The sequence below is a fragment of the Anaerococcus degeneri genome, from assembly GCF_017874475.1.
GTDB classification, from domain to species: Bacteria; Bacillota; Clostridia; order Tissierellales; family Peptoniphilaceae; genus Anaerococcus; species Anaerococcus degeneri.
In genome coordinates this window covers 1-230,686 of the sequence record NZ_JAGGLO010000001.1, presented here as the reverse complement: position 1 = coordinate 230,686, position 230,686 = coordinate 1, and the positions used below count along the sequence as shown (strand labels likewise).

The 230,686-nt window shown below is 36.7% G+C and carries 210 protein-coding genes, 3 tRNA genes and 1 pseudogene (1 of these 214 cut by a window edge); 46 read left to right on the top strand and 168 right to left on the bottom strand.

Features of this window, described 5'->3' with window-relative positions; all coding sequences use genetic code 11:
- From J2Z38_RS01065 to purE, 10 genes are all read right to left on the bottom strand, one after another.
- Nucleotides 1–441 carry the 5' portion of a hypothetical protein gene (locus J2Z38_RS01065; protein WP_209771390.1) on the bottom strand. The gene continues 144 nt to the left of window position 1, outside the view, so only the first 441 of its 585 coding nucleotides appear in the window; its start codon is at nt 439–441; the stop codon falls past the left edge of the window.
- 315 nt (nt 442–756) lie between these two features.
- Complete coding sequence (locus J2Z38_RS01060) at nt 757–2,400, bottom strand: formate--tetrahydrofolate ligase (RefSeq protein ID WP_209771387.1); 1,644 nt, start codon at nt 2,398–2,400, stop codon at nt 757–759.
- A 6-nt stretch (nt 2,401–2,406) separates the two neighbouring features.
- On the bottom strand, nt 2,407–3,645 hold the full coding sequence (gene purD / locus J2Z38_RS01055; protein ID WP_209771384.1) for a phosphoribosylamine--glycine ligase: 1,239 nt from the start codon (nt 3,643–3,645) through the stop codon (nt 2,407–2,409).
- A 1-nt stretch (nt 3,646) separates the two neighbouring features.
- A complete protein-coding gene (gene purH, locus J2Z38_RS01050; RefSeq protein WP_209771382.1) occupies nt 3,647–5,164 on the bottom strand; it encodes a bifunctional phosphoribosylaminoimidazolecarboxamide formyltransferase/IMP cyclohydrolase in 1,518 nt (505 codons plus the stop codon).
- Entirely contained in the window at nt 5,161–5,724 is a 564-nt protein-coding gene (gene purN / locus J2Z38_RS01045) for a phosphoribosylglycinamide formyltransferase (RefSeq protein WP_209771380.1), read from the bottom strand. Before purN ends, purH begins: the two co-directional genes overlap by 4 nt.
- Nucleotides 5,721–6,725, bottom strand: coding sequence for a phosphoribosylformylglycinamidine cyclo-ligase (purM, locus tag J2Z38_RS01040; protein WP_209771378.1), 1,005 nt, complete (start codon nt 6,723–6,725; stop codon nt 5,721–5,723). Before purM ends, purN begins: the two co-directional genes overlap by 4 nt.
- Complete coding sequence (gene purF, locus J2Z38_RS01035; protein ID WP_209771376.1) at nt 6,722–8,137, bottom strand: amidophosphoribosyltransferase; 1,416 nt, start codon at nt 8,135–8,137, stop codon at nt 6,722–6,724. Before purF ends, purM begins: the two co-directional genes overlap by 4 nt.
- A gap of 19 nt (nt 8,138–8,156) precedes the next feature.
- Entirely contained in the window at nt 8,157–11,825 is a 3,669-nt protein-coding gene (locus J2Z38_RS01030) for a phosphoribosylformylglycinamidine synthase (RefSeq protein WP_209771374.1), read from the bottom strand.
- On the bottom strand, nt 11,812–12,852 hold the full coding sequence (locus J2Z38_RS01025; protein ID WP_209771372.1) for a 5-(carboxyamino)imidazole ribonucleotide synthase: 1,041 nt from the start codon (nt 12,850–12,852) through the stop codon (nt 11,812–11,814). Before J2Z38_RS01025 ends, J2Z38_RS01030 begins: the two co-directional genes overlap by 14 nt.
- Complete coding sequence (gene purE, locus J2Z38_RS01020; protein ID WP_209771370.1) at nt 12,849–13,328, bottom strand: 5-(carboxyamino)imidazole ribonucleotide mutase; 480 nt, start codon at nt 13,326–13,328, stop codon at nt 12,849–12,851. The genes J2Z38_RS01025 and purE overlap by 4 nt, the downstream gene beginning before the upstream one ends.
- A 182-nt stretch (nt 13,329–13,510) precedes the next feature.
- Here purE and J2Z38_RS01015 point away from each other — a divergent pair, with 182 nt between their 5' ends.
- Nucleotides 13,511–14,191 (top strand): phosphoribosylaminoimidazolesuccinocarboxamide synthase, encoded by a 681-nt coding sequence (locus J2Z38_RS01015; RefSeq protein ID WP_209771367.1) that lies wholly within the window; start codon nt 13,511–13,513, stop codon nt 14,189–14,191.
- Nucleotides 14,192–14,340: 149 nt separating this feature from the next.
- Here J2Z38_RS01015 and J2Z38_RS01010 read toward each other — a convergent pair whose 3' ends face one another.
- The 13 genes from J2Z38_RS01010 to J2Z38_RS00950 all read right to left on the bottom strand — a co-directional run bounded on the left by J2Z38_RS01010 (nt 14,341) and on the right by J2Z38_RS00950 (nt 32,561).
- Nucleotides 14,341–16,842, bottom strand: a complete 2,502-nt coding sequence (locus J2Z38_RS01010) for an ABC transporter permease (RefSeq protein ID WP_209771364.1) — start codon at nt 16,840–16,842, stop codon at nt 14,341–14,343.
- A complete protein-coding gene (locus J2Z38_RS01005) occupies nt 16,805–17,482 on the bottom strand; it encodes an ABC transporter ATP-binding protein (RefSeq protein ID WP_209771360.1) in 678 nt (225 codons plus the stop codon). The genes J2Z38_RS01010 and J2Z38_RS01005 overlap by 38 nt, the downstream gene beginning before the upstream one ends.
- 88 nt (nt 17,483–17,570) lie before the next feature.
- Nucleotides 17,571–18,443, bottom strand: coding sequence for a sensor histidine kinase (locus J2Z38_RS01000; protein WP_209771357.1), 873 nt, complete (start codon nt 18,441–18,443; stop codon nt 17,571–17,573).
- The gene (locus tag J2Z38_RS00995) at nt 18,431–19,084 is read right to left on the bottom strand and encodes a response regulator transcription factor (protein ID WP_209771354.1); all 654 of its coding nucleotides are present in this window, start codon (nt 19,082–19,084) and stop codon (nt 18,431–18,433) included. Before J2Z38_RS00995 ends, J2Z38_RS01000 begins: the two co-directional genes overlap by 13 nt.
- 170 nt (nt 19,085–19,254) lie before the next feature.
- Entirely contained in the window at nt 19,255–20,559 is a 1,305-nt protein-coding gene (locus tag J2Z38_RS00990; RefSeq protein ID WP_209771351.1) for a sodium-dependent transporter, read from the bottom strand.
- A 177-nt stretch (nt 20,560–20,736) separates the two neighbouring features.
- A complete protein-coding gene (locus tag J2Z38_RS00985; protein ID WP_209771348.1) occupies nt 20,737–22,035 on the bottom strand; it encodes a sodium-dependent transporter in 1,299 nt (432 codons plus the stop codon).
- 2 nt (nt 22,036–22,037) lie between these two features.
- On the bottom strand, nt 22,038–23,123 hold the full coding sequence (gene trpS, locus J2Z38_RS00980) for a tryptophan--tRNA ligase (protein ID WP_209771345.1): 1,086 nt from the start codon (nt 23,121–23,123) through the stop codon (nt 22,038–22,040).
- A 45-nt stretch (nt 23,124–23,168) separates the two neighbouring features.
- Nucleotides 23,169–24,279, bottom strand: a protein-coding gene (gene prfB / locus J2Z38_RS00975) for a peptide chain release factor 2 (RefSeq protein WP_209771343.1) whose coding sequence is annotated in 2 segments (ribosomal slippage) — nt 23,169–24,203 and nt 24,205–24,279 — 1,110 coding nt in all. Because the reading frame shifts where the segments join, the coding sequence is not laid out codon by codon here.
- 1 nt (nt 24,280) lies between these two features.
- Nucleotides 24,281–27,010 (bottom strand): preprotein translocase subunit SecA, encoded by a 2,730-nt coding sequence (secA, locus tag J2Z38_RS00970; RefSeq protein ID WP_209771340.1) that lies wholly within the window; start codon nt 27,008–27,010, stop codon nt 24,281–24,283.
- Between the two features lie 281 nt (nt 27,011–27,291).
- Nucleotides 27,292–28,185 carry an RluA family pseudouridine synthase gene (locus tag J2Z38_RS00965; protein WP_209771338.1) on the bottom strand — a complete coding sequence of 298 codons (894 nt, stop codon included), beginning with the start codon at nt 28,183–28,185 and terminating at the stop codon, nt 27,292–27,294.
- Nucleotides 28,186–28,205: 20 nt separating this feature from the next.
- On the bottom strand, nt 28,206–29,513 hold the full coding sequence (locus J2Z38_RS00960) for a serine hydrolase (protein WP_209771335.1): 1,308 nt from the start codon (nt 29,511–29,513) through the stop codon (nt 28,206–28,208).
- A gap of 4 nt (nt 29,514–29,517) precedes the next feature.
- Nucleotides 29,518–31,017 (bottom strand): hypothetical protein, encoded by a 1,500-nt coding sequence (locus J2Z38_RS00955; protein ID WP_209771333.1) that lies wholly within the window; start codon nt 31,015–31,017, stop codon nt 29,518–29,520.
- A 101-nt stretch (nt 31,018–31,118) separates the two neighbouring features.
- Nucleotides 31,119–32,561, bottom strand: coding sequence for a hypothetical protein (locus J2Z38_RS00950; RefSeq protein WP_209771331.1), 1,443 nt, complete (start codon nt 32,559–32,561; stop codon nt 31,119–31,121).
- 148 nt (nt 32,562–32,709) lie between these two features.
- Here J2Z38_RS00950 and J2Z38_RS00945 point away from each other — a divergent pair, with 148 nt between their 5' ends.
- The gene (locus J2Z38_RS00945; protein WP_209771329.1) at nt 32,710–33,537 is read left to right on the top strand and encodes an exodeoxyribonuclease III; all 828 of its coding nucleotides are present in this window, start codon (nt 32,710–32,712) and stop codon (nt 33,535–33,537) included.
- A gap of 94 nt (nt 33,538–33,631) precedes the next feature.
- Here the strand turns inward: J2Z38_RS00945 and mnmA are convergent, their stop codons facing one another.
- From mnmA to J2Z38_RS00865, 16 genes are all read right to left on the bottom strand, one after another.
- Nucleotides 33,632–34,735: a tRNA 2-thiouridine(34) synthase MnmA gene (mnmA, locus tag J2Z38_RS00940; RefSeq protein ID WP_209771325.1), complete on the bottom strand. Its 1,104-nt coding sequence runs from the start codon at nt 34,733–34,735 to the stop codon at nt 33,632–33,634.
- Nucleotides 34,725–35,798 (bottom strand): cysteine desulfurase family protein, encoded by a 1,074-nt coding sequence (locus J2Z38_RS00935; protein WP_209771323.1) that lies wholly within the window; start codon nt 35,796–35,798, stop codon nt 34,725–34,727. Before J2Z38_RS00935 ends, mnmA begins: the two co-directional genes overlap by 11 nt.
- A 76-nt stretch (nt 35,799–35,874) precedes the next feature.
- Nucleotides 35,875–36,159 (bottom strand): hypothetical protein, encoded by a 285-nt coding sequence (locus tag J2Z38_RS00930; RefSeq protein ID WP_209771320.1) that lies wholly within the window; start codon nt 36,157–36,159, stop codon nt 35,875–35,877.
- The gene (locus J2Z38_RS00925) at nt 36,143–36,388 is read right to left on the bottom strand and encodes a hypothetical protein (RefSeq protein WP_209771317.1); all 246 of its coding nucleotides are present in this window, start codon (nt 36,386–36,388) and stop codon (nt 36,143–36,145) included. The genes J2Z38_RS00930 and J2Z38_RS00925 overlap by 17 nt, the downstream gene beginning before the upstream one ends.
- The gene (locus J2Z38_RS10485) at nt 36,378–37,394 is read right to left on the bottom strand and encodes a sensor histidine kinase (protein ID WP_209771314.1); all 1,017 of its coding nucleotides are present in this window, start codon (nt 37,392–37,394) and stop codon (nt 36,378–36,380) included. The genes J2Z38_RS00925 and J2Z38_RS10485 overlap by 11 nt, the downstream gene beginning before the upstream one ends.
- Entirely contained in the window at nt 37,379–38,038 is a 660-nt protein-coding gene (locus tag J2Z38_RS00915; RefSeq protein ID WP_209771311.1) for a response regulator transcription factor, read from the bottom strand. Before J2Z38_RS00915 ends, J2Z38_RS10485 begins: the two co-directional genes overlap by 16 nt.
- Before the next feature lie 85 nt (nt 38,039–38,123).
- Nucleotides 38,124–38,525 (bottom strand): aldose epimerase family protein, encoded by a 402-nt coding sequence (locus J2Z38_RS00910; RefSeq protein WP_209771308.1) that lies wholly within the window; start codon nt 38,523–38,525, stop codon nt 38,124–38,126.
- A gap of 15 nt (nt 38,526–38,540) precedes the next feature.
- Nucleotides 38,541–38,819: an aldose epimerase family protein gene (locus tag J2Z38_RS00905; RefSeq protein ID WP_209771306.1), complete on the bottom strand. Its 279-nt coding sequence runs from the start codon at nt 38,817–38,819 to the stop codon at nt 38,541–38,543.
- A gap of 12 nt (nt 38,820–38,831) precedes the next feature.
- Nucleotides 38,832–39,245, bottom strand: a complete 414-nt coding sequence (locus tag J2Z38_RS00900; RefSeq protein WP_209771304.1) for an EamA family transporter — start codon at nt 39,243–39,245, stop codon at nt 38,832–38,834.
- Nucleotides 39,246–39,289: 44 nt separating this feature from the next.
- On the bottom strand, nt 39,290–39,511 hold the full coding sequence (locus J2Z38_RS00895) for a YdbC family protein (protein WP_209771302.1): 222 nt from the start codon (nt 39,509–39,511) through the stop codon (nt 39,290–39,292).
- Nucleotides 39,512–39,546: 35 nt separating this feature from the next.
- Nucleotides 39,547–40,587 carry a GH25 family lysozyme gene (locus J2Z38_RS00890; protein ID WP_209771300.1) on the bottom strand — a complete coding sequence of 347 codons (1,041 nt, stop codon included), beginning with the start codon at nt 40,585–40,587 and terminating at the stop codon, nt 39,547–39,549.
- On the bottom strand, nt 40,584–41,069 hold the full coding sequence (msrA, locus tag J2Z38_RS00885) for a peptide-methionine (S)-S-oxide reductase MsrA (protein ID WP_209771298.1): 486 nt from the start codon (nt 41,067–41,069) through the stop codon (nt 40,584–40,586). Before msrA ends, J2Z38_RS00890 begins: the two co-directional genes overlap by 4 nt.
- Nucleotides 41,066–41,542 carry a threonine/serine exporter family protein gene (locus tag J2Z38_RS00880; RefSeq protein ID WP_209771296.1) on the bottom strand — a complete coding sequence of 159 codons (477 nt, stop codon included), beginning with the start codon at nt 41,540–41,542 and terminating at the stop codon, nt 41,066–41,068. The genes msrA and J2Z38_RS00880 overlap by 4 nt, the downstream gene beginning before the upstream one ends.
- Nucleotide 41,543: 1 nt before the next feature.
- Nucleotides 41,544–42,326 carry a threonine/serine exporter family protein gene (locus tag J2Z38_RS00875; protein ID WP_209771294.1) on the bottom strand — a complete coding sequence of 261 codons (783 nt, stop codon included), beginning with the start codon at nt 42,324–42,326 and terminating at the stop codon, nt 41,544–41,546.
- Nucleotides 42,327–42,334: 8 nt separating this feature from the next.
- Nucleotides 42,335–43,135: a J domain-containing protein gene (locus tag J2Z38_RS00870; RefSeq protein ID WP_209771291.1), complete on the bottom strand. Its 801-nt coding sequence runs from the start codon at nt 43,133–43,135 to the stop codon at nt 42,335–42,337.
- 80 nt (nt 43,136–43,215) lie between these two features.
- Entirely contained in the window at nt 43,216–44,991 is a 1,776-nt protein-coding gene (locus J2Z38_RS00865; protein ID WP_209771288.1) for an ABC transporter ATP-binding protein, read from the bottom strand.
- A 145-nt stretch (nt 44,992–45,136) separates the two neighbouring features.
- Between J2Z38_RS00865 and J2Z38_RS00860 the strand changes: the two genes are divergently transcribed.
- From J2Z38_RS00860 to J2Z38_RS00850, 3 genes are all read left to right on the top strand, one after another.
- On the top strand, nt 45,137–45,979 hold the full coding sequence (locus J2Z38_RS00860) for a sulfide/dihydroorotate dehydrogenase-like FAD/NAD-binding protein (protein ID WP_209771285.1): 843 nt from the start codon (nt 45,137–45,139) through the stop codon (nt 45,977–45,979).
- Nucleotides 45,966–47,357, top strand: a complete 1,392-nt coding sequence (gene gltA, locus J2Z38_RS00855) for an NADPH-dependent glutamate synthase (RefSeq protein WP_209771281.1) — start codon at nt 45,966–45,968, stop codon at nt 47,355–47,357. The genes J2Z38_RS00860 and gltA overlap by 14 nt, the downstream gene beginning before the upstream one ends.
- A gap of 80 nt (nt 47,358–47,437) precedes the next feature.
- Nucleotides 47,438–47,977, top strand: coding sequence for an NADPH-dependent FMN reductase (locus J2Z38_RS00850; protein WP_209771278.1), 540 nt, complete (start codon nt 47,438–47,440; stop codon nt 47,975–47,977).
- A gap of 171 nt (nt 47,978–48,148) precedes the next feature.
- Here the strand turns inward: J2Z38_RS00850 and J2Z38_RS00845 are convergent, their stop codons facing one another.
- Complete coding sequence (locus J2Z38_RS00845) at nt 48,149–49,708, bottom strand: IS1182 family transposase (RefSeq protein ID WP_209771275.1); 1,560 nt, start codon at nt 49,706–49,708, stop codon at nt 48,149–48,151.
- Nucleotides 49,709–49,984: 276 nt separating this feature from the next.
- Between J2Z38_RS00845 and J2Z38_RS00840 the strand changes: the two genes are divergently transcribed.
- The gene (locus J2Z38_RS00840; RefSeq protein ID WP_209771272.1) at nt 49,985–52,630 is read left to right on the top strand and encodes a hypothetical protein; all 2,646 of its coding nucleotides are present in this window, start codon (nt 49,985–49,987) and stop codon (nt 52,628–52,630) included.
- A gap of 354 nt (nt 52,631–52,984) precedes the next feature.
- Here the strand turns inward: J2Z38_RS00840 and J2Z38_RS00835 are convergent.
- A pseudogene (locus tag J2Z38_RS00835) lies at nt 52,985–53,821 on the bottom strand (aldo/keto reductase).
- A gap of 51 nt (nt 53,822–53,872) precedes the next feature.
- Here J2Z38_RS00835 and ymfI point away from each other — a divergent pair.
- The gene (gene ymfI / locus J2Z38_RS00830) at nt 53,873–54,601 is read left to right on the top strand and encodes an elongation factor P 5-aminopentanone reductase (protein WP_209771270.1); all 729 of its coding nucleotides are present in this window, start codon (nt 53,873–53,875) and stop codon (nt 54,599–54,601) included.
- A 41-nt stretch (nt 54,602–54,642) separates the two neighbouring features.
- Here ymfI and J2Z38_RS00825 read toward each other — a convergent pair whose 3' ends face one another.
- The 11 genes from J2Z38_RS00825 to J2Z38_RS00775 all read right to left on the bottom strand — a co-directional run bounded on the left by J2Z38_RS00825 (nt 54,643) and on the right by J2Z38_RS00775 (nt 71,600).
- Nucleotides 54,643–58,008 (bottom strand): UvrD-helicase domain-containing protein, encoded by a 3,366-nt coding sequence (locus tag J2Z38_RS00825; RefSeq protein ID WP_209771266.1) that lies wholly within the window; start codon nt 58,006–58,008, stop codon nt 54,643–54,645.
- Nucleotides 58,001–61,348, bottom strand: coding sequence for a PD-(D/E)XK nuclease family protein (locus tag J2Z38_RS00820; protein WP_209771264.1), 3,348 nt, complete (start codon nt 61,346–61,348; stop codon nt 58,001–58,003). Before J2Z38_RS00820 ends, J2Z38_RS00825 begins: the two co-directional genes overlap by 8 nt.
- A complete protein-coding gene (locus J2Z38_RS00815; RefSeq protein WP_209771260.1) occupies nt 61,341–64,379 on the bottom strand; it encodes an AAA family ATPase in 3,039 nt (1,012 codons plus the stop codon). Before J2Z38_RS00815 ends, J2Z38_RS00820 begins: the two co-directional genes overlap by 8 nt.
- On the bottom strand, nt 64,369–65,490 hold the full coding sequence (locus J2Z38_RS00810) for an exonuclease SbcCD subunit D (RefSeq protein ID WP_209771257.1): 1,122 nt from the start codon (nt 65,488–65,490) through the stop codon (nt 64,369–64,371). Before J2Z38_RS00810 ends, J2Z38_RS00815 begins: the two co-directional genes overlap by 11 nt.
- Nucleotides 65,490–66,215 carry a YaaA family protein gene (locus J2Z38_RS00805; RefSeq protein ID WP_209771254.1) on the bottom strand — a complete coding sequence of 242 codons (726 nt, stop codon included), beginning with the start codon at nt 66,213–66,215 and terminating at the stop codon, nt 65,490–65,492. The genes J2Z38_RS00810 and J2Z38_RS00805 overlap by 1 nt, the downstream gene beginning before the upstream one ends.
- 46 nt (nt 66,216–66,261) lie before the next feature.
- On the bottom strand, nt 66,262–67,224 hold the full coding sequence (locus J2Z38_RS00800) for a helix-turn-helix transcriptional regulator (RefSeq protein ID WP_209771252.1): 963 nt from the start codon (nt 67,222–67,224) through the stop codon (nt 66,262–66,264).
- 106 nt (nt 67,225–67,330) lie between these two features.
- Nucleotides 67,331–68,419: a hypothetical protein gene (locus tag J2Z38_RS00795; RefSeq protein ID WP_209771249.1), complete on the bottom strand. Its 1,089-nt coding sequence runs from the start codon at nt 68,417–68,419 to the stop codon at nt 67,331–67,333.
- 174 nt (nt 68,420–68,593) lie between these two features.
- A complete protein-coding gene (locus J2Z38_RS00790; protein WP_209771246.1) occupies nt 68,594–68,767 on the bottom strand; it encodes a hypothetical protein in 174 nt (57 codons plus the stop codon).
- A 223-nt stretch (nt 68,768–68,990) separates the two neighbouring features.
- On the bottom strand, nt 68,991–69,806 hold the full coding sequence (locus tag J2Z38_RS00785; RefSeq protein ID WP_209771243.1) for a metal ABC transporter permease: 816 nt from the start codon (nt 69,804–69,806) through the stop codon (nt 68,991–68,993).
- Nucleotides 69,800–70,459, bottom strand: a complete 660-nt coding sequence (locus tag J2Z38_RS00780) for a metal ABC transporter ATP-binding protein (RefSeq protein WP_209771241.1) — start codon at nt 70,457–70,459, stop codon at nt 69,800–69,802. Before J2Z38_RS00780 ends, J2Z38_RS00785 begins: the two co-directional genes overlap by 7 nt.
- 7 nt (nt 70,460–70,466) lie before the next feature.
- The gene (locus J2Z38_RS00775; RefSeq protein ID WP_209771239.1) at nt 70,467–71,600 is read right to left on the bottom strand and encodes a metal ABC transporter solute-binding protein, Zn/Mn family; all 1,134 of its coding nucleotides are present in this window, start codon (nt 71,598–71,600) and stop codon (nt 70,467–70,469) included.
- 90 nt (nt 71,601–71,690) lie between these two features.
- Between J2Z38_RS00775 and J2Z38_RS00770 the strand changes: the two genes are divergently transcribed.
- Nucleotides 71,691–72,113 (top strand): Fur family transcriptional regulator, encoded by a 423-nt coding sequence (locus tag J2Z38_RS00770; protein ID WP_209771237.1) that lies wholly within the window; start codon nt 71,691–71,693, stop codon nt 72,111–72,113.
- Entirely contained in the window at nt 72,106–72,822 is a 717-nt protein-coding gene (locus tag J2Z38_RS00765) for a thermonuclease family protein (RefSeq protein WP_209771235.1), read from the top strand. Before J2Z38_RS00770 ends, J2Z38_RS00765 begins: the two co-directional genes overlap by 8 nt.
- A 95-nt stretch (nt 72,823–72,917) precedes the next feature.
- Here J2Z38_RS00765 and J2Z38_RS00760 read toward each other — a convergent pair whose 3' ends face one another.
- The 7 genes from J2Z38_RS00760 to J2Z38_RS00730 form a co-directional block, all read right to left on the bottom strand.
- A complete protein-coding gene (locus J2Z38_RS00760) occupies nt 72,918–73,184 on the bottom strand; it encodes a type II toxin-antitoxin system RelE family toxin (RefSeq protein ID WP_209771233.1) in 267 nt (88 codons plus the stop codon).
- Nucleotides 73,174–73,401, bottom strand: a complete 228-nt coding sequence (relB, locus tag J2Z38_RS00755) for a type II toxin-antitoxin system RelB family antitoxin (protein ID WP_209771230.1) — start codon at nt 73,399–73,401, stop codon at nt 73,174–73,176. Before relB ends, J2Z38_RS00760 begins: the two co-directional genes overlap by 11 nt.
- A gap of 208 nt (nt 73,402–73,609) precedes the next feature.
- Nucleotides 73,610–73,840, bottom strand: a complete 231-nt coding sequence (locus J2Z38_RS00750; RefSeq protein WP_209771228.1) for a hypothetical protein — start codon at nt 73,838–73,840, stop codon at nt 73,610–73,612.
- Between the two features lie 56 nt (nt 73,841–73,896).
- Nucleotides 73,897–73,970, bottom strand: a tRNA-Arg gene (locus tag J2Z38_RS00745).
- On the bottom strand, nt 73,961–74,758 hold the full coding sequence (locus J2Z38_RS00740) for a metallophosphoesterase (RefSeq protein ID WP_209771226.1): 798 nt from the start codon (nt 74,756–74,758) through the stop codon (nt 73,961–73,963). The genes J2Z38_RS00745 and J2Z38_RS00740 overlap by 10 nt, the downstream gene beginning before the upstream one ends.
- A complete protein-coding gene (gene nadE, locus J2Z38_RS00735; protein ID WP_209771224.1) occupies nt 74,748–76,541 on the bottom strand; it encodes an NAD(+) synthase in 1,794 nt (597 codons plus the stop codon). The genes J2Z38_RS00740 and nadE overlap by 11 nt, the downstream gene beginning before the upstream one ends.
- A 77-nt stretch (nt 76,542–76,618) precedes the next feature.
- Nucleotides 76,619–78,289: an acyl-CoA dehydrogenase family protein gene (locus tag J2Z38_RS00730; protein WP_209771222.1), complete on the bottom strand. Its 1,671-nt coding sequence runs from the start codon at nt 78,287–78,289 to the stop codon at nt 76,619–76,621.
- 167 nt (nt 78,290–78,456) lie between these two features.
- Between J2Z38_RS00730 and J2Z38_RS00725 the strand changes: the two genes are divergently transcribed.
- A complete protein-coding gene (locus J2Z38_RS00725; RefSeq protein WP_209771219.1) occupies nt 78,457–79,674 on the top strand; it encodes an FprA family A-type flavoprotein in 1,218 nt (405 codons plus the stop codon).
- A 398-nt stretch (nt 79,675–80,072) separates the two neighbouring features.
- Here the strand turns inward: J2Z38_RS00725 and J2Z38_RS00720 are convergent, their stop codons facing one another.
- From J2Z38_RS00720 to ispE, 8 genes are all read right to left on the bottom strand, one after another.
- Nucleotides 80,073–81,542 (bottom strand): aldehyde dehydrogenase family protein, encoded by a 1,470-nt coding sequence (locus J2Z38_RS00720; RefSeq protein WP_225304665.1) that lies wholly within the window; start codon nt 81,540–81,542, stop codon nt 80,073–80,075.
- 556 nt (nt 81,543–82,098) lie between these two features.
- On the bottom strand, nt 82,099–82,599 hold the full coding sequence (locus J2Z38_RS00715) for an NUDIX hydrolase (protein ID WP_209771216.1): 501 nt from the start codon (nt 82,597–82,599) through the stop codon (nt 82,099–82,101).
- 653 nt (nt 82,600–83,252) lie between these two features.
- Nucleotides 83,253–83,624, bottom strand: a complete 372-nt coding sequence (locus J2Z38_RS00710) for a RidA family protein (protein WP_209771213.1) — start codon at nt 83,622–83,624, stop codon at nt 83,253–83,255.
- 8 nt (nt 83,625–83,632) lie between these two features.
- On the bottom strand, nt 83,633–84,631 hold the full coding sequence (locus J2Z38_RS00705) for a M15 family metallopeptidase (RefSeq protein ID WP_209771210.1): 999 nt from the start codon (nt 84,629–84,631) through the stop codon (nt 83,633–83,635).
- A gap of 231 nt (nt 84,632–84,862) precedes the next feature.
- Nucleotides 84,863–87,040, bottom strand: a complete 2,178-nt coding sequence (gene ppk1 / locus J2Z38_RS00700; protein ID WP_209771207.1) for a polyphosphate kinase 1 — start codon at nt 87,038–87,040, stop codon at nt 84,863–84,865.
- 2 nt (nt 87,041–87,042) lie between these two features.
- A complete protein-coding gene (locus J2Z38_RS00695) occupies nt 87,043–87,948 on the bottom strand; it encodes a Ppx/GppA phosphatase family protein (protein WP_209771203.1) in 906 nt (301 codons plus the stop codon).
- A gap of 1 nt (nt 87,949) precedes the next feature.
- Complete coding sequence (murI, locus tag J2Z38_RS00690) at nt 87,950–88,699, bottom strand: glutamate racemase (protein ID WP_209771200.1); 750 nt, start codon at nt 88,697–88,699, stop codon at nt 87,950–87,952.
- Entirely contained in the window at nt 88,692–89,531 is an 840-nt protein-coding gene (ispE, locus tag J2Z38_RS00685) for a 4-(cytidine 5'-diphospho)-2-C-methyl-D-erythritol kinase (protein WP_209771198.1), read from the bottom strand. Before ispE ends, murI begins: the two co-directional genes overlap by 8 nt.
- A 136-nt stretch (nt 89,532–89,667) precedes the next feature.
- Here ispE and J2Z38_RS00680 point away from each other — a divergent pair.
- A tRNA-Leu gene (locus J2Z38_RS00680) sits at nt 89,668–89,757 on the top strand.
- 307 nt (nt 89,758–90,064) lie between these two features.
- On the opposite strand, the gene J2Z38_RS00675 is transcribed toward J2Z38_RS00680, so the two are convergent.
- From J2Z38_RS00675 to rpsF, 7 genes are all read right to left on the bottom strand, one after another.
- Nucleotides 90,065–90,427 (bottom strand): type II toxin-antitoxin system HicB family antitoxin, encoded by a 363-nt coding sequence (locus J2Z38_RS00675; protein WP_209771195.1) that lies wholly within the window; start codon nt 90,425–90,427, stop codon nt 90,065–90,067.
- 317 nt (nt 90,428–90,744) lie between these two features.
- Nucleotides 90,745–90,969, bottom strand: coding sequence for a hypothetical protein (locus J2Z38_RS00670; RefSeq protein ID WP_209771192.1), 225 nt, complete (start codon nt 90,967–90,969; stop codon nt 90,745–90,747).
- A 12-nt stretch (nt 90,970–90,981) separates the two neighbouring features.
- Nucleotides 90,982–91,464 (bottom strand): helix-turn-helix domain-containing protein, encoded by a 483-nt coding sequence (locus J2Z38_RS00665; RefSeq protein ID WP_209771189.1) that lies wholly within the window; start codon nt 91,462–91,464, stop codon nt 90,982–90,984.
- 306 nt (nt 91,465–91,770) lie between these two features.
- Nucleotides 91,771–93,735 carry a sodium-translocating pyrophosphatase gene (locus tag J2Z38_RS00660; RefSeq protein WP_209771186.1) on the bottom strand — a complete coding sequence of 655 codons (1,965 nt, stop codon included), beginning with the start codon at nt 93,733–93,735 and terminating at the stop codon, nt 91,771–91,773.
- A gap of 133 nt (nt 93,736–93,868) precedes the next feature.
- A complete protein-coding gene (gene rpsR, locus J2Z38_RS00655; protein WP_004828342.1) occupies nt 93,869–94,093 on the bottom strand; it encodes a 30S ribosomal protein S18 in 225 nt (74 codons plus the stop codon).
- A gap of 25 nt (nt 94,094–94,118) precedes the next feature.
- On the bottom strand, nt 94,119–94,631 hold the full coding sequence (locus J2Z38_RS00650; protein WP_209771183.1) for a single-stranded DNA-binding protein: 513 nt from the start codon (nt 94,629–94,631) through the stop codon (nt 94,119–94,121).
- A 1-nt stretch (nt 94,632) separates the two neighbouring features.
- Entirely contained in the window at nt 94,633–94,917 is a 285-nt protein-coding gene (gene rpsF, locus J2Z38_RS00645; protein ID WP_209771181.1) for a 30S ribosomal protein S6, read from the bottom strand.
- A gap of 160 nt (nt 94,918–95,077) precedes the next feature.
- Between rpsF and J2Z38_RS00640 the strand changes: the two genes are divergently transcribed.
- Complete coding sequence (locus J2Z38_RS00640) at nt 95,078–95,827, top strand: SDR family NAD(P)-dependent oxidoreductase (protein ID WP_209771179.1); 750 nt, start codon at nt 95,078–95,080, stop codon at nt 95,825–95,827.
- A 162-nt stretch (nt 95,828–95,989) separates the two neighbouring features.
- Here J2Z38_RS00640 and J2Z38_RS00635 read toward each other — a convergent pair whose 3' ends face one another.
- From J2Z38_RS00635 to J2Z38_RS00560, 16 genes are all read right to left on the bottom strand, one after another.
- Nucleotides 95,990–96,274 carry a ferredoxin family protein gene (locus tag J2Z38_RS00635; RefSeq protein WP_209771177.1) on the bottom strand — a complete coding sequence of 95 codons (285 nt, stop codon included), beginning with the start codon at nt 96,272–96,274 and terminating at the stop codon, nt 95,990–95,992.
- Nucleotides 96,274–97,569, bottom strand: coding sequence for an FAD-dependent oxidoreductase (locus tag J2Z38_RS00630; RefSeq protein ID WP_209771175.1), 1,296 nt, complete (start codon nt 97,567–97,569; stop codon nt 96,274–96,276). Before J2Z38_RS00630 ends, J2Z38_RS00635 begins: the two co-directional genes overlap by 1 nt.
- 27 nt (nt 97,570–97,596) lie before the next feature.
- Entirely contained in the window at nt 97,597–98,286 is a 690-nt protein-coding gene (locus J2Z38_RS00625; protein ID WP_209771173.1) for a ubiquinone/menaquinone biosynthesis methyltransferase, read from the bottom strand.
- Between the two features lies 1 nt (nt 98,287).
- On the bottom strand, nt 98,288–99,208 hold the full coding sequence (locus J2Z38_RS00620) for a prenyltransferase (protein WP_209771170.1): 921 nt from the start codon (nt 99,206–99,208) through the stop codon (nt 98,288–98,290).
- Nucleotides 99,208–100,200, bottom strand: a complete 993-nt coding sequence (locus J2Z38_RS00615; RefSeq protein WP_209771168.1) for a polyprenyl synthetase family protein — start codon at nt 100,198–100,200, stop codon at nt 99,208–99,210. The genes J2Z38_RS00620 and J2Z38_RS00615 overlap by 1 nt, the downstream gene beginning before the upstream one ends.
- A gap of 2 nt (nt 100,201–100,202) precedes the next feature.
- Nucleotides 100,203–102,362, bottom strand: a complete 2,160-nt coding sequence (gene ldhH / locus J2Z38_RS00610) for an L-lactate dehydrogenase (quinone) large subunit LdhH (RefSeq protein ID WP_209771166.1) — start codon at nt 102,360–102,362, stop codon at nt 100,203–100,205.
- 24 nt (nt 102,363–102,386) lie between these two features.
- Nucleotides 102,387–102,923, bottom strand: a complete 537-nt coding sequence (locus J2Z38_RS00605; RefSeq protein WP_225304664.1) for a LutC/YkgG family protein — start codon at nt 102,921–102,923, stop codon at nt 102,387–102,389.
- A 44-nt stretch (nt 102,924–102,967) separates the two neighbouring features.
- Nucleotides 102,968–104,131 (bottom strand): ArsA family ATPase, encoded by a 1,164-nt coding sequence (locus tag J2Z38_RS00600; protein ID WP_209771160.1) that lies wholly within the window; start codon nt 104,129–104,131, stop codon nt 102,968–102,970.
- A complete protein-coding gene (locus tag J2Z38_RS00595) occupies nt 104,128–105,312 on the bottom strand; it encodes an ArsA family ATPase (RefSeq protein WP_209771158.1) in 1,185 nt (394 codons plus the stop codon). Before J2Z38_RS00595 ends, J2Z38_RS00600 begins: the two co-directional genes overlap by 4 nt.
- A 22-nt stretch (nt 105,313–105,334) precedes the next feature.
- Nucleotides 105,335–106,075 (bottom strand): LrgB family protein, encoded by a 741-nt coding sequence (locus tag J2Z38_RS00590; protein ID WP_209771156.1) that lies wholly within the window; start codon nt 106,073–106,075, stop codon nt 105,335–105,337.
- Nucleotide 106,076: 1 nt separating this feature from the next.
- Entirely contained in the window at nt 106,077–106,424 is a 348-nt protein-coding gene (locus tag J2Z38_RS00585) for a CidA/LrgA family protein (RefSeq protein ID WP_209771153.1), read from the bottom strand.
- A gap of 536 nt (nt 106,425–106,960) precedes the next feature.
- Entirely contained in the window at nt 106,961–107,902 is a 942-nt protein-coding gene (locus J2Z38_RS00580) for a P1 family peptidase (protein WP_209771151.1), read from the bottom strand.
- Entirely contained in the window at nt 107,902–108,579 is a 678-nt protein-coding gene (locus J2Z38_RS00575) for a hydrolase (RefSeq protein ID WP_209771149.1), read from the bottom strand. Before J2Z38_RS00575 ends, J2Z38_RS00580 begins: the two co-directional genes overlap by 1 nt.
- Nucleotides 108,580–109,740 carry a nucleotide sugar dehydrogenase gene (locus J2Z38_RS00570; protein WP_209771146.1) on the bottom strand — a complete coding sequence of 387 codons (1,161 nt, stop codon included), beginning with the start codon at nt 109,738–109,740 and terminating at the stop codon, nt 108,580–108,582.
- 31 nt (nt 109,741–109,771) lie between these two features.
- On the bottom strand, nt 109,772–110,821 hold the full coding sequence (locus J2Z38_RS00565) for a hypothetical protein (protein WP_209771143.1): 1,050 nt from the start codon (nt 110,819–110,821) through the stop codon (nt 109,772–109,774).
- Between the two features lie 74 nt (nt 110,822–110,895).
- Nucleotides 110,896–111,705, bottom strand: a complete 810-nt coding sequence (locus J2Z38_RS00560) for a putative ABC transporter permease (protein WP_225304692.1) — start codon at nt 111,703–111,705, stop codon at nt 110,896–110,898.
- Nucleotides 111,706–111,992: 287 nt separating this feature from the next.
- Between J2Z38_RS00560 and J2Z38_RS00555 the strand changes: the two genes are divergently transcribed.
- On the top strand, nt 111,993–113,243 hold the full coding sequence (locus J2Z38_RS00555; RefSeq protein ID WP_209771136.1) for a PDDEXK-like family protein: 1,251 nt from the start codon (nt 111,993–111,995) through the stop codon (nt 113,241–113,243).
- 392 nt (nt 113,244–113,635) lie between these two features.
- Here the strand turns inward: J2Z38_RS00555 and J2Z38_RS10610 are convergent, their stop codons facing one another.
- From J2Z38_RS10610 to pflB, 4 genes are all read right to left on the bottom strand, one after another.
- Nucleotides 113,636–113,767: a hypothetical protein gene (locus J2Z38_RS10610; protein WP_263641979.1), complete on the bottom strand. Its 132-nt coding sequence runs from the start codon at nt 113,765–113,767 to the stop codon at nt 113,636–113,638.
- Between the two features lie 70 nt (nt 113,768–113,837).
- Nucleotides 113,838–114,518 (bottom strand): Crp/Fnr family transcriptional regulator, encoded by a 681-nt coding sequence (locus J2Z38_RS00550; RefSeq protein WP_209771134.1) that lies wholly within the window; start codon nt 114,516–114,518, stop codon nt 113,838–113,840.
- A gap of 9 nt (nt 114,519–114,527) precedes the next feature.
- Entirely contained in the window at nt 114,528–115,247 is a 720-nt protein-coding gene (gene pflA, locus J2Z38_RS00545; RefSeq protein WP_209771132.1) for a pyruvate formate-lyase-activating protein, read from the bottom strand.
- A gap of 22 nt (nt 115,248–115,269) precedes the next feature.
- A complete protein-coding gene (pflB, locus tag J2Z38_RS00540; protein ID WP_209771130.1) occupies nt 115,270–117,525 on the bottom strand; it encodes a formate C-acetyltransferase in 2,256 nt (751 codons plus the stop codon).
- Between the two features lie 346 nt (nt 117,526–117,871).
- On the opposite strand from pflB, the gene J2Z38_RS00535 reads away from it, so the two are divergent.
- The 6 genes from J2Z38_RS00535 to J2Z38_RS00510 are packed head-to-tail and all read left to right on the top strand — an operon-like array spanning nt 117,872 to nt 123,520.
- A complete protein-coding gene (locus J2Z38_RS00535; RefSeq protein ID WP_209771128.1) occupies nt 117,872–118,624 on the top strand; it encodes a class I SAM-dependent methyltransferase in 753 nt (250 codons plus the stop codon).
- A gap of 4 nt (nt 118,625–118,628) precedes the next feature.
- Nucleotides 118,629–119,561, top strand: a complete 933-nt coding sequence (locus tag J2Z38_RS00530) for an ABC transporter permease (protein ID WP_209771126.1) — start codon at nt 118,629–118,631, stop codon at nt 119,559–119,561.
- Nucleotides 119,558–120,403 (top strand): ABC transporter permease, encoded by an 846-nt coding sequence (locus J2Z38_RS00525; protein ID WP_209771123.1) that lies wholly within the window; start codon nt 119,558–119,560, stop codon nt 120,401–120,403. Before J2Z38_RS00530 ends, J2Z38_RS00525 begins: the two co-directional genes overlap by 4 nt.
- 9 nt (nt 120,404–120,412) lie before the next feature.
- On the top strand, nt 120,413–121,954 hold the full coding sequence (locus tag J2Z38_RS00520; protein WP_209771120.1) for an ABC transporter substrate-binding protein: 1,542 nt from the start codon (nt 120,413–120,415) through the stop codon (nt 121,952–121,954).
- Nucleotides 121,951–122,781 (top strand): ATP-binding cassette domain-containing protein, encoded by an 831-nt coding sequence (locus J2Z38_RS00515; RefSeq protein WP_209771118.1) that lies wholly within the window; start codon nt 121,951–121,953, stop codon nt 122,779–122,781. The genes J2Z38_RS00520 and J2Z38_RS00515 overlap by 4 nt, the downstream gene beginning before the upstream one ends.
- The gene (locus J2Z38_RS00510; protein WP_209771116.1) at nt 122,774–123,520 is read left to right on the top strand and encodes an ABC transporter ATP-binding protein; all 747 of its coding nucleotides are present in this window, start codon (nt 122,774–122,776) and stop codon (nt 123,518–123,520) included. Before J2Z38_RS00515 ends, J2Z38_RS00510 begins: the two co-directional genes overlap by 8 nt.
- Nucleotides 123,521–123,562: 42 nt before the next feature.
- On the opposite strand, the gene J2Z38_RS00505 is transcribed toward J2Z38_RS00510, so the two are convergent.
- Together J2Z38_RS00505 and J2Z38_RS00500 are read right to left on the bottom strand one after the other, a co-directional pair.
- The gene (locus J2Z38_RS00505; RefSeq protein WP_209771113.1) at nt 123,563–124,858 is read right to left on the bottom strand and encodes an MATE family efflux transporter; all 1,296 of its coding nucleotides are present in this window, start codon (nt 124,856–124,858) and stop codon (nt 123,563–123,565) included.
- A complete protein-coding gene (locus J2Z38_RS00500; protein ID WP_209771111.1) occupies nt 124,842–125,747 on the bottom strand; it encodes a succinylglutamate desuccinylase/aspartoacylase family protein in 906 nt (301 codons plus the stop codon). Before J2Z38_RS00500 ends, J2Z38_RS00505 begins: the two co-directional genes overlap by 17 nt.
- A 170-nt stretch (nt 125,748–125,917) precedes the next feature.
- On the opposite strand from J2Z38_RS00500, the gene hcp reads away from it, so the two are divergent.
- Both hcp and J2Z38_RS00490 read left to right on the top strand, forming a co-directional pair.
- A complete protein-coding gene (gene hcp, locus J2Z38_RS00495) occupies nt 125,918–127,534 on the top strand; it encodes a hydroxylamine reductase (RefSeq protein WP_209771109.1) in 1,617 nt (538 codons plus the stop codon).
- 78 nt (nt 127,535–127,612) lie between these two features.
- On the top strand, nt 127,613–128,251 hold the full coding sequence (locus tag J2Z38_RS00490; protein ID WP_209771106.1) for a Crp/Fnr family transcriptional regulator: 639 nt from the start codon (nt 127,613–127,615) through the stop codon (nt 128,249–128,251).
- Nucleotides 128,252–128,351: 100 nt separating this feature from the next.
- On the opposite strand, the gene tuf is transcribed toward J2Z38_RS00490, so the two are convergent.
- The 4 genes from tuf to rpsL all read right to left on the bottom strand — a co-directional run bounded on the left by tuf (nt 128,352) and on the right by rpsL (nt 132,650).
- Nucleotides 128,352–129,548: an elongation factor Tu gene (tuf, locus tag J2Z38_RS00485; RefSeq protein ID WP_209771103.1), complete on the bottom strand. Its 1,197-nt coding sequence runs from the start codon at nt 129,546–129,548 to the stop codon at nt 128,352–128,354.
- A 19-nt stretch (nt 129,549–129,567) separates the two neighbouring features.
- Complete coding sequence (gene fusA, locus J2Z38_RS00480) at nt 129,568–131,640, bottom strand: elongation factor G (RefSeq protein ID WP_209771100.1); 2,073 nt, start codon at nt 131,638–131,640, stop codon at nt 129,568–129,570.
- A gap of 12 nt (nt 131,641–131,652) precedes the next feature.
- Nucleotides 131,653–132,123, bottom strand: coding sequence for a 30S ribosomal protein S7 (gene rpsG, locus J2Z38_RS00475; RefSeq protein WP_209771098.1), 471 nt, complete (start codon nt 132,121–132,123; stop codon nt 131,653–131,655).
- 119 nt (nt 132,124–132,242) lie between these two features.
- Nucleotides 132,243–132,650, bottom strand: coding sequence for a 30S ribosomal protein S12 (gene rpsL / locus J2Z38_RS00470; RefSeq protein ID WP_004828284.1), 408 nt, complete (start codon nt 132,648–132,650; stop codon nt 132,243–132,245).
- A 275-nt stretch (nt 132,651–132,925) separates the two neighbouring features.
- Between rpsL and tpx the strand changes: the two genes are divergently transcribed.
- Nucleotides 132,926–133,426, top strand: coding sequence for a thiol peroxidase (gene tpx / locus J2Z38_RS00465; RefSeq protein WP_209771096.1), 501 nt, complete (start codon nt 132,926–132,928; stop codon nt 133,424–133,426).
- Nucleotides 133,427–133,559: 133 nt separating this feature from the next.
- Nucleotides 133,560–133,886 (top strand): PPC domain-containing DNA-binding protein, encoded by a 327-nt coding sequence (locus J2Z38_RS10480; protein WP_225304691.1) that lies wholly within the window; start codon nt 133,560–133,562, stop codon nt 133,884–133,886.
- 329 nt (nt 133,887–134,215) lie between these two features.
- On the opposite strand, the gene J2Z38_RS00455 is transcribed toward J2Z38_RS10480, so the two are convergent.
- Both J2Z38_RS00455 and J2Z38_RS00450 read right to left on the bottom strand, forming a co-directional pair.
- Nucleotides 134,216–135,109, bottom strand: coding sequence for a class B sortase (locus tag J2Z38_RS00455; RefSeq protein ID WP_209771094.1), 894 nt, complete (start codon nt 135,107–135,109; stop codon nt 134,216–134,218).
- 124 nt (nt 135,110–135,233) lie between these two features.
- Nucleotides 135,234–136,502, bottom strand: coding sequence for a chloride channel protein (locus J2Z38_RS00450; protein WP_225304663.1), 1,269 nt, complete (start codon nt 136,500–136,502; stop codon nt 135,234–135,236).
- A 106-nt stretch (nt 136,503–136,608) separates the two neighbouring features.
- On the opposite strand from J2Z38_RS00450, the gene J2Z38_RS00445 reads away from it, so the two are divergent.
- On the top strand, nt 136,609–137,730 hold the full coding sequence (locus tag J2Z38_RS00445; RefSeq protein ID WP_209771090.1) for an aldo/keto reductase: 1,122 nt from the start codon (nt 136,609–136,611) through the stop codon (nt 137,728–137,730).
- A 68-nt stretch (nt 137,731–137,798) separates the two neighbouring features.
- Here the strand turns inward: J2Z38_RS00445 and J2Z38_RS00440 are convergent, their stop codons facing one another.
- From J2Z38_RS00440 to rpoB, 4 genes are all read right to left on the bottom strand, one after another.
- Nucleotides 137,799–138,389 carry a response regulator transcription factor gene (locus J2Z38_RS00440; RefSeq protein WP_209771087.1) on the bottom strand — a complete coding sequence of 197 codons (591 nt, stop codon included), beginning with the start codon at nt 138,387–138,389 and terminating at the stop codon, nt 137,799–137,801.
- Entirely contained in the window at nt 138,389–139,180 is a 792-nt protein-coding gene (locus tag J2Z38_RS00435; protein WP_209771084.1) for a sensor histidine kinase, read from the bottom strand. The genes J2Z38_RS00440 and J2Z38_RS00435 overlap by 1 nt, the downstream gene beginning before the upstream one ends.
- Before the next feature lie 143 nt (nt 139,181–139,323).
- Nucleotides 139,324–142,881: a DNA-directed RNA polymerase subunit beta' gene (gene rpoC, locus J2Z38_RS00430; RefSeq protein WP_209771080.1), complete on the bottom strand. Its 3,558-nt coding sequence runs from the start codon at nt 142,879–142,881 to the stop codon at nt 139,324–139,326.
- Between the two features lie 14 nt (nt 142,882–142,895).
- Nucleotides 142,896–146,579, bottom strand: coding sequence for a DNA-directed RNA polymerase subunit beta (gene rpoB, locus J2Z38_RS00425; protein ID WP_209771077.1), 3,684 nt, complete (start codon nt 146,577–146,579; stop codon nt 142,896–142,898).
- Between the two features lie 439 nt (nt 146,580–147,018).
- Between rpoB and J2Z38_RS00420 the strand changes: the two genes are divergently transcribed.
- Together J2Z38_RS00420 and J2Z38_RS00415 are read left to right on the top strand one after the other, a co-directional pair.
- Complete coding sequence (locus tag J2Z38_RS00420; RefSeq protein ID WP_209771075.1) at nt 147,019–147,921, top strand: hypothetical protein; 903 nt, start codon at nt 147,019–147,021, stop codon at nt 147,919–147,921.
- Between the two features lie 75 nt (nt 147,922–147,996).
- Nucleotides 147,997–149,904 carry a fructose-bisphosphatase class III gene (locus J2Z38_RS00415; protein WP_209771073.1) on the top strand — a complete coding sequence of 636 codons (1,908 nt, stop codon included), beginning with the start codon at nt 147,997–147,999 and terminating at the stop codon, nt 149,902–149,904.
- A 130-nt stretch (nt 149,905–150,034) separates the two neighbouring features.
- On the opposite strand, the gene J2Z38_RS00410 is transcribed toward J2Z38_RS00415, so the two are convergent.
- The 6 genes from J2Z38_RS00410 to J2Z38_RS00385 form a co-directional block, all read right to left on the bottom strand.
- Complete coding sequence (locus J2Z38_RS00410; protein WP_209771071.1) at nt 150,035–150,736, bottom strand: GntR family transcriptional regulator; 702 nt, start codon at nt 150,734–150,736, stop codon at nt 150,035–150,037.
- Nucleotides 150,736–151,866, bottom strand: a complete 1,131-nt coding sequence (gene agaS / locus J2Z38_RS00405; RefSeq protein WP_209771069.1) for an SIS domain-containing protein — start codon at nt 151,864–151,866, stop codon at nt 150,736–150,738. The genes J2Z38_RS00410 and agaS overlap by 1 nt, the downstream gene beginning before the upstream one ends.
- Before the next feature lie 109 nt (nt 151,867–151,975).
- Nucleotides 151,976–152,500, bottom strand: a complete 525-nt coding sequence (locus J2Z38_RS00400) for a peptidylprolyl isomerase (protein ID WP_209771067.1) — start codon at nt 152,498–152,500, stop codon at nt 151,976–151,978.
- Between the two features lie 8 nt (nt 152,501–152,508).
- Entirely contained in the window at nt 152,509–153,858 is a 1,350-nt protein-coding gene (locus J2Z38_RS00395; RefSeq protein WP_209771065.1) for a PFL family protein, read from the bottom strand.
- A 1-nt stretch (nt 153,859) separates the two neighbouring features.
- Complete coding sequence (locus J2Z38_RS00390) at nt 153,860–154,129, bottom strand: ACT domain-containing protein (protein WP_209771062.1); 270 nt, start codon at nt 154,127–154,129, stop codon at nt 153,860–153,862.
- A gap of 169 nt (nt 154,130–154,298) precedes the next feature.
- Nucleotides 154,299–155,120, bottom strand: a complete 822-nt coding sequence (locus J2Z38_RS00385) for an aggregation-promoting factor C-terminal-like domain-containing protein (protein ID WP_209771059.1) — start codon at nt 155,118–155,120, stop codon at nt 154,299–154,301.
- 463 nt (nt 155,121–155,583) lie between these two features.
- Here J2Z38_RS00385 and J2Z38_RS00380 point away from each other — a divergent pair, with 463 nt between their 5' ends.
- Genes J2Z38_RS00380 through J2Z38_RS00370 form a run of 3 tightly spaced genes read left to right on the top strand, consistent with a single transcriptional unit; the run spans nt 155,584 to nt 158,943 of the window.
- Nucleotides 155,584–156,627: a D-alanine--D-alanine ligase family protein gene (locus tag J2Z38_RS00380; RefSeq protein WP_209771057.1), complete on the top strand. Its 1,044-nt coding sequence runs from the start codon at nt 155,584–155,586 to the stop codon at nt 156,625–156,627.
- On the top strand, nt 156,620–157,999 hold the full coding sequence (locus J2Z38_RS00375; protein WP_209771055.1) for a UDP-N-acetylmuramoyl-tripeptide--D-alanyl-D-alanine ligase: 1,380 nt from the start codon (nt 156,620–156,622) through the stop codon (nt 157,997–157,999). Before J2Z38_RS00380 ends, J2Z38_RS00375 begins: the two co-directional genes overlap by 8 nt.
- Before the next feature lie 11 nt (nt 158,000–158,010).
- Entirely contained in the window at nt 158,011–158,943 is a 933-nt protein-coding gene (locus J2Z38_RS00370) for a 1-phosphofructokinase family hexose kinase (RefSeq protein ID WP_209771053.1), read from the top strand.
- 97 nt (nt 158,944–159,040) lie between these two features.
- Here J2Z38_RS00370 and J2Z38_RS00365 read toward each other — a convergent pair whose 3' ends face one another.
- The 11 genes from J2Z38_RS00365 to cls all read right to left on the bottom strand — a co-directional run bounded on the left by J2Z38_RS00365 (nt 159,041) and on the right by cls (nt 168,942).
- Nucleotides 159,041–159,691: an ABC-2 transporter permease gene (locus tag J2Z38_RS00365; protein ID WP_209771051.1), complete on the bottom strand. Its 651-nt coding sequence runs from the start codon at nt 159,689–159,691 to the stop codon at nt 159,041–159,043.
- Nucleotides 159,691–160,527: an ABC transporter ATP-binding protein gene (locus J2Z38_RS00360; RefSeq protein WP_225304662.1), complete on the bottom strand. Its 837-nt coding sequence runs from the start codon at nt 160,525–160,527 to the stop codon at nt 159,691–159,693. Before J2Z38_RS00360 ends, J2Z38_RS00365 begins: the two co-directional genes overlap by 1 nt.
- Nucleotides 160,520–160,903 carry a GntR family transcriptional regulator gene (locus J2Z38_RS00355; protein ID WP_209771047.1) on the bottom strand — a complete coding sequence of 128 codons (384 nt, stop codon included), beginning with the start codon at nt 160,901–160,903 and terminating at the stop codon, nt 160,520–160,522. Before J2Z38_RS00355 ends, J2Z38_RS00360 begins: the two co-directional genes overlap by 8 nt.
- A 170-nt stretch (nt 160,904–161,073) precedes the next feature.
- Nucleotides 161,074–162,708 (bottom strand): pullulanase-associated domain-containing protein, encoded by a 1,635-nt coding sequence (locus J2Z38_RS00350; protein ID WP_209771044.1) that lies wholly within the window; start codon nt 162,706–162,708, stop codon nt 161,074–161,076.
- A gap of 139 nt (nt 162,709–162,847) precedes the next feature.
- Nucleotides 162,848–163,618 carry a uridine phosphorylase gene (udp, locus tag J2Z38_RS00345; RefSeq protein WP_209771042.1) on the bottom strand — a complete coding sequence of 257 codons (771 nt, stop codon included), beginning with the start codon at nt 163,616–163,618 and terminating at the stop codon, nt 162,848–162,850.
- Nucleotides 163,615–164,301 (bottom strand): HAD family hydrolase, encoded by a 687-nt coding sequence (locus J2Z38_RS00340; protein WP_209771039.1) that lies wholly within the window; start codon nt 164,299–164,301, stop codon nt 163,615–163,617. Before J2Z38_RS00340 ends, udp begins: the two co-directional genes overlap by 4 nt.
- Complete coding sequence (locus tag J2Z38_RS00335) at nt 164,298–164,741, bottom strand: deoxycytidylate deaminase (protein WP_209771037.1); 444 nt, start codon at nt 164,739–164,741, stop codon at nt 164,298–164,300. The genes J2Z38_RS00340 and J2Z38_RS00335 overlap by 4 nt, the downstream gene beginning before the upstream one ends.
- 13 nt (nt 164,742–164,754) lie before the next feature.
- On the bottom strand, nt 164,755–165,987 hold the full coding sequence (locus J2Z38_RS00330) for a hypothetical protein (RefSeq protein WP_209771035.1): 1,233 nt from the start codon (nt 165,985–165,987) through the stop codon (nt 164,755–164,757).
- Nucleotides 165,984–166,847: an ATP-binding cassette domain-containing protein gene (locus tag J2Z38_RS00325; RefSeq protein ID WP_209771033.1), complete on the bottom strand. Its 864-nt coding sequence runs from the start codon at nt 166,845–166,847 to the stop codon at nt 165,984–165,986. Before J2Z38_RS00325 ends, J2Z38_RS00330 begins: the two co-directional genes overlap by 4 nt.
- Nucleotides 166,837–167,211, bottom strand: a complete 375-nt coding sequence (locus J2Z38_RS00320) for a GntR family transcriptional regulator (RefSeq protein WP_209771031.1) — start codon at nt 167,209–167,211, stop codon at nt 166,837–166,839. Before J2Z38_RS00320 ends, J2Z38_RS00325 begins: the two co-directional genes overlap by 11 nt.
- Before the next feature lie 132 nt (nt 167,212–167,343).
- Complete coding sequence (gene cls / locus J2Z38_RS00315; protein ID WP_209771029.1) at nt 167,344–168,942, bottom strand: cardiolipin synthase; 1,599 nt, start codon at nt 168,940–168,942, stop codon at nt 167,344–167,346.
- 87 nt (nt 168,943–169,029) lie between these two features.
- On the opposite strand from cls, the gene J2Z38_RS00310 reads away from it, so the two are divergent.
- From J2Z38_RS00310 to J2Z38_RS00290, 5 genes are all read left to right on the top strand, one after another.
- Entirely contained in the window at nt 169,030–169,788 is a 759-nt protein-coding gene (locus J2Z38_RS00310) for a bifunctional hydroxymethylpyrimidine kinase/phosphomethylpyrimidine kinase (RefSeq protein ID WP_209771027.1), read from the top strand.
- A gap of 1 nt (nt 169,789) precedes the next feature.
- Nucleotides 169,790–171,136 (top strand): MATE family efflux transporter, encoded by a 1,347-nt coding sequence (locus J2Z38_RS00305; protein WP_209771025.1) that lies wholly within the window; start codon nt 169,790–169,792, stop codon nt 171,134–171,136.
- Between the two features lie 17 nt (nt 171,137–171,153).
- Nucleotides 171,154–171,435 carry a hypothetical protein gene (locus J2Z38_RS00300; protein WP_209771023.1) on the top strand — a complete coding sequence of 94 codons (282 nt, stop codon included), beginning with the start codon at nt 171,154–171,156 and terminating at the stop codon, nt 171,433–171,435.
- A gap of 71 nt (nt 171,436–171,506) precedes the next feature.
- Nucleotides 171,507–171,582 (top strand) — tRNA-Ala (locus J2Z38_RS00295).
- An 85-nt stretch (nt 171,583–171,667) separates the two neighbouring features.
- Entirely contained in the window at nt 171,668–172,207 is a 540-nt protein-coding gene (locus J2Z38_RS00290; protein WP_209771021.1) for a GNAT family N-acetyltransferase, read from the top strand.
- Nucleotides 172,208–172,267: 60 nt separating this feature from the next.
- Here the strand turns inward: J2Z38_RS00290 and J2Z38_RS00285 are convergent, their stop codons facing one another.
- Complete coding sequence (locus J2Z38_RS00285; protein WP_209771019.1) at nt 172,268–172,576, bottom strand: hypothetical protein; 309 nt, start codon at nt 172,574–172,576, stop codon at nt 172,268–172,270.
- Complete coding sequence (locus J2Z38_RS00280; RefSeq protein WP_225304661.1) at nt 172,573–172,866, bottom strand: DUF2089 family protein; 294 nt, start codon at nt 172,864–172,866, stop codon at nt 172,573–172,575. The genes J2Z38_RS00285 and J2Z38_RS00280 overlap by 4 nt, the downstream gene beginning before the upstream one ends.
- A gap of 149 nt (nt 172,867–173,015) precedes the next feature.
- Between J2Z38_RS00280 and gloA the strand changes: the two genes are divergently transcribed.
- Nucleotides 173,016–173,399 carry a lactoylglutathione lyase gene (gene gloA / locus J2Z38_RS00275; RefSeq protein ID WP_209771015.1) on the top strand — a complete coding sequence of 128 codons (384 nt, stop codon included), beginning with the start codon at nt 173,016–173,018 and terminating at the stop codon, nt 173,397–173,399.
- 72 nt (nt 173,400–173,471) lie between these two features.
- Here gloA and J2Z38_RS00270 read toward each other — a convergent pair whose 3' ends face one another.
- The 8 genes from J2Z38_RS00270 to J2Z38_RS00235 all read right to left on the bottom strand — a co-directional run bounded on the left by J2Z38_RS00270 (nt 173,472) and on the right by J2Z38_RS00235 (nt 180,931).
- The gene (locus J2Z38_RS00270; protein ID WP_209771011.1) at nt 173,472–174,434 is read right to left on the bottom strand and encodes a D-2-hydroxyacid dehydrogenase; all 963 of its coding nucleotides are present in this window, start codon (nt 174,432–174,434) and stop codon (nt 173,472–173,474) included.
- Nucleotides 174,412–175,251, bottom strand: coding sequence for a PHP domain-containing protein (locus J2Z38_RS00265; protein ID WP_209771009.1), 840 nt, complete (start codon nt 175,249–175,251; stop codon nt 174,412–174,414). Before J2Z38_RS00265 ends, J2Z38_RS00270 begins: the two co-directional genes overlap by 23 nt.
- A gap of 71 nt (nt 175,252–175,322) precedes the next feature.
- Nucleotides 175,323–175,562, bottom strand: a complete 240-nt coding sequence (locus J2Z38_RS00260) for a Veg family protein (protein ID WP_209771007.1) — start codon at nt 175,560–175,562, stop codon at nt 175,323–175,325.
- A 148-nt stretch (nt 175,563–175,710) separates the two neighbouring features.
- On the bottom strand, nt 175,711–177,099 hold the full coding sequence (locus J2Z38_RS00255; protein WP_209771005.1) for an aminopeptidase: 1,389 nt from the start codon (nt 177,097–177,099) through the stop codon (nt 175,711–175,713).
- Between the two features lie 194 nt (nt 177,100–177,293).
- Nucleotides 177,294–177,860, bottom strand: a complete 567-nt coding sequence (locus tag J2Z38_RS00250) for a hypothetical protein (RefSeq protein WP_225304660.1) — start codon at nt 177,858–177,860, stop codon at nt 177,294–177,296.
- Between the two features lie 162 nt (nt 177,861–178,022).
- Complete coding sequence (gene htpG, locus J2Z38_RS00245) at nt 178,023–179,870, bottom strand: molecular chaperone HtpG (RefSeq protein WP_209771003.1); 1,848 nt, start codon at nt 179,868–179,870, stop codon at nt 178,023–178,025.
- Between the two features lie 91 nt (nt 179,871–179,961).
- Complete coding sequence (gene trhA / locus J2Z38_RS00240) at nt 179,962–180,612, bottom strand: PAQR family membrane homeostasis protein TrhA (protein WP_209771002.1); 651 nt, start codon at nt 180,610–180,612, stop codon at nt 179,962–179,964.
- Nucleotides 180,599–180,931 (bottom strand): hypothetical protein, encoded by a 333-nt coding sequence (locus J2Z38_RS00235; protein ID WP_209770998.1) that lies wholly within the window; start codon nt 180,929–180,931, stop codon nt 180,599–180,601. Before J2Z38_RS00235 ends, trhA begins: the two co-directional genes overlap by 14 nt.
- Nucleotides 180,932–181,013: 82 nt before the next feature.
- Here J2Z38_RS00235 and J2Z38_RS00230 point away from each other — a divergent pair, with 82 nt between their 5' ends.
- The gene (locus J2Z38_RS00230; RefSeq protein ID WP_209770995.1) at nt 181,014–181,223 is read left to right on the top strand and encodes a DUF1858 domain-containing protein; all 210 of its coding nucleotides are present in this window, start codon (nt 181,014–181,016) and stop codon (nt 181,221–181,223) included.
- Between the two features lie 55 nt (nt 181,224–181,278).
- On the opposite strand, the gene J2Z38_RS00225 is transcribed toward J2Z38_RS00230, so the two are convergent.
- From J2Z38_RS00225 to J2Z38_RS00215, 3 genes are read right to left on the bottom strand one after another with little or no spacing between them, the layout of a single operon-like run.
- Nucleotides 181,279–181,794, bottom strand: coding sequence for an NUDIX hydrolase (locus tag J2Z38_RS00225; RefSeq protein ID WP_209770991.1), 516 nt, complete (start codon nt 181,792–181,794; stop codon nt 181,279–181,281).
- 45 nt (nt 181,795–181,839) lie between these two features.
- A complete protein-coding gene (locus J2Z38_RS00220; protein WP_209770988.1) occupies nt 181,840–183,483 on the bottom strand; it encodes a putative manganese-dependent inorganic diphosphatase in 1,644 nt (547 codons plus the stop codon).
- 12 nt (nt 183,484–183,495) lie between these two features.
- Nucleotides 183,496–184,743, bottom strand: coding sequence for a hemolysin family protein (locus tag J2Z38_RS00215; protein WP_209770986.1), 1,248 nt, complete (start codon nt 184,741–184,743; stop codon nt 183,496–183,498).
- A 130-nt stretch (nt 184,744–184,873) separates the two neighbouring features.
- Between J2Z38_RS00215 and J2Z38_RS00210 the strand changes: the two genes are divergently transcribed.
- On the top strand, nt 184,874–186,178 hold the full coding sequence (locus J2Z38_RS00210) for an NCS2 family permease (RefSeq protein WP_209770984.1): 1,305 nt from the start codon (nt 184,874–184,876) through the stop codon (nt 186,176–186,178).
- 327 nt (nt 186,179–186,505) lie between these two features.
- The gene (locus J2Z38_RS00205; RefSeq protein WP_209770982.1) at nt 186,506–187,015 is read left to right on the top strand and encodes a tryptophan transporter; all 510 of its coding nucleotides are present in this window, start codon (nt 186,506–186,508) and stop codon (nt 187,013–187,015) included.
- 89 nt (nt 187,016–187,104) lie between these two features.
- Here J2Z38_RS00205 and J2Z38_RS00200 read toward each other — a convergent pair whose 3' ends face one another.
- From J2Z38_RS00200 to J2Z38_RS00165, 8 genes are all read right to left on the bottom strand, one after another.
- Nucleotides 187,105–189,171, bottom strand: a complete 2,067-nt coding sequence (locus J2Z38_RS00200) for a glutamine synthetase III (protein WP_209772425.1) — start codon at nt 189,169–189,171, stop codon at nt 187,105–187,107.
- A 169-nt stretch (nt 189,172–189,340) separates the two neighbouring features.
- On the bottom strand, nt 189,341–190,117 hold the full coding sequence (locus J2Z38_RS00195) for an ABC transporter ATP-binding protein (RefSeq protein WP_209770980.1): 777 nt from the start codon (nt 190,115–190,117) through the stop codon (nt 189,341–189,343).
- The gene (locus J2Z38_RS00190; protein ID WP_209770977.1) at nt 190,110–191,084 is read right to left on the bottom strand and encodes an ABC transporter ATP-binding protein; all 975 of its coding nucleotides are present in this window, start codon (nt 191,082–191,084) and stop codon (nt 190,110–190,112) included. The genes J2Z38_RS00195 and J2Z38_RS00190 overlap by 8 nt, the downstream gene beginning before the upstream one ends.
- Complete coding sequence (locus J2Z38_RS00185; RefSeq protein ID WP_209770974.1) at nt 191,081–191,899, bottom strand: ABC transporter permease; 819 nt, start codon at nt 191,897–191,899, stop codon at nt 191,081–191,083. Before J2Z38_RS00185 ends, J2Z38_RS00190 begins: the two co-directional genes overlap by 4 nt.
- Nucleotides 191,896–192,843: an ABC transporter permease gene (locus J2Z38_RS00180; protein WP_209770971.1), complete on the bottom strand. Its 948-nt coding sequence runs from the start codon at nt 192,841–192,843 to the stop codon at nt 191,896–191,898. The genes J2Z38_RS00185 and J2Z38_RS00180 overlap by 4 nt, the downstream gene beginning before the upstream one ends.
- On the bottom strand, nt 192,843–194,357 hold the full coding sequence (locus J2Z38_RS00175; protein WP_209770968.1) for an ABC transporter substrate-binding protein: 1,515 nt from the start codon (nt 194,355–194,357) through the stop codon (nt 192,843–192,845). The genes J2Z38_RS00180 and J2Z38_RS00175 overlap by 1 nt, the downstream gene beginning before the upstream one ends.
- A 165-nt stretch (nt 194,358–194,522) precedes the next feature.
- Nucleotides 194,523–194,819, bottom strand: a complete 297-nt coding sequence (locus J2Z38_RS00170; protein WP_209770966.1) for an MTH1187 family thiamine-binding protein — start codon at nt 194,817–194,819, stop codon at nt 194,523–194,525.
- Entirely contained in the window at nt 194,820–196,097 is a 1,278-nt protein-coding gene (locus J2Z38_RS00165) for a M18 family aminopeptidase (RefSeq protein WP_209770963.1), read from the bottom strand.
- A gap of 80 nt (nt 196,098–196,177) precedes the next feature.
- Between J2Z38_RS00165 and J2Z38_RS00160 the strand changes: the two genes are divergently transcribed.
- Entirely contained in the window at nt 196,178–197,362 is a 1,185-nt protein-coding gene (locus J2Z38_RS00160) for an MFS transporter (protein ID WP_209770960.1), read from the top strand.
- 18 nt (nt 197,363–197,380) lie between these two features.
- Here J2Z38_RS00160 and J2Z38_RS00155 read toward each other — a convergent pair whose 3' ends face one another.
- The 12 genes from J2Z38_RS00155 to ulaG form a co-directional block, all read right to left on the bottom strand.
- Nucleotides 197,381–198,652 (bottom strand): amidohydrolase, encoded by a 1,272-nt coding sequence (locus J2Z38_RS00155; RefSeq protein WP_209770957.1) that lies wholly within the window; start codon nt 198,650–198,652, stop codon nt 197,381–197,383.
- A 1-nt stretch (nt 198,653) separates the two neighbouring features.
- Nucleotides 198,654–199,484: a formate/nitrite transporter family protein gene (locus J2Z38_RS00150; protein ID WP_209770954.1), complete on the bottom strand. Its 831-nt coding sequence runs from the start codon at nt 199,482–199,484 to the stop codon at nt 198,654–198,656.
- 144 nt (nt 199,485–199,628) lie between these two features.
- Entirely contained in the window at nt 199,629–201,320 is a 1,692-nt protein-coding gene (locus J2Z38_RS00145; protein WP_209770951.1) for a glycoside hydrolase family 13 protein, read from the bottom strand.
- Between the two features lie 122 nt (nt 201,321–201,442).
- On the bottom strand, nt 201,443–203,434 hold the full coding sequence (gene tkt, locus J2Z38_RS00140; RefSeq protein WP_209770949.1) for a transketolase: 1,992 nt from the start codon (nt 203,432–203,434) through the stop codon (nt 201,443–201,445).
- Between the two features lie 2 nt (nt 203,435–203,436).
- On the bottom strand, nt 203,437–204,087 hold the full coding sequence (gene fsa, locus J2Z38_RS00135; RefSeq protein WP_209770947.1) for a fructose-6-phosphate aldolase: 651 nt from the start codon (nt 204,085–204,087) through the stop codon (nt 203,437–203,439).
- 96 nt (nt 204,088–204,183) lie between these two features.
- The gene (locus J2Z38_RS00130; protein ID WP_209770945.1) at nt 204,184–204,819 is read right to left on the bottom strand and encodes a 3-keto-L-gulonate-6-phosphate decarboxylase UlaD; all 636 of its coding nucleotides are present in this window, start codon (nt 204,817–204,819) and stop codon (nt 204,184–204,186) included.
- Nucleotides 204,820–204,831: 12 nt separating this feature from the next.
- Complete coding sequence (locus tag J2Z38_RS00125) at nt 204,832–205,662, bottom strand: L-ribulose-5-phosphate 3-epimerase (RefSeq protein ID WP_209770943.1); 831 nt, start codon at nt 205,660–205,662, stop codon at nt 204,832–204,834.
- Nucleotides 205,649–206,341, bottom strand: coding sequence for an L-ribulose-5-phosphate 4-epimerase (locus J2Z38_RS00120; RefSeq protein WP_209770941.1), 693 nt, complete (start codon nt 206,339–206,341; stop codon nt 205,649–205,651). Before J2Z38_RS00120 ends, J2Z38_RS00125 begins: the two co-directional genes overlap by 14 nt.
- Before the next feature lie 35 nt (nt 206,342–206,376).
- Complete coding sequence (locus J2Z38_RS00115) at nt 206,377–206,673, bottom strand: PTS sugar transporter subunit IIB (protein WP_209770938.1); 297 nt, start codon at nt 206,671–206,673, stop codon at nt 206,377–206,379.
- Nucleotides 206,674–206,686: 13 nt separating this feature from the next.
- A complete protein-coding gene (locus J2Z38_RS00110; protein WP_209770935.1) occupies nt 206,687–208,147 on the bottom strand; it encodes a PTS ascorbate transporter subunit IIC in 1,461 nt (486 codons plus the stop codon).
- 8 nt (nt 208,148–208,155) lie between these two features.
- Nucleotides 208,156–208,611, bottom strand: a complete 456-nt coding sequence (locus tag J2Z38_RS00105) for a PTS sugar transporter subunit IIA (protein WP_209770931.1) — start codon at nt 208,609–208,611, stop codon at nt 208,156–208,158.
- Between the two features lie 66 nt (nt 208,612–208,677).
- Nucleotides 208,678–209,742 (bottom strand): L-ascorbate 6-phosphate lactonase, encoded by a 1,065-nt coding sequence (gene ulaG, locus J2Z38_RS00100; protein ID WP_209770930.1) that lies wholly within the window; start codon nt 209,740–209,742, stop codon nt 208,678–208,680.
- Nucleotides 209,743–210,055: 313 nt separating this feature from the next.
- On the opposite strand from ulaG, the gene J2Z38_RS00095 reads away from it, so the two are divergent.
- Nucleotides 210,056–210,811: a DeoR/GlpR family DNA-binding transcription regulator gene (locus J2Z38_RS00095; protein WP_209770928.1), complete on the top strand. Its 756-nt coding sequence runs from the start codon at nt 210,056–210,058 to the stop codon at nt 210,809–210,811.
- A 111-nt stretch (nt 210,812–210,922) separates the two neighbouring features.
- Here the strand turns inward: J2Z38_RS00095 and J2Z38_RS00090 are convergent, their stop codons facing one another.
- The 3 genes from J2Z38_RS00090 to J2Z38_RS00080 are packed head-to-tail and all read right to left on the bottom strand — an operon-like array spanning nt 210,923 to nt 214,387.
- Complete coding sequence (locus tag J2Z38_RS00090) at nt 210,923–212,800, bottom strand: PTS fructose transporter subunit IIABC (RefSeq protein WP_209770925.1); 1,878 nt, start codon at nt 212,798–212,800, stop codon at nt 210,923–210,925.
- Nucleotides 212,790–213,695, bottom strand: coding sequence for a 1-phosphofructokinase (gene pfkB / locus J2Z38_RS00085; RefSeq protein ID WP_209770923.1), 906 nt, complete (start codon nt 213,693–213,695; stop codon nt 212,790–212,792). Before pfkB ends, J2Z38_RS00090 begins: the two co-directional genes overlap by 11 nt.
- Nucleotides 213,692–214,387, bottom strand: a complete 696-nt coding sequence (locus J2Z38_RS00080) for a DeoR/GlpR family DNA-binding transcription regulator (RefSeq protein ID WP_209770921.1) — start codon at nt 214,385–214,387, stop codon at nt 213,692–213,694. The genes pfkB and J2Z38_RS00080 overlap by 4 nt, the downstream gene beginning before the upstream one ends.
- 148 nt (nt 214,388–214,535) lie before the next feature.
- On the opposite strand from J2Z38_RS00080, the gene J2Z38_RS00075 reads away from it, so the two are divergent.
- Nucleotides 214,536–215,111 (top strand): xanthine phosphoribosyltransferase, encoded by a 576-nt coding sequence (locus tag J2Z38_RS00075; RefSeq protein ID WP_209770918.1) that lies wholly within the window; start codon nt 214,536–214,538, stop codon nt 215,109–215,111.
- A 379-nt stretch (nt 215,112–215,490) separates the two neighbouring features.
- On the opposite strand, the gene J2Z38_RS00070 is transcribed toward J2Z38_RS00075, so the two are convergent.
- Together J2Z38_RS00070 and J2Z38_RS00065 are read right to left on the bottom strand one after the other, a co-directional pair.
- Nucleotides 215,491–217,788, bottom strand: coding sequence for a YhgE/Pip domain-containing protein (locus tag J2Z38_RS00070; protein ID WP_209770916.1), 2,298 nt, complete (start codon nt 217,786–217,788; stop codon nt 215,491–215,493).
- Nucleotides 217,781–219,853, bottom strand: a complete 2,073-nt coding sequence (locus tag J2Z38_RS00065; RefSeq protein WP_209770914.1) for an efflux RND transporter permease subunit — start codon at nt 219,851–219,853, stop codon at nt 217,781–217,783. The genes J2Z38_RS00070 and J2Z38_RS00065 overlap by 8 nt, the downstream gene beginning before the upstream one ends.
- Before the next feature lie 581 nt (nt 219,854–220,434).
- Between J2Z38_RS00065 and J2Z38_RS00060 the strand changes: the two genes are divergently transcribed.
- Together J2Z38_RS00060 and J2Z38_RS00055 are read left to right on the top strand one after the other, a co-directional pair.
- On the top strand, nt 220,435–220,869 hold the full coding sequence (locus J2Z38_RS00060) for a flavodoxin (protein WP_209770912.1): 435 nt from the start codon (nt 220,435–220,437) through the stop codon (nt 220,867–220,869).
- Between the two features lies 1 nt (nt 220,870).
- Nucleotides 220,871–221,416, top strand: coding sequence for a DUF3793 family protein (locus tag J2Z38_RS00055; protein ID WP_209770910.1), 546 nt, complete (start codon nt 220,871–220,873; stop codon nt 221,414–221,416).
- 132 nt (nt 221,417–221,548) lie between these two features.
- Here J2Z38_RS00055 and J2Z38_RS00050 read toward each other — a convergent pair whose 3' ends face one another.
- The 4 genes from J2Z38_RS00050 to J2Z38_RS00035 all read right to left on the bottom strand — a co-directional run bounded on the left by J2Z38_RS00050 (nt 221,549) and on the right by J2Z38_RS00035 (nt 224,429).
- Nucleotides 221,549–222,496: an L-lactate dehydrogenase gene (locus J2Z38_RS00050; RefSeq protein WP_225304690.1), complete on the bottom strand. Its 948-nt coding sequence runs from the start codon at nt 222,494–222,496 to the stop codon at nt 221,549–221,551.
- A gap of 100 nt (nt 222,497–222,596) precedes the next feature.
- A complete protein-coding gene (locus J2Z38_RS00045) occupies nt 222,597–223,319 on the bottom strand; it encodes a copper homeostasis protein CutC (protein ID WP_209770906.1) in 723 nt (240 codons plus the stop codon).
- A 109-nt stretch (nt 223,320–223,428) separates the two neighbouring features.
- Nucleotides 223,429–223,956, bottom strand: a complete 528-nt coding sequence (locus tag J2Z38_RS00040; protein ID WP_209770903.1) for a cysteine hydrolase family protein — start codon at nt 223,954–223,956, stop codon at nt 223,429–223,431.
- Nucleotides 223,957–224,000: 44 nt separating this feature from the next.
- Nucleotides 224,001–224,429 (bottom strand): hypothetical protein, encoded by a 429-nt coding sequence (locus tag J2Z38_RS00035; protein WP_209770900.1) that lies wholly within the window; start codon nt 224,427–224,429, stop codon nt 224,001–224,003.
- 145 nt (nt 224,430–224,574) lie between these two features.
- Here J2Z38_RS00035 and J2Z38_RS00030 point away from each other — a divergent pair, with 145 nt between their 5' ends.
- Nucleotides 224,575–224,928, top strand: a complete 354-nt coding sequence (locus J2Z38_RS00030) for a class II SORL domain-containing protein (protein WP_209770897.1) — start codon at nt 224,575–224,577, stop codon at nt 224,926–224,928.
- Nucleotides 224,929–225,085: 157 nt separating this feature from the next.
- Here J2Z38_RS00030 and J2Z38_RS00025 read toward each other — a convergent pair whose 3' ends face one another.
- The 3 genes from J2Z38_RS00025 to J2Z38_RS00015 all read right to left on the bottom strand — a co-directional run bounded on the left by J2Z38_RS00025 (nt 225,086) and on the right by J2Z38_RS00015 (nt 228,833).
- Nucleotides 225,086–225,757 (bottom strand): 5'-methylthioadenosine/S-adenosylhomocysteine nucleosidase, encoded by a 672-nt coding sequence (locus J2Z38_RS00025; protein WP_209770894.1) that lies wholly within the window; start codon nt 225,755–225,757, stop codon nt 225,086–225,088.
- 102 nt (nt 225,758–225,859) lie between these two features.
- The gene (locus tag J2Z38_RS00020; protein WP_209770892.1) at nt 225,860–226,888 is read right to left on the bottom strand and encodes an enoyl-CoA hydratase/isomerase family protein; all 1,029 of its coding nucleotides are present in this window, start codon (nt 226,886–226,888) and stop codon (nt 225,860–225,862) included.
- A 166-nt stretch (nt 226,889–227,054) separates the two neighbouring features.
- On the bottom strand, nt 227,055–228,833 hold the full coding sequence (locus J2Z38_RS00015; RefSeq protein WP_209770889.1) for a flavocytochrome c: 1,779 nt from the start codon (nt 228,831–228,833) through the stop codon (nt 227,055–227,057).
- A 234-nt stretch (nt 228,834–229,067) separates the two neighbouring features.
- On the opposite strand from J2Z38_RS00015, the gene J2Z38_RS00010 reads away from it, so the two are divergent.
- Together J2Z38_RS00010 and J2Z38_RS00005 are read left to right on the top strand one after the other, a co-directional pair.
- Nucleotides 229,068–229,592: a sigma-70 family RNA polymerase sigma factor gene (locus J2Z38_RS00010; protein ID WP_209770887.1), complete on the top strand. Its 525-nt coding sequence runs from the start codon at nt 229,068–229,070 to the stop codon at nt 229,590–229,592.
- Complete coding sequence (locus J2Z38_RS00005; RefSeq protein WP_209770886.1) at nt 229,576–230,568, top strand: hypothetical protein; 993 nt, start codon at nt 229,576–229,578, stop codon at nt 230,566–230,568. The genes J2Z38_RS00010 and J2Z38_RS00005 overlap by 17 nt, the downstream gene beginning before the upstream one ends.
- Nucleotides 230,569–230,686: the final 118 nt, after the last annotated feature.

The following is a 230,686-nucleotide window of genomic DNA, read 5'->3' as shown; positions in this document are numbered from 1 at the left end:
AGCTGACTCCTTATCCTTGATATCAGCTTGGTCTAGCCAATAAGTCTTGTTAAAATAGTCCTTGTCCATAGCGGAATCTGACTTATAACTTGTATAATAATATACTTTATCTCCTTTTATCCTAAAGTCGATATAGGAATCTTCATTAAAACCAATACCAATTAAAGAATTTTCTTTGACATCAAGTAAAGGTCCATCTACAAAGTTAGAAACTTCCCCGTCTTTTATAGTAAATAAGTTCATTTCTAGATTTTCTGTATCAAGTCCTTTTAGGGAATATGTGTTATAGGCAAGGTCTAATTTCTTTTCTTCGCCAAAATATTCTACCGCATCCACATCAGTCTTAGCCTGGCTTATTTTTACACCCTCTTCTAGATTAGCTTCCTTATTGCAGCCTGTAATAGCAAGGGCTAAGGCACATATTAATAAAAACTTTTTCATCTTATCCTCCTTTATCTTGTTACTTATATAATACCCAAAATCTTTTTAAAAAAAGGATTTCACAAAAATATTAAAAAAGCGGCCGGAGCCGCTTGTAAACTTTTATAGAATTATTAATAAGAAGATAAGCAAAAGTACCATCAATACCTTGGCACCCAAGGGCAAAATTTTAACTTCTTTTTCCCAATCTGTGCTCTTATACATTTTTTGCTCGTCTATATATGAACTCGTAAAGGACAAAGATTTTATATAATAGGTTAAATTTTCCTTAATTTTGATGATTTTATCTTTCAACTTCAATCCTTTTTGTATTTTCTAGAATAAATTTATAATATTATCATTTTCGTCAACGTCTATATCAAGAGCATTTGGATGTTTTGGAAGGCCTGGCATAGTTAAGACCTTATTGAGATAGGCAACTATGAACCTTGATCCTGTCTTAATTTTGATGTCAGAAACTGTGATTTCAAAGCCTTCTGGTCTGCCCTTGATTTTGCCGTCATCTGTTAGAGATGCTGGAGTTTTTGCCATACAAACTGGGAAATTTCTATAACCAAGTTCGTCGATTTTATCAAGGACCGCCCTTGCCTCATCTGTAAAATTAACCTTGGCTGCTCCGTAGATTTCATTGGCGATTGTGTTGATTTTCTCTTCTGTAGATAGGTCATCTTTGTAAAGAAGTTTTACTTCTTCACTATTATTTTCAACTATTTTCACAAGTTTATTGGCAAGGTCAATAGCTCCGTCACCGCCTTTTGCCCATACTTGGGTTAGGGAAAATTCAACGTCAAAGTCCTTTGCCCAGTCTTCCATGAATTTAATTTCAGCATCTGTATCTGTCACAAATTGATTTAGGGCAACTATTACAGGAAGATTGTATTTTCTCATATTTTCGACGTGCTTTTCAAGGTTTTTAACCCCTTCTTTTAGGGCTTCAAGATTTTCTTCAGTTAAGTTTGCTTCTTCCACTCCACCATGAAGTTTAAGGGCCTTGATGGTTGCAACTACAACAGCTGCCTTTGGACGTAGGCCGGAAACTCTACATTTGATGTCTAAAAACTTCTCTGCACCAAGATCTGCCCCAAAACCTGCTTCTGTGATTACATAATCAGAATATTTAAGGGCTGTTTTTGTTGCAATAACAGAGTTACAGCCGTGGGCAATATTGGCAAATGGACCGCCATGGATGATTGCTGGATTGTTTTCCAAAGATTGGACTAGGTTTGGATTCATGGCATCTTTAAGGATGGCCACAACAACACCTTCAACTCCCAAATCTTTTGCAAAAATAGGTTTGTCATCTTGGTTATAACCTACCATGATATCGCCAATCCTAGATCTTAGGTCTTCTAGGTCTTCTGCAAGGCATAAAATAGCCATGATTTCACTTGCAACTGTGATATCAAATGAAGAATCCCTCTCGTCCTTGCCATTGGCATTGATTTTTATCCTTCTAAGGGCTCTTTCATTCATATCCATTACATAGTTAAACATGACTTTTTTAAAGCCAAGTTCGTTGCCTTGGAAGATATGGTTATTAATTACTGCCATAATTGCATTGTGAGCTGATGTGATGGCGTGAAAGTCACCATTAAAATGTAGATTTATCTCATCCATTGGGACAACTTGGGCATAGCCACCACCTGTTGCCCCACCTTTTCTACCTAAAACTGGTCCAAAAGAAGGTTCCCTAAGGGCTACTGTAGATTTTTTGCCGATTTTATTTAGGCCATCAGATAGGCCTACGGTCACAGTCGATTTTCCTTCCCCAGATGAAGTTGGGTTTATAGATGTGACTAAAACTAGGTTTTCTGATAAGTTATCAAAATTTTCTCTTTTGATCTTTGCCTTGTAGTCCCCATATTTTATTAATTTATCGGCTGAAATGCCAATCTTTGCTGCAACGTCTTCTATTTTTTCTTTTTTAGCTTCCAAAGATATTTGATAATCAGTCTTCATTTTCCCTCACTTTAATGATAAATGTCCGATGTCTTTTCTGTAGAAAAGATTGTCGCACTTGATTTTTTCAATGTCCCTATAAGCGGCTTCTCTCGCTTGTTCTAGGCTATTTCCCTCTGCACACACGATTAAAACCCTGCCGCCGTTTGTAAGAATCCTTCCGTCACTTTCCTTTGTACCCATATGGAAAACTTTTGAATCAAGACCGTCAAGTCCTGTTATTTCAAAACCTTTTTGGTAGATTTCCGGATAGCCTTTTGAAGCAAGGACAACGCCTATATAGGCCCTATCCTTCCACTTAATTTCCATTTCCCTACCGTCAAGGACTGCCTCAGCCAAGTCGTAAAGGGAAGTTTCCATAGACATAAGGATAATTTCTGTCTCGGGATCTCCAAAACGGACGTTGTATTCTATGGTTTTTATCCCGTCCTTTGTTTTCATAAGGCCAGCAAACAAAATCCCCTTAAAAGGTCTGCCTTCCTTAATCATAGCCTTGGCTGTTGGTCTAACAACTTTTTCTAAGGCTTCTTCAATATCTGCGTCTGTGATATGCTTAATTGGCATATAAACGCCCATACCGCCAGTATTTAGGCCCTCATCATTATCAAAGGCTCTCTTGTGGTCTTGGACAACCTTCATTGGCATAACCTTATCGCCTGACACAAAAGCAAGGAGGGAAAATTCCTCGCCCTCGAGAAATTCTTCTATAACTACAGATGCACCTGCTTCCGCAAATTTTTGGTCCATCATTATCTCTTTTAGGGCTTCTCTTCCCTCGTCGAGATTTTGGGCAATGATTACTCCCTTACCTGCAGCAATGCCGTCAGCCTTGATTACAAGTTGAAAAGAAGATTTTTCAACATAGGTCAAGGCTTTTTCGTAATCTGTAAAAGTCTCGTAGGCTGCTGTTGGTATGCCATATTTTTTCATCAAATCTTTGGCAAAGGCCTTTGATCCTTCAAGAATGGCTGCGGATTTGTTTGGGCCAAAGACCCTGATATTTTCTTTTTCTAAAAGGTCTACGATTCCGTCAACCAGAAAGGCTTCTGGGCCTACAAAGACAAGGTCAATTTTATTTTCCTTGCAAAAACTTGGAAGGTCTGTGACATCGCAAGTGATGCAGGTTCCAAACTGGGCCACACCAGGATTTTCTCCCAGCATGAAAATTTCGTGGCCTTCCCTATATAATTTATCAGAAATGGCGTGCTCCCTGCCGCCATTTCCTACTACTAATACCCTTGCCATATTAATGTTTAAAGTGACGCATGCCGGTAAATACCATGGCTATGCCGTTTTCATTACAAGCTTCAATTGATTCGTCGTCACGAATTGATCCGCCTGGTTGGATGATGGCTTTAATATCGTGTTTGGCTGCCTCATCAACACTGTCCCTAAATGGGAAGAAGGCATCTGATGCAAGAACTGCCCCCTTTGCCTTATCGCCTGCTTGCTTAAAGGCAATTTCAGCTGCACCAACCCTGTTCATTTGACCAGCACCAACACCTACAGTTTGGCCGTTCTTGGCAAGTAAGATTGCATTTGATTTAACGTGTTTTACAATTTTGTAGGCAAATTCTAGGTCCTTTAGGTCTTCTTCGCTGACCTTTGTCTCAGTAACTGTTTCTAGTTTTTCAAAAACCTTGTCATCGTAGTCTTGAACTAGAATTCCGCCCCTTACAGATTTTATTAATTTTGGATTTTTATTAGTTTTCTTTGTAATCTTATAAATTCTGACGTTTTTCTTCTTTTCTAAGATTTCTAAAGCTTCATCTTCGTAATCATAGGCAAGAATTATCTCAAGGAAAATTTCGTGCATTTTTTCTGCAGTTTTCTTATCAACTGTGCCGTTAATTGCAACAATACCGCCAAAAATTGAAACTGGGTCTGCTTCAAAGGCACGGATCCAAGCATCATAAACAGTCTTTCCTGTGGCAACCCCGCAAGGATTCATGTGTTTTAGACCTACACAAACTGTTTCGTCAAATTCTTGTAAGATATCAAGGGCAGCTGAGGCATCTTGGATATTATTGTAAGACATTTTCTTGCCATGTAATTGGACGCAGTCTTGTAGTGCATAGGATACTTCTTCGTCTGAAACGTAGAAAGCTGCCTTTTGGTGAGGATTTTCTCCATACCTTAGTTCATCTTCAAGTCTAAAGCTAAGATTTAAAGTTTCCTCACTTCCATTTATTTTATTAAAATAAGATGCGATTAGGGAGTCGTATTGGGCAGTTTTGTTGAAAACTTTTCCTGCAAGTCTTTGTCTTGTTTCTAGGCTTGTTTCGCTCTTTTCTTCTAATTCTTTAATGATTGTGTCGTAGTCGTTCTTATCAGTGACTACAGTTACAAATTTATAATTTTTAGCAGCAGATCTTAGCATAGAAGGGCCACCGATGTCGATGTTTTCAATGATTTCATCATGGCTTACCCCTTCTTTTGCAAGGGTTTCTGCAAAAGGATAAAGGTTGACGCAAATTAGGTCAATATAGTGGATGTCATTGTCTTTAAGCTCTGCCACATGACTTTCATTGTCCCTTTTTGAAAGAAGACCGCCATGGACTTTTGGATGAAGGGTCTTGACCCTACCTTCTAAAATCTCTGGAAAACCTGTGTAGTCCTCAATAGAAATGCAATCTACTCCTGCTTCTCTTAGGTGGTTTAAAGTCCCACCTGTAGAAATTATTTCAAAACCATTTGCCACAAGGCCCTTGGCAAAATCTGCCACGCCTGCCTTATCACTGACACTTATTAAAGCTCTTTTCATTTTTCCCCCTTTAAGATTTCTCCTCCTGTCTTTATGTAAAGCCTATGCTCTACCTCATGAACCTGACTTTCTATCTCATCTAGGCTCTTTGTGTAATCAACCTTAAACTTATCTTGGGCAAGAATCTCCCCGCCGTCGATTTCTTCGTTTACATAATGGATTGTGACCCCAATATATTCCTCTCCCGCTTCATAGGCCCTTTTGATTGACTCTATGCCCTTGTATTTAGGAAGTAGAGAAGGGTGGATATTTATAACCTTGCCCTTAAATTTTTCTAGAAAATCTTTAGAAAGAATTCTCATATAGCCTGCTAGAAAGATATAGTCAAGGTCTTTGACTTTTTCTAGAATTTCTTTTTCGTAAGCTGCCTTATTTTCATAATCTTTTGGATTAAAGACAAAGGCCTTAATATTTTTATCTTCTGCTTTTTTTATAACCTTGGCCCCAGGCTTGTCACAAACCATAATATCAATATCTGCCAAATTTTTTATTTGTTCTGAACTTGCTAAAGCATCGAAATTTGTGCCTGTCCCTGAAGCAAATATTCCTATTTTTTTCATAGAAGGACGATTCCTTCCTGGTCTGTGACTTCTCCTAGGATGAAGGCGTCGTCGATTAGGTCAAGGACCTTTTCCTTATCGGCATCGTCTACAATTATTGCAAGACCAACGCCCATATTAAAGACTTGGTACATCTCGTCGTGGTCTATTTTTCCTTCTTGTTCTATAAATTTAAAAATTTCTGGAACTTGATAGGAATCCCTATAAATTTTCATGCCAAGACCTTTTTTGAGAGCCCTTGGGAGGTTTTCTATGAATCCACCACCTGTAATGTGGGAAATGCCTGCAACCTTCACATTATCAAGTAGGGTCTTTACTTCCTTGGCGTAGATTCTTGTAGGTCTCAAAAGAGCTTCGCCAATGGTTTCCCCATTAAATTCGTCATTTAAGCTTATATTTTCATCCTTTAGGACCTTTCTAATTAGTGAAAATCCATTTGAATGAAAACCTGTAGACGGAATACCAATCACAGCTTGGCCAGGCTTTGTGTTTTCTGGATTTATTAAATCTTCTTTTTCGGCAGCACCAACAGCAAAACCTGCTATATCGTACTCGCCTTCCTTATAAAAACCTGGCATTTCTGCGGTTTCCCCGCCTACAAGAGCTGCTCCCGCCTGTCTACAACCATCAGCAACACCCTTTACAATAGCTTCGATTTGGGCTGGGTCGTTTTTGCCACAAGCGATGTAGTCTAAAAAGAAAAGTGGAATTGCTCCTTGGGCAAGGATGTCATTAACACACATAGCCACAGCGTCGATACCGATTGTGTCGTGCTTATCCATGTCAAAAGCAAGTTTAAGCTTGGTTCCAACCCCATCTGTACCGCTTACAAGAACTGGATTTTTAAAACCATAGGCAGAAAGGTCAAAGGCTCCGCCAAAGCTACCAATCATGTCCATCATGCCCTTGTTTTTTGTGGATTCGACGTGTTTTTTTATTCTCTCAACTGATTCATAACCGGCATTTAGGCTAACACCTGCTGCCTTGTATTTCTCGCTCATTTACTCCCCTTTGCTAAAAAATCTTTTTGTATATCTGTAAGTTCTGCCTTAAATTCTTCTTCATAATTGCCAAGTCCTTCGACATAGTCACCTGTGAAAATATCAAGGGAAATTCCCTTATTTGGACTATCAAAGTCAAAGCCTACTGCTTCTTTAAGACCATCAACTGTTATAAATTCCAAACTATCTGCACCAATTAAGTCCCTAACCTCATCTTTGCTGAGGTTGGCAGCGATTAGTTCATTGGAAGTTTTCATATCAATTCCAGAAAATGATGGAAAAATAATCTCTGGTGAGCCTATCCTTAGGTGGACTTCGCTTGCTCCTGCCTTTTTAAGCATGGAAATGATTCTTTTGGAGGTAGTGCCCCTTACAATTGAATCGTCAAGAAGGATTACCCTCTTATTTCTAACAACATCACCAAGGGCTGATAATTTCATCTTAACCCCAATATCCCTAAGCTTTTGGGAAGGCTCGATAAAGGTCCTGCCTATGTATTGGTTTTTGATAAGACCCATCTCGTATGGAAGGCCGATTTCTTCAGCATAACCTGTTGCAAGGGATAGGGAAGAATTTGGTACACCGACTACTATGTCAGCTTCCACAGGAAATTCTCTCGCCAAAACCCTGCCTGTATTTTTCCTAACTGTGTGGACGTTTTTGCCCATGATAGTTGAGTCTGGCCTTGCAAAATAAATAAATTCCATGGATTCTATGGCTATATTTGAAGGCTCGCAGAAGCTTCCTATTTCGAAACCAGAATCGTCAATTTTTATAATTTCTCCAGCGGAAATATCTTTTAAAAAGTCTGCCCCTATTACATTTAGGGCACAAGACTCTGAAGCGATTGTGTAGGAATCACCGAGTTTTCCGAGAACTAGTGGCCTTGTAGCGTGCCTATCCACCGCACCGTATAAGGCATCTTGGGTTAAAAGCATTACAGAAAATGATCCATTTAGCTTAATTAAGGCCTCCTTAAATCTTTCCTCTATTGTTTCTTTCCTAGAGCGCCTAATTAGGTGCATGATTATTTCTGCATGGCTTGCTGAATGGAAAACTGCTCCTTCATCTTCTAGCTCAGCCCTAAGCCAACTAGCGTTGTTTAGATTACCATTCATGGCAATACCTAGGTGGCCGTCGTTAAATTTGTACAAAAGTGGTTCTATATTTTGAACGTTTGTGGAATTACCGCTTGAGTACCAAAGGGCACCCAAGGCGGCTGAACCATCAATTTTTTCTAGCTTTTCATTATCCTTAAATACATCTGCCAAAAGGCCAACATTTCTATAGCCCCTAAGCCTAGTTCTTTCTGTTGAGACAATACCTGCACCTTGTTGACCCCTGTGTTGGAGGGCGTGAAGGGCATAAAAGGCAACACTTGGAGCCTTTTCTGTATTCCAAATTCCAAACATCTTTACTCCTTAAAAAAATCTATCTGGTGAAATATTTCACACCATTTTTAAATATGTCTTGCCTATCCTTTAAAGTATTGGTTTTGTAAAGGGTCTTGTAGGACCTTTCTGAATGGCCCATCTTGCCTAAGATTAGACCATCTTCACTCACCATTCCCTCAATGGCTAGGGCTGATCCATTTGGATTGTATTTGCCGTTTAGGGTCGCATCCCCATCGGCGTCTACATATTGGAAGGCTGCAAGGTGCTTGAATTTTTCGATATTATTGCCAACGAGTCTTCCTTCTCCGTGACTAAATACAAGTTCATGGAGGTCACCAATTTCAAAACCTTGAGTCCATGGAGATTTTGTAGAAGCCACTCTTGTGATTGCTGTATCTGATATATGCCTAAAGCCAACATTCCTAAATAGGCTTAGGTCATCTTCGTTAAGGTCTTTTATCTTTCCATAAGGTAAGAGTCCTGATTTTATAAGGGCTTGGAAGCCGTTACAAATACCTAGGATTAACTTTTTATCAGAAAGATGGGCATGGATTGCTTCTTTTACCTTGGCGTTTTTAAGTATATTTACAATAAATTTCGCTGAACCATCTGGCTCATCTCCTGCTGAAAATCCACCAGGGAAGGCTATTATATGGGAAGCTTTAATTTCCTTAACGAAAGCATCGATTGATTTTTCAATGTCGTCTTCTTTTATATTTGTAAAGACAACTTGACTTACCTTTGCTCCCGCCTCTTCAAAGGCCTTTTGGGTGTCATATTCTGAGTTTGTACCAGGAAATACTGGAATTACTACCTTAACTTGGTCTATTTTTTCTTTGTAATAGACATTATGAGTTTTCTCTGCTACGAGATTTTCAACCTTTCCTTCGTTTTTGTTGTAGTAGGTTGGATAAATTTCTTCAAGAGTTGACATATAAGCTTTTTCAGCATCTTCAAGCTTAATTTCAATTCCATTTATAGAAATTTCTTCGCTTACCCTACCGATTTCTTTGAAGTCTAAATCACAATTAGCTTCTAGAACAATTGAACAAGGATTAAAATCAAGGGCCTTGTCATAGTCGATTGTAAATCCTAATTTATTTCCAAGGGCCATCTTGATTAAAGATGAACTTACTGATCCAAAGTCCTGGACATATGCTGATACAACTTTTTTATCCTTGATATAAGAATTTAATTTGTCAAAGTCAGCCATGGCCTTAGCTAGATTTGGATAGGCTTTTTCGTCTTTTTCTATTTCTATTATATATAATTTATTACCGACTTTTTTAAGGTCTGGTGTAATTACGTCAGCAATTTTTACAGGTGTACATGCAAAGGAAATCAAGGTTTCAACTACATTTAGGTCATTAAATGACCCTGACATGGAGTCCTTGCCTCCTATGGCAGGTCTTCCGATTTCTCTTTGGGCTATGATAGATCCAAGCATTGCCTGGCTTACCTTGCCCCATTTTTCTGGATCATCTAAAAGTTTTTCAAAATATTCTTGGAAGGAGAAGTATAAATCTTCCCTATTTCCTCCAACCGCATAAACTTTTGCCACAGATTCTAGAACTGCGTAGATGCTTGATAGGAATGGTGAATATTTTGATATTTTTGGTATAAAACCATAGGCCAAGATGGTTGCAGTATCTGGTGTGGAATAAAGTGTAGGAATGGCTGCAACAGAGGCTTGGACTGGGGTTATCCTTTCCTTACCTGCAAATGGCATCATCACAGTTTGGGCACCAACGGTTGAGTCAAACATTGAAACCATACCCTTTTGGTTGGTGACATTTAAATCTTTTAGCTCTTCAAGAATTGCTTCCTTTGTGACTTCCTTGGTGACAAATGGGTTTTCCCTTACATTATCAACCAAATCTGCCTTGGCGTGTTTACGAACACCTGCTGTTTCTAAAAATTCTGCGCTAAAGTCTACAATTTTTTCGTCTCCGTAGTACATTTCTAAGCGGTTTCTGTCAGTTATATTTGCAACGTGGACGTATTCGAGGTTTTCTTTTTCACACTCTTTTACAAAGGCCTCGTAGTCTTTTTTATCTATACCTACCGCCATTCTTTCTTGAGATTCGGAAATGGCTATTTCTGTTGGATTAAGGCCCTTATATTTGGTTTTGACCCTGTCAAGGAAGATTTCAATTCCTTCTGAAAGCTCGCCTATGGCAACAGATACACCACCAGCACCGAAGTCGTTTGATTTTTTGATAAGTCTTGTGACTTCTGGTTTTCTGAATAATCTTTGGATTTTTCTTTCTTCGACTGGGTTTCCCTTTTGGACTTGGCTTGATGCTGTAGTTAGGGATGAGTCATCGTGAACTACAGATGATCCTGATGCACCTTGGATACCGTCACGACCGGTCCTTCCGCCAATCATCACAACTATATCACCAGGAACAAGTTCTTCTCTCTTGTAATCTCCGTCTTTAACAGCTCCTACAACTGCTCCAACTTCCATAGTTTTTGCCACATAAGAAGGGTCGTAGATTTCTCTTACAAAGGTAGTTGCAAGGCCGATTTGGTTACCATAAGATGAGTTTCCTAAGGCTTTCCCCTTTGAAATTTCTACTTGTGGGAGCTTGTTGGCTAAGGTTTCTTCTCTTTTTTCTAGGATATTGCCCGCACCTGACACCCTCATGGCTTGGTAAACATAGGACCTACCTGAAAGTGGATCTCTAATGGCACCGCCTATACAGGTTGACGCGCCGCCAAATGGTTCGATTTCTGACGGGTGGTTGTGGGTTTCGTTTTTAAATTGAATGAGCCACCTTTCCTTCTTGCCCTTATTTTCAATTTCTGTAAAGAAGGAACAAGCGTTGATTTCTTCAGAAACTTCTATATTGGCATCTCCTAAGACCTTGGTGTGGTACTTGCCAAAAATTGAAGCCATATCCATAAGCCTAATTGGCTTGGTTATTCCAAGTTCTTCCCTCAATTTCAAATAATAATCAAAGGCGTCTTGCATTTCCTTTTGAAAAAGTTTTGAATTTATCTTTACTTCATCTAGGCTTGTCTCAAAGGTAGTGTGCCTACAGTGGTCAGACCAGAATACATCTAGAACGTAGATTTCAGTTTCACTTGGATCTCTCTCCTCTTTTTTGTAACGGTCTTGGATAAATTCCAAATCTTCTAAATCTAGGGCAAGAGAAAGATCCTTTATAAGTCCTTCTAACTCTTCTTTTCCATAGTCCCTAAAACCTGTCAAATCCTTTAAAGGCTTCATTTTAGAATCAATAGCAAAATCCATTTTAGAAAGATCTTTTTCACTTGACTCGATTGGGTTTATGAGGTATTTTTTAATTTCTCTTAAGTTTTCTTCTGAAACTTCCCCGTCCAATACAACAAGTTTTCCTGCTCTCACCAAAACATCTGCCTTATCGTCAATTAATCTTAAGGCCTGCATGGCTGAATCTGACCTTTGGTCGTATTGGGCTGGGAGGGTTTCGTAGGCTATGTATGTTTTGTCAGATAAATCAAGGTCTTCAAAAACCTCATCTGTCATAATTTCTGAAAATACTCTCTCTTTGGCCTTTTGGTATAGGTCTTCACTTATGTTGTAAAGGTCATAGATTACGTAAGTCTTGACATTTTTTAAATCAAGGTCAAAGTCCCTATTAAAAAGATTTTTTAAATTTTCACTTTCCCTATCATAGGCAGGTCTTTTTTGTACAAATATTCTCTTATTCAAAGTCATCCTCCAAATATACGCTTCCTAAAAAGTTCATGTGTCCGATTTTCCTGTTGTGGCGAGCTTCCTTTTCGTATAAGTGAAGGTAGCCTTGTTTCTTGGTGATTAGGTTGATAAAATATTCTTCGTTTTGACCTAGGATATTATAAAGAGTTGCTTCCCTATTTTCGATTTTTCCCACCTTAAGACCGCAAATACCTTCTATGTGGGCCCTAAATTGGGATTTTGTCGCAGATTCTTGGGTAATATGACCAGAATTATGAACTCTTGGGGCAATCTCATTGAAGATTACCTCTCCATTTGATATGAAATACTCAACTGTAAGGACTCCGTAATAGTCATTGTCGGCTAGGATTCTTTTTGTATAATCAATGGTCCTTTCTTCCTGGTCCTTGGTGATCCTTGCAGGAATATTTGACCTATAGAGAATATTGTTTCTATGTTCATTTTCCACCACACCTACAATTTCGATTCCCTCTATATCCTTAACAGCAACTACTGAAATTTCCTTATCAAGGTCGATTAATTCTTCAAGGATGGTATCTTTTTCAACTTCTTCATTTGAAGAAATGATTTTTTGGCCCTTGCCGTCATAGCCGAACCTGGTGGTCTTCATGACGAACTTGCCATTAATTTGGTACTCATCCTTATTAGAATCAAAATATTTTACAGTTGGAATACCGAGTGATTTGGCGTATTCCTTCTCCCTTAGCCTGTGCTGGCTAATTTCCAAAAGCCTTGAAGATTGAACGAAATTGTACTTATTTTCAAGCTTTTTATAGGACTCTATGTCTATATTTTCAAACTCGAAAGTCACTACATCGCTCATTTTACAAAGTTTTTCGATATTTTCGTATACATTAAAAGCACTATGGATAAAATAATCTGCAAATTTTCTTGCGCAGGCGTCTTCACCTGGATCTAGAATTGCTACTTTATAGCCCATTTCTTTTGCGCTCATAGCGAGCATTCGTCCAAGTTGGCCGCCACCGATTATACCGATAGTGCTTTTGGGTAATATAGTCTTGATCATATTTTCATATCTTCCTTTACTATATTTTCTAATTCAATTTTAAAATCCCTGTACTTTTCTGCTAATTTTTCATCACTTATAGCAAGAATCGAAAGGGCAGTAATAGCAGCGTTTTTTGCACCAGCCTCTCCTATAGCCATGGTTGCAACAGGCACACCATATGGCATTTGCACAATAGAAAGAAGCGAGTCAACACCGTTTAGGGTGGATGATTTAATTGGGACACCAATTACAGGTAGAGTAGTTGACGCAGCAACCATACCTGGCAAATGCGCAGCACCACCAGCCGCAGCAATAATAAGGCTGTAGCCGTTTTTCCTGGCATTTTTCGCAAAGTCAACCATTAACTCTGGTGTCCTATGCGCACTTACAACCCTCTTATCGTAGTCTATGCCAAACTTATCAAGTACAGCACAGCACTCTTTCATAGTCTTGTAGTCAGATTTTGAACCCATTATGACAGCTATTTTTGACATTTTAACTCCTTATCTTTACTTCTACAAAATTAGTATATCTATTTTATTATTTTTTTCAATGGTAAAGTGAAAATTAAATTTTTTTATAAGTCGGCTTGACAAATTATTCTTAGTAAATAAAATTTATTTGTAAGAAAGTCGTAAGTATTATATCATTATTGTAAATGTATAAGGAGAAAATAATGGATTTAATTTACAAAGGCAAGACAAAGGACATCTACAGCCTCGAAAATGGCAACATCTTGATGAAATTTAAAGACGACGTTACTGGCAAGGACGGCGTTTTTGACCCAGGTGAAAACCAAGTTGGCCTATCAATAGAAGGTGCAGGCAATGCAGGCCTTAGGATGACAGAATTTTTCTTTAATAAACTAAATGAAAAAAATATCCCAACCCATTATGTAGGTGCAAACATTGATGAAAACACAATGGAAGTTAGAAAAGCAAGAGTATTTGGCAAGGGCCTTGAATTTATCTGCAGATACAGGGCAGTAGGATCTTTTTACAGAAGATACGGAAAATACATAGAAGAAGGCGCCCCACTTGATGGATTTTTTGAAATAACAATAAAAGATGACGCTAAAGGCGATCCTACAATTTCAAAAGACTGCCTAGAAGCTCTAAACATCGCAACAGCTGACCAATACGAAGAACTAAAAAGACTTACAAAAGAAATTTGCGGCCTAATCCGTGACATCCTAAAAGAAAAAAATCTTGACCTTTATGATATAAAACTAGAATTCGGCCTAGATGAAAACGACAAAGTCATCCTAATAGATGAAATCTCTGGCGGAAATATGAGAGTCTACAAGGGCAATGAATACATCGAGCCTCTTAGACTTACAGAAATGGTTTTAGACTAATTATAAAAATCCCTTTTTAAAAAACTTAAAAAGGGATTTTACTTTATTAAAATTAGAATTTTAAATAAACACATTTATTTTAAAAATTACATTATACTATAAATTTTTACTCGAAACTCAATTAAATCTTTATATTTTTAGATGTTTTTTTACTCTAAACTTCTAATCCTGTCTACAAGGCTATTTTGGCTATGCTTTTCATAGAATCTACCTGTAAATAATATCCCAATAATTATATTTACAAAGTTTACAAGGATAAGCGGCATGATTACAAATTTATAGGAAGTCCACTTAGTTGCTGCCATAAAATCCATCAAGATAAATTTATCTACAATAACCATAATGATGAAAGAAAATACTAAGCCACATAAAGAATAGATCAAATTCTTTTTCACCAAATATTTTTTAATATTTTTCTTAGTCACTCCAATTGCTTCAAGAATTGATAAGTTAACCATATTTCTCAAAATTTCAGTAGCAATGACATTTATAAAATTCAGTACAGATATTAAGAATAATACTATAGATAGACTGTAACCAGCAAATTCTATTAGGTTTTTAAAATCCACAATGGACTTTATTTGAAGTTCCCTTGAATCGTAAGAAAATCCTGGATCGTTTTCAAAAGATTTTAATAATTCATCAAAATTTTCCTTTTCACTATCCTCCACATCAAATCCATAGGACATTATACTTTTATCTCCAGTCAAATCTTTATATTCATTTGGATTCATATAAATATATTCCAAACCTAAAGTAGGACTTGATTGGTCGTTTATATTTTCCTGAATTACAGGAAAATACCTAAGACCATTTGAAAAGTTATACTCAATCTTGCCCATCACTTGGACTTCTTTGATTTTATTTTTTACATTGATTTTTATTTTATCGCCAGTTTTAAATGAAGATTTTTTATCTCCATATTCTCCTATAATAATATAATTTCCTGTTTTCCATTTATCTTTATCAAAATCTTCATCTATAAATTTTTGTTTGTTTATTAGATAATCATCTATGCCCAATAATATTGGAGCAACTTTATTGTCTTCTATTTTTATATCTGGATAAGAATACTGATAACCATAATAGTATAATGCTCCCCCAGCTTTAAATCCATTTTGATTTTCTATTTCATGAATAAACTTTTTGTCAATTCCTTCTTCACTGTCTAAATACATATATCTAAAATATTTTGGACTTGCTATATTATAATCCGTTGCAATTACATCAGATATTCCTTTTTCTAAATCAATATTGCCTGTATAAGTTAAGACACTATTCAAAATAACAGCGGATAGACTCATAGACAGAATAATTGAAATAAATCTAAATTTATTGGAAAAGACTTGCCTTCTAGCAAGCTTGCCTAGAGAAATATTCTCGCTTTTATATTTCTTTTTTATCGTGGTTTCATTGTATCTGCTGGCATCTATTGGAGAAACTTTTGCTGCATATCTTGCAGGTTTCATAACTGATAGAAATACTGTAAGCAAAGTGAAGGCTGTCGAAAATAAAATAATTAAGATTATTACCGTTAGCGATAATTTTACATCTGTTAGCATCTCATTATTTGCAAATATTTTATTTAAAATAATTTTCCCTATAGAAATTCCGACTATATCTCCAACTATTATTGATGGGAGGGATGCTGCTATAGACTGTAGATGAACAAGTTTTTTGATTTGTGGCTTTGTCATTCCAATTGTTTTTAAAAGTCCCAGAAGTTTAATATCTTCATTTACTGATATTTTGAAAATATTATTTATTATCAAATATCCCGCGACTATTACTAAAATCAAAAAAGCTAAGAAGGGTAGAAATGTATTAAAATCAAAACTATTATCGCCTGATAAAAGATACGCAAAGTTAAGGCCAATCCTTATTTCCTTGTCGGATAAATCTCCAGGATTATCTGCCACCTTATAACCATTTCTCTCTGCAATTTTTAAAAGTTTATCCCTTATCATAAGGGAATTCTTTAGCATTACTTCTAAATCTTTATTATTTTCTGGAAGGGATAATTTATCAACATAAGCTTTTGATAAATAGATTTGTCCTACACCAACATTTGAGTCAATAGGATTTTGGAAAGTCCCCGAAATAATAAATTTATCACTTTTATTTTCGATAATTTCTCCTGTGTAAGGTTTTTCTATATTGTAGGGAATTTCAATCTCTTCTCCAATTTCACCCTTATAACCTAATTTTTTTGCAGTTGCTAAATCTATAAATACGTCGTTTTCTTTTTCAGGAAATTTCCCTTTAACTTTTTCTATTAGCGACCATTCAAATCCATTTTTGTCCATATAGGATAGTTCTGCACTTATTTTTTCATCATTAAGAATACCAACTTTCTCTCTTATTGAAAAATCCTTTATGTCTTTATCCTTGGATAAAATATTTATGTCTTTGTCAGAAAGTTCTTTAAAACAGCCATGGCTGATTGTACCAATAGTTTTCATTGTTTGGGTTTCCATGCTCTTTCCTAAACCTAAGGCTACTGAAAATAGGCTCGTAAATAGTATAGAAGTTAAGGCAATTGCTAATAAGAGAATATTTCTCCTGCTTTTATTCGCATTTAAAATACTTTTTGCAAGACGTCTTATATAAGCTTTATTTTTGACTTTCATTTTTTTCCACCAGCCTTCCATCTTCTATCCTTAAAGTTCTTTCTGCGGCTTGAGCTACCGCATCATCGTGAGTGATCATAAGAATAGTATTTCCAAGCTCTTTATTAATCTTTTTTAGTAGATAAACAACTTGGGAAGATGATTTTGAGTCCAAATTTCCTGTAGGTTCGTCAGCTAGAATTATAGATGGTTTTGTAACCAAGGCTCTTGCTATGGCAACTCTTTGTTGTTGTCCACCAGATAATTCGTTGGGCATTTTATTTTTTTGATCGCTTATCTCAAGAATGTCTATCACAGACTTAACATATTTTTCATCTACCTTGTCCCCATCAAGACCAAAGGGAATAATTATATTCTCATATACATTTAGCATGGGCAAAAGGTTATATGATTGAAATACAAAACCAATATTTCTTCTCCTAAAAATGGTTCTCTCATCATCTTTTAAAGCATAAATATCCGCACCATCAATTAAAACTTTTCCACTTGTAGGATAATCAAGTCCCCCTAGTAAATGTAACAGGGTTGATTTACCAGAACCGCTTGCTCCAATTATGGAAATAAATTCTCCTTTTTCTACATCGAAAGATACTCCGTCAAGAGCTCTTACTTCCACGTCATTTGTTTTATAATATCTTTTTAAATTTTCTACTTTTAACATATCTATCACCTCTTTACATTTAATATAACATTCATATCTTACAAAATACTTACAAGACTTCTTACAATTTTGTAAGAAAAAAGACTTCTCACAAGGGGAAGTCTACTGAAAATTTTATTCTATTTTCGTCCAAAGACGCTCTTATATTTCCACCATGTTTTTCTATAATTTCTCTGGCTATATATAGACCTAAACCCAAACCGTCCTTGGAAACTGAATTTTTTCCTCTATAAAATCTTTCAAATATCTTTGGCAAAGCTTCTTCTGATAAGTCTTTGCACTCATTTTCTATGTCTAGATTATAGTTTAGGTAAGATTTATAAATTGAAATATTAATAGTAGATCCCTTTGGTGAGTATTTTATAGCATTATCTACTAGATTGTGGATAGCTTCTTTAAGCCATCTTTCATCTAAAGCGAATAAAAAGTCTTCATCTTTTAAATCTATTCTTATGTCTTTTTCATCTAATTTAACTTTAAATTCTTTCAAAACATCATTTACTAGGTCTTTTAAATTTGCTTGGTTTTTTTGTAATCCTATAATATCCGATTCAAGCCTAGAGGATTTTACTAGATTTTGAATTAAAAAATTTAGTTTATTAAGCTCATACTTTATAATTTCAATATACTCATCTTTTGGATCATCTTCTAAAAGACTGATGTATAGAGAAAGATTAGTAATTGGTGTCTTGGTTTGATGAGATATATCTGCTATTAAATCTTTTATTTTGTTTTTTTCTGTATTTATTTTTGCTTCTTTTACTTGGTTTGCGTATAAGAATTTAACAAGTTTTGATTTTATTTTAGAAAGTTCCTTTTCATCAAATTCTGTAATTTCTAAATTTCCATCCAAAGCCTTATCAATATAGTCTGAGAGCTCACTCATTTCACTTCTCAAGACAATATATTTATATAAAAGAATTCCAATTAAAATTACTAGAATACCTATTAAAATTTCCATTTATATCCAACTCCAAATACTGTTTCTATTGGGTCATAAGGTTTTAATTTATTTCTTATTCTAGAAATGTTGACACTAAGAGTGTTTTGATCAATAAATTCATCATCTATTCCCCAAACAAAATCAAATAGCAATTCTTTAGTAATAACTTGAGACTTGTTTTTTATCAGGTAGTATAAAATTTTTGTCTCTGTCCTAGTGAAATCTATGTTTTTATTATCTACAAAGAAAGTATTTTCATTAAAATTAAAATCTAAACCATCTTTATTATAAATATTTAAATCGCTAAGACCTATTTTTTCAAAAGCTCTCTTTATCTTGGCTTCTAAGATTCCCAGAGAAAAAGGTTTAGTCAAATAGTCGTCTGCACCTAAATTTATGGCAGAAATTATATATGCTTCTAGATCAATGGCTGATAAAACTATAATAGGAATTGATGAAGTTTTTCTCGTTAATTTTATTATTTCAAGTCCATCGCCATCTGGTAAGTTCATATCAAGTAGAATCAAATCAACACTAGAAATAAAAGATTTAGCTTCACTAACAGTGCTTATAGAGAAAACCTCATAATTTTTATTTAAAGCTATCGAAAGCCCTTTATTTAAATTTTTATCATCTTCAATTATAAGTATTCTTTTCATACCTTTTCCTATTCATAAAAATCATAAATATAAATCGTAATACGAATCTGAATATATTTCAAATCATTTATGCTTATTTATATACTATCTCTAGTAACTATACCATAAATAAAAATAACTTTATAAGATCTAAAACATAAGAAAAGCGAGTCTTAGACCCGCTTTTTTGATTAAAATGATATTCTAAATATTACTGCGATTAAACATAAAATAACTGCTAGGGGTACATATAGGAATTTTCCTATATTGTACCAGGTATCGCCGTAGACTTTCTTTGAACCAAGGTTGATTGCACCGAGTAATTGGTCTTTTTTCAAAATCCAGAACCAGGTGACAGCCCCAATCATTGCCCCTATTGGGATTACGTAGATTGAGATGATGTCCATAAATGGCCCCCACTGGCTAATCATTTCCATATTCACACCTATTGCAAAAACTACTATTCCGATTAAAACTAGAACCAAATTACGTTTTAATTTTGGATGCCTTTGCATAAGGGATTCTGCTACTACTTCAAACATATTTTGTAGGGATGATATACCGCCGAATACTACTGCTACGTATAAAATAATAGCAAAAATCCTACCAAAGGCCATATCTTGAAGGATTGTAGGTAGGACTTGGAATAATAATCCAGGTCCACCTGCTTGGTCCATACTATAAACAATAATTGCTGGAATTATTACAAAAGACGCAAGCATGGCTGCAACTGTATCAAGAAATCCTGTCATTTTTGAAGATGAAACTATATCTTCATCGTCAGAAAGATAAGCTCCTACTACTAGCATGCCCGATCCTGTTACAGATAGGGAGAAAAATGCCTGGCCCATAGCCTGGAGAATTGTTCCCCAAGATAGCATTTCTTTATCAAACCTAAACATGTATTTGTATCCTTCAATAGCATTTGGAAGTGTAAATATCCTTATTGCTAGGATTACAAAAAGTACAAAGAAGGCTGGCATCATAATTTTGTTTGATTTTTCAATGGTAGATGCTCCGCCTATACATGAAAGCAATGTAATTGCAATTATAAAAAAGTGGTATGGCACTACTGAGAATGGTTTTAAGGAAAAACTATCAAAATAAGATGTAGTGTCAGTAGTTAATAAAAATCCTGATAAGGAATCAACTAAGGCCTTTAGAACGTAGGCTACAATAACTGCATAGCCAATAGCTATTAGCAAAGATCCTATTAATGGGATGTAACCAATAAACTTACCTAAAACTGTGTCTTCCTTGCGGCTTTTGAAGGCCTTGTTGTAGGCACCGAGTGTGCCTGTTTGAGCATATCTTCCAACTGCAAACTCACTTGCAAGTCCACAATAAGAAAAAACACTTACAAAAAATATGTAGGCTATAAGAAAAATCAGGCCTCCCTTTTGAAACTTATATGGAAAGCCCCACACGTTGGCCATGCCAACGGCCGACCCGACTGCCGTGAGGATAAATCCTAATTTCGAACTAAACTTATTCATTTCTTTCTCCTTTATTTATATAAAAATTTATTTTCTTTGTCGGTATATCACTTTAAAGCATAGTCTAATTATAACCCATTTTGAAAATAATTCAAGAAAAAAATTCTCCTACAAAGATTTGAAATCTACCTAAAAACTTAGAAAGTTTCTAGCGAAAAATCTCTGTAGGAGTAAAAATTAATGGAAAAGAATCGCTGCTACACAAACTATTATTACTAGCGGTGTATAAATGTATCTTCCAATTTTTATGAAATTTTCAGTTTTTTGCTTTTTAGCCCCAAGATTTATCTCTTTTAATAGAACTTTTGGATCCATAATATAAAACCAAACCACAGCACCAAGCATGGCCCCGAGTGGGATTAGGTAATAGATTGTAATATCCATCAAGTGTGACCACCTAGCTAATGGGTGAAGGTCAACTCCTAAGATTAGGACAAGAGTGCCTACTAACAGCAAGGCTTGTTTGTCATCCATTTTAAATTCCTGGTTTAGGGTATGGGAAATCGATTCGAATATTGTTTGAAGTGAAGTCAATCCCGCCATTATTATTGCCATGTAAAATAAAATTGCAAAGCCACTTCCTATCCTCATAGAATTAAAAATACTAGGCAGGATGTGGAAAATTAGGGCAGGTCCCTCAGCGTGGCCCATAGAAAAAACTGCAATTGCTGGCACAATTATAAAGGCTGACAAAAGAGCAACTATGGTATCAAAAAGGCCTGTAAGTCCAGAGTTTGTCACTATATCGTGATTATCAGCAAGCATTCGTCCCACAAAAATCATTCCAAAACCCGTAATAGAAAGGGCAAAGAGAGCATCTCCCATGGCAGAAATTACTGTGCCTATGTTACAATCTTTTAAGTCAAACCTAAAAAGCAGCCTATAGCCTTCCCCTATGTTTGGAAGCGTTAACATCTTGATTAAAACTATAAGGTAAATTACAATCATAGATGGCATCAAAACCGAGTTTATTTTTTGAACCGACTTAAAGCCACCAAGACTTATTAAAATTACCATGACAATTATCAATAGATGGACTTCCATAACGGCGAAGGACCTTGAAGAAAAGTCTTCAAACCAAACTGATGGTGGGGTAATCAAAAGCCTTCCATTTATGGTATCCACCAAGGCCTTGGCCACATAGGAAACGATTATCGTATAGCCAACCGCAATAATTAGAGAAATTAAAAGCGGAAAATAGCCGTAAATTTTTGCTATTTTTGAGCTTGGACGGGAGGTTTTTATAGCTTTTTCATAAGAATTTACAACTGATCCCTTGCCCATCCTTCCGATTGCAAATTCGCTTGATAAGCCAACGTAGGAAAAAAGCGAGATGAAAATCAGGTAGAAAATCAAGAAAAATAGCCCACCCTTGTGAAACTTATAAGGAAAACCCCAAACATTTGCCATACCAACCGCAGAACCTGTGGCTGATAGGACAAAGATAGTTTTGGATTTTGTCTTAGGGAGCTTCATGACTAGCCCCTATATTTTTCTTGGATTTCTTTTATAAGAAGGTCATCTTCAAAATAATCAATTCCCATGGCAGCCTTGACCTCTTCGATTTTCTTAGCTCCTTGGACCCTGGCATCAGCTGTGCCTTTCTTTAGGATTTCAAAGACTTTTTCTATATCTTTTTCATACTCGGCACGCCTTGCCCTAATTGGTTCTAATTCCTCTTCTAGGACCTTGATTAAAAACTTCTTGCACTTAACATCACCAAGCCCTCCCCTTTGGTAGTGGGCCTTTAGTTCGTCAAGGTTTTTGTATTCAGGTAAATATTTTTCAAAATGGCTGTCATTTGAAAATACATCTAGGTAGGAAAAGACAATATTTCCCTCCACCTTGCCTGGATCGTCAATATTAATGTGGTCTGGGTCTGTGTACATGGACATGACTTTTTTCTTGACAGTTTTCTTATCATCTGCAAGATAAATCGCATTTCCTAAAGACTTACTCATCTTAGCAGCCCCATCAATTCCTGGCATACGGCGAGCCATTTTTGATTCTGGTAAAACTGCCTTTGGTTCTACAAAAATTTCCCCGTAGATATTATTAAAGCTTCTGGCAAGTTCCCTGGCTTGCTCTAACATTGGCTCCTGGTCTTCACCTGCTGGAACTAAATTGGCATCAAAGAGCAAAATATCCGCAGCCTGGCTTACAGGATATATCAAAAATCCTGCTGGAAGGCTAGTTTCAAAGTTCCTTAGTTTTATTTCTGATTTAACAGTTGGGTTTCTTTCAAGTCTTGAAAGTGTAACTAAGTTTAGAAAATAAAAGGTAAGTTCAGTAAGTTCTGCCACTTGTGATTGGACAAAGATGCTTACTTTTTCTGGGTCAATGCCCACACTTAGGTAATCAAGAGCAACTTCGATAAGGTTTTCACGGATCTTATCCGGATTATCAAAATTATCTGTAAGGGCCTGGCTGTCTGCAATCATGACGTACATCTTGTCATAACCACCTTCATTTTGCATCTTTACCCTATTTCGTAGACTACCAACATAATGGCCAAGGTGAAGTCTACCTGTTGGCCTGTCACCTGTTAAAATTATATCTCCCATAATTTCTCCTTTTTATCCAAAAAAGGGGAAGCTAATGCTTCCCTATTAATTTTCATTTTTTGCTAGATAAGCGTCTATAAATCCCTGGATGTCCCCATCCATCACTGCTTCTACATTTCCCATCTCATAATTTGTCCTGTGGTCTTTGACCATGGTGTAAGGTTGGAAAACATAAGACCTTATCTGGCTACCCCAGGCAATTTGCGAATATTTGCCTTGGATGTCTTCTATTTTTTCTTTTTTCTCTTCTTCTTTTATCCGAATTAGTTTTGAAATAAGGAGGTTCATCGCTGTTTCCCTATTTTGCATCTGGCTTCTTTCAGCCTGGCTTGTGGCAACTACTCCCGTTGGAATGTGGGTTATCCTAACTGCAGAGTCAGTCTTATTTACGTGCTGACCGCCTGCCCCACTTGCCCTGTAGGTATCAATCCTTAAATCTGATGGATCGATTTCTACAGTCGTATCCTCGTCTAATTCAGGAAATATATCTACTGAAGAAAAAGAAGTGTGACGCCTAGATTGGCTGTCAAATGGCGATATTCTCACAAGTCTGTGAACGCCTTTTTCTCCCTTTAGATAGCCATAGGCATAAGGACCCTTTACATGGATGGTGGCAGACTTAATACCGCCTGCTTCCTCGTTGTTTAAATCCTTAACCTCAACCTTAAAGCCCCTTTTTTCGCAATATCTGGTGTACATCCTAAAGAGCATGTCTGCCCAGTCTGTCGCCTCAAGACCACCTGCACCTGCATTTATGGAAAGGTAGGCATTGTTTTTGTCGTATTCTCCATTTAATTGGGTCTTAAGTTTTAGGCTCGCCAGGTCTTTTTTGATTTTTTTAAGGTTAGAATCAACCTCTTCTAGGATGGATTGCTCTTCATCATCGCTTAATTCCACCAATTCTATCAAATCTTTATTATCTTTGATAGCTTCTTCTATGTCTGTGTAGGCTTTTAAGTCTTCTTTCTTATCAGAAAGAGTCGCCATGACATTTTGGGCCTTGTCAGAATCATCCCAAAAATCTGGGCTCATTGATTTCTTTTGTAGGCCACCTATTTCTTCTTTTAGCCTAGCCGGGTCAAAGACTATCTCCGACTAGGTTTAAAGTTTCTTCGAGGTTTTTGATTTCTTCTTTTAGTTCAAATATTTCTCTCATATTATTTCTTTACAGTTGATTTCTTAGCTTCACGGTCTAATCTTCTGCGTTCAGCTCTATTTAGACCTTCGTAGTCTTCTTCATCTGTAGAAGGACCTGTTACATCCTCATGGCTTTCCTCTTCTGGAACAAGTATTTGCTTTCTTTGGATATTTTGTCTGATTTCTACATTCATCATGTATCTAACAGTGTCTTCTTGGATTGCCCTGGTCATTTCTTCATACATATCAAAACCTTCGTTAGTGTAGGCCCTAACTGGGTCTTCTTGGCCCATAGCCCTAACGCCGATTTCCTTACGCATTTGATCCATTGCATCGATGTGGTCCATCCATTTTTGGTCAATAACCCTAAGAAGAATTACCCTTTCAACTTCTCTCATGTTTTCTGGTCCGAAAGTAGCTTCCTTGTCTTCGTATTTAGCAAGAGTTGCACCTGTGATATAGTCGATTAGGTTATCTTGGGTGTATGAATTTATATTTTCAAAATGAAGTTGGGTTACAGGAACTCCTAGACCATTTAGGTAGTTTAGAAGGGCTGTCATTTCCCAATTTTCAGGCTTAACTTCTGGGTTAGTGAAAGTATAAACTGCATCTTTTATGACTTGCTTAATCATATCGATTATGGTTTCTTTCATGTCATGACCCATTAGAACTTCACGTCTTTCGTTGTAGATGATTGTTCTTTGTTTGTTCATAACGTCGTCGTATTGAAGGACTCTCTTTCTTGTTGCAAAGTTATTTGCTTCAACTCTTGTTTGAGCCTTTTCAATTGACTTTGTTACCATTCTTGATACGATTGGTTCGTTTTCGTCAAAATCTGCCTTTTGAACAAATTTTGCTACAGCTTCACCACCGTTTAATCTGATTAAATCGTCTTCTAGAGATATAAAGAATCTTGACTTACCAGGGTCTCCTTGACGGCCTGAACGTCCTCTTAGCTGGTTATCAATACGTCTTGATTCGTGTCTTTCAGAACCGATGATGTATAGACCACCTGCCTTGATTACTTCGGCTTCTTCAGCCTTGATTCCTGGTCTAAATTGATCTTTATAATGTCTAAATTTCTTTCTAACATCAAGGATTTCTTGGTTATCTGTTGCTGAGAATGAGTCAACTTCTTCGATTAGTTCGTCTGAAATTCCTTCTCTTCTTAGCTTTTGTTTAGCCATGAAATCTACGTTACCACCAAGGGTAATATCTGTACCACGGCCCGCCATGTTGGTTGCGATTGTTACTGAACCAAGTCTACCAGCTTGGGCAACTATTTCTGCTTCTCTTTCGTGGTTTTTGGCGTTTAGGACTGTGTGCTTGATGCCAGCTTGTTTTAGGGCATCAGAAAGTCTTTCACTTGCCTCGATTGAAATAGTACCTACAAGGATTGGTTGGCCTGTTGCGTGGACCTTGTTAATTTCGTTTATAATTGCGTTGAACTTGCCGCGTTCGTTGATATAAACGTGGTCGTTGTCATCTTCCCTTTGAACTGGTCTATTAGTTGGAATTTCAACTACGTCTAGCTTGTAGATTTCGTCAAATTCGTCTTCTTCTGTTTTTGCAGTACCAGTCATACCTGAAAGTTTATCATACATTCTAAAGTAGTTTTGGAAGGTAATGGTAGCAAGTGTTTTACTTTCTGCCTTAACTTCTACGCCTTCTTTAGCTTCGATTGCTTGGTGAAGACCATCTGAGAATCTCCTACCTTGCATGATACGACCTGTAAATTCGTCTACGATTTCAACTTCGCCATGGTTTACAACATAGTCAATGTCTCTTGTCATTGTTGTATTAGCCTTTAGGGCGTTGTTGATATAGTGAGATAGTTCTAGGTTTTCTGTATCAGAAAGGTTGTCGATACCAAAGAATTCTTCAGCCTTTTTTGTACCTTTTTCTGTAAGGTTTGATGATTTTCTCTTTTCATCTACAAGGAAGTCTACGTCTTCTACTTTAAATTCCCTATCAAATGGGTCAATATCTGCGTCTTCATTAGGATCTAAGATTCTACCTTCAAGAGTTTGGATAAACTCATTTGCCTTTTGATAGGTATCTGTTGATTCATCGCCTTGGCCAGAAATAATAAGTGGTGTTCTAGCCTCATCTATTAAGATTGAGTCAACCTCGTCTACGATTGCGTAGTTTAGGCCACGTTGAACCATGTCTTCCTTATAGATAACCATGTTATCCCTTAGGTAGTCGAAACCAAATTGGTTGTTTGTACCATAAGTAATATCAGCGTTATAATTTTCTCTTCTTTCACTGTTTGTAAGTCCGTAAATAATACAACCTACAGATAAACCAAGCCAGGTATGGACCTTGCCCATCCACTCTTGGTCACGCTTTGCTAGGTAGTCGTTTACAGTTACTACGTGAACACCATTTCCAGATAAGGCATTTAAGTAAGATGGAAGTGTTGCTACAAGAGTCTTACCTTCACCTGTCTTCATTTCTGCTATCTGTCCATTATGTAGTACAATACCACCTAAAAGTTGTACTGGATAATGCTTGATTCCTAGTACCCTATAGCTTGCTTCTCTAACTACAGCAAAGGCCTCAACTAAGAGGTCATCAAGGGTTTCTCCGTTTTTTAATCTTTCTTTAAATTCAATTGTTTTATGTTTTAAGTCTTCGTCACTTAACTTTTGCATATCTTCATCTAGTGCTAAGATTTTATCGACAATTTTTTTATTTTCTTCGATTTCTTTTTGACTAAATGATTTAAATATATTAAATAATGCCAAATTTTTCACCTTCCAATTCTTCACTTATCCTACCCTTATTATACAAAATTTCAATCAAAAATAGGCAATCTAGGCAAGGATTAATCCTATAAAAAATAAATATTAATTTTGTAAAATAAACTGATAATGATTCTAATCCACTATACATTATAATAGCTTTCTATAGTTAATTCAATCTATTTTCCCAATTTAAGGCAAATTTAATAGAAAAAAGACCTAAATTTCTTTAGGACTCCTTAGATTAATTTGAAAATTAATTTTGTTACTTAATATTTTATAATTTATAAGCCTAGGATTTGTTTATACCTGTCAAATTCCTCCGGCACTTCCTTATCAAAGACCATTTCCCTGCCGTTCTTGTCGATAAAGGCCAAATGGGTGCAGTGTAGAAGTGGATGGTCTAGGTTGAATTTGTGTTTAAAATTGCCATAAACAGGATCTCCCAAGAGTGGGTGGTTAATGTCTGTCATGTGAACTCTTATTTGGTGGGTCCTACCTGTTACGATGTGGACCTTCACTAAGCTAAAACCGTCTACTTCGCTTAGGACTTGGTATTCAGATATGGCCTTTCTCCCACTAGGACGAACTGACATCTTCCTTCTATTATGAGGGTCCCTATCCATGAAGTTTTCAATTCTGCCAGACTTTTGGTCAAAATTACCAAAAACTATGGCCAGATATTCTTTTCTTACTTGTCTGGTTTCAAAAAGCTCCTTTAAATATCGATAGGATTCATTATTTTTTGCAATCAACATAAGACCTGTCGTGTCCTTATCGAGCCTGTGGACAATTCCTGGCCTATCTTCCCCGCCAATGTGGGAAAGGCCGTCGTAGCCGTATTTAAAAAGCAGGGCATTTACCAGGGTCCCTGTCACAATTGACCCTGCTGGATGGACAATGAGGTTTTTTTGCTTGTTAATTACAGCAAAGTCATCATTTTCATAAACAATATCAAGTGGAATATCCTCTGGGACAATCTCTGGGACTTCAAAAAGTGAATCGTCTATAAAAATTTCATCACCCATCTTAAGCTTTGTTGAAGGTTTGACTTTCTCATTATTTACTTTTATTAAAGAAGATTTGATAAAATCTTTTATCTTCTCCCTTGGTATTTCGTCAAGTTCGTCAGATATGTATTTATCAACTCTTATAAGGTCATCTGCTATTAGTATCATATGATTATTATATGAGAAAATTAATTTTCTGCATTTAACTTTTCAAAGTAGGACTGAGTTTTATCTAGGATTTTTTCTGAAGCCTTGATATTTCTAAGAAGAGGTCTTCTAATCCCAAGACTTTTCTTTGGAGCTTCCTTTAGGATTATATTCCCCGCCATAGTAGCTGACTTATTATTATAAAAGGCTAGGGCAAGCTTTCTGTTAAGGTCAGAATTTAATTCCTTATTGGTATAAAGAAGCCTTACCAGGTTTACAATCATATCTTCCTCACTTTGGATTGGTTCCTTGGAAAAACTTGCCAAAGTCTTTTTAGATTTGTCCAAAACAGCCTTCGAATTTTCTATTTGCTCGCTAAGGACAGGTCTAATTTGGTCTATGGCTGGCAAATCCGATTCAAGGAGGGTTTGGCCTGCATTTATAAAAATTTGGTTTTTATAGACGGCATAGGCAAGTTTTTTCTCCTTGCTATCAAGCCTTGCCAAAAGTTTTTCTTCGGCAAGTTTCTCCTTGTTTTTATTGGCATTTTCATATTTCTCATAGGCCTTGGCGACTTTTTCGCCAAGCTTGTTTATAAGGAGGATTTGATTGTAGGTATCCATAAAGTCGTCATTTTCTGTCATTAGACTTATGATATAGGCCTGAGATCCTGTTTCTATAAAGGCTACGTCGTTTTCGATGTGACTAAGCTCCCCAGTTTTGTTCATTGTTTTATAAGCAGGATTTACATTTTTTAAAAGCTTGACCCTCTTTGTAGATGGATTTGAAAGTGACTTTGCCATGTCTTTTCCAATTTCGCTGTCATTTCTATAAATCTCATAAAGGGCCAAAGTTAGGTCCTTGGCATTAGCAATATTTTCCTCGCCTTTGCCTAGCATAAGTCTATTTAAACTTGTCCTCTCATTTTTTGTAAAGGATTTAATATAGGAATTTACTTCCTCAAAACCACCTATTTCCTCAATTAGCCTATTTGTAGCATCATTGTCTGATAGGCGAAGGCTTAGATCAAGGTCTTTTTTGATTTCTTCTGTATAAAGCATTTGGCCATTTTCAACCTTTTCTAAAAGGGATAGGCCGATGAAGGGCTTAATGGTAGATGCCGCTGGCAAGGTATCTTTGTCGGTATTTGCCATGTAAATATTGATATCACTTGATCCGTAAACAGTTTTTATATTTACCTGATAATAAAGCTTGCCATCTATTGTATCTCTCACAGCCTGATAAAGTTCGTCTTTAAGGATTTTTTCATCATCACTTGCAAAAGATTTTCCAATTAAAGTCAAATTTATCAAAGCGAAAACACAAAAAATCTTAAATATTTTTTTCATATAATCACAAGTCTCCCAAAGCTTTTTTAAAAATTCGACCTAGCATTTCATTGCCTGGCCCATCATCACTTGTAAAAATAATGCTGATATAAGAACCTTCATCTTTTACGGCAAGGATTTTTGGATTGGAAAAATGTTTACTAACTATAGGAAGGACTGCCTTATCAAATGGCACAGACAGGCTATATTCGTCTATTTCATCACTTATCTTATCCTCAATATTGAAGCCCTCAAAGCAAAATCTATAGGCAAAATCGTCCGTAAATTTATCAAGACTTTCACTTGCATCATAATAATTATTTACACAAGTTAAAAGTTCTTTATAATCCTCCTTATTTTTCTCCATTGTGGATGCAAATAATGCCCCCATATGTTTAAAAACAGCATCAGATTTTTCTGTAAGTGTAAACCCGTCTTCATCCTTATATAAGTATCTTTTTTTAATAAGACTTGCCACAATTTCTTTACTATCATCGATAAAATATCCGTCTATATCGTAGATTTCATCGTCATGACAAGTATAAATTGTAGAGTAATATAAGCAAAATTCAAATTCTCCAAGGCTTAAATCATAGGCAGGGGCAATAAAAGAATAGAGGTTTCTTAACTTTTCCTTAATTTTTTTATGGTTCCTGTTAAAATCATCCATCAACATCACAAAATGAGTGAAGGCCTCACCATCTTCCATGTCATTGTAATCCAAATCTCCCATTTCAATCACATCTGAAAAGTCTTCTGCATTTACAAGTAGGCTTGTCTTTTTCCTTCTAGAATTCAAAGTGTATTCAATTTCTACAAGGTGCCTGCCGTCTTTTAGGTAATTTTCAACACAATCGTAAAAGTCTTCATCAAAATTCTCATCATCTTCAACAAGAACGACATAAGAAGGCTCCTTATATTCATCAAAATTTATTATAGATAGGTAAGGATACTTTTGATTTAAGGCTTTTTTAATATCTCTCACGAGCTCATATCGCCTGGTATATTCTGGATCTAAGTCCTTATCAGCTTTTATATCCAATATGTACTTATCGTCTCCCAAAATCCTCAAATCATCAAAAAGGTAGTTTAATTTTTCAATCACGTCTGTATAGGCAAAATCAACCAAGTCTTTGCCACGACCAAAGTCATCAAGGAGGCTTGAAAGTCTTTTATCTAGGTCTTTTGAAAGATTTTTTGCCTTTTCTGTGTGGGAATATGAATAATAGTAATTGTCATCGCTAATGTTTTGAGTTTCTATTGTAAAATATCCCTTGTCAACCAAAGATAGGAATTCTTCCGAAACATCTTTCCCCATGAAAAATCCAACAGAATCGAGGTTTTTAAAGATTTCACCCCTCTCAAAATGTATGCTATTAATTATAAATTCAAGTTCACTTAGGCTTAGGTCATAAACTGCCGCAAAAAATTGAAAACAATAGCCGATTTCATCTTTTACAAAAGTGTATCTTTCATATACATCAAAAATGTGGCATAGGTCGGTTTTAAAATATGAATTAGTCATCCTTGCCTCCTTTATCCTACTAATAATTTTAACATAATTTGCAAATAAAGGGAATTAAAGACAAAAAAACGACACCACAAGGTGCCGTTTGATCTTAGATTTTATTTGATTTTCTTATAGCCTATGCTTGCACCGATTAATCCAACAAGGGCAAGGCTTGTGCCGATTAGGCCAGTTTTTGGGTTTTTAGCTGGATTTTTGTTCTTTCCTGCCATCACTTCTTCGATTTTATAAATCTTTCCAAATTGGGCTGGGTAAGAAGTTAGGACTATATCGTCTGTGAAAATCTTGTATTCCTTACCTTCTTTGATTTCTAGCTTTCCGAAATCTTTTTTAGGAACAAGGTACTTATCTTCCTTGTTTGACTTTCTATAAACAGTCACACCTTCTTGGTCGATTTTTTCTACTACAAAGATGTCAGATAGAGTTTTTTCACTTTCTTTCTTATTTTCTTTTTTATTTTCTTTGGCCTTTTCAGCTGGTTTTTTCTTATCAGCTGGCTTTTCGGCCTTCTTTGGGGCTTCTTTTTCTAGTTCTACCTTATATACTGCTGCAAATTGAGCAGGGTCTGAAGTTAGGATTTCTTCTGATGTTTCTATTTTATAAGTCTCGCCTACTTTTGGCATAGCTTTACCAAAGTCTTTTTTAGCTATATTATATTTGCTTTCTTTGTTATCTTTTTCGTGAACAGTCACCATATCGTCGGCAACTTTTTCTACAACATAAGATTTTACCATGGTCTTAGCTGGCATCTTTTTTTCAACAATTGAGAAAATCTTGCCAAATTGAGCTGGGTAGGATTTTAGAGAAATATTATCAGATGTAATAGTAAAGACCTTGCCTTTTTCGACTTTCATATCCTTAAATTCAGATTTTGGCACATTATAAAGATTTGATTCATTGCCTACTTCATAAAGGGTGACCCCTTCTTCGTTGATTTCTTTAACAACAAAATCTCTTACGACCTTTTCTTCCTTAGGTTTTACTTCACTTATTTTGTGGATTTTTGTAAATTTAGCTGGATATGAAGCGTAAAGTACATCATCTGCTACGATTTCTACTTCTTTGCCCTCTACTAAATCAATATTCTTGAATTCTTTTTTTGGAACATTGTAAAGGTCATCAGGATTTGATTTAAGGTATAAATCTACTCCTTCTTCATTTATGGTCTTGATTACATAAATATCAGAAGTAACGTGACTTTCCTTGCCTTCGATAACCTTATACACTTTCCCAAATTTTGCTGGATCTGATTCTAAGATTTCCCTATTTGTATAAAGGGTGAAAATCTTACCTTCTTTAAGGTCCATGCCCTTAAAATAAGATTTTGGAACATTGTAGACATCAGCTTCGTTATTAACGTCCACAATATCAACCCCTTCTTCATAAATTTTCTTTACCTTGTATTCTGCTACTTTTGGATTTGTAATAGGGTCTTCTGCTTCGATTTCATTTACTTTTTGATTTTTCATTTCGCTAGCATAGGCGCTATTAATCAACATAGCTGACACTGCTAGGGCTAGTAATAATTTAGATTTTTTCATGACACCCTCCTTAAAAATTCTTATATTAGTGTCTTCTTAACTATATAATACCCAAAAGGGTGTTAATTTTGTGTTAAATTTGTAGAAATTTTAAAAGTTTTTTTAAAGTTGTATATTAATAAGAGAGAATAAATAAAGAGAGGTAATTATGAAATTTATTTCATGGAATATAGATTCACTAAATGCTGCCCTTACATCTGATTCTGCAAGGGCTTTATTGAGCCGTTTGGTTTTAGATAGGCTTGTAAAAGAAGATGCTGATGTAATAGCCATCCAAGAAACCAAACTTCCTTATTCTGGCCTTAGCAAAAAACATGTGGAAAAACTTGCTGAATATTTCCCAGAATATGATTATGTTTATAGGCAAAGCGAGGAGCCTGCGAGAAAATCTTATGCAGGGACTATGACCCTTTACAAAAAAGGTCTAGAAGTAGAAGCATCCTTCCCACAAATTGGTGCACCTTGTACTATGGATTTTGAGGGTAGGATAATCACTTTAGAGTTTGATAATTTTTATTTCACCCACGTCTATACACCAAATGCCGGTGACAAATTAGTAAGACTTCCTGATAGGCAGGTTTGGGACAGGCTCTATGCTGATTATCTAAAAAGTCTAGATCAAAACAAGCCAGTAATAGCAGCTGGCGACTTTAACGTTGCACACAAGGAAATTGACCTAGCAAACCCAGATAACAACCACGAATCAGCTGGTTTTACCGATGAAGAAAGAGAAGGCTTTACAAATCTTCTTAATCGTGGATTTACAGACACCTTCAGACACATCCACGGCGATGTAGAAGGCCGTTACACCTGGTGGGCCCAAAGGGTTAAGACAAGTAAAATCAACAATTCCGGCTGGAGGATTGATTATTTCCTAGTTTCTGATAGGATAAAAGACTTAATCACAAATTCAGATATGATTGACTCCGGCGAAAGACAAGACCACACCCCTATTGTTTTAGAAATTAATATATAAGAAAAAACCTTGAAGTATCCATTTTTAAATGGTCTTCAAGGTTTATTTTTGTTTCAATTTAAAATCCTATTGTATTTTATTTTTTAAATTGATTTTAAACTCTCAATTTTTTATCGTTCATGTAAACTTCATCGATTATGGCAGAACCTAGGCAAACCTCGCCGTCATAAAAAACAGCGGCTTGGCCTGGGGTTACAGCCTTGGTTTCATCGTAAGTAACTTCAACCTTGCCATCTCCTAGGACTTTGACATGGGCCTTTATATCCGCTTGTCTGTATCTGAACTTGGCTGTGCAATCAAATTCCTTTGGGCACTCTTTATCAGAAATTGTAGAAAATTCTGATCCGTAAAGCTTATTTGAAAATAAAAGCGGATTTTTTTTGCCTTGGCAAACTAAAAGTTCGTTTTTCTCAAGGTCCTTGCCATAAACAAACCAAGCTTCTCCCTCACCACCTATGCCAAGTCCACGTCTTTGGCCGATTGTGTGATACATAAGCCCGTCATGCCTACCCAAGACCTTGCCTTGTGTATCGACAATATTTCCCGGTTGAGCTGGGAGATAGTGAGAAAGAAATTCGTTAAAATCTCTTTCACCAATGAAACAAATTCCTGTAGAGTCTTTCTTGTTTGCAGTTGCAAGGCCTGCTTTTTTGGCAATTTCCCTTACTTCTGATTTTTGCAAATCACCTACTGGAAATAAAACGTCCTTTATTTGTTCTTGGGATAATTGGCTTAGAAAATATGTTTGGTCCTTGTTGGAATCAAGACCTCTTAGCATCTTTGTTTCCCCATCGGTCCTATCAACTCTGGCGTAATGTCCAGTTGCAAGGTAGTCTGCTCCAAGATTTTTGGCAAAATCCAAAAAGGCCTTGAATTTTATTTCCTTATTGCACATGATATCAGGGTTTGGAGTCCTGCCCTTCTTGTATTCGTCAAGAAAGTAGGAAAAAACCCTATCGTAGTATTCTTTTTCAAAATTTATAGAATAATAAGGAATCCCGATTTGGTTGCAAACGGCTACTGCATCTTCGAAGTCTTCTTCGGCAGTGCAAAAGCCATTTTCATCGGTATCATCCCAGTTTTTCATGAAAATCCCTGTCACATCATATCCTTCTTCTTTCAAAAGAAGGGCCGCAACAGAAGAATCCACACCACCTGAGATCCCAACTATTACCTTTATATCTTTTTTATCTGTCATCTAATTCTCCTAAAACTTCTAAAAGCATATCTATGTCTGCCCTTGTATTTTCAAAACCAAGGCTTATCCTAAGTGAATGGCTGGCCCTGTCTGGTCCGTAAATTCTTTCTACAACCTTTGAAGGAATCACAGCTCCCGCCCTACAAGCAGATCCTGCAGAAACGGCAATCCCGTGCATATCAAGATAGGTTAATAAAAAATCTGACCTATAGTCTTTGAAATAAATATTTACTATATGGTCTACAGTTTTTTCTGGATTGGCATTTATCTGGTAAGATAACTTTGATTTAGCCAAAGAATCTAGCAAATAATTTTTCAAATCCTTGATCTTTTCTCTTTCAGAAATCATGCAAGGGAAAGACTTAGCCATGGAATAAGCGCCCATTACATAGGAAGTGCCTGCCCTGCGGTATTTTTCCTGCTCACCGCCCTTTATAAAAGAAGGGAGGTTTTCACTTGCAAAAAGCACACCAAAACCATTTATGCCGCCAATCTTATGGCCAGAAAGTGATAGGAAATCAATATTCATTTCATCAACATCTATATCCAAATGGCCGTAGGCTTGGACACAGTCGACGTGAAAATAAATATCTTTTTCCTTTAAATACTCACCAATTTCCTTAATCGGCATTATAAGGCCCATTTCATTATTAACCATCATTACAGAAACGAGTTTAATATCGTCTGTGATTTTTTCCTTTATTTGATCAAGGCTTATGCCTTCTTCATCTGCCTCAATAAGAATTGTATTTTGAGGATCATAGGTATTTTCAATCGAGTCGTGCTCAATATTTGTTGTAATAATTTTTTTATTTTTGAAGGCAGAAAGGACTGTGTTGTTTGATTCGCTGGCGCCAGATGTGAAAATTATCTGGCTTGGCTTTGCTCCGATGGATTTCGCAATAGCCTTTCTAGATTCTTCCAAAATCTTTTTGGCATCCCTTCCAAAAGAATGGCTAGAATCGGGATTTCCGTCAAATAAGTCGGCCTTTTCTAATATATCTTCTAAAATTTTCTTTCTTTTTATGCTTGTTGCCGCATAGTCAAAATAAATCTTCTTCATTCTCTCAATATACTTTTCTAAGGCTTGTATTCAAGGCTTTAAGGCAAAGTAAAAACCGCCCTAAGGCGGCATCTTACTACTTTAATTTTTCATAGATTAGTATTATTGGTCCAAAAATATAGGAAACTAGGTGGACGGTCCTGTGTGTTAAGAGAAAAATATCTCCAATTTTCTCATTAACTATATCATATACAAAGACCATGGTAAAAACCGAAATGCCAAAGTAAATGCTTGGTATAATGGCTAATCCTTCAAAAGGATTGACTTTAAAATATTGGGTCATAAGTAAATAATATCCACCAAAGCCAACAAGGCCAAAAATAAAGACTAAAAAGTCATAAAAATCAAATTTCTTTTTCATATTCTTCTTCCTTTCTAATATTTTTTCTGTAAATATAGGCTAATAACAAAAAGTATATAAGGGCAATTACATAAAGCCTTTGGTCTATCCCTTCAAGGATAAATTTATTGGTAAGAGCTAGACTTAGGGGCCTAAAAAAGCTAAAAAATCCTAGGTTATTTTTTATCAATTTATAAAGGTCAAGACAGGCAAAAATTATTAAAAATATTAAAAATAATTTATTTTCCATTCTTTTCCTCCCTTATATCTAAGGAAATTTTGGCACGTCCTCCATTTTGGTTTTCAAGAACAAGGGCGCCTCCCATGGCTTCTATATAGGAATTAGCTATAAAAAGCCCCATGCCAGTGCCTTTGCCGGATGTCCTGCCATAATTATCTGTATAAAATAGATTTTTACCATCCCTTAGGCTTTTTTCATCAAAACCTTGCCCATCATCGGCAACTGTGATTATTATTTTTCCATCTTTTTCCATAATTTCTAGCCAGACGGCACTCTTTCTGTGTTCAAAGGCATTGGTCAAAAGCTGGCTAAGAGCCTTATCAAACCTTATCTTGTCAATTTCTAGATAAAAATCATTTTTTAAGTCAATTTCATTTATGATTCCAATTTCTTCCTCCCTCATATCTTCAAAAAGAGATAAATTCGCCTTTAAATTTATAATAAATTCGGGTAGGGAAATTTTTTCTAAGCTTATTTGGTCAATAAATCCCCCACTCACCTCCATCAAATCATCAATGTATGTGGCAATTTTTTCGGTTTCTCTCTTGATTTTCCTAAGTCTATTTAGGTCTTTTTCATCCTCATTTTTTATTAAAGAAAGATTTGTATTTATCACTGTCAGAGGTGTTTTCATATCGTGGGAAATTGCTGCTAAGCTTGTTTTGATGAAAGAATCTTTCTCTCTTATTTTTTTATTTTTATTTTTAAGAGTCTTGTTAATTAGGTCAAATTCTGCTAATGATAGGTCCTTGTCATAGTCATCATTTTTGATAGAATCTTCAAGGATTCTTAAATCATTCAGAATATTCTTATCAATGCCAATGTAGAATTTTCTAAGAAAATATAGAGAATAAATCATAAAAACTCCCATGGCGAAATCTTTTTTTAGCCTTAGGGGATAAAGGTATTCTTGGCCTAATTTGAGGGCAATAATTGTTAGAATTCCATAAACTAAGACCCTTAAAAAATTATCCATGAGAAGGCCCAAGGCCAAATTTTTTACTCGTTTTTCCACCTATAACCCTCCTTCCAAACATTTTCTACCGGATCATCTGCCCCAATTTCTAGGATTTTTTTCCTGATATTATAGATATGGGTCACAATTGTCCTTTCTGATGCAGAATCAAAATTATCCGACGCCATGGAAAGAAGACTCTCTTTGGAAAGGACCCTTCCCTTATTGATAAATAAAATTTTTAAAATCTTTTTTTCTTGACTTGTTAAATAGATTTTGCTTTCATTTTTCTTAACCAAACCCGTTTCAAAATCAAAAGTCGTTTGCCTATAGGATATTTCCGAATTTTCATTTATCCTTAATTTTGATTTTATTCTGGCAAGTAAAATATCTGGATCAAAGGGCTTTTTGATATAGTCATCTGCCCCAAGACTCAAGCCCCTTAGCTCGTCTTCTTTGCCGTTTTTGGCTGTTAAAATTATAATCGGTCTTTTAATCTCACTTCTAATTATTTTTAGAAAATCCAAACCATCAAAATTACCCAGCATTAAGTCTAAAATTATTAAATCATATTTATTTAAAATCAAATAATCGTCAATTTCTCCAAGGTCTTGGAAATAATTCACCCCATAGCCTTCATTTTCTAAGAGGTCCTTGAGGGACTCGACCAGGGCAAAATTATCTTCAATTATACAAATATCCATCTTCTCACCTCCCCTATATTATAGACGATTTTTATCAAGAACCAGTAAAGACCAGAAAAAAACCAGACCCAAGGCCTGGTTAATTTTATCCTTCTATGTCTATTTTCATCTGAGCCAAAAAAGTTTCCCCATCTTTTAGGATGTAAGGATTTCCATCTTTTACAAAGGACTTGCCATTGTAGCAAGGCTCCACACACCTATAGTTATCTAGGAAATCTGTCCATATTGCAAACTTTTGGAAATTTTCTGAAGTAATTTTGACATCAAAATTTTCCGCCTTAAAGGAAACTTGGCTTGCGTCTAGAAAATAAGTGTCTTCAAGGTTAAAATCTCCGAAATTTAGACCATCAACTTCAAAATCGTCTCCCGCCCTAAAGTATGGGTGAAAACCAGGTGCAACTGGCAAATCTTTAGAAGAATTATTTATCATTTTAATTTCAGCGATCAAAGATTTTTCACCAAGGTCATAGGAAATTAAGGAATCCATGCCCTCATAGCCACATCAGCCAGAAAGTTTTAAGATGACTTTATCATCACTTTTTTGAACTATTTCCCAATCAAAATCCCTACCATAGCCGTGGTCTTTTAAATCATTGATCTCGCTTGGTCCAAAAGATGGAAGACAAGGGTGAGACCCTCCCCTGGTTTTCTTTTTGCCAGCTATTTCTGTCTCAAATTTTGGGAAAAATACATCCTTGCCATCGTAGGTAAATTCTTCTATGTAAGCACCATTTGTATCTGCAATTAATTTTGTTTTATCATTTGTAAGTTCAATTTTCATCTTAACTCCTTTTTAAAGGACCATTACCAGGGTCCCGATAGTGATTAATATCGCACCGATTATCGCTTTTTTGCTTGCCGCTTCTCCCAAAATTATGAAGGCAAAAATAATTGTAAAAACTACGCTTAGCTTATCAATTGGCACAACCTTTGATGCATCAGTCATTTGGAGGGCCTTATAAAAGGCAAGCCAAGAAATACCTGTGGCAAGACCTGATAGAATTAGAAATATTAAATTTCTTTTGCTAATAGCTCCAATATCGTGTTGGCCGTCGACTATAAAAACCATTATCCAAGAAAATACAAGGACCACTGTCGTTCTAATGGCTGTGGCTAGGTTTGAATTGATGTCAGAAATACCGATTTTGGCTAAGATTGATGTTAAGGCTGCAAAGATTGCAGATAAAAGGGCGTAAAAATATGCCATATCTTCTCCTTAGAAAAAAACTCTCCCATCAAGGGAGAGTCTACTTAGTCTTCGAATTCGTCAGCTAGGATGTTTTTAAGGACTTCTGCCTCTTCTGCTGTAAGGGTAATCCCCTTGCTCATCCTAGTGTGATCTTCGTTCCAGTCTCTGATGTCGTATTTTGGCTCTCTTTCATTCCAGCTAACAAGGTTTAACTCCTTGGTCCAACCCTTTGCATTTGTTGAAAGGATGCCAATATTTTCTACTATATCATATTTAATTGCCATAATTCACACTCCTAGTTACAGTATATGTTTATTTTTTATTTCTTCAATCTTAATTTTTTATCAACATCTTTTTGAACTTGATTATAGTTATAGCCCGCATATTTGAGGCGTTTTTCTCTTTCCTTACCCTCAGCCCAGTGGCCGTCGATTATTTCCTGGATAAGGTCATTGTAATTTTTCCTAGACTTGCCCTTGATAAGAAGCGGATAATCTCTGTAAAGTGAGTTTACATCAAGATTTCCTGGGTAACCAGCAATCCTGCCCTTGTGGGCGTACTGCCAGATGTCAAATTCTGTGTCGGTATAGCCTGTAAAGCCAACTCCGGCATAGTCGGCAATCCAGAAATTGCCCCTGTTTCTAACTTCCCTATTTAGGTGGTTTTTGGCAAAGTGTGGGTAGGAATAAATCCCTGCTACATAGCCGTTTCTCTTCATTATATTTAGGAAGGTGTCTGCCACTCTTGAGAGTTCTTCCCTAGATACCTTAGCCTGTCTCATATTATCTTCCATATCCAAATAGATTGGCAAGGAAATATTTTTGCCCCTGATATAATCAAGGACGTAGTTTGCTTCCTTGGTTGCTTCTTCCACATTTGTCGCCCTTGAATAATGGTAGAAACCAATTGGCACATTTCTTGCGTTTAGGTTTTGATAGTGGCTATCAACTGTGAGATCACGCCTTAGGTAATAGGTTTTTTCGCCAGTTTCCTCGTCTTCTTTGAAGGTTGTAATAGATGAACGGAGGATAGCCCCGTCAATTTCCTTGGCAAAAACATCGTAATTTATGGCCACAGGATTCTGGTGTTCACTCATATCTACAACCTTGGTATAAACCGCAGTTTTTGGATAAACAATTGGTTTTTTCTTTTCTTCCGCTGGTTTTAAAGTCGGATTTTTCTTAATTAGAGCCTCACGCCTGGTCTTAACTTTTTCGGTATCAACCTTAACTCCATTTTTCATTAAGATCTCATCAAGATTTGTCGAATCGTATTTTACTACATCGCTTGCGTGGGCTAGGCCTGGTAGGCCGATTAAAAAAGCCACTCCTAGGGCCATTATTTTTGTAATTTTTTTCATCTTATCTCCAATACATCGCTTAAATCTATGTGGCAATAGCCAGCTGGGTTTTTCTTCAAATAGTCTTGGTGATAGGCTTCTGCTACCACGAAAGACCTTAATTCTTGGGCTTCTACTAGGATTTTCCTGTCTGCTTCCTTTTGTTTTTTGCTTAGAAAATCTCTTGCAAATTCCAAGTCTTTTTCATTTTTAGAATAAATCCCAGTCCTATATTGGCGGCCTAGGTCATTGCCCTGCCTGTTTAAAGAAAAAGGATTGATTATATAATAAAAATGTTCTAAAATATCCTCTAAAGAAATTTTTTCTTCATCAAAAGTCACTTTGACTGTTTCTGCAAAGTCTGTTTTGTATAATTCTTCATAAGTAGTTGTGGGAGTTTTTCCATTAGCGTAGCCACATTCTGTAGCAACAACTCCATCAAGGCCCCCAAAATAGGCATCTACTCCCCAAAAGCATCCGCCTGCTAGGTATATTTCTTTCATTTATTTCTCCTAAAATTTGTAAAGTCTGTCCTTCTTTGATTTCTCAATTTAAAATTCTTAAGTGAAGCTGAAAATGAAGATGACAACAAAACACCAAAGGCAATAGCTGCTGCAATTCCTAGGGCCTTATAAAAATAAGAAAGGGCAAGAAGATTTTCATTAGCTATAAAATTGGTCATCGACTTATAAATCGCTTCACCTGGGCAAAGATTGATTATACCTGGAAGGATAAAAACACTGGCTGGATAATGGAAAACCCTAGCCAAAACCTCTGCTGTTGCAGCCATTACAAGGGCAGAAACTAAAGATCCTAGGTAAACAGAACCAGTAACTTCCAAGGTTATTTTATAGATTACCCAACCAAAACCTGCTGCCAAACTTGAAATATAAATAGCTTTTTTTGGTAAATCAAAAATCAAACCAAAGCCAACTGCCGCTATGGCTGAAATTATAAATTCTCTAAAATAAATCATATTAACCCCAAAACTTCATAATTGTAATAGGAGTACCAACTCCCATGGCAAGGGCTGTCGAAATTAAAATCGCAATGACAGCTCCAGTTAAGCCACTAGTCGCATCCCCACTCATCAAGTCCCTCATAGCATTTGTAATCATAATTCCAGGAAGGAGGGCCATCATAGATGATACAATGATTATTCCTGATTCAATTCCAGGAAGATAGTGGGCGAAAATCATGGTTAAGATGGAAACAATGACCCCATAGAGATAGTTTACCACAAAATAACCAATCCCATTTTGTTCCATAAAGTTTGCTGCATAGTAAGAAAGAAGTCCTACTATAAAGGAAATTGCCATCTCATCCTGGCCCCCGCTTAGAAGAAGGGAAAAGGCTCCAGCAGCTATCCCACCTCCTAGGATTTTTTCAAAAAGTGGTTTTCCTTTGGCAGCCTTAATTTTTTTAAGTTCTACTAAAGCTTCTTCAAGGCTTAATTTGCCCGAACAAAAATCCCTTGAAAATTGGTTGACCTTATCAACGTAAAATAATTTATTTGCCCTATTTTTTACCCTCCTAACATTGGTATGGACCTCGTTATCGTAGGTGAAAGATAGGATAATTACGTTAAATGTTGAGTAAACGTCGACATCCTTGGCGTTTGTCTTAGACCTTATTATTCTTTCTACTGTATCTTCAACCCTATATATCTCTGCCCCGCTTGCAAGCATGATTGCACCAGCATCAGAGGCAACTTCTGATAATAGGACTGCTGCTTTTTCATTCTTAATTGTATCGTGCATGGTTTTTCCTATAGATAATTATTCTTGTACTTCTTGATATTTTCTTCAGACAAAAACTCATAGGCATCGTTAATTTCTTGGAATTTCTCCTTGGCATCTGGCTCTTTATTCAAGTCTGGATGATATTTTTTGGCAAGCTTCCTATAAGCAAGTTTTACATCATAGATGTCTGTATTTAGCGGTACTCCAAGCTTACTTGTAGCCTTTTCATACCTTTCCTTAAAGCCAAGATCATTAACTCCAGCAAATCCACCGCCATAATTTTGATAGCCACTATAATTGCCACCAGAAAAACCTCCAAAATCTCCCTGGTTAAAATCTCTAGTATCATAGTAGGTGAAATTACCAAAGAGGTCTTCAAAGTAGTCGTACATTTGCTCTTGGCGACGACGAGCCTCTTCTTCAGCCTGTCTTTGTCTTTCTCTTTCTTGGTCAATCCTGTATTTTTCAGAATAGTCTGAAATATTTTCAAATCCGACCCTTTCCCCAGTTATTAGGTAATTTGCCCTATCATACATCCATTCGGTAAGGACATAATTTCCATACCTCAAAATAGAAATAAACTTAGGTCCAAGCACTGGAATTACAAGGATAATAAAAATCGCATACCAGACCTTGGCAGGCAAAAATAATAAAAGGGTTGGAAGGAAAATAAAGGTCGAACAGCCCACCATAAAGACAAGGGCCAAAAGAGATCTGATTCCTTCAAAGGTCATCACTAGTATATTCATAAAATTAATTAGAACTGAAAAAATAGTTCCAACAAGAGTCGCAAGTCCATGGAGGAACTTACCAAATAGTTTTTTCATAAAATGTCCTTTCTATCCCTAATATTATACATCTTTAGATGAGATTACCAAGAAAAACAGACCACTGGGGTCTGTTCTTTTTAGCCGAATAAATCTGTGTTATTTGAATTGTATAGGTTGTAGTAGACGCCTTTTTTGGCTAGGAGGTCTTTGTGGTTGCCTCTTTCTACTATGCCGTCGTAGGTTAGGACTATGATTTCATCGGCGTTTATGATGGTTGATAGGCGGTGGGCTATTGTTAGTGTAGTCCTACCCTTAGATAATTTTTCTAATGATGCTTGGACTATGGCTTCGCTCTTATTGTCTAGGGCACTGGTTGCCTCATCTAGGATTAGGATTGGTGGGTTTTTGAGGAAGACTCTGGCTATTGATATTCTTTGCTTTTGTCCTCCGGATAATTTTACTCCACGCTCGCCAATATAGGTGTCAAGACCATTTGGCAAATCTTTTATAAATTCATCTGCACCTGCAAGTCTTGCTGCTTCCTTGATTTCTTCTTCTGTGGCATCTTCTTTGCCGTAGGCAATATTTTCCCTAACTGTGCCTGAAAATAGGTAGACATCTTGCTGGACGATCCCTATATTGTTTCTCAAAGAATCAATGGATAGGTCCTTAATATTTGTATTGTCAATCCTAATTTCCCCTTCATTTACATCGTAAAATCTTGGGATTAGCTTTGAAATTGTGGTCTTTCCTGCTCCAGACGGACCGACTAGGGCAATATTTTCCCCAACGTCAATTTTAAAGGACATATCTTCTAGGACATAAGGTTCACCTTTTGCTGTGTTTGGATATTTAAAGGATACTCTTTCAAATTCGATCTTACCCTTGACATTTGAAAGGATCTGAGGATCTTCAGCGTCAAAAATATCCCTATCTAGGCTCATAATTTCAATAAACCTCTCTATGCCAGTTGTTCCTCTTTCAAAGGTGTCTGTGAAGTTTATCAGCCTTTCAATGGTTGCAACTAGCATGTTTAGATACATGGTAAAGGCGATTAGGTCACCTGGGGTGATTTCTTTATTTATTACGAGCAAACCACCGATTACAATTAAAACCAAATACATTAAGCCTGAAAAAGTGTCCTTGACCATAAAATATTTGGCCATGTTATAGTATTGGTCGGCCTTTATGTCGGCAAATTTGTCGTTTTCCTTGGCAAATTTGGATTTTTCTATAGCTTCATTAGCAAAAGATTTTACAACACTTATACCAAGTAAAGTATCTTCCACGCCTGCATTTATTTCCCCGATTTGTTTCTTAGAATTTTTTGTAGCTTTCCTAAATTTCGCCCTAGACTTCCTTGAAACCACATACATTAGTGGGATTAGGATATAGATTACTAGGGCTAATTTCCAATCTATTGCAAGTAGGACTATAAAGGATATTATTAGCTTGATGGCCCCAACTAGGAATTCTTCCGGAACGTGGTGGGCAAACTCTGTAATTTCAAATAAATCAGAGGTAAGCCTGGTCATTAGCTGGCCGATTTTTGCTTCATTAAAGAATTCTGTATCCATTTCCATGAGGTGGTTAAAGACGTCTTTTCTCATATCTCTTTCGATCGACGCCCCCATAATGTGGCCCATAGACTGCATGAAATACCTGGCTATGACTGAAATCGCCTTGGTTATTGCGTAGATTATCGCAACTTTCACTATCCTTGGACCATCAAGGACACCTATTTGTGCCCAGTCTGTAAGATATGATAATAAAAGTGGCAAGATTAGCTCAGATACGGTTGTAAAGGCTGCTGCCAACAAATCTATGGTTAAAACCTTCTTGTAGGGTCCATAATAAGGTACGAACTTTTTTAGGAGGTATTTATTTGTGTATTTTCTTTGATTTTTTTCCATAATTCTCCCTTCTTATTATCTTAATAGCTTTATAATACTATAATTTATAAATAATTCACCTTTCCTGGCCTTTCAATTTTTACATATCTTTTATTGTGAAGTATGTTATAATTAAGGAAAGAAATCTTTGTCTAAAGGAGGACTTATGGCAAGAATAATAGAAAAAACAAATTTGAATGATACAACCATCAAGTTTGTTGTAAAGGATGAGGAGATTGCAAGAAAAGCTCTGCCTGGCCAATTTATAATCCTAAGGCTCGATGAAAGGGGCGAAAGAGTGCCTTTTACAATTTCAGGTGTCGATGGAGAAAATGTTACAATAATCGTCCAAGTTGTGGGCGGCACAACTATGAGAATGAACGGCCTTAAGGCTGGTGATGGATTTTTGGACTTTGTAGGCCCTCTTGGAAAACCTACTGAATTAGACGATTTGAAAGGGAAAAATGTCTGCGTAATCGGCGGCGGTCTTGGAACTGCTATAGCCTTTCCACAGGCCAAATACCTCCACGAAATCGGCGCTAATGTTGATGTCATCATGGGTTTTAAAAATAAGGACATAATAATTCTTGAAGATGAACTTGAAAATTGTTCGGATAATCTATACATAACAACCGATGACGGATCCTACGGCAGACAGGGCTTTGTAACCCAGGTTTTAGAAGACCTCTTAAAGGAAGGAAAAAAATACGACCACGTCCTTACAATTGGCCCTGCTATAATGATGAAAAATGTGGTAAATATTACCAAACCACTTGGAATACCAACAACTGTGTCCATGAACTCAATTATGGTTGACGGCACAGGTATGTGCGGCTGTTGCAGACTTACTGTTGGCGGGGAAATGAAATTTGCCTGCGTTGACGGACCTGATTTCGACGGATTTTTGGTAGATTTTGATGAGGCCATGAATAGGTCAAGAAACTATGCCACAGAGGAAAGAGAACACATTTGCAACCTAACTGGGGAGGTAAGAAATGGCAAAATTTAATATGTCAAATGAAAAAGTAAAGATGCCTGAGCAGGACCCAAATGTTAGAAATAAAAATTTTGACGAAGTTGCTATAGGCTATACTGCAGAAATGGCCCTTGAAGAAGCCACTAGGTGTGTCCACTGCAAGAACCAACCTTGCGTAAAAGGCTGCCCTGTTTCTGTTAAAATTCCTGAATTTATCCAATTTATAGTTGACGGCAACCTTGATGCTGCCTACGAAAAAATAGCTGAAACCAACAACCTTCCTGCCATTTGCGGTAGGGTTTGCCCACAAGAAAACCAATGCGAAGGCGTTTGTACAAGGGGAATTAAGGGTGAACCTGTTGGAATAGGCAGGCTTGAGAGATTTGTCGCAGATTATCACAACAACAAAAAATATAAAAAACCAGTTGAAGTTTATGCCAATAAGGAAAAGGTAGCTGTGGTTGGTGCAGGCCCATCTGGCCTTACAGCGGCTGCAGACCTTGCTAAACTCGGCTACAAAGTAACACTTTTTGATGCCTTCCACACAGCAGGTGGGGTTTTGATGTATGGAATTCCTGAATTTAGGCTTCCAAAAAAACTTGTAAATACAGAACTTAAAAACGTAATCGGACTTGGGGTTAAACTAAAAACTAACACCATAGTTGGCAGGACCCTTTCAATTGAGGACCTCTATGATCAGGGCTATGAGGCAATTTACATTGCATCTGGTGCTGGACTTCCAAAGTTTTTGGGCATCCCTGGTGAAAACCTAAACGGAGTTTATTCTGCAAATGAATTTTTAACCCGTATGAACCTAATGAAAGCCTACAAATTTCCAGAATATGATACACCAGTCCATGTTGGCAAAAAAGTCTGCGTAGTTGGTGGCGGAAACGTCGCCATGGATGCGGCAAGATCAGCAAAAAGACTTGGCGCTGATGTGACAGTTGTCTACCGTAGGAGCTTTGAGGAAATGCCAGCCAGGGCAGAAGAAAGCCACCACGCCATAGAAGAAGGTATTAATTTTATGAACCTCCACAACCCAGTAGAAATCCTTGGAGAAAATGGTTGGGTCAAGGCTGTAAAAGTTGAAAAAATGGAACTTGGCGAACCAGATGCTTCAGGCAGAAGAAGACCTGTTGCCACAGGCAAATACGAAGAAGTCTGCTTTGAATCTGTAATTGTTTCAATCGGCCAATCTCCAAACCCACTAATCAAGCACACCAATCCAGATATAAAAACCGAATCTTGGGGCGGCATTATAATAGATGATACAACCATGACCAGCAAGGACGGGGTCTTTGCTGGAGGTGACGCTGTTTCTGGCGCTGCCACAGTAATCCTTGCCATGGGAGCCGGCAAAAAGGCCGCAGCAAACATTGATAAATATATAAGAAATAAAAACGATTAATTATATAGGCCTAGCTCTTTTTGCTTATATTTTAGACTTTAGGGTAGAAATTAAATAAATAAAAAAGAAAGGATTTATCAATGAAAATAGGATTATTAGTAGGATCACTTAGAAAAAATTCATGGAATAAAAAGCTTGCCAAGGAAGTTGCAGAACTTCTAGATGTTGAAACATATATTATAGATTTAAGCGAAACACCTTTTTATAACCAAGACCTAGACATGGGCGAAATTCACCCTGCCTACATTAAACTTAGAGAAGATGTCAAAAAATGTGACGCCTTTATCTTTATCACACCAGAATACAACAGGTCCCTAGCCCCAGTCTTAAAAAATGCAATTGACATTGCATCTCGTGGGCCAGAAGGAAACCTATGGGCTGGAAAGCCAGCTACAGTGTTTAGCTCAACAATCGGTACAATGGGTGGGGTATCAAGTAACCTTGCCCTAAAGCAATCCTTTACTTGTGTAGACCTCATAGCAATGAGCAAGCCAGAAGTATACCTAGCTAAGATTAACGAATTATTTGATAAGGATGGAAAACTTATCGAAGAAACAAGACCATTTGTAAAAAGTGCCTGCGATGCCTTCGTAGACTTTGCTAAAAAATTTGTAGACTAAAAAAAAGGTGATGGAGAATAGGTAAATCTATTCTGCTCATCACTTTTTTTCTTGTGTATTTGTATCAAGCCATTAATTTTTATAGAGTTTTTTAAGATAAGAATAAATTTTCCACATTTTTATTAAAATTAGGGTCACTTAATAAAGCTATCTATCATGAATATTTTTTTCCTAAGCAGCTTTGTATTTTATAATTTCTAAGTTCTTTTTTTCTATTTTTGATGCTAGTTTATTTAAGTTTAGGGAAATTGATAAAAGGCATATTTCGCTTATTATATTTGCTTTTCCTCTATGGTGGAATCTGTTGTAGTTTAGTCCTGACTTTATTTTAGAAAAAGCTCCTTCAGCTTGAATAGACCTGTTTAGTCTTTCTTCTATTCCTTGGTCGGATATTATTTTTTTTAATGATTCTTCCCTATATTTTTGGAAGATTTCTGCTATGTAGATCCCTTTAGTTTTTTGACCATCTTTGTTCCAGGCAAAACACCTGTATACTTTTGTAGTTGTTACATATCCACTTTTTCTTTTCTTGTACCTATCATTGCATCTTATGAATTCTTTGCCTTCTTTTGATATGTATTTGTCTTGAGTTTTATCGTAGACTAGGCTTTTTCTGAATTCCTGTTCTTTTTTATATTTTCGTGTTTTGGATTGCTCGTAGTTTGATGGTTTTATGTAGGATGTTAAGTTGTTTTCTGCTAGGTATACATAGTTTTCTTCGCTTTCGTATCCCGCATCTGCTACTATTTTATCTAGTTTATTTGGATAACTTTTTAGTAGTTTTGTTAGGAATGGTTTTAGGGTGTACATGTCATTTGGATGATGGGATACATTTTCTCCTATGATAAAGACTGATGCACTTGCTAATTGGATGTTGTAGGCTGCTTTTAGTTGACCATTTCTCATGTGGTCTTCTTTCAGTCTCATGAAGGTTGCGTCATGATCTGTTTTTGAGTAGGAGTTTCTGTAATCTCCCATTATTTCTAGGTGTTCTTGATAAGTTTCTAACTTGTTTTTCCAATCTTTTAGTTGTTCATATTCTCGTTGAAGTTGGTGTTTTCTTTTTCCTTGACCATGTACGAAGTTTATTTTCTTTTCTCTACATTCTTTACTTACTTGATTAAATACTATTTTTACTACTTCTAATACTTGGGATGGTGTTAGGTCTTTATTTAAATTGAAGTGCTTTATTATTCTAATTCTTAGTTTTTCTTGCCATTTTTCTGTGCTTCCTCTCCATACAAAACTATATCTGTTGGCATAAGCTTCTATTTTTGTTCCATCTATGTATATACTTGATAGGTCTATTTGCTTTTCTTTTATTAGTATTTCTACTAGTTGACTTAGTAGGTTAGGTGTTAGATTTACTATTTTTTGTCTAAATCTATTGATTGTGCTATGGTCTGGTGGATTTTGACCATCAAGAAGATATTTTATTCTTAGATCATATTTGAATGATTTTTCTATTTCTCTTGATGAGAATATTCCTTCAGAGTAGCAGAATATTATTATTTGAAGCATTGTTACTGGATTTACACTAGGTTTTCTCCCAAATGATGAGTAGACTTTTCTTAATTCTGTTAGGTCTATCCTTTCAATTATATTTTTTACAAGCCTTAGTTTTATGTCATCTTGGATGTATACTTCTGTGTTAAAGTTTAATTTTAATTGAATTGTATCATCAACTAGTGTAAAATTAGTTAATGATATTGTATTTTTACTTGTTTTCATAAATACATTGTATCAGAAAAAGACGAGGATGTTTAGTTTCCTCGTCTTTTTTCTATACTGGGACTTTTGCAACAGCCCCTTCTTTTTAAACTTTACTCTAATACAGAGACTTTTCAATTTTACTTTCTAATTGAAAATTTAACGAAATTAGTATTTAATGATATCTATATATAAAAACTGATAAAATCCTTGCAATCTTGATTGATATAGTTTATAATTAGCTGGAGCGATTAATAATGATTATCATAATCGCAAATTATTATTCAAGGAGATTTTATGAAAAAAAGACAAAAAATAGCCATCTGCCTGGCCCTATCAGGTGTGATTTTGGCAAATACAAATATAGAAAGACAGATAGGTCAAAATAATTTTAACCTAGTAGCCTTTGCTGATAGCCCTAGTTTGATAAAGGGATATAGGGGTGGATACGCGACAAATACAATTATTTTAGACCACGAATTTATAAATAATATAAAAAGTGTAGAGGTTAACGGATCAGCCTGGAGCGAAGACCCTAGCGATAATAGACCAAAAAACAGGGGAGTTTATTACCTATCCAAGGGAGAAAATGGCGATGAATTTTCTATAGTTTTCACTAAATTGAATACAGGTGACAAGGTTGTCATAAAATCAGATAAAAAGATCTTATCTTTTACAATAAGTAATCCTACAGATTCATGGAGTGATAACCTAATAGATAAAAATTCTATCAAAGAAGAAAACATAGGCGCAGAAAAAGAAGATCCACAAAATAATGAAGAGCCAGATCCTGGAAAAACTGATGAAATAGCCTTTAGCTATAAAGAAACCTTTGGAAAAAATATCTTGGGTTTAGCAGATGGGAGAAAGGTCGATAAAAATAAACTTGAAAAAATAATTATTAATGGCAAGACTCAAACAGAAACCTCATCTCCTTCATCCGTTTTTGGCAATAATACCTATGCTTTTTCAATGGATGGTGATCTCTGCATAGTTGGGCTAAATAACAATGATTCGCTTTCCATAACCTATGATGGAATAGAATACAATTACTTATACAAGGATAAAAAACTTGTTGATAACAAGAACAAAAAAGATGTGACCTACCAAATAAGACTAGTAGGAAAGTTTGACAATCTTTTAGTGGGTCAGACAAAGATAGACGGTTTTTCTGGCGGTAGCGTCTCAGTTTCAAACAATCCTAATGCTGTATCCGTAGAGTACACAGACAAAAAAAATCCTAGCAAGGATGATTGGAAAAAACTAGAAGACAGGGGCAATGAATTTAGAGAAGTAAAAGCTGTTGTTGTAGATAAAGATACAGGCATAGAGGCAAACTTCGCCCATGGTTCTATAAGCCTTGGCGGAAGCCCAACAAAGGCAGGTACTTTCAAAATAAAAATAAGTGCAACTGATATTCGTGGAAAGAAAGTGGAATCAAATGAAGCTGAAGTAGAAGTCCATAACCTAGGAGAGCAAAGCCTAGAAGAGCTTTTATCAAAAGCTAAATTCATCCAAACTCAAGATAAAAAATATATGTGGGAAATGAGTCCATGGAAAATCACAAAATTCAATGACTCAAACAATATTGTAAATGTGCGAAAAGACCTCAAGGCATGGTTTGGATCTCACCAATCTGGCACCTATGGAGAGTTAGGTTTTGAGACCATTGATGAGCCAACCCAAACCCTAGTTGTAGGCCAAGGAGCCAACCTCACCTTCAAAAACATGAAAATCCTTGGATCTGTAAAAATAATTGTAAAAGACGGCGGAATCCTAAACTTAGATGACTCTGTAGTCTTTGGCAAGATTGAAGTTTCTAATAGTGGAAAATTAAATGTAAATTACAACCCACGCGATGACAAAATTACAACTGGCGCATCAATTTGGGGCCAAGTTGTCCTAAAAGACGGGGCTATTCTTGGAAATTCTTCTATTTACTCAAATACAAACTCCGCTGCCCAAGGCAAGATTGTAAACACAAATGACAAGCCAATCATAAAGGTAGAAGGTAGGGCTAAGATAGAAGGAGATGTTTCCGTAAGAGGCGACGAGCAAGCAACATATGGTAAATATGGTCAGCCAGCCCTAGAAGTGGGCCCAAATGGAAACCTAGAAATAACAGAAAACTCATCCCTAAACCTATTTGGCGGCGGTGTATACGCTCTCACATCTGTTGGTGGTGACGCTCTGAAGCTTGATGGTGGAAGTGTGACCGGCAAGGGCAAACTCGTAGCTATAGGCGGATCTGGCTCAGGCAAAAAAGGTGGATCTGGCGTATCAGGCCATGGTTCTATATCTGTAAGCACCGCTTATATTAGGGGCGGCAATAGCTCAAAAAATCCTGCCAAAGCAGTAGAATCCAACAAGATAAAATTTGAAGGCACAAAGGGTATTGCAATTGACGGCAAAAAAACTACAAATTCTGACCTAATTATCCCAGAAGACTACTGGAGTGGAACCCAAAAAATTTCTGATAAGACTTTAAAAACTATAAGCGATGCTCTAACAGAAAACAAAGATAAACCTATAAACCAAAAGTCTAATACTGAAAACTCCAAAACCGAAAATGGTGGAGGCAAAAAAGAAGAAAATAAGAATCCAAATTCTGGTAAAGACAAAGATAAAGGCCCGATAAAACCAGACAGGACTGGAGAGAAAAACCACTATTCAAATTACCAAGTAGATTATTTGCCAGATTACTTTTTAAATGAAAGTAAAAGCAAAAATTTTGACAGAGAAAAATATAACAAACTAAAAGAAGCCTATGAAAGATCTGTTATAACATCAAAGGCAGCTGTTTGGTTATTAGAAAATTGTCCTGAGAAAACAAAAAACATCAGAACAGACCTCTTAAAATTAATCAAACAGTCAGAAAAATTAAGACAAAAAGCTGAAATATTGCTCATAAAAATGAATCCTGATTTTAAAAGTCTTATGTAAAGTTCAGGCTAACTCAAACAACAAATAAAATTTCCCAAGCTTGAGAATAGCTTGGGTTTTTTGTTAAAAAGATTTTGCTTAAATTTTGAAAATGGTATTACATTTATGAAACGTTAATTATCTTATCGGAAAAAATTTGTTATTGCTCAAAAAAGGGACTGTTTCAGAATGAATAAATCAATCCAATATCATCAGGGGGTCTCAATAAGCCGACAGGCTATTTTCTCGTGAAGTTTCGCACCTATGAGCCGGCGGGATTAAAGTGGACTGCCGGCTCTAAGAGGCAAAATTTGAGATATAACCCTATGATGATGGGACGATAATTATTCACAATTTGCAACAGCTCCCTTTTCTTTATCCTCTTCTTATCTTATCAAGCCACTCCTTATTTTCTGGGTCATTAGAAAATCTTTCCTTCCTATCAAGGCTGGCAAGAGCGTTCATGTCCTCTTGGCTAAGGTCAAAGTCAAAAATCGAGATATTTTCCTTAATCCTTCCCTCATTTGAAGATTTAACAAGGACCATAGTTCCCCTATCAATATTCCATTTTAGGGCGATTTGGGCAGGGCTTTTTCCATACTTATCCCCTATGTCTTTTAAGATTTTTTCTTCAAGTAAGTTAGACTTGCCTTAAGAAAGTGGGCCCCAGGCCTGGTGGAGAATTTCATTTTCCTTTAAAAATTCAACAGTTTTCCTATCTTGAAAATAAAGATGGCTTTCAAGCTGGTCTAGGACTGGTTTTTCACCTAAATTAATTAATTCTGTCATCTGATTAATGGTGAAATTGCAAACTCCAAGAGCTTTCACAAGACCTTGGTCCCTGTAATCCTTAAAAACCTCCCAAGCTTTTTCAAAATCTTTGCCGTACCAATGAAGCAAAATTATATCAATATAGCCAATATCAAGGTCAGCTAGGGATTCATCAAGGCTTCTCTTAGCCGCATCTGTATCAAAAGATGATGGCCAAACCTTACTTGCGACCTGATAGTCTTCCCTCTTTAGGCCTGTTTCTTTCAAATATTTTCCCAAAATCTTTTCGTTTTGGTAATATTTCGCCGTATCAAAATACCTGTAACCTTCTTCTACTGCCTTGCCAATAGCTAATTCCATATCGGCTTCTTCAGTGATTTTGTAGGTACCAAAGCCAATAGCTGGCACTTTACTACCATTATTTAACTTAATATATTTCATAATCTCTCCTTTATTCTTACTATTTATATACCCATATGATATAATAATTATATGAAAACAGCATTAATAACTGGCTCTTCTAGGGGAATTGGGGCGGCTATCGCTAGGAGACTTGCCAAATCCTATAAAATCGTAATAAATTATAATAAATCTGAGGACGCTGCCCTCGCTCTTTTAAAGGAATTAAGGGATAAAAATTCCAATGTAATCGCAGTTAAGGCTGACCTTTCCAAAGAAGATGAGGTTGACTATCTCTTTAGAACTGCCGAAGATAATTTTGGCCATATTGATATCTTAATAAATAACGCAGGAAAATCCTATGTCGGCCTTATCCAGGATATGGAGTTTAAAAAGTGGCAGGAAATTGTAAATACCAACCTTAACTCGGTTTTCCTTGCGACAAAAAGGGCCCTTGGTCCAATGATAAGTCAAAAGGACGGGGTAATTATAAATATTTCTTCAATTTGGGGAAAGGAAGGTGCAGCCCTTGAGGCTTGCTATTCTGCGAGCAAAGGCGCTATTAACACCTTTACCAAGGCTCTTTCCAAAGAACTTGCACCTTCAAATATCAGGGTAAATGCCATAGCTCCGGGTGTTGTCCTTACAGATATGATGAAAAATGATTATAGTGAAAGGGAACTTGATTTGATCAAGGAAGATATAGGCATGGGTCGCTTTGCAGATCCAAAAGAAGTCGCAGACCTGGTAGCTTTTTTAATCTCAGACGAGGCTTCTTATATCACAGGTTCAATTATAGATATAAATGGTGGATTTTATTAAAAAAAGCTAGGAAGAGTATTTTCCCTCTATCCTAGCTTTTTTTACATTTCTTGAAATTCTTTAAAATTGTACCAATAAATTAGGGACTTCCCTACTTTCTTGCCCAAGGCTTCCTCGATTGCTTCCTTGTAGATAGCAAGCTGGGGCTTATAGGCTTCTTCTCTTTTTATGGTGTCAGTCTTAAAGTCAATTAATATTATCTCGTCTTCACCCTCAAAAATCAGGTCAATCTGGCCATTTACATAGTAGCCGTCATAGGCCATGAGGAAGGATTCCTCAGATCTTTTTGGAATATTTTCGGCAATTAACTTCCTAATCAAATCGCTTTGGTAAAAACTCATAAGCTTATCAAGGTCAATAATTTCCTTGATATTTTCATCAAAAATCTTCTTTTCGATTAATTTATCAAGTTCATCTTCTAGGTCTTTTTCTGTGTAGGCCTTCATAGGCAGTTTTTGGAAGACCTTGTGGATTAGGCTTCCCTTTTCTGTTGGGCTATAAGTTTTTTCCTCTTCCATAAAACTTGGTTTCTTAAAGGAAATATTTCGACTAAAGCCTTCTGCATCAAAGGATTCGTAGCCTTCGTTTTCCTTGTTAAAGTCCTTGGCAAGTTCTGTTACAGATTTTTTAAGGCTCTTACCAATATCATCTTTGCCGGCATAGGCAAATTCCAAATAGTCCTTTATTTTACTAAAAAGCTCCTTATCTGCCTTTTCATTTAAAAGATCAAAAAGATTTTCGTCTCTGTTTGCTTTTAAATCAGCGACTTCTTCAATAAAATCAAAGGAAATTCTTTTATCAAAGGCGGACTCTTTTTGGGTACCTGTGAAAAACTCGCTTGTAATCCCATCAAAGGAAAGGGCAGTTAATAGCCATTCCAAGTGAGAATTTAGCGAAAGATAAGATTCGTTTTTGTAGACCTTGTCCATAGCCTTATCAGTTTTTGCAAAATTGCCTGTGATGTAAAGCCTTTCTTCGGCACGGGTTAAGGCAACATAGAGGATTCTCATCTCTTCTTTCTTGTCATCTTCCCTTGATTTTTCGATAATAAGCTTCCTATTTATACTTGGAATTTTAATCTTTTTATCATAGTCTGCAACATTTATGCCAATCCCGATTTTTTCATCAAAAATTATTGGATTTGTCTTGTTATTAAAGCCCTTATCAGCTCCAGCAAGGATTACAATCTTAAATTCAAGGCCCTTAGACTTGTGAACTGTCATAATTCTGACCAAATCTTCGCCTTCTGAAAGGTCACGTGTCGGACTAATTGAGTCAGACCTGGTTGATTCCAAATTATTAAAAAAACTTACAAAACCATACAAGCCATTGTCGTTTGCGGCATCGTAATCAGCCATCAATTCGATTACAGATTCAATATTATTTATCCTATCACAAGCCAAATCTCTTGCCAAAAGAAAATCATAGAGGCCAGACTTTTCGAATAAATAATTAGCAAAGTCGTATAAATTTAAAATAACAAGCTTATCCTTCAAATCCTCTATCAAAGCCTTAAAAGATTTGATTTTTTCTCCGACCTCATCATCCTTGTCATAGGCATTGAAGGCCTCATAAAATTTATAGGAATCAGACGCCAGCTTGATTTTCGCCAAGTCATTTTCGTCTATATCAAAGATAACAGACCTTAAAATCGCAAGCAAAACAAGGTCGTCATTTGGATTTGTAAGATATTTTAATAAATTAATGAAAAATCCAACTTCACTTGCCTGGGTGGACACTTTTGAAATATCGTTAAAATAAGGAATATCTGCCTTTTTGAAGGCTTCTTCGTACTTGTAGGATTCAGTCCCGTTTCTAAGAAGAATGGCTATATCCCTGTACTCGTAACCCTCTGCAATTAAATCTTTGATTAGGCTAGTTAGGTAGATTTCTTCCTTAACATCTGGGCCAAGGACTTTCATTCCAACTCTTGCAGAATCAAGAAGGTCCTTTTCTTCCTTGCCATAATTTAGCCTGTGGCCACCCTTTTTGTAGTCAATATCAGCCATATCCTTGGTCATTAGCCTGTCAAAAATGTAGTTATTAAAGTCTAGGATTAGCCTGTCGGTTCTGAAGTTTTCGTTAAGGTTTATCCTCATCGAATCTTCATTTTTTTCATAAGAGTCGAGTTTTTCTATAAATAAATCAGGCCTTGCCCTCCTAAAACCATAGATTGACTGCTTGACATCACCTACAAAAAATAGGTTTCTTTCAGATTTTAATTTATCTACTATATAGTTTTGGATTTCATTTGAGTCTTGGTATTCGTCAAAGAAAATGTACTTGTACTTAGTTTTTAGCTTTTCCCTGGCGGTTTCATTATCAAGGAGCCTTATAAATTCATGTTCCAGATCGTTGAAATCAAGGTAGTCCTTGGCTCTTTTTTTAGAATCAAAAGTCTCTTTAAAATCCTTTGTAAGTTTATAAATCTCCCTAAAAAGTACCTCTTCTTTGGCATTGATAAAGTCAAGTGCCATGGAATCGGTATTTGTAATCATGGCCTCAAGATCTTTGACAGCAGCCTTGTAGGAATCCCTAGCAGCATTTATTTCATTGACCAGATCATCATCGCCAATCTCAGTTTTGATTTTTTTGGCAAAGGTCACATACTTTTTACTTGCGAGAGCCTTTGGAAAATCATCCCAATTATCAATCTGATTTCTGATAAAAGCAAGCATTTCATAATCACTTGCAATCAAATTCACAGCTGAGGCTGATAGGTCTGGGTTTAGCCTAGCTCCAAGATTTTCAATTGTTTTTAAGATCAAATCAAACTTATTTTTAATAAAATCTTTGAAATATTCTAGGTTTTCTCCCTTATCCTTGGCTACTTCAAGCCAAGCCATTCCATCAATCATTCCCACGATTTTTTGGTAGGTCAAAAGAATGATTTGCTTGGCATTATAATCTGACCTTTCTCCAGAAAAGTTTTGCAAGAAATAGACAAAATCATCGTCCATTTTCTCATATTCTTTATCAAAAACCTCATCAATGGCATCTGCCATGTAGATTTTCCCTGTAGAATCAGGCATGACCTTAAAATTTGGGCTAAGATTTTCCAGATAATAGAAATTTTCTCTGAGCATATCAGAGCAAAAAGAGTGGAGGGTCTTGATTTGTGCAAGTTTTAAGAGCTTAAACTGCCTTTTTATGAAGGCCAGATCAAAATCATCCGCTCTTTTTTCAAGAGCTTCTCTTATCTTATCCTTCATGTCTTGAGCGGATTTGTTGGTAAAGGTAACTATGATCATCTTATCGATGTCGATTCCTTCCTCAACCATCATTGAAATCACCCTGTTTACAAGGACCATGGTCTTTCCTGAACCTGCGGCGGCTGATACTATTATATTTTTATTTCTCTCGTAAATCGCGGTCCTTTGCCCGTCTGTTAACTTAAGTTCAGTCATTTTTAGCCTCCAAATTATCCAAGCTTAGACTCCTATCAAAGTCCCTAAACCTAAAAGTATCTATGGTCTTATCAAACTTGCAAATTCCCTTGTAATCGCAATAGGTACAGGCCGATTTATTCTTATCCTCCCTAAGAGGTGCGAGGTTGATTTTTCCAGCCTTGATGTCTTTGACCAAGTCTTTTACCATATTTTTTATATAGGCGGTTAGGTTTTTGAAGTCCTCTTCGCTTATCTTATAATTGCGTCTACCAACCACAATTGACGATTTTTTCCCATCTGAATCCCTATCCATCAAAGTCAAGGCCTTGCCGTCCTTATCAAGAAGAATCCCATCAAGGGCAAATTTCTTATCAAGACTTGCGGCAATTTTCGCATCATCTGAAATCGAATCTCCAAAGCTCTCAATTTCGTCTTTTAGGGAAATATAAAAAGCACCTATTGGCTCGAGATTTTTCCTATCGTCATTTACTGCAATCATGTAAATTATAAGCTGGAGGTCCTTGCCATTTAGGATGGCGGCTAGGTTATAACCCTTAGACCCGGTCTTGTAGTCAATTACCCTTACCAAATTTCCTGCCATATCAATCCTGTCTATCCTACCCCTTAGGTAATTTTCTTCATCCACATAAACTGGGTCGAAAAATCCGCCCTTGTCAAAGGCTTCTTCAAAGTATTCAAGCTTGAAATTGCCCTTATTAAGCTGGTCTATAATCTGTCTGGTATTCCTCTTGGCAGCCTGGTTTATATTTTTAAGTATATACTTATTTTTCGGATTGTCCTTCCTCTCCTTATCAAGGTTTTCGTCAATTCCTTCTCTAAATTTGTCATCCAAAAGCTGGTCAATTTCCTCAAAATCAACCTCATCTAGGTCCATATCCTTAATTAATTTTGACAAGTCTTCAAAGGACTTATGGACTATATTTCCGATGTCCATAGCATCCACGTCAAATTCTTTTTCCACATCTGGCCTTAGACCGTAGGCGACAAAGTGCTTGTAAGGACAGGCCGAATAGGTCTCAATTTCAGAAACCGAATAGGCGTGCTTTTTGTAAAGAACTTCCCTGATACTTGGATCGAGTGGCCTCTTATCATTGTTGTAAAATAGACCTTTCTTGATCTTATCGTAAATTTCTTTATTTTCTAAGTCTAAAGGAGTTTCCCTCAAATATTCCATAAAGGCGATGGCTAAATCCTTATCTTGTCTAGAAAGTTTTTCTTTATTCTTAATCTTATTTAAGACTCCAAGTGTGTATTTTTTGAGGCTTTCCTTGGCAAAAAGAGCGTCATTTGCCCTTGTGTCGAGCAAAATATTTTTCTTAAGGCCTGGGAAAATCTTTCTAATATCACGGATTACAAGACTTTCGCTCAAATCCTTGCCCTCTTTGTCAGAAAGTGCGTAAGATAAGATTAATTTATCAGACCTTGAAGTAATCTTATAAAGGCTTAAAAGCTCAGCCCTGTCACGGTCTTTGGCGTATAGCTTTAGGTCAATTTGAGCTTCTTCAAGATCTTCTGCCTCGTCTGGGCTAATTAGGTAGTCTTTGGCCTCCTGGCTTGGAAAATAAGAATCATCCATGCCCATTAGGATATTTATCTTTTTATTAGAAACCCTATCACGGGCAAAATCTGTCACTATGAGATGGTCTTTTGATGGCGGAATTAAGCCAATTTGCACGTCTTTAGCAACCGATTCGATTAGGCTATAAACTCTGGACAAAGGCATGGTTCTCTCGCCCATCAAGATTACCAGCTGGTCTAAAATCCCTATAAATTCATCCCAAATCTGCTCATTTTCCTTATAATCATCAAGGGCACCATTTGCTAGAAGTTTGTCCTGAAAATCGTTGATTCCAGCCTTGATTCCAGGATCTGAAATCATCTTATAAATTTTTGTAGCAAGGTTTTTTACTGTCAGATTTTTCTCATCAAGACCATCGATTAAATTTAAAATCCTAGATCTTACTTGGTTTACAACATTGTATTCCTCACGCTTTTTAGCGATTTTTATGTCTTTCTTTGGGTCTGTGGCTAGATTTTTTTGGTAAAAATCTTCGTCCATGGCAAAGTACTTGTCCTTTTCAAACATAGACCCCTTGATTTTCCTGTAGGTTAGGAAATTTATTAGGGTATCAGCATCCTCTTCGGTAATGCCGATTAGTTTTGAATTTAAGATGTAAAATAAATCTTCAGACCTAAAATTATTTACCCTAAGCCTTAAAAGGGCCAAAAAAGTCTTTATGATGTGGTTATCTGCCATCTTCCTACGCTTATCGAGAAAGATTGGAATTTCATACCTGGCGAAGGTTTTTATCAGCTCATTTTCATACTGGTCGGTATCTGTCAAATAAATTGCCATATCCTTAAAACGAATGTCTGGATTGGTTTTTATAATTTTATTTATCAAAAGAGCTATATTTGCAACTTCAGACTTAGTTGAAATTGATTCATAAATCCTGATGTTTTGTGGATTTTCCTCGTAAATATTTGGCTGATATTTTTCAAAATTATCCCTTAAATGGTCAAGATCTGCCGCCCTTGGACTTGATTCTAAACTTATAATTTCAGTTTCAAACCCCTCCCTAAAAAGGTCAAAGTTCCTTGCTGGACTGTCAAAAATCTCAGGTCTAATTAGAGGATTATTTATATATTTTGGGTTTATATTTAAGGAAACATTGATATCAAGACCTTTTTCATAAAGAGCAGAGATTAAATCAAGCTTTCTTTCCTCAAAAAAGTCAAACTTGTCTATAAAAATCTCATAACCATCAAGAAGGTCAGTTTTTCCAATATTTTCTGCCACAAAATAGAGTATATCTTCCTTGTCTAAGTATTTTCCCTCAATTTCCTTTTGATAAGTATCAAGGATTAGCTTTATTTCCTCAAATTTTATTTTTGAAATCTCAGAAACATCACTTTCTGACACAGCCTTAAAAAAATCCTCATCAAAATTATTGTCCTTAAAGGCTGAAATTAAGCCAACAAGGGAGTTTATAAAATCAATATTTTGGTAGGAATTTTCAAATAAATCAAGATCATCTTTGAGGTCTTGGAGGATATTTGTAAGGAGTAAAACCTTGCCCTCCTTGTTTAAAAATTCGAGCTTGCCCTCATTATAATTGTCCATAAAAAAGCTTGCAAAGGAAGAAAATGAAAGGACCTTAGCGTCCATGACGGCCTTGTATTTTACAGACCTTAGGAAGTTTATATCAGTTTCTAGGGTGTACTGCTCAGGCACAATTAGAATAGATTTTTTCCTAGTTTCAAGCCTTTCTTCAATTTTTTTGTAAAGATAGAGGCTAGACTCTCTTGCCTCCTTCGAAATTATTAGTCTAATCATTTACAATCTCCAAACTTGACCCACAACTTGGGTCGTATGTGATCAAAATCTTCGCTTCAATGGCGTCTTTGAGTTCATCAACGTGGGAAATTAGGCCAACAAACCTGTCTTCCTTGGAAAGTTTTTCTATGGTTGTGATGGCATTTGACAAAAATTCTTTAGAAAGCGTGCCAAAGCCTTCGTCTATAAAGAGGGTATCTATCCTTATTCCCCCGTTTTCCGCCCCGATTTCATCGGAAAGACCTAGGGCAAGGGAAAGACTTGCTAGGAAATTTTCCCCACCAGAAAGTGTTGAAGCTGGCCTTTTCTTTCCGGTGTTTGAGTCTAGGATTTCTATATCAAGGCCCATTTTTGACCTCCCATCACTAGCTTCAGTCTTTCTCACCATTGAAAATTGTCCGTCGGTCATGGCATTAAACCTCTTATTAGCAAAATTTAAGACCCTGTCAAAATAAACAGATAGGATAAAGGTCTCAAAATCAAGCCTTTCAATCCCCTTCACAGCTCCTGTGACCCCGTTTGCCAGATCAGAAAGGGCAGAAACTATTTGGGCAGTTTTTGAAAGTCCATCGAAAACTTCATGAATTTTCCTAATTTTTTCCCCGTCTTTTTGGGTCTGGTCAAGCCTTGTTGCAGCGGAGATTTTTTCCCCATCGAGGATTTCTTTCTCCCTTGCAACTTCATTGAGATTTTCCTCAAATTTGCTTAAGTCTGATGGGTTTTTATCCTTAAATTCTAGGAAATTTTCCCTGGTGGTTTTCTCCCTTTCTAAATTTTTGAAAAATTCTTCAATAAAATCTTTATTAACCTTTAATTCGTCTTCCCTTGCCAAATATGCTTGGTAAATTTCTATATTTTTAAACCTTTGACCAAGTTTTTCTTCAAATTCTTTTTCAAAATCTTTTTGATCATCTTTTGCCTTTGAAATATTTTCCCCAAGGGCAGTAAGGATTGACTTTTCCTTGGAAATGGCTAAAACTAGGTCTTGGTGGGCCTTTTCCTTTTCTTTTATAAGGCAATCTTTCCTTGTAATTTCAACCTCTAGGCTCTTTTTCTCCTCAAGAAGATTTTCCCTATCAAGGCCTGCCATGGCTTTTTCCCCGGCCAAGTATTTTATCTTTAAGTCTTCAAGATTTTTAAGCTTATCCGAAATTTCTTGGTAGGTTTTTTCCCTGTCGTCTTTTTCTTTTTTGAGGATCTTGCCTTTCTCTCCAATGACACTTAGACTTTGGGTCAAATCTGTAATTTTAATCTTATTTTTATGTTCCAAGTCCTCATAAGTCCTTAAAAGTACTTTATTTTCTGAAATAATCTTTTCAATTTCATCTATCTTATAAACTGTGCCCAGGTCTTTTAAGCTTTTTTCATAAATTGCCTTGGTTTTTGCAAGACTTAGCCTTAAAGCTTCCAGATCCTTGGTAATTTTTTCTAAATTAAAATCTCCAAGAGGGAGTTTCTCCCTAAGGCCTTCGTGGACTTTGCCACAAACGGGGCAAATCCCCTCGGCATTTAACCTATCTATTAACTTGTTGATTTCAATATGGTCGTGGTCTTCATCGGCTTTTTCTTTGAGTTTTTCAGTACTTTTAAGATCTTTGCCAATTTTTTCAAGTTCTTCCTCATAGGTCTTGTTTTCTACAAGTTTCTTATAGTCCTTAAGAAGATTTTCAATCTTTATCTTAAGGTCAGAAATTTTTTCCTTATAGTTAAATCCCTCTTCCTTGGCATCAGCCATTTCCTTGTTGGTCTTATCATAATCTTTTCTGAGGTCTTCAAGGTTTTTATCATCTTCCTTAATCTTTGCCTTTAGAATTTCCAAATCCTTATCCAAGTCTTTTATGGATTCGTAGGATTTTTTCACTTCAAGAAAGTCCTCAAAATCTCCTATTTCCTTGACCTTGTTAGAATACAAAATCTTATCTTGGTCAAGTTTATTTTTCAAATCAGGAAGGTTTTCCATTTCCTTTTCAATGTCTTTTAGACTTTGGTTTTTATCTTCCAAAAGGTTTTGAGCCTTACTTTGATTTTCCAAAAATCCCACAAGGTCGGACTTGGTTTTTTCAAGCCTTTCCTGGTAAATTTTTATGGAAAGAGCGTAGGCTAATAAATCCAGGTCAGCTCTTATCTTGAGATTTTTCTCCTCATCTTTTTCTAATTCCTTATAAGCCTCATCTGCTCTTTTGTATTTTTCAATATTTTCATTGAGAGTTTTGGCCTTTTCCAAATCGCTTATTAAAGATTTTTCTCTTTTTTCTAGATTATCCAAAAATTTTAAAATCTCTTTTAAAAATGAATCCTGTTTTTTTTCGATTTCTGAAATAATTTCAAAAATATTTTTAAAATCGTGTTTAGAAATTAGGTCAGATGAGATATTTTCCCCAAATACTTCGTTGTAAGAAACCACATTTTCTAGGTCCTTGTCAATCTGGACGAGTTTTTTCCTATTATCAAGGGCCCTTGTTTTTAACTCATCTTGGATGGCCCTTTGGGCGTCAGTCTTAAAAATATCAGATAAAAGCGCCGATTTTTCGTCAGATTTTGAAATCAAAAACTTTTGAAATTGGCCCTGTGCTAAAAGCATTACCTTTGAAAACTGGCTCTTATCAAGGCCTACAATCTCCTTGATCTTATCATCGGCTTCCTTGATTTTATCAGCGAGGAGGATTTTTTCGCCTGTTATATCATAAAACTCAACCCTGTGACCGATATTTTTAGGATTCTTAAGCTCAACCGCCCTCTGGCTTGGAACTCTTATGATTTTATATATTTTATCTCCCAGGGCAAATTCCAGGTCCACATAGGTAAAATCGTCATCTTCGGAAAGGTAATCGCTCCTTAGGTCTTCCATGGCAATTTCCCTTGGCACTTCCCCGTAAAGGGCAAAGGTAATGGCATCAAAAATAGTGGTCTTTCCAGATCCTGTGGGACCGGATATTAAAAATATTTTCTTGTCAAAAAGTCTAGTAAAGTCGATTGTTACCTCTCCCTTGTAGGTCAAAAATCCCCTTAATTTTACCTTCCTAACCTTCATTTATAGCCCCTATCACGTCTTCTAGGACGTTTTTTTCATCATCAGTCATCTGGCGTTTATCCTTGTAAGCGACAAAGTCCTCAAAAAGTTCCAAGGTCGATTTATTTTCTATGTCAATATTTATCTCTTCATTATCCATGGCAAAAACGGACCTTGATGCGTAATTTATAAGGACTGCGTTTGGGAATTTCTTCTTAAATTTAGCCATGGCATTTTCGACTGTGGCCTTATCTTCTAGGATAAATTTAATATAAGAATCACTCTCCGGCTCGCTTATTAAATCGTCAAAAAATCCTGTCCTTACTTCAAAATCTCTTAAAAGTTTGATTGGAATTTTCTCTATATCAAGGCTTTCTTTGCCCAAATCAACCAGGGTCACAGTCTTATTTACATCCTTTTTATCAAAGGAATAAGGCATAAAGGTGCCCGAATACCTGATTTTGGGGTCGAGAACATAATGTGCAGAGTGAAGGTGGCCCAAGGCAGCATAGTCAAAATCCATAAAAAGCGAAGCATCCATAAAGTCTGACCCACCAATTGTCAATGGTTTTTGGCCCTCATTGTAGGCTTTTTCAAGGCCCTGACTTATTTCAGAAGCGTAGCAATGGGTAATTATGACATTTCTGTCCTTGTAATCATAATCCTTAAGAGCCTGTCTATACAAATCTGTAAAATCAGCGATTTCCTCACCAAAAATTATCCTGGCCTTGGCAAGGGACATAAAAGGCAAGAGGAAAAAGTGGATTGGCCCGTACTCGTCCTCCAAAGTCACGACTTCTTTTGTGTATTCCCCAGCTAGATAATATTTATTTGTTTTATAAAACCTCTTATTCACATCAAGGCGCTTGGCAGAATCGTGGTTTCCAGAAATGGCAAGGACCGGAATTTTTATATCAAAAACGATTTTTTCTATAAAATAATTATATAAATCAAGGGCCTCAGCCGATGCAACCGCTGTGTCAAAAATATCTCCAGCAATCATTACTGCCTCGATTTTCCTTTCCTTAATGATATCCAGAATCTGGTCTAAAACGTATTTTTGATCTTCAAGAAAGGAAAAATTTCCCAAAGATTTTCCTATATGGAGGTCTGATAAATGAAGGAGTTTCATTATTTATCTCCCTTTCTCACAAAGGTTAGGGTGTCAGGAGTCGAATTGTATGGGTCATAGGTATAACCATTTATATTTAGCTTTTTCACCTCATCTATATCCTCAATTTTCCTTGTGATAATTTCCTTAAGCATAGCACCCCTTGCCTGCTTCATGTAGGAAACAACTGACTTTAACTTCCCATCACGGACTTCCTTAAAATCTACAGTCAAAAACTTGTCAGATTCCTTCAAAAATGGCTTAAGAGTCTTGGTATATTCCTTGCTGGCAAGGTTTAAAACTAAATCCCCATCCTCAAAAAGTTTTTTATACAAATCGTCTCCCCAAAATTCGTAGAGGTCGTACATGGTATTGTCAAAATAAAGCCTATAATCGGAAATCCCTGTCATTGGCTTTAAAAGGCCATAAAAGGCATCAAGAATGTAGACGTGGTCGTTTAAATATTCAAGATCTGGAAAATCTTCCATAGTAAATTGCTTAAAAACCAAACCATCAAAAGAAAAAAGCGCTGGATTTGGGAGGTCGTCAAAGTCAAAATCTTGAAAATCAAAATAGGCTTTTTCAGTAAGTTTATCATTGGTCCTATTAAGATTTCCCATCTCATTCATGGAAAGCTTCCTAATCTTCTCAAGCAAAATCCTAGTCTTTTCAGGAAATAAAAGTCCTTCTGTCTTTATATTATCAAAATGTTTAAAACCCTTAGCCGGTGAAATAATAATCTTCATAAAAATCCTTTCTTTATATAGATAATTATATCATAAAAACATAAATCTAAATTGTATAGGGATTTGACATAATTATTTCACTTATTTCATCCCTAAGTGATTGAGGTTCTAAAACTTCAATATATTTTAGAAATGAAAGGGCCCAATATTTTATGCCTTCTGGAGATGCAATAAATTTTGCAAACATATAATTATCCCCATCATCTTCTAATTTTATATCTCTTCCAAACTCATCTATTACAGAATTTAAGATATCTTTATTAAATCTAATCTTTATATAACTATTATCTCCCAAATATGCATTGGTAGAATTATAAATTTGCTTATCATATTTGTAACCATCAATTTTTTCTCTTTTATTGTCACATATTTCCACATATTTGATAAAGTCTAACCTAAATGGATAATGTTTTTCACTCCCATCATAGCTAGTATATAGATAGTACCTGTTATTTTGGTATATAATTTTATAAGGATCAACCCTATAAGGCTCTTTTCTTCTTGGAACAAGTTCTTTTTTATCATTATAGGTAAGATAGTTAAATTCTATTTGTTTTTTTTCATTTATTGCTTGATTAATTTTTTCAACATTTGAGAAAATTTCATCATTTAGACCTTTTTTACTAGAAATATTTTCAAAATTATCAAAAATATTTGCAAAAGATTTATCGTTTTCACTCTGAGTATTTGCAATTTTTTTAATTAGTTCTTTGCTTTTTTCTTCACTTATATATGGTGATGAAAAAATAGAGGCTGCTAATAAATATGCTTCAGACTTTTCAAAAATACGACTAATCAAATAATATCCCTCTTTATTGTCTGCGTATTCTGATATTTTAATATCTAGATCAATAAGCTCATCCATAGAACTTCTAATCGTTCTCCTATCAAGCTCTGCTCCATAATCAAGTTTGATTTTTCTTATAATGTCAGACATAGACATGATATGATCTGAATCACTATAAGTAGCTAGACATTTATAAACAAATAAAACATTGGACCTTGACATATTCCCTCCCTTATATCTTATTTATATTATACTCAACCTGGTGTACAATAAAATGCATAGGCTCTTTAAGGTAAATAAATAGCCAAGAATTAATCCTGGCTAATTATTAGTTATTTTTTTCTACCAAATTAATAATAGAATCAAATTTATATTTTCCAATTTTTCTCATTAAATTATTAGGACTAATCCTAGCTGCCTGGCCAGGAAATTGATAAAAATATTCAAAATATAACTTATCTAAATTTTCATCAATATCTTCATTTGTGATCTTTTTTTTCTGATCTTTAATTATTTTCTTCAATGCAATTATAAGTACATTTCTCCAAGTATCATATGACCTGAAACAGAATGCTAGCTTTTTATCATTATCTGATTCTATATTTTTGCCAATTCTATGAAGAATAATGTATGCAGAGAATAGCGAAAATTTATTATCATAGTCTAAAACTATTGTATTAGCCGATTTAGATCTAAATGGAAATAAATCAATATTTACAATTTTATTTGTTATTTCTTCAATAGAGTTTCCAGCCCTATCAGTAAGTTTATTTTTTTGACAATGGAATAGTGGTATATATTTTTTGCCATCTTTTTTTATATATCCAGCTTGCTTAGCTATATCCAAAAAATACGCATAAGTATAATATCCTAAGTCGTCTTTAATTTCTGATTTATTTTGATCTTTATTAAAATCTTGCAAAAATTTTTTTAACTCTTTCGTTAATATAGACTCACAGCCATTTATATAACTTTCTATCTTTTCTGGGGAATCTTCTGCTATTAAGATTTTATCATCATCGTCGTCTTTGAAATTAGAATAATATTCTTTGATACTTACATCTTTTTTATATTCATCATTGATTCCATTAGAGCCTGGATTAAATAAACATAAATATAAGTATCCATTTTCTATATCGCCTCTGTAATGAGTAGGTAATCCATAATTAACATTTGCAGAATTTATAAACTTATTCTTTTTTTCCGTTTTAACATTCCTAATTTTATTATTACAATTTAACGCACTTACCCAAGAAAAGTCACTTAATCCTTTTTTATATTTATCTAAAAACTCTTCAGCTATTTGTGTTAAATTTAAACCATCATTCGAATATGGATTATAATCATTTAAATCTTTTTTAGAAAAATCAATTAATAAATTTTTAAATTCTCTATTTAATTCTCCTATACTTGTCATATTTTCCTCCAGAATCGTTTCAATATAATTTCTCACAATAATTAAAATGAAAACTCTTATACGAAACATATAATTACATATAGATAAGAGCCTCCTAATCAAAACGATTAAGAGGCCCATTAGTTTTTCAATTTCTACAAATATTAAATCTATTAGATATGAAATATCATCAGACTAACATTTAGCTATATCATCTTTGCCAACTTGCTTTTTGTCTTTTCCTTCAAATTTAACTACAATATAATCAAACCATCCCGTTTCTACTACCACTCCTTTGTCACCTTTGTTAATTGTAAAACCAATATTTTTAGTAGCCATAACTCTATCGCCTTTTTCAAAATCGCTCATAATAACCTCCTATATTTTAACTACATTATATCATTAATTCAGAGTTGCGTCAACTTGTTAAATTGTTTTTAAAATCAAGTTATCTTGATAAAGATAAACGTTGAAATTTTTCTCTATTATTATTTAATATAATTCATATACATTTCTCACCTCCTAATTTTATTATAACAGGACTTGTACACAAAAATTTGGACAGATAAAATTTCCCAAGCAAAAAGACCCCCTATTTGGAGGTCATTTTTTTGATTTTTTCTCTTATTTTTTTAATTATTGCCACAATTACCAATGTCCCTATGGCTATCATTACTATTGCCCCGCCTGGTTTTAGGCCGTAGTAGAAGGATATGGTGATTCCTGAGATCATAAAAATTACCGAAAATATTAGGGAGATTAGGTAGGTTTTTTTGTAGGAATCGCTCATTAAAAGGGCTGTGGCGACTGGGATTACCATTAATGATGTAATCATGAGGGCACCCACGATTTTAGCTGAGATGGCTATTGTGATGGCTGTTAGGAAGGTAAATACACCGTTTACCATTCCTACCTTCACACCTGCAAGCCTTGCCATTATCGGGTTTATGGATATAAACAAGAGGGCGTTATAAAAGTAAAGGGACAAGGTGACGACTAGGGCAAAAATTATCCCAACCAGGATGACATCTTCCCTTGAAACTGTTGTAATTGACCCAAAGAGGTAGGATTCAAAAGATTTTCCTCCTGGGGCAAAGTCTGATAAAATCGCAGCAAGGCCTATGCCAAAACTCATGATGATGGCTGTTGCCATGTCGCCAAAGTCCTTGAATTTCTTCCTTATGATGTCAATAGCGAAGGCTCCTAGAACACAAAATACCAAGGATGTCCACATAGGATTTATGGCGAATATAAGTCCCATGGCTATGCCTGCTAGTGAAGAGTGGGATAGGGCGTCGCCTATCATGGATGTTTTCCTATTTATCATAACAAGGCCAATCATTGGAATGATTATGGCTAGCATCCCACCAACTAGAAGGGCCCTTCTCATAAAATCGTAACTTAGCATATGACCCCCTCCTTTAATTTAAAGACCTTGTCCACATAATCGCCCAAGATGTCCATTTCGTGGGTTATCATCAAAATTGAAATCCCGTGGTGGGTGTTTAGGTGGACTAGGAGGTCAAGGAAGTCTTCCTTGGATTTTTGGTCGATGCCGACTGTAGGTTCGTCTAAAATCAATATATCGGGATTATTTACCATGGCCCTTGCGATCATAACTCTCTGGGCTTGGCCACCGGATAGGGTATTAACTGGCCTATCTATAAGGTCTTTAATTTTTAGGGTGGAAAAAGTGTTTTCGATTTTCGATTTGGATTTTTTTGTGATTGTGTTGAATATCGAAAATTCCTTATAGAGGTTTAGGCCTACATATTCCCTGGCCGATACCGGAAAGGCAACCTTGATGGCCTCGTTTACCTGAGGCACATAGCCAATCTTGTCAAAATTTTTAAAGTCTTCCATGTCGATTCCAAAAAGTATGATAGACCCATGGTCTTTTTTGAGTTCACCAAGGATTAGCTTAATTAGAGTGGACTTGCCCGAGCCATTTTCACCGGAAATTACGGCAAAGTCTCCCTGGTCAAGGTCTAAGTTTACGCCTTTTAATATTAAATTTTCATTATAGCCAAATTTTAGGTTTTTTATCTCGATTTGCTTCATATATATATTATGCTAGTGACTTATATATATTTTCAAGGTTTTCCTTGATTATTTCTTGGATTGTGACTTCCTTGTCGATTTCTTCTTGGGTTGCAAATTCCATTGTTGATAGTGGGGCTACTTCTGCACCTATTTCATCAGCGATAGTCTTTGCTGCCTTGTCAGAACCACCTTTTTCAAAGAAAACTGTCTTTATTTGGTTTGCTTTCGCAAGGTCTGTCACTTCCTTCATAACCTTAGCATCTGGGTCTGCTGTTGATGTTAGGCTTGCTAGAGGAATTTGTTCAAGACCAAAATCTCTTGCTACATAGCCGAAGGCTTCGTGAGGAACGATGAATTTTTTATTCTTTACACCAGAAAATTTATCAGTGTACTCTTCGGTAATTGCATCAAACTCTGCGGCAACTTTTTCGTAATTTGCCTCATAGTAATCTTTGTTAGCTGGGTCAATTTCTGATAATTTATCTGCAATTACCTTAGCTTGGGCCTTGGCATTTACAGGTGATAGCCAAGTGTGTGGGTCAAACTGGCCGTGATGGTGGTGATGATGTTCTTCGCCTTCTTCGTGATCATGGTCGTGGTCATCGTGATCAGCGTCTTCATGATCGTGGTCATGGTCTGCATCTTCGTGATCGTGATCATGGTCAGCGTCTTCATGGTCATGGTCAGCGTCTTCATGATCGTGGTCATGGTCAGCGTCTTCGTGGTCGTGATCGTGGTCGTCAGCGTCTTCGTGGTCTGCCTTTATTAGATCAAGGCCCTGGCTTGTGTCAACCATTGTAATATCAACAGTTCCTTCTACGTCGTCCTTCCAATCTTCCATTCCTGCCCCATTCATAAAGATTAATTGGGATTCAGATAATTCTGCAATTTCTTTAGCAGATGGCTCAAAATCATGGCTTTCTGTTGTTAGGGAGTTAAATGCCTTAACTTCAAACTTATCGCCAGCGATTTGCTTGGTGAGGTTATAAATTGGGTAAAATGAAGCGTAGATTACCTTTGATTCTGCTTTGTTTTCTGCCTTTGCTTCAGTTTTTACTTCTTCTTTTGTTTCTGGTTTTGTATCGTTCTTAGCTTGATTTCCGCAGCCTGTCACTGCAAGGGCTAAAGCTAGTCCTATAAATAAATTTTTCTTTTTCATATATACTCCTTTTGCAAGTGATTTGCATATGTATTATATAGGTATTTCTATATCTGTCAAATCAAGTATAATGCTTTTAAGGAGACTAATATGAAATTAAACGACCTACTAAAAAACAAAAACCTAAGAATAACCAAGCAGCGCAAGCTAATACTAGACTACATCGACAAGAAAAACGAGCCAGTAAGCGGTCAAGCAATCTATGACGATCTAAAAAAAGAGATGGCTATCGACCTTTCTACTGTCTACCGCAACCTAAATGTCCTTGAGGAAAACGACCTTTTGCTCAAAACTTCTGATCTCGATGGGATTTCCTACTATCAGATAAATAAGGATGATCACAAGCACTTTATAACCTGCTCTCGTTGTCACAAAAAATACATAATCAAATCTTGCCCAGTCCACGAGCTTGAAAACCAAGTTGCAGCAGAAACAGGCTTTATAATAAATGGCCATAACTTCGAATTTTACGGGATATGTCCTGCCTGCCAAATGGAAATAGACCGTGTTTAGGATAATCCTTGCCCTCCTTTTTGCCGTAACTTTGACATCTTGCCAAGAAATCCCAAAAGAAAATATAAATCAAGATGAATTTGCAAGTAATGATTTGCAAATTTACCAAAAAGCCAAAGTCAAATACGCCGTTGATGGAGATACGATTTGGGTTGATATTGATGGAAAAGACGAAAAGGTGAGGTTTGTCGGTGTAAATACACCAGAAGTCGCAAAAGACGGCGAACCTGCCGAATTTATGGCAGACGAAGCCAAAGATTTTACAAACAAAACTATAAAGAATAAGGAAATCTACCTGGAAAAAGATATTTCTGATAGGGATAAATACGATAGGCTCCTAAGGTATATTTGGCTAGAAAAGCCAGTCGATAATCCCACCCTCAATGATATTGAAACTAAAACCCTAAACGGGATTTTGGTCAAGGAGGGATTGGCTTTCGCAAATTACTATAAACCGGACATAAAATACCAAGAGTATTTAAAAAAATTAGAAAAATCTGCCCAAGATAATAAAAAAGGAATCTGGTCAGACGGGACAGAACAAAAAGAAGAAAAAATTAACCAATCTTATCTCATAAAAGGAAACAAAAACTCCAAAGTCTACCACCTCCCAGAATGGGATTCTTATGATACAGTCAAAGAAAAAAACGCGGTCTATTTTGAAACAGAAAAAGAGGCCAAGAAAGCTGGCTTTAGGCCAGCGAGGTAGGTTTGTATGAAACTTAGGACTTTCTGGTAATATCAAATATTTATAAGAAAAAGAGCTCATCAAAAGATTTTTATCTTAATAGCTCTTTTAAATTTCTAATCATATATATTTTTTCTATGACCTATATCAATAGCAAGGACAATTAGCTCATCGTCTCTAATATCGCAAATCACCCTATAAGCCCCTATCCTATAACGCCACAGGCCCTTGTGGTCCCCTTTTAAAGCTTTGCCTAATCTTCTGGGATCTTCGAGCTTATCTAGCTTTGATTTCATATCTTTCGCCAGCATGAGACCAAGATGTTTGTCCATTTTCTTAATTTTTTTCTTAACACCTTCTGAAACAACTAACCTATAAGTCATTTTCCAATTCCAAAATCAAATCATCTATAGAATAAGTGACAGGATTTTTTTCAAAATCTTCCAAGGCTTTAAGCCCTGTTTCATAATCAAGTTCATCTTCAATCTGACTTGCCAAAGCTGTTTTAAAAAGCTCTGATAGGCTTTTTCCCGTATGCTTAGAATAAGATTTAAACAAGTTATTTTCTTCTTCATTTAACCTAAGTGAAACAACGCTCATAAGGACCTCCAATCTTTGTTTACATTGTACTACATTTTGACTTATATTCAATATCCAAGACCTATAATAGAATTCGATATAAGGCTTAGTTTTATTTCTAATAAACAAAACTCAAGTAGCCAACAAAAGCACACCTATCAAATTAGTGTGCTTAATCTAACATTTGAATTTTTTAATAACTAAGTAAAACACAATTAAAGCACAATATCTAGCCAAGACCTAATAATTTCTTTGCTATTTTCAAATAATCTTTCTTATCTTCCTCGAAAATTATCTCGTCATCAAATATTTGCCCTAAATATTTACTCAAATCAACTACATCATGATTTTTTTTGATAAAATTATCAATTTTACAAATTTCCCAACTATATTCATCTATTGGAGCAAAAGGAAACAATGAATAGGGGTCCCAAGAATTTATTATTTTTTCTATATCCATGTAATTCTTTCTCCAAATCTAATCTAATATTTCAATTTTTTCTCTAAAAAAACTTTTGGCACGTCCTCAGGGAATCGAACCCTGGGCTTGGGCTTCGGACACCCTTGTTTTACCACTAAACTAAGGACGCTCGATTGTTATGTTGGTGTAGGAGATTTGGTCTAGGAATCTCAAAGGTAAAAATGTGTTGCCAAGACCACTTGATACGTAAATCTGACTTTCATTATAATAATAAAGTCCGCTGTCAAAATCTGGGAAATATCCTTCGCCTGGGGCTACAAGTGCACCTATGAGGGGTGCTCTGACTTGGCCGCCGTGGGTGTGGCCGGAAAATATTATATCCATCCTTGGATCGTAATTATCCCTAATTCTTTTAGAAAAATGGGCCAATACCAAATTTAGACCTTGACCTGGCTTGAAATTATCTAGATTCATTCCCCAATAAGGGACTCCGTAAATATATACTTCATTATCCCCTATTCTAAGATTTTCTCCCTGGTTATCAAGTTTTATTATGCCCAATTTTTTTATTTTATCATAAAAAATCTCAGATTCTTCAGAGGCTTCTTCGTGGTTTCCTGAGACATAATAAGTTTTGATCCCTAATTTTGACAAGTTTTCTAGAAAGAACATGGTCCTTTCAATCTTTTTTTCTGTTGGGTAATCAATCATATCCCCAGTTAGGAAAATCAAATCAGGATTAAAAGCCTTGATATTATCAAGAACTTCCCCCAAATTACTAAGGACGTTTGAATGTAAATCTGAAATGTGGGTGATTTTTATATCATTATTGACCTTGGAGCTTTTTATGGTGAGTTTTTTCTCAACTCCTACAAAGGCCTGGTCGTGGAGGTATTTTCCTGTCAAAACCATTGTGGCAAGGACAAGGCCTGCCACAATTTTCTTTTTATTTTTCATCTAAGTTTCCTAGGTAAATTTCACTTCCCATATCGGACGGAATCTTAAAACCGAGCCTTGGCGAAAAGCTCCTTCCGGTCACATCTGGCCCGTCAACAGCAGTAGATCGCTTAAATTGTGATTGGGTAAAGCGTTTAAAATAGGATTTTAGCCAATATTTTATAGTTTCCCTGTCATAGGTATCACGAAAAGCATAGGTTGCGTCTGTCAGAATTTCCTTTGCGCTTTTATGGTAGGTCAAATGCTGGTAGATAAAAAAGTCCAAAAGTTCGTAAGGTCCGATGATATCTTCGGTTTTTTGGGTAATTTCTCCCGCTTTTTCGCTTACAAGTTCTGGGGAAACTGGTGTGGCAAGGATATCATTTAGGACTTCCTTTAATTTATCATTGTCTGTAAAATGTGCGTAGGACTTAATCATATACCTTAATTCAGTTTTCATAAGTGTCGCATTTATGCTGTAGGATGACATATGATCACCATTGTAGGTTGCAAAGCCCTGCATATTTTCAGACAAATCTCCAGTTCCTACTACAAGGCCCCCGCCCATATTTGATAGGTTAAAGAGAACTTGGGTCCTCATTCTGGCTTGGGCGTTTTCGTATGCCAAATCTGGAGTTTTTCCGTCGTGGCCAATGTCTTTCAAATGAGCAGTTACGGATTTTGAAATATTTATTTCCTTTAATTCAATTCCAAGTGCTTGGCAAAGCAAATAAGCATTTGACTTGGTCCTGTCGCTTGTGCCAAAGGCTGGCATGGTAATCGCACCGATTTTTTCCTTGTCAAATCCAGCAATTTCATAAGCCTTATCAATGGCTAGGAGGACTGCTGTCGAGTCAATACCGCCAGACACTCCCAAAAATACTTTTTCTGTACCAATTGCTTTCATTCTCTGAATGAGGCCTAGGGCCTGGATTTCAAGGGCGTCTTCTAGGTAATCTTTTGAATATTCCGCCGTTGGCAGATATGGGAATTTCTCCACATGATAAGCTTCGTCAGTAAAATTGTTAAAATTTGTATAGTGGAATTCATCTTCTACTTCTAGAGAAAATATTCCTGTATCACTAGCTAATATTTCTCCATTTTCTGCAATAATGCTTTTATCTTCATAGACAAAATCAGTTGAAGATCCACCAAAACAAGCTGGTGTATGGACATAAATTGTGTCCTTTGATAAATAAGATATGTCATCTCTTAATTTTTTAATAAATCCAATATGTCTTGGAAAAGCGGACGGATTTAGGATTATATCTGAATTTCGCTCTTTTAAATTCAGTGACTTTGGCATATTTCCTGTTTCATCTTCTCCAATACTTATACCTATATAAAGTCCACCAACATAGATTGGGAATTCACCATTATTATCAACAAAATGTTCCCCAAAAGTTAATGCACCTTCATAATCTGTTGAGAATATAGTTTTTTCATACGTTTTGAGATTTTCCTTAACTACTAATCCCAAGGCATCACCGCTTTTTATAGGAATTACAACGTTATATATTTTTTTATCTTTTTTTACTGGTAGACCAACGATAAAAAATATGTCCTTATCTTTCGAATAGGCAATGAGATCTTCTAAACCTTTTTCAGCTGCCTTTAATAGGTCTTCTTCCAAATATCCGTCATAAAGACTAGCTCCTGTCAAACATAGTTCTGGTAGAGAAAGAATATTTACCTTTTCCTTTTCCGCCTCATCTATCAATTCTTTTATTTTTTTAACATTTTCTGCTACATTTCCCAAAGAAACTGGAAAAGATGCAGATTTTATTTTTATATTTCTTTTCATTTTATCACCTAATCTTATTTTACCCCTTCTAGATAAAAAAAAGAGGACCCGATGGGTCCTGGTCTCTAAATTTAATTTTATAGGTTTTTGATTTCTTCGATTAGGATTGGTAGGACTTCGGTAAAGTCGCCAACTATACCGTAATCGCAGTTTTTAAAGAATTGTGCCCCCTCATCGTTGTTTATAACTACAACTTTTCTTGCAGAATCAATTCCTTTTAAGTGTTGGAGGGTACCTGAAATACCTATACCAAAGTAAAGTTCGCCAGTAAATTTCTTGCCACTTACACCAATATAGTGGTCATCTGAAACATAGTGTCTAACCTGGGCAGCAGGTCTTGACGCTCCAAGAACTGATCCTGTGATATTTGCCAATTCTTTTGCCAAGTCTAGGTTTTGTTTTTCACCAAGACCCATACCAACAGCCACAACCCTCTCTGCACCTTCAATAGGGCCTTCTAGGTCAACTGGGTCTTTCTTAAGCTTAAGGCCATCAGCAAGGAGGGCTGCCACAACTTTCTTAACAGCTTCCCTGATATCACCAACAAAGACTTCCTTCTTCCTATCTTCAACCTTAGCTGGCGCTTTTTTGCCATTTTCTTCTGCCTTTGTAGCCTTCTTAGCACCTTTTTTATCCAAAATATAGGCTGCAATTGTTTCCTTCATTTGATCGCTAGGACCATCATAAATTTGGCTAATCTTGGCATCCCTATAAAGTTTATCAAGGTCAGTAGCAGATGATGAAGTACCGCCACACATATCAAGGGCCTTGGATGTCAAATCTTCAGCAAGCTTTGAAACAAAAAGCTTTGCCATGGAAGTATCCTTGCCATAAAAATCTGCCTTAGCATCCATTTTTAAAGCCGCATCCCTAACCATCATCTTTGCTGCCTTAAGGTCTGTTGCCATAGAAGCGAGGATTGGACGGTTGACCTTGGCTGCCTTACGAGCCTTAAAGGTCTTCAAACCACTTTGTAAATAAGTTTGACTTGCCTCATAAGCAGCATCTCCCAAACCTAAGGCAAGGGCAGCTGTTGCAAGGTTACTTGCCTCAAAGATTTCATCAATATATTCATTTGCCTTGTTAAGGTCTCCAATTAAATTTTCCTTTGGAACTTTTGCGTCTTTTAAAATCAAGTCTCCAGTAATAACCGATCTTGAACCTAAGTTATCATAGGTTTTTGAAAAAGAAAGTCCTTGGCAATCCTTATCCAAAATAAAAATCGAAAGGCCATTTTCCTTATCTCTTGGGTTTGTAAGGGCTGTTACCAGGTAATAATTTGCAAGACGGGCGTTGGTAACTAAGATTTTCTTACCATTTAGAAGGAAGTAGTCCCCCTCGTCTATGGCTGTAGTTTGAATTTCTTCATCTTCCTCAAAGTGGCCGAGACCTCCAAGGTTTTTACCATCAAGAAGTAAGTTCAAATACTTTTCTTTTTGTTTTTCATTTGCAAATTTATTAATTGGCCAAGTAGCCAAAGAAGTATGGGCAATGATAAGGCTTGCAAGTCCACTGTTTACCCTTGCTGTTTCCTCAACGACAGTAGCGTAGTGGTCGTAAGATAAACCACAGCCCCCAAATTTTTCCTCAAATGGAAGGGATAAGAGACCAGCTTCCCCTATTTCACTTAGGATTTCAACAGGAAAGTCCTCTTCCATGTAGGCTGCAAGTGGCCTAATCTTCTCTTCTGCGAAGTCCCTAACAAATTTCCTAAATTCTTTTATATCTTTTGGCATTTTGTATGTCATATATTCTCCTTAATAATTTAATATGCTTTTACATAACTGATACCCCTTATCATTTTAACAAAACATCTTCATCAAAGTTTTTTAACTCTTTCAATAAATAAGTTTAATATCGGCGAAAAACTGGTATAGTTAACTTAGAAAAACAATAATTTAACAAAGGAGTTAATATGCACAATATAATAGAAGTACTCGATAATATTTATTGGGTAGGTGTGAATGACCGCAGAATCAACAGGTTTGAGAATTTGTTCGAAGTTCAAAACGGAGTTTCTTACAATGCCTTTGTCATCAAGGACGAAAAAAATGTTCTCATGGATTCTGTAGAAGGAGGATTCACAAGACAATATCTTGAAAATGTTGCCGCAGCTCTTGATGGAGAAGAACTTGACTACATTATTGTTTCCCACATGGAACCAGACCACTGCAGAAACATCGACTTTATCCTCAAAGAATATCCAAACTGTAAATTTGTTGGAAATGCCAAAACCCACAAGTTTTATGAACAATTCTACGACAACAAATTTGCTGACAGATATGTAGAAATCAAAGACGGCGAGGAATTAAACATCGGTAAAAGAAACCTTAAATTCGTCTTTGCTCCAATGGTTCACTGGCCAGAAGTATTTATGACCTACGAAACAACAGAAGGCCTATTCTTCTCAGCTGACGCCTTTGGTGCCTTCAACGCAATCGCAGGTAATATCGATGCATCAAAAGTTATCCACAAGGGCGACTGGCTAGACCAAGCTAGACGCTACTACCTAAATATAGTAGGTAAGCATGGAAAGATGGTTCAAAACCTCTTCAAAAAAATAGAAGGCCTTTCAATCAACGCTATCCTTCCACTTCACGGACCAGTTTATAAAGACGCTGACTCAATCAACTTTATCCTTGAAAAATACAGCCACTGGGCAGGTTTCACTCCAGAAGAAAAAGGTGTAGTAATTGTCTATGCTTCAATGTACGGCGACACAGAACAAGCAAGCGACATCCTTGCAAACTTCCTAGCCCAAGAAGGCGTTGAAGATATCGTACTTTACGACATCTCTGACTGGGACTTCTCTTATCCAGTTGCAGATTGCCACAGATTTACCCACTCAGTATTCGCTCCAATCAACTATAACGCAATTTTATACTACAAGATGGACGCATTTTTAAGAGAACTAGTTGGCACAAGCTTCCAAAACAGAACAGTTTCCTTCCTAAACAACTGGTCATGGGGCGGAAAATCTCTAGAAATTGCTAAAGAAATCCTAGAGCCAGCTAAATGTACATACATCGGCGAAGATGTAAAAATCAACTCAGCTGTAAAAGATGCCCAAGTTGAAGAACTAAAAGCCCTTGCAAAAGTAATAGCAGAAGATTATAAAAACACAGAAATCTAAGTAAAAAATAAAAGCTCGGAGCATTAACTTCGAGCTTTTTGTTGCAAATATAAGTAATTCATCAATTAAAGGATAAAAATATAAAACTAATAAATGGGATTTTTTATAAAAATCCTCTTGCCTTAATCCTTGTTATTTTATCGTCCAAAGAAATATTCAATCCTTGCCTATCGGAATAGTCTGGAAAATTTTCCTTATCCTAAATTTGGGGCATATAAAAATTCGACTATTAATCTTTACATATATGAATGAAATATGAATTTTAACCTTGCAAAAACTACCTGCAAAATTCCCCTATATAATAGGGAAGGTTTTATAATATTTCCCAAGAGGATTTTTAAATCTTCTATATCTTTAAAATTTCGGGGCAAATCTCGTTTCATTTTTAATTTCAAATTTCATCCCAAAAGCTTTTTTATAAGACTAAACTTTTTCTCTTCATAGGGCGGATACCTCAAAGGATTGTCAAAAATCCCTGCCTTTACCACACTTTTCCTATTGGAAAAATTCATAAAACCAAAATATCCGTGGTAGCCTCCCTTTCCCGAATTGCCAACCCCACCGAATTCCAACCTAGGATTTGCAATTTGCATCAGACAGTCATTTATAGCCCCATTTCCGTATTCCATTTCTCTGATGATTTTATCCCCGATTTCCTTATTGCCAGTGAAAGTATAAAAAGCGAGGGGCTTTGGCATCCTTTTGATTTTCCCCAAAATTTCATCGAGATCGTCATAAGCAATTATAGGAATTATTGGTCCAAAAATTTCCTCACTCATTACTGGATTGGAAAAGTCTACCCCGTCCATGATGGTTGGAGCAATTTTTAGGATTTCTTTGTCAAAGTCTCCGCCAAAAACAACCTTATCTTCATCAATAAGACCCAAAAGCCTATCAAAGTGGTGGGCGTTTATAATCCTTGGCAAGTCTTCATTGACTAGTGGATTTTCCCCGTAAAAGTCAGTTATATTTGCTTTTAATTCTGAAATTAGCTTGTCTTTTATAGCCTTATCTACAATCAAAAAGTCTGGGGCAATACAGGTTTGGCCTGCATTTACAGTTTTTGCCCAGGCAATTTTTTTCGCCGCCATTTTTATATCGGCTGTCTTTTCAACTAGGCATGGACTCTTGCCCCCAAGTTCTAAGGTTAATTTGCTAAGGTGAGGTGCTTGGGCTGCCATAATTTTTTTGGCAACAGCCGGCCCACCAGTGTAAACAACATGGTCATAAGGCCTGCTTATTAATTCATCGTAATCGAGATTAGTATTATCCAAATGGACGAAAAAATCTTCTCTAAAATTATCTCCAACAATTTTCGAGATAATTTTACTTGTCTCAATAGATTTAGAAGAAGTTTTCAAAATCACAGTATTACCAGCAGCGATTGCACCAACAACTGGGCCCAGGCTTAAATTAAAAGGATAATTCCATGGGGAAATAATCAAAGTCACGCCAAGAGGTTCATAAATATAAAAACTTTTTGCTGGAAAAGTTGTAAGGGACTTTCCCACCTTCACTTTTTTCATCCATTTATGAAGATTTCTTTTAGCAAAACTTATCTCCTCTAGGACAAAATGATACTCAGTCAGATAAGATTCAAAATTCGATTTACCCAAATCTTTTTCCAAGGCATCTAAAATTGAACTTTCATTGTCCCTTATAACATTTTCAAGCTTTTCTAGTTGCCTAAGCCTAAAATCATAAGACTTAGTAGAATTTTTCCAAAAAAATTCCCTTTGACTTTTAATAATATTTTCAAGATTCATAAGTATCCTTTCAAAGTTCACAGGATCGTAATTATTCAAAAATATTCTATAATCATAATCCTTCAAAATATCTTTTCCCATCCTTGTACACATATATATCATACCTAAACTCATAGGTATTAATATGATAAACGCGCCTAGTAAAGGGGCAAATAAGTTAAAGACTTCCCCTAATATTGTTGTAAAAAATGTGATTCCTATGCCCACCATTCCAAGCTTTACACGAGATTTATACCAATAAGCATTTCCATTTTCCCAATTTGCTTGGCTTTTAACTAGTCTTTGGAGAATAATGGAATGGCCCACTATACTTATATGAAGATAGCCTCACTTTTAAATTCTTCCCTAATTTCCTTTGGTGGATATTGTTTCGGATTTTTTAATAGATTGTAATTTACTATAATAATTAAAATATCTACGACTAATAATATTAGTTATATCTTATTAGACATAAAGGCTCCCTAAAGCTTTCAAATCTTCCTATTTTAATAAATTTGCCTATGATAAATCAAAAATGGCGAGATAAATTCTATATCCCCTGTCCTTGTGAATAGATTTATTTGTATAATTGCCACAACCTTATAGACCTGGCAAATGCCATAATTATAGTAAGTGCAAGGGAAACTTTACCAAAAATGATCCTTATAAGGTTTCAAAATTAGGCTAAGTCTTGTAAGACTCTTTCATCTGTAATGATATGGTCTATGCCCTTATGGTCTCTCTTAAGATAATCTTTCATAAAAGTCGGATAAGCTTTATAATTTTCAAGTCGGTCGATTGGTATCCAGTGCATAGTCTCTTTTATGCCGCTCGTTGTAAGGCTATGGCTCTTAAGATTTTTATTACCCTTTGGCTTCATCATGTAATAAAAGCAAATCTCATGGCAGTCTACGCCTTTTAAACTAGAGCTTCCAACAAAGAAATTTTCGTGGATTATAGCCAAATAATCAACTTCGTATTCGACGCCGGTTTCTTCAAATACTTCCCTTCTTACAGCATCTTCAGAACTTTCTCCCAAATGGACTCCACCACCTATGGAATAGTAATAGTCATCAGCTTCATTTCCCGCAAACAAAACGCAATCATCTTCGATTATAATACCAGCTGCCCTATACCTAAACCACTTATCTTCTTTTATAAATCCACAATCCTGATCCATCCCTATCTCCCTTAACTTTAATTCCAAATTTCCCTCAAAAACAAAAATGACCCCACTGGGTCAAGTTTGTATTTTTTCTCATTTTTGTTTTCTATACAATTTTAAATTATCAAACAAAATATAAAATGGATTTTTCATAGTTTGTAAAATAATTTATGAAATGATTTTAATTATAAAAACTAATACAAATCCTATTTTATAATTATGTTCCATTTAAGGATGATAAGGAATAATTTTGAAAAATATCCACAAAGACTATGAATATCCTCTAAAAATCGAGCGCACTCATCCTGTTATTGCCAAAATTCCTTTTTTAACTAGGACAAGCCTATAGCATCGGTGGAACTTTCTGCTTATTTTCTTTCAAAAATAAGGACAAGTTCAAACCTCAGCATAAGTCTTTTCGTAATTTCCCTTCGGAAAATTAGGACAAGTCTATAGTACAGCTATAGTATCGCCTGAGCTTTCTGCTTATTTTCTTTCAGAAAATAAAGACAAGCTCAAGTCTCCACATAAGTCTTTCCATAATTTTCCTTATGGAAAATTAGGACAAGGCTATAGTATCGTCTGAGCTTTCCAATTATTTTCTTTCAGAAAATAAGGACAAGTTCAAGACTCCACATAAGGATTTCCATAATTTTCCTTTCGGAAAATTAGGACAAGGCTATAGCTTCGATTTCTATTACTGCGCCTTTTGGAATATTTGCTACTTCTAGGGCAGATCTGGCTGGTTTGTGGTCGCCGAAGAATTCTTCGTAAACTTGGTTAAAGGCTGCAAAGTCGTTTACATCATCTAGGAAGACATTGCATTTTACAATTTTATCAACAGATGAACCGCCTGCTTCTACTATGGCCTTGATATTTTCGAGAGCTCTTTTTGTGGCCTTTTTGATTTCCATTTCTAATTCGCCTGTTTCTGGGTCAAGTGGAAGTTGGCCTGATGTGAATATTAAATTATCTGTAACTATGCCTTGGGCATAGGCTCCTACAGCTGCTGGTGCATTTTTTGTCTGAATTGTTTTCATTCTTCCTCCTATGAAATCTTTAAAAATTCTTCTAAAGTAAGATTGTTATCGTAAATTTCCTTGGCATTTTCGACCCCTACAAACCTGTAGTGCCAAGCTTGGGCCTTGTGGTGGGTTTTATTTTCCTTACCCTTTGGATATCTTTCGATAAATCCGTATTTATAAGCATTTTCAGCAAGCCATTTATATTCGGCTGTCGCTTCGAATTTGTCATTGTATTTAGAGCCTTCTGTGAAAAAGTCAAAGGCTGTGCCTGTTTGGTGCTCACTTGTGCCGGCTACTTCAGCATCAACTTCGCCCGCCTCATGCATCTTGCCCTCAAGCTCATAGCCCCTGTAATCAGACGCTATCTTTAAGTTGAGGCCGACTCTTTCCATATCTTGGCGCATAGTTTCGAAGGCACGCCTAGCAGTCTTGTCCACACCTGGGTCAAAATTTGCTGGTAGTGGATAGGCTTCGCTGACATAAACTATTCCGCTTACAACCTTTACAGTCTCGCTTGGATCTGTCTTTGCAAGTCCATATTTATTTACATAATAATAAGAATCGTCGATTTTCACCTTAGCAAAACCGTTTTCACAACCATAAAAACCTAGGTATTGGCCTTTCTTTACAAACTTATCTGTTTTTGAATAATCATTTGGAAATTGGTAGGCATACTGGGTTTGTAGGCACTTCACATACTCAACAAGCTCATTTTCGTATGAACTATCTTCGATCTTTTGTTCATCTTTTAAATCTATATTTTTAAAACCAATCTCAGTTGCCACGTGGACGTCAGATGCGTTTGCTTTTTCCTCTTTGGCATTATCTTCCAAAAGTTGACCAGACGCAATCCTGTATTCACTTGGTCTTCTGATTTGGTAATCATCCTCTTTTTGAAGGGCAAACTTAGCTGTTGTAAGGGTCAAAACCAATCCAGCACCTATAAAAATTGCCTTTTTTCTCCTTCTTCTTGATTCTCTTCTTTTACGTCTCTTAAGCTCTCTGATACCTTTGTTTGACATTTTATTCCTCTATTTATTTCAATATTTTAGTGTAAGTCTGTGGGTTTGTAAGGTCTTGCATAAATATTAAATATATTTCAATTTCCTATTTTAGTTTAACCTTACATTTCGTTACTATTATTATAACACGAATTTTACAAAATTAATAGAGCAAAATGCCTATTTTTTAAAGAAAAAAACAAAAAATCCGACTTTTTTGTCGGATTTTCATCAATTTTAGTTTTATTTTGACTAATTCTTAAAAATATTTTTAAGCCAGTCTATAAAACTTGTTTTTTCGTCATCTTTTTTTGCAGCATCAGTCTTAAGTATTTTATGATTATTTCCTAAATCATTTTCCCTATACTTAATTTCTGCCTGTTCAAAATCTGAGATTGCTTTTTTCATAAGCTCTTCTTGGGCATTATAATTATTCTTATTTTCTACCCTCAAATATTCGCCAGTTGCATATAATTTCCTGATTTTAACATCATCGGCAAACATGGTATCGCAAAAGTCTAGGACGTATTTTTTCACATCAGGATCTTCGATTGGTACAGCAACTTCGACCCTATTTCTGATATTTCTGGTCATAAAATCGGCCGAAGATATATAAACTTTCGGGTTTTCCCTGCCGAATTGGTAAATCCTGTGGTGTTCGAGGAACCTGCCAACAATCTGGTAAATTTCAATGTTTTCAGTCTCTCCTGCCACTCCAGGCAAGATGCAGGTGATACCCCTTACCATCATCTTGATTTCAACTCCAGCTTGAGATGCCTTAACCAAAAGGTCAATTAAGCCCCTATCAGATATTGAGTTCATCTTTAGCCTGATATAGGCGTCTTCGCCATTTTTGGCTTTTTTAATCTCTTCCTTGATTAATTTTTCAAGGCCTTCTGGCATGGATTTTGGCGAAACCATTAGTTTTTGGTAAGCTCCTTCAAGATTTCCTATCAAAATATTATCAAACAAATCCTTGGCGTCTTGGCCAATAACCATATCAGATGTCATGAAGGAAAAATCTGTGTAAAGTTTGGCGGTTTTTTCGTTGTAATTTCCGGTCGCAATCTGGGTAATAAAGGAAATTTCCCCATCAACATACCTAGTAATGAGGCAAACCTTGGAATGGCACTTGTAGCGGTCAAAACCGTAGACAATCTTACAGCCCGCATCTTCAAGCCTTGACGACCAGAAGATGTTGTTATCTTCGTCAAATCTCGCCCTTAATTCCATTAGGACAATGACTTCCTTGCCATTTTCACTAGCCTTAATGAGGCTCTTGGCAATTTTAGAATCCTTAGCAATCCTATAAAGGGTAATCTTTATGGAATCTACGGTAGGATCTGTTGCCGCCTCATCCAAAAGCCTAATCATTGGGTCCATAGACTCATAAGGATAGGATAAAATTATGTCTTTATCCAAAATCTGATCAATCATTGGCCTTGAAGGATTTACCATGGCTGAGCCTTGTGGTTCAAAAGGCTCATATGTTAGGGCGTTTTTGGTCCTTCTTGGCAGGCTGTCAATGAAATCAAAAATAAAACCTAGTTGGAAAGGAGTTTTTGAAACAAAAATTGATTTCTCGCTCAATTCAAAATTCTTGCATAAAAATTCCTTATCTTCAGCGACAAGTGGAGAATCAACCTCAAGCCTTACTGGTTTTAGCCTCTTTCTCTTCTTTAATTTCCCCTTCATATAGGTCCTGAAATCTTCCTCGACATCGTAATCATCATCGTCATAGGAAATGTCCGCGTTCCTTGTAAGGCTCATAACAAAGGCATTTTCAGCCTTGTAGCCCTCAAAAACTTCTGCCCCACATTCCTTGATTATATCTTCGATGAGAACATAGGTCCTATCGGAAATCATGACATATCTTTTTAGCCTTTCAGGTAGGTAGATTATGCCGATTATTTCCTTTGAGTTTGATGATTTGGACTTTTTCTTGACCAGGTCAAAAACTACTGACAGGCTTAAATTCGCAAGTCTTGGCAGTGGATGGACCCTGTCAATTATTTGAAAAGATAAAATCGGTTCGATTTTTGTATCAAAATATACCTGGCAAAAGTCCCTGGCTTTTTCATCTAAATCAGCAACTTTTCGTATATTTATACCTTCCTTGGCCAAGTCTTCGATTAAATCAAGATAAATCTGGTCTTTTCTCTCGTACATTGGCACAAGTTTTTCAAGTAATGCGTCAATTTGCTCGATTGGAGTCATGTTTGACTTGTTATCAATAGGTTGCTTTTTAAGCTTTGACAAGTCGGTCAAAGACCCAATCCTTACCATGAAAAACTCTTCGAGGTTAGTGTCGTAAATCGATAGAAACTTGAGTCTTTCAAGGACTGGGACAGTCTTATCCATGGCCTCTTCGATAACCCTCTTGTTAAAGTCAAGCCAGGATAATTCCCTATTTTGTGTATATTTTTTCATGCCTAGCTCCTTCCTAAAAGTTTGCTATAGACATACCCTTCCCTAACACCTGTTTGGCTAACATTAATTTTTTCAACTGAAAAAAACTTGCATATTTCATTCATAATAATCATTCCTGGCAAGATGGTGTGGATCCTGTCTGGCTTGATATCAAGGATTAGACGCATTTTCTTCTTATCTGATTTTTTAATAATATCTTTGACCATAGCTTCAAAATCTGCCGCATCCATGGAGCGGACATCATCACTTAGGCCGTAATATTCCTTATAAACCATAAGGGCAGCACGGGCAGAACCTCCAACAGCCGATAGGACGTTGAAATCTTCCCTATACATAGAAGCATCGTCAAAAAGCTGGATGACACGGTTTTCGATTTTTTTCCTGCTTGCCTTATCAGCAAAAAGTCCTTCAACATAGTCGTTAAAGGCCGAAAGTGAGCCGATTGAAAGGGACGAAGACTTGATAACCTTGCCCTGGTCAATCAAAACAACTTCAGTCGAACCACCGCCAATATCGCAAAGGACCCCCTCCTTGACATCAGTAGAAACAGCCGCACCAACAAAGGCGAGTTGGGCCTCCTCTTCGCCAGATAAAATCTCTATATCAAGGTCAAGCTTATCCTTCATAAGGTCTAAAATCTCAGACCTGTTAGCTACGTCCCTTACAGTTGCAGTTGCAAAAGGATGGACCTCGTCGATATCGTCAAAGTTATCCACAACTTCCTTAAAGTTTGCAAGGGTTGAAAACAACCTCTTTATCCCCTTTTCAGATAGCCTGCCGTCCTTGACGTAGGATTTAAGTGAAACTTGTTCTTTTTCTGAAAATAAATTCACAGCCTCGCCGTTTTTTTCCTTGTAAACTGAGAGTCTTACTGTGTTTGAACCAATATCCATAATTGCGTAAATCATCTTACAAACCTCCTATAAAGCTCAATTTATAGTCAACATCCATAATTTTATCGATTAAATCACGAGTTTCCTCACTTTTCTTTGTCATAAATATATTTACCCCGTTTTTGGTATCTTCAGTCACTATTTTCTCAGAAAGATAAAGGGCAGGATCTATGATATTTGCCTCATAATTTAGCCTTTCTCTAATCCTATCCTTGATTATTGGATAATGGGTGCAGGCCAGGATAATATTTGGAATTTTCTTTTCATTTGCAATGGATAAATATGCATCTAACGAGTCATTAAGTGTCGCACCTTCCAAAATTCCACTTTCAATTAAATTCACCAGGTCAATGGCCTTCGACTCGTAGACCTTGCAGTTTTTTTTAGCTTCCAAGGCCTTTTTATAATAGTGACTATCAATAGTAGCCTTGGTTGCAAGGGTCAAGTAATCACCCTCAAAGCCAGATGCAGCCTCAATCGCCATATCGGCAATAGTGATAAATTCTTTATTAAATTTCTCCTTAAGATAATCCTTGCAGGTCACAGAAATTGTGTTGCAGGCGATTATGTAATAATCTATATCATAGGACTCAAGGTAATTAACAATATCGGCCGCAAAGCTTGTAATTTCAGCCTTTGACCTGTTGCCATAAGGGACTCTAAGATTGTCCCCTAGGTAGAAATAATTAGCCTTGTTTTTCTTGGCAAGCTCATTTAAAACTGCAACTCCACCCAGACCCGAATCAAAAATTCCAATATTAGTCATCGATTAGGTCCACCTTTCTTACAAAATTGTAGGAATCCTTAAGGCTTTCATAGGCCCTATCCAGGGCATTCTCATCCTTAAAAATCCCAAAAATAGAAGCTCCAGACCCAGAAACTAGGGCCTTAAGACCACCCTGGTCGGTTAAATTTTCCTTAATGGCCTTTAGATGAGGAAAATCCCTCAAAACCACGTCTTCCATTACATTTTCAAACTTATCCACAAAATCCCAAGATCCCTGGCTAAGACTCTTTGCGATTTCACCAGTCTTAATGTGACCAAAAAGCTTAGTATTTTTGTAAACGTGGGCAGAAGCTATGCTTGTCCCGTCATTTACCAAAAGAACCTTAAGGGGTGTTTTGATAGAAAAAGGCTCGAGGATTTCCCCAATCCCAGTCGCACGAGCCGCCCTTTCAAGGAAGAAAAATGGGATATCCGCCCCCAGCTTGGCCCCAGCCTCCATAAGGTCGTTTTTAGTAAGACCCAGGCCCCAAAGTTCGTTAAGGGCCTTCATAGTCTCAGCCGCATTGGTAGAACCACCCGCAAGGCCAGCGGCAACCGGGATGTTTTTTGTAAGCTTAACCCTAATACCAGTGGCCCTATCTGCTGCAAGGTTTTTCATATCCTCGTAGGCCTTAAAAATCAAGTTGTCCTCGACCTTACCCAGGTTTACATTTGACTCATAAGTAAATTTGCCATCAGGACTCTTTTCTATTTCTAATTCATCAAAAAGATTAATCCTCGCCATCAAAGTGTCGATATTGTGATAACCATCAGCTCTTTTTGAGATAATATCAAGGCTAAGGTTAATCTTTGCAAAACATTTTTTAATCATATATACCTCAAAATTATTATATCATATCCAAAGGCAAAACCTAATTTTTTTGCAGATTGTAAGAAAAATTTTACACAAGAATCAAAAATAGTTGACAAGTTATAAAAAATATAGTATTATTTATTAGTAATCCCGTGCGGGATTGGCGGAATTGGCAGACGCGCAAGACTAAGGATCTTGTGACCGATTTTAGGTCGTGGAAGTTCAAATCTTCTATCCCGCACCATAGAATTTTTATTCAGTATAAAATAAAAAAACATACAAAATACACAAGACAGAATAATTATTATTCTGTCTTTTTTGTATAAAAATGCTTTTTATATAAAAATATGAGCTAATGTAGTTTTTTTGTAGCAAGAAAATTAATGCTAGTCTTTTAAAAATCTAAAAAACTATACAATTATTTTTAAATTTTCAACTAAAAAAAGCGACTACATCTGTAATCGCCAATAAGTAATTTATTCTATTTCAAATTCCCTTTCCAAGGCTTCTGTTAAAAGTTTGGAGAAATTAATTTTACTAGCCTTGCCCATTTAATTTAGATAGAAAGGTATGGTTACATTTTTCTTAACAGTTTTCTTTTCATGTTTTTTTACATAGTCGGTTAAATCTAGACCAACATAGGACTTAAAACTTCCTTCTAAAGAAATATATTTATATTCATCCTCTTCAATAAAATCTATAAGATCAATATCTTCTAATAATGAAGATTTTGGCATATCCTCTAACTTTAAATAATCATCAAATAAAAAACAACCCAAGGCATCATTTGCCATGTATAAGGCATCTTTAACATCATCTCCGCATGAAATACAACCTGGCAAATCTGGAAATAAAATTGTATAAGCATCGCTTTTTATATCTTTCAAAAATACAGCTGGGTAAGATACAAACATAAAAATTCTCCTTACTTCTTATTTTTTTAAGTCTTTTATGGTATTTTGCCTTAAGGAAGTCTCTTTCCTTAAGCAGATTAAATTTTTTCTGCATATATAGGGTAATAATATACAGAACAATAATTTCACCATAATTTTTCCAACTATTAAAGTTCTTACAAAAATCATTATACGTATTAATCCGTATAGTGTAAATTATAATTCTTGATTTTATATGAGAAATAATTACAATATTGGCAAAAAACTATTTCCTTATAAATCAGCCTAGTTTTGATCAAATGCAGAACTGTCTTATTTGTTTTTGCAAAGCTGAACCATCACCAAATATTATCATCTGGATAATGTTCATTTTTGATATCTATAAGTCTTTGGATACTGCTTTTAACCTCCCTTTGCCTTTTTTCATCCCAATCACCATTCTTTGTGAAATATTCCAAAGTCGATATGGACCTTTTTATGTGGAAGTAAAGGGCTTTGGGCCCATATTCTTTGCCGTCTATATTTAAATATTTCTTGCCTTTTTTATAAATTATTTTGACCATTTATTCTCCTTTCTAAATCCTATCCAACATAGCTTGTAGGTAGTCGTACTTCTTTGGAGGTCTAGAAGAATTTTCCATAGATACTTTTGTGGTGTGGTCTATATTATTCTTTATATTATTCATATTTATATTATTATCTTCGCAATTTTCTCCTATACCCTGCTTGGTATTTTCTGCTAGGGAGTATGGTAGATTTTTGATAAAGGTATTGTGATTTATTTGTACATACAATTTACGCCTCTCAATCATTTTTGTATTATCCTTGTATTCGTAGATTCTTTTTATAAAATCAAATTCAACCAGCTTTGATATAGCGTGAGAAATAGACGATATAGACATTTGGTAAGTTTTTGCAAAGTATTGGTTTGTTGCATAACAATAACCTTTCTTGTTGGCCAAGGCCAATATATCTGAATACAAAATCTTCTCAAAAGCAGATAATCTCTTATCTAGCCTAATTTCGGCTGGTAGGATTGTGTAGTATGCTGCCGTCATGTTCGCTCCTTTCATGGTGTAGATTTTTACTATACCCACTATTTATATATAGGATTTTAAAGGAAAATGTCCCGATTTTTGGATTAAAAAAGTGCAAGACTCAGCTTACACTAGCTTTGGCTTACACTTTATTTAATTCTGTTTTATTTTCTAATTTCTTTTCAATACGGATTTGATTTATCCTTTCATTTTCAATTCATATTTGATCTATATTATTAATTTCTAAATACTATTGAAAATAAAAACAAATTTATACCCAATTCCCCCACAAAAAAAGACCCCATCTTTCGATGAGGCCGTTTTGTTTTAAATAAATAATCCAGCGCAGATTACTGATACTACGGTCATTAGTTTGATTAGGATGTTTAGGGCTGGACCTGATGTGTCTTTGAATGGGTCTCCTACTGTATCTCCTACTACTGCCGCTTTGTGAGCATCTGAGCCTTTTCCATCTTCACCTTCTAGGGTTTCGATGTATTTCTTTGCGTTATCCCAAGCTCCACCTGCGTTTGACATGAAGATTGCCATTAGTACGCCTGTTACTAGGGCTCCTGCAAGAAGTCCGCCTAGGGCTGTTGGGCCAAATACTAGTCCTACAAAGATTGGTACTACTATTGCTAAAACGCCTGGTAGGATCATTTCTTTTAGGGAAGCTGATGTTGAGATTTCAATACATTTTTGATAATCTGGTTCGCTTGTTCCTTCTAGTAGGCCTGGGTCATTTCTGAATTGTTTTCTTACTTCGTTGATCATTTCTGTGGCTGCTTTTCCTACTGAGTTCATGGTTAGAGCTGTAAATAGGAATGGTAGCATGCCGCCTACGAACATTCCAGCTACTACGTGGCTGTCTAGAATTGATATTGTTTCTAGGTTTAATGTTTCTGAGTAGGTTACGAATAGGGATAGGGCTGTTAGGGCTGCTGAGCCGATTGCAAAGCCTTTACCTATGGCTGCTGTTGTGTTTCCGATTGAGTCTAGCTCGTCTGTGATGTCTCTTACATGGCTTGGTAGGGCTGCCATTTCAGCGATTCCGCCGGCGTTGTCTGTGATTGGGCCGTAGGCATCTACTGATACAGTGGTTGCTGTTGTTGATAACATTCCTACTGCTGATAGGGCTATACCAAATACTCCGTCTGCCCAGTAGGCTACGATGATGCCTAGGGCGATTAGGATGATTGGACCTACTGCTGATAGCATTCCTGTTGATAGACCTGAGATGATGTTGGTTGCAACACCTGTTTTTGATTCTTCAGCTATATTTTTTACATATTTGAATTTATCTGATGTGTAAACTTCTGTTAGTAGTCCGATTGAAATTCCTACGATGATTCCTGTAATTATTGCAAGTGCTGCTTTTATGTTTCCAAAATAAGCAAATGATAAGATTATTGCTGCAATTATTACAATTGCACCTGAGACATAGATTGTCATCATTAGGCCCTTTTGTGGGTCTTTGTGGTTTTTATTTGTAAATAATAAGCCTGCTACTAAAGATGATAGGATTCCAACTGCTGTGAGTAGGAGTGTGAAGTTTAGTCCTGCTTCGCTGTATGATACAAGGCCAAGGGTGATGGCTGAGATGATTGCTCCGGCATAGGATTCAAATAAGTCTGCTCCCATTCCTGCAACGTCTCCTACGTTGTCTCCTACGTTGTCTGCGATTACTGCTGGGTTTCTTGGGTCATCTTCTGGGATGCCTGCTTCTACCTTTCCTACAAGGTCTGCTCCAAGGTCTGCGGCTTTTGTATAAATACCGCCACCTACTCTTGCAAATAGGGCTACAGATGATGCTCCTAGGGAATATCCCATTACGATGGCTGGGTCTCTAAATATAAGATAGCAGATTAATAGGCCTGAAAAACCAAGTCCTGTTACTGCATAACCCATTACAGATCCACCTGCAAAGGCAAGTTTTAAGGCTCTGTTTGTGCCACCTTCCATAGCTTCGTTTGCACACCTAGCGTTTGCTTCTGTGGCAGTTCTCATTCCGATAAAACCTGTTAACATTGAGAAACATGAACCTACTATATAGCAGATTGTGATTTTGTAATCTAGGAATATCGAAATTAAGATTGATACGACTACAACGAAAGCAACGATGAACTTATACTCGCTTGCGATGAAGGTCATTGCTCCGTTTTTGATGTATCCTGATATCTCGTGCATTCTTTTTGAACCACTTGATACAGGAAGGATTTTCTCTTTGATTGTGAAAGCCATTAGGACTAGGGCCAAAATAGCTACAATTAGAGAGAGAATAACAATTAACATAACTCCTCCTTTTATTATTTAATTATAGTTATAACTATACTTTGTTATATTCAATATTCATGTTTTATTGCAAATAAAAAGGGAGCGGTGCTCCCCAGATTGCTTATTGAAATTTTTTTATTTATTTTTTATCTTAGTTTTCTTCGTAAGGCAATAAAGCTACTTGTCTAGCTCTTTTGATTGCTCTTGTAATTTCTCTTTGGTGTTTTGCATTTAGACCTGTAACTCTTCTTGGAAGAATCTTACCTCTGTCAGTAACAAATCTCTTAAGAGTTTCAATGTCTTTATAGTCTATTACCTTTGATGGGTCTTTAACAAATGGATCAACCTTTTTTCTTGGTTTAAATCTTCTTGCCATTGTAATTCCTTTCTTTTATACTTTTCTAGAATGGAATCCTGCCATCGTCTTGAATTTCAGTAAAGTCATCATCAAAAAAATCATCGTTTGTGGATGGACCACTTGCTTGATTATTTTGGTAAGAATTTGTTTGGGAATAATTGTTTTGGTAGACATCTTGGTTATCGCCAGGATTTGAGCTATGACTTTGTCTTTCTGACCTTGATCCTAAAAACTCAACATTGTCAGCAACAACATCTGTTGTATAGACTGTCTTACCTGTTTCCCTATCTTGGTAGCTACCGGTTTGGATCCTACCTTCTACTGCGCATTGACTTCCTTTAAAGAGGTATCTAGAGGCATTTTCTGCCTGCCTACCCCAAACTGTTATCCTTGGAAAATCTGCTGTTGGACGATTAGCTGCTTCCGCTTCTTCTCTTCTTTCACGACTTAATTTTTTGTCAATTGCTAATGTGAATGTGCATACCGCTTGATTTCCTTGGGTATACCTTAACTCAGGATCCCTAACTAGGCGTCCTATAAGTATCACTTTATTCATATTAGTCCTCTTTTCTTATAACCATGTATCTAAGAACGAAATCTGAAAGTCTTAATCTTCTTTCAAATTCTTTGATATGATCTGGTTCAGACTTGAAATCTACGATATAGTAGTAACCATCTTTAAGATCGTTGATTTCGTAAGCAAGTCTTCTTTTTCCCCAGTCATCAACTGATACAACTTCGCCGTTTTCTTCGATATGACCTTTGAATCTATCTAGAAGAGCATTTCTGTCAGCATCAGCTAGTTCAGTCTTGAAAATCAATACTGCTTCGTAATTATTCATATTTTCACCTCCCTGTGGACTATTGACCCCGTTTATACTACGGAGTAGAGATTACCTATTGATAATACCCTCTTTTCGCCCAAATGTCAAACTTATGAAACTTTTATATTATTTCTATAAAATGGGTATATAAGATTATAGAAAATCTTAAGGAGGTTTTATGAAATTATTAGAAGGTAAGGTTGCTGTTGTGACAGGTTCATCAAGGGGAATTGGTTTTGCTGTTGCAGATAAATTCCTTGCTAACGGAGCAAAGGTTGCTATCCTAGGCTCTAGGGAAGAATCAGCTACTAAGGCTATAGATAAACTCAAAGAAAATTATGACCCTTCTCTATTTAAGGGTTATTGGCCAAAACTTACTGATCAGGATAGTGTAAAAGGCTTTGTTAGTGAGGTTTTAAAGGACTTTGGCAGGGTGGATGTCCTTGTAAATTGTGCTGGTATTTCTGATAATATCCCAAGTTTGGATGCAGATCTTGACCATTTTGCCAAGGTTATGGATATAAATGTCAATGGAACTTATAATATGATTCACAATTTCCTCCCACATTTTATTGAAAATAAGGCTGGAGCTATTATTAATTTTTCATCTATGGTTTCTAAAAATGGTCAACCAACAGGCGTTGCCTACCCTACTAGCAAGTTTGCCATTAATGGTCTTACCATTTCTCTTGCTAGGGAACTTGGCCCATATGGGATTAGGGTTAATGCTGTTGGTCCTGGTGTTACCAACACTGATATGGTGAAAGTTTTGCCAAAAGAGCAAATCGAACCTGTCAAACAAATGATTCCTCTAAAGAGGATTGGCGAGCCGGAAGATGTTGCTAAGGCAGTTTTGTTCCTTGCAAGTGACCTTGCTTCCTATGTTTCAGGCGAAATCCTCTATTGTGATGGTGCTACTTTTATGTAGGATTTAATTAAATAAAAAAACAACCCCTATGTTTTTTTTGCCGGAAGTCCAGCAGAAATCTATTCCAAATAGGGGTTGTTTTTTATTGTTATTTTTATAGGATAAGTAAAGACTTAATCAAGTCCATTTCCGCTTATATTCTAACCTTATGTAGGATTTCTCCTAACCTTGTCTAAAGGTTACGCCTACTTCGCCCTGTGGGTGTTGCCAATCTTTTACGATTTTGCCGTGGGATAGGACCCTGCAAGTACCACATTCCAAGCAACCAAGGTGGGAAAATCCAAATACCCCGTCTACATAGGTATAGCAAGCTGCTGGGCAGGCTAAGATTAATTTGTTTATTTCGTCTTCATCTTTAAATTCTAGGTCAACATCAATATGTGAATTAAGTTCGTCAGTATGATATATATTAAGACCTAGCTTGTCTTCTACACTCATTCTTTTCATTATAGTGCCTCCATTACAGTAGAAATAAAGTCTGATAGTTGTGTTGCGCTAATCCTTGTTGCAAGATCATTTACTGTTCCCATTATGAAGCCCTTGCTGTCTCCACCATTTACGGTAAAGGCTCTTCCAGCAACATCATTTATGATTTCTGGTAGGTCGCTAAAGATTTCCCTCCTGCTTAAGATTGTTGGGAAACCTTTGAAGGTCTTAAGGTCTTTCATGATGAAGCTATCATTTACTAAATCTTGGTAAACTGCTAGGCTTTCCTTGCTGAAATCTTCTTTTTCTTTAGCTCTTAGGATAGCAAGGGCAGCTAACCTACCACTTTCTATAGCAAAGTCCATACCTCTTACGGTGTAGCCTAAGTTTATACAGAAGCCTGCAGCATCACCTACTACAAGGAAGCCATCTCCGTAAATTTCTGGAACCATATGGATACCTTCCTCTGGTACAAGGTGGGCAGAATATTCTATGGTCTTGCCATCCTTGATGAATGGTGCCACACTATCGTGTTCCTTAAATCTTTCTAGCAAGTCGGTTAATTTTGTGTTTGAATATCCGATATCAGATAGGGTTGCTACAACACCTATTGATACAGAATCCTTATTTGTGTAAATAAAGCCACCACCAAAACCACCCATAGTTGGGTCGCCACAAGATAGCCAGCTCATACCCTCGCCACTTTCGAGGTTGAATCTCTCGTTTATAATCTCTTCTGATAATTCGATTACTTCCTTAGCGCCAACAGCTACTTGGTTTGGTTCTAATTCCTTTTTGATACCTATTTGTTGAGAAAGAAGGGAGTTTACACCATCAGCGATAATAACTGCATCTGCGTACATTTCTTCGCCTGTAGCGTCAATACCAACTACCTTGCCATCTTCTAATAGGAGTTTTTCTACAAGCACACCAGTAATAATGGCTACTCCAGCTTCTTCGGCCTTTTCTGCCAAATATTGGTCAAACTTGCTATGTAATACCACATATGATGAAGAATCCTTATCCTTACCCAATTCTTTTGATGAGTAGCCTATGTCAAGTGAGGATTTTTCGCTCATCATAGATATTTTTTCTTTAACAACTTTTCTTTCAATTGGAGCTTCATCGGCAAAGTTTGGTATGATTTTCTCTAGACTATGACCATACAACCTACCACCTGTGACATTTTTAGCTCCACAGTAATCTCCTCTTTCAACTAATAAAACTTCTAAATCATTTTCTGCTAAAACTATGGATGCTGCAAGACCCGCAACACCACCTCCAACAATTATAACATCAAACTTATCTTCACTCATTGTTTCCCCCGTTATAAATTTTTTGGTTTAAATTTTTTGTCCGCTCACTATAACACAAGCACCAAATAGCATTTTTTTAATCTCTATATTTTTTAAGCCTAAAGACTCAAACATCTCCACCAGGTCCTTGGGACTGATAAAAAGTTTTGTAGACTCATACAGCCAAGCATAATCCCTATACCTCTTAAGTCCCCCACCCAAAACTGGCATGAGATACTTAAAAAACAGGATATAAAATGGTTTTATCAAGACATTTTCTACCGAAAACGAGTCAATTAGGTAAATAAAGGCTCCATCCTTTCCAACCCTAACCATCTCCTCCAAAACTTTCTTATAGTCATCAGTATTCCTAAGTCCAAAAGAAATGGTGATATTATCAAAAGTCCCATCTGAGAAAGGCAATTTTTTTGCATCTGCCTTCACAAAGGATATATTTTCAAGTCCCTTGGCCTTGTCCTCAGCAATTTTTAGCATATTTTCAGAAAAATCCACACCCACAACCCTGGCGGGAGATTTTTCTTTTAAACTAAGGCCTATATCCCCAGTCCCACAACATAGGTCAAGGAGAGAGGAATCTTCCTTGCAAGTTTTTAAAACCTCATTTACAAATTCGTTTTTCCGTTTTTTCTGCAAACCAAGGCTAATCCTATCGTTGGCCCTATCGTAATATGGCGATATATTTTGGAATATATCGTAGACCTTTTTGCTCTTATTCATCCTAAAATCCTATAAAACTCAAAGCTAGACCAAGTAGGTAAGTGCCGTTAATCAAGACATTGGCCATACCAATACCCATCATTTGTCCTATCCTATCTTCGGGTAGAAGACTTGCAGAAATTAGGTTTTTAAGAAATTTTCCCTTAATCATAAACAAGATAAGGTTTATGCCAAGAAAAATATAGCCTGCCAGATAATAGGTCAAAACCAACTGGCTTACAATCCAGAGTCCCACACTAATCTTGTATAAAATCCTGATTTTTTCCCTACCCATAACTACAGCTAGGGTATTTCTTTTTGCCCTCTGATCTTTTTCTATATCACTGGCATTGTTACTCATCATTATCAAGCCAATACCAAGGATAAAAGGAAGGGAATGGATTAAAATCCCTAGGTCTAGCCTGCCAGAAATGGCACTATTGACTCCAAGAGGTATCAAACCTCCCATCACAAGGCCACTTGTAAGCTCCCCAATTGGCAAATATGAGATTGGGAAAGGCCCCTTAGAATAAAGCAAGACTGTGATTGTAGCAATTATACCAATAGCTAGACTTGCGTAATTAAGCCTATCCAAGGCCAAGAGTCCAAAACCTATGCCAAGTCCTAAAAATATCCAACCTAAATTGTCAACACTTTTAGGCCTGATGTGGTTATAAAACATTACATTGTCGTCTTCTTTTAGGTTGTCATCTATACTATCAACTCCATTTACAAAATCGCAGTAATCGTTGATAGTATTTACAGATGCCTGAAAGAAAATACAGGCAAATACCAAGGCTATGGCCCTTATAAAACTAATGGTATAGCCAAATTTCAGGCTAAGGAGGATACCGAAAATTGCAGGTATCACAGAAGCCACAAAGGATTTTGGGTTGGCAAAATTTATTATGTTTTTTACTGTCATTCTTTGGTAAGTTTGCATCAGCTATTTTCCACCTTTGCTAGGATTTTTTCCAAATATTTGGCTTTTTTATTATTCATACTTGCTAAAATGAACCTATTTTCATCTGCTAAGGCCCTTATTTTTAACGAAGTCAAAGCATCAGCCTCAGCCTTGATTAAAAGCTTTCTTAAATTTACCAGTTCATCTTCGCCAAGTTTTCTTTCCTTATTTTCAACCAAGATACGGTGGATTTCTTCTCCGTAATCTTCGTCTTTTAAAGCAAGTAAGACCGGATAGGTATAAATTCCTTCTCTGATGTCGGAAAATCCTTCCTTGCCAGTTACTTCCTTATTTGAAAACAAGTCTAAAAGGTCATCCTTTAGCTGAAACATCAAGCCCAGATTTTCTCCAAAGGCGACCATTCTTTCTGTATCTATTTGGCTAAAACCTGCATTTCTCGCTCCAAAATAGCAAACAGTCTTAAAAAATGAAGCTGTTTTGCCTGAAATATTCTCAAAATATTCCTCTTCGCCCATATCAAGCCTATATTTAATAAGATTTTGTCCAACTTCACCATTGCACATATGCTTTATTGTATCGGCTATTACTTTAGTCTCTTCATATAAGTTTTCATTTGCTAAATAGGAAAAAACTTTTGCTATCATAAAGTCCCCAGCGAAGACGGCTACATCCTTGCCGTACTTTGCTTGAGTTGACTTGTGCGATCTTCTTAATGTAGAATCATCTATAATATCATCGTGAATAAGTGATGCAAGGTGGGTTATTTCTACAGCCGCAGCTTGGGAAATTACTTTTTGTGAAATTTCCTCCAAGCCCATAAGACTTATACAAATTAATAGCTTAGTTCTAAGCATTTTCCCACTTGAAGTCAAAGCATCTTGGACTATGTCACAAAGTTTTTGACTTGACTTATAGTCGGATAAGATATTTTTTATCTCTTCATGGACCTTAAAAACACAGTCATCTATTAACTTATCCCTAATCAATGCATCACTTACAATCACGTTCATTTTTAGATGAGCCCTCTCTTTTCAGATATAATTTCTGAAGTATGTTTAACCTTTATATCAAGGCCTTCTGCTTCTAAACCACCTCTGATTTGCATCATACAACCAGGGCAATCTACAGCCACAACATCTGCTCCAGATTTTTTAATATTTTCGATTTTATTCTTTAAGATTTTTGATGAAATATCTGGATACAATACATTGTAAGATCCGGCGAAACCACAGCAGTTGTCGCTATCTTCCATTTCAACAAATTCTACACCTTCAGTTTCTTTTAGAAGGTCTCTTGGTTCTTCAAAGACACCCAAAGTTCTCTTTAAGTGGCAAGAATCATGGTAAGTTACCTTAACATTTTTGCCATCGCCATGGTTTTCATGGGTATCCTTCTCGTGGAAGAGCTTGCAGAAGTCAACGCACTTGCTACCTAATTCCACAGCCCTCTTGTGCATCTCGCTTCCTTCTTCAAAGAAATCCTTGTAAGATTGAAGTTGGTGAGTACATGATGGACAAGCTAGGAGGATATAATCATATTTTTCAGCATCCATAGCCTTGATATTAATCTCAGCTTCCTTGGTTGCATTTTCTATATCACCCATGTTGCTAGCAGGGCAACCACAGCAAGCTTGACCCATTGGGAATTCAACCTTATAACCAATTGAGTTCATATTTTTAATCAAAGATTTAGCTGTATCTACATAAACAAAGTCTAATAGACAACCTGCAAATAGGGCAACTGTACCCTTTTGATTTTCAACTTTTTGGTCAATTTCATCGAAGATATCCCTTAGTGGAACCTTGGCTATTGATGGAAGAACCTTGCCACCTGTCATACCTGCAGCAAAGTCAGGAAGGTGCCTAATCATTGTGCCACCCTTAGTAAATGGCTCTTGGGCTATTGAAGCTATCCTTAATAGAGAATGGAAAAGTTTCCTATCTGTAACTGCGTCTAAGGCAAATTTCTTAACTGGGTTTGGATTCTTCTTTACATTTTCTTCCCTAATGCCCATAATCATTTGTGCTATTGGTAGGCCACCACCACAAACTTCATTGCACCTACCACATTGGAGGCATACGCTTTCGATTTCACTTGCCCTATTTTCATCAATTAAGAAGTGGGTTAGGAGGGTACCAATACCACCTGTATAAACATTTGATCCGTAAACGTGGCCACCAACTAAGGCAAAGGCTGGACAAACATCTAGACAAGCTCCACACCTAATACAGTTAAAAATTTGTCTGTATTCTTCTTCTGCTAGGATCTCTCTCCTGCCTGGGTCATCTAGGATTAGGCAATAAAATCCCTTATCTTCTTTGGTATCATTTTCCTTATCTGTAACAACTTCGCAAGCGCCAGTGTATAGAGATAAGTAAGAAGTAATTCTTTGGGCAGTACCATTTCTTGGAAGGGCCTTGAATATCCACCTAGCATCTGAGATAGATTTTACGAATTTTTCTATACCAAATATGTAGAGGTGGTCTTTTGGCAAGGTACCTACCATCCTACCATTACCTTCATTGGTCATTGTGAAAACTGTACCAGTTTCAGCTACAGCAACGTTAGCGCCAGATACACCTAGGTCTGCGTGGGTAAATTTATCCCTCATAACCTTTCTTGCTGTCCTAACTTCTTCGGAAATAACTGGTGCGTGGTCTGTCTTTGTGTAGTCTGAGAATAAGTCTGCTACCTGCTCCTTATTTAAGTGCAAGGCTGGCATTACCATATGTACTGGAGTATTTTCTTCTAGGGAAATAATAAATTCACCCAAGTCAGTTTCTTGGCACTCTACACCATTATCCTTAAGAATTTTATTAAAATGAATTTCTTCAGAACACATTGATTTTGATTTAACAGCTGTTTTTATGTCTTTTTCTTTTATGAAGTTTTTAACCCATTCAGCTGCTTCTTCCTTGCTTTTAACTACGATTACATGGCCACCTCTGGCTTCGCAATTTTTCTTAAATTCTGATATCATTTCATCAACATGGTCAGCTGCATAAGATTTTACTTTCTTAATGGCCTGTTGAGTTTGTTCGAAATCAACGCCCTTGTAAGAATTTAACCTTCTTTGTGGATAGGTTTTACAAAAATTACCAAGGGTCCTACCTAAAGTCGCGTTATCGAGCGCATCCTTTATCTCATCTTTTAAACTTATAGTATCAACCATTTTTTTCTCCTCATTACCTTCAGATTATAAGTCTGTTACAATAATAATACTCATCTGTAAAGGACCGTGAACGCCCACAGTACCAACACATTCAATATCTGCTGTCCTTGAAGGACCTGTAATAAATCCCACATATTTTGGGAAAGGTTTTAGTTCTGCTAGGACATCAAACATATCATCATATGTTTCTACAATTGTTGACCCCTTGACTATTCCGATGTAATAATCAGGCATAATCGCCATAAGTCTTGTATCTACATTATCACTGGCTTGGATCACTGAACCAAGTTCTGCTATACCATATTCTACTTCTGTAATTCCACCCTTAGCGGTTTCACCATTTAACCTAATATGGTCTGTATGTACTGTGATTCCATTAGCTTTTAGGCAATCGCTCAAGCCTATTTCCTTAGCCAAGTCTGTTTCAAGCATACAAGTAGAAGCAATTGCATTGTCCTTATAAATTTTGGCTACTGTTTCAGCTAAATCATTCTTAGTCACCTTAAAACAAGTGCCATTGACACTTTCAAGGTTTTGTGCGAAAGTATCAAATAATTCCATTTTTCCTTCCATATATTTATGACCTCTCATTTTGATATTTCATATTAATCATAATCCAACACAATTCTTAATTTCTTATCTTCTAAGGAATATGAACTTACCTTCCTCGAAGACACCGTATCTGGTAACTTAAACCTTCTCTTGAAATTTAGGTAAGATATTTCTAAATCTTCACCTATCTTTTCTACTTTAACCTCATCTCCTTTCGCATAGTCAAGGTCTATAAGTATGACCTTGCTCGCCTTTTCTTCGATTAATTCAAAGGACTTTTTATCTATGAAAATATCTTCAAGATATTGGTCCTCAAAATATTCATCATGAAGCCTACTTAGGGCTTCTAAGCCAATGACCTCATAATCTTTTAGGGTCAATTTAATAACTTTCTCTTCCTCAAAAAAATCATCTATAGCCCTTATATTATAAGCCTCTTCATCTAACAAATTATCGTAAGATGAATTTCTCATGGCCTCTGGATAAATCATATTTATAAAAACACAATCAGTTAAAAACCCGTACATATTTGTAAGGCTAGCTGATCTGAAAGTTTCATTTGCTACAACCTTATTAGCCTTACTTACAAATCTGATTGTAGTTTGGCTAGGGTCTTGTAAAATCTTTTCAAGTTCATATAATTTTTGTGACAAACTTATAAATTCGTCAAAAACTATGTCTTTTGGTTTTTTAACTTCTGTTTGCTTTTCAATAAAACTACCAAAAAGTCTGTTAAATCTCTTAACCACTGGCACCAAAGAATCTGCCAAATTATTGAATTTTTCTCCTGTAGACAAGAGGGAAATGGTTTCTCCACTTGGCCCACAATCCACAACTAGGACTTCAAAATCCCCACTCTTATAAATTTCCAAAATTTTTAAGAGGGAAAATACATCGTCCAAACCAGGCAATAACAACAATTCATCTAATTGGATATCATCCATAGCATTTTCTTTTACCAATTGTCTTATGTAGAGATTAAGATTGCCCCAAGCCTTCTTACTCTCTTTAATAGCATTTATTTCAAGAGCATACAAATTATGACAAACTTGTCGGGGCTCATCATCTAATTGTATATCTAGGACATCGCTCAAACTGTGAGCAAGATCACTACTAATCACCAAGGTCTTGTATCTTTTTGAAATATTTATAGCTGTAAGGGCAGAAATTGTGGTCTTACCTACACCACCCTTGCCAGTATTTATAATAATTCTCATAAAGAAAACTCCTCTTGGCCCTTATTTTCTAAGTAGATTAAAAGTTTGTCATCCTGGATAAAATATTTGGAAATTACCGAATTTACGCAAACATTGGGCAGGCTAATAATCCTTTTTATATCTTTAAGCCTAATATTTATGTCAGAACCCTTTTTATAGACTTCTACATCATCTACTTCGCCTATATACATTGTTAAGATATAGCCATTTGCCATCTTTTCGTAGTAATAGCCTTCTTCAAAAGCCTTTATCTCTAAAAGCGAATCCTTAAAGACCAAACTTTCGGCAAAGTCTTCTAAATCGGCAAGACTTTTTAGGTCCTTACTCCATAAGCCAAGCTTATAAATCGGGAGGTTATAAAAACAAGCTTCAATCTCCTCTAGCCTCTTATCCTGGATTTGGATACGTTTTTTGATAAAATCGACATCTTCATCCGCAAAGAGCCTATTTACAAAATACCCGTCCACATTGTAATCAAATAGGCTAAGGTAGGCAAAATCCCTCTTGCTTTCTTCTATAACCATCTTTTCAGCCAGGCCAACCAACCTAATTGTTGATAAATTCTTATCTTTCAAAAGATTTTCCAATTTTTTTAGCCTTTGATAAGTGATTTCTAACTTATCCAAGGCCTCCTTATCAGGTAGGTTAATCTGATACTTATACTTAGAAATAGGTCTCAAAGTCCTAATAATACCCTTTCCTACCCCAAAAAACTTTTCCAGATACCAAGTAAGCATTTCAGGAATTTTTAGGTAGGCAAAGGTAGATGCCGAAGCAGGGCAATCCACAATTATATTTTCAAATTCGTAATTTTCGTATATATCAAGGATTTTAAGCAAGGAAAGGATGTTCACCACAAAGGGCATATCGTAGCTAGAATTATAAGAAATCTTTGAAAAATCAACCTTCCTAAACTCATTAGCCAGACTTGCCTTTATACTTGGAAATTCTTCTTCCAAAATTTTTGAGCTATCAAATTCAATTGCCGTTAGACCTTCCCTGACTTTTGTTAGGTTACTTCCTATTTTTATAGAAAAAATATCAGATAAACTATGGGCTGAATCAATGCTGATTAAGATAGTTTCTATATTTTTCTTAGCAGAAAGAAGGGCTGTAGAGCTGGCAAGTGTTGACTTGCCAACCCCACCCTTTCCTGTGTACATAAAAATTTTTTTAGCCATCTAATATTAAACCTATGAAATATTAGAAAAATAAAATTATAAATAATGGCATCAAGATAACAGTGCAAATACCAGCTACTGCTATAGATAAACCACTCATAGCTCCTTCAACTTCGCCCATTTCGATAGCCTTAGATGTACCCATAGCGTGGCTTGATGTACCAATACCAATACCTTGGGCAACTGGGTCTTTAACCCTCATTACCTTCATGACTGTTGGGGCAAAGATTGCACCAACAGTTCCCCTTAGGATAACTGTGATGGCAGTAATGGCCGCAAAGGTCTTAATAGTCACTTCATCAGCCCCAAATTTCGCCACATATTCCTCTGTTAGGGATTTAGCGATTGGAGTTGTTACAGATTGTGGCATCATTGAAAGTGTCAAATCTCTATCAAAGCCAAAGACCTTTGATAAAAGATAGGCTGAAAGGATAGCCACGAAAGATCCAACAAAAACACCAATTAAAATTGGGATTAGGTTGGCCTTTAATTTTTCTATATTTCTGTAAAGACTTACTACTAGTGCAACTGTAATTGGGGCAATCATAAAGGAAATATAGTGGCCGCCCTTGTTGAAGTTTTCATAAGAAATTCCTGTTAATTTTAGGAAAGCTATACAAAAAACAATAGCTAGTAGAAGTGGGTTTAGGATGGCAACCTTAGTTTTTTTGTTAATTACCATTCCTATCCTAAACATAACTATACTTAGGACAATCCCGAAAAAATCATTATCTGCTACATATGTATTTAAAAAATCACTCATTTTATTTCCTCGCTTTCTGTACTAGTTCAACGATTTTGGCTGTGACAGCCATGGTGATGAGGCAAGAAACGGTCATAACTATTAATATTTTTAGGGCATTGTCTCTAATCACATCAAATTGTACCATAAGGGCAACTCCAAGTGGTGTGAAGGTAAAGGCTAGTATTGATGTTAGAAAATCAGATGTTTCCCCAATATCGTCTACCTTTAAAAACTTGCAGCAAAGGGCAATAAATAAGAAAATCATACCAAAAACTGGTTCTGGAATTGGTAGTCCTGTTAATTTCTTAGCAATAAAGCCCAACAATAAGAAAAAAAGTATGTAACAAAATTCTTTTAAATATTTCATATATTCTCCTAAAATTTTCAAAAATAATACAGTATCGTCCTTTATATTCAGCTAGATTTCTTATGTGAACATTCTAACCACCCCTTTTGTCATAAATTTCTGTTTTGAAAATTAGATTCACAAATAAAAACGATAAATATCAAAAGAATAAGATTTAACAAGTAAAATTAAAAACATTATTGGATATGTAGAGATTAATTTATCATTTTTATTTTACATGACAAAAATTATCACCTTTTATATTATCATTTTTTTTCATTATATCATAATTTTTTGTTAATGAAAAGGTTTTTTGATATTCCTAGTAAAACGCTATAATATAGGAAATTTATACGAAAAAACGTGTTTTTTTAAAGACTCTAATGGCTTTAAGATTTTATGGCCTAAACTGTGGCGAAATTTTTTTATTCAAGCTAAAAAAAATTTTTTAAAAAAATCCTAACTGGGATTTGCTAAGCTTTCCTAAAATTTTATATAATGTGCCAAGAAATAAGGACTAAATTTACAAATTTTCCCAAGAAAAAAAGACTAGATGACTAGTCTCCTTTATTCTTATTTTCGCCTAGGCTGTAAATAGAATTGGAAATGGCCATAGACATGACCTCTGCGGCGAGTGCCCCAACTAGGTTTATATTCGCCTTAATTTTATTAGTCGCTATGGAAAAAATTGTATCCCCATCAAAAAGAGTGTGGACTGGGTTTATGGACCTGGCGTAGCCGTCGTGGGCCATACCGGCAATTTTTGTAAGCTCGGTCTTAGTAAAAGTTCCATTTGTTGCGACAGCACCGATTGTGGTGTTGGATGGCTTTATATCAGAAAATGAACCTAGGATTTGGTCGATAAAATCAATTGTCTTAAGCATTTTTCCATCCTTAGTAGGTCCTGCGATTTGGACTCCCTTATGGTAGTCGAAAATATCTCCAAAGGCGTTTACAGCAACGATTGCTGATACAACTAGGTCACCTTTTTTAATAGAAGCTTGGCCTAAACCGGATTTTACCAAAAATTCTGGACCAAGGGCTTTTCCAACTGTTGCCCCTGTGCCTGCACCCACAAGGCCCTGGCTCTTATCATCATAGGTCGCAGATTCAAAGGCTTTTCGGGTCATGGCTGCGTCTGGCCTTGCCTTGGGATTTTTGTAGGCTAGATCAAATAAGACTGCCTGGGAAATGATTGGCACGACTCCAACTCCCACATCGAATCCTATGCCTTCTTTTTCTAAAATTTTCATAAGGTGGCTTGCCGCTTCGAGTCCGTAGGCAGATCCTCCTGACAAAATTATGGAAGAAACTTCAGAAACCTGGTTTAGGGGATTTAAAAGGTCGGTCTCACGTGTGCCCGGAGCCCCTCCCCTCACGTCAACACCAGCTGTGTTTCCAGGATCTGGCAGAATTATGGAAAGGCCTGTGCCCCCTTCAAAGTCCTGCCCGTGGCCCACTTTTATATTTCCAACATCTGTAAAATATCCACCGTACATTATATATCCTCGTTTCTGTACTTATCCATCATAGAACCAAAAACATCGGATGAAGATGGTGGAGTGTAGGAAATGGCATTTGCTCCAGCACTTATAGTCTCAAGTATGGATTCTCCGTCCTTGCCACCTGTGGCAATTATCGGAAAATCGTCCCCAATATCATCCCTGATGTGGCGAACAAGATCAGCTGTATATTTACCGCCTGAAACATTTAAAATCTCAGCACCCGCCTTGATTTTCTCCTTATAATCATCTTTCAAAGACGAAATTGTGGCTATGACTGGTATGTCGACAAACCTTGAAATTTCCCTAATATCTTCGTGAGGTATTGGTCCATTTACAACAACCCCATAGGCACCGGCAAGCTCTGCATAATAGGCAACAAATCTCGACCTAGGTCCTTGGGTAGTGCCACCCCCAACTCCTATAAAACATGGAACTGAAGCTATGGAAATGATCGCTTCAGTGATGGAATTTAGAGGTGTGTATGGGTAGACCGCCATGATTGAGTCAGCGTTTGAATTTCTAATTATGGCAAGGTCGGTAGTAAAAAGTAGGGATTTGATCCTCTTATCGAAGATTTTGATTCCGCTTGCCTTGTAGATTTCTTCTGGCACAGAAATAAATGATTTTCTGAGCTTTGAATGAACCTGGGGCACTTTTTTCTTTTCTGTCATCTAATCCCTCTCAAATAAATCTCTAGTATAAAGCTTGTTTTTCACATCTTTTAGGTCGTCTTCGACCCTGTTTGCTATTATCAAATCAACTTTCTTAAAATCATCTAAATCACGAATTAATTTCATACCCTCAAAGTCTTCTCCATCCAAGTTTGGTTCGTAAATTACAATATTTGCTCCCTTTGCCTTGAGGTTATTTATTACATCAAAAATGGCAGACTTCCTAAAATTATCCGAACCTTTTTTCATAACCAACCTGTAAACCCCAATGGTTTGAGGATTTTTAGCCAAAATATCCTCTGAAACATAGTCCTTTCTGACTTCATTTGAGTCGATAATTGACTTGAAAAGGGCTGACGGAATTTTGTCAAAATTAGCATATAATTGCTTTGAATCCTTTGGCAGACAATAGCCCCCGTAGCCGAAGGATGGGTTGTTGTAGTGGTTTCCAATCCTAGGATCTGCTGAAACTCCCTCGATAATTGACTTAGAATCAAGGCCCTTGCCTAGGGCGAAGTTGTCAAGTTCGTTGAAAAATGCCACCCTCATTGCAAGGTAAGTGTTGGCAAAAAGTTTAACTGCCTCAGCCTCACTTCTTCCCATCAAAATCACTTCTGGATTATTTAGGGCTTCTTTTTTGTAAAGATCGGCGATTTTTTGGCCAATTTCAGTCTTATCTGACACGATAATCCTTGAAGGGTGGAGGGAATCGTAAAGGGCCCTGCCCTCTCTTAAAAATTCTGGGGAGAAGATTATATTTTCACACCCATACTCCCTATTTTTCCCTTCGGTATAGCCGATTGGAATAGTTGATTTTATAAGGATTGGCAAGTCTTTCCTGATTTCTTTAATCATTTTTATAGCGTCATCTATAAAGGAAGTGTCAAAAAATTCTTCCACCTCATCGTAGTTGGTTGGAAGGGCCAAAATTACTAGGTCAGCATCCTTAAAGTCCTCTTGCCCACTATTTTTGGCAATTAGGTTTAAGTCCTTATTTGCCAAATAATCTATTATGTAATCGTCCTTTAATGGCGATTTTTTATTAATAATGAGGTCAACCTTTACTGGGTCAATTTCTATGCCCACAACCTCGTTTGATTGGGCCAAAAGAACTGCGTTTGATAGGCCAACATAGCCCATGCCCATTACTATAATTTTCATCATTGCTCCTTATTTTTAACTTTCTTATACTTTACATTCTTTCAAAATATTTACAATTTTGAAAAACGATAGCCTCATAGGGCCTTAAAAGTGTGGTCCTATAAAGGGTGCGGTGGGTCAAAGACCCTGCCAAAAAGTCATAGTCCTTGTAATCCATCACCTTATAGGCCAAATCTAGGAGGACCTCCTTTTCGGAAAAATTTGCCATATACAAAATCTTTTTCCCCTCGCCTTCCCTAATAAAGGCCAAAACATCAGCTTCCTTTGGCAAAATTTTTGTCATTTTTTCTAGATTTTGAATTTTTTCTTTAAGAGCAAATAAGGCTCGCAAAAATTCTATATCATTAAAATCTAGCCGATTTTCTTCTATAAACAAAGTCCCTTTCAAAAAGAAAAGGGTCATCAAAATTAACCTTTTGGCAGCTTGGGGATAATTTTCAAAGTTAATTCCCTTTTTTGGAAAATTTGAAAAAGATAAAGCGAGACCTGCTCCAGCGTCCGCAAAGTCCCTTGAAAACTTAAATAAATTCCCAATTTCCCCTTTTGACCTAACCAAAGAAAGGGCAGAAAAATTGGGATTTGCCAGGGCGATTTGGGTCTTTTGACTAGGATAAATTTCCGCCATGGCGAGAACTTTTTTATTAAAAAAAGTATTTTTATTTAGTTCCCTACAAGCTTCAAGGAGGTCCCTTTCGCCAATTGCAAGGCTTTCAAGGCCGCAGAAATCAAAGGCTTTTATCCCATGTTTAATAAGGTAAGAAATGAAATGATAAAGACCCTGCCTGATTTTCGGGTCGGCAAAGTCTATATTCAAAGGGTCTTCTCCTAAAAGTTTGGCCATTACCGTACCAATATGGAAAGATACGACCAGGCCAAGGCCGTTTTTTTCGTAGAAATGATTTAAGGAAAAAAGACCCTCAAGCTCTTTTTCATCAAGCCTTTCAAAGGGCCTAAGAAGAAGATAATCAAGACCCAAAGCCTGGTAAAATCTAATATTAACTTTTAATTTTTTATCCTCCCTGAGGTCGGTTATTAAAATTATCTTATCCTTCATTTTTAAATCATTTCTATTTTCACCCAAAAAACTTCTTTTAGCTTAATTATACTCTTTTAGTTCTTTGCTTTTATTCTAAAACAAAAAATAGGACCTAAGCCCTATTTTTCAATATTTTTTCCTATTTCTTTTATATCCCTATCTATTTTATCTAGGTCTTTATCAACTTTATCTACAAAATCTTCAATCAAATTAGGGAAGGCCTTGATTAGTCTTCTTTCACCTATCTTATCGAATTTACTGATAAGATCAGCTCTGATTTGGCTACGTTTAGCCTCAATTTCTTTGACCCTTGGTCTGTCTTTGATTTCCTCGCTCTTTTCCTTGATAGACATGGTCCTGTCATAGACACGCTTGCCAATATCATCTGAAACCCCTCTAATATCCGCACTTGCGGCTTGAAGTTTCTTAAATTTCTTATTTAGTCCAACCAAGGTAAGGATGGTTTGAGCCATATCTACAGCAAAAATAGCAAGTAAAATTATATTTCCATAAAAAATAAATTTTGGATTTAAAAAGGCAAAAAATCTCACAATCAAAGGATGGACTGCCTCATACAAAACAAAGCAGGCAAGGCCCCAAAGGATTGAAAATTCAAGGCAAATATAGCCGCCAAGATTAAATCTCATGTCAGAATAATCCCACCATTTTTTGTGGAAAATCTTCTCCAAAAGAAAGCCTCCAACAAGCTCAAGGGCTGTGGCTATAAAAATCGATCCAAAAAATAAGTATAACTTATTGGTTTTTGCTATATCAGTCAAAAACAAAATTACACCCAAGGCCCCAAAACCGTAAATCGGACAAAGCGGTCCGTTTAGAAAGCCCCTATTAATAAAACGCCCAGTCTTCACCGCCTGGTAGGAAACCTCCATAATCCAACCAATAAATGCATAAACAAAAAAATATCCAATGTAATAAATAATAAAATCATCTCCTTTATTTTTACTATGTTAAATTATTATACCCCGAATTGAAATTGAGACAAAAAAGTGCCCAAGTCTTGGCTGGGCACTCTTTTGATTACATTTATTAAAATATCAAAAATATTCTATTACAATCCATTTTAATACATTCTACAAAAAGATTTGTCAAGAGTATAAATTGTTTTTCTTAAATTAAAGATTATAATCATACCAACACAATCTAATAGATTACACAATAACTAAAACAAGTTCTAAATATTTTTAAGAGGGTTTTTATGGATAAATTTTTTTACGGGCTAGAATTAATCTACAACAAATACAAACTTTTGGATGGGATGAAGTCGGATTTTAATATTTTTTCCCAGCTTTTAAATCCCTATGATGAAGTTAACCTCCACTCCAAACTTATTTATTCGATTTTAAACGATTGCAAATTTAAAAAAGAATTTATGCTGAGCTTTTTAAAGACCACAGGCATTATATCAGCTGATGATGTAAGTCCTGATGATCTTAAAATTACAGATGTTGAGAGGGAAAAGGATTTTTCAAATGGACGATTGGACTTGTTTTTTTCTTGCAATGTCAAGGATAAAAAGTATGTAATCATCATTGAAAATAAAATTTTTGCTGGCGACCAATATAAGCAGATGGACAGGTATATAAAATTCGCTGACAGATGCTCGGCCGATATCAAGAAAGTTTTTTACCTGACTCTACTGGGCACTGCTCCTTCGGAAGATAGTGCAAGTAATTTAGACAAAGTGAATTTGATTTCCTATTACAATGAAATTTTAACTTGGATTGAAAATTGTATTAAAATTTCTGCTAGAGAGCCTGCCCTTAGGGAAGTGCTTATTCAGTATGCAGACTTATTAGAAAAAATAACTGGAAAGGATGTAGATTATACTATGGATGTTACGAACTTTTTATTGGAATCCCCTGAAAATTTCAATATAGCAAACAGCATACAGCCTGCTATCATTGATGCCAAGACATACCTACAGATGAGTTTTTGGACTAAACTTGAAAAATCTCTAGACGAGATGTTTAAAAATTTTCCTGGGCTCAACTACAGAAAAACCGATCGCGGCGAAGACCTGGGAAAAGTTAATCCTTGGTATTCGAAAACCATTATTAAAAATTACTACAACAACATGAGAAACTCCTCGTATTATGGAGTTATGTATTACTTATATAATAGAGATGACCTGGGCGATTTGTGCTTTAAGATTGAGTACAATAAATCTGATTCTTTGTTCTACGGTCTCACCTTGCAAGCACCAGGAGTTAATGAAGATAAGTTAAAATCAGCTAGTGAACTTAAAAACAAGCTTGAGCCCCATGATTATAAATTTTCAGATTGGTGGTTTGGATGGAAATATCTTAAGGTCAACGAAAAATATTTTGACTTTATGAATATGGACCCTGACCTTGTCTATATCCTAATGGACAACGATAAGCTTGATGAGCTTATTAAAAAAATTACAGAAGAAGTCGAAGGCTTTGTCCATATGATTGTAGATTAATCTTGTCCTATGATTAGTTTTTATAAACAAGCTGATTATAAAATATAATTCTTATTCTAAAAATACCTATTATTAGCAAATTAAACAAATTCTATTTTCAAACTCTCAAAGGCAAAAATATTGCCTTTAAAGAGGTGAAGTCTGGTGAGGATAGTTCCGTACAAATCGTTGAACATTTCCCAAATCTAAAAATTCAAGTTGTCAATCATTTTGGCGACTTCTCAATCTACATGGAATAATTTTTACAAGCAAAGGTGATGTTGCAGAATAGGTAAATCCATTCTGCAAGATCACCTTACTTAAATATTGGGTCAATTTTATTACAAATGTACCCTTTTTAACCTATTTTGTTTCCAAGACTATAACATTTGAATTTGCAAGGATTATTAATGTTAATCGTGGTCGGTGATTGGCTCTTCGTCGTTGTCGATTGCTTCCTTTACGGTTTCTTCTACCTTGTCTTGAATTTCTTCGTTGTCTATGTGCGACCGGTCGATTAGTTTGTTTAATCTTACTTTATTCATATTTCCTCCATTTTATCATGATACTAGAAGAAAATTCTTTAGCAAAATAAAGAAGACTTCCTAGCATAAACTAAGAAGTCATCTTTTTTAAGGCATTCATATTTTTTATTAGGACTTCATTTCTTCCGATTGTTTCAATTAGTCCCATCTTTTCAAAGGAAGAAAGTTTTCGGGAAAGAGTCTCCCTTACAACCCCCGAATAAGACCCTAATTCCTCTCGGCTAAGGTGGAAGGTGACTAAAACTCCTTCTTTTTTGACAATACCAACGTCTTCTGCCAAATCTAGGAGGAGTTTTGCAACCTTCATGTCGGCATTTTGGGTCGAAAGCCTGTCTATAAGTTCTTCGGACCTTCTTATTCTCCTAAAAGACTGGTCTAGGATTTTAATTAGGACTTGGTTATTGTTTTTCAAAATATTATTAAAATCAATTTTAGAAATGATCAAAAGTTTTGCCTTGGTAAGGGCCTTGGCCTCATAGATGTAGGATTCATCTGTGAGGAGGTTGTGGGCACCAACAAAGTCTTCCTCCCCGTAGATATACAAAATCTGTTCCCTGCCGTCTGATAGGTAGGTAGAAATCTTTATAAAACCTTCGAGGATTATATACATAAAATCGGCCTTGTCATTAAAGGAAAAAATCACATCGCCTTTTTTATAGACAAGGACTTGGGGCCTATACCTGAACCTTGCTAATTCTTCATCTGTCAAAAAAGCCAAAAAGCTTTCTTCATCTTTTTTGTAATATGTCATATCTTGCTCCTACAAAGATTTTAACATATTATTAGCATAGATTTCAAAGTCTTTTGCCTTATTTTTGTCCATGGCCTCCATATTTTCTAGCCTGTAGGCCTTGCCCAGGTCGGTGTACTTACAAATTCCCATCTTGTGGTAGGGAAGGATTTCTATCTTGTCAATATTTTTCTTTATTGGCCTTATAAAATCAACTAGGCCTTCCATATCCTCTTTTGTATCTGTCACAAAGGGCATCATTACATGCCTTATCCATACCCTGGTGTCGGTTTTTTTGATTGCATCCATAAATTTTATGAGCTTATCTTGGTGGTTTTTGGTTATTTCTTCAAAAAAATATGGGTCGTAGTGTTTTATGTCTAGAAGGATGAGGTCGGCTTCCTTGGCGATCTGATCATAATAACCAAGGTCTCCCACGCCTGATGTGTCGATTGCAACGTGTATGTCTTCATCATGGAGGGCCCTGATTGCCTCAAGAACAAAGGCCCCACTTGCCAGAGGTTCGCCACCTGAAATGGTGACTCCGCCTCCTTTTTTGAAGTAGGGCTTCATTCTTTTGGCCCTTTTTACCAAGTCCTCGACAGTAATTTCTGTCCCGTAGTCCATGGACTGTGTGTCAGGATTGTGGCAAAATACACATCTTAGTGGACATCCAGAAAGGAAAAACACTGTCCTTATGCCAGGTCCGTCTACTAGACCCATTGTTTCTATAGAATGTAATTTTGCCATAGGGCCTCCTTTTATTAAAATATTATTGGTGGTTGTGGAAGGTTCTTTCTAGAACTTCTCTCTTTTGTTCATCTGTAAGTCTGTTAAAGTGAACAGCATAGCCAGAAACTCTGATTGTAAGGTTTGGATACTTATCTGGGTTGTGGTAGGCGTCTAATAGTTTTTCCCTTTGAAGGACATTGACATTTAGGTGGAAGGCATCTTGGCCGAAATATCCGTCCATGATATTAACCAAGTTGTCAATCCTCACATCTTCTTCCTTGCCTAGGGCATCTGGCACGATTGAGAAGGTGTTTGAGATACCGTCTTCGCAGACACACTCATAAGGAAGTTTTGCCACTGAGTTTAGGCTTGCTAGGGCACCAGACTCGTCCCTACCGTGCATTGGGTTTGCACCTGGAGCAAAGGCTTCGCCTGCCTTACGGCCATCTGGTGTTGTACCTGTCTTTTTACCATACATTACATTTGATGTAATTGTAAGGGCAGATAGGGTTAATTTAGCATTTTTGTAAGTTGCGTGTTTCTTAAGTTCATTAGAGAAATAGGTTAGGATGTCAACAGCGATTTGGTCTACCCTGTCATCATCATTTCCATATTTAGGGAAGTCACCCTCTGTTTCAAAGTCGATTGCTATACCATTTTCATCCCTAACTGGTTTAACTTTTGCATACTTAATTGCAGATAGGGAGTCAGCTGCGATTGAAAGTCCTGCCACACCTGTTGCTAGGTTTCTCTTTACATAGGTATCATGAAGAGCCATTTGACCTGCTTCGTAAGCATACTTATCGTGCATAAAGTGGATAACATCTAGGGTCTTTACATAAAGACCTGCTAATTCTGCTAGGACTTTTTTGTAATTTGCAAGGACTTGGTCATAATCAAGGTATTCTGTATTGATTGGTTCAATATCATCAAAGACCCTAATTAGGCTACCATCCTTGTTTTTCTTCTTTTCATCAACTCCCCCATTGATTGAGTAAAGGAGTGATTTTGCAAGGTTGGCACGAGCACCAAAGAATTGCATTTCCTTGCCAACTTCCATAGCAGATACACAACAAGCTATGGCATAGTCATCGCCGTACATATTTCTCATTAGGTCATCATTTTCGTATTGGATAGAATCTGTAAGGATTGAAACCTTAGAACAGAATTTCTTCCAACCTTCAGGAAGTTTTTCTGCCCAAAGGATTGTCATATTTGGTTCTGGAGCAGATCCTAGGTTTATTAAGGTGTTTAGGTATCTAAAGGCTGTCTTTGTAACAAGAGTCCTACCGTCAAGACCCATACCTCCGATTGATTCTGTAACCCAAGTTGGGTCTCCACCGAAAACTTCATCATAGTCAGGAGTTCTTAGGTGGCGAACAAGTCTTAGTTTGATAACAAGTTGGTCAATTATTTCTTGAGCCCCAACTTCATCCAAGATGCCCCTGTCCATATCTCTCTTGATATAAATATCTAAGAAACCTGCATTTCTACCAATTGACATGGCTGCACCGTTGTTTTCCTTAACAGCTGCAAGGTAGCCAAGGTATAAAAATTGAGCAGCTTCTGTCGCATTTGTAGCTGGTTTAGAAATATCAATACCATACTTAGCTGCCATATTTTTTATCTTGCCAAGGGCTCTTATTTGCTCGCTAACTTCTTCCCTTAGTCTGATTGTTGCTTCTAGGTTATTTTCGTCAATTTCGATCTTATCTAAATCTTTTTTCTTCTCTTCAACTAGCCTATCGATACCATAAAGGGCAACTCTCCTGTAATCGCCGATTATCCTACCACGACCATAGGCATCTGGTAAACCAGTCAAAAGACCAACAGTCCTTGCCTTTCTCATATCAGCAGTATAGGCATCAAAAACACCCTCATTGTGGGTCTTTCTAAATTCCTTGAAATATTTTGCCTGAACTGGGTCCATCTCTTGGCCATAGGCTTCAAGTGATTGTTCAACCATCCTGTAACCACCGTATGGATTTACAATTCTCTTAAGGACTTCGTCAGTTTGAAGGCCTACAATTACCTCGTTGTCCCTATCTATGTAGCCAGCGTCAAAGCCGTCTATAGATGAAAACCTACTTGTATCAGCATTCCTATAAGATTCTCTGATTTCTTTGTTAATTAAATCTTCTACAACATCAAATAATTTTGTAGTCTTTTCGCTTTTTCCAGCTAAAAATTCATCTCCACCTTCATATGGGGTGTAATTTTCTTGGATAAAGTTACGAACATTGATTTCATCTTTCCAAAGTTCGCCCTTAAATCCATCATATGCTTTTACTTCCATTTTTACCTCCTAAAATTTATTTTGAAAAACTGAAGTTTTTTGTTATCTGCCCCTATTTTATAGTGAAAAAACTTTCTTGTCTGTGATTTGAATCACAAGGTGTTTTTTTCTGCTAAAAAATAGAGATAGTTATAGTTTTAAAGGGAAAGAAAAATCCTAGATGCAAATGATTTGACAAAAATTTGAATTTTTAGTAATATTTGTATGGATGAAGGGCCAAGGGTTAAATCCATGAAGGACTTACCAAGAAGGTAAACCTAGCCTAGAATCATTGATTTATCGGCATTCATGAAGGGTGTCTTATTTTCTATGGGAAAATAGGGCACCTTTTTTTATTGGAGGAATTATGAATCTTACTATAGATAAGTATTGGCAAAATAGGGCCAAGACTTATGACGATGGGGTCCAAGAGGAAATCGATCACGGTCACAAGGATGACTGGACCAAGCTTTTTTCTGCCTACCTGCCAGAAGATTTGACTGACAAAAAGGTCTTGGACTTAGGTTGTGGACCTGGTTTATTTTCCCTACTTATGGCGGAGAAAGGTGCAGCAGTCACCGCCTTTGATAAGTCGGAGAAAATGCTAAAAATGGCCAAGAAAAACCTCAAGGCTTTTGAGGGAAAAGTTACATTTGTAGAGGGCGATTGTGAAGAAGTTTCATTTGAAAACGAGTCTTTCGATTACATTTTGTCAAGAAACCTGACTTGGATGTTATCCTTTCCTTCTACAACCTACAAACTTTGGAAGTCCTACCTCAAAAAGGGAGGCAAGCTAATTATTGTAGATGCCCCTTGGTATTCCTATGTTTGGTGCGAAAATTATTCCAAACTTGCGGCAAAAAATCTCAAGGAAGGGATAAATTCTGGCTATGATATGAGGGTTTCTTTTGAAGAGGCGGACCAATGCGAAAATCTGGCCAAGGATATGCCCATGACCTATGTAAAAAGGCCGGACTTTGACCTGGCTATTTTAAATAAAATTGGCTTTGAAAGTATTGAAATCAAGAAAAATATTGACCCACTTGTCTATGACGAGTCCTTTCAAATAGCCTACAGGTCCTCGCCTTCCTTTATAATTGTGGCTAAGAAAGGAGGATGATTTATTGATAAAATATTTTGTTAAAAAATTTGGCCAGGGTATTTTTGTTCTCTTCGCCATTTCGTTTTTAGCCTTTGGAGCAAGTTTCCTAGCTGAGGGTGATCCGGTGGAGATGTACTACATAGCCAGGCACAAACCAGTGCCCCCTGAGGAGGTTTTGGAAAAGGCCAGAGAGGAAAAAGGCTTAAAAGAACCAGTCCTTGTCCAGTACAAAAACTGGCTAGGAAATTTCCTAAAAGGCAATATGGGAACATCCTACATGGACGATAGGCCTGTGGCAGATAAGATTAAGGGAGCACTGCCCCAAAGTCTCTACCTTGCCGTCCCGGCATTTTTATTGACCTTTATCTTTGCCCTGGCGACCTCAATAACTTGTATATTTTTTAAGGACACGGCCATAGATAAGTTTCTAGACACCCTAAGCTTTATCCTGGCTTCTATCCCTACCTTTGTTTATGGGGTTATTCTTCTAATCATATTTGCAGTTAAGCTTAAGTGGTTTCCGGTTATTTCCAGGGGCAACCCAAATGGTTGGGTCCTTCCTGCCCTCTGCCTTGCCCTTCCTTTGATTGGCAAGTACACCAGGCAAATCCGCTCTGCCATGATGGAAGAATACAAGAGCCAATATGTTCAGTCCTTTGAAGCCAGAGGCTTTAAGAAAAAATATATAATTGTAAATAGTGTTTTTAAAAATTGTGCGGGCCTGGTTTTAAACCTCATGGCCATGTCCTTCGCATATTTTTGTGGAGGGGTAACTATTGTAGAACGTCTCTTTGTTTGGCCGGGTCTGGGATCTTTGATTATGGATTCCATCCTCTTCAGGGACTACCCAACCATCCAAGCCTTTGTTTTCCTAAGTGCCCTTATATACTTCATATTTAATATGCTGGCAGACATCTTGCACAAAGTTATAGATAGGAGGGTTGATTTGGGATGAAACTTGAAAACCTAGTAGTAGAAAAATCTAAAATCAAGGAAAGAAAAAAATCCAAAACCCTCTATATCTTGATTTTCTCAATAATTTTACTTGCCCTTTTGGCCTTGTTAGGAGATAAGCTTGCGCCAAATCTCCCAAACGAGACCATGCCAAAGATTGCCCTAAGCCCTCCGTCAAGGGCCTATCCCTTTGGCACGGATGCCTACGGCAGGTGTGTATTATCAAGGGTCCTAGTTGGTTTTAAGACATCACTCTTGCCAGCTATTATCCTAGTTCTTTTATCAAGCCTCATAGGCACTAGCCTCGGGCTCTTTGCTGGCTACTATGGTGGCTTTTTGGATGTAATTCTTATGAGAGTTACAGACATTTTTATGGCATTTCCCTCCCTCTTGCTTGCAATCTTCATCGCAGGCGCCATGGGAGGTGGAATAAAAAATGCGTCATTGGCCCTCCTTTGTTTGGGCTGGACCAACTACGCACGTATAGTAAGGTCCTTTGTCATGGTTGATAAGGAAAAGCTCTACGTTATTTCATCAAAAATCTCTGGTGAATCCGATATGAGAATCATATTTTTCCATATCCTCCCAAATATGATGGATATTTTGATAGTGACTATTTCCCTACACATAGCGACCATGATGGTGTCCCTTGCTGGCCTATCATTCTTAGGCCTGGGCTCTGCCCTACCCCAAGCAGAATGGGGATCAATGATTTCAGAAAATATTAGATACATTCAAACCGCCCCTTGGACCCTTGTTTTTCCAAGCTTGTTTCTTGTTTTCTGTTCTGCATTTTTCAACTTTATGGGCGACAAATATAAGAAAGAATTTTCTAAAAAATAGGAGGAAGATATGAAATTTTTAAAGAAATTCGGTTTAACATCACTCTTGGCTCTAGCAGTATTTTTATCAGCTTGTTCTTCTAATAAACCTGCTGAAGAAAAAAAGGATGCTAAGGAAGGAACAGAAACAACAGAGCAGGCAGAAAATAAAGACTCTGGCGAAGAAAAAGTCCTTACAATTGGTTCTTCATACGTTTATGCTTCTTGTGACCCACACAAGGACTGGAACGGTTGGGAACTTGTAAAAATAGGTGTTGGTGAAACACTTTTTGACCTTGCAGATGACTACAGCCTAAGGGGCAAACTCGTAGAAGACTACAAAAATATCGACCCAACCACTTGGGAAATCACCCTTAAAGACGGCCTTAAATTCTCAAACGGCAAGGACGTGACAGGCGAAGCTGTAATTAAAAGTCTACAAAGAACAATCGCTGAAAACCCAGAAGCAGCCAGCATGGAAGGGACAGAATTTACAGCAGATGGCAACAAGATTACCATCAAAACAAAGGAAGCAAACGGCAAGGCCCTAAACGCTCTTGTTGACCCACACTTTGTAATCTGTGACGTTGACGATACAAAAGATTTCGATGCTAGTCCAATTTGTACAGGCCCTTACCAAATATCTGAATTTAAACCAGAAAACGAAATCACCCTAGTTAAAAACGAAAATTATTGGAACGGCACTCCAAAACTAGACAAAATCGTAAACAAACTTGTTAGCGAATCAACAACCCTAGGTCTTGCCCTAGAATCAAAAGAAATTGACATCGCCCAAGTAGATACAGAAACAGCAGACAAACTCGAATCTGATGATAATTACCAAGTAGTAAGGACTCCAAGCTCAAGAGTTTACCTAATCTATGTAAAAGACACAGCTGTTTCAAACCCAGAAGTTAGAGAGGGTCTATTTAAGGCAATCAACAGAGAAGAAATCGCCAAAGACCTACTAAAAGACGGTATAGACGTAGTTTACAGTCCATTTGCTCCAAGCCTTCCATTTGCTTTACAAAAAGAAGATGTAGATACATTCAACTTTGAAAAATCAAAAGAATTAGTAGAAAAAACTAAACCAGATTCTGAAAAATCTTACACAATGAAATTCTACGAAAGACTAAATATTCCAAAGATTGCCACCCAACTCCAATCTCAATTTACAAAGGCAGGTTGGAATGTAGAAGCAGTTCAAGATGAAAACTCTAAATACGTAAATTCTGGCGAATATGACCTAGGTATGTACGGTGTTGTAACCTTAAGAGTTGGCGATCCATACGAATACCTAAATTCTGTATTTGGAAGCGAAGGACCTGCAAACTACAACGGCTACAAGAACGAAAAAGTAGATGAATTATTAAAACAAATGAAATCTGAATTTGATGAAGACAAGAGAAATGAACTTTCAAAAGAAATCCTAAAAACAGCCCTAGCTGACAGGATGCACTACTATATCGGCAATGTAAAAGTTGACCTTGCTTGTCAATCTTACGTTAAAAACTTTGAAGTAAGCCCATTTGAATACAGAATCATAAGTGTCGATACTGACATAGAAAAATGACCCTACTGACTGTAAATAAGCTTTGCGCTTCTTATGGGGATAAGGAAGTTGTTCACGACCTCTCTTTTACCCTCCGAGAGGGTGAAATCCTGGGCCTGGTTGGAGAATCAGGTTCGGGAAAATCTACTGTCCTAAAGGCTCTTTGGGGCCATAAGGAAGAGGGTTTTAAGGTAAAAGGCGAGATAACAAAGTCCACTGATTATGGTTTGGTCTTTCAAAATCCCTATTCTTCCTTTAACCCAACCAGCAAGATAAAAACACATTTTTATTTTATGGCGAAGAGCAAAAGTTCTATGACCAAGGAGGAAATCCTAAAAAGGGCCAGGGAAATCTTGCATTTCCTAGCTTTTGACGATGTGGACCATATCCTAAATTCTTATCCATATGAGATGAGCGGGGGCATGCTCCAGAGGATTTCAATTGGCCTTGCTTGTTTTTTGAAACCTGGTTTTATCATTGCTGACGAACCGACATCAGCCCTTGATACCCACACCAAAAAACACACCCTTGAAGAAATAGTAAAGATGAGAAACGAAGGGATTTCAACCCTCCTTGTTAGCCACGATATAGGAGTTATAAACAAGGTTTGCGACAGGGTAATGGTTCTTTTTCACGGCAGACTAATCGAAGCTGCTGATGCTAAGATAATTATGAATGAACCAATCCATCCTTTCACTAGGTCCTTGATCAGTTCTGTCCCAAAGCTTGGCCAAAACTTCGTTTCATCTATATCTTACAAGGATTTTGACTACACTGACCTTGAAAAATACCTAGTAAATCCTAAGACAGACCACTATGTAGCTCCCCTAAGGATTGTTTATGAATGAGATAATAAAATTAGAAAATATCTACCAAAGCTATGGTAAAAATCAGATATTAAAAGATATAAATTTTACGATCGAAAAGAGGCAAATCCTTGGACTTTTGGGAGAATCTGGCTCGGGCAAATCGACCATTGCCAAGGTAATAACAGGGATAAGTCCACCAAACAAAGGCAAAATAAACCTCTTAGGCAAGTCCCTTTACCCAAAGAAATCTATAAGTAGGAAAGAATTATATAAAAATATTCAAATGATTTACCAGGATTCGACCAACTCCTTTGACCCAAAAATGACCATTGGCCCAACCATTGATAGGGGGCAAAAAAACCTCCTAGGCATAAGCATGGAAGAGGCCAAATCAAACACTATGAAGATGTTAAAAAGGGTAGGTCTTGATCCTGATATGGCCTATTATTCAAGGCCAACAGACCTAAGCGGTGGCGAGTGCCAGAGGGCATCCATAGCCAGAGCCCTCACTATAAGGCCAAAATTATTAATCTGTGACGAGGCGACATCGAGCCTTGATACCAGTGTGGCCTCAAACATCGTTAATCTCCTCTTAGACCTTAAGAAAGAGTTTGACATGTCTATCCTATTCATCAGCCACAACTACGCCCTATCGACCCTATTTTGCGACCAAATCCTGGTCATAGAAAAAGGGTCCATTGTAGAAAGGCTGGATACGGAAAATATTGAAGAACAAATCTCCCACCCTTATACAAAATTATTGTTTGAATTAAGATAAGTATTAGATTTAAAAAAAGACTTCCCACCAAGGAAGTCTTTTCTATTTGGAAATATTTATATCTTTGAGTAAGAAAAAATTAGTTGTGAAAGCTTTTAGGCACTGGTCTATGACAATAGCAATTATCGGTCCAAGGTAGCCAAAAATTCTAATTAGGCCCAGGGTTGCAAAGGGACGGATAAGGCTTGTTGTTATAAAATACAAGCCGGCTACAAGCTTGGCTCTGCCTATGGCTCTAAGGCTTGAAGAACCAATCATGGCCTGGCCTTCAGGAAAGGTAACCAAGGCTGTAAAGGGAATTAAAAGCATGGTCAAGCTAAAAACATCTGGGTCCTTGGTGTAAATAGCGACAAGATTTGACCCAAAAAAGTAAAATCCAAGGGCAACTAGGGATGAGAAAATGAAATTTACAAGGCTTGCAAACTTAAATAAAGACTTCAAAGCCTTGGCTTTTTTTCTGGCAAAAAGTTCGCTAGATAGGGTCATAGACGCCTTAGACATGCCTTGGGCAAAAGCCCAATACATATCACCGATATTCATCCCAATTGAATGGGCAGCGAATTGGGCAGTACCCAAAGAAGCTGCAAACTTAGCATACAAAAACATACCCAGTCTTTCAGAAATTTGCTCTAAAAATATACCATTAAATTCCTTCTTAAAACCCTCAAATAGCTTCATTGATGGAAATAAGATTAAGTCTTCAAAAAGCAAATATCCTTTGGCCATCAAGAAAATCATAGTGAGTATAAAATTTATTATACTCGAAATTAAGCCACCAAGACCAAGGCCTACTATCCCCATGGTCTCGCCAATAATTATCCCATGGATTAAAGAGTAGCAAAGGCCGATATTAATCAAGGATGAAAAAATATTTGATAACAGAATAAAGGTCCCATGGCCCTTTGAAATCAAAATCGACTGGATAATGGTTGTAAGGGAGTAAAAAAGGATGAAACCTATATTCCACCTGCCATAGACTATAGCCATCTCTAGGTAATCTGCCCCCGCCCCAGCAAAAATTAGGATGGGTCTTAAAAATATCATCATTAGAGAAAGTATAAGGCCCATGAAGATAAAGCATGGGAGGATGAAGGCTGGAAAAATCTTCTCATCTTCGTCAATTTCCTTTGAAATCATAATCGATAAGCTATAGGAAATACTCCTCGCAAAGGCATAGACAATCATTCTTGGCTGGGAAATAATGGCCACAGCTGCAATGACCTCCTTGCCAAGGGACGATACCAATATTTGGTTGACTGCATTTATTAAAACCAGAAAAAATGATTCAAGGCCAAGGGGAATCCCTAGGCCCAAGTAGGACTTATGATATTTTTCCATAAGCAATCAAATGGTCACCCTCACTTACTCCAAGGCCAATATTTTGGTAGAGGATAACCCCGTCATAGGCTGCCTTATATTTTTCTATAATATTTCCCCTAAGGTCTTTTAAAATCCCCAGCTCGTCGCCTTTTTCAAAAAATTCTCCCGCCTTAAATTGTGGGTACCAGACTCCCCTACTTGGAGATGAAAGGTAAATCGGATCTTTTATCATTTTAGGACTTCCACTTTTGACATCAAGGCTTATCATGCCAAGGGCCTTCATTGTTTGAAAAATATTTAATATGACAAGGTTCGCTTCTCTATAAGTCCAAAGGCCCTGGCCTCCCCTTTCTAAAAGAAGGCTTGGAATTCCAAGACTGTTGGCATAAGAATAAAGGCCATTTTTTGCCTGTGAAGGAACAAGATAAGTGGTTGATAGATTGCTTATTACCTTATCAATCATCTTTTTTTGGTCACCTTCGGCATAGGCTGGGAAAAATACCAAAGGCTCCATCTCTTCGTTTATATCTCCTCCATGGAAATCAAGGATAAAATCAGCCTCTGGATAAAGTTTTTCTTCAACCATTTTTGCCAGCAAATGTGCCTTTGTAGTTCCAGTGGCAGGGAAAATCCTGTTTAAATTCAGGCCATCTTCAGCCACAACCTGCTTGAGACCTCCATAAAAACCAGACTCATTGAGGACAGGAATAATAAGGAGTCTCCCCTTAAGATCAAAACCCTTATTTTTTATTTTCTCAACAAAGGTCATCAAGGCCCTAGGACCAACATACTCAGCCCCATGAACACCAGAAATAATGACCAAACAAGGACCTTCACTCTGCCCCATAACTTCATAGGCCAAAACCGGATCAAAACCTTTAATTTCAATACTAATCTCTCTAATCATCCCATTCTCCTTTTGTAATTAATCATATTATACTACAATTAATAATGATTATCAGTTAAGAAAAACTATTAAAATTTCTCATTCCGTAACATTGGTTACAGAAAAATAGAAAATCTTTCTTTATAATAGAAACATAAGTAAAAGAGTTAAAAAAAGAAAGAGGTATAGATATGTTTTGTTATCAATGTCAAGAAACAGCAGGAAATAAAGGATGCACCAAGATTGGTGTATGCGGCAAAAACGAAGATGTGGCAAATCTCCAAGACCTTTTAATCTACACAACAAAGGGTCTTGCAGGATTAGTTGTAAAAAAAGGCAAGGCTTGTGCCAAGGTCTATGATAGGATTTCAAATAATCTTTTCATCACAATTACAAATGCAAATTTCGATGAAAGTGCAATCCTAGATGCCATCAAGAAAACCATGGCATTTAAGGAAAAAATCATGGGCAAAATCGGTACAGAAGGTCTTTCTGATGTAGAAAAATATCTTTCATACGACGATGAGGAATTAAAGAGAAAGGCTATCGAAGTTGGAGTTTTAAATATAATAAATGAAGACCAAAGATCCCTTGTAGAGCTAGTTACCTACGGCCTAAAGGGCATGGCAGCCTACAACCACCACGCCAACGTCCTAGGCTTTAGGAACGAAGAAGTCGACTTCTTTATAGCAAAAGCCCTTGCTAAAACCACCCACAAGGATAAGGAAGTAGGCGACTTAATCGACCTTGTAATAAAAACTGGAGAACATGGAGTTATGGCCATGGCCCTATTAGAAATGGCCAACACTGAAACCTACGGCAACCCAGAAATCACAGAAGTAGACTTTTCCGCAGGCAAAAATCCAGGAATCTTAATTTCTGGCCACGACCTTCACGATATGAAGATGCTCCTTGAACAAACAAAGGGAACAGGAATTGACGTCTACACCCACTCTGAGATGCTACCTGCAAATTATTATCCTGAATTTAAGAAATACGACAATTTCCACGGCAACTACGGTAATGCTTGGTGGAAGCAAAATGAAGAATTCGAGAAATTTAATGGTCCTATCCTAATGACAACCAACTGTATTGTTCCCCCAAAGAAAAATAATACCTACTTAGATAGGATGTTTACAACATCTAACGCAGGTTTCCCAGGAGCAAATCATATAGAAGCTGATGAAAATGGATACAAGGACTTTTCAGCAATAATTGAAATGGCAAAATCCTGCCAAGCCCCAGAAAACCTTGAAGACATCAAAGTAGTAGGTGGCTTTGCCCATAATCAAGTACTTGCTCTTGCTGACAAGGTAATTGAAGAAGTAAATTCTGGAAATATTAGAAAGTTTGTAGTAATGGCAGGCTGTGACGGAAGAAGCTCTAAGAGAAACTATTACACAGACTTTGCCCAAAGTCTTCCAAAGGATACAGTTATCCTTACAGCAGGTTGTGCAAAATACCGTTACAACAAGCTAGGTTTAGGTGATATTAACGGCATTCCGAGAGTCCTTGATGCCGGTCAATGCAACGATTCTTACTCCCTAGTACAAATCGCCCTTGCCCTTAAGGATGCCTTTGGCCTTGATGATGTAAATGATCTTCCAATTGAGTACAACATCGCTTGGTATGAACAAAAGGCAGTAATAGTCTTACTTGCTCTACTTTCCCTAGGAGTTAAAAATATCCACCTAGGACCAACTCTTCCTGCATTTTTAAGCCCTACAGTTGTGGATTTTTTAGTAGAAAACTTTAACATCGCAGGAAATACCACAGTTGAAGAAGATCTAGAAAAAATGATAGGCTAAAATTAAAATCGTCGACACAAGCGTGTCGGCTTTTTTTATTTTAATATAAAGTATAATAGACTTAGAAAGGAAATGCAAATGGATATTAGAGATTTAATAATTTTCAAAAATTTAAATGACGAAGACCTTGACCTAATCAGGTCTAAAACAGATTTTATAGAAAAAACCTACTCCAAGGGCGAGTGTATTTTTAGGACAGGAGATAAGAGTGGCGACCTTTTCTATCTCATAGAAGGTAGTATCAATGTCTACCAAATTGATTCTAAGGGCAAGAGATTTATCTTCCAAAACTTCACTAAACCAACCCTTTTCGGCGAAGTCTACTCCTACCTCGAAGAACCTTTCGACTTCGACTCTGAGTGTGCAGAAGATTGTAAAATCCTCATCATAAAAGATTTTAGGAAAATATTCGAACCCCCATGTCCAGAAAGTTTCTTAAGGTCTTATATAAATTTCTTATCAAAAAAATGCCTAGCCCTATCAAAGAAAAACCAAATCACCTCTCAAGCAAGTCTAAGGCAAAAAATAGGTAAATACCTACTAGAAAATGAAAAAGACGGCAAGGTGGCTCTCTCCATGAAAAGAGAAGACCTGGCCGATTACCTCTCCACAACAAGACCAAGCCTTTCAAGAGAATTATCAAAAATGGCTGATGAAGGCCTTATTGAATTGGGGACTTCTTATATAAAAATACTTAATAAAAATATTGGACATTAATCCATTTTATAATTTAATAGTTTTTTACAAAAAAAGACAAGCTCAAATGGCTTGTCTTTTTGATTATTGTTTTAAATTTGTAAAGTTAATCTAAATTAGACTATTTTACGATTTTAGAAACAACTCCTGATGCTACTGTTCTACCACCTTCACGTACAGCGAATCTTAGTCCTTCTTCTAGGGCGATTGGCTTTTGAAGTGTGATTTTGAATGTTGCGTTGTCTCCTGGCATTACCATTTCTACTCCGTCTTCTAGTTGGATGTCACCTGTAACATCTGTTGTTCTGAAGAAGAATTGTGGTCTGTAGCCCGAGAAGAATGGGGTGTGTCTTCCACCTTCTTCTTTGGTTAGTACGTATACTTGTCCTTCGAATTCTGTGTGTGGGTGTACTGATCCTGGTTTTGCTAGTACTTGTCCTCTTGAGATTTCGTTTCTTTGAACGCCTCTTAGTAGTACTCCTACGTTGTCGCCTGATTCAGCTTGGTCTAGTTGTTTGTGGAACATTTCTACACCTGTTACTACGGCTTGAGATGTTTTTTCTGTTAGACCTACGATTTCTACTGTGTCACCTACTTTTAGGGTTCCTTTTTCTACTCTTCCTGTTGCTACTGTTCCACGTCCTGAGATTGTCATTACGTCTTCTACTGGCATTAGGAATGGTTGGTCGTTGTCTCTTTCTGGGATTTCGAAGTATTCATCTACTGCATCCATTAGTTGTAGAATTTTGTCTGACCATGGGCCTTCTCCGCCTTCTTGTAGTGATTTTAGGCCAGATCCTACTACTACTGGGCAGTTGTCGCCGTCGAAGTCGTATTCGTTTAGTAGGTCTCTTACTTCCATTTCTACTAGTTCGATTAGTTCTGGGTCATCTACTTGGTCTTCTTTGTTTAAGAATACTGCGATTTTTGGTATACCTACCTGTCTAGCTAGTAGGATGTGTTCTCTTGTTTGTGGCATTGGACCGTCTGCTGCAGATACTACGATGATTGCACCGTCCATTTGTGCTGCACCTGTGATCATGTTTTTAACGTAGTCAGCGTGGCCTGGAGCGTCGATGTGTGCGTAGTGTCTTTTTTGTGTTTCGTATTCTACTACAGATGTGTTGATTGTGATACCACGTTCTCTTTCTTCTGGAGCTTTATCGATTTTATCGTAGTCAATAAATTCACCTGTGCCGTATTTTTTATTTAGGGCTTGAGTGATTGCTGCTGTTGTTGTTGTTTTACCGTGGTCTACGTGGCCGATTGTACCAATATTAATATGTGGTTTGCTTCTTTCAAATGTTTGTTTGCTCATTTTTTCTCTCCTATATTAATTATTTGTTAATTACTTCATCTCTTATAGATGTTGGAACTTCTGCGTAATGGTCAAAGCCCATTGAGTATGTTGCTCTACCTTGGGTCTTGCTTCTTAGGTCTGTTGCGTAACCGAACATTTCTGATAGTGGAATGAAAGCTGTTAGTACGTGAATTCCGTCTTTTGGATTCATACCGTCTATCTTTCCTCTTCTTGATGATACGTCACCCATTACATCTCCAAGATACTCGTCTGGAGTAGTAATTTCAACTTTTTCAATTGGTTCTAGTAGAACTGGGCCTGCTTTTTGTACAGCGTTCTTAAATCCGATTGAACCTGCTACGTGGAAGGCTACTTCTGATGAGTCGACTTCGTGGTAAGATCCATCGAATAAGGTTACGTGAACGTCTACCATTGGATAGCCGCCAAGTACGCCTGCTGCAGCAGCTTCCTTAACACCTTCTTCAACTGGTCTGATGTATTCTTTTGGTACTGCACCACCGACGATTTTGGATTCGAATGTGATTCCTGATCCTTCTTCGCCTGGTTCAACCCTAAGCATAACATCACCGTATTGTCCAGAACCACCTGATTGTCTTACAAACTTACCTTGAGCTTCAGCTTCTTTGGTAATTGATTCTCTGTAAGCTACTTGTGGGTTACCGATGTTTGCTTCTACTTTGAATTCTCTTAAAAGTCTATCTACGATGATTTCAAGGTGAAGCTCGCCCATTCCTGAGATAATTGTTTGACCTGTTTCTTCGTCTGATTTTGTTTGGAAGGTTGGATCTTCTTCTGCAAGTTTTTGAAGACCGATGATCATCTTATCTTGGGATGCTCTTGTTTTTGGTTCGATTGCTACAGAGATTACTGGATCTGGGAATTCCATTTGTTCAAGGATAATTTGATTATCTTGGTCACATAGTGAGTCCCCTGTTGTTGTATCTTTTAATCCTAATAAAGCAACGATATCTCCAGAATAGCCTTTCTCAATTTCCTCTTGCTTATTAGAGTGCATTTGCATGATACGTCCAACTCTTTCTCTCTTGCCTTTTGTAGCATTGTAGATATAAGAACCAGATTCGATTGTACCTGAGTAGATTCTAACGTAGATTAGCTTACCTACATATGGATCTGTTACAACTTTGAATGCTAGAGCTGATGTTGGCTCATCATCTCCTGGGTGTCTTTCAAGAACTTTTTCAGGATCTTTAGGATCAACACCTTCAATTGCTGGTATATCTACTGGACTTGGCATGTAATCTATAATTGCATCTAGTAGTGGTTGAACTCCCTTGTTTTTGTAGGCAGAACCTAGTAGACATGGGAATATTTTTTGTTCTATAGTTGCTTTTCTGATTGCTGTTTTGATTTCATCTTCAGTTACTGCTTCACCTTCTAGGTATTTCATCATGATTGTATCATCAACTTCTGATAATTCTTCAAGAAGGTTGTTTCTGTATTCTTCAGCTAAATCTTTAAGGTCAGCTGGGATTTCAGAATATTTTGGATGAGCTCCAAGGTCTTCAGATGAATATGTTACTGCTTGCATGGTTACAAGGTCTACAGCACCTTCAAAGCTTTGTTCAGCTCCTATTGGAATTTCAAGTGGAACTGCGTTTGCTTTTAGTTTATCTTTAATTGTATCAACTGCCATGAAGAAGTCTGCACCTGTAGCATCCATTTTGTTAATAAAACAAATTCTTGGGATGTTGTACTTATCAGCTTGTCTCCAAACAGTTTCTGATTGTGGTTCTACACCACTTTTAGCATCGAATAGGGCTACTGCTGAGTCTAGTACCCTTAGAGATCTTTCTACCTCTACAGTAAAGTCAACGTGGCCTGGTGTATCGATAATATTAATTCTATGGTTTTTCCAAAATGCTGTTGTTGCAGCAGATCCTATTGTGATACCACGTTCTTTTTCTTGTTCCATGGAGTCCATTACGGCTGTACCGTCGTGGGTATCTCCGATTTTATAAATTTTACCAGTGTAGTATAGGATTCTTTCTGTACAGGTAGTTTTACCTGCGTCTATGTGGGCCATAATTCCTATATTTCTGGTATCTTTAAGTGCAACCTGTCTAGGCATTTATCCCCCTAACTAATATCTAAAGTGCGCGAAAGCCTTATTAGCTTCTGCTGCCCTATGCATCTCTTCTTTTCTTTTTACTGCGGCACCCGCATTGTTTGATGCATCGATAATTTCTTTAGAAAGTCTTTCAACCATAGTTTTTTCGCCTCTTTGGCGAGCAAAGTTTACTAACCATCTTAGGGCTAGTGTTTGTCTTCTTTCTGGTCTAACTTCCATTGGTACTTGGTAGTTTGCACCACCGATTCTTCTTGCCTTAACTTCTAGAGTTGGCATTATGTTTTCCATTGCTTGGTGGAAAACTTCAATAGCGTCTTCGCCTTTAGTCTCTTGTACTATATCAAAAGCTTCATAAACTATTTTTGTAGCAATGCCTTTTTTGCCGTCTAGCATAACGTTGTTGATAAGCTTTGTTACCACTCTATCGTTATACTTAGCATCAGGCATTACCTCTCTTTTTGGTATATGTCCTTTTCTTGACACTTTTCTTCCCTCCTTTACCAATTATGTGTAATATCTTGAGTACTCGATCTTAATCGTTAAGTGTGCACATATACCTTTATATAAATAGGCACATTATGCACTTATTTTTCAACTAATTACTAGCCTCTTTTTGCTCCGTATTTAGATCTACCTTGTTTTCTTCCATCAACACCTGCTGTATCAAGTGTACCTCTGATGATATGGTATCTAACACCTGGAAGGTCCTTTACCCTACCACCTCTAATTAGTACAACACTGTGTTCTTGTAGGTTGTGTCCAATTCCTGGAATGTATGAAAGCACTTCAGCACCATTTGTAAGTCTAACTCTGGCAATCTTTCTTAGAGCTGAGTTTGGCTTTTTAGGTGTAACTGTTCTAACAGATGTACAAACTCCACGTTTTTGTGGTGATTGGTTAGGTGTTATTCTACTCTTAAGAGTGTTGTAGTTATAACCTAAAGCTGGTGTATCTGATTTAGATTTTTCGCTTTTTCTACCTTTTCTAACAAGTTGATTAATTGTTGGCATAATGCACCTCCTATTCTTTAAAATTTAATAAATTGGCAATCTTCTGCCAATCCTTAACTATTCTACACGCTTAGTGCCTTCTTGTCAAGTATATTACTTATTTCTAATCATATTTGAAAGCTATTTACTTATTTAGAATTTTTTACTAAATTCCAACTATCTGTATATAGAGAACTTTGTCCTATATTTTTATAAAAAATTTTCAAAAAATAATTTATATCAAGATATATTGGGTATAATATTAGTGTTAAAAAATTTTTAAAGGAGATAAATTTATGGATATTACATTTGCAGGAAACAAGGTAAACTTATTAGGAAATGAAATTAAAGTTGGTGACAAGGCCCCAAATTTCACAGCTAGTAAAAATGACCTATCAGATTTCAATCTTGATGATCTAAAGGGAAAAGTAGTTGTAATCTCAGTTGCCCCATCACTCGATACTAGCGTTTGTGCCTTCCAAGCAAAAAGATTTAACAAGGAAGCAAGTGAACTTTCAGGAGATGTTTCTATAGTAAACATCACTCTTGACCTACCATTTGCCCAAAAAAGATTTTGCGATGCTTATGAAATAGGCAATACAATCACAGTTTCAGACTACAAAAATAGGGAATTTGGTGAAAAATATGGCTTTTTAATCGATGAATTAAAACTTCTAACAAGAGGTATTGTTGTAATCGACAAAGAAGGAACAGTTCAATACGTAGAATACGTTCCAGAAGTTACTAACGAAGTAAACTTCGATGCTGCCCTAGAAGCTGTTAAGAAATTAGTTTAAAATTTAATTTAGCTTTAAGGCAAAATAGGAGAGTTTTATGGATTATAGAGGATTTGACAAGAAAATTATTGCAAGATTTGAAAGAGGCGAAGAAGTCCACGAGGCTTTAAAGCAAATCGCCCTCAAATAAGACATAAAACTCGCAACCATTTCTGCCATCGGAGCTACCGATGACTTTACTATTGGTGTTTATAAGGTTGATGATAAGTCCTATACAGAAAAAAATTTCAAAGGCATTTTTGAAATTCTCGGTATAAATGGAACTATAACTACCAAGGATGGAAAATACTATCCCCACCTCCACATATCCGCATCTGACGATGAAGGCCACGGCTTAGGCGGCCACCTAATAAGGGCAAATATCAGCGTTACTTGTGAAATGGTCATAGATATAATTGATGGCAGGGTTGAAAGAAAAATTGACGATGAAATAGGAATCAACCTATTTAAATTTGATTGAAAAATGTTCCTACAAACAAAAGGCCCTAGGAGGTGTAAACACCTGTCTAGGTCCTTTTTAATTTTCCAATAAATCTTACATTTATGAAAAATCTAAAAGCCAAGATCATAAGATCTTTACCTAATATATCCATAATAGATTGTTGAAATAAAGACCCAACCACCACCTGCAGGACAAACCTACTGATAAGCTTGGATGCATATCCTTAGTTAAATAATTTTCTATTTGTTATCATTTTTTTATAATCCAAAACAAAATATGATAAAAACAATAAAATCCAATGAAAATAAGCAAGAAAAAAATCTTCCCAGAATCTAGGAAGATTTTAATTAATATATAAAGGTATTTGTAGTAGATCTCTTATCTTGTAGGGTCATTTGTTTTTTGAGATTAAAGTCCTTTGGCCTTACAAACTTGCCTGTTGTTTCTACTGCCACTATTGCAAACCTATCCTTGATATCAGAACAAGTTGACAGGGTGATTAGCTTGTCTTCTTTTTTTGGCAAAGGCTTATTTTCAAGGATGTTATTTTCCTTTATCAAATTCAGATAATCTTTAAATTCCTCATCATCATATTCATAGAACCTATAATCTGCATCATCCTTTATATCCATGGCACAAACCACATCAAAAGTCCTTCTCGCCAAAGGCGTATCGATAATTATTTCAGAATGGTTTTTGACGAAGTTTTTGTCCCTAAACTTATCCAGGTCATGGAAAATATATCCAATCCTCACATTGTGGCCGTAAATAACTGTATTTTGATTAGAAAAATCGCCCTTGTGAACATAGTCAATAAAGACTCCACCGTTGATATAATAGGAATTATCATAGTCGTGGTCAAGGTAAAATTCGTTGTCATCTCCCTGAACTACAGGGAAATCTATGTCTGTACCCTTAATAATAATCCTTCCCTTAACTTGGGGGTATTTTTTTGCTAATTCTTTTACATGGTTTGCGGCGGCTTGGGATTCTTCTTGTGTTTTTTCTTTTATTTTTCTATCAAGATAAGCTTGAGCTCTTTTTTCATCAGCCTTTCTTGTTAAATTTTTTATTTCTTCTTCCCTATCCTTGCTAATCCTAGATTTCAAAAACTCTTCCAGTCGTATTCTTTCCATATAAGAATCTATCCAAGCTTGGTTTACTTGGCTGGTCTTTTTTAAGATAGAGAAAAAACCTATTATGGCAAAAATCCATAATATGTAAGTATATTTCTTCTTCATATATGCTCCTGGCTTATATTCTACACTTTTCATCTCATTTCTCTAGAAAATAACAGTTTTTTTATGAAGTTTTTAAAAAATTAAAAATATTAATAAAATGACCACAAAAAAAACTTCCTAGAATTTAGGAAGCTTTCTCTGTTATTAGAAGCCTTTCGTATAGGTCTTCGTAAAATGGTTTAGAATGGCAAATCTCAGCTGTTAGGTAGGCCACAAAGGAAACTAGGGCTAGGACCAAGATATTTGAAAATGCCCCGCCAGTCATTTCCAAAATCAGGATAATGGCTGTAATTGGCGTCCTAACTATGGCTGAAAAATGGCCTGCCATAGCGATTAGGGATATGGCGTAGATCATTTCTTCGGGGATTAGACCAAGGTCAGCAAGGACTGAACCGTAAATATTTCCTAAGATTGCCCCGATTGCCAAAAGCGGAACGAGAGACCCACCTGAAAGTCCAATCCCAAAGGCTAGTGCAAGGAGTAAAATTTTTGCCCCGTACATATAAATAAGGGTGGCAAGTTCTTCATTTCCCTCGCTTGGTAGGTAGATTAATTCTTCGCCAGAAGCGTATAGCCTTGGGTCGATAAGTAAAACAAGCCCTGTAATTACAAAGGGAGCTAGATATTTTACTAATTCTGGTAAGGAAATTTTTTTGTAAATGGATTTTGAACCTATGACTACTTTGTTAAATAAAACTCCAGATAGGCCTGCTAGGATTCCCAAAATAACAATTAAGACCAAGGATTTTTGGTCTATATTAGCGAAGTCTGGTATATTTTCTAGGCTAGGATGGTCCCCAAAAACCAAGCCAGATGTGACTGTGGCTGAGATAATTGTGAGAGCTGAAGATAGGAAAGTAGAAAAATTATGTGTCCTAAAAATCTCCTCAACAGCGAATATCAAAGATGCCACAGGGGCATTGAAGGCTACTGCAAAACCTGCCGATGCAGCCGATCCTATAAATAAATTCCTATCAGTATTAGGAAAAAACTTCCCTACTATATCTCCAGCTAGACCACCAAGTTGGACTGATGGGCCCTCCCTACCGACTGTAAGGCCAGACCCGATTGTAAGGACTGATGCGATAAATTTACCGACAATGGTCTTCTCGCTTGATACATCGATAGTATCCTCCATCATGCCAGTCATAACAGGGATGCCGGAGCCTTTGGTGTTTTTATCATTTTTTAAAATAAAAAAAGTTACAAGGCCAATTCCTAATATAAGGGCCAAAAATATGACCTTATCAGTCTTTGTGTCTGTAAGCAAAAAACCTTCCATAAAGTGCGAAACAAAACCAATAAACTTTTTAAAGGTCCCTATCAAAAGACCTGTAATTATACCCAAAATAACAAAGGCAGGTAGGGCTTTAAACGATATTTTTTCTTTCATATATTCTCCTTTAATTTTACTATACCGAATTTTCCTAAACTTCATTAAATTTTTCCCAAATCTTATGATACAATGATATATGAAGAGAAAGAAAGGAAAGATATTTATGAAATATTTTAATTTTAAAGGAGAAAAAATCTCGAGACTCGGCTTTGGTTGCATGAGATTTAAAACCATAGGCGGCGACAATTCCAAGATTGACAAGGTCGAATCGGCAAAAATCCTCAAAGAAGCGATCGGAAAGGGACTTACATACATCGATACAGCCTTCCCTTACCATGACCAAATGAGCGAAAAATTTGTCGGAGAATTTTTAGAAGAAAATAATTTGAGGGATAAAATTTACCTTGCAAGTAAACTTCCATGTTGGCTAATCAAAGAAAAGGAAGATTTTTATAGGATTTTTAAGGAACAGTTAGAAAAACTAAGGACATCTTATCTGGACTTTTACCTCCTCCATTCCCTAGATATTAAAAGATTTAGACAAATGGTAGAATTGGGCGTCTTTGACTTTGTTGATGAACTAAAGGAAAAGGGCCTTGTAAAAAATATAGGATTTTCCTTCCACGATGAATACGAGGCTTTCGAAGAAATTATCAAGGCCTATGACTGGGATTTTTGCCAAATCCAACTAAATTATTTGGATATAAATCTCCAAGCAGGATTAAAAGGCTATGAATTAGCAAAGAAAATGGGGATTCCTGTTGTTATCATGGAACCTGTTAAGGGCGGCAGACTTGCAAATCCACCTTACGAAGTAAGGGAGCTTATGGCTGAATTTACAGACCTATCCCCTGCTCAACTTGCCCTTAAATTCCCTCTAAGCCTTGATAATGTAATGACAGTTTTATCCGGCATGAATACTAGCAACCAAGTTTCAGAAAATATGGCGATAGCAAGTGCAGATCCAAGATTATCTGAGAAAGAAATCGAATTTTATGACAAGGCGCGTGAAATTTATAAAAAAAGAGAACAAATCGCCTGCACAGCCTGCGAATACTGCCTACCATGCACAGTAGAAATCAACATTCCAAGAGTATTTGCAATGTGGAACAATGCCTATCTTTACGATGAGGCAGAAAAATCCAAAAAAGCCTACGAAGAATATTTAAAAGACGGAGTAGACCCAGAGGCTTGTATAGAATGCGGCAAGTGCGAAAACATCTGCCCACAAAGCCTAGAAATAATCGAAGGATTAAGAAAGGCTAATGAGTTTTTGAGCAAATAAGTAAAGTAAAAGACCCTACTGGGTCTTTTGTTTTGACTTATTGCTTGACAATGGATCTAAATTAAGAACTAAAATTGATCTACATAACCTAATTCCAAAGCCTTTCCATATAATTCCACCTTATTTTCTACACACAATTTTTCATAAATATTTTCTATATGATGGTATAAAGTTCGTTCGCTTATGAATAGGTCATTGGCTATTTGAGTGTTGGTTTTGCCTGTTATTAGTGCTTTTAGGACTTCTTCTTCCCTTTTTGTAAGGGGATTTTCAATGAGATTTTCATCGCAAGTCAAAAGTCCATCATTGATTTTATAAATTTTTTCGATTAAACTTTTAGAATCAATAGATTTTGATATATATCCTGCTGCACCTAGGTCTATGGCTTTTTTCTTGTAGATTGGGTTGGTGTAGGAGGATAGGATTATCGTTTTAAAGTTTACCTTTTTTGCCGATAATTCTTTTAGGACTTCAAAGCCAGAATCCTTATCTAAATTTATATCTAAAAGACAGATGTCATAAGCTTTTTCTTCGATTTTTTTAAAAAAATCTCCTGGCTCGCTTACAAAATCGCACCTGCTAATTTCTGTGCTTTCCATAAGCAAGGCCTTTAGACTTTCGCCAAAAATTTTGTGGTCGTCTAATATTATTATCCTCATTAATCGTCCCCTAACCTTACTAGAGTTTTCAATATTCCGTCCTTATAAATATATTTTATGGATCCACCAAGTGAATCTAGGAAAAATTTCATAAATAAAACTCCTCCCCTAGATTCTAAAATATTTCTATAATCTAAATATGTCGCCCCATCGCTTGTGACCCACAATACAATATCTTTACCTTCTAAGTCTATCTTATAATTAATTTTTCTTGCATTTGAGTGTTTGTAGATGTTGTTGATTAGCTCTTTTGTGATGATTAGAATATCCCTTAGGCTTTCAGAATTTTTTTCCTTAATATTTTCTGAAATATCAAGAGAAACTGCAAAATCTCTCCCTGGATAAAGGGTTTTTACGTCATAGAAAATACTCTTTATATTTTCTTCGAAATTCATATCGGTAAGAAAACTTTCCCTATAAGAAGTCATTATATATCTGGATTTGATTTCCAAGTTTTCGGCGATTGCCTTGGCCTTTTCAACATCAGGAGTTTTTAAGTTCAGATTATTTATTATCCCATAAAGATCTTGGATGATTTCATCGTGGATAATTCTGGCAAAGTCTTCTTGTTGGCTTGTTAAATACTCTCCTAGGTCAAAATACTTGACTGTTTTCTGGTATTTTTTTAAAATCATACCCGAAAGAATTGTACAAGTTAGGAAAACAAGAACAAAGCCATAGTAAAGATAAGATTCTTTGGCCATTGCATATGGGATAGTTAGCATTGTTATAGCTCCCAAAATACTAGTTAATAATATATAAGTAATGATTCCCTTTTCTCTTGATTTCATTTTTTCTCCTTTATATTTAGGATGCGATTTAATAAAAATCCCTAAGTACTTTTCACTTTTATTATATTTCCTAATTTTCCCTTGCCTATGGTAGTTTTCTGCAAAATTTCCGATAAAAAAGACCCACGAGGGGCCTTTTTGTTTTATACTTCTTCTGTTTCTTCTTCTGCTTCTATCGATTCAAGGTTGGCTTTGATTTGTTCATCTTCTAGTTCCTTGGTTTCGTAGTCTATTTCTACGTCGTTGTAGTATTTTAGACCTGTACCTGCTGGAATTAGTTTACCGATGATGATATTTTCCTTTAGACCTCTTAGGTCGTCAACCTTGCCCTTGATTGAAGCATCTGTTAGAACTCTGGTTGTTTCTTGGAATGATGCGGCTGATAGCCATGAATCTGTCGCAAGAGATGCCTTGGTGATTCCAAGGAGTTCTTGTTCGTAGGTTGCAGGCTTTTTGCCAGCTTCCTTCATCCTGTCATTTACGATATCAACTTCACGCCTATCTTGCAAGCTTTCTGGCAAGAATTCTGTGTCGCCTGATTCAATGATTTTTACCTTCTTTAGCATCTGACGAGCAATTACTTCTATGTGCCTATCGTCGATTTCAACACCTTGTTGCCTATATACTTTTTGGACTTCCTTGGTGATGTAATCTTGAACTCCAACCTTGCCAAGAACATCTAATACGTCATGTGGATCTAGGGAACCTTCTGTTAGTTGGGCTCCAATTTGAACTTCTTCGCCGTCTTTGACAAGGATTCTTGAACCAAATGGAATATTGTATTTCCTAGATGTGCCGTCAGCACCTGTGATTTCAACGTCAGTTTTCTTATCATTTTGGATTAGGGAAACTGTTCCTGAATTGGCTGCGATGAAGGCAAGTCCCTTTGGTTTACGAGCTTCAAAAAGCTCCTCAACCCTTGGAAGACCTTGAGTAATTCCAACGCCTGCGATACCACCGGAGTGGAAGGTCCTCATGGTTAGCTGGGTACCCGGCTCACCGATTGATTGGGCAGCGATGATACCAACTGCTTCTCCCATGTTGACGTGTTTGCCTGTTGCAAGGTTTCTACCGTAACATTTCGCACAAACACCTTGTTTGGCCTTACATTCTAGGACTGACCTTAGTTTTACTTCCTTAATGCCAGCTCCTACAATCTTATCAGCCAAGTCTTCGTCTATTACTTCGTCTTTGTGAACAATAATTTCGCCAGCTTCATCTTTGACATCTTCAAATGATGTACGGCCGACAATCCTTGTTCTTAAGTCTTCGATTAATTCGTTGCCGTCTTTAAATTCGTGGGCAATTACAAAACCATCTGAATGGCAGTCGTCTTCTGTGACGATAACGTCTTGAGAAATATCTACCATCCTACGAGTTAGGTAACCAGAGTCGGCAGTTCTAAGGGCTGTATCTGTTAGACCCTTACGAGAACCGTGGGTTGAGATAAAGTATTCTTGTACAGAAAGACCCTCTCTAAAGTTAGCCTTGATAGGAATTTCAATAATCTTACCATCGGCCTGACTCATAAGTCCACGCATAGCGCCTAGCTGTCTAATCTGGTTTGTAGAACCACGGGCACCAGAGTCCGCAAAGATCTTGATGTTGTTATCATCTTTAAGGTCTGCAAGAAGGGCATCTGTTACCTTGTTTGTAGTATCTTGCCAGATTTCGATTACTTTTTCGTATCTTTCTTGGTCGGTTATTAGACCACGTCTATAAAGTTTATCATACTTATCAACTGCAGCATCTGCCTCAGCTATTAGGTTCCATTTTTCTGCTGGAATCTTTACATCATCCATAGAAACTGTCAGACCTGATAGGGTTGAGTATTTATATCCTGTTTGCTTGATGTAATCTAGGACCTCTGCAGTCTTGATATTGCCGTGTTTTCTAAAGCACCTATCGATTATGTCTTTAAGTGTGCCTGAGTCAACAAGGGTATCTATTTCAAGTGAATATGAATCTTCTTTTCTATTTACATAGCCAAGGTCTTGTGGAATTCCTTCGTTGTAGATAAATCTACCTACTGAAGATTCTACAATCTTACCTGGGTCCATATCGTCTTTTTTGATTCTTACACCGATTTTTGATTGGTATTCAACAATGCCAGCAACTAAGGCTTTTTTCATTTCATTGGTTGATTCGAAAACCATGCCCTCGCCCTTGGCACCTTCCTTGATTGTTGTTAGGTAATATGCACCTAGCACCATATCCTGTGAAGGTGTGGTAATTGGCTTACCATCCTTAAGACCAAGGATATTGTTGGTTGACATCATTAGAAGTCTTGCCTCAATTTGAGCTTCGTTTGATAGTGGTAAGTGGATAGCCATCTGGTCACCATCGAAGTCGGCGTTGAAGGCGTTACAAGATAGTGGGTGAAGCTTAATTGCCTTTCCTTCTACAAGGATTGGTTCAAAAGCTTGGATACCAAGCCTGTGAAGAGTCGGAGCACGGTTTAGTAAAACTGGGTGGTCCTTGATGACTTCTTCTAGGACTTCATAAACTCTTGGATCTTTTTTCTCTACCATTTTCTTGGCAGTTTTGAGGTTGTGAGCCATTTCTTTTTCTACAACCTTGTTCATGATGAATGGTTTGAAAAGCTCAAGGGCCATCTCTTGTGGCAAACCACATTGATTGAATTTAAGGTCTGGACCAACTACGATTACAGAACGACCTGAGTAGTCAACCCTCTTACCAAGGAGGTTTTGTCTAAACCTACCAGACTTACCTTTAAGGAGGTCTGATAGGGACTTCATATTTCTATTAGAAGCGCCAGTTACAGCCCTGCCCCTACGACCATTGTCGATTAGGGCGTCGACTGCCTCTTGGAGCATTCTCTTTTCGTTTCTAACGATTATTTCTGGTGCACCTATATCAAGAAGTCTTTTTAACCTGTTATTTCTGTTGATAACTCTTCTGTATAGGTCGTTTAGGTCGGAGGTTGCAAACCTACCACCTTCAAGCTGAACCATTGGCCTTAGCTCTGGTGGCATTACTGGAAGGACATCTAGGATCATCCATTCTGGTTTGTTTCCACTTGTTAAAAAGGCATCTACTACTTCAAGACGTCTTGAAACTCTAACCTTCTTTTGGTTTGAGGATTCGTCAAGTTCTTTTAAAAGTAGTTGGTATTCCTTTTCAAGGTCGATGTTTTGAAGAAGTTCCTTGACAGCTTCAGCACCCATTGCTGCCTTAAATTCTGTGTCGTCTGGATATTCTTCTAGTATATCTTGGTACTCAGTTTCTGAGATTTCTTGCTTAACTGCAAGGTCTGTCGAACCTGGATTTATTACTACATAGGATGCAAAGTAGAGGATTTTTTCAAGTACTCTAGGACTCATGTCAAGTAGGAGTCCCATCTTTGATGGAATTCCCTTAAAGAACCAAATATGAGAAACTGGAGCAGCAAGTTCTATGTGACCCATTCTCTCACGTCTAACCTTAGACTTGGTTACTTCAACCCCACACTTTTCACAAACTACGCCCTTGTATCTCATTCTCTTGTATTTACCACAAGAACATTCATAATCCTTGGTTGGGCCGAAAATCTTTTCGCAGAAAAGGCCGTCTTTCTCAGGTTTAAGGGTCCTATAGTTTATAGTTTCAGGTTTTTTAACCTCGCCATGAGACCAGCTTCTTATTCTTTCTGGGGATGCAACTTTCATCCTCATCCCATAAAATTGATTTAATTCGCTCATAAACTTCCCTTCTCCTAAGCTTCGCTAGCTTCTTCTTCTGCCTCTGTTTCTTCCTTAGGGGCATTAGCCTTTGCAAGCAATTTGCTTTGGTTTCTAATCTTAGACGCATCTATCTTTTCTACTTGGGAGAACCTGTCTTGTTCGTCAATATTTTCCTTAAGCTCAACTACTTCTCCACTTTCATCTAGAAGTTCTACATCAAGAGCTAGTGATTGAAGCTCTTTTACTAAAACTTTGAATGATTCAGGTGTACCTGGCTCAGGGATATTTTCTCCCTTAACAATTGATTCGTAGGTCTTAACCCTTCCTGTAACGTCATCTGATTTTACAGTTAGGATCTCTTGGAGGGTGTGGCTTGCGCCGTAGGCTTCAAGTGCCCAAACCTCCATCTCACCAAACCTTTGACCACCGAATTGGGCCTTACCACCGAGTGGTTGTTGGGTTACAAGTGAATATGGTCCGATTGACCTAGCATGGATTTTTTCTTCTACCATGTGGTGAAGTTTAAGCATATACATAACGCCGACTGTTACTGGGTTTTCAAACTCTAGTCCAGTTCTTCCGTCACGAAGCTTAATCTTACCTGTTTTATTAACATAAGGAGCAATTTTCTTTGCTTCTTCTAATACTTCTTCGATTTCTGTATCCATAGCACCATCAAATACTGGTGTTGCTATCTTCCAGCCAAGTGTCCTTGCTGCAAGACCCATGTGAACTTCAAGGACCTGTCCAAGGTTCATACGGGATGGGATACCTAATGGGTTTAGGCAGATTTGAATAGGTGTTCCGTCTGGTAAGAATGGCATGTCTTCTCTTGGTAAAATCCTAGAAACAACACCCTTGTTACCGTGGCGACCACACATCTTATCTCCTACCATGATTTTTCTCTTGGTAGCTACATAAACTCTGATTACTTTATTTACACCTGGAGATAGTTCATCTCCGTCTTTTTTGTTGTATTCCTTAACATCAACTACGATTCCCTTTTCACCGTGAGGTACTTTTAGGGATGTATCCCTAACTTCTCTGGCTTTTTCACCGAAAATCGCACGTAGAAGTCTTTCTTCTGGAGATAGTTCAGTTTCTCCCTTTGGAGATACTTTACCTACTAGGATATCCCCACTTGCTACTTCAGCACCGATTCTAATTACACCATTTTCGTCGAGGTCTTTTTTCATATCGTCGCCGACATTTGGTATATCTTTGGTAATTTCTTCTGCACCAAGCTTGGTTTCTCTGGCTTCACATTCATGTTCTTCTATGTGAACTGAAGTTAGAACGTCGTTAATTACAAGCTCTTCATTAAGGAGCATAGCATCTTCGAAGTTGTAACCTTCCCAAGTTGTGAAAGCTATAAGGATATTTTTACCAAGGGCAAGTTCGCCGTTGTCTGTAGATGGACCGTCAGCTAAAACTTGGCCTTCACTTACTTCCTCATCCAATTTTACAATTGGTCTTTGGTTTATAGTTGTACCTTGGTTAGCTCTTTCAAATTTAAGAAGGTCGTAGGTAATTACATCGCCCTTACTTGTTTTTACTTTTATCTTATCAGCTGAAACGTAAACTACCTTACCGTCTGTCTTTGAAACAACACATACACCAGAATCTTTTGCAGCCCTGTGCTCAATACCTGTTGCTACAATAGGTGCAGCAGATTTGATAAGTGGAACTGCCTGACGCTGCATGTTGGCACCCATGAGGGCCCTGGTTGAGTCGTCGTTTTCTAGGAATGGGATTAATGAAGCTCCTACAGATACGATCTGTTGTGGAGAAACGTCCATATATTGAACGGAATCTCTTGGATAAATATCATTCTCACCCCTATAACCACGGCCAGAAACTCTCTCGTTTACAAACCTGTTGTTTTCATCTAGTGGTTCATTTGCTTGGGCTATGATGAAGTTATCTTCAACGTCTGCTGTTAGGTAGTCGATTTCGTCTGTTACAAGACCACCTTCCTTAACAACCCTATATGGAGTTTCGATAAATCCGTATTTATTAACCCTAGAATAGGTTGTTAGAGATGTGATAAGCCCGATGTTTGGTCCTTCTGGAGTCTCTATTGGACAAATTCTTCCGTAGTGAGAATCGTGAACGTCCCTTACTTCAACGCCTGCCCTATCTCTTGAAAGACCGCCTGGGCCTAGGGCAGAGAGTCTTCTCTTGTGGGTTAATTCACTCATTGGGTTAGTTTGGTCCATGAACTGTGAAAGCTGTGATGAACCAAAAAATTCCTTAATAACAGCTGTAACCGGCTTGATATTGATAAGGCCTTGTGGTGTTGCTATATCAGGATCTTGGGTGGTCATTCTTTCACGAACAACTCTTTCCATTCTAGCAAGACCAACCCTAAATTGGTTTTGAAGTAATTCTCCAACCCCTCTTACACGACGATTTCCTAAGTGGTCAATGTCGTCAGTCTCACCAACACCTTCAAAGAGGTTGAATTGGTAGTTTACAACTGCAAGTATATCTGATTTTGTGATGTGCTTTGGAGAAAGTTCTTTCTTTCTTCTTTGCATCATCTTTACTAATTCTTCGTCATTTTCAGCTTCTTCAATGATTTCAGTCATTACTGGGTAGTAAACTTTTTCGCTAAAGTCATCGAAGTCTATATCAAGGCCTTCAAGTCTATCAAAGGCATGGATATCAACGAAATTATTGCCCACGATTTTTAGGACAACTTCTTCGCCATCTGAATTTAATTTTCTAATGTCAACTGAAACAATACCAGAGTTTTCAATTGCAAGGGCGATTTCTTCGCTAATTAGGTCTCCTGCTTTTACAAAGATTTCGCCTGTTTCTGTATTTACAACATCTTCTGCTGCAACTTCGCCTGCAATTCTTGGGGCAAGGGCAAGTTTTAGGTTGTATTTATACCTACCAACCCTTGCTAAGTCATACCTTCTATCATCAAAAAGTAGGTTATTAATAAGGGTAGTAGCTGACTCAAGTGAAGCAGGGTCACCTGGTTTTAATTTTCTGTATATTTCTATTAGGGCCTCTTCACTATTTTCAGAATTTTCCTTTTCAAGGGTATTTCTTAAGTGCTTGGTATCCCCAAGGGCCTTTATAATTTCTTCATCTGTATCAAACAAAATGGCACGGACAAGGGTTGTAGCTGGAAGCTTTCTAGTCCTATCAAGTCTTACGTTTACAGTATGGCTTGCATCTGTATCAAACTCAATCCAAGCTCCCCTATTAGGAATAACTGTGGATGAATATTGCTTATCCCCGCTCTTGTCTGTTTCTTCTGCATAGTAAACACCTGGAGATCTGACTAACTGGCTTACTATTACTCTTTCCGCACCATTGATAACAAAGGTTGCAGAATCAGTCATCATTGGGAAATCACCCATGAAAACTTCTTGTCTTTTGATCTCACCAGTTTCTTTATTAAATAAAATAGCCATCACCTTTAGGTCTCTAGCATAGGTTAGGTCTTTATATTTAGCTTCTTTCAGGCTATATTTTGGTTCTTCGTCAAACTCATAACCTGTAAATTCTAGGCTTAGCTTGCCATTGTAGTCTTCTATTGGGGAAATATCTTCTAAGATTTCTCCCAGACCTTCATTTATAAACCACTCATATGAGTCTTTTTGAACTTTTAATAAATTTGGTAAATCCAAGACTTCAGGAAACTTTGAGAAGGACATTCTCTCTGTTTTCCCATATAACTTTTTATGATATTGGGCCATTCTTACTCCTTACTTTCTGCAAAAATAGGACAAATAAAATTTGCCTTTTGAGATAAAAAAATCTCGATAAATAGATTTCTAGCAATTGTATATTATACTCTAAAACAATCAACCTTCAAGATATTTATCAAGATTTCTCCTTTATTTTAACCTTTTTTCTAAACTTTTTTACATACTATCCAAATATGATATGAGTTTATTGGCATTTGTCAATGGTTAGAAGAATTTTTTCTCCCAAAATATAGACAAATTTTTAGGGAAAATAAAAAGTGACCTAGATATAGAAACGAAGACAATTTTAAGGGCAAAATCATTTTGATTTTTTCGAAAAATTCTTTCTATATATAAGTCCCTCCCTTTTAAACTTATTTCTATTATACGAGTTAAAAATATATAAACAATTCAAATTTTATGATATAATGTATATAATGGAGGACTTATGAAAGACTTTATAAAATTTTTTAGCATAATTACAGGATTATTCAGGTCTATAATTAGCATTATCTTGCTTTTTGCTATAGGCTTTGTAATCTTTGTTGACAACCACCTATTTCTAGCAACAATTGACCTTTTAGGCATAAATAATATTTCTAGCGCCATTATAAAACCCCTTGCCCTATGTATTTTAATCCTTGTTTTTGTGATAAATACAGGCATTGCTCGTTCGATTTTTAAGGCTGGGGAAAATGGTAAGGGCCATATGGCTAATGTATTTTTTGGCCTAATCTTTTTAGCTTGCGATGCTTTTCTCTACTTATATCTACGAGACAAACTCCTTTATATCTTAATCGGTTTTAATGGACTCATAGTTTTAAATTCTCTTATTGGCTTGATTGCCAAAATTAGAGGCACTTACAATACACAAGTCCCAGAAAAAAAGACCGAATATATTGAAGTAAAGACTGGTACCAACGATACCAATTCAAAAGATAATCCAATCAAACTTGATTTTAAGGAAGATGAGGATGTCAACATCATAAAAAAAGATCAAACAGAAGTTGATGGTAAAATTGTTTCAAAAACCAGCCAGCTTATCAAGGAAGATACAGACCTTAGCACAGAAGTAGAAACATACGAATCAGAAAACAAAGAAAATATTGTCAAATCAGAATCTAACGTATGTTCCAAAACCCAAGCCGAAAAAGATGCAGAGGAAAAACTCGCCAAAGAAAATCCTACAACTTTGGCAGACATCAAAGAAACAAATAAAAAAGTAAACAAAGTTGTTGAAGATATGGGTTCTAGCGAAGAGACCTACGACCCAGACCTTGCAGATGATTTCAAAAAGCAAGAAGAAGCAAAAATCTACGACAAGTCAAACTTTGTAGGAAAAGAAGACTAAGGGGGCTTTGCGCTCTTAAGGCGAAAGCCTTGGGAGCCAGCCCTTTTTAGGTACAAAAATTATAAAGGAGATTTTATGGACAAAACTTACCAAAGCCTCATCAAAGGCCTCTACCCAGATAAAAACTCAATCAAAGACGATCTTATCCTCTTAAATGCCCAACAAAAACTTCCTAAGGGAACAGAATATTTCTTTTCTGATATACATGGGGAAAGCGATGCCTTTTTGCATTTACTAAGGTCTGCCTCAGGTAATATCAGGGATAAAATCCAAAAACTATTCGGAGATACTTTAGAAAAAAAGGACCAAGATGCCCTAGCCCATCTTATCTACGACCCGGATTTGGTATTCAAATCCCTAAAAACAGAAGATAAGATTTCCAAAGATTACCTAACCATTACCATCCACAGGCTAATCAACCTCCTAAAGTTCGTTTCAACTAAATATCCAAAAGACTATGTCAAAAGGAAGTTTCCACAAAAATATAGCCTAATCCTAGATGAACTTTTATACACCAACGATTCTGAATACAACAAGAGGGCCTACTACGAATCCCTTGTTACAAATATTGTTAAATACGATGTTGCCTTCGATTTCATCAAGGTCATCTGCACCCTTATCCAAAGGATTTCTGTCGATAAACTCCACATAGTAGGTGACATCTACGACAGGGGTCCATCTCCACATATTATTATGGACGAGCTATTAACTTTCCCAAGTGTTGATTTCCAATGGGGTAACCACGATATAGCCTGGATGGGAGCCTGCGCTGGCAATACTGCCCTTATCGCAGCATGTGTTGCAGATGCTATCAAATATAACAACTTTGACATGCTTGAAGACGGCTATGGAATCAACCTCAGGGTCCTCTTTGAATTTGCCATGGAGACCTACGGCGATGACCCTTGCCTTTATTTTCAACCAAGAATTTATGATGATAATATTTATGACAATATTACCTTGGAAGCCGGAGCTAAGATGCACAAGGCAATTTCTATAATTAGGTATAAGCTTGACTCTGCCCTAATCGAGAGAAATCCCGACTTAAATATGGACGACAGAAACGTCCTTAAATTCATCGATTTCAAAACCATGACCTACAAGGGTGCCAAGCTTAAGGATACAAACTTTCCTACCATAGACCCAAAAAATCCTAGCAAACTCACCAAGGAAGAAAAAACTGTCATCAATATCCTCAAACAGGACTTTATGAAAAACGACAAACTCAACAAGCACATGGATTTCCTCTACAAAAATGGTGCCATGTACAAGATTGAAAACGGGTCCCTCCTCTTCCACGGCTGTATCCCTCTCACAGCTGAAGGCGACTTCCAGGAAGTCGAAATTGAGGGCCTTTCCTATAAGGGCAAGGGGCTGATGGATTATTTTGAAAAAGTTGCAAGAGAGGCTTATTACACAAACAACCTTAAGGCCAAGGATATGATGTGGTATTTGATAGGAGGAAAATATTCTCCAATCTTCGGCAAAAGCCAGTATTCCTATTTTGAAAATATTTTTATAGATGATAAGAAATTAAGAAAAGAATATCCAAATCCTTACTACGTACTTTGCGAAAAAGAAGAAATCGTTGATAAAATCCTAGATGAATTTAAGGTTGAAGGCAAAAGACGTAGGATCGTAAATGGCCATGTGCCAGTAATCACAGAGGCAGGAGAAAGTCCAATCAAGGCAGGCGGCAAACTCTATGTCATAGATGGTGGCATTTCCAAACCTTACCAGGCAAAAACTGGCATAGCCGGCTATACCCTAGTCTTTAACTCCCACCACGTAGCACTCGCCGAACACAAGTCCTACGAATCCATCACCAACAAAGTTTCATCCTACACCCCAAATATCAAGGAAGTAGAAGTAATGAACCCAAGGATGCTAAGAAAAGACACCGACAAGGGCAAGGCTAAAGAAAAGAAAATAAAGATTCTAGAGGAACTCTTGGACCTTTATGATGAAAGAGATGATTGGTAGGAAAAAACTAAACAAAAAATATTTTTACCTTGGATACAAAAAAAGAGAAAATAAAACTCGCTATTTCAGTCAAATCCTAATCATTGTTAGACTCAGGCTTGCTTGGAAAATAGCGAGTTTTTTATATTAATTAATTCGGACTATAGGAAGTCTCATAGTAGAACATATCGCCCCTGGCATAGGAGGTTGTGTATTCTATTAGCTTATCTTCCTTGTCATAGGAAAATCTTGTTATCTTTAAGGCAGCCGATCCGTCTTTTAGTTTTAGGGCTTCTGCGACCTTTTTAGTAAGGGATGATACTTGAAATCTTTCCCTCACATTGTATATTTTTGTGTCAAAACTTGTGGCAAATATATCATAAAGGGCAACTTTTTCTAGTAGGTCCTTGGTGATTTTATCAAACCTAGCGTAGGGAATGACTGTTTTTTCGTACATCATTGGCATATCGTCAGCCAACCTTAGCCTGTCAAAGACAATTACTTTTTCAATGCTAGGCTCATCAAAGACTTGCCTTTCCTTATCATTTAGGGCCCTCACCTTGAAATTTGTCACTATGGACTTTGGTGTTTTACCCTTTCTTTTTGTTTGCTCGGTAAAAGAATAATAATTCGATAAGTTTTCCCTAGATCTTTCCCTGACAAAGGTCCCCTTGCCCTGGATTTGATATAGAACTCCTAAATTCACAAGTGAACCCAAGGCATTTCTGACAGTTGTCCTTGAAACACCGTAATCCATGCAAAGTTGCCTTTCAGAAGGGAGTCTCGCCCCCTTTTCCATGGTTGATATTTGCTCTAAGAGCTTATCTATCAAATCTGAATATAGGCTTGCCATTATTTATATTCGTGGATTGTAACACCCTTTACAACCCTATTAACTGTGTGAGATTTTGAAGGATTATCTGGAGTATTGCCCACCCTTAGGCTTGTGATTAAGGAAATTAATTGGGCAATGACTGCATAACCAACTGTAAGATAAGCATCCATTAGGCCCTTAGATTCTAAGATAAATTGGTAGTCCCTATCCACATCTTCGTTTGTAACTGCGATAATCTTTGGAGCTATGCCGTCAGCCTTGATTTCATCAAGGATATCTAGGTCGTATTGTCTGGTGTAGTCATTTGCTGATACAAAGGAAACTACAAGAGTCTTATCGTTGATAAATGATTTTGGACCGTGTCTAAAGCCCATAGAAGAATCAAAAATTGTTACAACTTCACCAGCTGTTAGCTCTAGGATTTTAAGCCTTGCTTCCTTAGTAAGCTTGCCAAGTGGGCCTGAACCAAGGTAAGCAACCCTGTCAAAGTCAAAGTCAATTAATTTTTCAATTTCTTCTGCCCTAGCGTAGGTTTCTCTAGCAATGCCAGCTAATTTTTCTACTAGGTCTTTTTTGTTTTCAAGACTTGTATCAAAAATCAAAAGGCTTGCTAAAAGCATTGAGGAGAAGGAATTTGTCATTGCAAAACCCTTGTCATTGGTGATAGCTGGGTTTAAAAATACATAAGAATTTGGGTCATCTTTAAGGTTTACTGCAAGTTTGCCGTCGTGGGCACAAGTGATAGGTAGGTTATAAAAATCATCTACAATTTGCTCACCAAGCTTAACTGCAGCTAGACTTTCTGGGGAATTGCCACTTCTTGCAAAAGAAACCAAAAGAGTCTTCTGTTCTTTTTCGAAATGTAGGTAAGGTGCTGAAACTAAATCTGTTGTAGCAATTGATTCAAAATCAAAATCTCCATGGGTTTTTAAATAATCTTGGGCAATATTGCCTACATATTCGCTTGTGCCAGCCCCTGTGAAAATAACCTTGGTATCCTTATCGAAATTAGCCAAGAACTTTTCAATATCAGCCTTTCTTTCTTCATAAAGTCCGTAAACTTCCTCCCAAGTATCAGCCTGGGCAAAAATCTCCGTATAGGTATTCTTAAAATCTCTTTCTTCTAATTTATTTACATCTAATAACATATAATCCTCATAATTTGCCGATTTTAATAATTGGTAATTACCATTTCTAATATTATATGAGTAAAAATATATTATTCAATCAAAAAACCAGGATTTCTCCTGGTCTAAGTTACATTTTCACTACTTCTGGATATTCTTTGCCAAAGGTTTCAACGCTTGCTTTTTCTATTCTCACGTCTTCTTTTGGCCTATCTTGTCTGTTGGTCTTAGATTCTGCTATCTTATCTACCACGTCCATGCCCTCGATTACCTTACCGAAACCAGCGTACTGGCCGTCTAGGTGTGGGCTATCTTGGTGCATGATGAAAAATTGGCTACCGGCTGAATCTGGCATGAAGCTTCTTGCCATAGAAAGAACTCCTCTTTCGTGTTTTAGGTTGTTTTCAAAACCATTTATATTAAATTCGCCCTTAATAGCATAGCCTGGTCCACCCATGCCTGTGCCTTCTGGGTCCCCGCCTTGGATCATAAAATTTTTTATTACCCTATGAAAAATTAAGCCGTCGTAAAAGCCCTTATTTATTAGGGAAATAAAATTATTTACTGTATTTGGGGCAATATCTGGATAGAGTTCTGCCTTTATTTTTTCTCCATTTTCCATCATGAAAGTTACTATTGGATTTTTGTCTGTCATATTTCCTCCTAGTTTTTAAATGAATGTACTGGGGCTGGGATAAATCCTCCCCTAGAAATCATGATACTCGAATCTGACTCGCCCACATCTATTATTGGAGCATAGCCAAGAAGGCCTCCAAATTCGACCTGGTCACCGACGTCCTTACCTGGAACAGGGATTATCCTTACTGCTGTTGTTTTGTTATTTATAACCCCAAGGGCAGCCTCATCTGCGATCATGGCTGAAATGCTCGCCGCTGTGGTTTTTCCTGGGATGGCAATCATATCAAGGCCAACTGAGCAAACACAGGTCATGGCTTCTAGCTTATCAAAGCTTATCCAACCCTTTCCTGCAGCTTCAATCATAGCCTCGTCCTCGCTAACAGGTATAAATGCACCTGAAAGACCGCCAACCCTAGAACTTGCCATAATTCCGCCTTTTTTAACCGCATCATTAAGCATGGCAAGGGCAGCAATTGTCCCGTGGCCACCGACCTTATCAATGCCGATTTCTTGTAAAATCCTACCAACAGAATCGCCAATGGCAGGTGTTGGTGCAAGAGACAGATCAACTATGCCAAAGTTTTTATTAAGCTTCTTACAAACTTCTTGGCAAACTAATTCGCCCATCCTTGTGATTTTGAAGGCGGTTTTCTTGATTATTTCATAAATCTCATTTATTTTTAAATCTTCCTTATCAGAAATTGCAGCCTTAACAACTCCTGGTCCAGAAATACCAACGCTTATCACTGTGTCAGCCTCGCCAACTCCGTGGAAGGCACCAGCCATAAAAGGATTATCCTCAACAGCATTGGCGAAAACAACGAGCTTTGCACAGCCAAAGGCATTGTCGGTATTTTCAGCAAGGGCCTTTATAGTTTTTCCACAAAGATTTGCTGCGTCCATATTGATACCAGCCTTAGTTGAACCTATATTTATCGAAGCACAAACAAGGTCTGTCTCTGCCAAGGCCCTAGGTATGGACCTAATTAAAATCTCATCAGCAGGGGTCATTCCCTTTTCAACAAGGGCAGAAAAACCACCTATAAAGTCAATTCCAATATCTTTTGCCGCCCTATCGAGGGCTTTTGCAAAAGGAGTGTAATCATCAAGGTCAGTCGCCGCTGCGATCAGAGAAATCGGAGTGACTGATATCCTATTATTTACAATTGGAACCCCGTAAATCTGAGAAATTTCCTTGGAAACTTTTAGAAAATCCTTGCTCTCCCTGATAAGTTTGTCATAAATCTTATCGCAAGCCTTTTTGTAATCAGGATCAATACAATCTAAAAGACTAATCCCCATAGTTAGGGTCCTAATATCTAGATTTTCCTCATCTAACATTTTTATAGTTTCTAAAATATTTACCTTATCCATCTTAAATCCTATGCATTACGTCAAAAACTTCTTCGTTTTGTATCCTAATTTCAAGCTTAGTTTCTTTAGACAAGGCATTAAAACTTCCTGTGATTTCGCTAAAATCTGCATTCGCCTTGGTCAAATCAATATTGATCATGGCCACAAATTTATCTTCCATAATTGTTTGGCTCATGTCCAAAATATTGATATTGTACTTATATAAAACTTCTGTAACTTGGTAAATTATTCCCGGTCTATCTTTTCCTATAATTGTAAGTATTGCTTTCATAAAATCCTCCATCATTATTTTACCACTAATTTATTATATTAATAGAATAAAGGAAGAGATTTTCCTTTATTTATAAAATTTTCTCAAAGACCCCTATCTTCGATAATTTTTCACAAATTATTATAAAATTGCCAACAAAAAAAGCCCAGAATTTCTGAGCTTGTATTTTTTAATACCAACCGTTTCTTTGCCAGAAAGCTTGGGCATTTTCCCATGAGCCGTATCTTTGAGATACATAGTTGTCTGCTGCTGCTTCTTGTTCTGCTGGGCTTGCACCGTAACGTACTAGGGATGGGTTTAATTGGTATCTACCATAGTAGCCTCCTCTTGGATTGTAGGCTGTATAAGAACCGCCTGATTCCCTTTGAGCTATCCATTCCTTAGCCCAGTTTGTTGAGCCTTGGTAAGATTGGTTATTGTTTTGTGCTGGTGCTTGTTGTTGGGCTGGTTGAGCTTGTTGGGCCTTTTGAGCTGGTGCTTGCTTTGCTTGACTTTGTTGAGCCTTAGCTATTTCTTCGTTTTTCTTTCTAAATGTCTTTAGAAGGTTGTTGTAGATATAGCCAACCTCTCCGTCAACTTCTACTTTAACAAAACCATTATCAGCAAGTTCAAGAGCCTTGGCAACTGTACCCTTTTCTAAAACTTTGATTACTTCACTATCAAGGTTATCTTCTTTTCTGAAGTTTGTAGCAGAAACTACTTCTGTTTCTTCAAGAAGGTGGAAAAGGTCAGCTGATACATAAGCATCCTTGCCTTCAAAGTCGATCTTTAACCAACCATCTTTATTCTCTTTGATTTCATATTTTGCATCTTCATCGTCTATTAGGCCGATAATGTTATCGCCAAGCTTAGCTTCACTTCTAACATTTACTCCATTTGCTTGATTTTTGTTAATTACTGCGCTTGCTGCGTCTGCCTTTCTTGCTCCAAAGCTAAAAGCCGATGGGATTACTAGGGCTGCCGCTAGGGCGTATTTTGTAAAAAATTTCATTTTGTCTCCTTAAATCTATATAAATTTCTTATTTTTAAATTTATGTCTCAATCTGTAATAATAGTTACAAATTGATAACAATTCCTTATTACGATTTATAGTATAACTTTAAATTGTGTGGAAATTATGTAGATTTTATCAATTCTTACAAATTGTTTACAATTTTATTCAAAGCATTGATTACAAGCCTTTTCCTGAGGGCTTTCTCCTCCTATTACAATGAATTTTGTTGAGATTTTTTTATCAAAGATGCCTTTCTCACTAATAGAAGATTTTTTGCAACTTGTTATTAATTGTTACATTTAATTTCCGATTTGTAACTAATTTTGATTATCATTGGCATTTTTAAGTACAAAATAAACTTATTTCCCCAAAGAAAAGTCCCATAAATACATATATATTTGCCCATATTTTTCATATGTAGTAAAATTTACTTAAGCTTATTAATAGAAAGAGAGACACTATGAAAACTGTATACATCTTATGCGGAGGACCATCGAGCGAGCATGATATTGCCCTAAGAAGCGCCCTTAACATAGTTAAAAACCTAAATAAAGAAAAATACGACAAAAAAATTGTATATATAGATAAGGAAGGAAAATTTTCAGAAACTTTCACCAATTATGATCCAGCTGATGAATTTTCCTTAGTAAAAGAAATTTCCAAATCAAAACAAGCCTCAATTGCAGACTTCCTTTTAGAAGTCTCTAAAGAGGACCTAGAGAATACAATAATCTTACCAGTAGTCCATGGTACCTATGGTGAAGACGGAACTATACAGGGCTTTTTAGACGCAGTAGGCCTTGCCTATATAGGAAATGGCCTTCTTTCATCTGCTATTTGCATGGATAAGGTCACTTCAAATGACATTTTCGAAAAATCAAAGCTAAAACAAGCCAAGTACAAGTACTGCTATAAGGAAGACTTTAACGATGCCTTCATCGATTCCTGCATTGCCTATGTCGGCCTTCCTCTCATCGTAAAACCATCTGCGAATGGGTCTTCTGTGGGAGTTTCAAGGGTTGAAACTAAGGAAGATTTCAAAAAAGCAGGCCTTGAAGCCCTTAAATATGACAGAAAACTTTTGGTAGAAGAATTAATCGTTGGCCAAGAAATAGAACTAGCTGTCCTTGGAGATTCTGATAATATAGATGTCTCTGACCCAGCAGCCTACATCACCGACCACGTATTTTTGGACTGGGATGCCAAGTATTTCTCAAAATCAACCAGAGAAGAGCTTCCTTATAAGATGGACGAAGCTGATAAGGATAAGGCCAAAGAATTTGCCAGAGCTTGTTACAAGGCAGCAGGATGCGAAGGTTTTGCCAGAGTTGACATCTTCTATGGCAAAGATAGGGAATTTTACATCAACGAAATCAACACCTTCCCAGGCTTCACCCCTTCATCATTTTTTGCAAGGATGGCTATGGACCTATATAAGGTAGACTTTTCTGCTATCCTTGATATGCTAATTGAAGATGGTTTTAGGAGATCTAAGAATGATTGAAAAAACTTTAGGTCAAATCGCCCATATGATTGGTGGCGAAATTTGTGATGAAAAATTTTCTGATGTGAAAATCAAGGGAATATCCACTGATTCTAGGACAATTGACCCAGGAGAACTTTATATTCCCCTAGTTGGCGAAGTCTTTGACGGTAGGATTTTCATCAAAGAATGCGAAAGTAAGGGAGCTAAGGCCTTTTTTATAGATGACCCAGCAAAGATAAATAAAACTGTATCCATTCCTTATATAAGGGTTGAAGATACAAAAAAAGCCCTCCAAGACCTAGCGGCAGCCTACAGGGACCAATTAACCTGCAAGGTAATTGCAATCACTGGTTCAAACGGAAAGACAACAACCAAGGACCTTTTGCACAAGGTCTTGTCAGAAAAATATAAGACCCAAAAAACCTGTGGCAACCTCAACAACGATATCGGTGTTCCAAAAACTGTCCTAAGCCTTGATACCGACACAGAAGTGGCAATTATAGAGCTTGGTACAGATAATTTTGGAGATATTTCCCTAACAAGCCAAATGGTTAAGCCACATATATCCATGATTACCAATATCGGTGATTCCCATCTTCATAACCTAAAATCAAGGTCTGGCATCCTAAAGGCCAAACTTGAAATCCTTGAAGGCATGGATGATGACGGAATTTTTATCTATAATATAGACGATCCGACCATGGAAAAAGAAGTTCCAACTTACGAAATCAAGCAAAAAGTTCTTTCCTTTGGTACAAGCGATAAGGCGACTTTTAGAATCAATTTTGAAAAGTCAGGCCCAGCTAACATCCGCTTCTCCCATGGAGATGACCACTACCAAGTCCCTCTTATGGGCCAGCATAATATCTACAATGCAGCCGCTGTTGTAATGATAAGTCAAATGCTTGGTCTTGACAAAAAAACAATTGACGATGGCTTTGCCAAGGCAACCTCAACTCAAAATAGGACTGAACTTTTGGAATTTGATGGCTTTGACGTTTTGGATGATTCCTACAAGTCAAATCCCCAATCCCTTCTTGCAGGCCTTGAAACAGCCTATATGCTTCAAGGCTACAAGAGAAAGATTGTCTGCCTTGCAGATATGCTTGAACTCGGTGAAGAAGAATCAGAACTCCACCGCCAAGTAGGATCAAAAATCGACAGCAAAAAAATAGACTTTTGTCTATTTTATGGCCCACTGGCAAAGGAAATGTATGAGGCAAGCCTAGAAAATTTCCCTCCTAACAGGTCCCTTTACTTTGAACACAAGGATGAATTAATCGAGAAATTAAAATCTCTCGTCATCGGCGCAAGCCTCGTCTTTGTCAAAGGCAGCCACGGCATGCACATGGAAGAGATAATCGAAGCTATTAAGTATTTTAACATATGAAAGAGGTATCTATGATTTACACAGTAACCCTAAACCCTTCAATAGACTTATTTGTAGAAGTAGAAAAATTAAATCCTGGTTATAACAACAACATCAAAACCGAAAGGACCCTTCCAGGTGGTAAGGCAATCAACGTTTCAAGAATCCTTTCCCAACTGAAAATCCCTACAACAGCCACAGGTTTCCTTGGCTCTTACCAAGGACTTTTTATAAAAGATTGGCTAGAAAAAGAAGAAATCCTGGTTGACTTTGTTGAAATCAAAGAATCTAACAGAATAAATATCAAAATTTTTGAAGACAAAAAAGAAACCGTAATCAACTTCCAAGGTCCAACAATTTCCTCAGAAGAGGTCGAAGAACTCCTCTACTACCTCTCAAGAGTTAGGGAAGGCGACACCATCATCTTTGGTGGATCAGTCCCACCTATGGAAAACGGCGAAGACTCAGACATCTACGATAGAATGGTAGAAATCGCCAAAGCCAACGGTGCTTACTTCATAGCAGACGTTCCAAGCCAATATTTGATGAACATGATTGAAAGAGGCCCACTCCTTGTTAAACCAAACGGTGAAGACATCGAAGCTATCTATAAGGCCAAAATCGAAGACAAAATGGATTACATCCCTTATGGCAAGGACCTAATCAAAAAAGGCGCTAAATACGTTATAATCTCCTATGGTGAAGACGGATCCATGTTCTTTACCAGAGACGGAGTCTATGCAGCAAAACCAGTAAAAGACGGTAAGGAAATAATCAACACCGTCGCTTGCAGGGATGCAATGATAGCAGGCTTTGTCGGAACTCTTGTAAGAGATAATGACCCAATCGAATCCTACATGGTCGCAGTCGCTGCAGCAAGCGCTACAGCCAAAGTCCTAGATTTGCCAACCAGGGATCAGATCCTCGAAGTCCTCCCACTTGTTGATATTGATGTTATAGAATAAATGCTGATAGTCGTACTTTGAAACAGTATAAGCAAAATAAATATGACCCTAGGAGGTCTTGGAGATTAATCCAAGGCTTGCTAGGGTCTTTTGTGATTTAAAAATCTCTTTTTTTGTAAAATTTAATGGAAAGTGTGATTGAAATTGTAAGCATAAGGACAACTAGGATACAAAGCCCAATTATAAGCATCCTTTGATTTTCTAATACAAAGTTAAGGATTGGCCCAAAATCTTTTATAAAATATCCTAGGGCCATTCCTATTATAGCAATTATAAATATCGGCAAAAATTTAAAAGTCTTTGCCTTGATATAGCCGGATTTAAAAAATATCGGATATTGAACAGAAATAATTATTGCATACAAAACAAAGTTAATACCAATAACCATTGACATATCAAGGCCTATTAGCATGTTTTTTATTAGTGAAACTATAGCATAGATTGAAAATCCAAGTAGACTAGCCACTATAAAAATCAAGCCAGCTAATATATACCTAGCTATAACTACCTTTTTGGAACCTATAGAAAAAATCTTATATAAGGAATCAATCCCTGAATTTTCTCCAAGCAAAAATAGATTAGATGAAAACATTACTGCATAAAACAATATCATTGGTAACATTCCCATAGGAGATTTCATAATAAAGCTATTATAAAAAAATATAGCTAATATTATGATTAAATATTTCAAAGTATAATAGGGTTTCATTGAAATTATATCTAGTTTAATTTGTTTTCTAATATCCATTAGATTCTCCCATAATAAATCATTATTTGATCGATTGTTGGCACTTCTGCCACCAAGTTATCATCTTCCTTATAATCTTCTCTTAAGATTAGGGCTTCAAAATTAACTTTAGTTTTCTTTTGCCCATAAATTTTAAGGTTTTTTATTCTTTCATAATCTTCTAGTCCACCTTTAATTAGTAAAAATTTGTCGTAAAGCTCATCCTTTATGCCCTCAAAAACAATTTTGCCTTGGTCTATAAAGACGATATAATCAGCTATCCTATCAAGGTCCTGAGTTATGTGGGTGGAAAATAGGACTGTATGATCAGGATCTTCCATAAAGTCTAAAATCATATCCACAAGTTGATCTCTCATGGCTGGGTCAAGGCCGCTTGTAGGCTCATCTAAGATTAGGATTTTTGCGTCATGAGAAAGGGCAACCGCAAGCATTAATTTAATTTTCATTCCCCTTGATAAGTCAGAAACTTTTTTCTCTCTTTCAAGTTCAAATTTATTAAGATATTCGTAATATACCTTTGAATCCCACCTATCATAGCCTATAGCCATGGCCTCATTTACCAAATCCAAGGTCCAGTCCTTGCCCAAAAATGAATCGTCCATTACAAGGCCCACGTCCTGAAGATAGGTCAAATCATTAATTTTTTTACCATCTAGGAAAATTTCCCCATCGTAGTTTATAAGCGACAAAAGAGCCTTGATGGTAGTTGTCTTTCCCATCCCGTTTTTACCGATAAATCCTGTTACAAAGCCTTTTTTAATGGCAAAATCATTTGGCCCGAGTTTAAATTTTTCATAAGATTTGGCAAGATTTTTTGCCAGTATTTTATCAGTCATTAAAATCTCCTTCATATAAATATTCTAAAAGTTCAAATAAATCACTCTTTTTCATTTCAATATCCTTTGAAATCCTAAGGGCCTCTATTAGCGCTTCTTCGAGTTTTTTCTGTTTTTCTTCAAGCCTTAGATTCGGGTCTTCCTTGCCAACAAAGGTCCCCAGACCTTGACGAGATTCAATAAAACCTTCGCCTTCAAGCTCGTCATAGGCCTTTTTGACAGTCAAAATCGAAATAGAAAGTTCTCTGGCAAGATTTCTCACAGAAGGGAGTTTCTCTCCTGCTTTTATATTTCCCTTTAGAATTTCATCCCTAATAGCATTTTTAATTTGTTCATAAATAGGAACTGCCGACCCATTTTTAATAATAATCTTCAATGTATTTCTCTCCTCTATAACAGTATATAACAGCTTATAACACTTGTCAAGAAAATCTTTCTTATCTATAAAAAATAAATAAAAACCTATCTCTACTTGAATTTTAATCAAAGAAAAAAGATCCAAATAAGGATTTTCCATATTTGAATCTTTTTTATTATTTTAAAATATTAGAACTCGTACTTAGCTTCTAGTTTTTCTAGGATAGTGTCAGCATTTTTTACAAGGCTTTCTGACTTGGCGATTAGGTTGATTAGGTTAGTCTTAACGTCCTTGACACGTTCTGGAGCTATTTCCAAAAGTAATTTTGCAGCCTTCACTGCCACAACATTTTTCTCACGAGAAATTCTTAGATTTTTGTAAGACTTAAGCACTTTTTCACTTGGCTTAGACTTCTTTTCTGTTTTCTTCTCTGGTACAATTTTGTAATCTAAAGATTTTGAATGGCTTGGTTTCACACTTGGTACCAAAGGTTTTTTACTAGCTTCAACACTAGCTTCGGTTTTATCCTTATTCTTATCTATTGTTAGGCTTCTCTTACCGTCTTTTTCTTTTGTACCATTTTTCTCTACTTCTCCAGTTTTTTCATTTTTGATTATATAGGAAACTGAGTCTAATTTTCCATCTAGGGATACTTCCGCATAGTAGTTGCCATTTTTGTCTGATTCTGTAAAGTCTTGTGAGTATTCTTTACCCTTACCATCCTTAATCTTTACTTTCCAACCATCTATTTTTTTATCTGGTCTGTGGTAGTTGATTCTAATGATTGTTTGGTCTATGGCAGTAGCTGTAAATACATTGTTGGTTTTTGATACTATATAATTTTCTTCTTTTTTGCCATTTAACCATTTTACTTTTTGTTTAGGGTTTGTTGTTTTTACATTTGAAGCGAAGATTGTACCAACCAATGCTATTTTCTCTTTAGATGCATCAATATCCGGTTTTGCCTTGTACTTATTGAATAAACGATGACCCTCATTATTCAATTCATCTTTAACACCTTTACCAAGATAAAGTTCTATATCGATTGCACCTTCAGGTGTGTTGGTATTTGTTGCAGGTGTAATGACTTCAGATACGTATAGTTTGGTGTCTACTTGTACTGATGAATCATCATTGAAAGTTACCTTGACCTTTCCATCTTTTGATATTGAATTTCCGTCTTTAAATGACGATGCGTCCTTTGAATTTCTGTCATCTAAATTTGCTACATCTTTAATATTGGCTAAAGCATTCCTCACATCAATGTCAGTATTTACATCGTCTTTTTTAGATGTGTCAATAGCATCTACCCACTTAAAAGCATCACCTTTCCATACCTTGATTGGTTTAGTTGGTAATTGTTTGTCTTTAATAAGGTCTTCTATTTTTGGTTTTGAATGCCATGAACGTTCGTCTTTAGACCTTATCCAAACTTCATTTCCATTTCCTAAATCAAAAGACCTATCTCTGTTATCATCCTTAATCCAATTTGAATTATTTCTTTTGTCAGCTATTATATAGTTTATTTTATTAACACTTTTATGAACTTGGAATTCGAAGTAAGGTCCGTATTCATCTTTTTGTGAAAAGTTATATTCCTTCACTTCATTTCCATTTTCACCATTGTACCAAATATATAATACATATTCGGATGGGTATTCTTTATTGAAATGAACTTTAACTGTTTTCAATTCTTGCTGATTTTGTCGACCAGGTTCTTCTGCATAGACCTTAGTAATAGGTGTAATTGTTGCACCGCCCAACATTAATAGGCCAAGGCTTAGGGCACATATTTTTATAATTTTCCCAGATTTTGCTTTCATTTTTCCTCCTTATGGGAACGATTTCGTTATATTAATATTAATTATATTCTATAGCATATAATTTGTCAATCAAGCACATTTATAATTCGCACAAAAAGAATGCTCAGGGTTCATTCCTAAGCATTCTTTTAAGTTATCCTTATTTTTTATCAGCCTCAATCAAATTCTTAAGTCCCTCAATCCCCACTCTTATAGCAAGGTCGGTGTCGTGGATTACTGGATTTGGGAGATTTTGCTTTTCTCTTTCTTGGTTGGCTACTACCAAAAAGCATGAGCCGACTCTTACTTTAAGGAAGCTTGCCACTACAAAGAGGGCTGCTGATTCCATTTCGCTGGCAAGTGTTCCTAGCCTTTTCCAGGCTTCCCACTTGTTTGTAAGTTCGTAGGAGACTGGCATGGAGTCCGCTTCGTGTTGGCCGTAGAAGGAGTCCTTGCATTGGACAACGCCCACATGGTCTTTTGCACCCAAGGCTTCTGCCCCTTTTTTTAGGGCAACTGTCACCCCAAAATCTGCCACAGCTGGAAATTCGATTGGAGCATACTCCTTGCTTGTTCCTTCTGCCCTGATGGCAGCTTGGGCTATTACTATGTCTCCGCTTTTTACATCTAGATCGATTCCCCCGCAAGTACCGACTCTGACAAAGGTGTGGGCTCCAAGTTTAGCAAGTTCTGTCATGGCAATAGCTGCTGATGGGCCGCCTATGCCTGTAGATGTGACTGAGACTTTTTCCCCATTTAAAAATCCTGTATAGGTCACAAATTCACGCCTGTCGCCTACTTTTTTTGGATTTTCAAAATAGGCAGCGATTTTTTCACATCTTTTTGGATCACCTGGCAAGATTACGTATTTACCAATGTCTTCCGCTTTTAAGCCTATGTGGTATTGTCTACCGTCGTCTGAATATTTCATATGCCCTCCATGAGATTTTCTATTAAGTCTGCCACGGATGACACGCTAAAATTACAGGCCTCTCTTACAGCCTCATTTGTGACATAATCAAGAGTGTAAGAAAGTGGCGTATTTTTTAGAAAATCAATATCGTTGTAGTCGTCGCCTATGGCAATAATTTCTCCATCATAGGAATAAAAATCCTTGATAAAATCTATTCCTCTTTGCTTATTTATACCCTTTTTGACCACATCTATAACGCCAATAGAATAATGAAAATCAAAGTCTTCTGGGAAATGATTTGGTATTTGACTTTCAGAATAAATAGCAAGAGCCATTATGGATTCATTTATATTTTTAAGATCATTTTCCTTGGTACTTTCCGTAAAAATCGCCATTTGATTAGGAATTTCTTTGCCATAAAAATTTAAAAATTCCCTAGCCTTTGCTTTTGAAATAGTTGCCTTAAAAACTTCTATCAGTTGCCCCTTATCTTTTACAAAAATATGACCACCGTTGTTGCAAATTAGGGCATCAGGATTGATTTTTCCTTCTATTAGGGGATCTAAACTCGCAATAGACCTGCCTGTCACAATAGCAAAAAGATTCCCAGGTTGCTGGAAATCTTTTATTGCTTTTATGTCTTCTTGGGAAATCTTCCCGTCTATAAAAATTGTCCCATCAAAGTCAGATGCCAAGATCACTTTTCATCCTCTTCGATTTTAATATATTCTATGCCATTTTTCTCGAGAAGTTCGACCGCATAATCGTCCATCCTGTAGGCATTTCTGTAGTAAATTTTTTTGATACCCGCTTGGATTAGAGATTTTGTGCAGTTTAGGCAAGGAAAATGAGTCACATAGCAAATTGTGTCTTTGACTGAAATTCCTTCCTTGGCACAGTACAAAATGGCGTTCATCTCGGCGTGAATGGTCGCAATGCAGTGGCCGTCCCTCATTGTGTGGCCAATCTCATCGCAATGAGCATTGCCCTTGATCGATCCGTTATAACCTGTGGAAACTATCCTATTTTCGCTATTTACAAGGACACAACCAACATAGGCCCTGTCGCAAGTGCCACGCATGGCAACAGTTTCTGCCAGCCTCATAAAATATTCATTCCAACTTAATCTATCTTTTGCCATAGCTCTCTCCTAATTAAAATTTAAGTCTTATCCTAAATAGGATATCAAATAACTTGTAAGATATCAAGAGGGAAAGGGCGTAGGCTAAGATTCTGAGGATAATATTTCCATCGCCAGAGCTTACTAGGCCAGCTATTATAACAAAGAGGATTGAAGTTAAGGATAAGATTCCTGCCCACTTACAAATTTGTGATAGGACCTTATTTTTAACCATGTAACCAGATCTTTCTGCAGAAGACCTGCCTATTAGGAAGTAAGTTCCAAGGGCGATTATAAGGGCCACTACAAGTCCCGCCCAAAGGGTTGGAGTCTTATCAAAACTTGCATTTAAGAGTGATAGGAAAACTTGTGCTGCCGGGCTTAGGCTTCTTTTGAAATTATAGTAGGCATCGTTGAAAGTTCCTGGATAGGTTTCTCCAAATATTCCCAAAAAGGAAAATATTATAAGTTTAAACCATTCTACAAAACCTATGGCAATAATTCCTAGACCGATGTGACCAAGGAAGTTTCCTGCCAAAAGCCCTAAGGATACACCCACAAGAGATGCTGACACAAGGGAAATCATTGATTTCATGAGGAAGATTCCGATTTTTGCAAAACTTGCTATTTCTGAAAATACTGAGCCCTTAATTGTAATGGTCACCATTAGGATATTTATTATAAACAAGGCGAGTCCAAAGACTAGGGCCACCCCTACTTTCATCAAAAATTCCCTTTTCTTTGACCAAGGAAGCATCCTGGTGAAGTCGTAGTAGTTTAGGGATTCTTCGATAGATGTAAGTCCCATTGAGATTATCATGATAAAGACAAGGGATAGAGCCATAGAGCTTGTAAGCTTTTCTGTCATATCGATCTTGTAGGAATCAAGTTCTTCCATGACTCTCATAAATTCTTCGTAGGTAGCTTGTTTATGCCAAAGGTCGTATTTGTTGAGTTTTTCCATATATTCTTCATCATAAGACCTTTCTTCTTGATATTTTAGCTTATATTTTTTGGAATAAGCCTGGGCAGTTTTTTCTGCATCTTTTAGATATTTTTCATCAATTTTTTGGTCATCTGAATGAGCTTTTTCTTTGCCGAGATTCCTTTCCATTTGCCTTACATTATCTGTAACCCTAAAGGCATCCCATTTTAAATTGCTTTTGACCTCAAGAGTATTGAAAAGGGTGAAGAAAAATCCTAGGAGGATTAGCCATATTGCATATCTTTTCCAAGTTAGTTTGAGTAATTTTCCAAAGTCTTTCATATTTCACCTCCCTGTTCCATATAGAAGTAATCTTCTATCTTAAGGTCTAACATATCGTATTGGACAACTTGGTCGTCTGATAAATATTCGCTTAAAAGCTTATCGTCAGCCTTAATTAAGATGACCTTAACCCTACCAAGAGAAGATACAAGGACAGAATTATCTGCCAAAGCCTGTGGGAGTTTGTCTTTGACAACAACTTGGACCTTCCTGATATTTTTGGTATCCACACTTGTATTTTTGAGCTTGCCGTCCTTAGAAAGATATAAAATCTCCTCGCAAACTCCAGTCAAATGGTCTAAGTCGTGGCTTGAGGCAAGGACAGTTCTCCCTTCTTCCTTGGCATCTAAAATGTAAGAAAGAATCAGTTTTTTATTCAAAACGTCCATACCGTCAAGGACCTCATCAACTAGGAGGATATCAGCCTTTGATGCAAGGATGGTAATCAATCCTAGGAGGTTTTTTTGTCCCTTCGATAAATTTCTAATATTTTGGTTTGGATCAATTTCATTTTTGTTTATTTCAGCAAAGAAATAATCACTGTCGAAATTTTCATAGCTTATTTTGTAAAATTCTGGCAGGTCTTTTGCCTTATAAAAGCTAAAATAATCAAATCTGTCTGGCAAAAATCCTATGTGGGAAATGAGTTTTGGATTTTCGCTTAATTTCTTCTTATCAAGGGTAAATTCTCCTCCATCCGCCAAATATATCCCGCAAAGGATTTTAAGGAGGGTTGTCTTTCCTGACCCGTTCCTGCCGACTATACCTGTTATTGTCCCTGGCTTAAGGCTAAAAGAAACGTCTTTTAAAACCTGGTTTTTGCCAAAGGCCTTGCTGATATTGTTAACTTCAAATAACATCTATCTCACCTTCTACTTTCTCATACAATTCGATGATTTCTTCCTTGGAAATCTTAAGGAAAATGGCTTGGGATATGTCTTCTTCAAGCTTTTCCAAAAATTCGTCCCTCTTTAGGTCGATTTTTTCGATATTAAGCTCAATCACAGTCCCTATGCCCGGTTGGGTTTTAATAATACCTTGGTTGGACAACTCTTTAAATGCCTTGGAAACTGTTGTTTGGTTGATCAAAAGGTCTTTGGATAATTCTCTTACAGATGGAAACTTATCCCCATTTTGAAGGTAGCCTGCCGCAATGGCAAGCTTGGTTTGCTCAACAATCTGCATATAAAGAGGAGCCTCCGAATTTGGATCTAATTTAAACATCTTAACTCCTTACTGTTTGGTCATACACCATACATCTTGTATTCATTATATCAAGGATTGGTCTTTTGTCAAATAAAAAAGGCCAGAATAATCTAGCCTTAGTTTGATTTATAAAATTTTTACCAATTGCAATTACATCAGAGGGGCAAATGGTTTTAGGATTTTGCCTGCAATTTTAGTTGAAGTTTTCATATTTATGACGTCCTCGTCTGTCACAAGTTTAGAAACCGCAAAAAATTCGTCAAAGTCTTCTTTGATTGTCACTAGGCTCTTTGATTTATAAACCAAGACCCCGCATTCAAAGTTTTGGTAAAGGGCCCTGTAATCTAAGTTGATTGTCCCTACTACACCAATTTCCCCATCGGCCATCCAAGTCTTTGAGTGGACAAAGCCAGGAGTGTATTCATAAATTTTTACCCCGTATTTTAAGAGTTCTCCATAGTGGTTTTTAGCCAAGGTGAAGGCGACTTTTTTGTCTGGTATATGAGGAATTCCAAGCCTTACGTCGACTCCCTTCTTTGCCGCACTTTGGAGGGCTGAAATTATCTCATCATCAACAATGAAATAAGGGGTCATGGCATAAACATATTCCCTGGCGTTATTTACCATGTCTAGGTAAATATTTTTGCAAAGGCGTTCGTCATCTGTTGGATTATCTGCAAAAGGAATATAGTAGCCGTCTTCTTTTTGGGCAGTCACATATTCCAAATATGGTCCAAAGTCTTCGATGATTTGATCTTTTTTGGAAGCATTCCACATGGTCAAGAAAAGAACAGTCAAACTTTCTACAGCCTCTCCCTCAACTCTCAAACCACAGTCTTTCCAGTGGCCAAAACGCTCGTACCTGTTGATATATTCATCAGCTATATTTATTCCGCCTGTATAACCTACCTTGCCATCAACAACCATGACCTTCCTGTGGTCCCTGTTGTTTAAATAGGTTGAAACAATTGGGTACATTTTGGAAAATACCCTAAACTTTATTCCAAATTCTTCCATTTCCTCTTCGAAATTTGAATGAAGCCTGGTTATTAGGTTTGATCCATCGATCAAAAGCCTTACTTCAACGCCTTGGTTGACCTTTTCAACCAAAAGCTCAAGGATTGTCCCCCACATATAACCATAATCAAGGATGAAAAACTCCATGAAAATATAATCTTTGGCATTTTTAATATCTTCTATCATGGCTTCAAACATTTTATCCCCTAGTTTGAAATATTGGGATGTGGTGGATTTATAAGTGGAGAATCCGCCGATGTTTTTAAGATAGGTAGAAAGATTGATAAATCTTTTATCCTTAGTAGCCATGAGTTCCTTATGAGTTAGGGACCTTTGGTGGTAAATTCTTGATGCCACTTCAAGGTCAATTACCCTCTTGTGTTCACGCCTATAACCAATTTTGAAATATGCCATCCAAAAGGCAATAATAGCGAAGGTAGGCGCCACAAAGATAAAAAGAGACCAAGATAATTTCATGTAAGGGTTCATATCGTCAATATTTAGGATTACCATCATCATGATAAAACTTAGGATAGACGAACCTCCGAAAAGGTAGTATTGGTTGATGCCAAGGTACCTATAAAGGCTAATTAGGATAAATATTTGAAATAAAATCATAAAGGCAAAAAGTCCTGCCCTTGAGAATATCAGTGATCCCAAGCCCTTCTTAGTCTTCTTGACATATTTATTTTCTTTAATTTTATTAACAACATTTTTTGCTTGCTCGTTCATATTATTACTATACTTCTTTAAAGTTAGATATCTTTAAATATTTGACTTATTATTTCAAATCAATAAAATAATGCCAAGGAGTTTTAGATGAAAAATGTACTAATTTTAAATGACTTCGTATCCAAGGGGAAAATCGCTGCAAGGCTAATGGCTCCAGTCCTTTCCTATATGGATTGTGAAGTTTTTTTGCTGCCAACAGCAATGATAGCAAACAACTTTTCCCTAGGTGGAAATGCTTTTTATAATATAGATCCCTTTATCAAGGAAAGCCTTGAAAACTGGGAAAATTTAGGCATTAAATTTGACCTAATATTTATTGGCTACATAGAAAACGCCAGCCAAAAAGAAATGATAAAAGATTTTGTAAAAAATCTCGATTATAGACCAAAAATTGTATTTGACCCAATCATGGGCGATGACGGTGCCCTTTATCCAGGCCTTGATGATACTAAGGTCGCAAACTACAAGGACTTGGTGAACGTCGCCGACATCATAATTCCAAACCAAACTGAAGCGGAATTCCTAGACCTAGATATAAATAAACTTACAAAAAATGGCAAAAAAATTATAATCACATCTGCAAATAAGGATGGAAAACCAGCTGTTCTTTACTATGACGGAATGGAAAATCCAATTTTCTATGACAAGCAAAACATAAAAGTTGGAGGCTCTGGCGATCTCTTTGATGGACTTTTTATAGGCTATCTTTTAAAAGATTATGAGATTTCAAAAGCAATCGAAAAAACTTGCCAGGATATAATTAAAATCATGGTCGCAAATGAAAATAAAAATCCAGGAGCTATTGAAATAAATATTGAAAAGTACCTGACTTTGATAGGAGTCTAGGATGGAAAGGAATAGGAAAGCTTATTTTAAAAAATCCTTATCCATAGCTTGGCCGGCAGTCCTTGAATTTTTCTTTGTGTCAATAGCTGGCTTTATCGATACCTTCATGGTTTCAAGCTTGGGACCTGCTGCAATAGCTGCAATTGGCCTTACAATCCAGCCAAAATTCTTATCCCTTTCAGTCTTTTTCGCCATAAACGCTGCAGTTTCAGCTTTAATAGCCAGACGCCAGGGCGAAGGAAAAAGGGATAAGGCCAACGTAACCCTTACAACCGCCCTCTACATTATGGTATTTTTTGTAATATTTGTAGACTTGTTAATGATACCTTTCGCCGGGAAAATCCTAGAACTTGCTGGATCAAATCCTGAAACTCACAAATTAGCCTACGATTATTACATGATAATAATGATAGGACTAATTTTCAATGCCCTATCCATGCTCATAAATGCAGCTCACAGGGGCTGTGGCAACACTCAAATTGCCTTTATTTCAAATATGGTATCGTCAGTTGTAAATATCAGCCTAAACTTTTTATTAATTGAAGGTAGGTTTGGCTTTCCAAAAATGGGAGTCAGGGGTGCAGCCCTTGCGACAGTCTTAGGAACTGTGGTCGCAACTATCATGTGTCTAATATCTTTAATTGATAAAAATTCTTATATGAATTTTAGGACCATGGCAAAAAACAAATTCAAATTCTCTATGGAAATTGCTGGAGAAATTAAAAACCTAGCCGTAAACCTCTTTGTGGAAAATATTTCAGCAAGGATTGGCTTTATGATTACAGCAATCACAGCCGCAAGGCTCGGTACAGAGGCCTTTGCCGCCCACAATGTCGGTATGAACCTCCTTGGCCTATCCTTCTCCTTTGGTGACGGTATGCAAGTGGCTGCTATCGCCCTTACTGGAAACGCCCTAGGGGCAGGCCACAAGGACGAAGCTCTAAAACTCGGAAAGTCTTGCCAGGAATTAGGATTTATATTTTCGGTAATAATATCCTTGATAATGATATTTTTCGGCAGAAATATATTTTCTATATTTTTTTCTGAAAATCATATACTTGACATGGGTGTTCTAATTTCAAGGTTTCTTACAATAATTGTCCTCCTTCAGATCTCACAAGTTATCTATGGGGGTTGCTTAAGGGCCGCAGGTGATGTAAAATATACGTTAGGAGTTGCACTTGTGTCTGTAACCTTTATCAGGTCCATAGTAACTCTTATCTGTGTTAATGTCCTTAACCTAGGACTTGCCGGTATCTGGATTGGTATCCTATCTGACCAGGCATCAAGATTCTTGAGTTTAAGACACAGATTCAATTTAGGAGAATGGGTACACAAGAAAATATAAAAATATAGGAGGGTACTATGAAAAAATTATTTTCTCTATTAGCTCTAGCATTAGTGCTAAGCGCATGTGGTAACTCAGCTGACAAGAAAGCAGAAGAACCAACAGAAACAACTACAAAAACAGAAGCTCCAGCAGAAGAAAAAGCTGAAGAAAAAGTAGAAGATGCAAAAGATGCTAAAGAAGATGCTGACAAAGCTGAAGAAAAAGCTGAAGATGCTAAAGACGAAGCAAAAGACGCAGCTAAAGATGCAGCTGAAGAAAAAGTAGAAGAAAAAGTAGAAGATAAAAAAGGTAACTAATTTATCTTCACTAAAAGCCACTCACAAGGGTGGCTTTTTCTTTTTGTATGTAGTATAATGGATTTGTATTTGGGGAATTAGCTCAGCTGGGAGAGCGCTTGGCTGGCAGCCAAGAGGTCAGGGGTTCAAGTCCCCTATTCTCCACCAAATAGAAAAATCCGAGGCCTTGACCCCCGGATTTTTTTCTCTTATAAAATTTTTTCAAACAAGCACAAAATAGAAAGGTGTGAATATGAAAAATATCAAACTCTATCTCCCAAAAGAAAATGAATTAGACTTTGCCAAAAATCTCCTAAAAGATCCTGCCACCATGGCCTACAACAAGGGTTATGATCTGCCTTTTTCTGGCTATGATAAGGCAACTTGCACCATTACTCATGACCAGGCTTATTGGGAAAAATGGTACGAACTTTATTTTTCAAATCCAAGCGAGTATTTTTACGCTTATATTTATGACAAAGATTTAAAGGCCTTTGTAGGAGATGTAAATTTCCATCCTTCAAAACTTAATGATTTCACAAGGGATATAGGAATTGTGATTAAAAACGAATTTAGGAGCCAAGGATATGGAAAATTAGGACTAAAACTTTTAATCAAGAAGGCTTTCTCCTATGATTCTATAAAGGCTCTTCACAATGATTTTGAAAAAGAACGTGCTTTCGCTTTGAAAATCCATGAGGATTTAGGTTTTAAAATAATTAATGAATCTGATGGAATATTGTATCTTGAACTTGAAAAAAATTCGAAACTATCCGAAAATATAAAACTGTAGAGCCATTAAAATCCAATAAAAATTCAAAAACAGAGCCAAGGTCAACCTTAGCTCTGTTTTTTACATATCCATTATTTCCATCTTGTCTAGTTCGTCTTTTTGTTTTTCTTTTTGGTTGTAGTACCTATATATTAGGTAGAAGATTATGGTAGGAATGTTGGCTATTACCAAAGTTGTAAGGACTGCTGGCCAAACATTACCATCAATATCTGGTATATTTAACATATATATAATTGATATTATAAAAGAAATCCCTGGTAGGATTAGGCCTGCCCTTCCCTTTATGTGTTTACATATAAGAATTTGCCCAATTAAGGGTAGGAACAAAATAAAAATTGTTATTAATAAACTTACTCCGGCTAATCTCATTTTCCTTCTCCTTCTTTCTTGTATTCTTCAATCAAAATCTTGGCTGCATCTAGGGTGATTTTCCCGTCTATGGCCATCGATTTTATCAGGCTTACATAGGACTTATCTTCCTTATCTGATAGTTTTATTTTTTCAATCAGCCTATCAAGCCTTAGCCTCACTGTTGGGTAGGAAACCCCGTAGATTGCTGCCATTTCCTTTAAAGATCCCGATTCTAGGATAAATCTCTTGATAAAGTCAATTTCACTGTCATCGAGATTTTCAATCCATTCTCTCTTATCATTTCCCATGGCATCCTCCTTTGTTAATACCATTATAAACCTAAATAATATTAAAGTCAACTTAAGTTTTATTAATAATTATTATAAGCCAATCCTAAATAATATTTTGATGAATAATATTTCCCCTTTTGGGTTATAAATAAAATAAGGAGGATATTATGAAATTTTTACACACAATGGTTAGAGTCAAGGACCTTGATAAGTCCTTTAAGTTTTATACAGAAGAATTGGGTTTTGTAGAATCAAGAAGAAAGGAATTTCCAGAAAAGAAATTTGACCTGGTCTACCTAAAACTACCTCAAAGCCCTGATTACGAACTAGAATTAACATACAATTACGACCAAGAGGAAGGCTACGAAATCGGCACAGGCTATGGCCACATCGCTATTTCCCACCCAGATATCAATACTCTTAGGGACAATTTGATGGGAAAAGGCTACGAAGTTACCGAAATTAGAGGTCTTACACCAAATTCAAATAAATATTTCTTTGTGACTGACCCGGACGGCTACAGGATTGAAATTATTCAAATGGCTGACTAATCCACAAAAATCCGGACTAGGAATTTTAAAACGAATTCCAAAGTCCGGATTTTTTTATCTTTCATTTTTTCCCTAATCTTGCCTATTTTTTCTTTGACCATTTTCAAAGGCTAGGATATTGTCAATGGCAATTCCTAAAAGCCTTTCCCTCGTTTCAACAGGTCCCCATCCCATGTGTGGGGTTAGGATTATATTTTCATAGGTCAAAAGTGGGTTGTCATCGTTAATTGGTTCGGTTTTATTTACGTCAAGGCCTGCTGCAAAAATTTTTCCAGAATCAAGGCCAGCCATCAGAGCTTTTTCGTCAATCAAACCGCCCCTGGCTGTATTTATTATAATAACCCCATCTTTCATCTTTGATATTGCTTCTTCGTTTATAATGTTTTCAGTTTCCTTGGTCAATGGTAGGTGGAGGTCTATTATATCAGCTTTGGCGTAGATTTCATCAAGACTCATGTATTTTACATAGGCCTTGGCTTCCTCATTCTCAGTGCGATTGTAGGCCAAAACTTCCATGCCCATGGCCTTATAAATTTTTGCCGCTGCAAGGCCAATCTTTCCAAGACCCAAAAGTCCGACGGTTTTCCCATACAATTCTATGAGGGGATAGTCACCAAAATACCAAAAACCAGCCTTTTTCCAGCGACCAGATTTAACTTCCCTGTCATGGTGGCCAACTCTCGTTGTGATTTCAAGCAAGAGTGCTAAAGAGAATTGAGCCACAGCCTCAGTCCCGTAGGCTGGAACATTAGTCACTGCAATTTTCAAATCTTTGGCGGCCTTGGTGTCGATATTATCAAAACCAGTTGATAAGACCCCTATATATTTCAAATTTGGAAGATTTGCCATTATTTCCCTAGTAATCTTCACATAGCAAACAAGCAAAATCTCCGCATCCTTGGCTCTTTTTATGATTTCTGCCTTATCATTTGGACATTCTTTATAGACTGTAAGATTTCCTAGTTTTTCTAATTCTTTAAAAGAAATATCCCCTGGATTTAGGGGTTTAGAGTCAAGAATTACAATATTTTTCATAAAAACCCTCCTCTAGGTTTTTAAATTCATCTTCGTTTAGGCCATAATCGCCAAGTTCAAAACGGCCTAGCCTGTGAAAATCAGAACCTCCTGACATTAAAAGATCAAGTTTATCTGCAAAGTCTCTTGCCCTTTCAAAATCTCCGCCCTTCATCCTGGAGTGGTTGATTTCTATGGCTCTAAGTCCCATTTCCTTGTATTTTTCAATCTCATCCCAGTTGTCATACTCCTGAGGATGGGCAAGGATTGATAGGCCACCGTCTGCATTTACAGCCTCTATGGCATCTTTTACAGGAATATAGCCCATGATCCTGGCAAGGTCGTCGGTGGTTTTTTCGTGAAAAATATCCTTAAAACCGACTCCTTCCATCCTTTCTGGATATTTTGCCTTCATGGCCCAAAAAATATCTGACTTATATATTATCGAATTTTTTGCAAAAGTTTTTAGATAGGCGTAATCCAGTTCAAAACCATCTTCCACAAGCTTTGGCAAAAGAGAAAGGTGGTAGGCTTCTCTTTTTTTGTTGGTAATAGCATTTAGTTTATCAATTTCTGGTGTTTTTTCAGGCAAAAATAAGCCTACGATGTGGACTTTTTTATGAGAATCAAAGTCATAGGCAGATATTTCAAGTCCCTTGATTAGCCTAATATCAAAGTCTTTGCCTATTTCCTTTATTTTTTCAAAATGATCTGCCCTGTCGTGGTCGGTTATAGCCATGGTTTTGATTCCTGCCCTCACAGCCATTTCTATTACTTCTTTTATATCATAGTCACCATCAGAATATGATGTGTGCATGTGTAAATCTGCGTATTTCATATTACCTCTCAATATTTATAATCTATATATATGAACAAAAAAAGGGACTGTTTTTTAACAGCCCCGTATTTTTATTTGTTTGGAGTCAATTTTACTGCTGATGTTAAAATATCTGAATATGTGTAAGATATTGTTCTTTCAACATCAAAGTCATTGTTGACCTTAACTGTAAACACACTTGGAAATGCACTTACAATGACACCTGTCTTAGTTTTTACTCTCTTCCTGCCCATATCGGCCTTAAGGATTACTTCCTTACCAACCGAATTTTCTACTTCTTTTCTAATATCGTGAACTGATCTTTGTGCCATTTAATCATCCTTCCATTTGATACTTGTATCATTATACTTCCAGATGATGCTTTAGTCAAGAAAAACTATTATTATACACTAGCTAAAACGAATGTCAAATATTTTTCAAAGTTTTTTAATTCCTAGTAAATGCGTAGAAATCAATAACTTAAATGTGTTTAAAGAATCCTAAATATGCCTTGTAGGTTTGGTAGAGGTCGGCTTTTGAAATTAATTCTAGAGGTGCGTGCATGGATACCACTGGAGTACCGCAGTCAACTACAGACATACCGTATTCTGCAAGGATATAGGCGATTGTGCCACCGCCACCTTGGTCTATTTTGCCAAGTTCACCTGTTTGCCAAATTGCGTTTTCTTTTGCAAAGGCAAGCCTTACTTCAGATAAATATTCGCCGTCAGCATCGTTTGAGCCGCCCTTGCCACGTGAACCTGTATATTTTGTTAGGGCCACACCATGGCCAAGCTTAGCTGTATTCATTGGTTCTGTTGCGTCAAGATAGCCAGGATCTTCTGCAAGGGTTACGTCTGCAGAAAGGACCTTAGAAGATCTCAAAGCTCTCTTTAGGCTAACAATATTGCCCTTTCCTTGACCTTCTAATATTTCAAGGACCATATCTTCGAAAAATTGGCTGGTCATGCCTGTTGCACCAACAGATCCGATTTCTTCCTTGTCAACATATAGGCCAACTAGGGTTTTTTCTGGTGTATTTTCTCCTGCTTCAAGGATTGCCTTAAGGGAAGCAAAAGAACATACCTTATCGTCGTGGCCATAAGCCATAATCATTGACCTATCAAAACCAACGTCACGCGCCTTAGTCGCTGGAACTACGTTTAATTCTGCCACCATAAAGTCATCTTCTTCAAGACCATAGGTTTCCTTTAGGTATTTTAAAACATTTTTCTTGATAGGATTTTCTTTTTCATCCTTAAGAGGAATTGATCCTACCATGATGTTGAGTTTCTCACCTTCTATTACTTCGCCCGCCTTCTTTTGGTTAAGGTCAGCTGATAAGTGGACTAGAAGTTCAGAGATGAAAAATACTGGGTCATCTTCCTTTTCACCTATTGATATTTCAACTTTTGTACCGTCTTTTTTAAAGGCTACGCCAACTAGACTAAGTGGAATATTTGTCCATTGGTATTTTTTGATACCGCCATAATAGTGGGTTTTTAAATAAGCTGCGTGACTTTCTTCAAAAAGTGGAACTGGCTTAAGGTCAAGCCTTGGGCTATCTAAATGGGAACCAACAATAGTCATACCTTCTTCAAGGTCCTTAGATCCAAGGACAAATAAAGCCACAGCCTTATTCCTATTAATAGCATAGGCCTTAGCCCCTGGCTTTACTTCGCCAGCTCCTATGAGGTCATCAAGTGGCCTAAAACCAGCCTCTTCCGCTCTTTTAATAATTTCCTTAACAGCCATTCTTTCTGTCTTAGACTTATCCATAAAGTCAAGATAATCCTTAGAAAAAACGTCCAAATCTTTAAGCTCTGCCTCAGTCAATTCAAGCCAGGCAGATTTTCTAATATCTTCCATACTTCCTCCAATAAAAAGGGAAATCTTCCCTCGATGTTTTTATACAATTACTATACTTGTTTATAGGTGATTTTTAATAGAAAAAAATCGAATAAATGATAAGATTTATCTCTTTAGCTCAAAATTGGAAGATTTATGTCAATAAAAAAGGCAAGCAGTTTTTATTCTCCGCTCGCCTTTTTTGCAAAAATTTCCTAATACGTTACTTTTATTTTCAAGAGATAATCCTCTTTTTTATCCTTAAATAACTTATCCACTTCATCTACATTTGCCCACTTTAATAAAATTTCTGAAGTTTCTCCACTTGCAAGGTTAAGCACAAATTTTTGCACAGCAGCAGAAGGACCCTCGACCATATTTTCATCTTTTATTGGAAAATCAATCCTACTATAAGAAACTAAATTCATATATTCATTTTCATCAAGGGACCAATAATTAATAGGAAGATATTGGGGAAGTGTAATTTCAACAATATCCCTATCCCCATCCATATTAATTTCAATTTCAGAATCCCTATGTGATTCTCCTACCAGTTCTAGAGGATAGGTTTTGTCGTTGATCATTACAAGATTATTTTTGGGATACCCTTTATCATCCAAAGGAAATTCCATTTCTTTGTTCTCTGACACAGGCTCTTTGCTACAACTTGTCAGTAAAAACATAACAGAAAGCAAAAAGGAACCGATCAAAATAGTCAAAACTTTCTTAAAACTCAAAGACTTAGAACAATTCATAAAACCCCACCTTTCTTTATTTTTCAATCCCCAAGACTTTACAATATTGTTATCAGCTTTAGGCTCAAAATAGTTTTCTTGTCCATATTTTTATACCCAAATTAAAATACGTCCAATCCCTCATACTGATAATTTTATAAAAAAAGAGAAAGCACAGATTTTTCCGTACTTTCCTTTTATAATCATTTATTAAATTAACTTCCAAATATTTTTAGCATATGCCACTGGGTCTTCAATTTCTAGGCCTTCTATGAGTCTGGCTTGGTCTAGTAAAAGTCTTGCTATCATTTTTGCCTTGTCTTTGTCATCCTTGTAGGCTTTTTCTAAGAGGTCGTAGGCCTTAGTTTTTGTGGAGATTTCTAAGACTTTCTCTGCCTTGATGCCGAAGGCGTTTGGTTGGTTTTTGAGGGTCTTTTCCATCTCTATTGAGACTTCTCCTCTTTCCTTGATTAGGGATGGGACGTCTTCTAATTTGTCAGTGAAGGTCACATCTACCACGTCTTCTGGCATGACTTCTTTGATAAAGGATATGATTTCGTTATCCTCTTTGTTTTCATCATCGGATGTTTCTTCTGCTGTGATTGATTTAAATTTAAGTCCTTCGTATTCGCCTAGCATCTTGATTAAAAATTCGTCAAGGGTCTTATCTAATAATAGAACGTCTTTGTCTTCATCTATCATTTTAAGGGCTGGGGAAGATTTGATTTTTTCAATGGATTCACCTGTGCCGTAGTAGATGAATTCGGCTGTTGTTGGGGCAGATTCCTTGTATTCTTTTAGGCTTATTAGCTTATCTTCCTTTCTAGAATAGAAAAGTAAGAGGTCTTGTAAGTCTTCCTTATTTGCTCCATATGATTCGTAAATTGAAACCTTGATAGAGTCGGCAAATTCTTTGTAGAATTTTTCGTAGTCTTCCCTTTTTTTCTCCATCATTTCTTTAAGGTGGGCGTTGATTTTCTTGTTGATTTGCTTTGAAATTACCCTTAATTGCCTATTTTGTTGGAGGGTTTCCCTTGAAATATTTAGGGTAAGGTCGTCAGATTCTACCACACCTTTTACAAAAGAATAGGCATCGTCAAGGATCTCATCGCAGGAATCCATGATTTTAACCCCGTGTGAGTAAAGCTCAAGGCCGATTTGCCTGTCTTTTGAATAATAATCGAAAGGTGCCTTTTCTGGAATATATAAGAGTGCCCTAAATTCAACCAAGCCTTCTGCCTTGAAATGTACCCATGAGAGAGGTTTATCAAAACCAAAATGACTTTCTTGGTAGAAATTTATATAATCTTCGTCTGTGAGGTTCTTTTTGTCTTCCTTCCAGATTGGTTTGTCAGAATTGAGGACGGTCATATCCCTGTAGTCTTCGTATTCTGGCTTATCTTCAGGTGAACCTTCCTTAATTCTTGTCTTGGTGATTTCCATCTTGATTGGATATCTGATATAGTTTGAATACTTACGGATAAGACCTCTAATTGTGTTTTGATCTAAATAAATATCGTAATTTTCATCTTCTGTATTTTCTCTCAAATGAAGAATTACATCAGTACCAGGGCTTGCCTTGGATGCTTCCTTGATAGTAAAACCGTCTGCATCTTCGCTTTCCCAGATATAGGCCTTTTTAGACCCGTGTTTTTTGGATAAAACCTCGATTTTTTCTGCAACCATAAAGGCAGAATAAAAACCAACACCAAATTGGCCGATTAGGTCCTTGATATCTGATGAGTCAACAGTTTTCCTAAAGACTTCTGTTCCGGATTTGGCAATGGTGCCGAGGTTTGTGGCAAGGTCTTCCTCATCCATTCCAATACCTGTATCCCTGATTGTAAGAGTCCTTTCTTCCTTATTTGGGATAATTTCTATAAAATAATTGTCCTTATTTGTAGTTGTATCAGACTTTAAATCTTCATAATATAACTTATCTAAGGCATCAGATGCGTTTGATATAAGCTCTCTTAAAAATATTTCCTTGTTGGTATAAATTGAATGGATCATAAGATCCATGACTTTTTTGGCTTCCGCCTTAAATTCTTGTTTCATATCTAATCCTCCTTGAGAATTTTTAATAAAATAAATTAGCAGTCTATGTGTTCGACTGCTAATATTATACTTATATTTACTTTTCTTGCAATTATCCCAGATATTTTATGTTTCCATAAAGCATGACAAAGGCTGCAAATAGGATAAAAATATGCCAGATGGCATGGTTGTAAGGTATTTTTTTGACCCCATAAAATACAGCCCCTATTGTGTAAAATAAGCCACCTAGAACTAGATACATGAGATAAGACATACCGATATACTTATAAATTTGATAAAGTAAAAGGACTGAAATCCAACCCATGGCCATATAAATTATCATGGAGGCCTTGCCTATCCTATCTTCCTTGCCGGTCGCAAAGGCAATTATATTCATAGAAATCCCTGTGATTGCCAAAATCCAAATTATTACAAAGATAATTATGGCAAAGGTTGATTTTAGGCCGATTAAGATTATCGGTGTGTAGGATCCAGCGATTGTAAGGTAGATTACTCCGTGGTCTATGGCCCTAAAAATCGTACGGGCGAGGGGATTTGTCATTGAATGGTAGAGGCTTGATGCTAAAAACATCAAGGCGATGGCAATAAAATATATAAGCCAGGCCATGAAGACCACTATATCCCCAGCTTTGTAGGTTGAAATTACAAGGGGTAGGAAAAATATTAGGCTTAGGATGAAACCCAAAAGGTGGGTTGATATATTTAAAAATTCTTCAGATTTAGAATATTTAATTATCCTCATTTCTAACCTCCCTAATTAGGTCAACGACTTCTTTTTGAAGTTTCAGTCTTTGATTGATTAGATTTTTCTTTTCCTTTTCTATCCTTTTATTTTCCTTTATTGTAAGTATAACAAGGCCAGCTAAATAGCCAACAAAGATAAGGGCTAGGCTCTGAGTTGTGGAAAGTTTTATAAGACTTGCGATTAAAAATCCTCCTAGACCAGTTGCAAAAGGCCCTACAAAGAGCCTCGCAAAGCTAGGCCTTGCTCCCTCGTTGATTTTGTTATTTATAGCTAAAAGTTCTTTTTGTTTTTCTTTTATTAATTCTTTCTTATCCATAATCCCTCCTATACCCTAGTATTTTACTTTGATTATTTCCCCTTTGGTAGTAAAATGTTTATATATGAAAAAGGGGGTTAATATGACCGAAAATACTCAAGACAAAGTAACTATCACACGTGATATGATAATAGGCGATATAATCCAAGCTAAACCTGAAGCTATCAACACTCTTATGATGAGTGGCATGGGCTGCATTGCTTGTCCAACTGCTCTTTATGAGTCCCTTGAAGAAGCTTGCATGGTTCACGGCATGGATCCAGATTATTTGCTTGAACAATTAAATGACTAAGATTTTAGTCTTTCAAAATCGTCCCGAGCTTAAAGCTTGCGGGCGGTTTTTTTGTTTAATATTCCATAAATTTCCTATCGTCATTGAGGTCAAAAAGTAAATCCAAATAGGATTTTTTATATTTTACGAATTTCCCCTTGGAAAGAAGGTCTAAAACCTCAGCACGACTTGCAAAACGTGCGTCCTTAACTTCTTCTTTTTGTAATTTTAAATCATTAATATTTATATTTTCCCTAAGAAGAAAAAAATCATCAAAACCCTGGTCGAAATTGGCAGTTAATATTGGCCTTATACTTGTAAAGTCAAAGTCAATTCCCAACTCTTCCCTTAGTTCCCTCCTTGCTCCCTCAAAGGAATCTTCACCAGCCTGGCAGGCTCCCCCACAAGTCAAATCCCAAAGTCCTCCCATTTTCTTAGACTCAGCCCTTTGTTGGATTAATAATTCTCCCTTGTCATTAAAAATTAGGATATGAACAATTAATCTTAGACCACCGTCAGGAATTTGTTCATGTCTTGGATAGGTTTTGCCTGTTCTTTTCCTGTATTTATCATAAATATCTAAAATTTCCATAAATTCTCCTAGCAAAAAAGCCTGCCACAAATGGCAAGCTTATTTTTATGCTTTTATAATTGCAGCTGTAAGCTTTGGTATTACTTGTTTTTTACGAGATAGAACTCCCTCGGCATTGATAGTACCGTTTGGAGTTAAGTCTCCAAATTCTTCCTTGATATCGTCGTAATATTCGCCAACAACAAGGAGTTCAGACCTTTGGTTAAAGATGTCTGTTAGGACAAGGACAAAGGTATCTTCGCCTCTTTCCTTGATTTTAGCTGCCATTTGCTTTTTAAGTTCGTCCATAATTGGCACTAGTTCTTCAGGATTCATAGTGAAAACTTGGCCAACTCTGACATTGGCATCACCGATTGTAAAGGTCTTGATATCACCTTCTATAAGGTCCTTGGCAGATTTTCCCTTAAGGGAAGTGCCTGCCCTAAACATCTTGTCGGCAAATTCTTCTGGGTTGATGCCTGCAATCTTGCTCATCCTATCAAGTATTCTCTTATCCGTGTCGGTTGTGGTTGGTGACCTAAATAATAAAGTATCGGAAATTATTGCCGCACAAAGTATGCCTGCAATCTCCCTTGATGGTCTAATGCCTGATTCTAGGTACATTTCGCTGATGATTGTGGCGGTTGATCCAACTGGTTCTGCCCTAAAAAATACAGGAGAAGTTGTGAGTATGTTTGCAACCCTGTGGTGGTCGATAATTTCTATAATTTCTGCTTCATCTATATCATCGATTGATTGGTTTCTCTCGTTGTGGTCAACAAGGATTAGTTTTTTCTTCTTTGATGAAATCAAATGGTACCTAGAAATTGAGCCTACGACCTTTTTGGTAGCGTCAACTACCGGATAGGACCTAAACCTAGATTTGGCCATGGCGTCTTTCACCACATCAAGGGTATCGTCAGTTTTAAAGTAAATTAAATTCTCAGTTGTCATTACCTGGCTAACTGGAATAGTCATTGGCAAAAGCCTTGAAGTCATAAAAGTGTTATATTCTGTAGAAATAACTGCCACCTTGTTTTCCTTAGCAATTTCAATCACATCATCACTGAGGCCTGTCCCATTTGTAAGAATCAAAAGTGAAATATTTTGCTTTAGGATAATGTCATAATCAGTCCTATTACCAGCTATAACTATGTCTCCCTCGGTGAAAATGTCTTTTAAATCTTCCTTGCTGCCACCCATGGCAAAGACCATCATCCTGCCAGGAAAGCTTGGGTCATCTTCCCCAAGATAAATAATTTTCGCTGCCAAAACATCAATAATATTGTCAATTGGAGTGTGGGCACGGCCTAAAATCCTATCGTCCCAAACATCCATGTATGATTTTGTAATATTTGAAAGTGAAGCAATACCAACAATTTCCCCGTCATTATCTACAACTGTTAGGGAATTTGTAGCTCCTTTTTGAAAGGTGTCCCAGGCCTTTCTGATTGGAATAGTAGGGTCGATGATTGTTCCCTTATCAAAAGATAAATCACCAACAGTAAGTTTCATAGATTCCTTGATTTCTGGTGGTTTTACCCCAAAATAATCGAGGACAAAACGGCTTTCTTGAGAAAGTTTTCCAAGTCTAATTGGGATAGCCTCATATTCTCCAAGCCTATTTTTTAAGTCAGCATAGGCAATGGCTGACATAATTGAGTCTGTATCTGGCTTTTTGTGGCCGGTTATATAAACTGTTTGTCTCATTTTTTCCCCCTTTTAAGAAAATTCTACCTTGAGCATTTCTAGTTTGTACCTATTTATCTGAACTACTGTAATTTTTATTCCATCTGCTTCAATAGCATCTCCAAGTTTTGGAATCCTACCAAGATTATCAATCAAAAATCCACCTATGGAGTCGTTTTTGATTTGAACTAGGTCTGTATCAAAGTAATCGTTAAAGTCATTTATGTGAATAGATGGGTTAACCAAATATTCCTTGTCATTAATCTTAAGAATTGATTCAAGGTGGGTGTCGTACTCGTCTTCAATCTCTCCTACAAGTTCTTCTACAATATCTTCTATGGTCACAATTCCAGATGTTCCCCCATATTCATCTATAACTATGGCAAGTGAAACATTTTCGCCCCTCATAGACTTAAAGAGGTCAAAGATGTGCATATTGTCATAAACATAAAAGGCAGGTCTTATCATCTCTTCGATATTAAGAGCCTTATCTTCTGCAATAAAAGCAACTATATCCTTCATGTGAAGGATACCGATGATATTATCAATGTACTTGCCATAAACAGGTATCCTTGAGTGTTTGCAATTTTTTAGGAAATCTTTAAGTTCCCTATCTTCCATATCGACAGCAATTGCTTCCATATTTGTTCTTGCAGTCATGATATCTTCAACGTCAGAGTCACCAAATTCAAAAACATTGTTTATAATCTCTGATTCTTGGTCATTTATGACCCCTTGTTCCTCAGAAACATCCACAATAGTCTTAAGGTCTTCTTCAGTCACCAAATCTCCCTTTTGGGTATTTTCCCCTATAAGAAGCCTGGTCAAAAAATTTGTAATAGCTTGGAGAAAAAAAGACATTGGTTTTAAGATAAAATCAAAAAACTTAATAGGTTTTGCAACCTTTAGGGCAACCTTTTCTGATGATGAAGAAGCTATATTTTTAGGTGTCACTTCGCCAAAAATTAAAATTGTAAGTGTTAGGACAATAGTTGAAATAATAGCACCTGATGGACCAAAAAGATCTGTAAAAAATATGGTCGCTATTGTTGTAGTTGCAATATTAACTATGTTATTTCCAATCAAAATTGTAGTTAAAACCTTGCCTATATTTTCAGTTAATTTTCTAACCAGGGAGGAATTTTCAACTCCATTTTCTTCCATTTGTCTAATTTTAAATACATTTAAAGATGTAAGGGCAGTTTCTGATGAGGAAAAAAAAGCACTTCCCATCACCCCTACTATAATAACAATAAGTTCAATCCAATTCGTCGTAGTCATTGTTCCTTCTTTCTAGATATGTAGTCTTATACCTATTATAGCGATTTTTTACGCAAAAATAAAGGATTTTGGTGATAATTTTAAATAAAAACATATAATAGACCTGTATCATAAATAAAAGGAGGCAAATATGGCAGAAGTTTCATTTTTCGAAAAAACTTTCAAGCTAAACAAACATGGTACTAATGTTAAGACAGAAATAATGGCAGGTATAACTACCTTTATGACAATGAGTTATATCCTTGCGGTAAATCCAGCTATCCTAAGCGAAGCAGGCATGGATTACGGTGCAGTTTTCTCAGCCACCATCGTCGCAAGTGTAATAGCCATGGTCCTAATGGCCTTTTATGCCAACCTACCTTTCGGTCTATCTGCTGGTATGGGGCTTAATGCTTTCTTCACCTATACAGTAGTCGGTCAAATGGGTCACTCTTGGCAGTTCGCCCTCACCGCAGTATTTTTAGAAGGAATTATTTTTATCTTACTATCTTTTGTGGGAGTCAGAGAGGCGATCTTTAATTCTATTCCAACCACACTTAAGAAAGCAGTGTCAGTAGGTATAGGCTTATTTATAGCTGAAATCGGTCTATTAAATGCAAACATCATCGTTAAGGCAGAACCAGCCCTAGCTTTAGGCAACCTAAAGAGTCTTGAGGCCCTAGTATTTTTCTTTGCCCTAGTAGTGATGATCGTGCTTACAGCCAGAGGAGTAAAGGGAGCCCTACTTTGGGGAATCTTGGTATCAACCGTCCTATCTCTAATCCTAGGCGTAACACATTTACCAGATACCAATATCGTAAGCTTACCACCATCAATCGCACCTGTAGCCTTTAAATTAGACTTTTCTAATATCTTCAGCTTGGAGATGTTTTCAGTCTTATTCTCATTTTTATTTGTAGATATCTTTGATACCCTAGGCACCCTAACAGGAGTTGCAACCAAGGCAAAGATGCTCGATGAAAATGGCAACCTACCAGAAGCAAGCAAGGCCCTAATGAGTGACGCAGTTGGAACAACTGTAGGCGCCCTACTTGGTACATCAACAATAACAACCTTCGTAGAATCTTCATCAGGTGTAGCAGAAGGCGGAAGAACAGGACTTACAGCTCTTGCAACAGCAGGATGCTTTGTAATAGCAGCATTCTTCTTCCCAATATTTTCAATAATACCTGCAGCAGCCACATCAGCAGCCCTAGTAACAGTAGGACTCTTCATGCTATCAACTGTTGTAGAAATCAACTTTGAAGATATCACTGAAGCCTTCCCAGCCTTCATGACAATCCTAATGATGCCACTAGCTTATTCAATAGCAGAAGGTATAGCCTTTGGAATGATGAGCTTTGCAGCCATCAAACTTTTAACAGGCAAGGGCAAGGAAGTAAGCTGGGTAATCTATGTTTTAGCAATAATTTTCTTAGTTAGGTATATTATTTAAAAAATTTACTTGACAAAGTGATAATGTTATAATATGATAAAGCTAACATAAATCTTAGATAGAAGTAGTAGCAAAAAATTAAGCCAACAGAAAGTTAATGGTTGATGAGAATTGCAAGGCAAAATTATTTGTGAATGGGTCTATCGGATCAAAGGTGAAATTAAAGTAGCCGGCGGGTGTTTCTCACCTTACAGGGATAGGATATGAAAGTATCTAAAGAGGTCTATTAATGATAGACAAATGAGGATGGCACCGTGGGCTAAGCTCGCTCCTAATATTATAGGAGCGGGCTTTTTTTATACCAAACCACCAAGAAAGGAAATAAAAATGCAAACAAACACAATACAAACCAGAAACTTAACAGTATCAGCAATCTTCATGGCCCTAGGACTTGTCCTCCACTTTATGGTCCCAGGCATATTTTTTGGAGTAAAGCCAGACTTCTTACTCTCAATGATGTTTATCTCCCTAATGATAGTAGGCGATATTAAAGAAGCCTTATTATTAGGAGTTGCAGGAGGCATAATGAGCGCCCTAACAACAGGTTTTCCAGGCGGCCAAATTCCAAATTTCATAGAAAAAATAATCACAAGCCTAGTTGTATTTTACATGATAAAAGCTATGGGCAAAAATTTCACAATTCCAAAGGTAATCCTAATCTTTGCCCTAGGCACCATGGTCTCAGGCACCCTATTTTTGACAATAGCCCTAACCATAACAAATCAACTAAATCTCTTCCTCCCATCCTACCCAGCAGTCCTAGTAGCCATGGCCATAAATGCCATCCTTGGAATCTTCTTATACCAAGCAACAAGAAGGATGAACCTTTTAAGATAAAGGAAAATATTCATAGGTATTAATAAAAAAAAAGACTCGCTCAGGTTAACTTTAACCCCTAAAACTGAGCTGAGTCTCTTTTTAATTTTCTACAAGGTCTTTAGCATATCGACATAGTTTGGCATGGAGTAATTTTCTCTTGATATTAGTTTTTCCAAAGTATCTGAAATTTTTCGGATTTCACTTGCCACTTGTCTACTTTCTTTTTGAAGGAAATCGGCCTTTGCTTCTATATCTGATATTGTTTCACTTTTTTCTATTAGGTCTAAGATTTTTTCTGAATAGGCTAGGAGTTGGCCAACTTCATCGTTTATCTTTGTTGCCCTTTGCTTAAGATTTTCATTTTCCATAAAGGATAAGTAGTCTTTTATACCCTTTATTTCCCTCATTGCTGATGGGAGAATTTCTTGATGGATCATATTATTTAAAATCTCTAGTTGGGCTGAGAAAAATTTTATTACATCTTCAAAACCTACATTTATTATAGACTCTATTTCCTTTTGGCTAAAGATACCTACTTTTTCAAAAATATCGTAGGCCTTTGCATCCTTTGCAGCCTTTAGGGCATCAAGGTAGGTTGGGTAATTTTCAAGGCCTCTTTTTTCTGCTTCTTTTTTCCAATCTTCTGAATAGCCATCTCCCTGAAATAAGATATTTTTATTTGCCATATAAATTTCCTTGATGATTTTATAGGCTTCTTCTTTTAAATTATCTTCGCTTACACCTTCTAAGCTAGAATATATTTTCCCAAGAGCTTCTGCCATACCAATGTTTATCACCGTATTAAGGTCAGCTGCAGATTGGGATGAACCTAGCATCCTAAATTCAAATTTATTGCCGGTAAAGGCTATAGGTGAAGTCCTATTTCTATCTGAAGTGTCAGTTTTTATCTCACCTAGGTGGGGAATTTTTACTTTATTTGAAATAAGTTTTTCTTCAAAGTCGTCATTTGCTATTGCTTGTAAAATCTCCTCTAGATCGCAACCTATAAACATTGAAATTATGGCTGGTGGGGCCTCATTGCCTCCCAACCTATAATCATTAGTAACGGTAGATGATGCTATTCTAATAAGTTTTTGGTATTTGTTGCAAACTTCAACCATTGCTGATAAAAATAGGAGAAAAGCCATATTGTTTTTTGGGTCTTTGCCCGGCGAAAATAAATTATTGCCATAATTTGTTGCCAAGGAATAATTGTTATGCTTACCAGATCCTGCCATATTCTTGAATGGTTTTTCCTTTAATAGACAAACGAGGTCGTGTTTGAGGGCAGTTTTTTCCAAAATATACATCAAAAGCTGGTTATTATCCACAGAAATATTGGCATTTTCAAACATTATCGCTATTTCAAATTGGTTTGGCCCCACCTCATTATGTTCGGCTTCCATATAAATTCCCAAATCGTAAAGAGCCTTGTTGACATCTTCATAAAAGGCGTTGACCCTTTCAGGAATAGCTCCTAGATAGTGGGAAACTATCTCTTTTTCAACCATAGGGTCTGATCCCACCAAGGTCATGCCCGAATATTCTAGGTCGATTCTTTGGTCAAAATATTTTTTATCAATTAAATAAAATTCTTGTTCAAGACCTACTTTGGCCTTGACCCTATAGGTTGGTTCGTCCTTTAAAAATAAATTACAAAGTTTAGTAGCAACCTTACTTACCATATTCATCGATTCGATTAGGGGAAGTTTCTTGTCTAGTTTTTCTCCATAAAAGGAAACAAAAACTGACGGTATATACAAAACCTTATCCAAGATAAAGGAATTGGCTGTTAAATCCCAATATGTATAGCCCCTGGCTTCAAAAGTTGATCGCATACCTCCAGATGGGAAGGATGAAGCGTCGGGTTCGCCTATTATAAGTTCCTTGCCAGAAAACCTATTTATAGGATTGTGCTTATCATCCCTATTTAAAAAAGCGGTTTTTTTGGTTGCAGTTTTGCCATTTAGTGGTTGGAACCAATGGGTGTAGGAGGTAGCCCCCTTGGAAATTGCCCAAGTTTTCATGGCGTGGGCTATAGAGTCCGCTGTTTCCCTATCTAAAGTTGCGTTGTTTCTAGCAGCTTCCTTCCATTTTAGATAAACTGGGTAAGGTACATTTTCCTTCATTGTTTTCTTGTCAAAAGCTAGATTTCCAAATTCTTTCAAAATAATACTTCCTTATGTTTTACTTTTGCAAAATTTTCTTTTTCATTATACCGCGTGAAAAATAAAAAATAAATTTGAATATTTATACCGGATTTATATTTAATTTCTCAATAAAAAAGAGCTTGGCTTTGGCATGTACAAATTTATCAGCCTAGCTTAAGCTCTTTTATTAATTTCAGATTTTTATCGATTTAAATAATTCTTTTGTATATTCATCCCTGTCTGGGCTTGCTATGTCCTTTGTATCGAATAAATCTACTAATTTACCGTTGTAAAGGACCCCTATCCTGTCGCAGAGGTAAGCTATTACATTTAGGTCGTGAGATATAAATAGGCAGGTGAAGTTGTGGGTTTTCTGCAAATTTTTAATCAGATTTAGGATTTGGGCCTGGATTGAAACGTCAAGGGCCGATACTCCCTCGTCTATGATTAGAAATTCCGGCTCGATTATTAGGGCGCAGGCTATGGCTATCCTTTGCTTTTGGCCACCTGATAGGTTTGGCGGATAATAATCAAGGACATCTTCTTCCATCTCGATTTCTTCTAAGATTTTCCTGATTTTTTCATCTCTCTCTTCTTCTGTTCCAACATTGTGGATTTTTAATATTTCCTTGATGGAAAAACCTATGGTCTTTTTTGGGTTTAGGGCTTGGTAGGGATTTTGAAAAACTACCTGGAGCTTTTTCCTGTAGGCCAAAAGCTCTTCCTTGGAAAAGCTTGTTATATCCTTATCTTCAAAATAAACTTTGCCGCTTGTTTCCTTGATTAGTCTTAAGATAATATTTGAAAGGGTTGTTTTTCCCGATCCAGATTCGCCGACTAAGCCAAAAATTTCCCCTCTTTTTATATCAAAAGATACATGGTCAAGGGCTAAGTTGTCTTTTTTCCTAAAAAGGATGGACGAATCCTTATAGACTTTGCTTATATTTTCTATTCTTAATATCTCATCCATTTTGACCTCCAAAAAGGTGGCAATGAACCCTATGACCTTCTATTTCGTATCTTTCTGGGAAAGTTTTTGTGCAAATTTCCATGGTGTGATCACACCTGTCTGCAAAGGGACATCCTTCATTGGACCTGTTTTTGAGGTCTGGCACGTGGCCTTTAATGTTATAAAGGGCCTCTCCCCTTTTTTTGTAATTTGGGACAGCCTTTAGGAGGGCCTTGGTATAAGGATGGAGGGGATTATTTATTACATCTTTGGTCTCTCCCTTTTCAACCAGCCTTCCTGCATACATAATCATAACTTTTTTGCAAATCCTATCGATTAGGTTTAGGTCGTGGCTAATAAATAAAATTGCACCATTATAGATGTGGCCTAAATCCCTAAATAGGTCGATTATTTGAGCCTGGACCTTAGCATCGAGGGCTGTGGTTGGCTCGTCTGCTATCAAAACATTTGGGTTTGCGATTAGGGCAATGCAGATTACAATTCTTTGCTGCATGCCACCTGAAAGTTCGTGAGGATACTTGTCGTAGAGGTTTTGAACGTCCCTAAGGCCTACATTTTCCATAGTCTTATAAACAAGTTCCCTTCGCCTTTCCTTATCAAAATCGTAGTGGATTTTCAAAACTTCTTCGATTTGAGCCCCAACCTTCATGAGTGGATTTAGGGCTGAGCCTGGTTCTTGGAAGACTGTGGCTATATTTCTCGCCCTGTATTTCTTCCACTCCTTGTCAGTTAGGCCTAAGACTTCTATATCTCTTAATTTAACTGAACCTGATTTTATGATGGCATTTTTTGATTGGATCCCAAGCATAGTTTGGGTTGCCACAGTTTTACCGCAGCCAGATTCACCAACGAGGCCTACAAAGTCCTTTTCAAAAAGGTCAAAAGAAATATGGTTAACTGCGTTTTTATCTCCATTTACAGTCTTAAAGGCAACTGTTAAATCATTTACTTCTAGGATTTTTTTCATCGCTGGGCCTTCTCTCTTAGTCTTTCTGACCTGTATTTCTCACCATAAAGGGTAAAACCTAAAACAACTAGGCTTAGGCAAATACCTGTAAAAAGGAAATAATGAGGTGCTTGGTTGAAATAAGCCTGACTTTCCTTTAGCATCCTCCCCCAAGATGGGTTTGGTGGCCTAACTCCAAGACCTAGATAAGAAAGCCCAGCCTCAGATAAGATTGCCTGAGAAATTGATAAAATAATGGCAACCATAAGTTGGTTTTTGATATTTGGCAAAATGTGGTTGATGGCTATATAAAGTGGACTTGCTCCTTTTATGACCGCAGATTTTACAAATTGAGCATTTTTGACCTGCAAAAATCCGCTCCTAACAACTCTAGCAAAGTAAGGCACAGACATAATTCCAATAGCAAGGATTGTATTAATAACCCCTGCCCCAAAAACTGTTACCAACATCATGGCAAAAAGGATACCTGGAAAGGCCATCAGTGAATCTATAAACCTCATCAAAACCTCATCAACTGCCCCACCGAAATATCCAGCAGCAGCTCCTATGATAGAACCGAGGAAAAGAGCGAGAATTACAGTACCAAAAGATAAAATAAGGGCGTATTGAGAACCTTCCATTAGCCTTGATAAAATATCCCTACCCATATTATCAGTCCCAAAAGGGTGGGCAAGGCATGGGGAAACTAATTTCATACTTGTATTTATCTTATTTGGGTCATAAGGTGTCCAAAATATCGAAACAAGAAGGACAATGAAATATAGGCCAATGATTGCCTTTCCAATCCTAATTGAATTTTTATTTTCTTTAATCATCTGCCACCTCTAATCCTTGGATCAACTAATCCGTAAAGTATATCTATAATTAAATTTATAAAGATAACCAAAAATGCAACAGCCAAAACAACTGACTGGATAAGTGTAAAGTCTCTAGAAGTAATTGAAGCCACAATTAAGGACCCTATCCCTGGTAGGGAAAATACATTTTCTACTATAAGCGAACCCCCAACAGCTGATGTTAGGCACATTCCTATGACCGTAATTACTGGAATAAGGGCATTTCTTAGGACATGTTTGTATAAAATTTCCCTTAATTCCATCCCCTTCATCCTGGCAGTCCTAACGTAATCTTTGTTGATCTCATCAAGAAGAGCAGCCTGCATATACCTAATAATGGTCGCTATATTTGGTATAGCAATAGCAAGGGATGGCAGAAAGAAATTTTTAACTTTCAAGAAAAATCCCCCACCCATAACATTGTAGGACAGGGTGGAAAAAATTCCCAGCCTAACTGCGAATATGTAGATTAATAAAAATGCCAACCAAAAAGAAGGGATTGATATCCCAAGTTGGGTCACAGCCGTAATTATAGATGCATACCACTTGTCAGACTTCATTGTAATTTGTATTGATAAGGGTAAGGCTATTACAATTGACAAAATTAACGAATAAATAGTTAGCCACATAGTTACCGGAAGTTTCTTAAAAAAAAGGTCCCTAACCGGGATTTGGTATTTCAGACTCATTCCCATATCAAGCTTAAAGAGTCCTAGTATCCAATTTACATATCTTTCAAAGATTGGCTTATCTAGTCCTAGCTCTTTTTCAAGAGCTAGGACTTGCTTTGGGTCTGCCTCTGTGCCTAAGATTATCTCAGCTGGATTGCCTCCTATAATCTGAAAGACAAAAAATATTAAAAGTGAGACAAAAAACAAGGTCAAGATAAGCGAAAATATTTTTTTAGCGATTGCTTTTGTCATTATTTGCCAACTATATCTTCGAGGTTTAGTTTTTGTACTGGATAAGTCTTAAGACCAGTATAATCGTTGTTTAAAACAAGGTTGTCGTTAGGGTCTTGGATAAAGATTGCCGCACAATCCTTGACAATTATTTCCTGTGCATCTTTTACATTTTTTATAAGCTCATCCCTGTCAAGAGTAACTTGGGCATTGGCTATAGCCTTATCATAGGCTTCAGAGATGTAATTTAGGTAGTCTTTCTCTGATGTTGACACATACCTATCTAGGACTCTGATTGGGTCAACATAGCCAATAAAGCCAACTATTGTTGTTTCGTATTTCCTTTCCTTATAAACCCTATCAAGCCAAGTTGAAAACTCAATTGGCTCTATTGTCGCATTTATACCTGCCTTTTTGAGTTGGGCCTGGATTAATTCGGCTGTATCCATGTGATATTTATAATCACTTGGCACTGTCATCTTAAAGGAAATTCCATCTGGATAACCCGCTTCTTTTAGAAGTTCTTTAGCTTTTTCAACATTTGTTGGATATAATTCCCCTATGTCATTGAAATAATCTTTTAGGGCTGGTGAGAAGGATGAGTAGAGCTTGGTCGCCTTGCCGCCACCTACCGATTTTATTATTTCGTCCTTATCAATGGCATAGGCTATAGCTTGTCTTACCCTAATATCATCAAATGGCTTGATTTTATTATTTAAGCCTAAAACTTGGACAAGGTTTTGTGGGTGGGAATAGGAATCTGTCGACTCTTTTACTTGGTCAACCTCATCTGCGGTAAGTTTTGATGCCAGGTCTACTTCCTTGTTATTTATAGCCATAACTAGGGCCTGGTTGTCAGCTATCCTTACCACATTTACCTGCTTGGTTTTAGCGATATGGTCTTTGTTGTGGTAGTCATCAAACCTTGTTAGGACCAAGGCTTCACCTGGTGTATAGGATTCAAACTTATAAGGGCCTGTACCAATCGGCTTATTTTGATTATCTTCATAATCTTTTTTAACAATTGGTTGGGTTTGAAGATAGATAAAGGAATTATTTACCTTGTCAAGTTTCATAGAAATTTCTGTTGGGGAAACTATATCCATTTCCTTGATGCAAGCAAATTTACTATTTAAAGGCTCCCCACTTGTTAGGCCTGCTAACTTATCATATGTATAATAAACGTCATCTGCACTAAATTCAGACCCATCGTGAAATTTTACACCCTCTTTTAATTTAAAAGTGTAAGTAAGGCCATCATCTGAAATCTTATAAGATTCTGCCAAGTCTGGGATAAGATTTCCATCTTCATCTACATCCAAAAGACCATCAAAAATCTGATCCATCATTGTCTTTGTGTCCCCAGCTGCAGTCTTAAATGGATCCATAGAATCAAGCTCTGTTGCCATAGCCACTGTAAGTGGTCTTTGGTCTGTATTATTCTCTGCCTTTTCAGTTCCTTCTTTTGCTCCACCACAAGAGGTCATCATTAGACCTGCTAAAAGTAGAGTCAAAAGTGTTTTAGATTTTTTCATTTCTCCTCCTTAGGAAAATCATTCTTGTAACTATTATAACAGATAGATATTTTTTTCACAATGATTTCTAAAAAAAAACCAACTGTAATATCTATAGGACAGTATACTTAATAAAAAGTAAATTTAAACCTAATTTTCATTACTAGAAGGTTTTTTTATTTGAAATTAAAGCCTATCTTCAACCGACTTTATTTTTTGTTCCATTGTAGCTTTCTTATCACGCCTATCATCCATTTTTATAACTGTATAAACCCTATCGCAACCCTTGTCAAATACAGATTCCTGCATTTTTCTGATTGCCTCTAAGGCCTTATCGGCACTAGCTTCTATGACTGTGCCCATTGGATTTAATTTATATTTTACACCCTCTGCCATAAGGATTTTTTCAGCTTCTGCCACGTATTTTGAAACAGAAGTTTCTTTTGTACCTATTGGAATTATGCAAACTTCTACTACTGCCATCTAGTCCTCCTCAAAAAACTTCTTATAAATCTCATATGCCTGGTAAATATCTTCCACACCTGCAAGTTCTCTAATTGAGTGCATGGCAAGAAGTGGGATACCAACGTCAACAGCCTTGATACCATGGGCTGTCGATGTGATTGGTCCTATGGTTGAACCACCTTGCTTGTCATTTCTATTGTGGAAAGTTTGAAGTTTATAGCCATATTTTTTGGCAATATTTATTAGCTTGGCCTTGGTTTCTATAGTTGATGCGTAAGCACCATTAGCTGCGATTTTAATTACCAAACCCTCATTCATCTTAACAATATTTGTAGGATCGGCAAAGGCCTTGTAGTTTGGATGGGTGGCGTGGGCCTGGTCGGCAGAAATTATCATAGAATTTTCCACCATAATTTGATAGCCTTCCCTATCAAGTCCAAATTTAAGGGCAATTCTTTCTAAAGTATTGCCTAATAGGTTTGAAGCCGCCCCACCTCTTGTGGATGAGCCAATCTCTTCGTTATCGCTTAAGAGAATCATCTTATTTCTACCTGGTTTGCTATCTACTAGAGCCATTAGGGATGCGTGAACAGAACCAAGGTTATCAAGCCTTCCAACATGGACCATATCATTTATTATAGCACCCTTTTGCCTGTCATAAAGGCCAAGGTCAAAGTCAAGTATATCCTCTGGATTAATTCCTAATTCCTCTGCCAAAATATTCACAAGATAAGAATCTCCCTCAAGCTCATCCTTGATAGTTTTTACAAGTGGATAGAGATTATCCTGGGCATTGTAGGCATATCCCTTGTTGATTTCCCTATTCATGTGGATAGCAGCGTTAGCGATTGTAAGTAGGTCCCTGTCGATATTTACAAGATCGTACTTAATTTTGCCGTCTTTTTTGTAGGCAACTTTTCCCGCTAGAGAAAGGGTCCTATCAAGCCAAGTTGAATGAATCATGCCGCCGTAGGCTTCGATATTTAATTTCAAAAAGCCTGTGTCAGCCATTTCTGGCTTAGATTTTACCTTAAAGGTCGGACTGTCTGTGTGAGAACCAATTATTTCAAAGCCTTTTTCTATTTCTTCTCCAATCTCAAAGGCTATAAGGGCTGAATCATCACGAGTAGTGTAATACTTACCCTTTTTAAGGTCCCAAACTTGGTCTTCCCTAAGTTTCTTAAAACCATTAGCCTCTAAAATTTCGCCAGCATTTTTTACTGCAAAATAATTTAGAGGACTTGAGTCAATAAAATTTATTAAATCTTTACTAAAATCTAAAATATATTTTTCCATATGACCATCATACCTTATTTGCTTATATTTCATCAAGAAGGGTATAAACAATTAATGAATAAAAAATATAAGGAAGAATTATGACAAATAAAAAAACACCGATAAAATCAATTGCCATAGAAGCTATCATGTTTTTGGCCTATGCTTTTTTCGCCGTAAACTGGATAGCTGGCTCAACTTTAACACCCAATATCCTAAAGGCCTTTAGTCTAGAAGGTGCAAATTCAGTTTCGCTGATTAATAACGTGGTTACAATCGCCAAAATTTTAGGAAACTTAGTTGCAGCGACTATTTTCGCCAAGCTTTTTCCAAAAAAATCCATCGGTCTTGGCTCCCTTTTAATCCCTGCAGGAGCCTTACTTGCAGCACTTTCACCATCCTTTCTAATTTTTCTTATAGGAAGGTTTATCATGGGCTTTGGTGGAGCACTTTTTGTAGTCTACTTCTCCCCTGTGGTTGTAAATTATTTTCAACCAGATCAAAGACCAGTTGTAAACGCCCTCAACAACGTATCTTACAATGTTGGTTCTATTTTGGCCTTACTCCTTGTGGGACCTGTGATTAAACTTTTAGGTCTTGGCAGGTACGCCCTTGTGGCCTTCTCCATAGTTTCCTTTGTGATTTTCACAGCCTGGATTCTAATCGGAGAAGATTTTAAGATTACATCTAGTAAGGAAACAGGATCAAAAACATTTTCTCTAAAAGATGCCCTTGGAGAAAAAATTGCAATCCTAATGCCTTGTATGTATTTTGGCCATTTGACCCTTTACATGGTCATGCTAAATATTTTCCCAAATACGAACTTTTCACCAATTCCTGCCAGTAAAATCTCAACACTTTTTACAACAGGAGCCCTAATTGGTACCCTACTTTCTATCCTAGTTGCAAAAAAATCTACCAAAAGAGTCCCAACCTTGAAAGTTGCAGGCATACTTACAACTAGCATTGGCTTTTTGCTAATAAACACAACAAACCCAGTCCTTGCATCCATCTTGGCCTTGGCTTTAGGCACAATTATGTATGTACCACTTACAAATTTCGTCCTAATTCCTCAAGAAATGCCTGGAATGTTTTCAGAAAAGCTTACCCAAATCATGTCAGTTTACTGGGCACTCGTTTATATCCTTGAGACAATAGCCTACCAAATTATTGTTAATATCCAATTTAAATTTGGCGATAAAATGGCCCTAACAGCGACCCTTATCCTATCTATAAGCTTTATAATTGGATCTTTTATCATGAAAGAACCTAGCGAAATTAAATAAAACAAAAAACGGAAGAACCTAAGATTTTCCGTTTTTGTTTAGGTATTTTATACAAGCCTTGTAAACGTCAAGGCCCATATCTAATGACTTTTCATCAAAGTCAAAGGCCTTGTTGTGGTGGCCTGCAGCAAGGTCTGATCCAAAAATAAAGTGGATGGCAGATCCGCCCTCAGAATTTACCTTGTTTATATAATAGCAAACATCCTCGCTTGCCTTAAAATCAGGATTTTTTATTGTATCAAAACCCTTTTCTTCTAACATTTTATTTATTTCTTGGTAAAACTTAGTAGCAGGCTTTATTATAGAAGGCGCAGAACCTGCTATTTTCACTTCATAATCCAAATCGTACTGGATACTAGCCCCCTTTATAACCTGGATGGCCCTGGTGACCAAAAAATTATTAACTTCATCACTTCCACCCCTGGTCTCAAGTTCAAGGACGGCCTTATCTGAGATGGCATTTCTAACCCTGCCTCCCCTTATAACTCCAACATTAATTCTTGCCATGCCCTTAGAGTGTTGGGCAAGGGTTTCTAGGTTTAAAAGGGCGGATGCTGCGGCAAGATTGGCGTTTTTTCCCTCTTCTGGTAGGGCTGCCGCATGGGAAGAATGGCCCTTGAATATTGCATCTAGTTTTGTTGATGCAAGAAAACCAGTCGTTCCAACTCCGACTTTTCCCGAAGGAAGTCCCATTCCCAAGTGTCCTGCAAAAAAATAATCTATGTCGTGAATGTATTCTGATTCGCTAAGGGACTTGGCTCCACGAAGACCTTTTTCGCCAGGCTGGAAAATCAAAATATACTTACCAGATAAATCTTTTTTATTTTCCAAAATCCATTTTGCAAGGAAAATCCCCATAGATAAGTGGCCATCGTGGCCGCAAGCGTGCATAGCTCCTGGATTTTCCGAAGCGAAACCCTCCCTAAATGGCTTGTGAAACTTATCATCACTTTCCTTGATAGGCATAGCATCGATGTCAAAGCGAAAGGCAAAGGTCTTGCCAGGTTTTTCTGTATTAATTGTTGCAATTAGACCAGTATAGCCCATTAAAATCTCTGAAATATCAAAATCTTCCTTGATTCTTAGGCTGTCTCCATAGGCCTTAATCCTCTCAGGAGATGGCCTTCCAAAAATCAAATCTTCCTTGTGGATTTTCTTGCCGTATTTGATATCGGACACTCCAAGCTTTTTCAAATCCTTGATTATATTTATAGTTGTCTCAAATTCCATCCAGCCAGGTTCGGCTATTTTGTGGTAAAACCTCCTGGTTTCTATCAAATCTCTTTCCATTTTAATTTTCCTTGTAGGCTATAAAATATAAAAGTCCAACCAAAATTACCCCACCGATTATATTTCCAAGTGTAACTGGGATTAAATTCTTAGTGACCATATTTAAAAAGTTGAGTCCAGAAAGCTCATCTAAGCTTAATCCAGTTTTTTCAACGAAGTCCGGAATATTCTTTGCAAAAATACCAGCTGGTATATAGTACATATTTGCAACACTATGCTCAAAACCTGAAACCACAAAGGCTACAACTGGGAAAATCGCAGAGGCCACTTTGCCCACATAATCTTTTGCCCCAAGTGCCATCCAGACGCCTAAGCAAACCAAGAAATTGCAAAAAATCCCGAGGATCAATCCTTGGCTAAAACTAAGATTTATCTTTTGATTTGCGATTAGAATCACCCTAGCGGCCAACTCATTATCCGCAATTTGCCACTGACCTGACTTATAAATTAAAAACGCCATAAATATTGAGCCTATAAAATTACCAAAATATACAATAAACCATGACTTTAAAAGGCTTCCCAGAGAAATTTTCTTATCAAAAAAGGCAATTGACATGAGGTTGTTGCCTGTAAAAAGTTCTCCGCCAGCAAGCAAAACAAAAATTAACCCAGGTGTAAATGTCAATCCTTGGATGAGTTTTCCAAGACCAATTTTATTTGGATCTGCCAAAAGATTAAAAGAAGCAAGGGTCGATGCCACTGCACCTAAAGCTATAAAAATTCCTGCTATGAATGATAAAACTAAGGTTTTTTTGATATCTTGCCTGGCTTTTTTCTCGTAGACTCCACTTGCCTTTCCTAAAATTTGATCAGGTCTAAGGTCGTTTTCCATAAATTCTCCTTACATTTTTCTTTTCAATTAATAATCTTACCTTTAAATCCTAGTTAAAAAAGTAAGCAAGGTGCGCTTAGAATATAAGATGATGCCCACCAGCACTCTCATTTAACCAGAAATAACCAAGGACTAATTTGTTTATTATTCTTCCCAAATTACAAAACTTCCTTGACCAAGTTTTTTATTTTTATAATTATTAGCAAGTAAGATTTTCCTATCCGAAAGGTCAAAATTCCTTTCACTTTCTAGGTTAATAACAAGGCTCAAGGATTTTTCCTTAGTAAATCTATTTACAATAAGAAGCCCATTTTCACTATAAATTTTTATGCCACCATTTTTTATAGCTTGGTGTTTTTTGATGGCTAGGATTTCTTTAATATTTTCTAATAAATCTTTGTTTTCGTCTAATTTTACCCAAGGGAAGGCCCTCCTACAATCAGGGTCACCCTTTCCTTCTAGGCCGATTTCTGTCCCATAGTAAAGAGAGTTTGCCCCCATATAGACCACGCTTAAGGCGAGGGCAGCAAGGAGTTTATCCCTAGAACCACCAATTTCAGTGATAAATCTCGGTGTATCGTGGGTATCTAGGAAGTTAAGCATCATCCTATTTGCCTGATCTCTATTTCTCATTATATCCATATTTAAATAATCACTTGTTTCTTGGGCAGATTTTTCATCCTTAAAATAAGCTAGGCATGCATTGGTGAAGGCATAATTCATTATAGAATCAAGCTCATCTCCCCTAAGAAAGCTTTCCCCATTATGCCAATTTTCCCCAATTATGACTGCATCTTTCTTGGCGGATTTGATTTCCTTACGAAACCTCTTCCAAAAATCATGGCTGACCTCATCTGATACATCTAGCCTCCAACCGTCAATATCAAATTCTTCTATCCAATACTTTCCAATTTTTATCAAATAATCCTGGACTTGCCTATGTGAAGTCTTAAGTTTTGGCATATTGTAAACATGGGCAAATGTCTCATAGTTGATTTTCTCTACATCAACCTTGTCCCCATAGATATAAAACCAGTCGTAATATCTAGATTCCTTACCCTTTTCTCTCACATCCTTAAAAATAGGATTTTCGTGGCACATATGGTTAAATACCGCATCTAGGACTATCCTTATACCAAGGCTATGGGCCTTTTCCACAAGCTTTTTAAAATCATTTTCATCCCCAAATTGCGGATCAATTTCAAAATAATCTATGGTATCGTATTTGTGATTTGTTGGGGATTTAAAAATCGGTGTTAAATAAAGGCACGTTACGCCCAAATCCTTGATATAGTCAAGTCTTTCTATAATCCCCTTAAGGTCACCGCCTGCAAAAGACGATGGACTTGGCAAATCTTCCCAGGCTTGGTTAATGTAGGAATCATCCTTAGAAAAATCTCCCCTCCTAAACCTTTCTGGAAATATCTGGTAAAATACTGCATCTTTCATCCATTCAACAGGCTCAAATAAGTCTGCCTCGTGGATATAAGGCAAATGAAAAGATGTGAAATAAAATTTTTCAAAATCGTAGACTTCTTCAAGGCCATTTTCACTTAAATAATAGACTTCATTTTCATCTTGGACCTTAAAAATATAGGCAAATCGCTTGTCTCTGAGTTTAAAATCTGTTTCATAATAAGAAAAAAACCTATCTTCAAAAGTTTTTTTCATCTTAACTTCTTGCCAAAGGTGTGGGTCATCACATTTATAAGTATAAAGAAGGCTCACGTCAACCTTATCTTTTTTATCAGCTCGTAGCCTAATATTTAACTCATCAAGGCTTATGGCATAGGCCATAAAACTCTCACTAATATGCAAAATTGCGGCTTTATTCATATTTTCTCCTTTGAGCTTTTTTGATGATTATATGCTAGATTTGAATAATTTCATTTTTTATACATAAAAACCCCTCCATCCACATTGTGAATTTTGGGGTTAATATTAGCAAATACCTTGTCTTAGAGGTATTTTTTCTTGTAAGTTTCTACAATATTTTCAACAGTAAAGCCTAATTTTTCCGCAACTTTTTCTCCTGGTCCTGAAATCCCAAAGCGATCTATGGCTATATTTATACCACAATCTCCTGTCCACTCAGACCATCCGAAAGAAGATGCCATTTCGATGCTTACTTTTCTTTTAACATCTTTTGGAATAATCATATCCACATAAGCCTTATCTTGCTTTCTAAATAAGCTCATTGATGGCATGGAAACAACTCTTACATCTTCTCCAAGCTTCTTCAATTCATCAGCTGCCTTTAGGGCTAGGGCAACTTCCGAACCTGTAGCTATTAATATTCCGTCAGGTGTAGGATTTTCTGAATCTTTTATAATGTAGGCACCCTTGTCAATTGATTCTAAACTTTCAGTTTCTTTTAAATTATCTAGATTTTGCCTAGATAGGACTATAACTGTTGGACTATCCTTGCTTTCTAGGGCAACTTTCCAAGCAAGTCTTACTTCGTTGGCATCTGCCGGTCTAAGGTCAATTGTATTTGGAATAGACCTAATCATAGCAAGCTGCTCTATAGGTTGGTGGGTCGGTCCATCTTCACCTACCGCCACTGAATCGTGGGTGAAAACATAGGTTAGTGGAAGGTTTGAAAGTGCTGATAGCCTTAGAGCTGCCTTTACATAATCAACAAAAACAAAGAAAGTAGAGATATGATGGAAGCTACCACCGTGGGCAATAATTCCGTTGCCGATAGCTGCCATGGCAAATTCACGCACACCATACCAAACATTTCTACCACTTGGGTCATCTTTAAAGGATGGAGATCCACTTATATCTGTCTTATTAGATGAAAATAAATCTGCAGAACCTCCCCAAATATTCCTATCATATTTAGCTAGGTCTTGGAGGATTTGCCCACTTGAAGCTCTTGAAGCTAGAGACTTATCACTTGCTGTGTATTTTTTGATTTTATCAAAGAAATCCGGATCAAGTTTTCTTTCTATTCCATTAATCAAAGATGCGTAGTCTTCTGGATAAGCTTGGCTATAAGATTTTACTAGGTCATCCCATTCTTTGTTTGCTTTCTCGCCCCTATCGCCTAGACTAGACTTGAAATCTTCATAAACCGCTTCTGGAACAACAAAATCATCTTCCTTCCAACCATAGGCTTCCTTAGCCTTAGCAAAGTCATCAGCTCCCAAAGGCGCACCGTGAACCTTGTTTGTCCCTTCATTTTCTGAACCATAACCAATTACAGTTTTAATTTCAATTATGCTAGGTTTTTCATTTTGACTCTTGGCTTCTTCTATGGCCTTGGCTATGGCCTCTACATTCTCGCCATCTTCTACTTTGATGTAATTCCAATGTGCTGATTCAACTCTCTTCTTGACATCATCTGAAAAAGATGTTGTAAGTTTTCCGTCAAGGCAAATATCATTTGAATCATAAAGGACGATTAGTTTTGATAATTTCAAATGACCTGCAAGGCTCATTGCCTCGTAAGAAATGCCTTCCATGAGGTCTCCATCACCACACAAACAGTAAGTGTAGTGGTCGATTACTGGGAAATTTTCCTTGTTATAAAGGGCTGCCATGTGCTTTTCAGCAAGGGCAAGACCTACTGAATTTGCTATACCTTGACCGAGTGGACCTGTTGTTACTTCAACACCTTTTGTGTCTAGCCTTTCTGGATGGCCTGGGGTTTTTGTTCCTATTTGCCTAAAACCCTTGAGGTCATCAATAGAAAGCTCGTAGCCTGATAGGTGGAGCATGGTGTATAAAAGAGCTGAACCGTGACCTGCTGAAAGGACAAACCTATCCCTGTTGAAGTAGGAAGGGTTCTTTGGATTTACCCTTAGAAAATTTTTCCAAAGGCTATAAATCATTGGGGCTGCTCCCATACAAATGCCTGGGTGACCACTGTTTGCCTTTTCAATTTGGGCTACAGATAGGGTTCTGATGGCTGATATAGATTTTTGATTGATATTTTCAGTCATTATTAACCTCTCTTTACGAATGCGTCCCAATCTTTTTTGAAGCTTACTATACCAGCGTCTGTTAGTGGGTGGCTCCATAATTTAGGGAAAATTGAGCCTGGGATTGTTGCTATGTGGGCTCCTGCTAGGGCTGATCCTTCTAGGTGTTTGTTGGTCCTAATTGATGCTGCTATGATTTCACTTTCTAGTCCGTATATGTCTAGGACTTCTCTTAGATCACTTATTAGTCTTATTCCATCTTCACCCATGTCGTCGATTCTTCCTACAAATGGTGATATGTAGGTGGCTCCGGCTTTGGCTGCCATGAGGCCTTGACTTACTGAGAAGATTAGGGTGCAGTTGGTTTTGATGCCTTCTTTTGATAGGGTGTTTACTGCCTTTAGACCGTCTTCTGTCATAGGAATTTTTACTACGATGTTTTTTGCCCAAGTTGCGATGTCTCTTGCTTCTTTTACCATGTTTTCGTAGTCGTAGCTTGTTACTTCTGCTGAGATTGGGCCTTCTACGAAGGAGGCTATTTCTGTTACTACTTCTTTGAAGTCCCTGCCTTCTTTGTTGATTAGGGATGGGTTTGTTGTGACTCCATCACAAAGTCCTAGGTCGTTTATTCTTTTTATTTCGTCTACGTTTGCTGTGTCTAAGAAAAATTTCATTTATAACTCCTTATTCTTTTCCTTTTTGTTTTTTTAAAAAAACAGTGAATTTTAACCAGCAAATTATTCTTTGCTTTAAAAACTCACTGTTAAAAATTAAAATATCTCGTTTATTTTTTCTTTAAAATCAATAGCTGCTTGTTTTGGGTTTTCTGCCTTGGCTATTCCCCTGCCTGCTATGAAGGCATAGACATTTATTCCCTTGAATAATTCTAGTGTATTTACGTCAAGGCCTCCTGTAGCATATACTTTAAAGCCCATGTCTATTAATTTTTGAATTTTCTTCAGATCTTTTTCACCCCATGTTTCACCACTTAAGAGGGCATCTCTTGATTGGTGGTAGACTACTTCGTCTATTCCTATATCCATCCATTGTTGAGCTTGCTCAAATGTCCAGTCTCCATATAGTTCTACTTGAAGTTTGTCTATTTCTTTTTTTGCGGCTTGCATGGTTGGGATTGTCGCACAGCATATTACTGTCATTATGTTTGCACCTGCATTTTTGCAGTTTTTTGCTACTGTTCCACCTGCATCTGCACATTTTGTGTCTGCTAGGATATCTTTTTCAGGATAGAGGGCTCTGATTGCTCTTACTGGTTCCATTCCGTCTTGAAGGCATAGAACTGTTCCTACTTCGAGTATATCTACTACATCCCCTACTTCCCTAACTGTTTCTAAGGCTTCTGCTAGGTTTTGGCTATCTAAAGCTATTTGTAATTTTGGTTTTGTCATTATTCTCTCCATTTATTTAAGTTTTCCGGTCAAAAATTCATAGGCATCAGTAATTATTTCTTTGTAATTTTCCTCACCGTGGTTCCAGAATTCACCTGTATATATGTTTACACCTTGGTCTTTAAGTTCAGCTATACATCTTTCATATTCTGTATGACCACCAGTTCCAAATGTCATATCCCTGTAGATTCCTGGATTGGTCTCTTTAAGGTGGGCCGCAAATATATGGCCCTTGCCAAGTTTTAAATCTTCGACTACATCTGTTCCATATTTAACAGCAGCATTTTTCAAGTTTCCTATATCTGGATAAATGCCTAAGTACGGGCTATCAATTAGGTTTACATATTTCATAGCCTTTTCTACAGTATCCATAAATTCGGTTTCCATAGTTTCGAAGGCTAAGATTACCCCATACTTGCTTGCCATTTCTACAGCTTTACCTAAATTTTCAACAAAATATTTTTCAGTTTCTGATGTTGAATTTTCATAATAAACATCATAGCCTGCCAGCTGAATAATTTTAATTCCATTAATGTCTGCAAATTCTATTGCTTTTTCCATTATGGCTAGACTTTTATTTCTTTTAAAGGTATCTAGTGACCCAAAAGGATATTTTCTATGGCCTGATAGGCACATAGTCCTCACCCTTAAGCCCTCATCTCTTTGGGCCTTGGCTAGGTTGTATGCGAAACCTGAAAAAAGCCTATTTAGCTTTGCATCACTTTCATCAATACTTATCTCAACTTGATCAAAGCCAACTTCCTTAGCTAGTTGTAATTTTTGATGGATATTCAGTTTATCTGGCATAGCCTTTTCGTAAATGCCTAAACTAGTTTTGTCCATAATAAGAATTTGCTCCGTGTTTTCTTAGGTAGTGCTTATCAAGAAGGTCTTGACTCATAGCATCTTGTTTGCCTAGGGCTTCTAAATGCCAATCCATAAAGGCTACTTCTTCTAATACTACTGAGTGGAATACTGAATCTCCCGCATCCTTGCCAAAGGTAAATGGTCCGTGGTTGGCTACTAGAACTGCTGGCACTTCATCAGCTTTTAGATTTCTTTCTTTGAATGTTTCTATGATTACAAGACCTGTATTCTTTTCGTATTCGCCTTGTATTTCTTCCTTGGTCATATCCCTTGTTACTGGAATTGGTCCATAAAAGTAATCAGCATGGGTTGTGCCTGTTGCTTTTACGTCCAATTTTGCCTGAGCCATTATTGTTGCCCATCTTGAGTGGGTGTGAGTGATTCCAGATATTTCTGGGAAAGACTTGTAAAGCTCAATATGGGTTGGAGTGTCGCTAGATGGTTTTAAATCACCATCTACGACATTTCCGTCCATGTCTACGACAACCATGTCTGAAGGCTTCATTGTTTCATAATCAACACCTGATGGCTTGATAACAATATATTTCCTATCTTCACTTATTTCTGATACGTTTCCCCAAGTGAATTTTACTAAACCATATTTTGGCAAAAGTAAATTTGCCTGGCATACTTTTTCTTTTAATTCTTCTAACATAATCCCTACTTACTTTTCTTTTCTATTTAAAATTTCTACTTTTCTAAAAGTTTATGTTCTAAGATTCTCTCTTTAGCTTCATCCTTAGAAAGGATATTCTTCATACCAATAATTTCAACGCCTTTAGCCTTAAGCTGGTCAAAGTCTTTCATAAAGTTGACAGCGCAGAATATTACATCTGCAGTCCTACCTGTTGACTTTCCTTCAGATAGGGAGCAGTGAGAAATATCTAATTTTCCTTGATAATCAAGCTCCTTGAAAGCTTGCTTAATCTTGTTCATCATCATTAAAGATGTTCCAGCTCCATTTGCACATGCAACAATAATTTTCATCTTATCCTCCTAATTATTTATTAATAGTTTCCTTGTATGCTTCGTAATCTTCTGTGATTAGGAAATAACCTTCCTTATTTTTCCTGTATTGAATTTGTGGAATAGCTATGAATACTATAGCAACTATCGCAACACCAATGTAACCAATATTGTTCATGATGATTGTAGCTAGTGGCCATACTGTAGCCCAGTCCACCATTCCTAGGTAACCACCATATTGAGCAAGTCCTGTATAAGATGCTATGAAGGCTGATCCAAATACTTGAACTAAACCAGATATAAATGGAATTAGGAAAGCTGCCTTATATCCTCCTCTATTATTAGAATAAACGCCTAAAACAGCATTGTCAAAAAATAGTGGGACGAATCCTGCGATTATTAAAGTTGGTGATTTTATTAAGAATAAAGTCGCAATTGCTAAGAATTGACCAAGGGCACCAAACATGAAACCAATTGTAACTGCGTTTGCAGAACCAAATCCAAATATTGCTGCACAGTCAATTCCTGGAAGAGCTCCTGGTAATAATTTATTTTGGATACCATCAAATGAAGCTGTTAATTCACCAACGAATGTCCTTACACCTAGCTGAAGGATAGCAAGGTTTACTGCGAAAGAGAATGAAGATTCTAGAATATAGAAGAAGAAGTTATCATCCACCTTCAAAGCTTCTTGCGCAACTAGGTAATCTTTACCAAGAACTAATTGGATTATACCAAAGAAAGCAGTCATCAATATAGCAGTAGCTACCATGTTTTCATTAAAGATTGATAAAAATCCTGGTAATTCTATATCATCTAAGTTCTTACTATTTTCTTTGTGATTTTTAAATAATTTTTCTGATAACCAACAAGCAAATCTAATACCAAACATTTGTTGGTGGGCTATACAGAAACCTGCGCCATCGGTAAGTTTTTGTGTATCTTCGATTGTTAAGTTAGAACCAACTGCCCAATAAAGTCCTAGTAAAACAGCCATTATAATAAGAATTGGAGTTTGACCTAGGGTTGGAAAACAAAATACGATTAACCAAAAAGCTGTAGCAGCTTGTTGCATTTGAACGTGACCTGTTGTAAATACCGCCCTCATCTTGGTGATATTTTTAAGTCTTACTAAAACGATATTAACAATAAAGGCTATTAGTAACAGTAACATAACCTGGGAGAATGACCTACCCAAATGCTCCATACCTTCAGTAACTGCGTTTTGACCAAAATATGGGTCAATAACTGTAGCTGAAATCTCAAACCTATCCTTAAGTCCAGTTAAGATAGGCCTAAAAGTTTTAACAAGACCACCAGAACCAACACTTAAGATCATATAACCAACTGTTGCCTTAATAAAACCAGCAAGAGCCTCATACCATTTCCTACCATCAAGCAGGTAACCAATCAATACTAAAAAACCAATGAAAAATGCAGGTTTTGTTAGTATATTTTTTACAAATCCATTAAGTATAGCATATAAAAAATCCATAACTACTCCTATATATTAAATTTTTCTTTAACCTTTAAAAGGTCTTCGAGGTTATTTACCTCTTCAAGTGCTGCTATAATTTCCTCATCTCCAAGCATTTCAGATAAGGCACCTATGTTTTCTAAATGCTTATCTGGATTAACACTTGCTACAGTAAAAAATAACCTAGCATCCTTATCCCTATCATCCTTATCAAAAACTACAGGCTTATTTACCTTCATAAAAGCAATAGCTGTATCCTTAACCCCTTCAGCATTCTCTTGGCAATGAGGCATAGCCACACCCGGAACCAAAACTATGTATGGACCATATTTATTAACAGTCTCAATAATTTGCTTAGGATAATTTTCCTCAACTATATCCTTTTCAATTAGCTTTTCGCAAGATTTCTCAATAGCCTCTTCCCAGCTATCAAAACCCTCACAAAAATCATATAAACCTTTTCCGATTATTTCATCAAACATATTTCCCCCATATATTTTTTAATGTAGCAAGGGGAAATCCCCCGCTACATTAGTTTCTTACTTAAATTATAAGATTGATTTGAACGGTACATTTCTTGGATTTTCGAATGCGTCTTCGAATCCTGGTCTATACCTAAATTCAAGGTCATCTTTCATTGTTGGCCAGATGTATTTGCCACCAACATCCCATATATATGGTTTGAATGTATATTTTGACCTATCTTTTCTGTAATTCCATAGGTATTTAATTTCTTTTGGATCTGCCTTAAAGTTTGTCCAAACATCGTGGTGGATTGGAATTACTACCTTACATCCAACAGATTCTGCCATTCTTAGTATGTCTATAGATGTCATCTTATCTTGGTTACCAACTGGGTTATCACCATAAGAACCAAAGGCTATATCTATATCATATTTCTTACCAACTTCAGCAAAACCTATTGAGAAGTGAGAATCACCTGTGTGGTAAACTGTACCAGCTGGCATTTGGATTAGGTAGTTTACTGCCTTTTCATCCATATTTGTTGGGCAAACACCTTCGATATCTTCGCCAACTTCTGTTGTTACTAGGCAAGTTCTATCGAAAGAATCAAGAGCTATGATTGTTGTATCCTTAATTTTGATTTCATCTCCTGGTTTTACAACTATACACCTATCCTCAGGAACACCGTAAGAAAGCCATTTTTTAACTGATTCTTTTGGTCCTATAAAAGGAACATCATCTGCACAATTTCTAAGAACCGCTGCTGCAAAGAATGGGTCGATATGATCGTTGTGATAATGTGTAGATAAAACTGCATCTACTTTAGTAACTGCAAATGGATCATAAACGATTGGATTAGCTCTTAAGTTTGGTTGTAGAGCTTTACCACCAGTCATATTTCTCATTTGATGGTAAGGAGCCATTTCCTTAACTTTTTTTGTTCTCTTACCATTTCCAAACCAGAGGTCTATAGCGATGTTAGTATCGTTTTCAGTCTTAAACCATATACCTGTACATCCTATCCACCACATAGCAAATGTGCCTTTTTCCACAACTTCTTCATCGATTTCTTCATTTAACCAGGTTCCCCACTCAGGAAAAGCACCTAGTATCCATTTCTCTCTTGTAATTTCATCTATTTGACTCATCGTATCCTCCATAAAATTACTATATCATCTTCTATCTATTGATATGATATAATGTTTTTTATGATTGGTCAAGCAAAAAAACACATTTTACTCCTATATTTTATGAATTATTTGAATGTTTTATATTTATTATTGGTAAATCCTCGAACAAACCAAATATTTATAAAAAAACCAATCTAAAAATTCCATTATTTATTGATTATTTGATTATTTTGTATGGTATTGACGTTTTTATTTAGAATTTATATGAATTTTTTGATTTTTTCTCCAAACAGTATTATCATATATATGAGAGTATATATATGAGGTAAGTATGAAAATAAAAAAATCAATCGTTGATAACAGAAGAGAAAGCATTCTCAAATATATAGATGATAAACAAGAGACTAGCACCCAAGAACTTGTCGATATTTTCAACGTTTCTGAAATCACAATAAGACGCGACCTAAGTTTCCTTGAGTCCATAGGTAAAATAGTTAGGTTTTATGGTGGCGCAAAAATCAATAAGAATGAAGATGCCAAAAATTTTGTTTTAGAAAACAAGAAGGATAGGATTGCCCAAAAGTGTGCAGAATTTATCAAAGAATACGATGATATTTTTATAAATTCATCATCTACAGCCCTCCTTGTTTTAAAATATTTAAAAAACAAGAGGATTAATGTGATTACAAACAATGCCAGGGCCTTATTTTTGGATATCGACCCTCATGTGAATGTCACTCTGACAGGTGGTAAAATTTCCTATCCAAAAAACGCTCTCACAGGTATTTTTGCAATAAATAACCTAAAAATCCTGGCTTCTGATATTACAATCATCGGTATTTCAGGTATAAGCAAGGAAGGAGAGTTGACAACTTCCCTAATGGATGAAGTTGAGATTAATCAGTATATGATTAGTGAATCAACAAGCAAAAATATCCTAGTCTGCGATTCGTCAAAATTCTCTAAAACGGCAAATTTTAGAACAGGTACCCTCAGCAATATCGACATAGTAATAACCGACGATGACCTAGACAGGGATAGTATTGAGATGCTCGAAAAAAACAAGGTCCAATTAATCTTGGTTTAATAAATAATCCTACGAAAAACCTAAACACCAAAAAGCACTGGTAATTTAGGTTTTTTTTCGTTTTTAAATCCTATCCAAAAACAAAAATCCCCCTAGGGGGATTTACTTGATTTAGTCTTGGTCTTCTGGTTTTTTCTTGATTGTACCAAAGATTAGACCGCCGATTATAGCTCCTATTGCAACTGCTCCAACAAATAATAAGGCTTGGTTTAATGATCCCATGGCTGGAAGGATGAAGATTCCACCATGTGGGGCTGGAGCGCTTACTCCAAAGTAGCCAACTATTGCACCAGCAATGGCTGATCCTATTACACATGATGGGAGAACTGTTTGTGGCTCTGCTGCCGCAAATGGGATGGCTCCCTCTGTGATGAAGGATGCTCCTAGGATGTAGTTGGTAATTGTTGTTTTCTTTTGTTCTTCATTGAACTTGCCCTTGAAGAAGGTTGTCGCAATGGCAATTGCAATTGGTGGCACCATTCCGCCAACCATTACAGCTGCCATAAAGGTGCCAATACCAGTGTCTGTAAAGGCTCCGATTGCAAAGGCATAAGCAGCCTTGTTGATTGGACCACCCATGTCGATTGCCATCATACCTGCAAGAAGGGCTCCTAGAAGGACCATGTTTGTGCCAGATAGGCTCATTAACCAGTTGTTGATAAAGTTATTTACACCTGTAAATACTGGGTCAATTGCAAAGAACATAATTGCTCCCACAATTAAAAGTCCTAGGACAGGGTAAATTAGCATTGGCTTTAAACCTTCAACTGATTTTGGTAGATTTCTTGTAGCTTTTTTGAGTAAGTTTACAACATAACCTGCTATAAAACCACCAATCAAACCACCGATGAAACCCGCTCCACGACTTGCCATAAGACCTGCAACCATACCTGGCATAAGGCCTGGCCTATCTGCTATGGAGTAGGAAATATAGCCTGCAAGGATTGGTATCAAGAAGGAAAAGGCATCTCCTCCAAGTCCATTGAGGAAGGTGAATACTGTTGATTTGTCACCTGTAAATCTTTCAAAGAGGAAGGAAATGGCAAGTAAAATACCACCGCCAATTACAAATGGCAACATGTGGCTGATACCATTCATAAGGTCGCCGTAAATTTTTTGGCTGATTGATTGGTTTTCTTCGCTATAAGTTGTGTTTTGACCGCCTTCTTCGTGGTAGATATTTGCTTCTCCTTTGATTGCCATATCCACAAGGTCATCTGCCTTTCTAATACCGTCAGAAACTGGTCTTTGGATTACTTTCTTGCCATTAAATCTAGCTGTTTCAACTTTTTTATCAGCCGCAATTATGATTGCGTCTGCTTTTTCAATTTCAGATTCTGTTAATCTATTTTTTATTCCGTCAGAACCATTAGTTTCTACCTTTATATTTACTCCCCTGGCCTTAGCTGCCTTTTCTAGGGCTTCTTGGGCCATGTAGGTGTGGGCAATACCATTTGGACAAGCGGTGACTGCAAGAAGGTTGATATTTGATTTTATCTCTTCCTTATCAGTCGCCTCCTCGACTGGTTTTTCTTTTGCTGAATATTTTTCAATTACACCATAAACCTCATCTTCGTTATTAACTTTTTTAAGGTCGTCGATGAAACCATCTTTCATAATCATCTTTGAAAGCTCTGCTAGGGTTGCAACGTGGAGGTTGTTTTCACCATCTGGAGCTCCTATTGCAAAGAAAATCTCTGTTGGCATACCGTCTAAGGCATCGTAGTCGAGTCCTCCGATTTTCCTAGCAAATAAAACTGCTGGCTCAATTACTGTTTTATTTTTGCTGTGGGGAATGGCTACAGATTCACCAAGGGCTGTAGATCCCTGGGCTTCTCTTTCCCTTAATCCCTCTGCAAAGTCTTCTGCACTTTTTACATAGCCTTTTTCAAAAAATTTGTCCGCAATTTCCTTGATTGCCGCATCTTTGGTATCCGCCTTAAGGTCTAGGACCATCAGGTCTCTTTTTAATAAATCTCTAATTTCCAATTTCTTCTACCTCTACTTCGCTTAATATTTGGTTAATCATGTCCCTATCTGCTATATCTGGGCTAAAGGCTGTTGCTGTCCCACAAGCAACTGCCAATTTGTAGGCATCGATTTTTTCGAGTTTATTTACCATTCCATAAACAAAACCGCCCACCATAGAATCTCCTGCACCTACTGAATTTACAAGCTTACCATGAATTGGTTTTGCCCTATAGGCTTTATTTTCATCTACAAAAATCGAACCCTTACCACCAAGAGAAACAATTACATTCTTAGCTCCAAGTTCATTTAACTTCCTAGCATATTGGACTAGGTTGTCATCATTTATTTCAGTTTCAAAAATCTTTCCCAATTCCTCTTCGTTTGGCTTAACTAAAAGTGGTTTATAGGCCAAATAATCCAAAAGCTTTTTGTCAGCTATATCAATAGTGAAATCCGCTTCGGTTTTTTCAATGACTTTCTTATAAAAATCGGAATCTAGTGAATATGGTAAAGACCCAGAAATAACAATGACATCTCCCTTTTCGATTTCTTCTAGGCTGTCAAAAAACTTCTGTACTTCTTCCTTTGAAATCATTGGACCCTTGGCATTGATTTCTGTTTCCTTGTCATATTTTAGTTTGACGTTTATTCTTGAATTTTCCTTAATTCTTACGAAATTCTCATCAAGACCCAAGTCCCTTATGGAATTTGCTATATATTCTCCAATAAAACCTCCGACAAAGCCCAAATTTACAGACTTTTCTCCGAGATTGTAGAGGATTTTACTAGCCATAATTCCCTTGCCGCCTGGATATTTTTCGTCTTCACTCGCCCTAATTGTCGCACCATCTTCAAATTTATCAAACCTTAAGATGTAGTCAATGGCGGGGTTTGTTGTAATTGTATAAATCATTCTTCCTCCGTAATTAGCTTGATTTCATCCCTAGTGGCTATTGTCGCAAAATATCTAATATTCTCCTTTGATTTGTCAGCCAAAACATAGGCTCTGGTTGAATTTTCAATAGCCTTGGCCTTAACCATGGCTTCGTTGATATCGGCAGTGTAAAAGCCCTTGTCATCAAAACCATTAGCCCCTATAAAGGCTAGGTCAAAATTGTACTTTCCTATTGATTCAAGAGTTTTGGGACCAGTTGTAACTTTGGTTTCTGGTTTTATCTGACCTTCTAAAAGTATGGCTGGGATATTTTTGTCGATTAATTTATCAACATGCATAAGGCCATTTGTGACAATTGTTATATCCTGGCCATTTTCAAGATAATCAATGACTTCATTGCAGGTTGAACCAGCGTCTAGGTAAATAAACTTAGCATCTCCTATTAGGCTTTTAGCCTTCCTACCGATTTGAGATTTTTCACTTAGCCTGATTTTTTGATTGTCAGTAAAATTCATCTCTCTTGCGGCGACAGAATTTAAAACCGCGCCTCCATGGACTCTTGTAATCTTGCCCATATCTTGTAAATATGACAAGTCTCGCCTCAAGGTAGATTCACTAACACCAAGCTTTTCTGTTAGGATTTTATTTGATACTGCCTCTTCTTTTTTGAGGATATCTAGAATAATATCCAATCTTTTTTCTAATATCATATTTATATTATAGCATCATTTTCATTCAAAGTCAATCAAAAACAATCATAATCTTTCATGAGATGAAAAAATTGACTATTTTACGTGGAAAGATTATAATTATCTAAAGTACATAGGAAGATTTTTAAAACATTTATAAGGAGATATGATGAAAGAACTAGAAGATAGAATTCTTAAAGACGGGATTGTTATTGGGCCTGATATATTAAAGGTTGACTCTTTTTTAAACCAACAAATCGACTCTAAATTAATCCATAAGATGGGCGTTGAATTTGCAAACTACTTTAGAGATAAAAATATCGATAAGGTCCTAACTGTAGAATCATCTGGTATAGCACCAGCTCTTGCTACAGCTCTTGAGCTTGAAGTTGACTGTGTTTTTGCCAGAAAAAAACAATCACTTACCACAGGTGATAACTTCTATCATTCAAGCGTATATTCATTTACCAAGCAAGTTACAAATGAACTTATTGTGTCAAAAGACTTCATAAAAGAAGGCGAAAATGTCCTAATGATCGATGACTTTTTAGCAAACGGTCAAGCAGCTAAAGGTATGATTGCAATAGTTAGACAAGCGGGAGCAAATCCAGCAGGACTTGGAATCGTAATAGAAAAATCCTTCAGCGAAGGAAGAGAACTCATAGAGGATATGGATATAGACATCTATTCCCTAGCAAGGATTGCCAAACTAGAAGACGGAAAGATTACATTTGTAGAAGAATAAAAAATAACTGTCAGGAAAAAATCCTGGCAGTTTTTGATTGGAAATTTTTAATTAAATCCCTTTTGGCCTTATTTATATGATATAATAAAAATGCCTAACACCATATTTTATTAGGTGGAGGGAGGTGAGTAATGATGACTCGCATTATTTGGGAAAACTTCTATTTCCCCTTGTTTGTAGGGTTAATCTTGCTTTTTGTAAAAAAGTATCTAGACCTTTCAAAAGTAAACAAAAAGACACCAGTTACAAGCCCGTCGGCTCGTGGAGACCTGGTGTCTTTTTTGGTGAGTATTAATTGACTCGCATACTCAGCTTTGTAAGAGGTGGCTTCTCTTGGTATTATTATATGGGTTTTACTGGATTTTTCAATATCAATCCTTTATCTAATTTTCTCTATTATTCTTGATCTTGTTTCAATATCATCAGTAGAGCCTGATATTGAATTGTTTTTCTTAGCAAGATTTGACATTTGGTCTAGGATTTCTCCTACTTCTTTGATATCTCCAGTTTTGTTGGCTATTTTATCAATGCCTTCTGCCTTGTATTTTCTTAGTCCTGAGTCAAATTCTTCATACTTTTTATTATAGGTATCTGACCCTTCCTTTAACTTAAGGGCACCAGCTCTTAGGTCAAGTATCCCCTTATTTAAATCAGAAAGACCCTTAGCCATCGGATTTAAAGCCTTATCATTTATTGATCCAAGCTCACTTAAAGCCTTGGATCTTTCCTTAAATTCGTTAAGACCAAGTGATAATTTTTCTGAACCTTCTTTTAGGTCAGCAGATTTTGAATCTAATAAATTTAGACCAGCACCGAGTTTTTCCACACCTTCTTTATTAGCTTGTGTACCAGCTAATAGGTTTTCAGAGCCTTCCTTTAGCTTATCTAAGCCCTCATCAAGTTGGCTTAGGGCCTCACCTAATTTCATTAGGTCGGAATCAGATAAGCCACTTTCAATTTTTTCTATGCCTGCTCCTAGTTTGACTGATGCTTCTTTTAGGCCATCTTTAGATTCACCAAGCTTTTCACTCATCTCTCCAAGACCCATGCTTAATTTGTTAAGGCCACTTGTAAGCTCATTTGATGCCCCGCTTAAGTTTTTTAAACCAGAGTAAATTTCTGCATTTGCCCTTGCACTGACACCGAGTTTTTGACTTTGGCCATAAAGTTCATTTTTGATTGCCCTTAGGCTTTCAATTTCACTTGTCAAAGACCCATCAGTATTTTTAGCCTCAAGACTTGCTATTTGATTTTCAAGACTAGCCGCATTCTGGTTAATACTTGATATTACCGATTCGGTATTTGGTACATTTTCTCCTGCAGCGCTTAGGTCTCTTAGGGATTTTGATATTTTTTCTGAAGAGTCACTAGCTGATTTTAAGCCCAGGCTTAGTCTTTCTAAAGATTCTGCCATAGGACTTATATTCCCGCTAAAGTCATCAATACCTGTTCTTAAGGCCTTTAAAGAAGTCGCAAATTCTCTTAGATCATTACCTTCGGCATCTTGGGATAATTTTTCACTAAGTTCCTTACTTCCTTGGCTGAGCCTTTCAATTCCTGCATTTAACTCACTTGCTCCTTGGTTTAGACGGTCTGCACCGTCCATCAAATCGCCCATTTTTGAATTTATCTCAGAAAGACCACCTGTATATTGGTTAAGACCGTGATTTAAATTAGCCCCTCCCTCATCGAGGTCAGAAATCGCATTTTCCATTGGTCCTATTTTTTCTGGCAAGCTTGCAAAGGCTCCGCTCATTTGGTCAAAACCTGCAATTAACTTCTCAGATCCTGCGGATAATTTTCCAGATCCATCAGCAAGGTTTGAAATTCCATTATTAAGGCTTTTACTTCCTTCTTTGAGCTTGTCTGAACCATCAACAAGCTTAGCTGCATTTGCTGTTAATTCATCAAGTCCACCTTCCAAATCATCAAAGGATCTTAAGTTTTTGACATCTTGGAAAATTTCATTTGTTATTACAACATAGGCTTCGCTAGGTTTGAAATTTTCAACTTCCATTTCAATTTCAATCTGGTCCTTAAACTTATCAAGCTTTTCATCATCCAAAAGTCCTGCAAAATTTTCCCTTAGACCTGGAGCAAGGACTCCAGCTACTATTTGGTTTTTGCCATCTTTTATAATTTTTGCAGAATCAGCCTCGATATTTTTTACCTCGTCATCTGCAAAAGTCATCTCGGTCAATACAAGGTATGGAGCGTAAATTGATTTTCCTGATTTTAGATTTTCCTTAACCTTATTGTGGGCTGTAATTGTGATTTTAAGCTTGCCAGATTTTCCTTCAAGGTCTTTAAAATCTATGGCCTTGCCATCTAATTCGTATCTTATTTCTACATCCACAGGCAAGTCCTTGTCAGTCTTACCCTGGTAATAAAAGTCTTTATCTTTAGAATTTATATCAATAAAACCGTCCTTGAGCTCAATTTTTTCATCAGTTTCAAGGTTTTTAATGTCTTTAAGGTCTGACTTGTCCTTAATACCTGCCTTTCCGTCCTTATTTATCCAAACTGAGACAGTCTGATCTGTGACCTTGCCCGCTTCTTTTGTAACATAAACAGTTTCATTTTTATAAGTTTTAGCCTCACTAGCAAAAGCGATGTTTCCTCCAAGTATAGAACTTACACTTAAAACTGCGAGTGCTTTTACAAATTTTTTATTCATTTTCTTTTCCTTCCTTAAATCCTTTTGTAGTTTTTTCAATAAATGGTATTGAGACCCCTATTATGGCTGGTAAGAAGATGATAATTACAAGCATTGAAATTATCGCACCCCTAGCCAAGAAAATACAAATAGTTGATACAATTTCCATCTTTGAGTAAATACCTACACCAATAGTTGCTGCGAAAAATGAAAGGGCAGATGTAACTATTGATTTTGATGTTTCCCTAACCGATAGGTCAAGCGCCTTATCAAGGTCTTTGTGCTTTTTATATTCAAAGATAAACCTATCCATCATCAGTATTGAATAATCAATGGTTGAACCTAATTGGACTACACCGATAATTATCGAAGTGATAAAAGGTATTGTGTGTCCAAAATAGAATGGGATTCCCATATTTATGAAAATTGCAAGTTCGATGGCTGCTATTAGAACAATCGGAATTGCAAATGACTTGAAAACTAAAGCGATGATTAAAAATACCACTATAATTGAAGCGATATTTACCATCTTGAAATCCCTGTCAGATAGGATTGTCAAATCTTTTGTCAAAACTGCCTCACCTGTAAGTTTGCCATCAGGATCGTGATCTTTTACAATCTTATCAATTTCAGAAACCTGCTTATTGACCTCGCTTGAAGCTGTTTGGTATTCTGAATTAACCATAATCATCTGATAGCCATTTTGAACGAAGTTTTGCTTTAATTTTTCAGGTAGGACTTCGCTTGGGATGGTTAAGCCTGTCATAGAATTCACACTTAGAACGTTATTTACCCCGTCCACACCTTCAATTTCTTCTATCATTGAATTTACACTTGTTTTTGAAAGGTCATCCTTGACTACTATAAAATGGCTTGAAGCCATATTGTAGTCTTTTTTCATCTTGTTTAGGGCAACAATTGAGTCTAGATCTTGTGGGAGCGACCTATCCAAGTTGTAATAGAGATTAGTATTTCTTGCCCCGTAGACAGCTGGTATAAACAAAAGTAAAAATACTACAAAAAGTTTTTTCCTATGTTTGATTGTAAAGCTTGCTGTCCTTGAAAAATCAGGAAGTAAAACCTTGTGGTTAAACCTATTTACAAGTTTTTCTGCCAATAAAATCATTGGTGGCAAGACTACAACTGTTGAAATAAGCCCTAAGAGCACTCCCTTGCTCATTACAAGCCCTATATCCTTACCTAAACCTAACTGCATTAATAAAAGTACTAAAAATCCTGCGAAAGTTGTAAGAGATGAGGCAAAGATTGATGCTAAAGTCGAATCAATTGCCTTAGCCATGGCCTCATTATTACTTTCATTTTTCTTTTTCTTTTCTACATACCTATGGTAGAGGAAAATCGAATAGTCTGTTGTAACAGCTAACTGCAAAACAGCTGCAATTGCCTTGGTTATATAAGAAATTTCTCCCAAGAAAAAGTTTGTTCCAAAGTTATACAAAATTGCATAGCCAATATTTAACATAAAGAGAAATGGGATAATAGTTGATTCATTGGCCAAAGATAGAACTACAAGGGCCAAAGCAACTGCAAGAGCCACATAAATTGGAGTTTCCCTATCGATTAGGTCCTTGGTATCCTTAACCAAAGAAGAGATTCCACTTAGGTATTTTTCCTTAGACTCAAGATCCCTTATCTGATCAATTGCCTCCATTGTCTTAAAAGACGAAGATGACTCAGAAAATTTAACCATCAAAAGAGTTGAATCTTCAGCATAAAAAGCATCCCTAATCTCGTCGGGTAAAAATTCACTAGGAACTGTATCGCCAACGATTGAAGACTTTGAAATTACATCTTCTATCCCATCTATTTCTAATATTTCTTTTTTTAACTTGTCTGCATCGTGATCAGTGCCCTTTAATATAAGCATGCCCGTAGCAGCATTCTTAAAGTCCTTATCGAGGATCTCCTGGCCTTGAGTAGACTCAAGATTTTCTGGCAAATATGATAGGATATCATAGTTTACCCCTGTGGAATTATAACCAATCCAAGATGGTATTAGTAAAATAGTCATTACCAGAAGAACCAACCTAGGATGGTATGAAATAAATTTTGATATTTTTTTCATTACTAACTTCCTTTCTAAATAGGACCAAAAAACTAAGCTAAAAATTTTAATAATTTCAATAAAATGGATTTTATTTTCTAAAAGCTTTTTCACCTTATATTTTTATAATCAATACGCAAGCAAAACAAAGTATAATTCATAATATATTATTTTTACTTTATTATTGAATTGATAATATAAATATTTATACTCATTATATTCGAATATCTAAATCTTAGCTTTATGATAGTTAATCTTTATTTTTTTATGTCCTCACTTTATAATACACCCTTATAAAAAGAATTCAAATTTAGAAACAATATATTTTATATATAATTTTTCATTAAGATTTTATATTTTGCCAAAATTTAGTATTCTTATCTTTTCACCTAGAATTTTTTATCTATTTTTTTGCATAGGCTATAAGATGAATATTGAAATCTAGACCTTCTTTATTTTTTAATAAAAAAATAAAAAAACGCTTGACAATTATCAAGCAATAGTTTATTATTAGGATAGACGTTGATAAGGATTATCAATCTCATATATATTGATAAGGATTATTAATATCATAAATTACGAAATCAAATTAAGGAGATATTATGAAAAAAGTAGCAGTAGTTTATTGGTCAGGAACTGGTAACACCCTAGCTATGGCAAATGAAATAGCAGATGAACTTAAAAATTCTGATTTAGAAGTAAACGTATTAAATTGTTCAGACTTTAGCGAAAGCGATGTAGCAAACTATGATGGTTTTGCTTTTGGTTGTCCAGCTATGGGATCAGAAGAACTAGAAGATAGCGAATTCGAACCTATGTTTGAAAGCGTAGAAAAATCTCTTTCTGATAAGCCAGTTCTTATTTTTGGTTCTTATGAATGGGCTGAAGGCGAATGGATGCAAACTTGGCAAGAAAGATGCGTAGCAGATGGAATTAATCTTGCTTGTGACGGTCTAATTGCCTATGATTACCCAGATGACGCAGCTTTAGAAGAATGCAGAAGAGCAGCAAAGGATTTAGCTAACACTCTAAAATAAAATGAACGAATTCTTGCTCGTTAATTACGCATCACAAACTTTAGCAAACAGAAAACTCGCAAATCTATTTACCTTTAAAAATAACCAAAATATCGACATTAAAAAAATGGTCGATGAGTGGAATGAAGTACTTAACAAGAAAAATATGTATGTAGAAATACTTAGAGAAGGCGAAACTTCCGCTCAAATTTATGCCTACAGGCCTGATAAATTAACCTATGTGTTAAATCAAACCAAGGTCAAAACCCTCTTAACAGGCCTAGGCTACAAAACAAATGACCTTGACCAATGCATCAGGCATTTGAAATATAGGTTCAAAAAAGAATCTTTCCCTCACGAAATCGGTATTTTTCTTGGCTACCCCTATGAAGACGTAGTTGGTTTTATCGAAAATAAAGGGGATAAATTTCTCGCCAATGGCTACTGGAAAGTCTATGCCAAAAAAGAAGAGAAAATCAAATTATTTGAAACCTACAATAAGATTAGAAAATCTTACAAACGTATTTTTAAAAGCCACGGGGACCTATCTAGGCTTTGCCTCGGCTAATTTTAGCCAGGTTCTTTGTCCCCATTAAGGAAAATGTCTATTCCTTACCTAATATAATTTACTATGCAAAAAAAGACCTAGCCTTGTGTGAATAATTTTTTCACCATCTGCTAGGTCTTTTTTTTATATTTTTTATTTATCGTATAGACCGGCCTTTTCCATTACTGTTCTAAGGGTGTCGGCTGATTGTTTCATTCTTTCTTTTTCTGTATCTGTAAGTGGCACGTCTATTACCCACTTAACTCCGGCCTTGCCGATTACTGACGGAACGCCGATGAAGATGTCTTTTTGTCCATATTCCCCATCAAGGTAGGATGAGGTTGAATATACTGAGTTTTCATCGTTTATTATAGCTTCCACAAGCCTTGCAAGGGCCATGCCTATGCCGTAAAAGGTAGCACCCTTTTTGTTTATAATCTCATAGGCAGCGTTTTTTACCTTTTCAAAAGTATTTAAAAGAGCCATTTCATCAACATCTGAGTGGTTGGTAACCCATTCATATATTGGAAGTCCGCCCACATTTGTATGTGACCAAACAGGGAATTCTGTATCTCCGTGTTCGCCTAAGATATAAGCATCAACACTCCTTGGATCAATGCCAATTAGAGAGGCTATTTCTTTTTTAAATCTTGATGTATCAAGGCTTGTACCAGATCCAATTACCTTTTCTGCTGGTGCACCCGAATATTTCCATGTAGCGTAAGTTAGGATGTCTACAGGGTTTGAAGCAACTACATAGATTCCCTCAAAGCCAGAATCCTTAATCTTTCCTATCATATCTTTAAAAATTTTAAGGTTTTTATCCACCAAATCAAGCCTGGTTTCACCTGGTTTTTGTGGGGCACCTGCAGTGATTACAACAACTTCCGCATCCTTGCAATCAGAATAATCTGCCTTAAATATTTCCTTTGGTTTGGTAAAAGAAAGGGCATCTGAGAGGTCCATAGCGTCGCCTTCTGCCTTATCTTCGTTCAAATCAATAATTCCAAGCTGTCTGCCAATGCCTAAAATTGTTGAAGCGTAGGCAAAAGATGAACCTACTGCCCCATCGCCAACTAAAATAATTTTGCTATCTTTAATCATAATATCTCCTTTTTATTAAAATTCTAAACCATTTTCCTATTCTTATGTCTATTTTAACAAAGATTGGAAATATTTCTATGACTCAAATCACAATTTTTTATTTTTTCAAATCATCAATTGCATCTCTCGCAGCTTCGACAAGGCCAGAACTTAACAACCTATAGTCATCAAAAGCCTTGCCAAAATTATCGTAGTCGATTTCAGTCTGACCTGTATAGGATGCTGACAAGTGGAAATTCTCTATATGAGTTTTTTCATAAATCTCTTTTATATTTTCATGATTAACCCCGGAGCCTGCCATAATTTCGATTTTATCTCCGTATTTTGCTTGTAAATCTCTAATCAAATCCAAACCTTCAACAGCTTTTGGTTTTTTACCTGATGTAAGAATCCTATCTACTCCCATTTTGATTAGTTCTTCGATTTTTTCTTCACCATCATTGGAATAATCAAAGGCCCTATGAAGGACAACTTTTTTTGGAAAAGCCAGATAAACAAGTTCTTTCATGGTTTCTATATCAAGGCTTCCATAAGAATCAAGGACTCCAAGAACAAAACCATCAATAGGTTTATCCTTTAAGGCAATTATTGTCGCCTTCATCTGATCAATTTCAAAATCATCATAGGTAAAATGGCCAGGTCTTGGTCTTACCATGACAAATTTTTCTATATTATCATACTCACAACAAATATCTACAAGGCCAGGATCTGGAGTGAGACCATCAAGTGTTAGGGACGAACAAATTTCAACCCTATCAGCCCCGCCAAAATAGGCCCCAATCATTCCATCAAAAGAATCAATACAAATTTCAAGTTTCATAAATCCTCCTTTAGTTTTCCTATCTCTATTATAACAAAATATAATATTTTAGGAAAAAATCCTACAAAAAAAGCTACAAGTTTTTTAACTTATAGCTTTAAAAATCTTATTACTGCCTAAAATCTGCAAATTTTATGATATTTACCTGGCAAGATGCCATAGCAACTAGGCTTGCCTCGTGGGCGGCTTCGCTTGTGGCCCTGCACAAGTCTTCTATTACAGTGACTTCTGTATCGAGTAGGGCGTTTTTGATCATTATAGCATTTGAAAGCACGCAGATGTCTGTACAAATTCCTACCATATAAATATTATCAATTTTTTCTTTTTTATTTAATTCAGAAAGATAATCAACAAGTTCATAAGACCCAAAAGATGGCTTATCTATAATCTTTTTATCCTTGGTGTCTATTTTTATTTCCCAACCATGGGTCCCCTTGACACAATGGGTCACAGGTAGGTGCTTGCCTTCAAGGCTTTCCAAATAAGATTCCTCGTGGGTATCCCTTGTAAAAATGACCTCGCCCTTAAAATCTTCAATTAATTTTTCTATAGGCTTTACAATCCTGTCATTGCCCTCATTACCAAGGGCACCGTCCACAAAATCATTTTGCAAATCAACTACTAATAATACGTCCATGATTTCTCCTTCTTATCTCTTAAAAAATTACCATAGAATCTTTACTAATCTTCTAATTCTTTTATTTCCCTATCAACCTTATCCCTAACTTCAACAATTGCATGCCTTAATTCTTTTAGGGCGACGAGATTTTCTTTTATTTCGCCTTGGACCCTGATATCGGTGAATATATTGTCAAAAACTAGGTCGAATACCTCGTCCGAAAGCCTGTCTGGTATGGCATCTGGCAAGCTTATATCAACATCATTAAGTTCTTTATTGAGAGCTTTAAGGCTTAATGATATTTCTTCTAGGCTGTGGTTTGCCTCGCCTATCTTATTTCTTTTAACAAGGCTTGAAATTAATCCTCCACCTAAAATATCTAAAATTCCCCAAGATGAGGCGGATTCTAGTTGGCCTAGGCCACAATCTATCTTTGCTATTGCCATATCGGCGGCACTTCTTGCCTCTTTTAATTCCTTTAGTCTGTCCATAGGACCTCCTTTTTTACATTATATTTTATGGAAAAATATTTTCAATAAACTAGTTTATTAAAGTAAATATATTGCTAGTTTTTGTTTATAAAATTTAAGCTTGGGTATATTATAAAATGTAGACTATAATATATGGAGGATTAATATGAAATTAACAGAAACAGTTCAAACAGCTGATTGGAAAGCTGAAAAACACGTTCCAGTTATCCACGTTACAAAAGAAGATGGTCTTTTACACATCAAGGCTAATGTTGGTGAAGAAGTAGAACATCCAAATACCTTCGAACACCACATCGCTTGGATCAAGGTTTTCTTTAAACCAGAAGGAGCAAAATTCCCAATCGAAGTTGGTTCTTATGAATTTAAGGCACACGGTGAAGATGAAATCTTCACACAACCATGTGTAGAAGCTAGAGTTAAAACTGACAAGGGTGGCGAAGTTTACGCACTTGCATACTGCAACATCCACGGTCTTTGGGAAAACACAGCAGAAATCTAAGACAAATAAAAAAGCAAGGTTTATGCCTTGCTTTTTGCTTGCCTATTTTTTCAATAAATTTGTTTATATTTTCAATTTATAAATCATTTTATCGAAATTTTCCAATTTACAATCCAAAATTATTGACTTTATAAAAGCCTTTCTGACCTGTATAAAATTATAATTCTTTTATTATATCGTCAATTATCCCAACTGCGACTTTTGATGCACGTTCGAAATTCGCGTAAAATTCTGCCCCACCTTCTGTGAGAGCATCTGAAACTGCCTTTATCATTAGAAAATCCGCCCCATATAAGTGGCTGGCTAATGCAATTGCAGCTCCTTCCATGTCGACAATATCACAGTCCCATTCCTTGGCAAGTTTTGTTTTTGCATCAAAGCCTGCTATAAATTTATCGCCTGAAGCAAGCCTTACTTTTTCCAAATGTGGGTCGATTTTCATTGCTAAATCAACCAAGCTTTCAGTGGTCTTCATGGCCACATCGTCAAAAATATCATATTGGCCTTTTGCGACATTATCTACGTCCGATGTGTCAAATTCGTAATGGCAGACACTTTCTACAACAGTGAGTTCTTCTACCTTTCGATCATTTAAAGCGCCAACAACCCCATAATTTATAATGGTTCCGCACTTATAAAAGTCAAGTAAAAGGGTCATGGCAATAGCCGCACGGATTTGCCCTGCACTTGAAGGACAAACATAAACGTCCTTATCGTGGATATGGTATTTCAAAACTTCAAAGCTGCCGTGCTTATATCTTTCTATTGGGTCTTTGTAGATATTATAAAAAGCATCAAATTCTACTGCTACTAATATTCCTATATTCATCTTATCACCTCTAGATTATTATATAATTTATTAGGTAAATTTCCAAAAACTCCCCTTAGTATTTTAATCTATATACCATTTTGCCTTTAATTGTTTTAAGGCTTATTTTATCCCAAGTAGGTTGTAAACTTCATTTTTATCTACATCTTCAAAGTTTTTGACAGGCCAAGATGGCTTATCTCCCCTATCTATCATAACGGTTCTGATGCCTTCAGCAATCCCACCTGACTTTAGACCGTGATTTATAATTTCTAAATCCATGTCAATTGTTTCTTCCCTAGTTAGTTTTTTGCCTAGGAAATATTTTTGAAATTGAACCTCGGACATAAAAGGGTCCCTAGTTTTCAAAATTTCTAAATTTTCCCTAGCAAAGTCATCTGTTTGGTCTACTTCAAGAGCTTTTATAATCTCTGATAGCTTATCCTTAGCAAAATATTTTTCGATTTTTTCCTTAATTTCTGTATTAACTGTTGAGCCTGGTTTTTTGCTAAAAATCTCTATTTCCTTTTTGAAATCGCCTATTATATCATCACTATCGATAGCAAAAAGAATTTCCAAAATTTTTCCGTAATCCTTTGAATCAATCAAAACATCAGCAAGGTCTAATCTTACCAAATCGTCTGGATATAGTCTTGCCCCTGTAAGACCTACAAATTGACCAATAGCTTGGGGAAGCTTTGAAATATAGTAACCGACAGACACGTCTGGGATAAAGCCCAGGCTAGTTTCAGGCATGGCCCAATTCACTGTTTCATCAGCTATAATTAGGTCTGAATGAATAGTTAGTCCTACTCCACCTCCCATGGTCACCCCGTACCAATGAGCGATTATTGGCTTTGGATAGGTCATAATATATTTATTGAGGTCAAATTCTTCCTTGAAAAACTCATCCTTTTTTGGCTCGGCCTCGTTTTTTATATAATCATAATAGATTTCCTTAAGGTCCCCTCCAGCACAAAAACCCCTCTCAGCCTTTGAGTCAAACAAAATCACCTTAACATTTGGATTTTTTTCATAATCCCTTAGGGCCTTCTCAATTTCTTGTATCATCTCGCAATTTAGGGCATTTAAGGCCTTGGGCCTATCTAGGTAAATTATTCCAATCTTATTTTTTATTTCACTTTGTATCATAAATCCTCCTGGACTTTTTCTTTGTATTAATAAAATCAATCTACCTTATATATACCAATAAGGCCTATGACTTAAACAAAAATTGTCAATCTTTATTGAATTTTCAGAGATTCTTAATTTTTGCAAAATAAAATAGCCCAAATGGGCTATTTTACATTTGTTTTTCTTATTTTTTAGCGTTTGCTGCTGCGTTTTCACCAGCGATTTTTCCGAATACTGTGATGTCAGCCATAGCTACAGATCCAAGTCTGTTTGAACCGTGGATACCACCTGTAACTTCGCCTGCTGCGTAAAGTCCGTCAATCCATTCGCCGTCTTTGTTTAGAACTTGTGCGTCTGTATTGATTTTTAGACCACCCATGGTGTGGTGAACAGCTGGTGCTGCCTTCATCATGTAAAATGGTGCGTCTTTTACTTGCCAGCCTAGCATTCTTAGGTTGAATTCTGGGTCTTCTTTTTTTGCAGAGTTTTCGTTGAAAGTCTTAACTGTTTCAAGAAGGGCATCCTTGTCAATTCCAAAGTGGTCAGCTAATTCTTCAAGTGTGTCAGCCTTAACCATTAGGCCCCTGTCAAATAGTGATTTTGCTTCTTCTGGGTTTGATTTCATGGTGCCTGTTTTTTCGTTTGATGTTTCATCCCAAAGTACATAGCCAACATAGTCTGTTTGAGCCTTGATTGCCATTGAGATTTCTCTTCTTGTGCCTAGTTCTTCAACAAATCTCTTACCTTCTTTGTTTACAAGTAGGGCTCCACCAACAAGTCTGGTGTCTCCACAGTAAAGAAGTTTGCCTGTTTCAACGTCACATACTGGGTAAAGTTGGATTTTATCCATGTCAACTGTGTCTGCACCAAGTTTTTCTGCCATTGTGATACCATCACCTGTTGCTCCTGGTGAGTTTGTTGATAGGACGTGTTCGTCGACTTCCTTATCATTTTCATAGCACATTTCAGCGTTAGCGCCAAAACCACCTGATGCAACTACTACTGACTTAGAATTTACAATTAATTCTCCATCTTTTGTTTCTGCCTTGATTCCACAAACCTTGCCATCTTTAGATAAAATTTCCTTTACGTCTGTTTCTGTTAGGACTTCAATTCCTAATTCTTCAGCCTTCTTTAGGTAATTTTTGATTAGTTCGTTACCTGTATGAGCTGCTGGGATTAGAGATCTTTTAACTGAGTGACCACCGAAGAACATTAGTGAATCTAACCACTCAACGCCGATGTCATCTCTTAACCAGTAAGCATCTTCTGTAGCCTTATCTGCTAAAACCTTGATAAGCTCTGGATTTCCACCAGCTTCTTCAACGTCTTTTGCAAATAATTCCTTAGAATCTTCGATACCTTCTTCTTTTTGGATGTCGTTTGCTGGTGCTGCATATTCTCCACCAGAAATTAGGGTATTACCACCAACTGATGCTAGTTTTTCAACTAGGATTACATTTGCTCCTGCTTCCTTAGCGGAAACCGCTGCAGCAAAACCTGCACCACCACCGCCTATAACAACAACGTCAGTGTCCTTTTCAACTGTTTCGCCTTTTTTAGCTTCGCCTTTAGCTTCAAAATTCTTTACATCCCTACCGCTTGCAACGATTGCAGCCTTAACTGCTTCTATTACTGCAGTAGATGTAACTGTAGCACCTGAAACTGTGTCAACATTAATAGAATTGTTTGCAACAATCTCTTCTACAAGCTTATCAGCTGCCTTATCTCCAAGACCTTCTGTTTCTTCGTGGGTAAGGTCGATTTTTGCAATCTTATCCCCATCGAAAGTTACTACAGCCTTAAGGTCTCCATTGTGACCTGCCGCTGTACCTTCTCCAGTAGTTTCACCTACTGTAGCTTCCTTGCTGTCTCCTGCCTTATTATCAGTCTTAGCAGATCCGCAAGCTGAAAAAAGCATGGTCATTGAAAGCAATAATGCTAATGTTTTACTTTTGTTCATATACTCTCCTTTTATGTATTCTGTTCCTACAGTATGATATCAAATATACAGAACCTTTGCAAGCACTTGGGATAGCCAATTAAAGCGATTTTTATAAATTCTTATAGATTTACGAATTTATGCAAAAATATTAGGCTTTTCCATAGATTTAGCTAATAATTATTATTAAGAATTTTAAATATTTTTTGATAAAAAAGCGACTGCTCTTACGAATATATAGGTGAAGGAGATAATATGAATGAAAAAAAGATAATAAGAGGCATAAAAAATAGGGATGAAAAAGCCCTTAGGGCCTTTATCGACTCCTACGGACCAGTGATGAAGGCATCAATCTACAAAGTCCTTACCTTCAACGAAGAAATCAGGATGGAGGTCCTAAACGACAGCGTCCTCGCAGTTTGGGACAATATAGACTCCTTTGATACTGCTAGGTCCTCTTTTAAAAATTGGTGCGCAGGAATCGCAAGATACAAGGCCATAGATGCCCTAAGAAAGGAAATCAGACACAAGAGTGTGGATTTCGATGAAGTTTCAAATTATTTGGAAGATGGTAATGAGATTAATATCGATGAATCGGCAGAAATCCTCAAGGTCCTAGACGAAAAAGACCGAGAAATTTTTAGGAAATTATTTATAGAAGGCTATTCCTATGATGATTTGGCCAAGGTATATGACATATCAAAGGCCGGACTTTACAACAGGGTAGCCAGAGGCAAGAAAAAAATCAAGGAGGAAATCCAAAATGAAAAATGTTTATGATAAGATAAATGACCTAGACTTTGAAACTGACGAATTTGAACTAAATGATATTGAAAGGGAGAAATTATATATGACAGCAAAAAATTATAAGAAAAAATCAAATAAAAAATATATGGCAGTTGCAGCAGCCCTCTTGCTTGCACTAGGGCTTAACGTCTCACCTGTAAAGGCTGAGGTTTCAAAGGCCTTCACAGATATAAAGGTATCAATGATGGAAACCTTCGGAGCAAGCCCTGAATCATACAAATATGTGACAGAACTTCACAAACCAATACAAATTGGCGATGACTCTTTCATCCTAGAAAATCTCGCCATTGAAGATAATAAAATGTTTTTAAATATAATTAGACAAGCAGAAGCTTTTGAAAATGCTTCGCCAGAATCCATGCCAGACTCATCAATTTATAAGGTTGTGATAAATGGGGAAACTTACAAGGCCCTTGGAGAATCTGGCTCTTCAGGTCTAAATGAAGATAAAAAAACTTTCACCAAATCAACCATGCTAAGCTTTGACAAGGACTTTCCAAGACTGGAAAATGCAGTCGTAGACCTCTACTTCCTAAATGATTCAAAAAGTGATATTGTATCTATCAAGGCTTCTACAAATCTTGTGAATGGAGAAAATAAAGTCTTAGCTCAAAACTACGACCTTGAAAATGGGGCAAACATAAAACTAATGAAAATAAACCCAATCACAATGACAGCTGTAATTGAAGGTCTTGATATAGATTATGACTACCAACTTGAAGGACTTGACAAGGATGGCAAAAAAGTCCAACTTGACCTAAGAACAGTTGATGATGGCGTATTTACCTTCATCTATAATTCAGGATTCTCAGATTTAAGCCTAGACCAAATAAAAGACGGCAGAGAAATCACCTTCACCCTATCAGGATCAAAAATAAATGAAACTTCAGGCAAATTAACAGACGGAAACTACGAAAAAGTCGCAGAATTTACTCTTTCAGCAAAATAAGTAATTTAAAAGTAGGTGAGAAAATGACCTGAACCCCAAAATCCGGAATACGGATGGAGGGGTTTTTGTATGACAAAATATACAAAAGAATTTAGAGTAAAACTAGTAAAGGAATATT

Excerpts from the sequence above, each read along its gene's own strand:
- J2Z38_RS01060 (WP_209771387.1), bottom strand. The coding sequence starts at position 2,400 with ATGAAGACTGATTATCAAATATCTTTGGAAGCTAAAAAAGAAAAAATA.
- purD (WP_209771384.1), bottom strand. The coding sequence starts at position 3,645 with ATGGCAAGGGTATTAGTAGTAGGAAATGGCGGCAGGGAGCACGCCATT.
- purH (WP_209771382.1), bottom strand. The coding sequence starts at position 5,164 with ATGAAAAGAGCTTTAATAAGTGTCAGTGATAAGGCAGGCGTGGCAGAT.
- purN (WP_209771380.1), bottom strand. The coding sequence starts at position 5,724 with ATGAAAAAAATAGGAATATTTGCTTCAGGGACAGGCACAAATTTCGAT.
- purM (WP_209771378.1), bottom strand. The coding sequence starts at position 6,725 with ATGAGCGAGAAATACAAGGCAGCAGGTGTTAGCCTAAATGCCGGTTAT.
- purF (WP_209771376.1), bottom strand. The coding sequence starts at position 8,137 with ATGTTTGGAATTTGGAATACAGAAAAGGCTCCAAGTGTTGCCTTTTAT.
- J2Z38_RS01030 (WP_209771374.1), bottom strand. The coding sequence starts at position 11,825 with ATGACTTTGAATAAGAGAATATTTGTACAAAAAAGACCTGCCTATGAT.
- J2Z38_RS01025 (WP_209771372.1), bottom strand. The coding sequence starts at position 12,852 with ATGATCAAGACTATATTACCCAAAAGCACTATCGGTATAATCGGTGGC.
- purE (WP_209771370.1), bottom strand. The coding sequence starts at position 13,328 with ATGTCAAAAATAGCTGTCATAATGGGTTCAAAATCTGACTACAAGACT.
- J2Z38_RS01015 (WP_209771367.1), top strand. The coding sequence starts at position 13,511 with ATGGATTTAATTTACAAAGGCAAGACAAAGGACATCTACAGCCTCGAA.
- J2Z38_RS01010 (WP_209771364.1), bottom strand. The coding sequence starts at position 16,842 with ATGGAAGGCTGGTGGAAAAAAATGAAAGTCAAAAATAAAGCTTATATA.
- J2Z38_RS01005 (WP_209771360.1), bottom strand. The coding sequence starts at position 17,482 with ATGTTAAAAGTAGAAAATTTAAAAAGATATTATAAAACAAATGACGTG.
- J2Z38_RS01000 (WP_209771357.1), bottom strand. The coding sequence starts at position 18,443 with ATGGAAATTTTAATAGGTATTCTAGTAATTTTAATTGGAATTCTTTTA.
- J2Z38_RS00995 (WP_209771354.1), bottom strand. The coding sequence starts at position 19,084 with ATGAAAAGAATACTTATAATTGAAGATGATAAAAATTTAAATAAAGGG.
- J2Z38_RS00990 (WP_209771351.1), bottom strand. The coding sequence starts at position 20,559 with ATGAATAAGTTTAGTTCGAAATTAGGATTTATCCTCACGGCAGTCGGG.
- J2Z38_RS00985 (WP_209771348.1), bottom strand. The coding sequence starts at position 22,035 with ATGAAGCTCCCTAAGACAAAATCCAAAACTATCTTTGTCCTATCAGCC.
- trpS (WP_209771345.1), bottom strand. The coding sequence starts at position 23,123 with ATGGGAGATATAATTTTAACAGGTGACAGGCCAACAGGTAGACTTCAC.
- J2Z38_RS00965 (WP_209771338.1), bottom strand. The coding sequence starts at position 28,185 with ATGATACTAATAGCAGATGACCTTATAAGAGTTGATAAATACATATCT.
- J2Z38_RS00960 (WP_209771335.1), bottom strand. The coding sequence starts at position 29,513 with ATGAAAAAAATATTTAAGATTTTTTGTGTTTTCGCTTTGATAAATTTG.
- J2Z38_RS00955 (WP_209771333.1), bottom strand. The coding sequence starts at position 31,017 with ATGACTAATTCATATTTTAAAACCGACCTATGCCACATTTTTGATGTA.
- J2Z38_RS00950 (WP_209771331.1), bottom strand. The coding sequence starts at position 32,561 with ATGAAAAAATCTAAATTATTACTAGCCCTAGCAGTGTCAGCTATGTTG.
- J2Z38_RS00945 (WP_209771329.1), top strand. The coding sequence starts at position 32,710 with ATGAAATTTATTTCATGGAATATAGATTCACTAAATGCTGCCCTTACA.
- mnmA (WP_209771325.1), bottom strand. The coding sequence starts at position 34,735 with ATGACAGATAAAAAAGATATAAAGGTAATAGTTGGGATCTCAGGTGGT.
- J2Z38_RS00935 (WP_209771323.1), bottom strand. The coding sequence starts at position 35,798 with ATGAAGAAGATTTATTTTGACTATGCGGCAACAAGCATAAAAAGAAAG.
- J2Z38_RS00930 (WP_209771320.1), bottom strand. The coding sequence starts at position 36,159 with ATGAAAAAGAAATTTGATTTTTATGACTTTTTAGTCTTTATTTTTGGC.
- J2Z38_RS00925 (WP_209771317.1), bottom strand. The coding sequence starts at position 36,388 with ATGGAAAATAAATTATTTTTAATATTTTTAATAATTTTTGCCTGTCTT.
- J2Z38_RS00915 (WP_209771311.1), bottom strand. The coding sequence starts at position 38,038 with ATGGATATTTGTATAATTGAAGATAATTTTGCCCTGGTCGAGTCCCTC.
- J2Z38_RS00910 (WP_209771308.1), bottom strand. The coding sequence starts at position 38,525 with ATGGATTCCTTAATTTCCTATGACCTTGGTGAAAAATCTTTGATCGCT.
- J2Z38_RS00905 (WP_209771306.1), bottom strand. The coding sequence starts at position 38,819 with ATGAAAATTGAACTTACAAATGATAAAACAAAATTAATTGCAGATACA.
- J2Z38_RS00900 (WP_209771304.1), bottom strand. The coding sequence starts at position 39,245 with ATGGCATATTTTTACGCCCTTTTATCTGCAATCTTTGCAGCCTTAACA.
- J2Z38_RS00895 (WP_209771302.1), bottom strand. The coding sequence starts at position 39,511 with ATGGCAATTAAATATGATATAGTAGAAAATATTGGCATCCTTTCAACA.
- J2Z38_RS00890 (WP_209771300.1), bottom strand. The coding sequence starts at position 40,587 with ATGAAAAAAATTACAAAAATAATGGCCCTAGGAGTGGCTTTTTTAATC.
- msrA (WP_209771298.1), bottom strand. The coding sequence starts at position 41,069 with ATGAAAGAAATATACCTAGCAGGCGGATGCTTTTGGGGAGTAGATGCC.
- J2Z38_RS00880 (WP_209771296.1), bottom strand. The coding sequence starts at position 41,542 with ATGATTTATTTTAGAGAATTTATAATTTCAGCCATAGCGGCAGTTGGC.
- J2Z38_RS00875 (WP_209771294.1), bottom strand. The coding sequence starts at position 42,326 with ATGCACGATACAATTAAGAATGAAAAAGCAGCAGTCCTATTATCAGAA.
- J2Z38_RS00870 (WP_209771291.1), bottom strand. The coding sequence starts at position 43,135 with ATGAAAAAACTATTTGGTAAGTTCCTCCATGGACTTGCGACTCTTGTT.
- J2Z38_RS00865 (WP_209771288.1), bottom strand. The coding sequence starts at position 44,991 with ATGGAAAAAAATCAAAGAAAATACACAAATAAATACCTCCTAAAAAAG.
- J2Z38_RS00860 (WP_209771285.1), top strand. The coding sequence starts at position 45,137 with ATGGCAAGAATAATAGAAAAAACAAATTTGAATGATACAACCATCAAG.
- gltA (WP_209771281.1), top strand. The coding sequence starts at position 45,966 with ATGGCAAAATTTAATATGTCAAATGAAAAAGTAAAGATGCCTGAGCAG.
- J2Z38_RS00850 (WP_209771278.1), top strand. The coding sequence starts at position 47,438 with ATGAAAATAGGATTATTAGTAGGATCACTTAGAAAAAATTCATGGAAT.
- J2Z38_RS00845 (WP_209771275.1), bottom strand. The coding sequence starts at position 49,708 with ATGAAAACAAGTAAAAATACAATATCATTAACTAATTTTACACTAGTT.
- J2Z38_RS00840 (WP_209771272.1), top strand. The coding sequence starts at position 49,985 with ATGAAAAAAAGACAAAAAATAGCCATCTGCCTGGCCCTATCAGGTGTG.
- ymfI (WP_209771270.1), top strand. The coding sequence starts at position 53,873 with ATGAAAACAGCATTAATAACTGGCTCTTCTAGGGGAATTGGGGCGGCT.
- J2Z38_RS00825 (WP_209771266.1), bottom strand. The coding sequence starts at position 58,008 with ATGACTGAACTTAAGTTAACAGACGGGCAAAGGACCGCGATTTACGAG.
- J2Z38_RS00820 (WP_209771264.1), bottom strand. The coding sequence starts at position 61,348 with ATGATTAGACTAATAATTTCGAAGGAGGCAAGAGAGTCTAGCCTCTAT.
- J2Z38_RS00815 (WP_209771260.1), bottom strand. The coding sequence starts at position 64,379 with ATGAAGGTTAGGAAGGTAAAATTAAGGGGATTTTTGACCTACAAGGGA.
- J2Z38_RS00810 (WP_209771257.1), bottom strand. The coding sequence starts at position 65,490 with ATGAAACTCCTTCATTTATCAGACCTCCATATAGGAAAATCTTTGGGA.
- J2Z38_RS00805 (WP_209771254.1), bottom strand. The coding sequence starts at position 66,215 with ATGAAGATTATTATTTCACCGGCTAAGGGTTTTAAACATTTTGATAAT.
- J2Z38_RS00800 (WP_209771252.1), bottom strand. The coding sequence starts at position 67,224 with ATGTCAAGGTCCAATGTTTTATTTGTTTATAAATGTCTAGCTACTTAT.
- J2Z38_RS00795 (WP_209771249.1), bottom strand. The coding sequence starts at position 68,419 with ATGACAAGTATAGGAGAATTAAATAGAGAATTTAAAAATTTATTAATT.
- J2Z38_RS00790 (WP_209771246.1), bottom strand. The coding sequence starts at position 68,767 with ATGAGCGATTTTGAAAAAGGCGATAGAGTTATGGCTACTAAAAATATT.
- J2Z38_RS00785 (WP_209771243.1), bottom strand. The coding sequence starts at position 69,806 with ATGCTAAGTTACGATTTTATGAGAAGGGCCCTTCTAGTTGGTGGGATG.
- J2Z38_RS00780 (WP_209771241.1), bottom strand. The coding sequence starts at position 70,459 with ATGAAGCAAATCGAGATAAAAAACCTAAAATTTGGCTATAATGAAAAT.
- J2Z38_RS00775 (WP_209771239.1), bottom strand. The coding sequence starts at position 71,600 with ATGAAAAAGAAAAATTTATTTATAGGACTAGCTTTAGCCCTTGCAGTG.
- J2Z38_RS00770 (WP_209771237.1), top strand. The coding sequence starts at position 71,691 with ATGAAATTAAACGACCTACTAAAAAACAAAAACCTAAGAATAACCAAG.
- J2Z38_RS00760 (WP_209771233.1), bottom strand. The coding sequence starts at position 73,184 with ATGACTTATAGGTTAGTTGTTTCAGAAGGTGTTAAGAAAAAAATTAAG.
- relB (WP_209771230.1), bottom strand. The coding sequence starts at position 73,401 with ATGAGCGTTGTTTCACTTAGGTTAAATGAAGAAGAAAATAACTTGTTT.
- J2Z38_RS00750 (WP_209771228.1), bottom strand. The coding sequence starts at position 73,840 with ATGGATATAGAAAAAATAATAAATTCTTGGGACCCCTATTCATTGTTT.
- J2Z38_RS00740 (WP_209771226.1), bottom strand. The coding sequence starts at position 74,758 with ATGAAAAATAAAAAGAAAATTGTGGCAGGCCTTGTCCTTGCCACAATG.
- nadE (WP_209771224.1), bottom strand. The coding sequence starts at position 76,541 with ATGAAAAGAAATATAAAAATAAAATCTGCATCTTTTCCAGTTTCTTTG.
- J2Z38_RS00730 (WP_209771222.1), bottom strand. The coding sequence starts at position 78,289 with ATGACATACAAAATGCCAAAAGATATAAAAGAATTTAGGAAATTTGTT.
- J2Z38_RS00725 (WP_209771219.1), top strand. The coding sequence starts at position 78,457 with ATGCACAATATAATAGAAGTACTCGATAATATTTATTGGGTAGGTGTG.
- J2Z38_RS00720 (WP_225304665.1), bottom strand. The coding sequence starts at position 81,542 with ATGATATATATGTGTACAAGGATGGGAAAAGATATTTTGAAGGATTAT.
- J2Z38_RS00715 (WP_209771216.1), bottom strand. The coding sequence starts at position 82,599 with ATGGATCAGGATTGTGGATTTATAAAAGAAGATAAGTGGTTTAGGTAT.
- J2Z38_RS00710 (WP_209771213.1), bottom strand. The coding sequence starts at position 83,624 with ATGAAAACAATTCAGACAAAAAATGCACCAGCAGCTGTAGGAGCCTAT.
- J2Z38_RS00705 (WP_209771210.1), bottom strand. The coding sequence starts at position 84,631 with ATGTCAAACAAAGGTATCAGAGAGCTTAAGAGACGTAAAAGAAGAGAA.
- ppk1 (WP_209771207.1), bottom strand. The coding sequence starts at position 87,040 with ATGAAAAAATATACACAAAATAGGGAATTATCCTGGCTTGACTTTAAC.
- J2Z38_RS00695 (WP_209771203.1), bottom strand. The coding sequence starts at position 87,948 with ATGATTTACGCAATTATGGATATTGGTTCAAACACAGTAAGACTCTCA.
- murI (WP_209771200.1), bottom strand. The coding sequence starts at position 88,699 with ATGACTAATATTGGAATTTTTGATTCGGGTCTGGGTGGAGTTGCAGTT.
- ispE (WP_209771198.1), bottom strand. The coding sequence starts at position 89,531 with ATGATTAAAAAATGTTTTGCAAAGATTAACCTTAGCCTTGATATTATC.
- J2Z38_RS00675 (WP_209771195.1), bottom strand. The coding sequence starts at position 90,427 with ATGTTTGTATCTTACCCAGCTGTATTTTTGAAAGATATAAAAAGCGAT.
- J2Z38_RS00670 (WP_209771192.1), bottom strand. The coding sequence starts at position 90,969 with ATGGTCAAAATAATTTATAAAAAAGGCAAGAAATATTTAAATATAGAC.
- J2Z38_RS00665 (WP_209771189.1), bottom strand. The coding sequence starts at position 91,464 with ATGACGGCAGCATACTACACAATCCTACCAGCCGAAATTAGGCTAGAT.
- J2Z38_RS00660 (WP_209771186.1), bottom strand. The coding sequence starts at position 93,735 with ATGTTAATTGTTATTCTCTCTCTAATTGTAGCTATTTTGGCCCTAGTC.
- rpsR (WP_004828342.1), bottom strand. The coding sequence starts at position 94,093 with ATGGCAAGAAGATTTAAACCAAGAAAAAAGGTTGATCCATTTGTTAAA.
- J2Z38_RS00650 (WP_209771183.1), bottom strand. The coding sequence starts at position 94,631 with ATGAATAAAGTGATACTTATAGGACGCCTAGTTAGGGATCCTGAGTTA.
- rpsF (WP_209771181.1), bottom strand. The coding sequence starts at position 94,917 with ATGAATAATTACGAAGCAGTATTGATTTTCAAGACTGAACTAGCTGAT.
- J2Z38_RS00640 (WP_209771179.1), top strand. The coding sequence starts at position 95,078 with ATGAAATTATTAGAAGGTAAGGTTGCTGTTGTGACAGGTTCATCAAGG.
- J2Z38_RS00635 (WP_209771177.1), bottom strand. The coding sequence starts at position 96,274 with ATGAAAAGAATGAGTGTAGAAGACAAGCTAGGTCTTAATATATATCAT.
- J2Z38_RS00630 (WP_209771175.1), bottom strand. The coding sequence starts at position 97,569 with ATGAGTGAAGATAAGTTTGATGTTATAATTGTTGGAGGTGGTGTTGCG.
- J2Z38_RS00625 (WP_209771173.1), bottom strand. The coding sequence starts at position 98,286 with ATGAATAAGAGCAAAAAGGTCTACGATATATTCCAAAATATATCGCCA.
- J2Z38_RS00620 (WP_209771170.1), bottom strand. The coding sequence starts at position 99,208 with ATGCAAACTTACCAAAGAATGACAGTAAAAAACATAATAAATTTTGCC.
- J2Z38_RS00615 (WP_209771168.1), bottom strand. The coding sequence starts at position 100,200 with ATGAACGTGATTGTAAGTGATGCATTGATTAGGGATAAGTTAATAGAT.
- ldhH (WP_209771166.1), bottom strand. The coding sequence starts at position 102,362 with ATGGTTGATACTATAAGTTTAAAAGATGAGATAAAGGATGCGCTCGAT.
- J2Z38_RS00605 (WP_225304664.1), bottom strand. The coding sequence starts at position 102,923 with ATGGAATTATTTGATACTTTCGCACAAAACCTTGAAAGTGTCAATGGC.
- J2Z38_RS00600 (WP_209771160.1), bottom strand. The coding sequence starts at position 104,131 with ATGAGAATTATTATAAATACTGGCAAGGGTGGTGTAGGTAAGACCACA.
- J2Z38_RS00595 (WP_209771158.1), bottom strand. The coding sequence starts at position 105,312 with ATGGCTAAAAAAATTTTTATGTACACAGGAAAGGGTGGGGTTGGCAAG.
- J2Z38_RS00590 (WP_209771156.1), bottom strand. The coding sequence starts at position 106,075 with ATGAGTGATTTTTTAAATACATATGTAGCAGATAATGATTTTTTCGGG.
- J2Z38_RS00585 (WP_209771153.1), bottom strand. The coding sequence starts at position 106,424 with ATGAAATATTTAAAAGAATTTTGTTACATACTTTTTTTCTTATTGTTG.
- J2Z38_RS00580 (WP_209771151.1), bottom strand. The coding sequence starts at position 107,902 with ATGTACGGTGGATATTTTACAGATGTTGGAAATATAAAAGTGGGCCAC.
- J2Z38_RS00575 (WP_209771149.1), bottom strand. The coding sequence starts at position 108,579 with ATGACAGAAAAGAAAAAAGTGCCCCAGGTTCATTCAAAGCTCAGAAAA.
- J2Z38_RS00570 (WP_209771146.1), bottom strand. The coding sequence starts at position 109,740 with ATGAAAATTATAGTAATGGGCATGGGCTATGTTGGCCTATCAAACGCA.
- J2Z38_RS00555 (WP_209771136.1), top strand. The coding sequence starts at position 111,993 with ATGGATAAATTTTTTTACGGGCTAGAATTAATCTACAACAAATACAAA.
- J2Z38_RS10610 (WP_263641979.1), bottom strand. The coding sequence starts at position 113,767 with ATGAATAAAGTAAGATTAAACAAACTAATCGACCGGTCGCACATAGAC.
- J2Z38_RS00550 (WP_209771134.1), bottom strand. The coding sequence starts at position 114,518 with ATGACATATTACAAAAAAGATGAAGAAAGCTTTTTGGCTTTTTTGACA.
- pflA (WP_209771132.1), bottom strand. The coding sequence starts at position 115,247 with ATGGCAAAATTACATTCTATAGAAACAATGGGTCTAGTAGACGGACCT.
- pflB (WP_209771130.1), bottom strand. The coding sequence starts at position 117,525 with ATGGAAGTAAAAGCATATGATGGATTTAAGGGCGAACTTTGGAAAGAT.
- J2Z38_RS00535 (WP_209771128.1), top strand. The coding sequence starts at position 117,872 with ATGAATCTTACTATAGATAAGTATTGGCAAAATAGGGCCAAGACTTAT.
- J2Z38_RS00525 (WP_209771123.1), top strand. The coding sequence starts at position 119,558 with ATGAAACTTGAAAACCTAGTAGTAGAAAAATCTAAAATCAAGGAAAGA.
- J2Z38_RS00520 (WP_209771120.1), top strand. The coding sequence starts at position 120,413 with ATGAAATTTTTAAAGAAATTCGGTTTAACATCACTCTTGGCTCTAGCA.
- J2Z38_RS00515 (WP_209771118.1), top strand. The coding sequence starts at position 121,951 with ATGACCCTACTGACTGTAAATAAGCTTTGCGCTTCTTATGGGGATAAG.
- J2Z38_RS00510 (WP_209771116.1), top strand. The coding sequence starts at position 122,774 with ATGAATGAGATAATAAAATTAGAAAATATCTACCAAAGCTATGGTAAA.
- J2Z38_RS00505 (WP_209771113.1), bottom strand. The coding sequence starts at position 124,858 with ATGGAAAAATATCATAAGTCCTACTTGGGCCTAGGGATTCCCCTTGGC.
- J2Z38_RS00500 (WP_209771111.1), bottom strand. The coding sequence starts at position 125,747 with ATGATTAGAGAGATTAGTATTGAAATTAAAGGTTTTGATCCGGTTTTG.
- hcp (WP_209771109.1), top strand. The coding sequence starts at position 125,918 with ATGTTTTGTTATCAATGTCAAGAAACAGCAGGAAATAAAGGATGCACC.
- J2Z38_RS00490 (WP_209771106.1), top strand. The coding sequence starts at position 127,613 with ATGGATATTAGAGATTTAATAATTTTCAAAAATTTAAATGACGAAGAC.
- tuf (WP_209771103.1), bottom strand. The coding sequence starts at position 129,548 with ATGAGCAAACAAACATTTGAAAGAAGCAAACCACATATTAATATTGGT.
- fusA (WP_209771100.1), bottom strand. The coding sequence starts at position 131,640 with ATGCCTAGACAGGTTGCACTTAAAGATACCAGAAATATAGGAATTATG.
- rpsL (WP_004828284.1), bottom strand. The coding sequence starts at position 132,650 with ATGCCAACAATTAATCAACTTGTTAGAAAAGGTAGAAAAAGCGAAAAA.
- tpx (WP_209771096.1), top strand. The coding sequence starts at position 132,926 with ATGGATATTACATTTGCAGGAAACAAGGTAAACTTATTAGGAAATGAA.
- J2Z38_RS00455 (WP_209771094.1), bottom strand. The coding sequence starts at position 135,109 with ATGAAGAAGAAATATACTTACATATTATGGATTTTTGCCATAATAGGT.
- J2Z38_RS00450 (WP_225304663.1), bottom strand. The coding sequence starts at position 136,502 with ATGAAAGAAAAAATATCGTTTAAAGCCCTACCTGCCTTTGTTATTTTG.
- J2Z38_RS00445 (WP_209771090.1), top strand. The coding sequence starts at position 136,609 with ATGAAATATTTTAATTTTAAAGGAGAAAAAATCTCGAGACTCGGCTTT.
- J2Z38_RS00440 (WP_209771087.1), bottom strand. The coding sequence starts at position 138,389 with ATGAGGATAATAATATTAGACGACCACAAAATTTTTGGCGAAAGTCTA.
- J2Z38_RS00435 (WP_209771084.1), bottom strand. The coding sequence starts at position 139,180 with ATGAAATCAAGAGAAAAGGGAATCATTACTTATATATTATTAACTAGT.
- rpoC (WP_209771080.1), bottom strand. The coding sequence starts at position 142,881 with ATGAGCGAATTAAATCAATTTTATGGGATGAGGATGAAAGTTGCATCC.
- rpoB (WP_209771077.1), bottom strand. The coding sequence starts at position 146,579 with ATGGCCCAATATCATAAAAAGTTATATGGGAAAACAGAGAGAATGTCC.
- J2Z38_RS00420 (WP_209771075.1), top strand. The coding sequence starts at position 147,019 with ATGAAAGACTTTATAAAATTTTTTAGCATAATTACAGGATTATTCAGG.
- J2Z38_RS00415 (WP_209771073.1), top strand. The coding sequence starts at position 147,997 with ATGGACAAAACTTACCAAAGCCTCATCAAAGGCCTCTACCCAGATAAA.
- J2Z38_RS00410 (WP_209771071.1), bottom strand. The coding sequence starts at position 150,736 with ATGGCAAGCCTATATTCAGATTTGATAGATAAGCTCTTAGAGCAAATA.
- agaS (WP_209771069.1), bottom strand. The coding sequence starts at position 151,866 with ATGTTATTAGATGTAAATAAATTAGAAGAAAGAGATTTTAAGAATACC.
- J2Z38_RS00400 (WP_209771067.1), bottom strand. The coding sequence starts at position 152,500 with ATGACAGACAAAAATCCAATAGTAACTTTCATGATGGAAAATGGAGAA.
- J2Z38_RS00395 (WP_209771065.1), bottom strand. The coding sequence starts at position 153,858 with ATGGATAAGGTAAATATTTTAGAAACTATAAAAATGTTAGATGAGGAA.
- J2Z38_RS00390 (WP_209771062.1), bottom strand. The coding sequence starts at position 154,129 with ATGAAAGCAATACTTACAATTATAGGAAAAGATAGACCGGGAATAATT.
- J2Z38_RS00385 (WP_209771059.1), bottom strand. The coding sequence starts at position 155,120 with ATGAAATTTTTTACAAAATACGCCCTAGCGGCAGCCCTAGTAATCCCA.
- J2Z38_RS00380 (WP_209771057.1), top strand. The coding sequence starts at position 155,584 with ATGAAAACTGTATACATCTTATGCGGAGGACCATCGAGCGAGCATGAT.
- J2Z38_RS00375 (WP_209771055.1), top strand. The coding sequence starts at position 156,620 with ATGATTGAAAAAACTTTAGGTCAAATCGCCCATATGATTGGTGGCGAA.
- J2Z38_RS00370 (WP_209771053.1), top strand. The coding sequence starts at position 158,011 with ATGATTTACACAGTAACCCTAAACCCTTCAATAGACTTATTTGTAGAA.
- J2Z38_RS00365 (WP_209771051.1), bottom strand. The coding sequence starts at position 159,691 with ATGGATATTAGAAAACAAATTAAACTAGATATAATTTCAATGAAACCC.
- J2Z38_RS00360 (WP_225304662.1), bottom strand. The coding sequence starts at position 160,527 with ATGACTGATAAAATACTGGCAAAAAATCTTGCCAAATCTTATGAAAAA.
- J2Z38_RS00350 (WP_209771044.1), bottom strand. The coding sequence starts at position 162,708 with ATGAAAGCAAAATCTGGGAAAATTATAAAAATATGTGCCCTAAGCCTT.
- udp (WP_209771042.1), bottom strand. The coding sequence starts at position 163,618 with ATGAAATATTCAGACGACGGTAGACAATACCACATAGGCTTAAAAGCG.
- J2Z38_RS00335 (WP_209771037.1), bottom strand. The coding sequence starts at position 164,741 with ATGGCAAAAGATAGATTAAGTTGGAATGAATATTTTATGAGGCTGGCA.
- J2Z38_RS00330 (WP_209771035.1), bottom strand. The coding sequence starts at position 165,987 with ATGAAAGACTTTGGAAAATTACTCAAACTAACTTGGAAAAGATATGCA.
- J2Z38_RS00325 (WP_209771033.1), bottom strand. The coding sequence starts at position 166,847 with ATGTTATTTGAAGTTAACAATATCAGCAAGGCCTTTGGCAAAAACCAG.
- J2Z38_RS00320 (WP_209771031.1), bottom strand. The coding sequence starts at position 167,211 with ATGTTTAAATTAGATCCAAATTCGGAGGCTCCTCTTTATATGCAGATT.
- cls (WP_209771029.1), bottom strand. The coding sequence starts at position 168,942 with ATGAACGAGCAAGCAAAAAATGTTGTTAATAAAATTAAAGAAAATAAA.
- J2Z38_RS00310 (WP_209771027.1), top strand. The coding sequence starts at position 169,030 with ATGAAAAATGTACTAATTTTAAATGACTTCGTATCCAAGGGGAAAATC.
- J2Z38_RS00305 (WP_209771025.1), top strand. The coding sequence starts at position 169,790 with ATGGAAAGGAATAGGAAAGCTTATTTTAAAAAATCCTTATCCATAGCT.
- J2Z38_RS00300 (WP_209771023.1), top strand. The coding sequence starts at position 171,154 with ATGAAAAAATTATTTTCTCTATTAGCTCTAGCATTAGTGCTAAGCGCA.
- J2Z38_RS00290 (WP_209771021.1), top strand. The coding sequence starts at position 171,668 with ATGAAAAATATCAAACTCTATCTCCCAAAAGAAAATGAATTAGACTTT.
- J2Z38_RS00285 (WP_209771019.1), bottom strand. The coding sequence starts at position 172,576 with ATGAGATTAGCCGGAGTAAGTTTATTAATAACAATTTTTATTTTGTTC.
- J2Z38_RS00280 (WP_225304661.1), bottom strand. The coding sequence starts at position 172,866 with ATGGGAAATGATAAGAGAGAATGGATTGAAAATCTCGATGACAGTGAA.
- gloA (WP_209771015.1), top strand. The coding sequence starts at position 173,016 with ATGAAATTTTTACACACAATGGTTAGAGTCAAGGACCTTGATAAGTCC.
- J2Z38_RS00270 (WP_209771011.1), bottom strand. The coding sequence starts at position 174,434 with ATGAAAAATATTGTAATTCTTGACTCTAAACCCCTAAATCCAGGGGAT.
- J2Z38_RS00265 (WP_209771009.1), bottom strand. The coding sequence starts at position 175,251 with ATGAAATACGCAGATTTACACATGCACACATCATATTCTGATGGTGAC.
- J2Z38_RS00260 (WP_209771007.1), bottom strand. The coding sequence starts at position 175,562 with ATGGCACAAAGATCAGTTCACGATATTAGAAAAGAAGTAGAAAATTCG.
- J2Z38_RS00255 (WP_209771005.1), bottom strand. The coding sequence starts at position 177,099 with ATGGAAGATATTAGAAAATCTGCCTGGCTTGAATTGACTGAGGCAGAG.
- htpG (WP_209771003.1), bottom strand. The coding sequence starts at position 179,870 with ATGAAACAAGAATTTAAGGCGGAAGCCAAAAAAGTCATGGATCTTATG.
- trhA (WP_209771002.1), bottom strand. The coding sequence starts at position 180,612 with ATGAGGATAATTAAATATTCTAAATCTGAAGAATTTTTAAATATATCA.
- J2Z38_RS00235 (WP_209770998.1), bottom strand. The coding sequence starts at position 180,931 with ATGGATAAGAAAGAATTAATAAAAGAAAAACAAAAAGAACTTTTAGCT.
- J2Z38_RS00230 (WP_209770995.1), top strand. The coding sequence starts at position 181,014 with ATGACCGAAAATACTCAAGACAAAGTAACTATCACACGTGATATGATA.
- J2Z38_RS00225 (WP_209770991.1), bottom strand. The coding sequence starts at position 181,794 with ATGGAAATTTTAGATATTTATGATAAATACAGGAAAAGAACAGGCAAA.
- J2Z38_RS00220 (WP_209770988.1), bottom strand. The coding sequence starts at position 183,483 with ATGAGACAAACAGTTTATATAACCGGCCACAAAAAGCCAGATACAGAC.
- J2Z38_RS00215 (WP_209770986.1), bottom strand. The coding sequence starts at position 184,743 with ATGACTACGACGAATTGGATTGAACTTATTGTTATTATAGTAGGGGTG.
- J2Z38_RS00210 (WP_209770984.1), top strand. The coding sequence starts at position 184,874 with ATGGCAGAAGTTTCATTTTTCGAAAAAACTTTCAAGCTAAACAAACAT.
- J2Z38_RS00205 (WP_209770982.1), top strand. The coding sequence starts at position 186,506 with ATGCAAACAAACACAATACAAACCAGAAACTTAACAGTATCAGCAATC.
- J2Z38_RS00195 (WP_209770980.1), bottom strand. The coding sequence starts at position 190,117 with ATGGATGAGATATTAAGAATAGAAAATATAAGCAAAGTCTATAAGGAT.
- J2Z38_RS00190 (WP_209770977.1), bottom strand. The coding sequence starts at position 191,084 with ATGAAAAAAATCCTAGAAGTAAATGATTTAACAGTTGCCTTTAAGACT.
- J2Z38_RS00185 (WP_209770974.1), bottom strand. The coding sequence starts at position 191,899 with ATGATTAAAGAAAATAAAAATTCAATTAGGATTGGAAAGGCAATCATT.
- J2Z38_RS00180 (WP_209770971.1), bottom strand. The coding sequence starts at position 192,843 with ATGACAAAAGCAATCGCTAAAAAAATATTTTCGCTTATCTTGACCTTG.
- J2Z38_RS00175 (WP_209770968.1), bottom strand. The coding sequence starts at position 194,357 with ATGAAAAAATCTAAAACACTTTTGACTCTACTTTTAGCAGGTCTAATG.
- J2Z38_RS00170 (WP_209770966.1), bottom strand. The coding sequence starts at position 194,819 with ATGGCAGTAGTAGAAGTTTGCATAATTCCAATAGGTACAAAAGAAACT.
- J2Z38_RS00165 (WP_209770963.1), bottom strand. The coding sequence starts at position 196,097 with ATGGAAAAATATATTTTAGATTTTAGTAAAGATTTAATAAATTTTATT.
- J2Z38_RS00160 (WP_209770960.1), top strand. The coding sequence starts at position 196,178 with ATGACAAATAAAAAAACACCGATAAAATCAATTGCCATAGAAGCTATC.
- J2Z38_RS00155 (WP_209770957.1), bottom strand. The coding sequence starts at position 198,652 with ATGGAAAGAGATTTGATAGAAACCAGGAGGTTTTACCACAAAATAGCC.
- J2Z38_RS00150 (WP_209770954.1), bottom strand. The coding sequence starts at position 199,484 with ATGGAAAACGACCTTAGACCTGATCAAATTTTAGGAAAGGCAAGTGGA.
- J2Z38_RS00145 (WP_209770951.1), bottom strand. The coding sequence starts at position 201,320 with ATGAATAAAGCCGCAATTTTGCATATTAGTGAGAGTTTTATGGCCTAT.
- tkt (WP_209770949.1), bottom strand. The coding sequence starts at position 203,434 with ATGACTGAAAATATCAATCAAAAATCTATATCAGCCATCAGAACCCTA.
- fsa (WP_209770947.1), bottom strand. The coding sequence starts at position 204,087 with ATGAAATTTTTCTTAGACACAGCAAACGTAGACGAAATAAAAAGAATA.
- J2Z38_RS00130 (WP_209770945.1), bottom strand. The coding sequence starts at position 204,819 with ATGACAAAACCAAAATTACAAATAGCTTTAGATAGCCAAAACCTAGCA.
- J2Z38_RS00125 (WP_209770943.1), bottom strand. The coding sequence starts at position 205,662 with ATGGACAAAACTAGTTTAGGCATTTACGAAAAGGCTATGCCAGATAAA.
- J2Z38_RS00120 (WP_209770941.1), bottom strand. The coding sequence starts at position 206,341 with ATGTTAGAAGAATTAAAAGAAAAAGTATGCCAGGCAAATTTACTTTTG.
- J2Z38_RS00115 (WP_209770938.1), bottom strand. The coding sequence starts at position 206,673 with ATGAAAATTATTGTTGCATGTGCAAATGGAGCTGGAACATCTTTAATG.
- J2Z38_RS00110 (WP_209770935.1), bottom strand. The coding sequence starts at position 208,147 with ATGGATTTTTTATATGCTATACTTAATGGATTTGTAAAAAATATACTA.
- J2Z38_RS00105 (WP_209770931.1), bottom strand. The coding sequence starts at position 208,611 with ATGTTTGATGAAATAATCGGAAAAGGTTTATATGATTTTTGTGAGGGT.
- ulaG (WP_209770930.1), bottom strand. The coding sequence starts at position 209,742 with ATGAGTCAAATAGATGAAATTACAAGAGAGAAATGGATACTAGGTGCT.
- J2Z38_RS00095 (WP_209770928.1), top strand. The coding sequence starts at position 210,056 with ATGAAAATAAAAAAATCAATCGTTGATAACAGAAGAGAAAGCATTCTC.
- pfkB (WP_209770923.1), bottom strand. The coding sequence starts at position 213,695 with ATGATTTATACAATTACAACAAACCCCGCCATTGACTACATCTTAAGG.
- J2Z38_RS00080 (WP_209770921.1), bottom strand. The coding sequence starts at position 214,387 with ATGATATTAGAAAAAAGATTGGATATTATTCTAGATATCCTCAAAAAA.
- J2Z38_RS00075 (WP_209770918.1), top strand. The coding sequence starts at position 214,536 with ATGAAAGAACTAGAAGATAGAATTCTTAAAGACGGGATTGTTATTGGG.
- J2Z38_RS00070 (WP_209770916.1), bottom strand. The coding sequence starts at position 217,788 with ATGAATAAAAAATTTGTAAAAGCACTCGCAGTTTTAAGTGTAAGTTCT.
- J2Z38_RS00065 (WP_209770914.1), bottom strand. The coding sequence starts at position 219,853 with ATGAAAAAAATATCAAAATTTATTTCATACCATCCTAGGTTGGTTCTT.
- J2Z38_RS00060 (WP_209770912.1), top strand. The coding sequence starts at position 220,435 with ATGAAAAAAGTAGCAGTAGTTTATTGGTCAGGAACTGGTAACACCCTA.
- J2Z38_RS00055 (WP_209770910.1), top strand. The coding sequence starts at position 220,871 with ATGAACGAATTCTTGCTCGTTAATTACGCATCACAAACTTTAGCAAAC.
- J2Z38_RS00045 (WP_209770906.1), bottom strand. The coding sequence starts at position 223,319 with ATGAAACTTGAAATTTGTATTGATTCTTTTGATGGAATGATTGGGGCC.
- J2Z38_RS00040 (WP_209770903.1), bottom strand. The coding sequence starts at position 223,956 with ATGGACGTATTATTAGTAGTTGATTTGCAAAATGATTTTGTGGACGGT.
- J2Z38_RS00035 (WP_209770900.1), bottom strand. The coding sequence starts at position 224,429 with ATGGACAGACTAAAGGAATTAAAAGAGGCAAGAAGTGCCGCCGATATG.
- J2Z38_RS00030 (WP_209770897.1), top strand. The coding sequence starts at position 224,575 with ATGAAATTAACAGAAACAGTTCAAACAGCTGATTGGAAAGCTGAAAAA.
- J2Z38_RS00025 (WP_209770894.1), bottom strand. The coding sequence starts at position 225,757 with ATGAATATAGGAATATTAGTAGCAGTAGAATTTGATGCTTTTTATAAT.
- J2Z38_RS00020 (WP_209770892.1), bottom strand. The coding sequence starts at position 226,888 with ATGATACAAAGTGAAATAAAAAATAAGATTGGAATAATTTACCTAGAT.
- J2Z38_RS00015 (WP_209770889.1), bottom strand. The coding sequence starts at position 228,833 with ATGAACAAAAGTAAAACATTAGCATTATTGCTTTCAATGACCATGCTT.
- J2Z38_RS00010 (WP_209770887.1), top strand. The coding sequence starts at position 229,068 with ATGAATGAAAAAAAGATAATAAGAGGCATAAAAAATAGGGATGAAAAA.
- J2Z38_RS00005 (WP_209770886.1), top strand. The coding sequence starts at position 229,576 with ATGAAAAATGTTTATGATAAGATAAATGACCTAGACTTTGAAACTGAC.